The organism is Massilia varians, assembly GCF_027923905.1.
In the GTDB taxonomy this organism is placed as follows: Bacteria; Pseudomonadota; Gammaproteobacteria; order Burkholderiales; family Burkholderiaceae_D; genus Telluria; species Telluria varians_B.
On record NZ_AP026966.1, the window covers coordinates 2,478,433 to 2,705,582 of the forward strand.

Genomic DNA, 227,150 nt, shown 5'->3' on the forward strand with positions numbered 1-227,150 from the left:
ACAACTGGCCGTCGAAGGGGATCAGGCCCAGCGCCGCCTTGAGCGTGGTGGTCTTGCCCGAGCCGTTGGGGCCGATCAGGCCGACGATGCGGCCGGCGGGGATGTCGAAATCGATGCCGTCGACGGCGGTCCGCTTGCCGTAACGTTTGGTCAGGCCGCGTGCTGCGATGACGGCGCTCATGCCGACGCTCCCGGGGCAAGTCCCGGGTCGCCCGGGTTGCTGGCGCGTAGCAGCTGTTCCACGTTCAGGCCCAGGCGGCGGATGCGTTCGACCATGGCCGGCCATTCCTCGCGGATGAAGCGCTCGCGTTCGGTGGCCAGCAGTTTTTCGCTTGCTCCTTCGGTGACGTACATGCCAATTCCCCTTCGTTTTTCCACCAGGTTGTCGTCGACCAGCTCCTGATAGGCCTTGGAGACGGTGATCGGATTGAGTTGATATTCGGCCGCGATCTGGCGGACCGAGGGCAGGGCATCGCCGGCTTTCAATATGCCGTCGAGCATCATGCCCACCACCCGCTCCTTGAGCTGGCGGTAAATGGGTGTGTTGTCATTCCAGCCGACTGTCATGTCCAGTCCTCCGTGGTTGTGGCGCTGCATGGTTCATGGGGTTTCTCCCGAGAGTATGCTGATTGGGTGATGTGTTGAAGTGGTGTTGTAGTGAAGTATAACAGCGACTTGGCAAATGTAAACATGCATATTGAACAAATATGCGGGCGCGGCGCATCGCGCCACTTTGGTAGGATGGTGGACGATCAAGGAAGGAGGGAAGGATGCTGACATGCCCGAACTGCGGCGTCTCGCCGCTGACGCATGCGATCAGGGAAATGCACTACACCTACAAGGGGCAGAGCACGACGATTCCGGACGTCGTCGTCGAGCATTGCGCGGGCTGCAAGGAAGTCATGTTCGCGCAGGGTGAGCACGAGCATTATGGCAAACTGGTCGCGGCCTTCCGCAAGCAGGTGGATGCGCAGGAGCTCAAGACCATCCGGGCGATGCGCAAGCAACTGGGGCTGACCCGGCAGAAGGCGGATGCGCTGTTTGGAAGCGAGGCGGGGGATTTTGCGCGCTTCGAATCGGGCGAGGCGCATGCGCCGGTGGCGCTGGTGAAGTTGCTGCGCTTGCTGGGCAAGCACCCTGAACTACTCGATGAAGTCCGGTAAATCGTGGCGCGTCAGGGTACCGTCGTGTGACAGCGCGATCCAGCCGCCACGCCGCGGCTGGGCGTCCAGCTCCCAGTCGGGCAACACGTAGCGCAGCCTGCCGCCGGTCTCATGCACGGCCGGCCGGTGCGTGTGGCCATGGATGATGACCGAGGCCTGCGCCGCGTCGAACAGCGCCTCCACGCTCGAGGGCGTCACATCCATGATCTCGTAGGATTTGCCGGCCTGCGCCTCGCGGCTGCCTTCGCGCAGCCCGGCGATGATGGTCTTGCGTTGGGCCAGCGGCATGCCGAGGAACTGCTGCTGCCATTCGCGGTCGCGCACCTGGGCGCGGAACGCCATGTATTTGAGGTCGGCGGTGCACTGGGCGTCGCCATGGACCAGGGCGATGCGCTTGCCGCCTTGCGTGATTACGTGCGGCTCTTCCAGCAGGCTCAGGCCCGCCGCTTCGGCGAAGCCCGGCCCGACCAGGAAGTCGCGGTTGCCGGCCAGCCAGTAGACGGCGGTGCCGGCCTCGCTCACGGCGCGGATGGCCTGGACCACCCGCTGGTGGAACGGCTCGGCGAGATCGTCGTCGCCGGCCCAGTATTCGAAGATGTCGCCGAGCAGGTAGAGCCGCTCGGCGTGGATCGCGCGCCCGGCCAGGAAGTCGAAAAAGGCGTCGGCCGTGCGTGGATGCGAGGCCTGCAGGTGCAGGTCGGAGACGAACAGGGCGAACGTGCGCCCGGGCATGGTCATTGGACTGACGGGTGGTGCAGGCCCCGGCGCACGTGCCGCATCAGATGACTTCGACCTTCTCGATGACGACCGGATCGACCGGCACGTCCGCGTGCATGCCGCTGCGGGTGGTCTTCACGCCGTTGATCTGGTCGACGATGTCCTGGCCTTCGGTGACCTTGCCGAACACGGCATAGCCCCAGCCGTCCTGGCCCGGGTAATTCAGGAAGGCGTTGTCCTTGGTGTTGATGAAGAACTGGGCCGATGCCGAGTGCGGCGCGGAGGTGCGGGCCATGGCGATGGTGTACTTGTCGTTCTTCAGGCCGTTCTTGGCTTCGTTCTCGACGGTAGCAATGGTGGCTTTCTGCTTCATGCCCGGTTCGAAGCCGCCGCCCTGGATCATGAAGTCCTTGATCACGCGGTGGAAGATCGTGTTGGTGAAATGACCCTTGTTGACGTAGTCGATAAAGTTGGCAACGGTCTTCGGGGCCTTGTCGGCGTCCAGTTCGACGGTGATGTTGCCCATGTTGGTGGTCATGCGAACGCTGGTCATCTGATGTCCTCTTCCTTGGTTATTGTTGAAAATGCGAGATTGCACATCCGCTATTTTACAAGCTTGTCGCCCTTGAGCACGCTTACCGACTTAATGAAGATCGGCGTCACCGGCACATTCTGCATGCCGCGCACGTCGTCCACCATCACGCCCTTGATCTTGTCCACGACTTCCTGCCCCCGCACGACCTTGCCGAAGACGGTGTAGCCGGAACCCTTGTAGAACGGATAGTCGATGCCGGAATTGTCGGCGACGTTGATGAAGAACTGGGAGGTGGCCGAGTCCGGATGGTCTTCGCGCGCCATCGAAATGGTGTACGGCTGGTTCGACAGGCCGTTGTTCGATTCGTTCTTGACCGGCTTGTTGGTCTTGCGGCCCTCGAACTTCTCGTTCATGCCGCCGCCCTGGATCATGAAGCCGTCGATCACGCGGTGAAAGATGGTGCCCTTGTAGAATCCCTGCTTCACGTACTGCATGAAGTTGGCCACCGTCCTGGGCGCCCGTTCCTCGTCGAGCTGGACGACGATGTCGCCCATCGTGGTCTTGATCGAGACCTGCGGCCCCTTGACGACCGGCGCGGCGGGCGCTTCGGCGGCGTCGTCGGTGGCGGTTTCTTGCGGCGCGCCCAGGGCGGCGCCGGACAGCAGCAGGGCGCCGGCGCCCAGGGCAATGCCCTTGAGCAGCGAACGGCGGAAGGCGGTGGTCATTGTCTGGGCTCTCCTCTGATGGATACCGCGCAATGCGGTGTCAAGTCTTTTCCCGAAAAATAAAGCTGAACCATATGCGGCCAGCCGGGATTTTAACAATGCTATACTTTGCGCAGAACGTCCCATTCTATCAAAGAAGAACAACACCCGAGGGTACAGACGATCCCGGCGCGCCGCAGCATGCATGTGCTACGAATTCGCTCCGATCCTCTCCCTTACCAGAACACACCCATGAGCCAACTTAAGATTTACAACACGCTCGCGCGTGACAAGCAGGTATTTGTCCCGATGGAAGCCGGCAAGGTCGGCATGTATGTGTGCGGCATGACCGTGTACGACTACTGCCACATCGGTCACGCGCGGATGATGATGGCTTTCGACGTGATCTACCGCTGGCTGATGGCCTCCGGCTACGAGGTCAAGTACGTCCGCAACATCACCGACATCGACGACAAGATCATCAAGCGCGCGGTCGAGAACGGCGAGAGCATCAAGCAGCTGGTCGAACGCAACGTGAAGTACATGGACGAGGACATCGGCGCGCTGGGCATGCTGCCGCCGACGGTGGTGCCGCGCGCCACCGAGTACGTGCCGCAGATGCTGTCGATCATCGAGCAGTTGGAAAGCAAGGGCCTGGCCTACCGTAGCGAGGACGGCGACGTCAACTACGCCGTGCGCGGCTTCGAAGGCTACGGCAAGCTGTCCGGCAAGTCGCTCGACGACCTGCGCGCCGGCGAGCGCGTCGACGTCAACAGCGGCAAGCGCGATCCGCTCGACTTCGTGCTCTGGAAGGCCGCCAAGGAAAGCGAACCGGCCGAGGCCAAATGGGACTCCAAGTGGGGCAAGGGCCGCCCGGGCTGGCACATCGAGTGCTCGGCCATGTCCTGCGCCACCCTGGGCCAGCATTTCGACATCCACGGCGGCGGCGCCGACCTGCAGTTCCCGCACCACGAGAACGAGATCGCCCAATCCGAAGGCGCGTTCGGCGGCAACATGGTCAACTACTGGATCCACAACGGCTTCGTGCGCGTGGATAACGAGAAGATGTCCAAGTCGCTGGGCAATTTCTTCACCATCCGCGACGTGCTCAAGAAGTACGACGCCGAAGTCATCCGCTTCTTCATCCTGCGCGCCCACTACCGCAGCCCGCTGAATTATTCGGATGCCCACATCGACGACGCCAAGGGGGCGCTGACCCGCCTGTACACCGCGCTGTCGGCCGTCGACATCGATGGCGAGACCCCGGCCGTGGACTGGGACGAAGCCCATGCGGTGCGTTTCCGCGAAGCGATGAACGACGATTTCAACACCCCGCTGGCCGTGGCCGAGCTGTTCGACCTGGCCAACGAAGTCAACCGCAGCAAGTCGCTGGAGGCCGCGCGCCAGCTCAAGGCATTGGGGGGCGTGCTGGGCATCCTCGAACGCGCGCCGCAAGCCTTCCTGCAAGGCGGCAGCGAGGGCGGGGACGCGTCGGTTGACGACGCCATCGCGCGCCGCGCCGCCGCCAAGAAAGCCCGCAATTTTGCCGAAGCGGACGCCATCCGCGCCGAACTGACTGCCGCCGGGATCATCCTGGAAGACAAGCCGGACGGAACGACGACCTGGCGCCGCGCATAATGGCCGCCGACAAGGACAAGTCCGCGGCCATGGAGCCGCAGGGAGAGCTCGCCGTCCCGATCTACTGGGCGGAAGCGAAGGCCGCGCTGATCGCGCGCGACCGCATCATGGCCAAGCTGATCCCCCAGATCGGCGACCTGCACCTGCGCGGCCAGCCCGACCCCTTCACCACGCTGGCACGTTCGATCGTGGGCCAGCAGGTGACGCCGAAGGCGGCCGACGCGGCCTGGGCCAGGTTGCTGGCGACCTGCCCGAAGCTGTCCCCGAGCCAGGTGCTCAAGGCCGGCGCCGTCGAGCTGGCCGGCTGCGGACTGTCCAAGCGCAAGACCGAATACATCCTCGACCTGGCCGACAGTTTCAAGGCCAAGCGCGTCCATGCCGACCTGTGGTCGCAGATGGACGACGAGGCCGTCATCGCCGAACTGGTCCAGATCCGCGGCATCAGCCGCTGGACAGCGGAGATGTTTTTGATATTTAATCTGCTCCGTCCAAACGTGCTGCCGCTCGACGATCCCGGCCTGATCCAGGGAATCAGCCAGAATTATTTCTCTGGCGAACCTGTTTCTCGCAGCGATGCGCGCGAAGTGGCGGCGAACTGGGAGCCCTGGCGTACGGTGGCAACCTGGTATTTATGGCGTAGTCTCGATCCGGTATCCGGGTCGGGTACGGTAGAATAACGCCCACAACAAGGGCCCACGAGGCCCGGTGCATGCTGCGCGAACGGAAACGCTGCGGCCACGAAATAATCCGGAGGTACAATGACTAAAACAACTTTCCTCAATTTTGAGCAGCCGATCGCCGAGCTGGATTCCAAGATTGAAGAGCTGCGTTTCGTGCAAGACGATTCCGCCGTCGACATCTCCGAGGAGATCGACCGCCTGGCCAAGAAGAGCCAGCAGCTCACCAAGGACATCTACGCCAAGCTGACCCCATGGCAGGTGTCGCAGATCGCCCGTCATCCGCAGCGTCCATACACGATGGACTACGTGAACGCGATCTTCACCGATTTCCACGAACTGCACGGCGACCGTAGCTTTGCAGACGACCAGTCGATCATCGGCGGCCTGGCCCGCTTCAACGGCCAGGCCTGCATGGTCATCGGCCACCAGAAGGGCCGCGACACCAAGGAGCGCGCGATGCGCAACTTCGGTATGCCGCGTCCGGAAGGCTACCGCAAGGCCATGCGCCTGATGAAGCTGGCGGAGAAATTCGGCCTGCCGATCTTCACCTTCGTGGACACCCCGGGCGCCTTCCCGGGCATCGACGCCGAAGAGCGCGGCCAGTCGGAAGCGATCGGCCACAACCTGTACGTCATGGCCGAACTGAAAGTGCCGCTGATCGCCACCATCATCGGCGAAGGCGGCTCGGGCGGCGCGCTGGCAATTGCGGTGGGCGACGCGGTGCTGATGCTGCAATACTCGACCTACTCGGTGATTTCGCCGGAAGGCTGCGCCTCGATCCTGTGGAAGACCTCGGAACGCGCCAGCGATGCCGCCGACGCCCTGGGTCTGACCGCGCACCGCCTCAAGGCCATCGGCCTGATCGACAAGATCGTCAACGAGCCGCTGGGCGGCGCCCACCGCGATCCGAAGCAGATGGCCCAGCTGCTCAAGCGCGCGCTGGCCGACACCCTGCGCCAGTTCCAGGGCATGAAGACCAAGGACCTGCTCGAAGCCCGTCACGCAAAGCTGATGGCTTACGGCAAGTTCAAGGAAACGCTGCCGCGCGAAGAGTGAGTTCCACCAAGGCCGGATCCGTCCCGGCGGTCTTTGCGCAGGCCATGCACGGCCTGCGTGACACGTATTCCCCGACTTCCATGGCCGTGGCCTGCAGCGGCGGCCTCGATTCGATGGCCTTGCTGCGGCTGGCGCACGCCTGGGCGGCGGAGCAGGGCGTCGTCCTGCATGCCTTCCACGTCCATCACGGGCTGAGCCCGAATGCCGACGCCTGGCTGGCGCATTGCGCGCACGCCTGCGCCGCGCTCGGCATCGCTTTCGATGTCCGCCGCGTCGAGGTCGTCAAGGGCAAGGAGGGCACCGAGGCAGCCGCGCGCAAGCTGCGCTACCGCGCGCTCGGCGAGATGTGCGTCGCCCACGGCGTGCCGCTCCTGCTCACCGCCCACCACCTCGACGACCAGGCCGAGACCGTCCTGCTCCAGCTGCTGCGCGGCGCCGGCCCAGCCGGGCTATCGGGCATGGATGCGGCGAATCGCGCGCCCGGCCTGCTCGGCGACCCGCAACTCGTCATGGCGCGCCCGCTGCTGCCGCTGGCGCGCGCCCAGCTCGAAGCGTATGCGCAGGCCAAAGGCCTGGCGTGGGTCGAGGACGAATCGAACAGCGATCCGCGCTATGCCCGCAATGCCCTGCGCCATGGCGTGATGCCGGCGCTGGCGGCCAGCTTCCCCGGTTACCAGGCCAGGCTCGCGCGTGGCGCGGCCCACGTGCAGGCGGCCCAGCGCATCCTCGATGAGGTCGCCGAGCAGGATCTGGCCGCCTGCCTCGATGGCGAGGCGGTCGACCTGGCCCGCGTGCAAAAGCTCAGCCGCGAGCGTGCCGACAACATGCTGCGCCACCTGTTCCATGCGCGTGGTCTGGCGATGCCCTCGACCGCCTGGTTGGCCGAGATGGTGTCGCAGCTGTTCTCGGCGCGCGAGGATGCGCAGCTGAAAGTGACGCATCCGGGCTGCCATATCCGCCGCCACCGCGGCAAGCTCTACATCACCCCGAAATTGCCGGACCTGGCGGGGATGCGCGACCCCGACGATATCGGCGTGCTGGTCAAGGAGGGCGAGCAGTTCCGCTGGAACGGGCAAGCATCGCTGGACTTTCCCGCCTACGGCGGCGCGCTCCACTTTGACCGGGTCGCGCAAGACCGGGTCGCGCAAGACCGGGTCGCGCAAGACCGGGTCGCGCAAGACGTGACGCCCGAGGGCTTCGATCCGACCTGGCTGCGCGGCCAGCTCCTCACCATCGACTTCCGCCAGGGCGGCGAACGTCTCAAGCCCGCCGCCAACCGTCCCACCCGTGGACTGAAGGCGCACTACCAGGCGCTGGGCGTGCCAAGCTGGGAGCGCGAGCGTGCGCCACTCGTGTGGGCCGGGCGCGAACTGCTGTTTGCCGCCGGCATCGGCATGGATTGCCGTCACCTGGCCGCAGGGCAAGGCGAGCGCATCGCGCTGCGCTGGGTGCCGCAAGCTGTCTAGACTTGTTTTTGTTTCTATACGAAAACGGTATTACTTTATTTTGTTTTCGTATAGCTTTTTCGCTAGACCGTCTTGTGATACTGCACTGCAGCATGCTAGAGTAAGGGTCCCCTTTTGATCTTTCAACAAGCTGGAACCCTTCCTGATATGGCTTTAATTGTCCACAAATATGGCGGGACGTCGATGGGCTCGACGGACCGTATCAAGAATGTCGCGGCCCGTGTGGCGAAGTGGCATGATGCCGGCCACCAGATCGTCGTGGTGCCCTCCGCGATGTCGGGTGAAACCAACCGTCTGATTGCGCTGGCCAAGGAAATCATGCCGCAACCGGACCCGCGCGAACTGGACATGATAGCCTCGACCGGCGAGCAGGTATCGGTCGGCCTGCTGGCGATGGCGCTGCTGGCCATCGGCAAGGACGCCGTCTCCTACACCGGCTGGCAGGCGGGCATCCGCACCGACTCCTCGTTCACCAAGGCGCGCATCCAGTCGATCGACGACAGCCGCGTGCGTGGCGACCTCGAGGCCGGCAAGATCGTCATCATCACGGGTTTCCAGGGCATGGACGAAGATGGCAACATCTCGACGCTGGGCCGCGGCGGTTCGGATACCTCGGCAGTGGCGATCGCCGCCGCGCTGAAGGCCGACGAATGCCTGATCTACACCGACGTCGACGGGGTCTACACGACCGACCCGCGCGTGGTGCATGAGGCGCGCCGCCTGAACAAGATCACCTTCGAGGAAATGCTCGAGCTGGCCTCGCTGGGCTCGAAAGTGCTGCAGACGCGTTCGGTCGAGTTCGCAGGTAACTACCAGGTCCCGACGCGCGTGCTGTCGTCGCTGACCGATCCCCTGATGCCGCTGGACGAAGAAGCGACGTCCGGTACCCTGATTTCGTTTGAGGAAGAAAGCAATATGGAACAAGCCGTCATCTCCGGTATCGCCTTCAATCGCGATGAAGCCAAGATCACCGTCCTGGGCGTGCCGGACAAGCCGGGCGTCGCCTTCCACATCCTCGGCCCGATCGCCGAGGCAAATGTCGAAGTGGACATGATCATCCAGAACCAGTCGGTGGACGGCAAGACCGATTTCACCTTCACCGTCTCGCGCGGCGACTACGCGAAGGCGATGGGCGTGCTGGAAGCGCAGCGCGAGGCGCTGGGCGCGGCCAAGATCCTGGGCGACGCGAAAGTATCGAAGGTGTCGGCCGTGGGCGTCGGCATGCGCAGCCACGTCGGCGTGGCCTCGCAGATGTTCCGCACGCTGTCGGAAGAGGGCATCAACATCATGATGATCTCGACTTCGGAGATCAAGATCTCGGTGCTGATCGACGAGAAATACATGGAACTCGCCGTGCGCGCCCTGCACAAAGCTTTTAACCTCGAGCAAGCTTAACAATTTTCAAAATTTTGGGCGTGCGTCCTTGACGCAACGAGCACCAGCCCTTAAGATGCGTGCACTCAGCGCTGACTGACACACAAGTCGGAACTGATTGGAGGCGTGGCCGAGTGGCCGAAGGCACTTCCCTGCTAAGGAAGCATATGGGCTTAAACCTGTATCGTGGGTTCGAATCCCACCGCCTCCGCCAAGTTACAAAAGAGAAAGCCACCGCAAGGTGGCTTTCTCTTTTGTAACTCAGGAGGCGAGGAAAGCGCCTGCGCGCTTTCCGCGTGGGATTCGAAGCGCGTCCGCCTGCAGGCGGCGCGGCGGCCTGCGGAACGCAGGCGAATCGCCACTTTGCGCCCGCAAGGCGGGCGCCCCGCGAGCGCAGCTCGGGTCCTCCACCACTTCAGGTTGGCGACAAGCTCCCAGCTACCGTCGCCAAATGAGGCTAGCACGGACACGGCGACGCCCCCGGCACATACCCAAACGACTCCGGCGTCGCGATCGACGTCGCCTTGTGCAGTAGCACACGCGAATCGATCAGCGGCAGCATCATGCGCGACCTCACCGCCGTAATGCCCTCCTTGCTGCCGTCGAGCTTCCGGGCGGCGGCGATCGCCACTGCCCTGGCCATGCCGGACATGAGAATGAGCACGATCAGGAGCGGGGCGGCCATGATCGCGAACGCGCGGCGCTGGCGCGCGTGGCTGGGCGCAGATCGGCCTGTCTTGATGCTTGCCGGACCGCGGGGGAGGGCGCACTGCAGGGTGGCGGGGCGTTGCCTCGATACCCTACGTTCCTCGTCGATCACTGGGAACTGCTGCAAGAGCACGCAGCTGACGAGTTGATTCTATCGAGCTCATTCCTCCAATCATTGCTCCGGGCAGGTGCAGAAGCGCGCCGACGGCTCAGGCATGCCCGATGCCGGCGCTGCTGTATGTCCGCTCGAACTCCCAGATGGGCACGGGCCGACCCAGCAGGTAGCCCTGCAGCGTGCCGCAGCCGCCATCGACCAGGAAGCTGCGCTGGGCCTCGTGCTCCACCCCCTCGGCCACGATGTCGAGTTTGAGCTTGCGGGCCAGGGCGATGATGGCCTCGACGATCGGCGCGGCATCCGGGTCGAGATGCACGTCGTGCACGAAGGAGCGGTCGATCTTCAGCGCGCTCAAGGGGAAGCGCTTCAGGTAGGCGAGCGAGGAGTAGCCGGTGCCGAAATCGTCCAGCGAAAAATGCACGCCCTGCTTGCACAGCGCGCGCATGCGTTCGATTACGTCGGCGACGTTGTGCGCCAGGACGCTTTCGGTCAGCTCCAGGCACAGCTTGTCCGGCGGTGCGCCGGACTCGAGCAGGGTGTCGGCGACGCGCCCGGCGAAATCGGCACTGTGCAGCTGGTGCGCGCTGATGTTGACTGCCAGCTCGAGCTTGCCGAGGGTGTGGTCGGCACGCCAGCGCGCCAGGGCCCGGCAGCTTTCCGCCAGCACGTACTGGCCCAGCGGCAGGATCAGGCCCGATGATTCCGCTACACCGATGAAATCGTCGGGAACCAGCAGCTCGCCATCGGCGCGGCGCCAGCGCACCAGCACCTCGGCGCCGACCAGGCGGCCGCCGCTGGAGAACTGCGGCTGGCAATACAGCATGAACTGGTGCGCCGACAGGCCTTCGCGCAGGGCGTGCTCGAGCGCCGCCTGGTGCTCGGCCGCGGCCTGCATGCCGGGGTCAAAGAAGCGTGCGGTATTGCGTCCCTCCGACTTGGCGCGGTACATGGCCAGGTCGGCCTGCTTTAGCAGGGTCTCGATGTCGGTCGCGCCGCCGTCGAACAGCGCGACGCCCATGCTCGGCGTGCTCAGGAACAGCCTGCCGTCCAGGTAATAGGGCTGGTCCAGGGCGTGCTGCAGTTTTTCCACGACGTGCCGGGCTTCCGCGACCGCCTCCTGGGCTCCCTCGGCCAGCTCTTCCAGCACCAGCACGAATTCGTCGCCGCCCAGGCGCGCCAGCTGGTCGCAGTGGCGCACCGTGTGGCGCAGGCGTTCGGCCACCTGGCGCAGCAGCATGTCGCCGAAGTCATGGCCCATGGTGTCGTTGAGCAGCTTGAAATTGTCCAGGTCGAGGAAGATCACGGCCCCGAAACAGCCCGAGCGCTGGCTGCGCGCCAGCGCCTTGTCGAGCTCTTCGGTCAAGAGGCGCCGGTTTGGCAGGCCGGTGAGGTGGTCGAAATTGGCCAGCTCGTAGATGCGCTGCTCGGCTTGCTTGCGCTCGGTGAGGTCGGTATTGGTGCCGGACACGCGCAGCGCCCGGCCCTTGGGGTCGCGCGTAACGAAGCCGCGCGACAGCACCGGCAGGTAATGGCCGTCGCGATGGCGCAGGCGCCACTCGACGCTATAGGTTTCGCGATTGCCCTCAAGCAGGTCTTTCCAGAAGCGCTGCAGCTCGGGCCGGTCGTCGGGATGCATCAGCTCCAGCCACAGGTCCGCATGGCAGCCGAGTTCCTCGGGCTGGTAGCCGAGCATGGTCCACCAGCGCTGGGAATAATGGACTTCGTTCTCCACCAGATCGTAATCCCAGTAGGCATCGGTCGAGCCCAGTAGGACAAGGCGCAGCCGCTCCTCGGACTTCTGCAGGCTTTGCTCGGCCTCCTTCAGCGCGGTGCAGTCGGTGAAGCACACGACCACCCGGCACAGGCGGCCCTGGTCGTCCCGTTCGGGATAGGCATTGCAGATCACCCAGCGTACCGGATCGCCTTCGGCGTCGCGGATGCCGATGACCTGCTGGGACAGCTGGCAGCCGGTGCGCAGCACCGCATTGACGGGAAACTGCTCTGCTTGCATGAGGCTGCCGTCGGCACAGAGCAATTGCCAGGCCTCGCCGTCGGACCGCGTGCCGTGCAACTGCGCCAGGCTGCGTCCGGTCAGCTCGCAGGCGAGACGGTTGGCGTGCAGGATGCGGCCGTCGACGCCATGCACGACGACGCCCGCCGGCAGGTGCTCGAGCAGGTCGTCGAGCCGGCGCTGGAGATCGGCGGCGGTACTGGAAACCATGATGACGGCTGGACTGGAGTGAGCGTACTTACGCGCGATGGTAGCACGGCACGCGTGTGCCATGACAGCGCCGCACGGGTGGCCGGCGCCCGCGCCGTCAAGCGGCCAGCAGCGTCTCGATCGCCCCGGCGTCGGCCGGGTCCAGTGCCGGCATGCGGGCCGCCTCGACCGCTTCGATGACCTGGGCCGGCCTGCTGGCGCCGATCAGCGCCGACGTGACCGCCGGCTGGCGCAGCACCCAGCGCAGCGCCAGTTGTGCCAGCGACTGGCCGCGCTGCCGGGCGAAGTCGTTCAGCGCCTGCGCGATCTCCAGCCGCTCGCGGGTCAGGTGTTCCCTGCGCAGGAAACCCGCGCCGCCGGCCGCGCGCGAGTCGGGCGGCAGCCGGCCGTCCAGGTAGCGGTCGGTGAGCAGGCCCTGCGCCAGCGGAGAAAAAGCGACCGCGCCGATGCCTTCCCCGGCCAGCACCGGCAGCAGGTCCGTCTCGACCTGGCGCACGAACATGCTGTAGCGCGACTGGTTGAGGATGCAGGGCGTGCCCAGCCGGCGCAGTTCCGCCGCCGCCTGGCGCGTCTGTTCGCCGGAATAGTTCGAGATGCCGGCATACAGCGCGCGGCCGCTGCGCACGATGTAGTCGAGCGCCGCCATGGTCTCTTCGAGCGGCGTGCCCGGGTCGGGCCGGTGGTGGTAGAACACGTCGACGTAGTCGAGTCCCATGCGCTTCAAACTCTGGTCGAGGCTGGCGACCAGGTACTTGCGGCTGCCCCAGTCGCCATACGGCCCCGGCCACATGGTGTAGCCGGCCTTGGTGCTGACCACGATCTCGTCGCGGTAGGGCCGCAGGTCGAGGTCGAGCAGGCGCCCGAAGTTGCTCTCGGCCGAGCCTGGCGGCGGGCCGTAGTTGTTGGCCAGGTCGAAGTGGGTGATGCCGAGGTCGAAGGCGGTGCGGACGATCTCGCGCTGGCGCTGCAGGTCGTCGCTGGCGCCGAAGTTGTGCCACAGGCCGAGCGAGATGGCGGGCAGGCGCAGGCCGCTGCGTCCGCAGCGGCGATACGGGACCGATCCGTAGCGCCCGCGAGCGGCTTCCCAGTTCATGCCGCGATCGCGCCGGCGCCGGCGGCGGCGCGACAGACGTAGATCGTCGCCTTGCCGCCGTTCGGCGCCGTGTACGATTGGTCCACGGCCGCGCGCGCGGCCTCGACCAGTTCGTGCGGCACCAGCGCCACCACGCAGCCGCCGAAGCCGCCGCCGGTCATGCGCACCCCGCCGGCCGTCCCGATCGCCGACTTGACGATGCCGACCAGCTGGTCGATGGGCGGCACGGTGATCTCGAAGTCGTCGCGCATCGAGGCGTGCGAGGCTGCCATCAGTTCGCCCATGCGGGCCAGGTCGCCCGCGGCCAGGGCCTGCGCCGCCGCGGCCACGCGCGCGTTCTCGGTCACGACGTGGCGCGCGCGGCGCAGCACCACCGGGTCGAGCTCGGCGGCGCGCGCTTCCAGGGTCGCCAGGTCGAGGTCGCGCAGGGCGGGCAGGCCGAAGTGGCGGGCCGCCTCCTCGCACTGTTCGCGGCGCGTGTTGTAGGCGCTGTCGACCAGGCCGCGCGCGACGTGGGAATTGAAGATCATGATGGCGGCGCCCGCCGGAATCGGCACCGGCTGCACCTCGAGCGAACGGCAGTCGATCATCAAGGCGTGGTCCTGCACGCCGCAGGCGGAACTGATCTGGTCCATGTTGCCGCAGCGGGTGCCGACGAAATCGTTCTCGGCGCGCTGGGCGACCAGGGCCATGTCGACCGGGCTTAGCCCCTCGAAGCCGGGCAGGCTGGCGAACAGCCGGCAGACCGCCACCGACAGCGAGGCCGAGGAGGACAGGCCGGCGCCCTGCGGCACGTCGCCGGCGATGGCCAGGTCCATGCCCTGCATCGGCAGACCGCGCTGCACCAGGTCGCGGACCACGCCGCGCACGTAGTTGGCCCACATCGGGGCGTCCAGGCGCTCGATCGGGGCGTCCAGCGCATAGGCGTCGAGCGCGCCGTCGTAGTCGGCCGCCGCCACCCTGACCTGGCGGTCGGCGCGCGGGCGCGCCACGATGACGGTGCGGTAGTCGATCGCGCAGGGCAGCACCAGGCCGTCGTTGTAGTCGGTGTGTTCGCCGATCAGGTTGACCCGGCCCGGAGCCTGCACCCGGAGCGAGGGGGCCTGGCCGAAGGCGGCCTGGAAAACGGTGGCCGCGCGGGCCAGCGGAGTAGCGTTCATCGTGCTGTCAGGTGGTCTGGTTGTGGAGGTAGTGCACCTCGGACTGGGCGCGCAGCTGGGCGGCGGCCTGTTCCGGGGTCAGGTCGCGCTGGGTCTCGGCCAGCATCTCGAAGCCGACCATGAACTTGCGCACCGAGGCCGAGCGCAGCAGGGGCGGGTAGAAGTGCGCGTGCAGTTGCCACGGGGTGGCGTCGTCGTTGTCGTCGTTGGAATACGGCGCGCCGTGCCAGCCCATCGAATACGGGAAGGAGGTCTGGAACAGGTTGTCGTAACGGGTCGTCAGGCGCTTCAACACCTGTGCCAGGTCGGCGCGCTGTTCCCGGCTCAGCTCTTCCAGGCGCTTGACCGGGAAGCGCGGCAGCAGCAGGGTCTCGAACGGCCAACTGGCCCAGTAGGGAACCACCGCCAGCCAGTATTCGGTGCCGACCACCACGCGCTCGCCATCGGCCGCCTCGCGCTCGACGTAGTCGAGCAGCATCGGTATGCCCCGTTCGGCGAAATAGGCGCGCTGCTGGCGGTCCTCGACAGCCGGCAGGTCGGGCAGGAAGCTGGTGGCCCAGATCTGGCCGTGCGGGTGCGGGTTGGAGCAGCCCATCACGGCGCCCTTGTTCTCGAAGATCTGCACCCAGCGGTGCTGCCGGCCGAGTTCGGCGGCCTGCTCGCACCAGGTGTCGACCACGCCTTCGATCGCCGCCGGTTCGAGCAGCGGCAGCGACTTGCTGTGGTCTGGAGAAAAACAGATGACGCGGCTGGTGCCGCGCGCGCTCATGGTCTGGAACAGCGGGTCGCTGCCCGGCGCGGCCTCGGGCGTATCGGCCATCAGGGCGGCGAAATCGTTGGTGAAGACGTAGGTGCCGGTGTAGTCGGGATTCTTCTCGCCGTTGACGCGGGTATTGCCGGCGCACAGGTAGCAGCTGGGGTCGTGCGCGGGCTTGGCGTCGCGGTCGACGGCTTCCTGCTGGCCCTGCCACGGGCGCTTGGCGCGGTGCGGCGAGACCAGGACCCAGTCACCCATGAGCGGGTTGTAGCGGCGGTGAGGATGGTCGGTGGGGTTGAACATCGATGGCCTCGTTCGATTCGAAATAGGAAGGAAATGCCTGGTCGGCAGCTTGCCGACGGGATGGCGAAGTGTAATGCGTTTCCCTTTTCAAGAACGCATGCTTGGCAAATTGCTCATGTTCATGAGTGCTTGCAGGAAAAACTCAAGCGCGTGAGTGTTTCGGGCGCAGGGCCGATAGCGCTTGCGGTGCGCGCTGAGGTCTGCCTAGACTGGCAGCCCGTTCTTGTTGCTTCTCGTACATCGCCATGATTGTTTTCGATTCCGCGGGCGCAGGGCTGCTGCGCAAGCTGGCGGGCGCCGCCCTGATGACGTGGTTCACCATGCTCGGGGCCGCCCAGGCCAGAACCATCGACCTGAACGGAGGCTGGCTGTTCCACCGCGACGACAGCCGCCGGGCCGCCGGCATCGAGCAGGTCCCCGCTGACGGCTGGACCCGGGTCGACCTGCCGCATGCGGCGCGCATCGAGCCGCGGGTGCCGACCGCGCCCTGGCAGGGAACGGTGTTCTACAAGAAGCACATCAAGCTCGACTTGCGTCCCGGCGAACGCGCCATCCTGCGCTTCGAGGGCGTGATGAACGTGGCCGACGTCTGGTTGAACGGCAAGCACCTGGGCCAGCACCTGGGCGGCTACCTGCCGTTCGCCTTCGACGTGACCGACATCCTGGCCGGGGGCGGCGAGGGCGAACTGGTGGTGCGCGCGAATAACGAGGACAATCCGATCACCGGGCCGAAGCCGCTCAAGGACCTCGACTACATCCAGCACGGCGGCATCTACCGCGGCGTCTCGCTCGCGATCAAGCCGCCGGTGCACGTCACCGACGCGATGCTGTCGGATACGCCGGGCGGCGGCGGCATCTTCGTCACCACGCCCCGGGCCGACAAGAGGGCGGCGGTGGTGCGGGTCCAGGCCGAGATCATGAATACGTCGAACAGCGCGCAGGCGGTGAGCGTGCGCCATACCCTGGCCTGGCGCGGCCGGCAGGTGGCCCGGGTGGAGCAGCAGCTGCAGCTGGCGGCGGGCGAGCGCCGCCACGTGAGCATCCCGCTGAAGCTCGCCCAGCCGAAGCTGTGGTCGCCGAAAGCGCCGAACCTGTACCATCTGGAAACGCGGGTGCTTGCTGCCGGCCGCGAAGACCTGGTGAGGACCCGCATCGGCGTGCGCCGCCTGGCCTTCGAGGGCGGCAAGCTGCTGCTCAATGGCGAGCCGCTTCACCTGCGCGGCGTGAACCGGCACCAGGAATATCCCTACGTCGGCTATGCGTTGTCGGCGGCGGCGGACCTGCGAGACGCCCTCCTGATCAAGAAATACGGCTTCGACTACGTGCGCCTGTCGCACTATCCGCAGTCGCCCGCCTTCATGGCGGCGGCCGACGAACTGGGATTGATGGTGCTGCCGGCGATCCCGGGCTGGCAGTTCCACAATCCCGACCCCGCCTTTGCGCGCCAGGTGATCCGCACCTGCGCCGACATGATCCGGCGCGACCGCAACCACCCGAGCGTGCTGGCCTGGGAGTGCTCGCTGAACGAGAGCCGGATGCCGGACGCGCTGGTGCAGGCCCTGCACGACACGGTGCATGCCGAATATCCGGGCGACCAGGCCTTCTCGGCCGGCTGGGTGCCGCAGACCTATGACATCTACCTGCAGGCGCGCCAGCACAGGATTGGCAACAAGCATGCGCTCCCGAACAAGCCGCTGATCGTGTCCGAATACGGCGACTGGGAATACTACGCGATGAACGCCGGCTTCAACCAGGGCGCCTGGGCCGACCTGAAACCCGCCGACCGTTCCAGCCGCCAGGCGCTGGGCGCTGGCGAAGCGCGCCTGGCGCAGCAGGCGCGCAACGTGGCCGAGGCCCACGACGATAATGTCGCTACCCCGGCCTTCGCGGACGGCTACTGGGTGATGTTCGACTATGCGCGCGGCTACGCGCCGGATCTCGAAGAGTCGGGGGCTTTCAGCATCGAGCGCCTGCCCAAGTTCTCGGCCGAGTTCTTCCGCTCGCAGCGCGATGCGGCGGACGCCTCGCCGCGCTGGGGCGGCGGTCCGATGGTCTTCATCGCCAGCTACTGGCAGGCCGATTCCGCGCCGCGGGTGCGCGTGTTCAGCAACGCCGAGGAAGTCGAGCTGCGCCTGAACGGCAAGCTGGTCGGGCGCAAGCAAGGCCGGCCGTCGCCTTCGCACCCGCGCCTGGCGCATCCGCCGCTCGAATTCGACACCGGCGGCTTCGCGCCCGGCGAACTGGTGGCGCGCGCCTATTCGAGCGGGCGCGTGGTGGCCGAGCACCGCGTGCGCACTCCCGGCGCGCCGGTGCGGCTGGCCTTGGCGCTGGACGACATGGGCGTGCCGGCGGCGAAGGGCGACCTGGTCTTCGTACGCGCCCGCCTGCTCGACGCCGCCGGCACCACCGTGCCCGTGAGCGGACGCGAAGTGGCCTTCAGCGCCGGTCCGGGGACCGAGATCGTCGGCAGTGCGCAGGTGGCCACCGAGGCCGGCATCGCCAGCGTGCTGGTGCGCGTCCAGGGGCCACGGGCGTCATTGACGGCCCGGACGGGTGGCTTGAGCGGCGCTCTCGCGCCATGAAGACCGGCGTGCTGCGCGTGAACGGGGTGTCCCAGTTGATAAGGACATCACCATGAAAAAGCTGCACATGCTGTTTGCGCTGTCCCTCGGCCTTTTCACCCATGTGGCCTGGATCGCGCCGGCCGTGGCCGCCGCGCCCTCCGTGGTGCAGGTGGCGCCGGCGGCCCCCACCGGCCTGCCCTTGACGGTCAGCCTGGATCGTCCGGACTGGACCTACCGCGCCGGCGAAGCGGCGCAGTTCCAGGTCCGGATCGACAAGAAGCCGTATCCGCGCGAGGGCATCCGCATCAGGTATCGCCTGGGACCGGACATGCTGGAAGGGCCGGAGCGCAGCGCGGTGGTGCCCGAGGAGGGCCTGCTGCTGGCGGCGCCGGGCACGGACAAGCCGGGCTTTGTCCGCTGCATCGTCAGCGCCAGCATCGACGGCCGTGCGGTCGAAGCGACGGCGACCGCGGCCTTCAGCCCGCTGGAGCTGCGCCCGGTGCAGCTTGAACCCCGGGACTTCGATGCCTTCTGGGCGGCGCAGCAGCGCGCGCTGGCGGCGGTCGACCCGGCGTTCCGGCTGGTGCCGGCCCCGGCACTGTCCACGCCCGAGGTCGAGGTGTCCTACCTCAGCTTCCAGAACGTGGGACCGGGCACGCGCAGCACCCGCATGTATGGGGTGCTGTCGGTGCCGCGCGGTGAGGGGCCGTTCCCGGCGGTGCTGCAGGTGCCGGGCGCCGGCGTGCGCGGCTACAAGGGCACGCCGGAACTGGCCGCGAAAGGCTTCATCACCCTGCAGATCGGCATCCACGGCATCCCGGTGGACCTGCCGGCGGAACTGTACGAGCAGCTCAACTTCGGCGCGCTCGACGGCTACAACCGCTTCAACCTGGACGATCCGCAGGCGTATTATTACCGCCGGGTCTACCTGGGAACGCTGCGCGCGCTCGACTACCTGGTCCAGCACCCGAAGTGGAACGGCAGGCAGCTGGCCGCCCAGGGCGGCAGCCAGGGCGGGCAGTTGGCGATCATGGCCAGCGCCCTGCATCCGCGGGTCACGCTGACGATCGCGTCCTACCCGGCCTACAGCGACGTCACCGGCTACCTGCACGAGCGCGCCGGCGGCTGGCCCGGGCTGTTCCGCAAGGACGGCGAGGGCCGTCGGCGCGACCAGCCGGTGGAGCCGAAAGCCGCCACCTCGGCCTACTACGACACCGTGAACTTCGCCAAACGCCTGCGCACCCCGGTGCTGTACTACGCCGGCTACAACGATACCGTCACGCCGCCGACCTCGACCTTCGCGGTGTACAACGTGATTCCTTCCGCCCGCACCCTGGTCGTCGAGCCGGCCCAGGTGCACCTGACCTCGCAGGCGCACCGCGACACCATCGAGCGCTGGCTGCTCGAGCACGCGGCGGGCAGGCGCTGAGCGCCGCGCTTCAGTGCGCGAACAGCACCGGCAGCGGCGCGCGGTCGAGCAGCAGGCGGGTCACGCCGCCCAGCACGATCTCGCGGTAGCGGCTGTGGCCGAAGGCGCCGCTGACCAGGAGGCCGGCGCCGCTGGCGCGCGCCAGGCCGAGCAGGGCGTCGCCCACGGCGGCGCCGCTGCGTTCCACCTGCACCTCGACGCGCACCCCGTGGCGCGCCAGGTAGAGCGCCATGTCGGCGCCCGGCTCCTCGCCGTGCAGGCCGGACTCGAGCTCGGGGTTCACCAGCGCCAGGCGCACCGTGGCGGCGCGAGCCAGGAGCGGCATGGCGGCGCCGATGGCGCGGATCGCCTGGGCGCTGCCGTCCCAGCCGACCAGGATCTCGTCGGCGATCGGCGCCCCGTCGTAGGAGGGCGGCACCACCAGCACCGGGCGCACGCCGTGCATGGCCAGGTATTGCGGCAGGCCGCGCACGGTGGCTTCGTCGCCGGCGTCCTGGCCGGTCACCACCAGGTCGGCATAGCGCGCCTGCAGCAGCAGGGCGTCGCGATTCTCGTCCTCGACCAGGCGTTCCTCGATCGAAGCCACGCCCAGCCGGGCGGCGCGCTCGGCGAAGCGCTGCAGGCTGGCGCGCGCGCTGCTGCGCAGGGAGTCGAATTCGGCGACCGGCGACACCGCCATCGAGCCGGTGAGCATGGCGTAGGCGGGCCAGGACATGCCGGTGGCGGCGCAGCCCACCAGGTGGGCCGCGTGGCTGTTGGCGAGCCAGGCGGCGGCGCGCAGGCGGGCCTCGAGCAGCGGGCTTTCGTCGACATGGACAATGATGGTCTTGTACACGGCAGCTCTCCTATAGGCTGGGGCCGGGCCCCGGTAGCGAGGACTCTACGCCGAGTACAAGGCTGCGTCAGGCGTGCGGCTGATGCAGATCAAATTTGAAGCGAATTCCCCCGTTCATGCGCCGCGGTAGCGGATGGCGTCGATGACCAGGCCCAGCGCGCGCGCGGAATGGCGCCGGCTCGGGTAGAAGGCGTGTAGGCCGGGAAAGCTCGGGCACCAGTCTTCCATCACGCTGATCAAGCGGCCGGCGCGCACGTGCTCGGTCACCATGTCCTCGGGCAGGAAGGCCAGGCCGTTGCCGCTCAGCGCCGCCGGCAGGTGGTAGGCGACATCGTTGAAGATCGCCTGGCCGCGCACCCGCGCCGCGATGTCCTCGCCGGCGTGGCGCAGCTCCCAGGCGTAGATGCCGCCGCTGCTGGACAGGCGCAGCGTGATGCAGTTGTGCTTCATGAGGTCGGCGATCGAGGCGGGCCGCGGGCGCCGTGCGAAGTAGGCGGGCGCGCCGACGATGCGCATCGGCACGTCGGCGGTCAGGCGCACGGCGATCATGTCCTTGTCGACCTGGTCGCCGTGGCGCACGCCGATGTCGAAGCGTTCGGCGGCGATGTCGACGATGCGGTAGTCGGCGCTGAACTCGACGTGCAGGTCCGGGTACTGCGGCAGCAGCGGCGCGATGCGCGGCCACAGGATCTGTTCGATCACGTGGTCGATCGCGGTGATGCGGATGGTGCCCACCGGCTTGTCGCCGCGGTCGCTGATGTCGGCGATCTCGGCCTCGATCTCTTCCAGCCTGGGGGCGACGTTCTGGATCAGGCGCTCGCCGGCCTCGGTGGGCGAGACGCTGCGCGTGGTGCGCTGGAGCAGGCGCACGCCCAGGCGCTGCTCGAGCGAGCGCACGATGTGGCTGAGCGCCGACTGGCTCATGCCCAGCCTGGCCGCGGCACGGGTGAAGCTGCGTTCGCGCGCGACGGCGAGGAACACGAGGATGTCGTTGATGTTGTCGCGCGCCATGGGTGGGAATATTGTCGGGATTATGCAAATTTTCGCACGAATCAGCCCGGTTATTCATGACGTGCATTCATAAGCCCATGCAAATTCCGATCGGTTTTTTACCACCGCAAGCCGTTATCATGTTCCTTTTGCAAGAATATGGAAGGATCCAGCATGACCGTCACCGCTTATGGCGCCCACGCGGGCGACCAGCCCCTCGGCCCGCTCGCCATCACCCGCCGCGCGCCCGGTGCGCACGACGTCGCGATCGACATCGCCTTCTGCGGCGTCTGCCATTCCGACCTGCACCAGGTGCGCGGCGAATGGGCCGGCACCGTCTATCCCTGCGTGCCGGGCCACGAGATCGTCGGGCGGGTGTCCGCCGTCGGCGCCCACGTCAGGAACTACGCGGTGGGCGATCTGGTCGGCGTCGGCTGCATGGTCGACAGCTGCCGCGCCTGCCCCGACTGCGAGGCCGGCCTGGAAAACTACTGCGACGGCATGGTCGGCACCTACAATTCGCCGACGCCGGACGCGCCCGGGCATACGCTGGGCGGCTATTCCGAGCGCATCGTCGTGAACGAGCGCTACGTGCTGCGGGTGCGCCACGATGCCGCGCAGCTGGCGGCGGTCGCGCCGCTGCTGTGCGCCGGCATCACCACCTGGTCGCCGCTGCGCCATTGGCAGGCCGGCCCCGGCAAGCGGGTGGGCATCGTCGGCATCGGCGGCCTCGGCCACATGGGCATCAAGCTGGCGCGCGCGCTGGGCGCCCACGTGGTGGCCTTCACCACCTCCGCATCGAAGCGCCAGGATGCGGAGGCGCTGGGCGCCCACGAGGTCGTGGTCTCGCGCGACGCCGACGCCATGGCGGCGCAGGCCAGGCGCCTCGACCTGATCGTGAATACCGTCGCGGCGCCGCACGACCTCGACGCCTATCTGTCGCTGCTGAAACGCGACGGCACCATGGTGCTGGTCGGCGCGCCGTCCTCGCCCCATCCGTCGCCGCAGGTCTTCAACCTGATCATGAAGCGCCGCGCGCTGGCCGGCTCGATGATCGGCGGGATTCCGGAAACCCAGGAAATGCTGGACTTCTGCGCCGAGCACGGCATCGTCGCCGACATCGAGATGATCCGCGCCGACCAGATCAACGAGGCCTACGAGCGCATGCTGGCCGGCCAGGTCAAGTACCGCTTCGTGATCGACAGCGCCACCCTCAGGGCCTGAGGCGGCACGTCGGCATGAACGAACACATTCTCCCCGTTCCCCTCGAGAAGGCCTACCGGCTGCTCAACCACGGCCCGACCGTGCTGGTGTCGAGCAGCCACGCCGGCGTGGACAACGTCATGGCCGCGGCCTGGGCCTGCGCACTCGACTTCGCCCCGCCCAGGCTCACCGTGGTGCTCGACAACTCGACCCGGACCCGCGCCCTGGTCGAGGGCAGCGGCAGCTTCGTGATCCAGCTGCCCACCGTGCGCCAGCTGCGCCTGACCCACGAGGTGGGGAGCCGCTCGCTGGACGCCGAGCCGGACAAGCTGGCCCGGGCCGGGGTGGTCTTGATGCGGATGGAGGGTGTGGCGGCGCCGCTGGTGCAAGACTGTTCGGCCTGGCTGGCCTGCCGGCTGCTGCCGGAACCGCACAACCAGCAGGCCTACGACCTGTTCATCGGCGAGGTGACGGCCGCCTGGGCCGATGCGCGCGTGTTCCGCGACGGCCACTGGCATTTCGAAACGGCCGACCCATCCTGGCGCAGCATCCACCATATTGCCGGCGGTAATTTCTATGCGATCGGCGAAGCGCTGCGCGCCGCCGACTGAGGCGGCGGTCGTCTATTGCGTGGCACGGTTGTCGGATTTGGCGGGCTGGGCGGCGGCGGTCTTGATCTCGGTGCCCTGGTGCAGCGAGATGCGCCAGCCTTCGGGCTGGCGGGTCCAGACCCGCACGTAGCGGCCGCGCAGCGGCTGGGCGCTGCCCAGTTCGTAGCGGGCGGCGCGGTAGGTGCCGGTGACGATCGCCACGTCGCCCGAGACCACCTCGACCTCCATGTCTTCCAGCGCATAGTGGCGGATGCGGTATTCGTCGCGCGCCAGCGCCTGCAGGAACTCGGTCTTGGAGCGCAGCCTGCCGTTGGTCTCGACGTGGCGGTAATTGCCGCCCATGAGACGGCGCAGCAGCTCGATGTCGCGTTCGTTCAGCGCCAGGGCACGCTGGCGCTCGGCCTCGCGCACGCCCACGGCGGCAGCGCGCGCGAGCGGGTCGGAGGCGGCCGTCGCAAGGGGCGCCGACAGGCTGGCGAGGCAAAGGAGGACGACAGGAAGAGGGCGCATGGCGGGTCTCGGATCACACTGCTACGACGATGGGTGGGCTTTCCTTGGAATAATGTCACAGTTTGGGTGAAATGCGACACATTGTTGGTACTTGTGACACGTTGATTTTGTGTAAGAAATGCAGTTCTGTTACAGTTCCACCCTGGACGGCAGCCACGCCGTTAATTCATCCCACGGACGTTATGCCTGCTGCCCCACTGCCTCCAGACGAACTCGACCGCCTGTCGATGCTCGACGCCCTGCACCTGCTCGATACCCCCCCTGAACCGGTGTTCGACCGCGTCACCCGCCTCGCCAGCCGCATGCTGGACGTGCCGATGGCGCTGTTCTCGCTGGTCGATGCCGACCGCCAGTGGTTCAAGTCGCGCGTCGGGCTGGAGCCGGAGCAGACCCCGCGCGAACATGCCTTCTGCGCCCATGCGATTGGCATGAGCGCGCCGCTGGTGGTGCATGACGCCCTGGAGGACGGGCGCTTCAGCGACAACCCGCTGGTCAACGGCCCGCCGAACATCCGTTTCTATGCCGGGGTGCCGATCCGCACCACGGCCGGCCTGGCGATCGGCACCCTGTGCGCGCTCGACACCAGGCCGCGCACGCTGAGCGAGGACGAGGCTGCTGTGCTGAACGACCTGGCCGCGATCCTGACCAAGGAAGTGCAGTACCGCGAGCGCATGGCGGTGGCGCGCGAGCAGCTGGCGCGCTCGAACGCGGTGCTGGGCGCCAGCGAGGCGCGCTTTCGCACCATCTTCGACATCGCCAGCGTGGGCATCGCGCTGGTGGCGCCCGACGGCGGCTGGATCAGCGTCAACAGGCCCTGTGCGACATCGTCGGCTACAGCGAGGAAGAGTTGTGGAGCCGCAGCTTCCGCCAGATCACCCACCCGGAGGACGTCGATCTCGGCATGGAGCAGATGCGCGCCATCCAGCGCGGCGAGCTCGACGGGTTCCGGCTCGAGAAGCGCTACCTCCGCAAGGACGGCAGGTCGGTGTGGGTCAAGCTCGACGTCTCGACCAAGCGCAATGCCGCCGGCCAGGTCGAATACACGGTGGCGGTGATCAAGGACATCGACGCCGAGAAGGCGGCCCAGGCCCAGCTCTCCGCCCTGAACGCCGACCTGGAACGCCGGGTCCAGGAGCGCACCGCCGAGCTGCGCGCGCGCGAGGCGGAAATTCGCAGCGTGGTGGAAAACGCCTACGACGCCTACATCAGCCTGGACGAAGCGGGTGTGGTCACGGCCTGGAACCGCCAGGCCGAAGACACCTTCGGCTGGCCGCGCGAGGAAGCGCTGGGACGCAGCCTGGATGAGCTGATCATTCCGGAAGAACAGCGCGAGCGCCATCGCCACGGCATGCAGCGTTTCCTGGCGACCCGCCTGGCCAGCGCCGTCGACCAGCGCCTGGAACTGCCGGCCCTGCGCCGTGACGGCAGCGCGCTGACGGTCGAGGTGCGCATCCGCGCCCTCGAATCGAACGGGCGCACGGTGTTCAGCGCCTTTCTGCACGACATCACCGAACGCAAGCAGGAACAGGCCCAGCGCGAGTACGAGAACCGCCACGACCCGCTCACCGGCCTGCTGAACCGGCGCGCGCTGCTGGAGGCGATCCCCGTGGCCCAGGCCCGGGCCAGCCGCAGCGGCAAGGCGGTCGGCATGCTGTTCATCGACCTGGACGGCTTCAAGGCGGTGAACGATTCGCTCGGCCACGAAGCGGGCGACGCCCTGCTGCGCGAGATCGCCGGGCGCCTGCGCGCCGGCGTGCGCAAGACCGACAGCGTGTACCGCCTGGCCGGCGACGAGTTCACCGTGCTGCTCGAGGACATGACCGACACCTTCGAGGATGCGCATACCGTGGCCGACAAGCTGATCTCGAGCATTGCCGAGCCGGTGATGCTTCCCGGGCGGGCGATGCGGGTGCGCGCCAGCATCGGCATCTCGCTCGACACCGGCAAGCCGGCGCGCACGCCGGAGGAGCTCCTGAAAGAGGCCGACCACTTCATGTACCAGGCCAAGAAGGCCGGGCGCGGGCGCGTGTGCTCGGCGCGCCACCCGACCTAGAACCTATCCCAGTAGGGAATGAGTCGCTTTCGGCGCGCCTGGCAAGCGCGGGCGGCGTTGCTCGTCGTTGCATGGCGCGCCATGCGGCCTCCTCGCGCCTTGCCTGCACTCGCCATGCATCGCCGCCAGCTTCCTCCTCCCTACTGGGATAGGTTCCTAGCCTGCGCGCCGCATCCCGCTCCGCCGCCGGGCATGGAAGGGCTTGACCTTCCCATCGTGGGAAGGACTATCCTTCCGGTAGACACTCCATGAACGAAGGAAGCAGGATGGATACCACAACGCAAACCGGGGGCGCGACCCTCTTGACCATCGACGGCATGACCTGCGCCTCCTGCGTGGCGCGGGTCGAACAGGCCTTGCAGAAGGTGCCCGGCGTGCGCGCGGCAACGGTCAACCTGGCCACCGAGAAGGCCAGCGTGCATGGCGACGCCGCGCTCGAGGCGCTGGTGGACGCGGTGCGCGCGGCCGGCTATGAGGCCGCCGCGGCGCCGGCCCCCGGCAGCGCCCGGCCGGACAGCGGCACGCAGGGCGGCCTGCCGGCCTGGTGGCCGGTGGCCCTGAGCGCGCTGCTGAGCCTGCCTCTGGTGGCGCCGATGCTGGTCCAGCCCTTCGGCCTGGACTGGATGCTGCCCGGCTGGCTGCAGCTGGCGCTGGCGACCCCGGTCCAGTTCTGGCTCGGCGCGCGCTTTTACCGGGCCGGCTGGAAGGCGCTGCGCGCCGGCAGCGGCAACATGGACCTGCTGGTCGCGATCGGCACCAGCGCGGCCTACGGCCTGTCGCTGTATCTGCTGCTGGCGGGCGGCCGGCACGGCGCACCGCACCTCTACTTCGAATCCTCGGCGGTGGTGATCACCCTGGTCCTGCTCGGCAAGTGGCTCGAGAGCCGCGCCAAGCGCCAGGCGGTGGCGGCCATCGGGGCGCTCGAAGCCCTGCGCAGCGAGGACGCCCTGGTGCGGCGCGGCGGCCGCGAGCTGCGCATTCCCCTGGCCGAACTGCGCGTGGGCGACCTGATGGTGGTGCGGCCCGGCGAACGGGTGCCGGCCGACGGCAGCGTGGAAGAAGGGCATAGCCACCTCGACGAATCCCTGCTGACCGGCGAATCGCTGCCGGTCGCCAAGGGGCCGGGCGAGCGCGTGGCGGGCGGCGCCATCAACGCCGACGGCCTGCTGCTGGTGCGCGCCACCGCGGTGGGCGTTGATTCCATGCTGTCGCGGATCATCCGCATGGTGGAAGACGCGCAGGCGGTCAAGGCGCCGATCCAGCGCCTGGTGGACCGGGTCAGCGCAGTCTTCGTGCCGGCCGTGCTGCTGGTGTCGCTGGTCACGCTGCTCGGCTGGGGCCTGGCCACCGGCGACTGGCAGGCGGCGCTGCTCAACGCGGTGGCGGTGCAGGTGATCGCCTGTCCCTGCGCGCTGGGCCTGGCCACCCCGAGCTCGATCATGGTCGGCACCGGCGCCAGCGCCCGCCACGGCATCCTGATCAAGGACGCGGAAGCGCTGGAAACCGCGCATGCGCTGGACGTGGTGGTGTTCGACAAGACCGGCACCCTGACCGAAGGCCGGCCACGCCTGGCCGCGCTCGAAGGCGCGGACCCGGACCGGGTCCTGCGGCTGGCCGCGGCGGTGCAGCAGGCCAGCAGCCATCCGTTGGCCCATGCGGTGCTGCAGGCGGCGCGCGAACGCGGCATCGCGCCGCCGCCGGTCACGGCGGCGCGCGCGCTGCCCGGGCGCGGGGTGCAGGCCGAGCTCGACGGGGCGACCGTCTTGCTGGGCAATGCGCGCCTGATGCGCGAGCAGGGCGCCGCCGGCGCCGTCCTCGAAGCCCGGGCCGCCGTGCACGAGGCGCAGGGACGCACCGTGTCCTGGCTGGCGCTGTCCGATTCCAGCGGCGCCGAGGCGCTCGGCCTGCTGGCCTTCGGCGACAGCCTCAAGCCCGGCGCGGCGGCGGCGGTAGCGCGCCTGGCGGCGATGGGCATCGAGTCGGTCATGCTCACCGGCGACAGCGAGGGCGCGGCGCGCGCGGTCGCCGGGCAGGCCGGCATCGCGCGCTTCCACGCCGGCGTGCTGCCCGGAGACAAGGCCCGCCTGGTGGCGGAGCTGAAAGCGGCGGGCCGCAAGGTGGCGATGGTCGGCGACGGCATCAACGATGCGCCGGCGCTGGCGGCCGCCGACGTCGGCATCGCGATGGCCAGCGGCACGGATGTGGCCATGCAGACCGCCGGCATCACCCTGATGCGCGGCGACCCCGGCCTGGTGGCCGATGCTGTGGCAATCTCGCAACGTACCTATGCCAAGATCCGCCAGAATCTCGGCTGGGCCTTCGTCTACAACGTGGTCGGCATCCCGCTGGCCGCCTTCGGCCTGCTCAACCCGGTGCTGGCCGGGGCGGCGATGGCGCTCAGCTCGGTGAGCGTGGTGGCCAACGCGCTGCTGTTGCGCGGCTGGCGCCCCTCGGGCGCGGCGGCGCCGGCCGACAGCCGCGACGCCGGCCAGGAAGTTTTGATCCACCAGGGGCTTGAAGCGCCCCTCCCAACAGGAGTACGAGAAATGATTCAACTGACCGTAGAAGACATGAGCTGTGGCCACTGCGTCGGCCGCGTGACCAAGGCCGTCCAGGGCGTCGACGCGGCGGCGAAGGTGAGCATCGACCTGCCGAGCAAGCGGGTGAGCATCGACAGCGATGCCGACCTGGAGCGCATCGTTGCCGCGATCGACGCCGCCGGCTACCCCGTGAGTGCACGAAGCTAAGATATCAGACAAACAAGTGCGCAAGCTCGGCAAAATGCGCTATATTTTTATGTACGTTGAATAGGGGCAGCAGGCACGGATGGTCTAGGACTTTCGCTCGGCATTCCTGGGATGACTCATGCGCTATGGTGTTTTAGCAGAACCGGCAGATCTGGCGAAACACCCTCCATCCGGTGCGCAATTGCGCAACGTCCTCGTGGTACTGGCCGTGCTGGCCGTCTTCTTTTCGCTGCTGGCCCCGTTTGCCCGCACGCCGCTGCCGGCGGCGCCGGAATTCATCCCGATGGTCCAGTCGGTGCTCATCGGCAGCAACCTCCTGACCGGCATCCTCCTGCTGGGCCACGTGCATACCAGCCGCTCCTGGTCGCTCGGCATCCTCACGCTGGGCTACCTGTGCACGGCGCTGATCGCGCTGGCCCACATGCTGACCTTTCCCGGTCTGTTCTCGCCGCACGGCGTGCTGGGCGGGAACGCCCAGACCACGCCCTGGCTGTTTCTGATCTGGCATGCGCTGTTCCCGCTGTTCGTGCTCGGCTATGCGCGCACCTATCGGCGTCCGCTTCCCGCCCATTTCATGCGCGCCGGCGCGCTCCTGATGGCGCTGTTCGTCGCCGCACTGGTCCTGATCTGCACCACCGGCGCGCCCTACCTGCCAGAGCTGATGGACGGGCACCGGTTCCGGCCCGCCTATCGCTGGCTCGGCGCCGTCGTGCTCGGCCTGGCCCTGTTCGCGCTGTGGAAGACGGCGCAGAAGCGCCCGCGCGCCGTGCTCGACGTCTGGCTGACGATCGCGATGTCGGCCTGGGCCTTCGAGGTATTGCTGTCCTGCCTGCTCAATGACGGGCGCTTCGACCTGGGCTTCTACGCCGGGCGTCTGTACGGCCTGGCGGCCTCGCTGTTCGTGCTGGGCGCCGTCGCCATCGACAACATCGCCCTGCACGGGCGCCTGCACGACACCTTCGAGGAGATGATCGAGGCCCGTTCGCGGGCCCAGTGGCAAAGCCTGCTCGGTTCGGTGCTGCGCCAGCTGCCCGACGGCGTCCTGATCGTCGACCGCGAGGGCCGCTGCGTGATGGCCAACGACCTGGCCGAGCAGATGGCGGCGCGTTTCGAGCACACCGGCCTGGGCGACATGGCCGGCCCGGCCGCGATGCTGTCCCTGATCGGCGAGCCGGTGCGGCGCGCGATCCGCGGCGAAGCCTTCCGCGACGCCGTGCTCGAGAGCCTGACGCGCGACGGCCGGCGCGTGTACTCGGTCAGCGGGGCGCCCCTGCGCGACGGCGCGGCCGAGCTGGCGGCGGCGGTGATCGTGCTGGACGACATCACCGACCGGACCTTGGCGGGCGCCGCGCTGGCGCGCGCCCTCGACCAGACGCGCTACCTGATCGAGAACACGCCGCTGGCGGTGATCGAGTGGGACCGCGACTTCGTGATCCGCCTGTGGAACCGGCGCGCCGAGGAACTGTTCGGCTGGACGGCAGGGGAAGCGGTCGGACGGCGCATCGACGCGCTGCCGGTGATCCACGAGGAGGATGCCGGCATGGTGGCCGGCGCCATGGGCCGCCTGCTCGATTCTGCCACGCGCTACGTCAAGTCGAGCAACCGCAACCGCACGCGCGACGGCCGCACCCTCTGCTGCGAATGGTACAACTCGGTGCTGCACGACGAGGAGGGGCAGATCGACCGGGTGTTTTCGCTGGTGCTCGACGTGAGCGAGCGCGAGGAGGCGATGGAGGCCTTGCGCGAAGCCGACCGCCGCAAGGACGTCTACATCGCCACCCTGGCGCACGAGCTGCGCAACCCGCTGGCGCCGATCGCCAACGCCGCCTCGCTCCTGCGCGGCAAGGCGCTGGCCCAGGACCGGATCGAATGGATCGCCGCCATGGTCGGGCGCCAGACCGCCCAGATGGCGCGCCTGCTCGACGACCTGCTCGACGTCACCCGCATCAGCCGCGGCAAGATCGAGCTGCACCGCGCGCCGGTGGAGCTGGGCCGGCTGCTGCGCGACACCCTGCAGACCAGCATGCCGCTGGTCGAGGCCGGACGCCACACGGTGGCGCTCGACCTGTCCGAGGAGCCGGTGTGGGTCGATGCCGATGCGCTGCGCCTGACCCAGGTGCTGGCCAACCTGATCAACAATGCCGCCAAGTACACGCCGCCGGGCGGGCGCATCGCGATCCTGCTGGAGGAAAGGGCGGGCGAGGCGCGGGTCGAGGTGAGCGACAACGGCATCGGCATCGAGCCGGACATGCTGGCGCGCGTGTTCGACGCCTTCGTGCAGGTGTCCAGCGCCAGCCACCTGGCGCAGGGCGGCCTGGGGATCGGCCTGTCGCTGGCCAGGGGCCTGGTGGAGCTGCACGGCGGCCGGCTCAGCGCCCATAGCGAGGGGCCGGGACACGGCTCGGCCTTCACGGTGACGCTGCCGGCGATCCGGCCGGCGTCCACGCCGGACGTGGCCGAGCAGCAGGGCGCCGCCGGGCCGCGCCTGGGCAAGCACGTGCTGGTGGCCGACGACAACGTCGACGCCGCCGAATCCCTGGCCTGGCTGCTGCGCTCCGAGGGCGCGACGGTGGACGTGGCGCACGACGGCGCGGCGGCGCTGCGGATGTTCGACGCGCATCCGGCCGACATCGCGGTGCTGGACCAGGGCATGCCCGAGATGGACGGGCTGGAGGTGGCGGCGATCCTGGCGCGGCGCGTGCCGCGGCCCTTCCTGGTGGCGGTGACCGGGCGCGGGAGGCAGGAGGACCGCGCGGCCTCGCTGGCGGCCGGCTTCGACGAGCACCTCACCAAGCCGGTGGCGCCGCAGCAGTTGATCGATCTGCTGGGCAAGCTGTAGCTGTGCGGACGTGCAACGGCGGCCCGGCCGCATGTTGCACATCTTGCAACACACTGTTAGTATTTTGCAAGCTTTGACTTGGAGGGTGCGATGCAGCTGTTTCGCCTGTTCCGCCCGCGCCGCAGAAAAAACCAGGAAGAGATCGCCGGCCGCGCGGCCGAGGTGATCGTCCACGTCCTGTTCGACGTCGGGCTCGACCGCTTCCTGGCCGGCACCATCCTGCTCGACCGGCAGTTCCGCCTGCGCTTCTACGCGCTGGCGCCGCAGCCATGCCCCGCCATCCTGGCCAGCATCGCGGTGCGCGAGCTGGACGAGGCGCAGGTGTTCCGCGCCCAGGTGCTCGAAGCCGGGATCGACGCCCCCCTGCTTGCCACCCACGCGCGCCGCATGGCCGACGGCGTCATGGGGGCGCTGCGCCGCCAGTCGCCGGCCCTGTGCGCGCTGCCGGCGTCGCGCCACGAGCGGCGCGGCATCATGCGCTAGACGGCCCGTGCGCGCCAAGTCGCGCGCCGGCGCTATGCTTCTCGGGCGGGGCGCAGCCGCGCCCCATCACTCCAGGAAAAGGTCACCGGCATGAGCGTTCGCAACCTCGAACACCTGTTCGCACCGAAGTCGGTGGCGCTGATTGGCGCGTCCGAGCGCCCCGGCAGCCTGGGCGCGACGCTGCTGGAGAACCTGCTGGCGGGCGGATTCAAGGGCGAGGTCTGGCCGGTCAACCCCAAGTACGGCGAACTGGCCGGACGCCGCTGTTATGCCGGCGTGGCCGAGCTGCCGCAAGCGCCGGCGCTGGCAGTGATCTGCACGCCGCCGGCGAGCATTCCCGCCATCGTGCGCCAGCTGGGCGAGCGCGGCACCCGCGCCGCCGTGGTCTTGAGCAACGGCATCAATGCCCGTGGGCGCGGCCTGCGCCAGGCCATGCTGGACGCCGCCCATCCCTACCTGCTGCGCCTGCTGGGGCCGAACAGCGCCGGCCTGCTGGCGCCCGGCCTCGGGCTCAACGCCAGCGTCGCCACCAGCGGCGCGCTGCCCGGTCGCATCGCTTTCGTGTCGCAGTCGGGCGCCCTGATGGTCGGGGTGCTGGACTGGGCGCGCACGCGCGGCATCGGCTTTTCCCATTTCATCGCGCTGGGCGACGCCGCCGACGTCGACCTGGGCGACGTGCTCGACTATCTGGCCAGCGACGGCGCCACCTCGGCCATCCTGCTCTACCTGCAGGACCTGCGCTATGCGCGCAAGTTCATGTCGGCGGCGCGCGCGGCGGCGCGCAGCAAGCCGGTGCTGGTGCTGCGCGCCGGGCGCGAGGACGATCCGCTGCCTTCCGCGGCCAGCGAAAGCGGGGCGCTGGCGACCCGCGACGAGGTGTTCGACGCCGCGATCCGGCGTGCCGGCATGCTGCGCGTCTACACCACCGACCAGCTGTTCTCGGCCGCCGAAACCCTGGCCTACGCGCGTCCGCTGCACGGCGAGCGCCTGGCCATCGTCAGCAACGGCGCGGGGCCGGGCGTGCTGGCGCGCGATGCGCTGGCCGATGGCGGCGGGGGCGAGGCGCCCTTGTCGGAGGCGTCGCAGGCGCGCCTGGAGGCGCTGCTGGCGCCGGGCTGGCGGCGCGGGAACGTGGTCAACCTGCAGGGCGGAGCGGCGCCGGAACTGTACCGCGAGACCCTCGAGATCCTGCTTGCCGACCCGCAGGTCGACGCGGTGCTCCTGATCCAGTCGCCCACGGCGACGGTGCCCAGCCGCGAGGTGGCGAACGCCATCGCGCCGCTGGTGCGCGGCGCGTCCAAGACCCTGCTGTCGTGCTGGCTCGGCGGCGGCGCGGTGTCCGAGGCGCGCGCCATCGCCTCCAGCGTGCGCCTGCCGGCCTTCCGCACGCCCGAAGACGCGGTGGCCGGCTTCCTGCAGCTGCTGCACTACCGGCGCAACCAGAACCTCCTGATGGAGGTGCCGCCCTCGATGGCGGGGGCGGCGGCCCCCGACCGCGCGGCGGCGCGGGCGCTGGTGCGCGAGGCCGTCGCCGGCGGGCGCTACCTGCTGTCCGATCCCGAGACCAAGGCCATCCTGCGCACCTACGGGATGGCGGTGGTGGAGACGCGCCAGGCCGCCAGCGTGGAAGAGGCGGTGAGCGCCGCCCGCCGCATCGGTTATCCGGTGGCGGTCAAGATCCTGACGCCGGACGTGATGCACAAGTCGGACTTCGGCGGCGTCACCCTCGACCTCGACGGCGACGAGGGCGTGCGCGCGGCCGCCACCCGGATGCGCCGGCGCCTGTCGGAACTGTTCCCGCAGGCGAAGTTCGAGGGCTACTCGGTGCAGGCCATGGTAAGGCGCAGCAATGCGCACGAACTGATCGTCGGCGCGGCGCTGGACGCCGTGTTCGGGCCGGTGATCGTGTTCGGGCAGGGCGGGGTGACGGTGGAAGTGACCGACGACCATGCGGTCGGCCTGCCGCCCCTGAACCTGGTGCTGGCGCGCGACCTGGTCGACCGCACCCGGGTAGCCAGGCTGCTGGCCGGCTACCGCAACCGGCCGGCGGCCAACATGGACGCGGTGCTGGCCACGCTGGTGCAGGTGTCGCGCATGGTGTCGGACATTCCCGAGATCGTGGAGCTCGACCTGAACCCGCTGCTGGCCGACAGCCGCGGCGCGGTGGTGCTGGACGCGCGCATGCGCCTGGCGCTGGCCGACCGTTCCGGGAGCACCCTGGATCGGCTGGCGATCCGGCCCTATCCGCGCGAACTGGAAGAGACCATAGCTTGGCAGGGCGCGCCCCTGCTGTTGCGCCCGATCCGCCCCGAGGACGGTCCGGCGCACCTGGCCTTTTTCGATGCGCTCACGCCGGACGACGTGCGCTACCGCATGTTCGTGCGCGTGCGCGAACTGCAGCCTTCGCAGCTGGCGCGCTTCACCCAGATCGACTACGACCGCGAGATGGCCTTCGTCGCCACCCGCCCCAACGCGCAAGGCGTCGCCGAGACGCTGGCGGTGGGGCGGGTGGTGGCCGATCCCGACAACATCACGGCCGAATTCGCGGTGACGGTGCGCTCGGACCTGAAGGGCATGGGGCTCGGCAAGATCATGATGCAAAAGCTGATCGACTACTGCCGCTCGCGCGGCACGCGCGAGATCGTGGGCGAGGCGCTGCCGCAGAATTCGCGCATCACTGGCCTCGCCAAGCGGATGGGGTTCACCGTCACGTCAACGGGCCTGGAGGGCATGCGCGAGATGCGCCTGGTTCTGTAGGGGTGATCTGGTCCAGTGGACCAGATCACGCTTCGCCGTGCGCGCGTTCAAGCAGCAAAAGAACAGACGCGCAGGCGGCAGCACCGTTATGTGAACACGCGGATGGCATAGCCGTCCACCCTGCGACAGAATATTTCACTAAGGCGGCTCATGTGAAATAATATTTCACCTCCTGAAACGCACATCCTCCTGCACCACCTTCACGTCGCCCTTCGGTTTCTTGGGCTTCTTCGGCTTCTTGACGATCTGCCCGCCCGCGATGGTCTCGGGCACGCGGTGCTCCGGCTCGAAGCCGCTTTCTTCCACGCGCTTAATTAGCTGGCGCGTCAAGCCCTCGATCGCGGCCAGGAATTCGACCTCGTCGGCCGCCACCAGCGACACCGCCTCGCCCGAGGCCCCGGCACGCCCGGTGCGGCCGGTGCGGTGCACGTAATCCTCGGCCACGATCGGCAGGTCGACGTTCACCACCACCGGCAGGTCGTCGATGTCGAGGCCGCGCGCGGCGACGTCGGTGGCCACCAGTACCTTCACCTCGCCCGCCTTGAAGCGCTCCAGCGCGCGCAGGCGGGCCGGCTGCGGCTTGTCGCCGTGGATCGCGTCGGCCGGGATGCGCTTGGCGTCCAGCAGGCCGACCAATTCGTCCACCCCCTTGCGGGTTTTCGCAAAGGCCAGCACCTGGGTCCAGCCGTGTTTCTTCAGCAGGTGCAGGAACAGCTCGGGTTTGCGCTTCTTGTCCACCGGGACCAGCCACTGGGTGATCTTGCTGACGGTGGTGTTGCGCGGCGTCGCCTCGATGCGCACCGGCTCGCGCAGCAGGCGGTTCGCCATGGCGCGGATCTGGTCGGAGAAGGTGGCCGAGAACAGCAGGGTCTGGCGCTTTTTCGGCAGGGCCGCGAACACCTGGTCGAGCTCTTTTGAAAAGCCGAGATCGAGCATGCGGTCGGCCTCGTCCAGCGCCAGGGTGATGACCTCGCTGAACTTCACCGCGTTCTGGCGGTGCAGGTCGAGCAGGCGGCCGGGCGTGGCCACCAGCACGTCGACACCCTTGCGCAGATTCATCATCTGCGGATTGATGCTGACCCCGCCGTAGGCCACCATGGTGCGCAGGTTCAGGCCGGCGCCGTAGCTGCGGAAGCTCTCGTGCACCTGCTCGGCCAGCTCGCGGGTCGGCACCAGGACCAAGGCGCGCGCGGCGTTGCTGCCGACCGGCTTGTCGCGCTTGAACAGGCGCTGCAGGATCGGCAGGGCGAAGCCGGCGGTCTTGCCGGTGCCGGTCTGGGCCGCGGCCATGACGTCCTTGCCCGACAGGACGGCAGGAATCGCCTGCTGCTGCACGGCGGTCGGGGTGGTGTAGTCGAGCGTGGCGAGGGTCTGGACGATCGGATCGATCAGTCCAAGTGAAGCGAAGGACATGGAAACCTTACGACGAGTAAATGTACAGGCCGTAGTTTAACTTGCCGGGCGCGGCAAGCGAAGGGCAGGCGGGCTCAGGCGACGACGATCAGGGCCGACAGGTCGACGATCGGCTTGGCCGGCTCGCGCTGGTTCTTGCAGCCGGTGAGCAAGAGGCAGGCAATCGCGAGCGCGGCGGGAATCGCACGCAGGGGTGGGCGCGGCGGCATGATGGCTCCTTGTCAAGAAACGCCATGATACGCCAGTCCGCGCCGAAGGTGCACACGCGGGCGCGACATCAGAAGTTGTACGAGATGCCGGCGCGCAGTACCGGGTAGATCTTGTAGTCCGAGACTTCTTTCTGCAGGCGCAGTTCTTCGACATCGACGTCGCTGGCCAGCTGCTTGCAGAAGGTCTGCGAGCTGGTGCAGCCATAGGCGATCAGGTTGACCCGGCCCTTGCCCTGGTGGAAGGCGCCGATGTCGGCATGGAAGTTCCAGCGCTTGTTCGGGTTCAGCGCATTGCCCCAGCCGATGCCGATGTAGGGCGCGGCGCGGCGGAAGCTCACTTCGCCCTTCAGGGCGCCGAGGTCGGTGGCCGCATAGGTGGTGCCGTTGAAGATGAAGCTGCCGCTGGCGCTCGGGGTGCCGAGGGCCTTGAAACGGGTGCCGTTGTACACGATGCCGGCGGTCAGGCGGAAGCTGCTGTGCGGGATGACGTACCAGTCGAACAGCGCGTCGAAGGTCGCCAGCTTGCCGTCGAGCTGGTAGTCGACCAGGCCCGAGCGCTTCTCGAAGTCGTGCTTGAGGTAGTTGGCGCCGAAGCGGCCGTTCAGGGTGCTTTCCATCGGCACGACCAGGTGGACGCCGGCGCCGGTCGTGCCGAGGTCGGCCGTCACGGCGGCGCCGATCTGCGCCTGCGCCGATGCCGACGCGAATGTGGACAGGGCTGCGAGCGCTGCGAGTGCGAAGGAAGAATGCTTGTGTGCCATGCCGTGGGAGCCTTTTGCTGTCAAAGGGCAAGATTGTAAGGCGGCTTGGCTTGTGGCCGCGAGGTATACCAGCCGGGTGACGTTCCTCTGCAACGGATTTTTGTGCCCGCCAGGCCCGCTTTCGTCGCCGCTATCCCAGCTCCGTCGCATAATGTCACCCGGCAACAGAGACCAGGACTAATCTGGCGCTGCCCTGACTACTGAAAGAACATCATGATCTCAAGCACTTTTCATATTGGACGGCTGCTGCTGGCCTGGCTCGGCTGCTACCTCATCCTGTGCATCATCCTCGTCGAGTCGTCCCGGGGATACCTGGATCGCGACCCCAGCGGCGGCTACCTCGTGCTGCTGGCCCTGTTTCTGGGCCTGTGGGTGCTGTCGGGCGTGTTCTCGCACATGCGGCGGGTGCGCCTGATTGCGGGCAGCCTGAACAGCGGCACGCTGTCGAACCGCCAGCGGCGCCAGATCGAGATCCCCTTCGAAGCAGGCGAAGCTTTTGATCTGATCGACGCCGCGATCCGCGAACTGCCCGGCGCGATCCTGGTCGAGAGCGCCCGCGACAGCCTGCAGGTGCGCGCCAAGGTCAAGCGCATCAATCCCTACGCCATGCACCACGACGGCCAACCGCCGGCCGCCAGCTGGGCCTTCATTCCCTTCGGCGAACGGCGCAACCAGATCCTGGCCACGGTCACGCCGAACGGCGACGCCGCCGGCAGCGTCACCCTGATCTGCGAACCGGAAGATCCGGCCTGGACCGACACCTTCCTGGTCGACCACGGCACCAACCTAGAGAACGCCGAGGCCATCGTGCGGGCGATTACCCGGCGCGTGGCCGAGCGCCGCCGCGGCGAGCAGGCGCTGGTGGCCCAGACCGCCACCGAGAAGGAGCTCACCGTGGCCAAGCTGAACCTGCTGCATGCCCAGGTCGAGCCGCACTTCCTGTACAACACCCTGGCCAGCGCCCAGGTGCTCACGCGCACCGACCCGGCGCGCGCCGACGAGATGCTCGGCAACCTGATCCAGTACCTGCGCCACTCGCTGCCGCGCACCGAGGATGCGCCCTCGACCATCGGCGAGGAACTGGAGCGCGCCCGCGCCTACCTCGATATCCTCAAGATCCGCATGGGGCCGCGCCTGCAGCTGCAGGTCGACGTGCCGGACGCGCTGCGCGCGGTGCTGTTCCCGACCATGATGCTGCAGACCCTGGTCGAGAATGCGATCAAGCACGGCCTCGAGCCCAAGCCGGGCGGCGGGACGGTCTGGATCCTGGCGCGCCAAGTGGACAACGCCGTGGCGGTGACGGTGGCCGACGACGGCCGCGGCTTCACGCTCGAGGGCGGCGGCACCGGGGTCGGCCTGCGCAACGTGCGCGAGCGCCTGCGCCTGGCCTACGGCAGCGCGGCCGCGTTCTCGATCGTCGCCAATTTCCCGAGCGGGGTGGCGGCCACCATCACCATTCCCCTGCACCTGCAGGCGGGAGCCCATCATGCTTGAGCCCCGGATCAAGTGTGTCGTCGCCGAAGACGAAGCCCTGCTGCGCGAATCGCTGGTCGAGCTGCTTGGCCAGGCGTGGCCGGAACTGGAGATCGTGGCCAGCTGCGAGGATGGCGGCAGCGCCCTGGAGGCGATCGCCGAGCACCGCCCGCAAGTGGTGTTCCTCGATATCCGCATGCCGGGCCTGAGCGGGCTGGAAGTCGCATCGAACCTGGTGCAGGCCGGCATCAGGACCGAGGTGGTGTTCGTCACCGCCTACGACCAGTACGCGATCGACGCCTTCGAGCGCGGCGCCGTCGACTACCTGCTCAAGCCGGTGGCGCGCGAGCGCCTGGCAGGCACGGTGGCGCGGGTGCAGGCGCGCCTGCAGCGCGCCGGGCAGGACAACGGACAGCTCGGCCAGCTGCAGGCCCTCTTGCTGCAGCTGCAGGCGGTGGCCCCGCCGCCGAAGGCGCCGCCGCTGGTGTGGCTGACCGCCAGCCGCGGCCAGGAAACGCGCCTGATCCTGGTGGACGACGTCTGCTACTTCCAGGCCGACAGCAAATACACGGTGGTGATGACGCCCGATGGCGAAGCGCTGCTGAGGAAGCCCATCCGCGACCTGCTCGAGGTGCTCGATCCCACCCACTTCAAGCAGGTGCACCGCTCGACCATCGTCAATCTGCGCGCGGTGGCGGGCGTCACCCGCGACGACAGCGGGCGCGGCATCCTGCGGCTGAAGAGCCGGCCGGAGACGCTCGCGGTGAGCCAGCCCTTCATGGGCCTGTTCCGTAACATGTAACCAGATGTGAAAGCCTGCACAGAGTGTTTCGGGGCAATTGAATCGGGCTTGCCAATGGTAAAGTTGTGCCATCAACAAGCCTGGAGGCACCCATGAAAGCCCTGATTCTCTCTGCAGCCCTGGCGGCGGCATCCTTCCCGGCCCTGGCCCAGACCAATGTCAGCATCAGTGTCGGCCAGCCCGGCTTCTACGGCCGCATCGACCTCGGCGATGGCTACCGCAGCTACGGCCCGCCGCCCGTGTACGTGGCCGAGCCGGTGATCATCGAGCGCCGCCACCGGGTGCGCGCCGAGCCGGTCTACCTGCGCGTCCCGCCGGGCCACCGCAAGAACTGGAGCAAGCATTGCCGCAAGTACGGCGCCTGCGGCCAGCCGGTGCTGTTCGTGCAGGACCGCTGGTACTCGGACGTGTACGTGCCGCGCTACCGCGAAGTGCATTACCGCGAGCGCTACGATGACCGTGGCCACGGACGCGGCCATCATGGCGAGCGCGGCCACGGCAGGGACCACGATCGCGGTCACGGCCATGGCAAGGGCCACGGCCGCGGCCACGACTGAACCGGCAGCTTTACTGCGGCAGCGGCGCCCCCGCCGGCAGCAAGCCCTGCGCCACCAGCTCCTGCCAGAACGCGGCCGGAATCTTGACGCCCATCAGGTCGGCATTGCGGCGCAGGTGACGCGTGCTGCTGGCGCCCGGGATGGTGGCGACCACCACCGGGTGGGCCGCGCCGAACTGCAGCGCCGCCGCCGGCAGGTCGACCCCATGGCGCGCCGCCACCTGGCGCAGCCGTTCGCGCAGCGCGAAGTGCTGCGGCTTGGCCGGCACGTAATCGTAATGGTCGCCGCCGGCCAGGAAACCCGAGTTGAACGGACCGCCCAGCACGATGCCGGCGCCGCGCTCGCCGCATAGCGGGAACAGCGCCTCCAGCGGCGTGGTTTCCATCAGCGTGTAGCGCCCGGCCAAGAGAAAAATGTCGGGGTCCGAGTCGCGCAGCGCGCGCAGGCAGGGTTCGACCGTGTTCACGCCCAGGCCCCAGGCCTTGATCAGGCCTTCCTCGCGCATCCGCACCAATTCTTCAAAAGCGCCGCCGCGGCCGGCCGCGATCCGGTAATGGTGGTCGAAGGCGTCGCCCAGGTGGTCGGGCGAGAGGTCGTGCACGTAGACGATGTCGATGCTGCCGAGGGCCAGGCGCTGCAGGCTGTCCTCGACCGAGCGACGTGCGCCGGCAGCACTGTAGTCGGTCAGGCGCCGGAACGGCAGTGAAGAGACAAAAGGCGGGGCGATGTCGCCGTTCGGGTCGGGCACCAGCACCCGCCCGACCTTGGTCGACAGCGTGTAGTCGCGGCGCGGGCGGCTGCGCAGGGCCTGGCCGAAGCGGTGCTCGGACAGGCCGGTGCCGTAGTGCGGGGCGGTGTCGAAATAGCGGATGCCCGCCTCCCACGCGGCGTCGACGGTGGTGCCGGCCGCCTCGTCGCCCGTGGTGTGGTACATGTCGCCCAGTCCGGTGCCGCCAAGGCCCAGGCGCGAGATCGGTCGGTAGCGCTGGTTCACGTGCAGTCCTTTCGTGTCGATTGGCTGGCGCCATGCTACACCGGCGCGCGGCGCGCACCGTTGGGCGCCGCCGCCGCGGACTCTGCAAGACGAGGCATGGCGCCGCAGGCTTTGCGCCGACGTAGTAAGATTGCCACATCGCCCATGTGCTGGCATTGCCGGACGGGCGCACCATGAAGGAGCTTACTTTGCGTAGCGAAATCGTGATCGTGGGTGGCGGGGCGGGCGGCCTGGAACTGGCCTGCAAACTGGGCCGCAAGCTGGGGCCCTCGAAGGTGACGCTGGTCGACAGCCGGCTCTACCACATCTGGAAGCCCTCGCTGCACGAGGTCGCGGCCGGCACCCTGGACATCCACCAGGAAGGCCTCTCCTACCAGATGCTGGCGTACGACAACAGCTTCAATTTCGTGTTCGGACCGATGACGGCGCTCGATGCCGCCTCGAAAACCATCACCGTGGGCGCGATCCTGGCGGCGACCGACAACGACGAGGTCCTGCCCGAGCGCCGCCTCGCCTACGGTTCGCTTGTGCTTGCGGTCGGCAGCACCTCGAACTACTTCGGCGTGCCCGGGGCCAAGGAGCACACCATTTCCCTGAATGCCACGGAAGACGCCGAGCGCTTCCGGCTGCGCATGCTGCGCCTGATGCTGGCCGCCGAGCAGGAGCGCGAGGAGGGCGGCGCCGCGGGACTCGACGTGGTGATCATCGGCGGCGGCGCCACCGGGGTGGAACTGGCGGCCGAGCTGCGCGAAGCCTCCAGCGCCTACGTCAACTACGGTTTCGACCAGCTCGACGGCAAGCGCGACGTGCGCATCACCATCCTGGAGGGCGCCCCGCGGGTACTGGCGCCGCTGCCGGAAAAGGTTTCGAGCGCGGCCACCGAGCTGCTGGGCAAGCGCGGCATCCGCGTGGTGACCGATTGCCGGGTCATCCAGATCGATGCCGACCGGGTGATCGACAAGGACGGCAAGGTCTATCCCGCCAATCTGTGCGTGTGGGCCGCCGGGATCAAGGCACCCGACCTGCTGGCATCAACGGGCCTGCCGACCGCCAGGGGCGGGCAGGTCGAGGTCGACCCGCACCTGCGCGTGAAAGGCGCGGACGACATCTATGCGCTGGGCGACTGCGCCGCCTGCGTCGACGGCAAGGGCAATGCGGTGCCACCGCGCGCCCAGGCCGCCCACCAGCAGGCCGACTACCTGGTCACGACCTTCCTGCGCAAGTCCAAGGGCCATGCGCCGCAGGAGCGGCCGTACGAATACCGCGACTACGGTTCGCTGGTGTCGGTGGGCCGCTCCACCAGCGTGGGCAGCCTGATGGGCTCATTGCGTGGGGCCAGCTGGTTCGTGCAGGGTACGATGGCGCGCCTGATGTACACCAGCCTGCACCTGATGCACCACCGCGCGGTGCTCGGCACCATGCGCACCGGGGTGCTGGCGCTGGCGCGCTTCCTGGTGCGGCGCGCCACGCCGCTGGTGAAACTGCACTAAAAGTAGGGTGCACGGCGCCGTGCGCGCGTTCGACTGCTGCGTGAATAATCGCGTCGCATCAATTCATGTTGGGTTTGAACGCGCGGACGGCATAGCCGTCCACCCTACGAGAGCCGGTTTTAGCCCGGCGCCTGCTTCGGCAAGGTCATGCGCAGCAGCGTGCCGCCGCTCTCGCCGGCGCCGAGTTCCAGGGTGCCGCCCAGGAAGCGCGCGCGTTCGCGCAGCAGGCGCAGGCCGTGGCAGCTGGTCGATTCCAGCACCTTGCCGGCGTTCGGCAGGCCGCGGCCGTTGTCGCGAATGGTCAGCATCACCTGCTCGCCGTCGTCGTCCAGGATCACGTCGACCTCGGTCGCGCTTGCATGCGCGGCCACGTTGCGCAGGCCTTCCTCGACGCAGCGCAGCAGCACCACGCCCTGGGTACGGGTATACGACCCGTCCTCGTCGGGCAGGCTGGCACGGGCCTTGAAGCCGTGGGCGGCGGCGAAACCCGGGACCAGTTCGGCCAGCGCGGCCTTCAGGCCGAGGAACTCGAGCTTGTCGTTCCACAGCTCGAGCTGCATCTTGCGGTTGGTCTCGATGATGTTGGCGAGCAGCGCCTTCATCTGCGCGCTGCGGTCGCGCATCGACTGGTTCTCGGCCGGGATGTGCTGGCTGAGCAGGGCGAGATGCATGGTCAGCGCCGTCATCGACGAGCCCAGGCTGTCGTGGAGCTGGCGTGCCAGCAGGCGGCGTTCCTCGTCCCAGCAGGCGGCGAGGTAGCCCAGCATCTCGGTGAGTTCAGCAGTGCGGTCCGCGCCCGGCCCCGTGGTGGCCACGGCGCCGGCGGGCTGCTGATGTGCCGGTTCGGTCATCGTAGGCTCGGTTAAATGTTTCCCCAAATCATACAACAGTTGGCGCGGAGGCGGCGCGCAAGCCAGGTGAATTGTAGCGGCGGGGTCGACCCGAAACAGCGTGCGCTGCCGTACAGTCGCGTCAGTGGTTTCGGGCGAAGCTTGCGTCGTAGGCATACCAATTTATCAATAACCGGGGTAATACAATGACGACCGCAAGCAAATCGCAGGATGCCATCACGCTGCTCACCGCGCAGCACCGCGAAGTCCACGCAATGTTCGAGAAGTTCGAGAACATGACCGACCGTGCCAAGGTCAGCAAGAAAAAACTTGCCGACGAGATCTGCCAGGCCCTGATCATGCACACCACCATCGAGGAAGAGATCCTGTATCCGGCGGTGCGCGAAGCAACGGAGGAAACCGAGGACATGGTCGACGAGGCCGTCGTCGAGCACGCCTCGGCCAAGGACCTGATCGCCCAGATCCAGGAAATGGACCCGGGCGACGACCTGTACGACGCCAAGGTGAAGGTGCTGGGCGAACTGGTCGACCACCACGTCGAGGAAGAAGAAAAGGAAATGTTCCCGAAGATGAAGGAACTGAAGCTGGACCTGCAAGCGCTGGGCCAGGAGATGGCGGCCCGGGCCGCCGAGCTGCAGTAACCGACCCCGGTCCCGGCGCTGCGGGCTTGGCCGGGGCCTTGCCTCAGACGGCGTCGGCCTGCGCCGGCGCCAGCGCTTCCAGCAGCTGGTCCATGCCGACCGGCTTGACCAGGTGCTGGTCGAAGCCCGCTTCCATCACGCGCCGCTTGTCTTCCGCTAAGCCGTAGCCGGTCAGTGCGATCAGGCGGATGTGGGAGGTGGCCGGGTCGCCGCGCAGGCGGCGCGCCACCTCGTAGCCGTCGATGCCGGGCAGGCCGATGTCGACCAGCGCCGCGGCCGGGCGGCCGGTCAGCGCGGCGGCCACGCCCTGCAGCCCATCGGCGGCGGTGTCCACCGGAAAGCCGTGGGCGGCCAGCATGGTCGCCATCATCTCGCGGCCGTCTTCATTGTCTTCGATCAGGAGCACCGCCGGCTTGCCGGAATTATCGCCGCTCGACTGCTGCGCGCCGGTGGCGGGCAGCAGCGGTTCGGTGCGCGGCAGGCGGATCATGAAGGTGCTGCCGCTGCCGCTGCCGTCGCTATGGGCGCTGACGCTGCCGCCATGCAGCTCGACCAGGCGCCGCACCAGCGACAGGCCGATGCCCAGGCCGCCCTGCGAGCGGTCGATCGAGATCGCACCCTGCACGAAGACGTCGAACACGTGCGGCAGCAGTTCCTCGGGGATGCCGACGCCGGTATCGCGCACCGTCAGCACCACGTCCTGGCCGGACTGCGCCACGCCGACGTCGATGCCGCCGCCCGCCGGCGTGTACTTGAGCGCGTTGTCCAGCAGGTTGGTGGTGATCTGCTCGAGGCGGGTCGGGTCGCCGTCGACCCAGTTCGGGGCCAGGTCGACGCTGATGCGGTAGCCGGCCGAGCGGCCGGTGGCGCGCAGGGTCTCGAGGCAACCCGAGACCAGGTTCGACAAATCGATGGGCTTGCGCGACAAGAGGATCTTGCCCGACATCGCGCGCGACAGGTCGAGCAGGTCGTCGACGATGCGCGACAGGTGCTGGCTCTGGCGCTGGATGATCTGCTTGGCGCGGCTCACCGTCTCGGCGTTGGCGCCGGCCATGCCGATCAGCGAGGAAGCGCTGCTGATCGCCGACAGCGGGTTGCGCAGCTCGTGGCCGAGCATGGCGAGGAATTCGTCCTTGGCGTGGCTCTTGCGTTCGGCGTCGCGCCGCTCTTCCATCTCGCGCACGAGGCGGCGGTTGGTCGCGGTCAGCTCGGTGGTGCGCTGCGACAGCTTCTCGGCCTGGCGCTTGAGCTGCTCGTTCTTCATGGCCAGCGCCACGAACACCGAGACCTTGGCGTGCAGGATCTGCGGAATCACCGGGGTGAACAGGAAATCGGCGGCGCCGCGCTGGTAGGCCTTCAGGCGGTCGATCTCGTCGGCCAGGAAGGCGGTGACGAAGATGATCGGGATATCCGCCGAGCGCGCGCGCTGGTGGATCGCCTCGGCGGTCTCGAAACCGTCCATCCCGGGCATGTTCACATCGAGCAGGATCACTGCGAAATCGTGGAGCAGCACCTGGCGCAGCGCTTCCTGGCCCGAGCGGGCCGAATGCACCGTGTAATTGCTTTCGTCCGCCCACTGGTCGAGCAGGCTCGTCAGCGCTAGCAAGCTGGCGGCGTCGTCGTTGACGACCAGGATCTTGGGTTTGTCAGTGTGTGCCACGATGGTTCGTTGTGCTTTCGCTAAAAGACTTTACTTTCAGGAAAGATCATATCAAAACAAGAGTGTTGCGTTTTAAAAACACTGTAATAACGGGGAATGATATCACGGGCAATTTAGGTGCAAATAAGCAAAACTCAATCGTGCGCATGGGTGCATGTACGATGCCGCACATACGTCTCGGGGCGCCTGTGCGATAGTGAAAACGTCCAGTTCAACCGACTCCATGGGAACGGGGCTGCCACCACGAAAGGACAGAAAATGAATATCAACTCTATCGTCAACCAGGATTATCACGGCAAATCCTTCCGTGAGCTCGTCGATTCGCCGCTGACCGCGCTGTGCGGCGTCAATGAACAGCAGGCCGCTGCCTTTGCCGCGGCGGGCGTGCACACGATCGGCGACCTTGCCAATATGCAAATCGTCAACTACGCAGTCGCCATCAAGGCGCTGTCGAGCTGTGAAAATGCCTCGAGCAAGGAGCAGGCCGAAGAAGAACTGCTCGACGACGCCGTCGAGATGACCTTCCCGGCCAGCGACCCGGTATCGGTCCAGTCCAGCATCACCCGCATCGAAGTGGCGCCGGACAAGGTCGACGCCAGCCGCGATCACCAGGCTGCCCAGGCGATCGAGTCGCACAGCGAGGACATGCTGCGTTCGGCGGAAATCAATACCAGGTATCTGCAGAAGGACGAAGGCGGCAATCGCTGATCGATCGGCGCTGTTTGGATTCATGATGGGCCACCGGCAGCGGAAGCTGCCGGTGGCCCGTTTATATTAAGTTGAGACTGATGAAAATCGGCCGCGATGACGCCCGTGGCATCGTCGCGGCCGATTCGTGTGCCGACCGGGAGCGTCAGCGATGCGCCGCCGTTTCCACCGGCGCCGGCATCTTGGCGGCCGACTGGCGGTTGGCCGCCGGCGAGCAGAAGCGGTTCTTGCCGGCGCGCTTGGCTTCGTACAGGGCGTAGTCGGCGATGCTGATCAAGGCGTCGACCGATTCGGCATCGTCCGGATAGATGCTGATGCCGATCGAGGTCGACAGGCGCAAGGTCAGGTCGTTGATGAAATAGGGCTCGGACACGGCTTCGACCAGCTTGGCCGCCGGACCCTGGGCGTCGGCCAGGCTGTGGATCTCGCCCAGCACCACCATGAATTCGTCGCCGCCGAGGCGGGCCACGGTATCTTCCTTGCGGGAATTGGCCAGCAGGCGCTGCGACACCATCTTGAGGATGTCGTCGCCATAGGCATGGCCGTAGGTGTCGTTGATCGCCTTGAAGCCGTCCAGGTCGAGGTACATGATCGCGGCCTTGGTGTGGCTGCGGTTGGCGTGCTGCAGGGCTGTCTCGATGCGGTCTTCGAGCAGGCGGCGGTTGGGCAGGCCGGTGAGGGCGTCGTGCAGCGCCAGCTCCTGCTGCGCGCGCGAATACTGCGCCAGCTCCTTGTAGAGCAGGCGTACTTCCAGCATGTTGTGGATGCGCTTGTGTACTTCGAGCAGGTCGAAGGGCTTGCTGATGAAGTCGCGGGCGCCGGCTTCCAGCGCGGCGATCTTGAAGCTCGGCTGGGCGGTCAGGGCCAGCACCGGCAGGTAGCCGCCCTGTTCGATCTCCTTCAGGCCCGGCATCTGCAGGTCGAGCAGGATCAGGTCGTAGTTGTGCTCGCGATGCAGCGGGCACACCTGTTCCGGCAGCATCGTCGAACTGACGCAGGTGTAGCCTTCCTCGCGCAATATCTCTTCCATCAGCTCGATATTGTCGGGCGAATCGTCCACCACCAGGATCTTCGCGTTCAAAATGTCTTGTCTGCTCGGCATGCTCATTCTCTTCTACGCTGTCGGAAACGTGTTCCATTTCCTTTTGGAATGGACACCTCCCATATCTTCATAGTCTAGCAAAAGCCTAAAAATTTCTTGTAGGACAGCGCCGCGTGTCCGGGTAGGAGCATTATCGACCAAGTCCGCGCCCGGCGCCATTCACCATCTGTGCAGTCGGCACCGCTACCGACGTGATGGCGGCGATGAGTTCTCCCGGCTCCACCGGCTTCGAAATATGGGTCGAAAATCCCGCTTCCAGGGCCTTCAGGCGGTCCTCGGGCCGGGCAAAGGCGGTCAGGGCGATGGCCGGCAACTGGCCGCCGGCCTCGCGCGGCAGTGCCCGTACCCAGCCGATCAGTTCGAACCCGTCGACCTCGGGCATGCCCAGGTCGCTCACCAGGACGTCCGGGCGGTCGCTGCGCAGGGCGTCGAAGGCTTCGCGCGCGCTCGCCGCCACCCGCACCCGGGCATGGCAGTCGGTCAGGATGCGCGCGATCAGCTCGCGGCTGTCGCGCGCGTCGTCCACCACCAGCACCGTCAGCCCGGCCAGGTTGCGCAGTGCGCCGTCGGGCGGCTCGGGCGCCGGGGCGGGCGCGGGCGCGGGCATCGCCCGGGCCGGGCGGCTGCTTGAGGCCGGCGCCTCGGCGCGCGGCAGCTCGATCGTGAAGCTGGCGCCCTGGCCCTCGCCGGCGCTCTCGGCCCGCACCGTGCCGCCGTGCTGCTCGACCAGGTGCTTGACGATCGACAGTCCGAGCCCCAGGCCGCCATGCCGGCGCGTCATCGACGCGTCTTCCTGGCGGAAACGCTCGAACACGTGGGTGACGAATTCGGGGCGGATTCCGACGCCGTTGTCGCGCACCGTGATCGCCACCACCTTGCCGCCCTTGGTATCGCGTTCGCTGATCTCGACCGCCACCAGGCCGTCGCGCGGGGTGAACTTGATCGCATTCGACAGCAGGTTCCAGATGACCTGTTGCAGCCGGCCGGTGTCGCCGGCCACGAGGGCGCCCGGCGCCAGGTAGTGCTTCTCGATGGCGATGTGCTTGGCATCGGCCGCCGGACGCACGGTCTCGATGGCGGCGTCGATGAAGCTGGAAGGCAGGATCGCCTGCATGTCGAGCAGCACCTTGCCCGAGGTGATACGGCTCATGTCGAGCAGGTCCTCGATCAGCTGGGCCTGGGCGCGCGCATTGCGTTCGATGGTTTGCAGGCCGCGCTGCAGGTCGGCGCCGTCGCGGCTGCCGCGGCGCAGGACCTGCGACCAGCCCAGGATCGCCGACAGCGGGGTGCGCAGCTCGTGCGACAGGGTGGCCAGGAACTCGTCCTTCATCTGGCTGCTGCGCTCGGCCTCGGCGCGCGCTTCGCGTTCGTTCTCGAGCAGCACCTTGCGCTCCTCGGCCGCGCGGCGCGTCGCTTCGTACAGGCGGGCGTTGTCGACGGCGATCGCGGCCTGGGCGGCGATGCCGCGCACGATGCGCTCGCTGCGTTCGGTAAATACCGCGGGTTCCGGATGGCCGAAGAACATGGTGCCGAGCAGCTCGCCCGAGCGCGCCGCCACCGGCACCGCCATGTAGCTGCGCAGCGCCGGCTCCCCGGCGGCCGGGTGCCCGCCCGGCAGCCCGAAGCGCGGCGCGCTGCCCGCATAGTGCGGGTCGCGGGCGATGTCCTCGATGCGCACCACGCCTTCGCTGCGCAGGGCCGGCGGGTAGAGCGTGCTGGCCTGCGCTTCGCCGAAGGTCTGGAATTCGCTCGAGGTCGCGCCCGACAGCGTGACCATCGAGAACAGGGCGCCGTCGCCGTCCTGGCCGTAGTGGACGAAGGCGCCGTAACGCGCGCCGCTCACGCCCAGCGCCGCCTCGGTGGCCGCGCGCAGCAGCGAGCGCAGGTCGCGGGTCGAGGCCAGGATGCTGCCGGTGCTGTTGAGCAGCTCGAGCACGTGCGATTCGTCGCGCAACGCCTGCTCGGCGCGCTTGACCTGGTCGACGTCGGTATTGGTGCCGAACCAGCGCACCACGCGCCCGTCGGCATCGCGCACCGCGCTCAGGCGCGTCAGGTACCAGCGGTAGCTGCCGTCGGCGCCGCGCAGCGGGAATTCCATCTCGAAGGGCTCGCCGCTGCGGATGGTCTCGCGCCAGTGCCGCATCACCGCGGGCAGGGCGTCCGGTTCGACGGTTTCCTGCCAGCCCCAGCCCACGCTGCGCTCCGGGCTGCGGCCGGTGTATTCGTACCAGCGGTCGTTGAACCAGACGATGCCGCCGTCGGTGCCGGCCATCCAGGCCAGCTGCGGGATGGTGTTGGCGAGCGCGCGCAGCAGTTCCTCGCTCTGGCGCAAGGTATCTTCGGCGCTCTTGCGCGAGCTGATGTCCTGCACCACGCCGGTCATGCCGACCAGGGTTTCCTGGCCCTTGCGCTCGGCGTAATCGGGACGGCCGACCAGGGCCACCCAGCGCTCCGCCTGGCGCTCGAGGGCGCCGGTCGCGACCCGGCACTCGATGTTCAGGTCGGCCCGCGCGTCGAACGCCTTGAGCACGGCGCGCCGCACCTGGATGCGGTGCTCGGGATGCAGGCGCGCACGCAGCTGCGGCCAGGGCAGCGGGGTGTCGGCAGGCAGGCCCAGGATGCCGGCCGCGCGCGGCCCCAGGATCACGCGGTCGAGCGCGGCGTCCCAGCGCCAGTCGCCCAGGCGCCCGGCCGCCAGCGCCACCTGCAGGCGGTTGTTGTTCTCGACCAGGGCCTGCTGGTCCAGCTTGCGCTGGGTGATGTCCTGGAAGTACAGGGTCAGGCCGTCCGGCGAAGGATGCAGGCGCATTTCCAGCCAGCACTGCAGGCGCACGTAATAAAAGTCGCGCACCACGGTCTCGCGCCGGTCCATGGCGCGCCGGCAGTCCTCGGCCACCGAGGTCCCGTGCAGGTCTTCGAACTCGTCCCACAGGTTCTTGCCGATCAGGCCCGCGCGGTGCTTGTCGAGCGGGGCGATCATGTCGAGCGCACGTCCGTTGATGTAGATGATGCGCCACTCGCGGTCGACCGCGCAGAAGCCGTCGGACAGGCTTTCGAGCATGTTCTCCATGCGCTCGTTGGCACGGCGCAGCGCTTCCTGTGCCCCCAGCAGCTCTTCCTCGGCGCGCTGACGCGCCGCCAGCACGCTCTGGGCGTTGCGCAGCGCGGCGCTGCGCATCATCTCGAGTTCGTGTTCGTCGCTCACGCGGCCCCCTCCAGCAGTGCGCTTGCCAGGCGCGTGCCTTCGACCCGTGCGCGCACCTTGGCAAAGGCGCTCGCGCGGCTGATGCTGTCGTCGTCGAAGAAGGGGGCGAAGCCGGCATCGTCGGTCGTGCCCAGGCGCCGCAGGTCGAGGTAGCGGGCCGCCAGCAGCACCCGGTCGCGCACCTGTGCGGCGCTCTCGATCCGCGTGTCGAAGGGATCGACGACGCCGACGAACACGCGCTGATCGGGGCGCGCATAGTCGCGCGCGATGCGCAGCACGCGCTCCGGGTCGGGCTGTCCGGCCATCGCGATATAGAAGCTGCCGGCGCGGATCTCGAACAGCGCCGGCAGCAGATCGGCGTAGTCGACTTCGGTCTCCTGCGCGCCGGCGCCGGACCCGGGCGGCCGGACCCCGGCCGCCGACACGTGCAGTCCGATCAGGGCGCGTTCGGCCGCGGAAAAGCGCGCCAGCGCCATATTGTTCAGGTGGACGAAGCTGGCCAGCAGGGCCCCGCTCGGGTCGAGCCGCATCGCCAGCGGACCTTCGGCGAAATCGATCTGCACCTTGTGGGCGCCGGCCTCGAGGCAGCGCCGGATCTCGGTCTCGTGTTCGCGCACCAGGTCGTCAAGGAATTGTTCGCGCGTATAGCCTTCAAGGCCGTCGGGCGGGTAGAGCAGCGACAGCGCCGACGGCGAGATGATGGCCTGCTTGATCAAGGTGCGCGGCCGGGTCGCGTGGCGGCGCGCCGCGCGCAGGTACTGGTCGGCGTAGCACTGGTAACGGAAGGGGCCGTGCGTGAGACGCGGCATGCGGTGGCTGGTGGGGCCGGCACCGCTTTGCACGGGGATGCGGAAGCCGTCCGGCGCGGTGTTGGCCGCGCCGCGTACCGGATAGCTCCAGAAATTCTCGAGCTTGCCCTGCTCGCCGTCGCTGATGACCGGCGCGCCGGTCGCCTCGAAATCCAGCACGGTGGCGCGCACCGCCGCCTCGAGCAGGGGCGCGAGCGCGCGATCCGCGGCGCCGCCGCGGATCGCGGCGATCAGCTCGGGCGGACGTGGAATGCTGCCGATCGGTTCAGTTGGAATCATCAGTGCTGGCATGGTGGCAGGCGCCGGACGCACGGCTGCGCGCGGCCTGGTACGGGCCATTGTAGCCCAGCCGGAGCCTGCCGGCACGTGGCACCGGCCTCACCTGGCGGGCGCCGGCTGGCGCGCCACCTTTTCCAGGGCATCCTGGAGCTGGTCCAGCTCGTAGGGCTTCTGGAGCGACAGGTAGGGGAACTCGAGGTGGCGCAGCAGCGAATCGCCGTAGCCCGAGGCGAAGATCACCTTCAGCGCCGGATAGTCCTCGAGGGCGCGGCGCGCCAGGTCGACGCCCGACATGCCGGGCAGGCTGACGTCCGAGAACAGCACCTGATAACGCTGCCTGGCCAGCAGGGCGAGGGCGTCGTCCGGATGGGCCACGCCGTCCGCCTCGTGGCCGAAGGCCTTGAGCATCTCGCAGACCAGGTACTGGGAGTCGAGGTTGTCCTCGACCACCAGGATGCGCAGCGCGGTGTCCTCGGGTTCCGGCGCCTGCGCGGCGGGCGCGGCGGCCGGGGGCGCGAGCAGGACGTGGATGCCGCCGATGCCGCCGTCGCCGTCGGGCAGCGGCGTCAGGCGCAGGTCGCAGCGATGTTCGACCAGGCCGTCCGCGTGGCGAAAGCCCAGCTGCGCGCCCGCCACCAGGCCGGCTTGTCCGGACCAGGCATGCTGCAGGGCGGCGCCGGCGGCCGACAGGGGCGGCGGCAGCACCGAGGGCACCGAGCCGCCCGGCACCCGACCGCAGCCCAGGCCGGCCAGATCGGCATAGGCCTCGTTGAAGACCAGGACGGTTTCGCGCCCCCACACCAGCAATCCCGGCAGGGGGGAATTGAGCAGCAGGTCGGCGGCCACGCGCAGCGGCGTGGGCCAGCGGGCGGGCTCGCCGAGGCTGCTCCCGGACCAGTCGTAGGAGCTAACGGTGCGCGGATCGTGTTCAGGCATGGGCAGACTGTTGTAGGAACGAAAACATGGCGGCCATCCTACACCAAATGCAGGCCAACTGCCGTCTCGATCCGTGCGCTGCCCGCGCGGGCAAAAAAAAGGTTCTTCGCGGGGAATGGGGGAAGACGGGGTTGACGATCTAATCGGGAGGTGGTGGCGGTGGCCTGATGTTGGTAGATTGATAGTCGCCAAACAAATCAGTCTATCAAACCACCGCCATGCTCAATGCTATGTCGTCTGTCCCGTTTTGGGAAGGCCATATTGTCGACACCGTCCAAGAACAAGAAGACGGATCACTGTTAATCGTTCTCGATACCTGCCCGGCAAGGGATGCTGTGTGCGGAGCGTGCCACCAGCCTTGCGCCCTGGTGCATGAGCGCCGAAGGCGTAAGGTGCGCGATCGCGACGTTCTGGACAAGCGCGTCTGGCTCGATGTGCCGGTACGGCGGCTGGACTGCCATCACTGCAATGCACGAGTGGCCGAGCACATTGTTTGGCTCGACCGCCGGGCGCGCATCACGCACCGCGTGCGTCTGTGGGTCGAGGCGCTGGCGCAGTTGCTGCCCATAGCCCATATAGCCCGGTTGACCGGGCTGCACTGGCATACCATCAAAGAGATTGATCATCGGCGACTAAAGCAGCTGCACGGCGACTTCTCGGCGGTGGGCGTACGCCGCTTGGTCATGGACGAATTTGCCCTGCACAAGGGCCATCGCTACGCTACCGTGGCCATGGATGCCGAGCGTATGCGCGTCTTGTGGGTTGGGGAAGGCAACAGCCGGGAAGCGATCCGGCCATTCTTTGAGCTGCTGGGCGAGCAAGGCTGCCAGCGAATCGAGGCGGTGGCCATGGATATGAACACGGCCATGGACCTTGAAGTGCGTCAGCAATGTCCAAACGCGGAGGTGGTCTACGATTTGTTTCATGTCGTGGCCCGCTTCGGCCGCGAAGTCGTCGACCGGGTGCGCGTCGATCAAGCCAATACGTTACGGGCCGAACCAAAAGCGCGCCAGGTCATCAAGCGTAGCCGCTGGCTGTTACTACGCAACCGCGACAACCTCAAGGCCGAACAGGCCGTCAAGCTCGAAGAACTGCTCGCCGCCAATCAGCCGCTGGCAACGGTCTACCTGCTCAAGACCGAATTGAAAGAGATCTGGTATGCGCCATCGGTCCGGGAAGGTGCTCGTCGATGGAAGGCTTGGCTCAAACTCGCCTTGGAAAGCCATATCACACCGCTGATCCAGTTTGCCAAACGGCTGGCCAAGTACCGGCGCGGCATTCTGGCTTCGGCCATCTATCCGATGAACTCATCGATCCTGGAAGGCGTCAACAACCGCATCAAAGTCATCAAGCGCATGGCCTACGGATTTCGGGATGCATCCTACTTCTTCCTGAAAATCAAGGATGCGTTTCCCGGCAAAACGCGATGAACCAAAAAAAAGCCCGCTTCCAGGAAGCGGGCTGAATCTATTTCCTTGGAGGAGAATAGAGGAGACAGGAAGCATGATGCTGCACTGCCGCAAATTCGTCCAATTTATATTTCAAATGACCGCCATCAATATTATTGATGAGCCAGGTTTGTCAACCATGCCGTGGCGTCGCCGCGACGCCAGTCCGGCGGGAGGCGCGCACGCTTGGTGCATGGGTGAAAATGTTCTACGATGGCAACTATGTTCACACCTTCCCGGCTTGCCTGCGCTTGTGCGGCACTGTATTTGCTGCACGCAGGCGGCGGGCTTGCCCCTGTCCGGGCTATTGGGGCGCAGCACGGGCAAGCCGCGCTCGCGCGGGAAGACTGCGCGCTCGATCGGCTGGCCGGGCTCGTGTCGATCAGGGCGCCCGGCGCCCACGGCCGCGCCTTCATGCGCTGCGGCCAGCGCGACGAAGCCTCCCATGCCGGGCTATCATGAGCTCGACCTTCGCCTGGCGTGGCAGGCGCGTCCCGGCGTCGAACCGGCCCTTGCGGGCCGTAACCTGATGCACGCGCGTCATCCCGAGTTCGGGGAGGCGGGCCTGCGCCAACTGGCTGAACGGCATGTGTTCGCCAGCGCAACGCTGCGTTTCTGAAAGCGCCATGACAAGAATGAAGACAAAGCTCCCCGACCGCACGCGTCGCCGCCTGGCCTACCGGGCCCTGGCTCTACCGTTTCCGCTGTTGCTGGCGGGGGTGGGGACGGCGCCGCGCGCGCTGGCAGATGCGGGCGGGGCCGAGGCGCTCGAGCGCCGCGTCAAGGCCGCCTTCCTGTACAAATTCCTCGGCTATGCCGAATTCCCGGCGCATGCCTTTGCAGATCCCGGCGGGCCGCTGACGATCGCCGTGGTCGGCTCCGAGGACATGACCGTCGAACTGGCGCGCATCGCCAGCGGCCGCGCGATCGCGGGCCGTCCAATCGTGGTGCGCCAGGTCGCCATGAACGAGGCGCCGCCGGCCGTGCATCTGCTGTTCGTGGCGGGCGGCGACGCCGAACGGGCCGGCCGCGTGCTGCGCGCCGCCCCGGGCGCCCTCCTGACCGTGACCGAATGCGACGGCGGCCTGCGCTATGGCAGCGTCATCAATTTCCGCATCGTCGACGAGCGCGTGCGTTTCGACGTGTCGCTCGATGCCGCCGAAAAGAAGAACGTGAAGCTCAGTTCGCGCCTGCTGACCGTGGCGAACCGGGTACAGAAGGGAGGATCGTGATGGGCATGCACGATACCGGCTCGGTCCGCAGCAAACTGATCCTGATGGCCGTGGCGACCACCATCGTCGCGCTCCTCACGGCCGCCATCGCCATGATCGTGGTCGACGCGCGCACCTTCCAGCGCGTCTGGATCGACGACCTGAGCACCCAGGCCGACATCGTCGCCGACGTCGCCGCCCCGGCGGTGTCGTTCAACGACAGCGCCGCCGCCGCGCGCAGCCTCGCGGTGCTGCGGGTAAGGCCGCAGATCATGGCTGCCGCCATCTATACCAACAGCGGCCAGCGCTTCGCCACCTATGCCAAGGCCGGAACGGAAGCGGCCTTCCCGGCGCGCCCGGAAAGCGCCGGCTACCGCATGGAGCGCGGCGAACTGGTGGTGTTCCGCCCGATCGTCGAGAACGGCGAGCCGCTCGGCACCGTCTACCTGCGCTCGCGCGTCGGGCTGCTGGACCGGGTGCTCAGCTATGGCGCCATCCTCGGCGGCGTGATGCTGGGCGCGCTCGTGATCGCGGCCCTGGTGGCCTCGCGCCTGCAGGCCTCGATCACCCGGCCGCTGCAGGCGGTGACCAACGTGGCGCGCCAGGTGATGCTGCGGCGCGACTTCTCGCTGCGCGTGCCCGGCAGGGAGAAGGGCGAGATTGGGGTGCTGGTGGAGGCCTTCAACGACATGCTGGCCGAAATCGGGCGCCGCTCGGACGCGCTGCAGGCGGCCAACCGCACGCTCGAACACGAGATGACCGTGCGCGAGCGCGCCGAGCAGGCCCTGATCGTGGCCGACCGCAGGAAAGACGAATTCCTCGCGACCCTGGCGCACGAACTGCGCAATCCGCTGGCGCCGATCCGCACCGGCCTGGACATCCTGCGCATCCGCAGCGGCGACGCCCAGGCGACCCAGCGCGCCACCGACATCATGGAACGCCAGCTGCGCCAGATGGTGCGCCTGGTCGACGACCTGCTGGACGTTTCGCGCATCAATACCGGCATGTTCACCATCAAGATGGGCCGCGTGGAACTCAAGGCCGTGGTCAACGACGCGCTGGAGGTGGTGCGCTCCTATATAGAACTGCACGGCCACGAACTGGTGATCGACCTGCCGGACCGTCCCGTGTTCCTGCATGGCGACGCGACGCGCCTGGCCCAGGTGCTGTCCAACCTCCTGAACAACGCCGCCAAGTACACCAACCGGGGCGGACGCGTCACGCTAAGAGCGGGCGTCGAGGACCGCACCCTGGTGGTGGAAGTGGCTGACACCGGCATCGGCATCGCCCCGGACATGCTCGACACCGTGTTCGACATGTTCGTGCAGGTCGATTCGACGCTCGAGCGCAGCGTGGCCGGCCTGGGCGTCGGCCTGTCGCTGGCGCGCAAGCTGGTGGAGCTGCACGGCGGCACCATCGAGGCCAGATCCGAGGGCCTGGGCCAGGGCACCTGCTTCGTGGTGCGCCTGCCGATCGTGGTCGACCCGGAGCCGATCGCCAAGCCGACGCCGGCCGCCTTCATCAGCACCGAGTCCTATCGCATCCTGCTGGCGGACGACAACGTCGACTTCGTCAACAGCATCGGCGCGCTGCTCACGGCCATGGGCCACAGCGTGGTCATCACCCACAACGGGCCCGACGCGCTGGCGGCGGCGGCCCGCTTCTGCCCGGACTACGCCTTCCTGGACATCGGCCTGCCGCACATGTCGGGCTACGACCTGGCGCGCGGAATCCGCCGCCTGGCCTGCGGCTCGATGACGGTGCTGATCGCCGTCACCGGCTGGGGCCAGGAGAAGGACCGCCAGCTTGCCTTCGAGGCCGGCTTCGACCACCACATGGTCAAGCCGGTGCGTTTCGAGCAGATCGAGGAAATCCTGGGGAACCGCAGCATCATCAAGAAGCTGCGTACCTGATGCGGCACGGGCCTCCGGCGCCGCGCTGTCATGGCGTCGCCGGGGTGTCCGCCGCTGTTGACCGTCCAGCTTTTCTTCGGACGAAAAAAAACGGAAGCGCTTGCGCGCTTCCGTCCGTCTATGTCAGCAGCTGAGGAACTCAGGCCTGCTTGGCTTTGCGGCGGCGTGCCAGGAAGCCCAGGATACCGAGACCGCCCAGCATCATGCCGTAGGTTTCCGGCTCCGGAACCGGGGCCAGCATCACGGCACCGCCGAACGAGGCGCCGGTATCCGACACCAGATTGCCGCTGACCTGCAGGTAGTAGTTACCGGCGGCCAGGTTGTTGCTGGAGATGCTCCAGACGTCCATTGCACCGCTCATCAGCGAGGTACCGGTGGTGATGAGCGTGTCGTCTTCGCCATACAGGGCCAGCCGGGTGATGTCCAGGCCCTCGCTTTCGCTACGGCTGATCGACGAGATGATCGCGTCCAGATTCATCGGCATGTCGCCTTCGACCGTGAAGGTGAAGCGGTCGGCGAAGGTATTGCCTCGGTTGTCAGCGGCAAAGGTGTCACCGAAGAAGGCGGTGTTGTCGATCAGATCGAGCGCCTGGGGGGAGTTGCCGATGACTTCCTGGGCCATGACGGCCGACGAGCCAAACGAAGCGGAAGCAAACACAATTGCAGCAATCAGAGATTTTTTCATTTCTTTCCTCGCATTAGAATCAGCCGCGTCCTGCAGCCTGGGTTTCACGTATCGGGGAACTTCATGCTATCAAAAGGGCAAAAAAAAGCACGTGGAAGTGTGATTGAACGTTCAATGCACGCTACATGTTCCGAATAACAAGAGATTTCTGCTCGGACATGCTTTCGGGCTTGGCTTCATAGGAGAACTCGTCTTTTCTAGCTTGATCAGTAGAAAAAATTTCTCAAGTTGCTGAAAATGTGTCGGTGCAGTCCTACAAAAATGGAAGGGGCTTTCTGGCGTCAAGTCCCCGCCATTTCAGTCCGGTTTAATGAACGAAGCGTAGAAATTAGTGCGTTTTAAGCTGCTTTTTGCTGAGTTACGCCGGCAGTGGAGCCGCGCTATGGCGGGCGCGCAAGAAGGCGCCGGGGAGAATAAGCCTACCGGAGTCGGAAAAGCGAGGAGGGACGGCGGAAAAGAAAAATGGCCCAGAATCGTTTCTGAGCCATTTAAGAAAAGTTGGCGCGGCTGGCAGGAATCGAACCCACGACCCCTTGGTTCGTAGCCAAGTACTCTATCCAGCTGAGCTACAGCCGCCCGAGGCACGCATTATAGCAGCATCGGATGATTTGGCAAATCCCCCGATTCGTGAACCCAAGCCCATCCGGAGTGATCCCCCCGGCCCCGTTGCGAGGTTCGGACGCCCGGTGAAGCGCGGCGGCCGCGGGGAGGGGAATCGAACTGCGATGCTGCGGGATGAATCTTCTCAAAGCCGTCTTAGAAGGCGCTTAAGGGTTAATGCCAGTCACTTAAGAGTCAGTGCCCACCCTACAATGATCGCTAACTGACTGGCATTAGCTTAAGGGTGGCGTAGCCGGGTGCAACGAAAAAAGGGACCAGATCTTTCAATCTGGTCCCTCATATTCTGGCGCGGCTGGCAGGAATCGAACCCACGACCCCTTGGTTCGTAGCCAAGTACTCTATCCAGCTGAGCTACAGCCGCCCGAGGCACGCATTATAGCAGGAGCTTCGCATATTGCAAAAGCCTTATTGGCATTCTCGCAAAGTCGGCGCTGGCGCGCCTGCGGCCGGACACGCAAGCTGCCGGGATGCCGGGTGCGTGAGGCCGGCTTGCAGCGAAACGCCGCCTTGCGCCCGCGCTTCCCGCACCGGACTCATCAAGGGTGGAGGCCGGCAGTACAACGAAAAAAGGGACCAGATCTTTCGATCTGGTCCCTCATATTCTGGCGCGGCTGGCAGGAATCGAACCCACGACCCCTTGGTTCGTAGCCAAGTACTCTATCCAGCTGAGCTACAGCCGCCCGAGGCACGCATTATAGCAGGAGCTTTGCCTATTGTGAAAGTCTTATTGGCATCCGCGCGCATCGCAGGCGCTGGTGGCAGGCAGTGACGTGTTGAATGTGCAGGGCGCCCCGCACGTGCGCGCCTGGCGGGAAAAGTTCCGGTAGGCGACATGGCCGTCGGTGACGAGGAGCACGTCCCGATCGCGTTTGGGAAGCCGGTGCCGGGTAAGCGAGCGCAAGCCATGCAGCAAGCGGGTGAAGCTTGTCGGCCGCATCGATCGTCCCGGCGATTCAGTCCAGCTTAGGCATCCACTCAGCCCGACAGTTCAATTTCCACACCTGGCGCGAACAGCGCCAACGAAAAAAGGGACCAGATCTTTCGATCTGGCCCCTCATATTCTGGCGCGGCTGGCAGGAATCGAACCCACGACCCCTTGGTTCGTAGCCAAGTACTCTATCCAGCTGAGCTACAGCCGCCCGAGGCACGCATTATAGCAGCGCCTCTTCGTTTCCGGAAGCCTCAATTTTTTTCCGTAGGCAAACTCCGCTCTGGTAGATTAGCCGGGTTGGAACCTGATGAGACACCTATGTTTGCCTGGAAGCCGGGGCCGCGCCTCGTGCTGGTCGCTGTATGCATGCTGTGCCTGTGGGCGGGCGGCGCCCTCGGCGCGGCCCGCAGCCTGCGCTTCGAACGCCTGTCGATCGAGCAGGGCCTGTCGCAGCAATCGGTGCTGACCGTCCTGCAGGACCGGCGCGGCTTCATGTGGTTCGGTACCCAGGCCGGCCTGAACCGCTTCGACGGCTACCGCTTCACGGTCTACCGCAACGACCCGAACGACCCCGCCAGCATTCCCGACAATTATGTGCTTGCCTCCTACGAGGACGAGCAGGGCAGGCTGTGGTTCGGCACCAAGGGCGGCCTGGCCCGCTTCGACCAGGCCACGGGCAGATTCATCCGCTTCGCGGCGCCCGAACCGGGCACGGCCTACGTCGGCAACCGGGCGGTGCTGGCGATCCAGCCGGCGCCGGGCGGCGGACTGTGGCTCGCCACCGGCGACGGCCTGCAGTATCTCGACCCCGCCAGCGGGCGCCTGCGCGCCTACCGCCACGACCCGGCCGATCCGCGCACCCTGCGCGACAACCGGGTGAATGCGCTGGCGCTGGACGGCCGCGGCCACCTGTGGATCGGCACCGCGGCAGGCCTGGACCGCCTGGTTCCGGGCGCCGACCGCTTCAAACACCATGATCTCGACCCCGACGACCTGCAGCGCAATGCCGTGCTGGCCCTGTCGATGGGGCCGCGCGATACGCTCTGGGTCGGCACCGCGGCCGGACTGGAGGCCTGGCGCCTGGGCGATGGCGCGGCCTTCGCGCAGCCACAGCGGCGCCGCATCGGCAGCCAGCAAGGCATGGAAGAGACGCGCATCAACGCGCTGTACCACGACCGCGGCAACACCTTGTGGGTCGGCACCGAACTGGAAGGGCTGAAGTGGCTGGATCCGGCGAGCGGGCGCTTCCTCAGCTACCGCAACGACCCGGCCGATCCGCACACGCTGTCCGACAACCAGGTCACCTCGATGCTGGTCGACCGCACCGGCACCCTGTGGGCGGGCACCCAGTTCGGCGGCGTCAGCCGCACCGACCTGGCCAGCGGCGGCTTCGGGCGCTATGGCGGCAACGAGGGACTGGGACGGGCCAAGGTGCGCGCCATCGCCGAGGCGCCGGACGGCGCGGTGTGGATCGGCACGACCGGCGACGGCCTGATGCGCATGACACGGCCGGGCGGGCGGATCGAGCGCATCGGCCAGGGCGAGCTGCCGGGCGAGGTCGTCAGTGCGCTGGCGCATGCGCGCGGACGCACCTGGATCGGCACCCCGACCGGCCTGGCCTGGCGCGATGCGGCCGGACGCTTCGGCCAGATCGGACTGGGCGCCAGTCCGGGCGCCAACTATGTCCAGGCGCTCCATGCCGGCCGCAGCGGCGCGCTGTGGATCGTCACGCGTGGCGGCCTGGCCGCGCTGCTGCCGGGCCAGGAAACGGTCCGCACATGGCGCCACAACCCCGACGACCCCGCCAGCCTGGGCGAGAACTACGGCTTCACGGCGCTGGAAGACCGCCGCGGGATCGTCTGGAGCGGCACCGAGACCGGGCTGGAACGCTACGACCCGGCGACCGGGCGCTTCACCCACTACCGCCCCGATCCGCGCAACCCGAACGGGCTGCGCCACGGACGCATCTATCACCTGATGGAGTCGGCGCGCGGCGAACTGTGGGTCGGCACCGCCGGCGGCCTGCACCGGATGGAAGCGGGCAAGGACGGGCCGCGCTTCCGTTTCTACCCGTTCAACAAGGGTCCGGAGGCGCTGCCGATCGGCGCCATGATCGAGGACGACCACGGTTTCGTCTGGGCCAGCACGACGGCCGGCATCACGCGCGTCGATCCCGCCACCGGCGCCACCAAGAACTACACGGCGAAGGACGGCCTGGTGGATGGCTCCTATTTCGTCGGCGCGGCCATGCGCGGACGCGACGGCCAGTTCTGGTTCGGCGGCACCACCGGCCTGACTTCCTTCCTGCCGGACGCGGTGCGCGACAACCCGTATGCCCCGGAAGTCGTGATCACCGACTTCCTGGTGCTGAACCGCTCGCGCGCCACGCCCAACTTCCACGCACAGTCGGCCCTCGCGCTGTCGCACCGCGACACCGTGTTCACGCTCGAATTCGCGGCGCTGCATTACGCCGACCCGGACGGCAACCGCTACGCCTACCAGCTCGAAGGCTTCGACCAGGACTGGGTCGACACCGACGCGCGGCGCCGCTACGCGACGTATACCAACCTCGACCCGGGAACCTATGTGTTCCGGGTCCGTGCCAGCAACAAGGACGGGCTCTGGAGCGCGCAGCCCGCCACGCTGACGATCACGATCACGCCGCCGTTCTGGAAAACCCCCTGGTTCCGTACGCTCGCCGTGCTGGCCCTGCTGGCGCTGTTCACCGCCGGCTACCGCCTGCGCGTGCGCGGCCTGGTGGCGCAGAAGCTGCTGCTGGAACACGAGGTGGGCGTGCGCACCGTCGAGCTGCGGCGCCAGAAGGAATCGGCCGAACTGCGCAAGCAGGAGGTCGAGCAGCAGAAGGAAGTGGTGGAGCAGGCGCACCGCAACATCGCGCTGCTGTCCGACATCGGGCGCGCGGTGACGGCCAACCTCGAGCTGGAAGCGATCATGCGCACGCTCTACGAGCAGGTGCATGCGCTGATGGACGCGAGCCTGTTCGCGGTGGTGCTGCGCCGTCCCGAGCGCGGCACCCTCGAATATGCCTATGCGGTGGTGGGCGGCGAGCGGCGCGAGGCCTTCGAACTGCCGGAAGACCCGGACCGCATCCTCGCCGCCTGGGCCATCGTGCGCGGGCGCGAGGTGCTGGCCGGCGCGCTTCCCCACGAGCTGCCGGACTACCTGCCGGCCTTGCCGCCCGAACGGGCCGTCGAGATTGCCTTGCCCTGCGCCCGGCGCGCCGGCATGGCGCCGCGCTCGCTGCTCCTGGTGCCGGTGCTGGTGGGCGAGCGCGTGCTGGGCGCGCTCACGGTGCAGAGCCCGGCCGCGCGCGCCTATGGCCAGGTGCACCTCGACATGCTCGAGACGCTGGCCGCCTACGTCGGGGTGGCGATCGACAATGCCAGCGCCTACCGCCAGCTCCAGGACACCCAGGCGCAGCTGGCCGCGCGCGAGAAGCTGGCCTCGCTCGGCTCGCTGGTCGCGGGCGTCGCCCACGAACTGAACACGCCGATCGGCAACAGCCTGCTGATGGCCAGCACGCTGCAGGAGAAAACCGGCGACATCGCGGCGCGCTTCGACGCGGCCAGCCTGCGCCGCTCCGACCTGGCCGACTACATGGCGGCCTCGCGCGAGGCTTCCAGCCTGATGGTGCGCAGCCTGCAGAACGCGGCGGAGCTGGTGAACAGCTTCCGGCAAGTGTCGGTGGACCAGGCCAGCGCCCAGCGGCGCCGCTTCGACCTGGCCCAGGCCTGCCAGGAGATCGTGGCGACCCTGATGAACACCGTGCGCCTGGCCGGGCACCGGCTTGAGCTTAGCGTGGCGCCGGGCATCGTGATGGACAGCTTCCCCGGCCCGCTCGGCCAGGTCGTGATCAACTTCGTCAACAACGCCTTGCTGCACGCCTTCGAGGGGCCGGGCGGGCGCATGGCGCTGGAGGCGGCCCTGCACGAGGGCGGGGTGCGCATCGTGTTCCGGGACGACGGGCGCGGCATCGCGCAGGGCGACCTGGCGCGCATCTTCGACCCCTTCTTCACCACGCGCATGGGACAGGGCGGCACCGGCCTGGGGCTGCACATCAGCTGGAACATCGTCACCACGCTGCTGGGCGGTTCGGTGCGGGTCGACAGCGCGCCGGGACAGGGCGCCGCCTTCATCCTCGACCTGCCGCTGCGCGCGCCGGACCCGCAGGCGGCCCAGGCGGCGCCTGAAGGCGTGACCGGGCCTTAGACCACGTTCGTCGGCCGGCCGGCGGCCCAGGCTTCGATGTTATCGACCAGCATGTCGGCCAGCGTCTGCATCGCCCCGCCGCTGGCCCAGGCCACGTGCGGGGTCAGGATGAAGTTCGGCAGGCGCAGGCGCAGCAAGGGGTTGTCGGGGGAGGGCGGCTCCTGGCTCAGCACGTCGAAGCCGGCGCCGCCGATACGGCCGTCCCGCAGGGCCGCGGCCAGCGCCGCCTCGTCCACCAGGCCGCCGCGCGCGGTGTTGATCAGGAGCGCATGCGGCTGCATGAGGCCAAGCTCGCGCGCGCCGATCAGGTGGCGCGTCGCGTCGGTCAGGGGCAGGTGCAGGCTGACGACGTCGGAACTGGCCAGCAGCTCGTCGAGCGGCAGTTCGGTCACGCCCGGCTCGGCCACCTTCGAGCGCGAGGTGGCCGCGATCTCCATGCCGAAGGCGCGCCCGAGCTGCGCCACCTTTTTCCCCAGTGCGCCGTAGCCGACGATGCCGAGGCGGCTGCCGGCCAGGTCGCCGATCGGGTGGTCCAGCAGGCAGAAGCGGGGCGATCGTTCCCAGCGCCCGGCCTCGACGTCGGCGACGTAGGCGCGCAGATTGCGGCGCAGCGCCAGCAGCAGGGTGAAGCAGTGCTCGGGCACCGACACCAGCGAGTAGTTGCGGATGTTAGACACCACGATGCCGCGCGCGCGGCAAGCCGCGAGGTCGACGTTGTCGGTCCCGGTGGCGGCGATGGCCACCATCCTCAGGTCCGGCAGCTGCTCGATGGCGGCGGCGCGCAGCGGCACCTTGTTGGTGATGGCCACGGTCGCGCCGGCCAGGCGTTGCACGACCTGGTCTTGCGCCGTGCCGGCGTGGTCCTGCCAGTCATGGTCGAAAGCGGGGGCGCGGACCCGGGCCTGCAGGCTGTCGCGGTCGAGGAAGACGATTCTGGGCATGGCGTGCTCGCGGGTGGGCAAAGCCCCATTGTAGACGCCATCGACACCTTCGCTGCGAATACGACAAAGGACAGGCGAACCTGTCCTTTGGATATGGTGGGGCCCGAGCGGCTTGCTTGTTATGTGCTGCTGGGCCTTCAACGGCTGCGCGGGCCAGCCGGTTGACCCGCTTACATTTGCTTACAAACGGGCACGGTTAGCTGGCGTACAGTCGCGCCAGCCAGGCGCGGCCTACACTGGCCGCACGACCCTAGCCGGGAGGTGCCCCATGCCAGACGCGCTCAAACTCTACAAGGCCAAGCGTAATTTCGACATCACGTCCGAGCCCCTTGACGGCGGCGCCCCCAGTACCGAGGCGCTGACCTTCGTCATCCAGAAACACTGGGCCTCGCGCCTGCATTACGATTTCCGGCTGGAACTCGACGGAACCATGAAGAGCTGGGCCGTCCCGAAAGGACCGAGCTACGACACCCACGACAAGCGCATGGCCGTGCATGTCGAGGACCACCCGATTTCCTATTCCGACTTCGAGGGCACGATTCCGCCCAAACAATATGGCGCGGGGAAGGTCATCATCTGGGACAAGGGCACCTGGGAGCCGATCGGCGACCCGCACGAAGGCTACCGCAAGGGCAACCTGAAGTTCGCCATCCACGGCCACAAGATGCACGGGCGCTGGGTGCTGGTGCGCATGAAGGGACGGGGCAACGACAAGCAGGAACCCTGGCTCCTGATCAAGGAGAACGACGAGCACGCCCGGCCGGCCGAGGAATTCTCGGTGGTGGACGAGATGCCCGACAGCGTCAAGGACCTGCCGATGCCGGAGCGCGCGCGCGGCAAGGTGGCCGCCTTGAAGGCCGAGGCCGGACTCGATACGAAAGACGCGCAAGATGCGCCCAAGCCGGCGCGCAAGCGGACGGCTGCCGCCAAGCCCGCGGCAAAGACCGCGGCCAAGGCCGCCGCAACATCGGCGGACAAGTCCACGCGCGCCAAAAAGGCCGCGCCACCCAGCCTGCCGGAAGGCGTGGTCGAGGCGGCCCTGCCTGAAGCTTTCACGCCCGAACTGGCGACCCTGGTCGACGGCCCGCCGCCCGACCCCGAGAACTGGATCTTCGAGGTCAAGTTCGACGGCTACCGCATGCTGGCGCGGATCGAGCAGGGCAAGGTGCGCTTGATCACGCGTAACGCCAACGACTGGACCGACAAGCTGGCGCCGCTGCGCGAGGAAATCGAGCGCGCCCGGCTGCCGGACGGCTGGTACGACGGCGAGATCGTGGTCCACGACGAGAACGGCAAGCCGAACTTCGGCCTGCTGCAGCTGGCCTTCGATGGCGTGCGCACCGCCGACATCGTGTACTTCCTGTTCGATGCGCCTTATTGCAACGGCTACGACCTGCGCAACGTGCCCCTGGTCGAGCGCCGCGCCGCGCTGGAGCAGATCCTCAGGAAGGCCAAGTCCGACAAGCTGCGCTTCTCGAGCGAGTTCGGGAGCAACCCGGACGAGCTGGTGGTGGCCGCCTGCAAGATCGGGCTGGAGGGCGTGATCGGCAAGCGCCGCGATTCGCGCTACGTGTCGCGCCGCTCGCCGGAGTGGATCAAGCTCAAGTGCGGCCTGCGCCAGGAATTCGTGATCGGCGGATATACCGATCCCAAGGGTTCGCGCAAGGGCGTCGGCTCGCTGCTGCTGGGGACCTACGACCGCGAGGGCATGCTGCGCTACGCGGGCAATGTGGGCTCCGGCTTCAACCACGCTACGCTGATGGACATCAAGGAGCGCCTCGAAGCGCTGCGTACCGACCAAAGCCCGTTCCCGCCGCGCGCGGTGCCGGGACGCCAGCATCACTGGGTCAAGCCGGTGCTGGTGGCCGAGGTGAGCTTCTCGGAATGGACCAATACCGGTTCGGTGCGCCATCCGGTGTTCCAGGGCCTGCGCCAGGACAAGCCGGCCAAGGGCATCACGCGCGAGGAGCCGCGCCACATCGAGGACATCGAGGCGGGCAAGGCGCGGACCGAGACGCCCGACGAACCGGTGTCGCCGCCGCCGGCCGGACTGCACCGCAAGCTGCCGGAGACGCTGCGCGTGACCAATCCGGAGCGGGTGGTCGACCCCTCGACCGGCATCACCAAGCTCGACATCATCCGCTACTACGCGCTGGTGGGCGAGCTGATGATGGAGCACCTCAAGCGCCGTCCGCTGACCCTGGTGCGCGCGCCCGCCGGCATCGGCGCGGAACTGGTGTACCAGAAGCATGCCGACGTGAAGAAGCTGCCGGGCGTGAAGCAGATGGACCAGGCCCTGGACCCGGACAACCCGCCGATGCTGGAGATCGCCGGCGTGGAGGGCATCCTGTCGCTGGCGCAGTGGAACGCGATCGAGCTGCACACCCAGAACGCGGTGGCCAGGAGCTACGAGACGCCGGACCGCATGGTGTTCGACCTCGATCCGGGCGAAGGCGTGGAGTGGAAGCAGATGCAGGAAGCGGCGCAGGTCATGCATGCCTTCCTCGACGAACTGGGGCTGCCGGCTTTCCTCAAAACCAGCGGCGGCAAGGGCCTGCACGTGGTGGTGCCGGTGAAACCGGAATACGGCTGGGATACCGTGAAAGCCTTCTCGCAGGCCATCGTGCGCCACCTGGCGGCGACGCTGCCGGAGCGCTTCGCCTTCAAGAGCGGCGCCAAGAACCGGGTCGGCAAGATCTTCATCGACTACCTGCGCAACGGCCGCGGCGCCACCACCATCAGCGCCTGGGCGGCGCGCGCCCGGCCCGGGCTGGGCATCTCGGTGCCGCTGGCCTGGGACGAGCTGGACAAGCTCAAGTCGAGCGCGCAGTGGACGGTGGCGAACGTGCACACGCGGCTGGACAAGGGGAACGAGCCCTGGGCGGGCTATGCGAAAGCCGCGAAAGGGCTCACCAAGGCGATGAAGATCCTCGGCTTCGATGAATAGGACACCGGGAACGGTGCCGCCGCACCGTTCCCGATCGCGATACCGGATTTAGTCGGCCTTGCGTCCCAGCGCCTGGAGCGATGCCCGCACGCCCCGGCCGTAGGCCGGATCCGCCTTGTCGAACTGGCGCAACTGGCGCTGCAGGATGTCCTCGTCCACCTGGACCAGCGCACCCGCGAGGTTGTCGCACAGCGCCTGGCGCTCCTCCTGCGTCATCAGGCGGAACAGATTGCCGGGCTGGGTGTAATCGTCTTCCTGGCCGCGGAAATCGAAACGCCCGGCATCGCCCTCGAGCGGCAGGCCCGTTTCCCCGTGTCCCATGCCCTGCGCCCCGCGGCCGGCGGCGTCGATGGTGGCGTAGTTGCGCGCCGCGCCGCCGTTGGCGATGGCCATGTGGCCGTCGCGCTGCTGGTTGTGGAAGGGGCAGCGCGGAGCATTCACTGGCAGGTGCTGGTGATTGGTCCCGACCCGGTACAACTGGGCGTCATGGTAGGCGAACAGGCGGCCCTGCAGCATCTTGTCGGGCGAGTAGCCCAGGCCCGGCACCACATTGGCGGGGGAGAACGCGGCTTGTTCGACTTCGGCGTGGTAGTTGTCCGGATTGCGGTTCAGCTCCAGTACGCCTACCTGCAGCAAGGGGAAATCGCCGTGCGGCCAGACCTTGGTCAGGTCGAAGGGGTTCCAGCCGGTGCGGCGCGACCAGTCTTCCAGCTGGGCGCTGGTGGCGACCTGGATCTTGACGTCCCACTGCGGGAAATCCCCCTTGGCGATGGCGCCGAATAGGTCGCGCTGGGCGAAATCCGGATCGGCGCCGCCCAGGCGGACCGCGTCAAGCGCCGTCAGGTTCCTGATCCCCTGGCGGGTCTTGAAGTGCCACTTCACGTAGACCCGCTCGCCGGCCTCGTTGATCATGCTGTAGGTATGGCTGCCGAAGCCGTCCATATGGCGGTAGCCGTCCGGGGTGCCGCGGCTCGAGAACAGGATCGTCACCTGGTGCAGGCTCTCCGGTGCATGGCTCCAGAAGTCGAACATCATGTTGGCCGACTTCAGGTTGGTCTGCGGGTCGCGCTTCTGGGTGTGGATGAAATCCGGAAAGTTGATCGGATCCTTGATGAAGAACACCGGCGTGTTGTTGCCGACCAGGTCCCAGTTGCCTTCCTCGGTATAGAAACGCAGCGCAAAGCCGCGCGGGTCGCGCTCGCTGTCGGCGCTGCCTTTCTCGCCGCCGACGGTCGAGAACCGCAGGAACACCGGGGTGGTCTTGCCGACCTCCGAGAACAATCTGGCCTTGGTGAAGGGGCGCAGGTCATGCGTGACGGTGAAGGTGCCATAGGCGCCAGAACCCTTGGCGTGCACCACGCGCTCGGGAATGCGCTCGCGGTTGAAGTGCTGCAGCTTTTCGATCAGGTGGAAGTCTTGCAGCAGCAGCGGGCCGCGCGGACCGGCGCTGAGCGAATTCTGGTTGTCGGCGACCGGGATGCCGGAAGCGGTGGTAAGGCGGGGCTGGCTCATCGGGAATCTCCTCGTTGTGTGTCAATAGGGAGATTCTATGGCTCTACGGGTAATTAATAAATTTGATTAATTGAATCGCGGCGATAGCTTTTCATAATCCCGTCTTCGCCGGCGGCGCGTTGTCGTCCTCGCGCTTGTCCGAGCGGATCTCAGGGAGGCGGTCGACCGCGATCAAGCCTTCGGCCGCGGCGTGGGACGCGGCAAACACGCTGTCCGGCGACAGCATCAACTGGGTGCCGGTGGCGCTGACCTCGTCGATCAGGCGGTCGAGCGCGTCGATGCGCGAGGGGTCGGGATTGACGTTGCGGATGTAGATCATTTTCACGGCGCCCGGGTGGCGGCGCACCACCTCGGCGTAGATCTCCGGATCCTGTTCGCCGCTGTCGCCGATCAGCACGAACTGCATGTCCGGATAGAAATCCAGAATGCGCTCGATTTGCGCAAGCTTGTGGTTGCCGTGCTCGTTGATCTTGAGTACCTGGCGCACGCTCAGCTCGCGCAGCAGCAGGGGACCCAGCGGGACGTCCTGCAGCTTCAGGAAGTCGACCAGCGGCCCGAACAAGTGCCAGGGGCTGCTCGAGACATAGAACAGGGGATTGTCCTCGCTGCCGCCCACGCCGTCGCGCAGGGCCCGGTAGAAAGCGGCCACGCCCTTGAAGGGCTTGCGCGTATGGTGGTTGGTGCGGGCCAGCATCAGCGCCATGTTCAGCTTGTTGGTGACATTGGTCCAGAGGACGGTGTCGTCGATGTCGCTGATGATGCCGAAACGCGCGTCTGCGGCGGGGACCCGGATCTCGGCGCTGGCGCGCAGCGGCTGCCCGTCCGGCTGCACATTGTCGGGAAATTCGAGTTCGACCACATGCCAGCCGCCGCCGAGCGGGACATCGGGTGCGAAGTCGAAGGAAAAATAGCCGCCGCCGTCGGTGCGGGTCTCGACGACGCTGCCGGCGAAGCGGGCCAGCACGCGCGCGCCGGCCACTTCGTCCGATTCGAGGCGGCGGTACAGGGCCACCAGGTTCTGCCAGCCGCTGTCGGTGCCGCTCTGTTCGCGGAACGCCGCTTCATCCAGCAGGCGGCCCTTGAGCCATACGCGCCCGGCATTGCCGAAGCCGAGGTAGGGCACGGCCATCAGGCGCCGGCCGCGCTCCGGCGCGGTAAGGCGGCGCAGGGCGGCAGTGGCAAAGCCGCCGGCCGTGCGCGCCAGCCGCTGGCGCAGCGGCGTCGCCGGCGTGATCTCCCGTCCGGCTTCCTGCAGCCGCTCGCCGGCCCTGGCCGCGCCGGCGGCGCGCGGCGCGCCGCGTTCGACCCAAACGCTGCCGCGCGTGTTGCGCGTCAGGAGCAGGGCCTGCTGCACCTGCTGGGGTTGCATCGGGTCGACCGGCGTGGCCATCACGTGCACCGCCGTGCCCATCTCGCGCAGCCGCGCGATGTCGGTTTCCGAGAGCAGGCCGGGATTCAGGAACAGGCTTGCCTTGCCGAGATCGACCCTGGCGGCGATGTCGTCGAAGCCGGCGCGGGTCAGGACAAGGAAGGGCATGGCGCTGTCTGGCATGGTCGATTCGAAGGTGGTCGAGATATGCCTAGTATCGCCCAAGGGCGCGCAAGGGCACGCACGCTTTCCGCCTGGATGCCCGTGTAAGGTGCCGGCACATTGTCGCGTTCGTGAATTGCTTTGCAGTGGCATTAAAATATGCTATTGAGTAGCAATTGTCGTGCTATCCTGTTTCCGCTGCCGTGCTTCGCCGCTCGAACTGTTGGTCCACAATCCAGGGGAAACCATGAAAAGAATCGTCAGTGCGATCGCCGTGTTACTGGTGCTGGGCGTGTTCTGGCTGGCGTTCAAGCCACGGCCGGATGCGACGGTCGATGCTGCGATGCGTTCCGCGACGATCGACAATCTGCTGGCAAAGCTGAACGATCACTATGTCTTTCCCGACAAGGCCAGGCAAATGCAGGCGGTCCTGCGCGAGCGTGCGCAGGCGGGGAGATACGATGGAATCAGGAACGGTTATCGGCTGGCGCAGCAGCTCACGACCGATCTCCATGGCATCGGCAAGGACCTGCACCTGCAGGTGCGGTTCGCTCCCGGATTGGATCTGACCGACCAAGCGGAAGGGCCGGCGCCGGCGACACAAGCGCAGTGGGAGCAGCGCACCCATTTTTTCGAGCGCCTGATGATGCGCCACACCGCAGCCCGCGAGGTGAAGAAGGTCGGCCGCCTCGGTCACAATGTCGGCTACCTGAACATGTCCAGTTTCCCCGATGCCTTCCCAGTCGCCGACAGGCTTGGGGCAGCAATGAATGAACTCGCCGACACCGAGGGCCTCATCGTGGACTTGCGCCAGAACCGCGGCGGCGATCCGCAAACCGTGGTCCTCTTGATCAGCTATTTCGTCGACCGGCCGACACGCCTCAACGACATCTGGGATCGCGCAAGCGGCACCAGCGTCCAGCATTGGACGCACGACCGGCTCGACGGCAAACGCTATGGCGGCACGAAGCCGGTCATGATCCTGGTCGGTCCGCGCACCGGGTCCGCCGCGGAAGACTTTGCCTACACGATGCAGGCCCTCAAACGCGCCACGGTCGTCGGCGAGCGGACCTGGGGCGGCGCCCACCCCACGCGTTTCTACCGGATTGGCGAGCATTTTTTCGTACAGATGCCCAACCAGCGCAGCATCAGTCCCATTACCGGCACCAACTGGGAAGGAACAGGCGTCACGCCGGATATCGCCGCGACGCCGGACCAGGCGCTGGCGGTGGCGGGGAAGCTGATGCGGCGCCGGCTCCAGGGCGGCGCCCCGCTTGTCGCTGCCGCACCCTGATCGGCCGACCCGGGACGACCGGCCTCAGGATTCGTTCTTGAAGATCCCGCGGATGTTCATGGCCATCAGCGCCGCCTGCAGCACAATCAGAGCCCAGGCCTCGTCGTGGATGCCCCACACGATCCACAAGACGTTACTGAGGATGAACATGGAAAAGCCGAACACGCGCCGCTCGGCGCGCTTGGAGCCGATCAGGTAGGCCGCGAACAGGGTGACCAGCATCGCCGGCCACTGGAGGAAGTCGATGAGTTCATCCATCCTTCACGCCGCCTTCCTGCGGCGCGGGGCGGCCGTCGATGCTGCGCCGCTCGACTTGGCGGCGGTCCTCTTCGCCGCCGGCTTGGCGGCGGCTTTGGCGGCGGTCTTGCGCTTCGGCGCCGCGCCGCTGGCGGCGACACGGTCGGTGCCGTGGGCGGCGGCCTTGCGCGCGCGCGCGGGCGGGGCCTCGTCTTCGTCCGCGTCCTCGGCGGCGGGACGGCGTTTTCTGGTCGGCGGCGGCTCGTCGTCGTCCTCGTCGTCGGCCGCGGCCTTGCCGGGCTTCTTGCCCAGGCTGGCCTGCAGCAGCGAGACCAGGTCGATGACCTTGCCGGTCTCGCGCTTCGGTTCGCCCGGCTCGGGCATGGTGATGGTCTTGGTCTGGTGCGCCTTGACCTTCTTCTCGATCAGGGCCATGACGTCCTCGCGGTAGGTGTCGTGGTACTGCTCGGGGTCCCAGTCCTCGGCCATGCCCTGCACGAGGGCCATCGCCATCTTGAGTTCCTTGTCGGTGATGGCGGCCTTCTTGTCGTCGGCGGTGGGAATCTTGAGGTCGCCCGCATCGCGGATCTCGTCGGCGTAGCGCAAGGTGTTCATGACGATGGTATCGCCCACGCATACCAGCGCCGCCAGGTGCTGCTTGACGCGGATGACCACGCGCGCGATGCCGATCTTGCCCGCCTTGCGCAGGGTTTCGCGCAGCAGGGCGTAGACCTTGTCGCCGCCCTTGCCGGGGGCGAGGTAGTAGGGCTGCTCGAAGTAGAGCAGCGAGACGTCCTCGGCATCGACGAAGGCGAGGATGTCGATGGTCTGGGTCGCCTCCGGGTTGGCGCGCCGCAGGTCCTCGTCGGACAGCACCACGTATTCGCCGCTGGTGTACTCGTAGCCCTTGACGATGTCGTCCCAGGAGACTTCCTTGCCGTTGCCCTTGTTGTAGCGCTTGAAGCCGACCGGCGAGAAATCGCGCCGGTCGAGCATGGTCAGGTCGAGCCCCTTGTTGTCGACCGCCGGATACATATCGACGGGGATGTGCACCAGTCCGAAGCTGATCGCACCCTTCCACATGCTGCGCGGCATATCGTCTTCCTCCTATCGTCGCCTGTTGCGTCGCGTGTTTCGTCGCTTATTCGCCGACCTTGCCGGTGACCGGCAGGATCACCCCCGTGATGTAGCCCGAGCACACCGGCGAAGCCAGGAACACGTAGGCCGGCGACAGTTCCTCGGGCTGGGCGGGGCGCTTGAAGGTGGTGCTGGCGCCGAATTCCTTGATGTCCTCGGGCGACTGGTCGGCCGGGTTCAAGGGGGTCCAGACCGGGCCCGGGGCCACGCAGTTGACGCGGATGCCCTGGTCGATCACGCTGGCCGCGAGCGACATCGTGAAGGCGTGGATCGCGCCCTTGGTGGCGGAATAGTCGAGCAGCTTCTTGGAGCCCTTCAGGCCGGTCACCGAACCGGTGTTGATGATCGACGAACCCTCCTTGAGGTGGGGCAGGGCCGCGCGCGCCATGTGGAAGTAGCCGTAGATGTTGGTGCGGAAGGTCTCGTCCAGGCGCTCCTCGGTGATGTCCAGCAGTGAGCCGGCATGCTCCTGGAAGGCCGCGTTGTTGACCAGGACGTCGAGGCGCCCGAATTGCGCGACCACCTTCTCGACCGCCTCATTGCAGAAGGCGGCGTCCTTGACGTCGCCCGCGATGGTAATGCAGCGCCGGCCTTCCGCCTCGATGCAGCGCCTGGTTTCCTCGGCGTCCTCGTGCTCGTTCAGGTACATCACGGCCACGTCGGCGCCTTCGCGCGCGAACAGCACCGCGACCGCACGCCCGATGCCGGAGTCGGCCCCGGTGACGATGGCGCTCATTCCCTCGAGCTTGCCGCTGCCCTTGTATTGCTCGGCCATGAACTTCGGCTTCATTTCCATCCGGGCCTCGATGCCCGGCTTGGCGAGGTGCTGCTCGGGCATCGGCGGGGCCGGCTGCTGGACGCCGGTCTGCACCGCCTCCTCGTTCTCCGCCTTCTGCATGCTGCCGTCCTTCTGGTCCTGGCGGCTCTGGATCGCCTTCTGCTTCTTTGCCACGTCATCCTGGTGTGCCATCGCGTACTCCCGTGAACGTTCAATCGACCCGTAGAGTATCGGTGCGTCCTTCCTTGCCGGACGGTGCGCTCCCACACACTCGCGGACAATTCTTTACCATGCTTGCCATGGCTTTATGGCAAACTTGCCATCGCATTTCCGACACTGGCTAGCCAGGAAACATAAGGAGCAAGGGATGTCTCAGCAGGAAGGCGCGCAGCAAGGCTGCAGCGCCCTGTTCGTCAATCCGGCCGCGCCGCGCCGCGCCGCGTTCCAGCTCGCCTGCGCCGGCCTGTTCTCCGCCTTGCGCATGGCCGACGGCGCCGAGCAGGCCCGCGCCATGCTGGCGGCGCAGCCTGCCGACGTGCTGGTGCTCGACCTCGAATGCTGCGAGATCGGGATCGACCTGCCGGCGCTCGGCCGCCTGGTGGCGCAGCGCGCGGGCGGGCCGGTGCTGGTCCTGTGCCCCTTCGCCGATGCGCGCTGGCTGCCCGCCCTGATGGCCCATGGCCCGCTGGCCTACGTGATCAAGCCCCTGGCCCCCGCAGACCTGCGCCGCGAGGTCGCCGCGGGATTACGCGCCGCCTTGTCGCCGCCGGCCGCGGCCGGACCGGTGGAAGCGGAACTGGCGGCCCTGCTGGCGCTGCGCAGCAGGGCCCAGCAGGCGCTGGCCGAGGCCGAGGACAGCATCCGATTCGGCGAGCGCCTGTGCCTGGCCCTGCTGGACTGGCCCGGCGTGGTGCACGCCGCGCTGTTCGTGCGCCATGCGAATGGCGACGTGCGGCTGGAAGCGCAGCATGGGCGCTGCGGACTGGATCTGGCCGCGGTGCTGGGGCGCACCGAGCGCCTGCTGGAGTCGCCCCTGCGCCATGCCTTTCCCGGACTGCTGGCCGCCAGCGGCGCGACCGTGCTGCTCGACGCCCTCGACAAGGCCGGCGAGCCGGTGCTCGCGCAGGCCCTGCGCGCCGGGGGCGTGGAGATGGTGCTCGGGGCGCCGGTGCCGGCATCCGGGCCGGGCGCGCCGCGCGGCGCCCTGTGCCTGCTGTTCGGGAAAGCGCGCCCGCTCTCGGGCGCCCAGATGGCGGCGCTGGACGACCTGGCGCAATTGGCCGCCTTCGGCCTGCGTATGGCGGAACTGATGCGCGAGAGCGAGGAGCTGCTCGGCCGGGTCACCCAGCTGGCGACCCTTGACGCCCTGACCGGCGTGGCGAACCGCCGCCATGGCGAGTAGCTGATGGAACAGGAGGTCAAGCGCGCGCGCCGCTACCGCACGCCGCTGGCCCTGATCGCCTTCGACATCGACCGCTTCCGCAACGTCAACGACGCCTACGGCCACCCGGTGGGGGACATCGCGCTGCGCACCGTCGCCGACACCGCGCGCGCCCTGCTGCGCGCGAGCGATGTGCTGGTGCGCTCGGGCGGCGAGGAGTTTCAGGTGATTGCGCCGCACACCAGCGCCATCGACGGCCTGAAGATGGCCGAGAAGCTGCGCGCGGCCATCGAGGCCGCCGAGATCCCGGGCTGCGACCATGTGACGGTCAGCCTGGGCGTGGCGCAGCTCGGCGAGCTGGAAAACGGCGATTCGCTGGCGGTGCGCGTGAACGCCGCGCTGGCGCGCGCCAAGCGGGCAGGGCGCAATTGCGTCGAACTGGCGATGCAGTAGGCCCCATGTTACGCTAGCGGCTTTTCTTTCAGGCAATACCCTATGCTTCAATGGCTGCAGCATTACCGGCGTTCGATGCTGCCGGGCGACATCAGCGCCGGCATCGTCGTGGCGATGATGATGATCCCGCAGGGCATGGCCTATGCCCTGGTGGCGGGCCTGCCGCCGGTGGCCGGGATCTACGCTAGCATCGTGCCGCCGCTGCTGTACGCACTGTTCGGCACCAGCAGCACCCAGTCGGTCGGCCCGATGGCGATCATCTCCCTGATGACGGCCTCCAGCCTGGCGCCGCTGGCGACGCCCGGCAGCGCGCTCTACGGCGTGCTGGCTGCCCAACTGGCGCTGCTCTCGGGCGCGGTGCTGCTGGCCTGCGGCCTGCTGCGCATCGGTTTCCTGGCCAACTTCTTTTCCCGTCCGGTGATGAGCGGCTTCACGATCGGCTCGGCGCTCCTGATCGCCTGGGGCCAGCTGCGCCCGCTCCTGGGCACGATGCCGCCGGCCGTCCATTGGCCGAGCGCGGCGCTGGGGCTGGGCGCGCTGGCGCTGCTGGTCTGGGCGCGGCACTACATGGCCGGCGCCCTGCGCCGCGCCGGGCTGCCGCCGGTGGCGGCCGACATCGGCGCCAAGCTGGCGCCGATGCTGGTGGTGATCGGCGCGACCGCGCTGGTGCCGCTGCTGAATCTGCAGGCGCTCGGCGTGGCCACCACCGGTTCGGTGCCGGCCGGGCTGCCGGGGCTGAACCTGGCGACGTCAGGCGCACACTGGCAGGCCTTGCTGCAGCCGGCCCTCCTGATCGGCTTCATGGTCTTCCTGATCAGCATGTCGGGCGCGCAGACGCTGGCGCTCAAGCGCGGCGAGAAGCTGGGCAGCAACCGCGAACTGGTAGGGCTGGGCGCGGCCAACATCGGCAGCGCGCTCAGCGGCGGCTTTCCGGTGACGGGCAGCATGTCGCGCTCGGCGGTCAACTTCGCCGCCGGCGCCAACACCCAGCTGGCCAGCATCATCACGGCCGCGCTGCTGGCGCTCGCCCTGGTGGCCCCGACCGGCTGGCTGGCGCTGCTGCCGCTGCCGGTGCTGGCCGCGACCATCATCGTGGCGGTGCTCGGCATGCTCGACCTGGACACCCTGAGCACCTCCTGGCGCTACGACCGCGCCGACGCGGCGGCGCTGCTGGCCACCGGCGCCGGGGTGCTGGCGCTGGGCGTGGAAGCGGGCGTGGTGGTGGGCGTGGCCTTGTCGATGGGGGCGCTGATCTGGCGCGCCAGCCGTCCCCACATCGCCGTGCTGGGCCGCATCGCCGGCACCGAACACTTCCGCAACGTGGACCGCTATTCGGCCGAGACCGCGCCGGGCCTCCTGATGCTGCGCGTGGACGCCGGACTGTTCTTCGGGAACGTCGAGGCGGTGAACGAGCGCATCGAGGACGAACTGGCGGAACGTCCCGACACGCGCCACCTGGTGCTGGTGCTGTCGGCGGTGAACGCCATCGACACCTCGGCCCTGTTCGGGCTGGAGGAGCTGAACGCCTCGCTGCGCCAGCGCGGGGTGCTGCTGCACCTGGCCGAAGTGAAGGGGCCCGTGATGGACCGGCTCAAGCACAGCAGCTTGCTGCAGGCCCTGGGTGGGCGCCTGTTCCTGAGCGCCGCCATGGCCTGGGATGAACTGGCGCCGGCAAGCAAACCCTGAGCTGCGTGGAACCAACGCTGTATTGACGCCGGCTTGCCCGGCCATTAGGATTGATTCGGCGCAAAACATAAGAACGTGCGGCGGGCCTGGGCCACGATCCGCACAAGCCGAACAATAAAGGGCAGGGATGACCCGACAAGAGACGCCGGCGGCCCGTGCCGCCGCTCGCAGGGCAGGTGCGGCCATCGCACTGGCCACGCTGGCTGCCGCGCCGCTCCAGGCGGCCGAGTTCACGGCCAGCGGCCGCCTCATGGCCGGCAACGTCTACCGGGTCGAGGACCGCTCCCCGCATCTGCTCGCCGGCGTGAACGCCGCCGCGGTCGGCCTGGTCGGCCATGGCAGCGGCGGCAACGCGGACGACGCCAATACCAATTACGCCAGGGGCGAGGCCGCCTCGCGCGCGGTCCGGGCGCTGTTCGAGCTGGCGGCAAGCGAGGGCGACTGGTCGGGACAGCTGCGCCTCAAGGCCTGGCACGATGCCGGGCTGGCGGGCGACGCGCGGCCCTGGGGCAGCGTGGCCAACGGCTACAGCGCCGGCGCGCCGCTGTCGGACCGGGGAGCGCCGCGGCTGTCGCGCTTTTCCGGCATCGCCCTGCTCGACGCCTGGGTACAGGGCAAGGCCCGGCTTGCGGGGATGCCCGTGCTGGGGCGGGTCGGCCAGCAGTCCACGGCCTGGGGCGCGCGCTCGATGAGCCCGGGCGGGCTGGAGGCGCTCAATCCGCGCGACATGGCCGCGCTGCACCGCGCGGCGCCGGTCCCGGGCGAGGCCGTGGTGCCGCGCCCGCTGCTGTTCGGGCGCATCGAGCCTCCTGCCGGCCACCTGCCCGGGCTGGCGCTGGAAGCCTATTACCAGACCAGCTTCCGTCCGTCCGCGCTCGACGCCTGCGGCAGCCTATGGTCGATGAGCGACTACCTGGTGGACGGCTGCGACCGGGTCATGACGGGTTATCCGGCGGTCAGCGACCGCGCGCGCATCCCGCTCGGGGCTTACCAGAAACGGCTGCCGACCCCGAAGCCGCAGGCGCGCGAATTCGGCGTCGGCGCCACCTGGCGGTTTGACGACGCCACCGAGTTCGGCCTGTACCACGCCCGCTACAATGCGCGCAGCGCGCTGCCCGGCCTGCGCCGCTCGTCGCGCCCGGACGGCCGGGCGCTGGTGCCGGGCGACCCGGACGGACGCAACATGGCCTACTTCACCGAATACCCCGAAGGCCTGCGCATCACGGCGGCGACCTTCCGGCACAAGCGCGCCGGCGCCAGCCTGCACGGCGAACTCTCGTACCGCCCTGCGCAGCCCTTCATGCTGGCGCCGGGCGACGTGCTGCCATCCTTCATGAGCGCCGGCACGCCATCGCTGCTGCGCGCGCGCGCCGATGCGGTGGCGCCGGGAGCGCTCTTCCACGGCTACGACCTGTATCCGATGTGGCAGGCCCAGGCCGGGGTGCGCCGTGAATGGACCATGGCCGGCGCGCAGCTGTCGTTCGACGCGGAAGCGGTGGGCAAGCATGCGCGCGGCCTGCCGGATCCTGCGGTGCTGCGCTACGGACGCGCCGACATTTTCGGGATCGGCCCGGTCGGCGGGCGCTGCGTGGTGAGCACGGACGATGCCGCGCGCCAGTGCAGCCTGCGCGGCTACGCTACGGCGCATGCCTGGGGCTACCGGCTGCGCCTGGATGCGCGGCTGCCGCAGCCCGCGCCGGCGCTGGCGCTCAGCGCCGGCCTGCTGTTCGTGCACGACGTGAAAGGATGGTCGGGCGACCTGCTGCTGAGCGAGGGGCGCAAGTCCGCCAACCTCGCGCTGCGCTTCGAGTACCGGCAGCGCTACCTGGCGGAGCTGGGCTACCAGGGCTCGTGGGGTGGGGAGTACAACGCGGCGGCGGACCGCGATACCGCCTCGGTGGCGATCGGGCTGCGTTTTTAGCAGTTCAGGCGCGCCGGCGCTGGGGTGCGGACGGGTCGCGCGGCGGCGCCAGTTTGATCGGCGCGGCCTGGTCGGGATAGAGCGCCTGGCGGCCCTCGTAGACGGCGGCGATGGCCGCCATGTCCTGGTCGGGGTCGCCGCTCGGCTTCAAGGTATGGACCACGCTGAGCACCTTGGCGCGGTAGTCGATGTAGACCAGCAGCAGCGGCACGTCGGCGGTGGTGGCCAGGTGGTAGAAACTGCTCTTCCAGTGCGGGCGGTAGCTGCGCGTGCCTTCCGGGGTGATGCCGATCCAGCACCAGGGCGAGGCGAGCATGGTCTGGGCCAGCTGGCGGGTGGCGCCCATCGAGGCGCGGCGGTCGACGGCGATGCCGCCCCAGTAGCGCATGATGGCGCCCATCGGGCCGCGGAACAGCGAATCCTTGGCCAGCCAGCGGAATTTCAGGCCGAGCGCCCATTTGCCCAGCAGGCCGACCAGGAAATCCCAGTTCGAGGTATGCGGATAGACCACGGCGATCCCGTGCGGACCGGGGAGGGGCTTGAAGTGCAGCTGCCAGCCGGCCAGGTTCAGCAGGCGAAGCGCGGTGCGCTGGCCCCAGGTAGGAAGTGCTGCGGGGCGCAGCAGGTGCTCGCTCATCGATTCTCCGTCGCGGTTCAAACGCTTTTCTTTGGGCAGGTTTTGTGTTCTGCCGGAAAAATAAGCGTCGAATTCTATAGCGAGGCGGGGCGCGGAACAAGCGAAAAAGCTGGTCGCGGACTGGCGCTGTGGTTATGATGCCGCTACCTTTTCATCAATATTGACGAGCATTTAACAGATGGATATCACGATTTACCATAATCCTCGCTGCGGCACGTCGCGCAACACCCTGGCGGCGATCCGCGAGGCCGGCCATGAACCGCAGGTCGTCGAGTACCTGGCGGCGGCGCCGTCGCGCGAACAGCTCGCGGCGATGATCGCGGCCGCCGGCCTGAGCCCACGCGAGGCCGTGCGCAGCAAGGAAGCCCTGTTCGCCGAACTCGGACTGGACCAGCCCGGTGTCGACGACCATGCCTTGCTCGATGCGATGGCCGCGCACCCGGTCCTGATCAACCGCCCGTTCGTGGTCACGCCCAAGGGCGTGCGCCTGTGCCGCCCGTTCGAGCTGGTGCGGGAGATTCTGTAAGCGCAGGCCGGTAAGCCCTTATTGGCTGCCCGGCGCGGGCCCGCCGGTCGGTTCCGTCTCGGTATAGGGCACGGCGCCGATATCGATCTGGCTGCGCGGCCGCAGGGCGACCGCGTCGCCGGCATCCTCCGGCAGGCCTTTGCCGATCGCCGGAGAGCCCGGCTGGAGCCGGAAGTCGGGCGTGGCGAGCGCGCGGCTGTAGTCGGCGAACAGCGGCGCGGCGGCCACGGTGCCGCTGTGCCGGCGTCCCGCCGACAGCTTCCAGTCGCCGCCCGCGTTCTGGTACACCAGGTTGTTGCGGTAGCTGATGTTGTTGCCGGTGGCGCCCTGTTCCAGGATGCCGTGGCCGTTGTCGTAGACGATGTTGTTCGCCGTGTGCGTGTGGTCGTTGGGGCCCGTGCTGTGATAGAAGTCGCCGCCGCCGACCACGATGCCGGTGCCGCAGCCGACCACCGTGTTGCCGCGGATCGTCACGTGGCTGGCGTCGTGCCACAGGTGGATGCCGGCGCCCGAGGTCCGGTAGATGATGTTGTCGCGCACGCTGGCCGTGGTGCTGACGTAGATGCCGTGCATGTAGCGGCACTCGGGCGGGCCGATGTCGTGCACGTTGTTGCCGACCACCTCGGCGTCCTTGCCCTTGTAGTAGCTGTCGACGCCGATGCCGGCCCCGCCCTTGGCCTCGCAGGGCACGTCGTTGCCGATGTGGTGGATGTGGTTGTGGTGGATGCCGTTGTGCGAGCCGCCGTTGTAGATGCCGCTCAGCCATTTCATGCCGCTCTGGTACTGGCCGCCGTCGATCTCGAAGCCGATGATGTCGAGGTAGTTGGCGCGGTTGTCCCAGGCCGCCGGCTGGCGCGAGTCGAGCGGCGGCACCAGGCGCGCGCCGCCGCGCTCGGTCGATTCGAACACGATGCGCGCCTCCGCGGTGCCGTGGGTATTGGTGCGCACGCCGCCGAAGTAGGTGCCGGGGGCGACGTGCACCGTGGTGCCGGGCGTGACCGCCTGGGCGGCACGGGCCAGCGTGCGGAAGGGCTCGTCGCGCGTGCCCGGGTTGCTGTCCGAGCCGGACGGCGCCACGTACAGGTGCGTGCGCACCAGTTCGGGAATCACCAGGTCTTCCTGGCCGGGTTCGCGCAGGCGACAGCCGGACAGCAGCATGGCGCTCAGCAGGAGCAGGAGCAGGGCGGCCAGCAGCGGACGTTGAGCGGACCAGGCGGCGAACGGGTAAGGGCGCATCTCTCTCTCGTGGCAGCGGACGTGACCGGATCAGTTTGACCCAGCACAAGCGGGAGGGAGGCCGGTTGTCTCAATGTCTACCTTGAGGGTGGTCAACACGTTGCGTCGCTGCTTAGCTCGCGGGCCGCGCCCGGCGCCGCATCACGCCGTGCGCGCGAGGGCCGGCATGTAGGTGTCGATGAACTCGGCCGGCATGCGGCGCGCCCGGCCGCTGCTGATCTCGATGCAGACCAGGTCCCAGCGCCCGCGCAGGACGGTGGCGCCGTCGCTGTCGCGCACCAGCTGGAAGCGCCGTTCCATCGCCAGCCTGCCGTCGCCCGCGACCAGCCAGGTGGCCAGGGTCAGGGACTCGCCCAGCAGGGTCGGCAGCAGGTAGTCGTATTCTCCGCGCCGGATCGCCATCGCGCGGTCGAGGCGGCGGTAATCGTCCAGCGACAGGCCGAGCCGCTGCGAATGGGCCCAGCCTGCCTGCTCGCACCAGCGCACGTAGACGGCATTGTTAGTGTGGTTCAGGCCGTCGATGTCGCCGGCCTCCGGCGTGACGCGCAGGGTGAAGGGGTGTGGGTAGTCCCAATCCAAATGTGGCCTCGTGAAGGAAGTGGCGGTTCGAGCGGCTGGCAGCCGCGACACCGCCATTGTACGGCTCCTGGTCCGGCCGGCTGTCTTGACGCTTCACGCGTCCCAATCGAGCTCGACCAGCAGTGCCTGGTGGTCCGAGCCCTGCTCGCTGGCGTCCACCCGCAGGCGCCGCACGCGCCCGGCCAGGTCGGCGCTGGCGAACACGTAGTCGAAGGTGAAGGGCGCCGAGGCATCCGGACTGGCGTCGTGCAGGCCGACGGTGGGCGCATGGCGCCGTCCCGGCTGGACCAGCTGCCAGCAGTCGCGCCAGGGGTGGACGCCATCGCCCGAGGGCGCTAGCAGGCGCTGGTGTTCGGGCGAGCCGGGCAGCATGTTGAAGTCGCCCGCCAGCAGGGCCGGCATGGCGCGCGGCGGCACCGCGAAGGGCCCGCGGCCCGGGGCCGGCGGATTGGCCGCATGCAGGCTGGCTTCGCGGTGCAGTTCGCGCAGGCGCTCGACCTGGGCCATGCGCTGGCGTTGCGAGAAGTATTCGAGGTGCACGGCCAGCACGCGCAGCAGCCCGCCGGGCGCGGCCACCGTCAGTTCGAGCGCGGTGCGCGGCATGCTCATCACCTCCGGATCGGCCGGCCAGGGCAGCGAATGGCGCAGGGCCTGCAGCACCGGATGACGCGAGAACACCATCATGCCGAAACGGCGCCGTGGCGCCTGGGCGGCGGCGTCGTTGGCGGTGTCGCAGGCGATGGCCTCGAAGCCGGTATAGCCGGGCAGGCGTTCGCGCAGCATGGCGAACTGGTCTTCGCCGCCGGCGGTATAGCCGCTCGAAACTTCTTGCACACAAAGCATGTCAAAACTACAAAAGCGGTCGAGGCATGCGATGATACGGTCGAGGTCGGTCTTGCCCTCGGGGCTGCGGCCGGACTGGATATTCCAGGTGACGAGCTTGAACATGGCGGTCCTTTCAGTGGACCCACAGGCTAACCGCCGGGCCACACCCGACGTTTGAACAAGGTCAGGCGTGCGGGATACTTAAGGAGTGTGGATGTTTACGATGATCCTGCTGCTCTATCTGCAGCAGCACCGCGATGTGAGCCTGGAGAGCACCAGCCTGCGCGGAACTTTCCAGACGAAAAAGGCCTGCGAGGCCGCCGCGGTGCGGGCGCGCGGCCCCTTGCCGACCCCGGATGGCTATGCGGCGGCCTGGCATGACGCGATGTGCATCCCGATCAACCGTGGCGTCACCGTCAACGAAGGCAAGGCGCTCGACCTGGGCAAGCTGCTGCAGGGGCGCCCGCCGGTGGTGTGCGAAGGGACCGGGGCATGGCGCCGGGTCCAGGAACTGTGCCGGCCTGCGGCCGGCGCCAAGGGTGGCACGCCGTAGCCGGCCCGGCTTTTCGCGCGGCTCAGTCGCGCTTCCAGTCGCCATGACTCGGGCAGCGAATCATCCCGGCCGCGCCGCCGCCGCCGGCGCTGTCGAACAGGTTGGCCCCACCGCCGTTCGCGCCGCCGATCTGCGGCCGTACGCTGCCGCCTGTGCGGCACCATACCTTGCCGCCCTGGCGGAAACGATAGATGACCTGGCCGTCGGGCGCGGTATAGGTTTCGCTGCTCACGCCGCGACTGCTGTCCTTGTGGGCAGCTTCGAGCGCCTGCCTGAAGCGTCCCATCGGCGTGTCGGCGACTTCCGGCACGCCTGATTTCCCCTTGCGCATCTCGCGGTCGATGATGACGGCGTCGCGTTTCGCGCGCCCGACCATCGCATCGAGTGCGGAGTCGGGCGCGGGGGACGGCGCCGCGATGGCGAAGGGATCGGCCACCGTGGCCGGTGCTTCCGGTGGCGGACCGATGGGCTCCGGCTCGGGGGACGTGCTTGTGTCCACCGCGCGGCTGCGCGCGCGTCGCTCCTTGCGCACGGCAAGGCGCGCAGGCGGCTCGGAGCGCATCCGTGGCGACTCGGGTAATGGCGTTACGCTGATCAGGTCGATGACCCGCTCCTCGCGCGCATCCGGCGCCGGCGGATGCGCGATCCGCCAGCTCCAGGCCAGCAGCAGATGCAGGCCCAGCGTGGCCACCAGGGGCCAGCCGGGCCTACGGCGGGGGGAGGCCGCCAACACCGCTGCTTACGACTTCGGCGCGGTCAATGCCTTCTTGATCGCCACGCAGCGCTGGTCTTCCTGCAACGTGTCGAGCAGGGCGCGGCGGGTGCCGGCCGACAGCTCCTTCATGCTGTCGGCGGCCCGCTGCAGGCGCTGGACGCTTTGCGACGTGCAACCGGTCGGGATCATCGTGCCCGCGTAGCTGCGCATGAACACCGGACCGGCGGCCTTGTCGATCGCCGGCAGCTTGGCCAGGCGCTCGCTCGCGGTCTGCTCGGCCAGCTGGCGCTGCTCGACCGGGTACATCGCGCCCATCGCGGTGCGGATGCGCGAGAACGGCAGCTTGGTCTTCAGGTCTTGCACCGTGCCCAGCCACTCGCTCTTGAGCTTCGGATCCGGACGCACCACGGTCGCGGCCAGCGCGGCGCCCTGGCCGGTGTCGGACTTGTCGCGCGCCTGCTCTGCTTCGACCAGGCCGGCCGCGCCCGCGACATTGAAGCGGTTGAGGCGGTTGATGATGGCCCAGCGCTGGTCCTGGCTGATGTTCAGGCCCTCGGTGCCCTTACCTTCGAGCATGCCGGCCAGGCGCGCCAGCGCTTCCGGGCTGCTGGCCAGGCTCATGTAGGTGCCGAACCAGCGGCGCTGGAACGCGTCGTCGCCACGGCTGGCCACCACGCCTTGCCAGGCCATGTCTTCCAGCGCCTTGCCGGTCTTGTTCGCATAGGCGCGCTGTGGGCCATCCTGGAGGGCCATGGCGTCGAGGTAGTATTTGGAGGCGCTGACCTTGCCCAGCACGTCGCCCAGCAGGGTGTAATCCTTCTCCTTCGGCGCGTTGGCCAGGGCCACGTCGATGAACTCGTTGAGCGGCAGCTTGGCGTCGCGCACGCCGTCCCACAGGGCCTGCCACAGCATGGCGCGCAGCAGCGGGTCTTCCACACCGGCCAGGGTAGTGCGGGCGGTCTCGAACGAGCGCTTGTCGAGGTTGACCTTCACGAAGCCCCAGTCCTGGTAGTTCGGATACACCAGGTCGGGGCAGGCGCTGCCGACCATGCCGGCGACCTCGGTCTTCGCGCCGGAGTAGGTCACCGGCACGTTCTTGGCCAGCACCAGCCTGCCGTTCTCGCGCTTGAAGGCGCCGACCTGCACGCGCTGCTCGCGCAAGGTGGGCAATGCGGGGCTTGCTGCGGTCTGGGCCAGCGAGAAGCTGTTGATCTTGCCGTTCGAGCAGGTATAGTTGGCCGTGATGGTGTTCACGCCGGCCTGGTACAGCCAGTCCTTGCTCCATGTGGAGAGGTCGCGGCCGGCGGCGTCGCCCAGGCTCTTGATGAAGTCGTCAAGGGTGGCGTTCTGCCAGGAATACTTCACCAGGTAGTTATGCACGCCCTTGCGGAAGGTTTCCTCGCCCAGCATGTGGCGCAGCTGCTTCAGGGTCGAGGCGCCCTTGGAGTAGGTGATGGCGTCGATGTTGTCGAAGGCGTTGGCCGAGGAGGGCACCGGCACCTCGATCGGGTGGGTCGAGACCTTCTGGTCCATCGTGTAGGCGCCCTGCTTGTCTTCCTGGTAGAAGGCCTGCCAGGCATCCTTGAACTCGGTGGCCTCGGCGGTGGCCAGGGTCGCCATGAAGGAAGCGAAGCTTTCGTTCAGCCACAGGCCGTTCCACCACTTCATGGTGACCAGGTCGCCGAACCACTGGTGCGCCATCTCGTGCATGATGACTTCGGCCAGGCGCATCTTCTGCGCCGGGGTCATCTCGGCCTTGTACAGGAAGCCGGCTTCGGCGAAGGTGATCGCGGCGGCGTTCTCCATGGCGCCGTACAGGAAGTCGGGCACCAGGAGCTGGTCGTATTTCTCGAACTGGTAAGGGATGCCGTAGTAGTTGTCGAAGAACGCCAGGCCGGCCTTGGTGTAGCGGAACCAGTCGCTTGGTGTCACCTGCTTGGCCACCGACTGGCGTGCGAACAGGCGCATCGGGTACTTGCCGCTCTTGTCTTCCCAGACCTGGTAGGGGCCGGCGTGCAGCGAGAAGTTGTAGGGGCTGAGCTTCTTGGTCTTGGGGAAGGTCCAGCGCTTGCCGCCGCTTGCATCGGCAACGTTCGACTCGCGCGTGGTGGTGATCACGTGCCAGTCGCTTGGCGCATTCACGGTGACGGTATAGGTGGCCTTCAGGTCGGGCTGGTCGAACACGGCGAACATCTGGTGCGCGGCGGCCGGTTCGAAGTGCGAATACGTATAGACCCGGTTATCGACCGGGTCGACCATGCGGTGCAGGCCTTCGCCGTTGGTGCTGTGCGCTCGCTCGTAGCTGATGGTGACGCTATTGCGGCCCTTGGACAGGTGCTCCGGCGCCAGGGTCACGAACCAGTTGTTGTAGCGGGCCGGGACCTGCTTGCCGTTGATGCTGACCGACTTGACGGTCGCCTTGTCGAGGTCGATGGTCAGGGCCGAGTCGGTATCCTTGAGGTCGAAGCTGACGGTGGTGGTGCCGGCGAAGTTTTCCTTGCCGGTGAGCGTGAAGTCGAGCACGTAGTCCACGTTCGACACGCGGCTTGACCTGGCCATGGCGTCGGCTTCCGACAGGTAGGCGTTCTCGGCGCGCGCAGGGGCTGGAGCAGCGTTGGCGGCGTTGAAAACGAAAGCGGAAGCGATGGCGAATGCCATGGCGCGGGGGGCGAAGTGTTTCACGTGGTCTCCTGGTACGGCGCAGGCTCGGTGCGCGATAAGAATAATCGCGCAAGAATAGCATGCGAGAGCTGTCATTTACACCACATACATATACGAAAACAGAGCGTACGTACAGGTGTTGGACGGAGTGTGCCGCACAAAAAAAAGCGGGCTCCCGCGAAGGGAGCCCGCCTCGGCAGACCGCGCTGGATCAGTTCAGCGTCGGGTAGTCGATGTAGCCTTCCGCGCCAGGCGCGTAGAACAGCTCCGGCCGCGGCTGGTTCAGCGGCGCATCCTGCTTCAGGCGCTTGGGCAGGTCCGGGTTGGCGATGAACCACACCCCGAAGGCCACCGCATCGGCCGCGCCCGACTCGATCAGCTGCGCGGCGCTTTCCTTGGTCAGCTTTTCGTTGGCGATGTAGACGCCGCCGAATTCCTTCTTGAGGTGGGCGCCCAGGCTGTCGTTGGCGACGGCTTCGCGCGAGCAGATGAAGGCGATGCCGCGCTTGCCGAGCTCGCGCGCGACGTAGCCGAAGGTCTCGCGCGGGTTGGAGTCGCCCATGGTGTGCTGGTCGCCGCGCGGCGCCAGGTGCATGCCGACGCGGTCCGCGCCCCACACGTCGATGCAGGCGTCGGTCACTTCGAGCATCAGGCGGGCACGGTTCTCGAGCGAACCGCCGTACTGGTCACTGCGCTGGTTGGTGGAATCCTGCAGGAACTGGTCGAGCAGGTAGCCGTTGGCGCCATGGATCTCGACGCCGTCGAAGCCGGCCTTCTTGGCATTTTCCGCGCCCTTGCGGTAGGCCGCGACGATGGCCGGGATCTCATCGGTGTCCAGTGCGCGCGGGGTAACGTGGTCGCGTTTCGGGCGCAGCAGGCTGACGTGGCCGCCTGCGGCGATGGCCGACGGCGCCACCGGCAGCTGGCCGTCCAGGAAATGCGGGTCCGAGATGCGGCCCACATGCCACAGCTGCAGGACGATGCGCCCGCCGGCCTGATGCACGGCGTCGGTGACGATCTTCCAGCCTTCCACCTGCTCGTCCGACCAGATGCCCGGAGTATCGGCATAGCCCACGCCCATCGGGCTCACGGCGGTGGCTTCCGACAGGATCAGGCCGGCGCTGGCACGCTGCACGTAGTATTCGGCCATCATCGCGTTCGGCACGCGGCCACTGCCGACGGCGCGCGAGCGGGTCAGCGGCGCCATGATGATGCGGTTCGGCAGCTCGAGCGCGCCTACTTTGATCGGGTCAAACATTGTTGTCATCGATGGGTACTCCTAAAGTCCGTCGTTCAGTTGATCGAGGAAGGCCTGGATGACTTCCTCGTTACGCTGGAAGAAGATGAACTGTCCGACGCGCCGGGTGCTGACCAGGCCGGCCTTGTGCAGGGTCGCCAGGTGGGCCGACACCGTCGATTGCGACAGCCCGGTGCGCTGGTCGATCAGCTTGCAGCACACGCCCATGTCGAGCGGGTGTTCCTGCTCGGCGAAATGCCGGTGCGGATCCTTCAGCCACTGCAGGATCTGGCGCCGCACCGGGTTGGCCAGGGCCTTGTGGATCGCGTCGATGTCCATACACTCTTCCTTATATCGGGTTCTCTCGATCCGAATATCGTCATCTTACGATATATCGGAAAACCCTGCTGGCGACGGCATGCAGCAGGGTGTCGTTCATTCCCGGCCGAATCGCGGGTTCGGGCGGGTCAGGTAGTACCACTCGGAGTTGGCGCCCGCCTTCGCATCCGGGAACAGGATGCGGCCGCTGAATTCGGCGATGACCTTGCTGCCGTCGGCGCGCACGCCGATCTCCTCGCCTTCGCTCACGGGGTCGAAGCTGGCCCACTGGCGGCTGAACGCGTCGTCGGCGTGCAGCTTGTCGTGCACCACCACCATCGACAGGGCTTCCATCTCCTCGAAAGGCAGGGGTTCGGGATCGGGCGCCGCGATCAGCTCCAGGTGCGCCAGGGTGTTCATGATGGCGCGGTAGGCGACTTCCGGCGCGGTCGGGTCGAGGTGCTGGCCGCATTCGAGCGTGAGCGCGTAGCCGCCGGTGGTGCGCATGTATTCGGTGGTGCCGACGCCGTAGCGCAGCACGGTTTCGAGTTCGTCGGCATTGCGGCTGCGGCGCTTGACGCCGTCGCCGTAGGCGGCCAGCCAGCCGTCCACGAAACGCTTCACGCCCAGGCGGCGCGCCCATGCACGCTCTTTCTCGGCGTGCTGGAAGGGCTGCAGCGTGCCGTCGTTGTTGAGCGGGCCGACCATCACGAAGGGCTGGCCGCCCACGGCATTGAAGGAGTGCAGGTCGAGCAGCACGTCGTGCCGGGCGAGCAGGGGGCACAGCCAGTTGGCGATCTGGTCCTCGAAGTCCTGCGGCGCGTCCTTCGGGAACAGGTTGCGGTTCAGGTTGCGGTCGCCGTTGCGGGTGTTCTGCTCGTAGGCCTTCGGGTTCACGATCGGCACGAAGGTGACGCTGCCGGCCGCGATGTGCAGGCGGCCGCTGTCGATTTCTTCCATCACGCGGCGGATCGCAATGGTGCCGCAGACTTCGTTGCCATGGGTGGCGCCCATGATGATGACGCGCGGGCCCGGTTCGACGCCGGTGTAGTTGACGGATTTGAATTGGTACTGGCTCGTAGAAGTCATGCGCTGCTGTCCGGGAAAGGAGTAGAAGAATTCGGGTGCCGACATTTTATCGGCAAACAGTGGCGCATGCCGGAGGGGCGTGGCATGATCCGCCATTCCCAACCTGAACGGCCCGCATGTCCACCATTTCCACCCGCATCCACGGCCTCGATACGCTGCGCGCGCTCGCCGTGACGCTGGTCGTCCTGCACCATTACGTGCTGTTCGTCAGCGGCGCGCCGACCTTCGGCTGGGTGGGCGAGATCGGCTGGGTCGGGGTCGACCTGTTCTTCGCGCTGTCCGGCTACCTGATCGGCAACCAGATCTTCGCCGGCTTGAAACGCCCGGGCGGCTTCTCGCTGAAGCACTTCTATGCGCGGCGCCTGCTGCGCACCCTGCCGAACTACTGGGTGGTGCTGGCCCTGTACTTCCTGTGGCCGGCCTTTCGTGGCGAGGCGCCGCTGCTGCCGCTGTGGGAGTACGCGACGTTCATCCAGAACTTCGGGCTGGAGCCGGGCAGCGCCTTCTCGCATTCCTGGTCGCTGGCGATCGAGGAGCAGTTCTATATGCTGTTGCCGGCGGTGGTCCTGATCGGGGCCGTGTTCGGCGGCTCGCTGCGCCTGGCCTGGGCCGGCATCGCGCTGGCCTTCATTGCCGGCATGCTGGTCCGCGCCGGGCTGTGGCAGCAGATGGCGGGGCAAAACTATAAGCTTTGCTTCTATTTCAAGTACATTTATTACTCAAGCTTATGCAGGTATGACGAGCTGCTGGCCGGCGTGGCCCTGGCGCTGCTGCGCAACCACCATGCCGGCATCTGGGCGCACCTGACCCGGCACGGCCGCCTGATGGGCGTGCTGGGCCTGGCCGCCTGCGCCCTGGCGTTCTGGTTCTTCCTCGAGGACCGCTACGGCTTCGGCATCACCGTGTTCGGTTTTCCCCTGATGGCGCTGGGCTTCTCGCTGCTGATCGTATCCAGCGTGGCGGAAGATTCGCCGCTGCGCCGCCTGCGGGTGCCCGGCGCCGGCGCGCTGGCGCTGTGGTCCTACGCGATCTACCTGCTGCACAAACCCGTGTGCGTGATGGCGGCGCGGTGGATGCAGGAGCAGGGCTACGGCGCCGAACATCCGCTGACGATCACGGCGCTGCTGGCGCTGTCGGTGCTCACCGGTTGGCTGCTCTACAGGCTGGTGGAGACGCCCTTCATGCTGCTGCGCGCGCGCTACGTGCCGAGCAATGCGGCGCGTCCGAGCCGGCTTACCCCCGCGCCTCGATGACGCCAAACGCCGCAGGCGCATCCGCCAGGTAGGCCAGGATCGCATTGGCCTGCACCTGCGGCTCGTAGCCTGAGGTGTCGCGGATCGCCTGGCGCAGCCCCGGCACCGTCTCCACCGTGTGCGGGCTGCGGTAGGCCGCCACCAAGAGCGCTGCCAGGTCGATCGGCGCGCCCTGGCCGCGGCGCAGGCGCGCCTCGATCACGCCCAGCAGCGTACGCTGCATGCGCGGCGTCGGGTTCAGGATTTCGCCGAACAGGGTAGGGGTGTTGGCGATGGCCTCGCACATGCGCTGCTCGATGGCGTCCGGCTTCAGGTCCGAGGGGATGTCGAAGTAGGACTTGTTCCAGCGCGTGCGCGCGTAGGCATGGCCGGGCGGGAAGGAGTCCGCCGTTTCGAAGCCGAGCGCGCGGCTGGCGCGCCCGAGCAGCTCGGCCAGGGTGTCGATCAGGGGCATAAAAAAACGGGATGAACGTGCGTCATCCCGTCAGTGTAGCAGGCGGCAATAGCGGGCTGCAAAGCCTCAGGCTGCAAACCGCCCCGCCCGGAAATCTTCGAAGGCCTGGTACAGCTCTTCGGTGGTGTTCATCACGAACGGACCGTGCTGCGCGATCGGCTCGTTCAGCGGACGTCCCGCCAGCAGGATCAGCCGGGTCGGCTCGAGCGCCTTGATGCGCACCCCGTCCGCGCCCGCGGCATTGTCCAGCACCGCCATGCGCGTCTTGCCCACGCCCTTGCCCTCGACCACGGCCTCGCCCCGGTACACGTAGAGAAAAGCGTTGTGGCCCTGCGGGATCGGCTGCTCGAAGCGCACGCCGGCCGGGATCTCGATGTCGAGGTAGAGCGCTTGCGTTACCTCGCGCTGCACCGCGCCCTTCACGCCATGGGTCTCGCCCGCGATCACCTGCACGGTCACGCCGTCCTGGTTGGTGAAGCGCGGCACTTCCTCGGCCGGGATGTCGCGGTACCACGGGTCCATCATCTTGTCCGTGGCCGGCAGGTTGAGCCACAGCTGGAAGCCTTCCATCAGCCCCTCGTCCTGCTCGGGCATCTCGGAGTGGATCACGCCGCGGCCTGCCGTCATCCACTGCACGCCGCCATTGGTCACCAGGCCCTCGTTGCCGGCGCTGTCGCGGTGGCGCATGCGGCCATTGAGCATGTAGGTGACGGTCTCGAAGCCGCGGTGCGGATGTTCCGGGAAGCCGGCAATGTAGTCGCCCGCCTTGTCGCTGCCGAAGGCGTCCAGCATCAGGAAGGGGTCGAGGCGGCGCTGCAGGGAACCGGTCAGCACGCGGTTGATCTTCACGCCCGCGCCGTCCATCACGAACTGGCCCTGGATCAGGCGTTCGACGCCGCGCGATGTCGCGATTGCTGCGGTAGTGGTGTGCTCGGTCATGCTGTTCTCCTCGTGTGTCGATCGGTTGCGCGCCGCCTCCGGGCGGCGTGATGTTACGCCAGCGCCGCTTCCACGGCTTCGTTGGCTGCCTGCTGGCCCTTGGCCGCCGCTTCCGGGCCCATGTTCAGGCCCGACGAGTAGATGAAGGTGTGGTCGGTCAGGCCCAGGAAGTTGAGCAGCATGCGGATGTGCGGCACCTGCGGGTCGGCTTCCACCGGATACACGCCGCCGCGCGCGGTGGCCACGTACACCTTCTTGTTCTTCAGGAGGCCTTCCGGACCGGTCTCGGTGTAGCGGAAGGTCACGCCGGAACGGGCGATCGCGTCGAACCAGTTCTTCAGCTGCACCGGCATGCCGAAGTTGTACATCGGGGCGCCGATCACGATCACGTCGGCGGCTTGGGCCTCGGCGATCAGGGCGTCGTCCAGGGCCACGCGGGCGGCCTGGTCGGACGTGCGCTGGTCAGCCGGGGTGAACAGGGCGCCGACGGCGGCGCCGTCCAGCACCGGGTGCGGCTGGGCGCCGAAGTCGCGGCGCACCACCTGGGCGTCAGGCTGGCTCGCGACCAGTTTGTCGACGATCAGGTTGGCCACACGGGTCGATTCCGAATCCTTGCCGCGGACGCTGGAGGTGATTTGCAGGATGTTCATGTTCTGGGTCCCTTCGTTTCCAAGAAAGTGTGTCGATGGAGACAGCTTAATGGTTCCAAAAACGAAGCGGAAGCCATTAGAATGGATAACATTAACCCACTAGTGGAACAATCATGGAAGTCGAACCGAATGACCTGCTGCTGTTCGCCCGCATCGTCGAGGCGGGCAGCTTCAGCCGCGCGGCCGAACGCGTGCAGCTGCCGAAATCGACCGTGTCGCGCCGCATCGCGCTGCTTGAACAGAAGCTGGGCGAGCGCCTCCTGCAGCGCACCACGCGCAAGCTGGTGGTGACCGAGTTCGGCGCCAGCCTGCTCGAGCACGCGCGCAAGGTGGCCGAAGAAGTCGAGGCGGCCGGCGCGCTGGCCCAGCACCGCCAGGGGCAGCCGAGCGGCAAGCTGCGCATCTCCCTGCCTGGCGACTTCGCCAATATCGGCCTGCAAGAGGTGATCGCGCGCTTCATCGCGCGCTATCCCGAGGTGGCGCTGGAACTGGACCTGTCGCCGCGCCGGGTCGACCTGATCGCCGAGGGTTTCGACATCGCGATCCGCATGGGCGAATTGCCGGACGACGCCTCGCTCAACGCGCGCCCGATCAACCTGGAACACTGGGGGCTGTACGCCTCGCCTGCCTACCTGGGGCGGCACGGCCTGCCCGAGCACCCCGATGACCTGCTGCGGCACGACCTGTTGTGCATGCTGAGCCGCTACGGCGGCGCGGCGCACTGGGTGCTCGCCCGCGGCAAGCTGCGCTGGGAACGGCAGGTGCCGGCGCGCCTCACGGCCAATTCGCCCGAGCTGCTGGCGCGGCTCGCATCGCGCGGCGCCGGCATTGCGGCCAGCTCGCTGACCTTCGCCGGTCCTTACCTGCAGACGGGAGAGCTGGTGCGGGTGCTGCCGGAATGGGAGCCGCCGACCACCCAAGGATGGGCGGTCTTTCCGGGGCGCCGCCTGATGCCGGCCAAGACCCGCGCCTTCCTCGACCTGATGGAAGAGAAATGCACGGAAGTCGGCGACCGTCCGCTGGCCGTGATCAGCGCGGACGGTTCCCCATCGTCTCGCCCAGGCGCACTGGACGCTCAGGCGCCCACTCGCCGTTGAAGGAGATCGCGCCCTTCTTGAACAGCATCACGACGGTGGAGCCGAGCAGGAAGCGGCCCATCTCTTCGCCTTTCTTCAGCACCACCGGGTGCGCATCGTAGTGCCATTCGCAGATGCGCGGCATGCGCGGCGGATTGACCACGCCGTGCCAGCTAGTGGCCATGCTGCCGACGATGGTGGCGCCCACCAGGGTCATCACGAAGGGACCGTGCTCCTCTGATTCGAAAACGCAAACCACACGTTCATTGCGGGCAAACAAGCCTGGGACCCCGCGCGCCGTGGTCGGGTTCACCGAGAACAGCTTGCCCGGCACGTAGATCATGCGCGTCAGGCGGCCGTCGCAGGGCATGTGGATGCGGTGGTAGTCCTTCGGGCTCAGGTACAGGTTGGCGAAGTGGCCGTGCTGGAAATGGGCTGCCAGCTTCTCGTCGCCGCCCACCAGCTCCGCGCTGGTGAATTTATGTCCCTTGGCCTGGAAGATGTGGTGGTCGTCGATGTCGCCGAACTGGCTGATCGCGCCGTCCACCGGGCACACGAAATCGGCATGCGCCAGCGGGCGCGCATCAGGGCGCAGCGGGCGGGTGAAGAATTCGTTGAAGCTGCTGTAGCTTGCGATGTCCGGGTTCGCCGCTTCCTCCATGTTGACGCCGTATTTGCCGACGAACCAGCGGATCAAGCGCGTGGTCATCGCGCCGCCCTTGGCGCCGGCGACGCGGCCGGCGAAGTTGGTCAGCGCCGTCTTCGGCATCACATATTGGGGCAGGACTTTTAGACGGGACACTTGGATGGGCCTCTCGGTGTAAAAACGATCGCGCATTATAGCGACGATCACGTCGGGGAATGGATGTTTATCGCTTGCCAAGTGTACTCCAGTGTCCGCATGGCGCGCGTATGCGAGAAAAATAGTTGCAGCATGCATATCCGATTCTTGGAGACAGGCCGAATTGCTTCTGGGACAATTGCGATTCCTATCACTTTTGAAGTATTCAATGTCCTCCGTATCCCGACCGTTCCGCATGACCGCACTGGCAGCCGCCATCAGCCTGTGCCTCCCGGCCTTGAGCGCATCCGCGCAGGATGCCCAGACCCCGAAGAAGGCCGATGCGGCCGACACGGCCAAGGCGGAGCAGGGCAAGAAGATGACCCAGGTCGAGGTCAAGGGCACGCTTGATACCTACGACCCGCGCCGCGACGACACCGCCACCAAGGTCGTGGTCAGCAGCGAAGAGATCACCAAGTACGGCGACACCAATGTGCTGGACGTGCTCAAGCGCGTGCCTGGCATCACCGTCAATTCCTCCAACGGCCGCGGCGGCGAGATCCGCATGCGCGGCCTGGGAGCGGGCTATACCCAGATCCTGGTCAATGGCGAACGCGCGCCGGCCGGCTTCTCGATGGACTCGCTGGCGCCGGACTCGATCGAGCGCATCGAAGTGCTGCGCGCCGCCAGCGCCGAGTTCTCGACCCAGTCGGTGGCCGGCACCATCAACATCATCCTGAAGCGCTCGGTGAAGAACCGCCTGCGCGAACTGAAGCTGGCGGCCCAGGGCTCGAGCAACGGTTACGGTCCGAACGCCAACCTGCAGATGTCGGACCGCGACGGCGGCTTCTCCTATTCGGTGTCGGCCAACGCGATGAAGGACCGCTTCGAATTCGACTCCACCGGCGAGGAACGCGGCGTGGCGCCGAACGGCGAAGTCACCATGCTGCGCACCATGGTGCTGCCGCAGAAGGGCGAGATGAGCGTCATCAACCTGAGCCCGCGCCTGAACTGGACGCTGGGCCAGGACAATACCCTGACCTCGCAAACCTTCATCAACCAGCACCGATTCAGGAACCGCTTCAGCCAGCCGACCACCACCCTGATCGGCCCGCCCCCGCCGTTCCCCACCCTGGCCAATGCCTTCGAGGCGAAGAACGGGTTCCTGCGCTCCGACCTTTCCTGGGCACGCAAGTTCGAGTCCGGCGCCAAGCTCGACCTGAAGTTCGGCGCCCAGGGCATGGAGAACGAAAGCCGCTCGCAGCGCACCGCCGCCAACAGCGCCGGCGTGCCGCTGCTCGACACCACCAGCCTGCTCGACGCCCGCGACCGCGGCGTGAACACCACCGGCAAGTACAGCCGCACGGTCGAGAAGGGCCACACCTTCGCCTTCGGCTGGGACGGCGGCATCGATACCCGCGACGACGAGCGCAACGACATCAACCGGGTGCGGGTGAGCGGCAACGTCCCGGCCTACGAGGTCTCGGAAGCGCGCGTCAAGCGCCTGGCCGTGTTCGCCCAGGACGAATGGAACATCACACCAAGCTGGTCGATGTACCTGGGCGCGCGCTGGGAAGGCATCCGCACCCGCGTCACGGGCAATACCTTCGAGCGCGGCGAATCCAGCTCCAACGTGTGGAGCCCGATCATGCAGACGCTGTACAAGATACCGGGTAAAAAAGGCGACCAGCTGCGCCTGGCGCTGACCCGCACCTATAAAGCGCCGGGCGTGGGCAGCCTGACCCCGCGCCGCCAGGTCAGCGAGAACAACAGCTCGACCGAACCGGATTACCGCGGCAACCCGAACTTGAAGCCGGAACTGGCCTTCGGCATCGACGCGGCCTGGGAGCACTACTGGCTTGACGGCGCGCTGCTGTCGGTGAGCGTGTCGCAGCGCCGCATCAACGACTTCACCCGCAACCTGACCTATTTCGACGGCGAGCGCTGGATCCAGACCCCGAGCAACCAGGACAGCGCGACGACGCGCTCGCTGGAGATCGAGACCAAGTTCCCGCTCAAGGCGCTCATGAAGGATGCGCCGGCAGTCGACCTGCGCGCCAGCGTCAACCGCAACTGGTCGCGCGTGGCAGCGGTGCCAGGCCCGAACAACCGCCTCGACCAGCAGACCCCGCTGACGGTCAACCTGGGCGCCGACTACAAGGTGGGCGCCCTGAGCATCGGCGGCAGCTTCGCCTACCGCCGCGGCGGTCCGGTGCGGGTGTCCGTCAACCAGCGCGCCTACGTGATGCCGCGCCGCGAGCTGGACATGTATGCATTGTGGAAGTTCGATGCCCAGCGCCAGCTGCGTTTCGCGGTCAGCAACATGACCGGCCAGGACTTCGTCAACGAGAACACCTATGACGACGAACGCTTCGGTTCGCAGACCCGCCGCTTCGTGTTCCCGCAAGGGGTGCGCTACCGCCTGACCTATGAACTGAAGTTCTGATCGACCTTTCCCTGGAGAGCCAAGCATGCCGATCTGGTGTCAACCGTTTCGCCTGACCGTTCTCGCCGCCGCGGTCGGGTTGGCGCTTCCCCGTGCTGGCGCACGAGCCGCAGGCGGCGCCGAAGCAGGCCGAGGGCGCCCCGGCCGGCGAGGGCGGGAAGATCCAGCAAGTCGAAGTGAAAGGCAGCGCCGCCACCTACGACCCGCGCCGGGACGACACCGCCGCCAAGGTGGTGGTCAGCAGCGAAGAGATCACGAAGTATGGCGACACCAGTGTGCTCGACGTGCTCAAGCGCGTGCCGGGGATTACCGTCAACAGTGCCAACGGCCGCGGCGGCGAGATCCGCATGCGCGGCCTGGGGAGCGGCTACACCCAGGTCCTGGTGAATGGCGAACGGGCGCCGGCCGGCTTCTCGATGGAGTCGCTGGCGCCGGACAGCATCGAGCGCATCGAAGTGCTGCGCGCCGCCAGCGCGGAGTTCTCGACCCAGTCGGTGGCGGGCACCATCAACATCATCCTGAAACGCTCGGTGAAGAACCGCCTGCGCGAGCTGAAGCTTGCTGCGCAGGCGTCGAGCACCGGCTGGGGGCCGAACGCCAACCTGCAGCTGTCCGACCGCGACGGCGGCTTTTCGTATTCGGTCACGGCCAATGCCGCGCATGACAGCTTCGACAACGCGCCGCGCGGTATCGAAGTCGGCACGTCGCCGGCCGGGGCCACCAGCATGCTGCGCACCTCGAACCTGCCCCAGGACGGCGGCTTCACCTTCCTGAACCTGAGTCCGCGCCTGAACTGGATCCTCGACAACGGCGATGCGCTGACCTCGCAAACCTGGCTCAATCGCAACCGCTTCCAGAACGAGGTGCAGCAGCGCACCACGACCCTGATCGGCAGCCCGCCGCCGCAGCCGGACCTGTTGACCGCCATCGAGAATACCGGCACCACCCTGCGTTCCGACCTGTCGTGGACGCGCAGCTTCGACAGCGGCGCCAAGCTGGACCTGAAGATCGGCGTCTCGGCCGGCGAGGGCGAGAACGTGTCGCACCGGATCGCGCCGCGCCTGGACACGCGTGTCGCCAGCGGGAACCGGGACCGCGGCCTCAATTCGACCGGCAAATATGCGCGGACGCTGGGCAAGGGCCATGCGCTCGCTGTCGGCTGGGACGGCGGCATCGACGATCGCGACGACCGGCGCAGCGAGCGCAATGCCTTGGCCAGCGCCGGCCAGGCGCCCGACGAAACATCGGAAGCGCGCGTCAAGCGCCTGGCCGTGTTCGCCCAGGACGAATGGAACATCACGCCGCAGTGGTCGATGTACCTCGGGGCGCGCTGGGAAGGCATCCGCACCCGTGTGGAAGGCAACACCTTCCGGGAAGCGCGCGCCGGTTCCAGCGTGTGGAGCCCGATCATGCAGACGCTCTACAAGATACCGGGGAAGAACGGCAAAAAAGGCAGCGACCAGCTGCGCCTGGCCCTGACGCGCACCTACAAGGCGCCCGGCATCGGCAACCTGAGCCCGAGCCGGCGCACCAGCGAGAACAATAGTTCCACCCAGCCCGACTATATCGGCAACCCGAATCTGAAGCCGGAACTGGCATTCGGCGTCGATTCCGCCTACGAGCACTACTGGGCCGAAGGCGCGCTGTTCTCGGTCAGCGCCTCCATGCGCCGCATCAGCGACTTCACGCGCATGCTGACCTGGTTCGACGGTGCGCGCTGGGTCCTGACGCCGAGCAACCAGGACAGCGCCATCACCCGTACGCTGGAACTGGAGACCAAGTTCCCCCTCAAGGCCGTCATGGCGGATGCGCCAGCGGTCGACTTGCGCGCCAGCATCAACCGCAACTGGTCGCGGGTCGAATCGGTGCCGGGGCCGGCCAACTACCTCGACCAGCAGACGCCGCTCAGCGTCAACCTGGGGATCGACTACAAGGCCGGCGCCGTGACCACGGGCGGAAGCTTCGTCTACCGCAGGGGCGGCTTGGTGCGCGCCTCCCTGAACCAGTACACCTATTCCTGGGCGCGGCGCGACCTCGACATCTACGCCTTGTGGAAGGTCGATGCCAAGCAGCAGTGGCGGCTGGCCTTGTCGAACGTGATGGGGGACGACTATTTCTTCGAGAACAGCTACGTCGACGAACGCATCGGTTCGCAGACGCGCAGCGTCGTGTTTCCCAACGCGCGACGTACGAGCTGAAGTTCTGATCCCAGCTTCGCTCCAGACAGCCCGGCCATGCGCCGGGCTTTCTTTTGCGTGGAATAGAATGATGCTATCCCATAGCAATACTCTGTTCTTCTTTATGTTTACAGAATGCTATTGTCTAGAATATAGTGCTTCTAAAGAAGCCCAATAACTATTTCTGGAGAATAGAGCATGGTATTGCTGCGCCCCCGTCATCTTGTCGTCCTTATTGCCGGGCTCAATGCCCCGGCCTTCGCGCAGCAGTCCTCGACGGACGGCGCCATCCAGCAGGTCGAGGTGAAGGGGGCAAACTATGATGCCCGCCGCGACGATACCGCTGCCCGCATCATCGTCAATCGCGACGAAGTAGTCCGCTACGGGGACACCAATGTTGCCGACGTCCTCAAACGTATTCCGGGCGTCACCGTCACGACGGGGGCCGGCCGCAGCACCCAAATCCGGATGCGCGGCCTGGGCGGCGGCTATACCCAGATCCTGGTAAACGGCGAGCGTACCCCGAGCGGCTTCGCGCTCGACACCCTGTCGCCCGACATGATCGAGCGCATCGAGGTGCTGCGCGTGGCGACTGCCGAGTTCTCGGCGGAGTCGGTGGCGGGCACCATCAACATCGTGCTGCGCAAGAAAACCAACCAGCGCCAGCGCGAGGCCAAGCTGGGCTACCTGCTCTCGAACGACTTTCGCGGCCCGAGCTTCAGCACCCAGGTGGGCGACCGCGCAGACAAGTCGTCGTGGTCGTTCTCGGCCAGCGGCAACCATGACAGCCTGGGCCGGGAGTGGGGCGGCTTTCAGGAGAACACGCGGCCGGACGGCAGGGTCGACATGTATCGCACGACCCATGCGCCGGAGAAGGGGCATATGAACCGCCTGAACCTGAGCCCGCGCCTGAGCTGGACGCTCGACAACGGCGACACGCTGGCGTGGGAAGCCATCGCCAACGGCTCAAGCTTTCGCAATGGGGCCCATCCGGTCGTTACCACGCTGATCGGACCGCCGCCGCAGACGCCGGACCTGCGGACCTTCGGCGAGATGGACGACCGCATGCTGAAGTCGGACCTGAGCTGGACCCGTAGCCTGGAATCCGGCCTCAAGCTCGACGCCAAGCTCGGCGCCGAATGGTCGTCGCGCAAGATGTTCGTGCGTCGCAGCGGCCTCGATGCCAGGGGCTTGCCCGAAACCGAAGGGAGCACGCTGTCCGACACCCATGCGCGGGGCATGAACACCACCGGCAAGGCGAGCCGCACCATGGACGGCGGCCATCTGCTGGCGCTGGGCTGGGACCTGCGCGTCGACGAGAGCTCGGACATCCGCGCCGAGCGCGACACCGTCCGTGTCTTCCCGCCAGGCCAGCTGCTGGACGAAAACTTCCGCGCCACGGTCAGCCGCGCTGCCTTCTACGCGCAGGACGAATGGACCATCGACCCGCGCTGGTCGGTCTACCTGGGCGCCCGCTGGGAAGGCGTGCGCACCCGCGTGTCGGGCAATGCCGTGGAATCGACGCGCGTGCGTTCGAGCGTCCTGAGTCCGATCCTGCAAACCCTGTACAAATTCCCGGCCAAGGAAGGCAAACAGGCAGACCAGCTCCGCTTCGCGCTCAGCCGCACCTACAAGGCGCCAGAACTGAACAGCATCGTGCCGCGCCGCTCGGAATGGGAAAACAACAGCCCCACCGAAGCCGATTTCCAGGGCAACCCGAACCTGAAGCCGGAACTGGCCTGGGGCCTGGATGCCGCCTGGGAGCATTACTGGGCCGAGGGTGCGATGCTGTCGATCAGCGGCGCCGTGCGCCGCATCGACGACTACACCAGCAACGACATCTACTTCGACGGCCTGCGCTGGATATTCACGCCCGTCAACGACGACCGCGCCGTCATGCGCAGTCTGGAGATCGAGACCAAGTTCCCGCTCAAGTCGCTGTACGCCGGGGCGCCGGCGATCGACCTGCGCGCCAGCGTCAGTCGCTACTGGTCGCAGGTCGAATCGGTGCCGGGGCCGCACAACCGAATGGAGCAGCAGGTGCCGCTCACGGCCAACCTCGGCGCCGACTACAAGTCCGGCGCGCTGGCGCTGGGGGCCAGCGTGGCCTACCGGCGCGGCGGCTACGTGCAGGTGGCGGCCAACCGCGGCTTCTACCGGGTCGGCCGCACCGACCTCGATACCTATGCGGCCTGGACCTTCAACCCGAAGACCGTGCTGCGGGTCGCGCTCTCGAACCTGCTGGAACAAGGCAACTCCTTCGAGCCGAGTTACTACGATCCGGTGTCCGGACTGGAAAAGCGGCGCTGGAACTACGCGAACGGGATCAAGCTGCGCACCACGCTGGAGATGAAGTTCTGACCCTTCACGCCAGGCGCAGCACCACGGCGCCGCCCGCGATCAGGACGGCGCCGGCGACGCGCGCCGGACCGACCCGTTCGCGCAATACCGAGGCCGCGATGAGCGCGGCGAACACGATCGAGGTCTCGCGCAGCGCCGCCACCACGGCGATCGGCGCCAGCGTCATCGCCCACAGGGCCACGCCATAGGAGCCGGCGGTGGCGAGTCCGCCGCCCAGCGCGAGCAGGGGTTTGGCCGCCAGGTAGGCGCCCAGGGCGCCGAGCCGGCGCTTGACTGCCAGCGCCCCGCTCACGCCGATGCCGGTGAGCAGGAACAACCAGGCCGTGTACGCAGCCGGCGCGCCCGAGCGGCGCACACCCAGGCCGTCGACCAGCGTATAGGCGGCGATCACCAGCGCCGTGAGCAGGGCCAGCACCAGGGTCCTGCGCGCGCAGCGCAAGCCCCCGCCGCCCACGCAGATCACGGCGCCGCCCGCGCCGACCAGGGCGAGCGCCGCCAACTGGGCCTGGTCAAGGCCTTCGTTGCCGCTGTTGAGGAGAGTCACCAGCACCGGCGCCGCGCCGCGCATCAGCGGATAGGCATGGCTGATGTCGGCATCGCGGTAGGTGGCGGCCAGCAGCAGGTAGTACACGACTTGCAGCAAGCTCGAGGCCGCGAGACAGGGCCAACTGGCCACGGCGGGAGCCGGCAGGAATACCAGCGCGATCGCGCCCAGCAGGCCTGCTCCGAGCGTGATGGCGGCTGCGGCCAGCAGCGTGTCCGGCTCCGCCTTGATCGCGGCGTTCCACCCGGCGTGCAGCAGGGCGGCGCCGAGGACGGCCGCCAGCACCGACTCCGGCATCAGGCCCGCATCTCTTCTTTGCCCTGGCTTTCGCCATGGCTGTCGTGCACGCGGTGGGTGCGGAAGTAACGCCAGGCCACCAGGATCGCCACCGTTTGCATGCCCGCGCACAGCAGGAAATGGCTGCCGATGCGCCAGTCGCCCGGCGGCAGGTGGCTGACGCTGGCGAGGATGACGGTGCCGATGATCGGCGTGATGATCACCCCCAGGCTGCTGATCGACTGCAGCGAACCCATGAGCTCACCCTGCTGGCCGGCGGGCGTGGCCTTGGAGACGATGGCCTGCAGCGCCGGCGTGGCGGCGAAGCCCAGCACGTTGCACAGGATGAGGGCGTACATCATCCAGCCCTGGGTCGCCAGGCCGTAGCCGAGCAGGGTCACGGCGCCCGAGGTGATCCCCATCAGCGACAGGCGCACCTCGCCGAAGCGCCGGATCAGGTGGGCCAGCAGCCAGGCCTGGACCACGGCGGACACCAGGCCGACGCAGAACATGGCGATGCCGTTGTCGCGCGGAGTCCAGTCGAAGCGGAAGGTGGTGTACAGCACCCAGGTCGACTGCAGCATCATCTGGCCGAAGGTGACCAGGGTGATGACGACGATCAGGCCGCGGATGTCGGTGCGCTGCACAAGGCGCAGCAGGGCGGCCAGGGGATTCAGGCGCGCCCAGGCGAAGGGCGGGCGCTGGCCGGGCGGGAGCGATTCCGGCACGAACAGGAAGCCGTAGACCAGGTTGGCCGCGCCCAGCAGCGCCGCCACGTAAAAGGGCAGGCGCAGGTCGCTGTTGCCGAGCAGGCCGCCGAGCATGGGGCCGCAGATGAAGCCCAGGCCGAAGGCCGCGCCGATCTTGCCGAAGCTCTTGGCGCGGTTTTCCTTGGTGGAGATGTCCGAGGCGTAGGCCGCGGCCACCGACATGCTGGCCGAGGACATGCCGCCGATCATGCGGCCGACGAACAGCCAGAACAGGCTGGGCGACCAGGCCGTGACCAGGAAGTTGACGCACATGCCGCCCATCGAATACAGCAGCACCGGGCGGCGGCCGACGCGGTCGCTCAGGGCACCCAGGGCGGGCATGAACAGGAACTGCAGGATGCCGAAGGTCGCGGCCAGCACGCCGAACCACAGGGCCTGGTCGTCGCGCGCCGGGACAAACTGCCCGACCAGAAGCGGCATCACCGGCACGATCAGCCCGATGCCGAGCATGTCGATGAAGATGCAGACCAGGACGAAGTTCAGTTTGCCGGGGCTGGCGATCGGCAAGGCGGTGGGGCTGGTCATAGATGCCTCGGAGGGGATGACATTCGACCATCTTAGCATTGGGCAAGCATCCTTCGGACAGGTCGGCGCCCGGCGCGTCGAAAAATTTGACAGCCGCGCCGCACGCGAATAGTGATTTCCGGTTTGCCGCCCGTTGTAACAGGTGTGGCCTGTCTCTTGCTTTTGCCAGCGGTGCCGTTCCTGGCAGCCAATATTGGGGATAAAAATGACTTACCTGAAAAAGATTGCTTCCGCCTGCGCCGTCGCCGTTGCGTTCACCGCTGGCAGCGCGACCGCCGCCCCGATCGTCCTGGACTTCGAAGGGATCGGTGATTTCGTTGCGATTCATAACTTTTACAACGGCGGCACCGACGGCAACGGCGCCACCGGCACCGATTACGGTGTCAGCTTCTCCCAGGATAGCGTGGCCCTGACCGATTCCGATGCCGGCGGCTACGGCACGCTGGCCGGCATGCCCTCTGGGCTCGGCGTGCTGACCTTCTTCAGCGGCGCCGCGGCGGTCATGAACGTGGCGGCCGGCTTCGATACCCGCCTCGGTTTCCACTACGCGGCTGGGGATCCCGGGTTCGTCCGTGTGTTCGACGGCCTGAACGGAAGCGGCAATCTGCTCGGCCAGCTCGCACTCGGCACGAACCTTGACAACTGCCTGGACGTGGACAACCTGTTCTGCAATTTCAGCCCGGTCGAACTCCTGTTCGACGGCACCGCGCGCTCGGTGGCCTTCGGCGGCCCTGCAGGCTGGCTGGTGTTCGACGACGTCAGCTTCGGCGCCGCCGAGGACGAACCGGCCCCGGTTCCCGAGCCGGCGACGCTGGCGCTGTCGATGCTGGGCCTGGCCGGATTGGCTGCCGCGCGGCGCAAGGCGCGCTAAGGCAGCGCTGTCTTCCTCAGGCGCTTCCGGGAGCGCCGTTTTCGCGCGCGAACTCCTCGCGGAAGGCCATCAGCCGCGCCAGCCTTTCCTCGGCCAGGGCGCGCCCGGCCTCGGTCTGCATCATGCCCGGCAGCCTGGCCAGCTTGACCATGATGTGGTCGAGCGCGTAGCTGCGGTCGTCGAATTCGCGCGCGCTGCCGAGCGGATCGCTGGGGTGGGCCAGGCCTGTCCCCATGCGGCCGGCGATGTAGAACATGCGCGCCAGGCCGACCGCGCCGAGGCCGTCCAGGCGATCGGCATCCTGCACGATCTTCGCTTCCAGCGTCTCGGCCGGAATGTTGGCGGAAAAGCTGTGCGCGGCGATGGCATGGGCGACGGCGTCGAGGCGCTCGGGCGGGAAGTTCATCCACGCCAACTGGTGGCGCGCCAGCTGGGCCGAGCGGGTCGAGGCCTGGGCGCGGTCCGGGTCGTTCTTCGGCAGATTGACCAGGTCGTGCAGGTAGCAGGCGGCCATCACGACCAGGGCGTCGGCTTGCGGGTGCTGCGCCAGCAGCGCCTGGGCATTGCGCCAGACGCGCTCGAGGTGGGCGCTGTCGTGGGCGCCGTCGCCGCCGCTGCTGCCCGCGGCCAGCGCGGCCAGGCGTGGGCGCCAGGTGGCCAGATCAGTCTTCGGTTCGTTCTTGGTCGGGTGCATGCGTTTCCATGGTCGGTGGGGGAGGAACGGCGCGCTGCGACAGCGCGTCCGCTTCCAGGTTCTTGTGGCGCGGAATCCAGCGCAGCGTGCTGCCCGGCAGGCGGGCGAGCAGGGCGCGCGCCCGCGCGCGGTAGGCGCGCAGCGCCGGGGCACTGGCGCTGTCGGGCGCATGGACGTCGTCGATCACGACCTGGCTGTCGCCCTCGATGGCAAGCTCCGGCACGCCATGCGCGATGGCCGCTTCGAGCACGGCCAGCAGGGCCAGGTATTCCGCTTCGCTGCTGTTGCCATGGCCGGCATCGCGCGACAGCTCGATGCGCAGTCCGCCGGGCCCTTCGAGCACGGCGCCGATGCCGCAGCGGCCCGGATTGGGCCGGGCCGAACCGTCGAAGCGGGCGCGCCATGCGGGCGTGGGAGGGTTCGCCCCGCCGCGCCGGGCCAGCGCCGCCGCGGCCAGGGCGCGCCGCGCCGTGGCGCCGTGCTCGCTGCGCAGGCGCTCGGCGGCGCGCGCGGCCAGCAACCGGTCGAGCCCGGCCACGCCGGCGCGTAGGGTCAGGGTGGCGCGCAGCGCTTCGGCTTCCGGCACCCCGGTGCGGGCGGCGAGCTTGCGGCTGGCGGCGAGTTCTTCCTTGAAGGCGGCGGCAAGCAGGGCGGCGTGGTCGGGAGGAGGACAGGACATCGCGCAAGGATAGCAAATAGGCAGCCGAAGCTGCCTGTTTTTCCGTTGCTGGAGCGCCCCGATCAGCGGCGGTAGGGATTGTCCGGACGGCTGTCGTAGCGGTTCGGGACCCCGTCGCCGTCGATGTCGCGGTCGCGGCGGTTGCGGATGCCGTCGTTGTCGAGGTCGCGGTCGCGGTAGTTCGGCACGCCGTCGCGGTCGGTGTCGCGGTAGCCGCGGCGCTCGTAGCGGTCGGGGATGCCGTCGCGGTCGCGATCATAGCGGCGCCAGTCGCGGTAGTAGCCGTCGCGGCCATCGCGGTAGTAGTCGCGTCCGTCGCGGTAGCCGCCGGCGTACACCGGTGCATAGCCGCGCCGCTCGTAACGGTCGGGGACGCCGTTGCGGTCGCGGTCCCAGCGGGCCGGCTCCATGTACCAGCCGCCGCCGCGCTGCTGCCAGCGCGGCGCGTAGTACACGTAACCCGGGCGGGCGGCGACGTAGCGGCCCGGCACCCAGGCATGGCGGTGGCCGCGCCACTCCCAGTAGCCGGGCGCCCAGACATGGCCATGGCGCGGTCCGGGGATGCGTTCATAGATGGGCGCGGGCGGGGCCGAGCCGATATAAATTTGGAAATCGGTCTGCGCCATCGACGGCAGCGGTGCGAAGGCGGCGCCAAGGGCGATCAGGGCAGCGAGGGTGAACGTGGGTTTCATGTCGGGTCTCCAGATCCAGGAACGGATGACCCACTATATCGCCGGGAACCGGCGCCAGGCAGCGCTGAAGCAGATACTTACAAGTGATACAGATCGGGAGCCGGGCTCCGCAGTAGCGTGATACAAATCGGGCCGTAATGGGCCGCCCGCTGTCGCGCCGCGGCGACAACGGGCAGGCCTGCGGCACTCATCCGCGGCTCCCCGCAGCCTGCTTTTCTTCGCTCGACAGGCGCTTGGCGCTGACCGTCACGACCGCCATCTTGTCGCCGCTGGCGACCATGGCCGCGTCGGCGCTGTAGTTGCGGGCCTGGGCTTCCGGAATGGTGTCGATCAGGTAGCTGCCCGAGACGGCGAGGCTCATCGCGACGAGGAAGACGGCTTCCATATGCTTCATGATGTTCATGGTATTTCTCCTTGCAGGTGGGTTGTCGATGTGTGCACTGTAGGCCAAGCCAATCCGGGCCGCGAGCGGCGTGCGACGGGACGCGGAAAACGGGGAACAAGCTGTCGAAAAATGCGCGTGAACGTGCGCGCGCTTCCTTGCGGCGGATGGGTTTCACCCGCCCCCGGCTAGGTGTCTGCGAGGCGGCCGCCACCGCGCCGCGCCTATCGCGACCCACCGATGCCAGCCACGTTCAGCACACTCATGGATTCCTTCGCCGCCGGCCGCACGGCGCGGCGGCGCGCGCGCAACCTGCGGCTCGGCGCCGGGCCCGGTAGAAGGGTTCGGCTGCCGGTCACACCGTGGTTGCTGCTGGCCTGCGCCGCGGCGCTGCTCGGCGCCATCGTGCTGGCGAAGGCGGCGCGCACGCTGGCATCTTCCAGCGCGCACGCGGCGGCGGGCGAGTCGCCGGCGCTGTCCGCGTTTCAGCCGCTGCTGGGCGGCGTGACCGTGCGCGTGCCGCGCGAGCCCGGCATCGAGATCGTCCAGCACGGCGCCAGCGCGCTGGTGGTCGCCTCGCAGATGCGCCTGGCGCCTCCGGTGCGGGTCGACCTGTGCGCGCAGCCGGTGCGCATCGGCTATCCCTTCTCCGAGGCGGCCGCAGCGGGGCCGGCGCGCAGCGTGTTGCTGGCCGCGCCGGGCTCCGCCATGCCGCGTGTGGACCTGCGCGTCGACGCCAGGGGCGCCGTGCGGCTGGCCTGGAATGCGGGGAGCGGCCGGGCCGCCTGGGTCGGCGACGCCGGCAATGGCGGCGTCGTGCGCGGCGCGCGTGGCGCAGGCCTGTTGGGCACGTCGGGCTGGCTGGTGTGGCGCGACGGCGCGCTCAGGCTGACGCGGCGGGCCAGCAGCGGCTGTCCCTCGGCCGGCGAACTGCTGGTGCAGCGCGCGGCCGTCGGCCAGGGCGCGGCCGGCGCACTGGTGCAGGCCTTCGGCCCCGGCACGGCGCTGCCGGCGCTGCAGCTTAGCGCCGGCGAACATCGGGTGCCGGCCAAGCCACCGCGCGGCCTGGAAGACGCCTTGCTGTTCGAGCAACTGCAGGCGCGCGGACTGGTCCGCCTGGGAAGCGACGGCCTGGCCGAGGTGGCGCCGCGCGACCTGGCCACCTGGACGATGGCCAGCCCCGACGCACGCGCGCCGCTGCCGGACTGGGAACAAGCGCGCCTCGACGAGGAAGGCCGCAAGCTGCTGGTGCGCCTGTACTACCGCGCCGACGGCGCCTTCGTGCGCGAGCAGCTGCGCGTGTTCAACAGCGAGCGCCGCCTGCTGGCCTGGCGCGTGCGCGCGCACAGCCGGCAGCTGTGGCAAGCCAGCGTCGGCGGCGTGCCGGTGGCGCAGGACGACGGTCTGCCGGTGGCCGCCATGCGCCTGTTCGCGCGCCTGCCGGAAGGCTGGGCGCCGTGGGCGCGGGTGGGGGCCTGGGACGGCGGCGGCCACGCCGCGACTGCGCGCCTGAGCCTGGACACGGCCGCACCGACCGAACTGCTGCTGGCCGGCCGACTGCGCCGCGTAGAGGGAGCGAGCGCCTCCGTGAGCGGCGTGTGCGACGGGCGCGCCTGCCGCGAGCGCGACGCCGTCCAGCGCGTGCTCCTGACGCCCCTGCCGGGCGCGCAGCGCATCGTGCTCGAGGTCGAGCCGCTCGAACTGGCCCGGCTCTCGGGCAAGGCCGACGCCGCCTACCGCCACGTGCGCGCCGAGGGCGGCCGCCTGGCCTGGCAGGCGCTGCACGGGTCGCACGCCGCGGCGCGCCCGGCCCTGGCCGAGGTCCGGCTCAGCGCCCGTAATGGCGAAAGCCTGTGGACGGATGGCAGGCCCAGCGCCGCGGCCCAGGCCGCCGGCCTGGCGCCGCTCCTGGGCGTGCATCGCGACCATGCGTCCAGCGTGGCCGGCATGCTGGCCCGGCTGCCGGGCAGCCGCCACGCGGCGCGCCTGAGCCTGGACCTGCCCCTGCAGGAAGCGGCCCAGGCGGTGCTGGATTGCGTCGGCCTGCGCCAGGGTCGCTGGGACGGCAAGCGCTGCCTCGGCGCGGGCAGCGTCCCGGACGGGCGCCAGGCCGGCCTGGTGCTGCTCGATGCCGGCAATGGCGACGTGCTGGCCGCGGCCGGCGGCGGCACGGGTGCGGCGGACGCGTCGCGCTGGCCGGAAATCCGCGACTTCGATCGTGCCGATCCCGCGCGCAGCCCCTTGCGCCTGCCGGCCTTCCAGCACGACGGCGGCGCTCGGCGTGCGCCCGGCTCGACCTTCAAGGTGGTCACGGCCCTCGGACTGGAGGCGGCCGCGCGTGGCGACGCCCGCCTGCAGCAGCTGCTGGCCGGCATGCCCCTGGGGGCGATCGACGCCATGGCGGGCGAGGCGGGCTACGGTTTTCGCACCGGCGCGCCCAGCTATCCGCAAGCAGGGGGCGCGCGCATCACCAACTTTCGCGAACAGCTGGCCGGCAGCCGCGCGGTCGAGGGCCGCTTCGGGCTGGCCCAGGCGCTGGCGCACAGCGTGAACACCTGGTTCGCCTGGACCGCCGAACTGGGCGACCATAGCCTGGGCGGCGCGCCGCAGGGCGGAGTGCCGGGCGTGCGCGAGATCGAGCCTGGCGCGCTGGATGCGCTGCGCCCGGTCGCCGGCATGGCGCGCCGGCTCGGTTTCGGCACGCCGCTGCGCCTCGACGGCGGCCTGCTGCCGCCGGACTTCGCCTGGTCCGCCTGGGATGCGCTGCAGGCCAGTGCGTCCATGCTGGACCCGATCCAGACCCGCCATGAGGTGCGCCAGATGGCGATCGGCCTGCGCATGCAGGCGACGCCGCTGCAGATGGCGCTGGCCGCCGCCGCGGTCGGGCAGGGCCGGATCGTGACGCCGCGCCTGCTGCTGGAGCTGGACGGACGCAAGGCGGCAGCCGAACCGGGCGCGGAACTGGGCGTGCGCCTCGACCGGGTGCGGGCCGGCATGAAGGGCGTGATCGATGGCGGCACCGCGGCCGGGGCGTTTCGCGGCAAGGAGTTCGACGGCTTGCAGGCCGGCCTGTTCGGCAAGACCGGCACCGCGCCGACCGGCGAGGATGGCATGGCAACCGTCTGGTTCATGGGCTGGCTGGAACCGGGCAGCCTGCCGGGCCAGACCCGCCGGCTCGCCTTTGCCGTCTTCGTCAGCGAGTCCAGGCTGACGGGCGGCGCCCATGCTGCACCGGTCCTTGCCGGCTTGTTGCGTTCCATGCAAGCGCAATCCCTCGAACAGAAGGGGGATTGACCGCCATCTGCGCGCCCGGATTTTGTGTTTGTATGGCATCATCTGTTGACAATCCGCTTGTGCGCGGACGGCCATGAGGATGAGGAAGGTATGCGTTTGCCGGGAACCCGGTACCAGGAGCACGGTTGGGAGCAGGTCCGCAAATTGCTGGGGCAATGCTCGCTGCAGGCGCTTGCCCGCATCGATCCGGTCCGCCTGCTCGAAGACGGCGGTACCGAGGTCCTGCCGGAGTACGTCGATACGGTGGCGCTGGCCCTGCATGCCGGGCGCCGCGGCGGGCAGCCCGGCAACAGCTACGGCGACAGCGTCCTCGAGCTGGCGCTGAGCCTGGTCTACGAGCTGCAGGCCCGGCCAGGCGACTGGGCGGCCTTGTGCGCGGCGGTGGCGGGCGAGCATGCGCGCATGGGCGCTTTCTGGACGGCGCCGGGCGGCGACGCGCTGCTGCGCAAGAAATTCAACGACGTGTACGCGGTCCTGCGCGACAAGGTCGACAGCGACAACTACCAGGCCGCCTGCGGGCGTCCCTGCAGCCCGAACCGGATGTACGCCTACCGGATGCTCGACACCGCCTACGGCGAGCTGGCGCGCCTGTTCGCGTCCTGGCGCGAGCATCGCGAACAGGTCGGGACCATCCTCGGACGCACGATCGAGGCCGAGCCGATCGAGGCGCGCCGGCTGCGCAGCGTGCTTGACTGCCGGCCCGAATGGATCCTGCGCTGGAGCGAAAGCCTGGAGCGTTTCACCGGCGCGGCCGGACCGCTGCACACCCGCTCCAAGCGCTTTGCCAGCCTGAAGGACCAGCCGGACAAGATCGGCGCCATGCTGCGCGAGATCGGCGAATACGAAGCCCTGTCCGCCAACCAGGACCGCGACTGGCTGCAGGACGGCAGCGACGCCACCGCCTGGCTGGACGACTATTGGCGCGTGCTGGGCGACTCGGCGGCGGCCGCCACGCCGGGCCCGGACCTGCTGCTCGAGGCGCGCCAGGACGCACTCGACCTGGAGACCGGTGCGACGGGCGACGAGGATGCGCCCGGCGCCGCGCCGCCGGCGCCGCTCGAGGACGCGCTGGCGCAGCGCGTTTCACTGTCCCCCGGCTACCTTCAGGTAGCCGCGGCGGAACAGGAGCGCGGCAGCTGGGCGGCGCGCATGATGGAGGGCGATTCGCTGCCGGTGCGGCTGGCGGTCTACCTGAAGCTGCTCGGGCCTTTCGACGACAGCTATCCGCTGGCGTGGCTGGACCCGGCCACCGGCGCACTGCCGACCATGCAGCAGCTCGCGCTGCTGGACCGGGTCTCGCTGCCGACCCTGCGCAAGCGGCGCGACGCCGCCATCGCGCGGCTCGGCGCGGCAAGCGGCAACAAGGAGGAAACGTGATGGGGATGACTGAATTGGACCGCAAGCTGCAGGCGCAGCTGCTGGGCGGGCGCCGGGTCGAAGGCGACCGGCTGGTGCTGGACGACGCGGTGCTGCTGGCGGCGCTCGACGGCAGCCGCCCCCTGACCGATGGCGAACGCAGCGCCTTGCAGGCCTCGCCGCTCACGGCGCGCCGCCTGCGCACCCTGGCCGATGCCCGGCGCACGCCGCGTCGAGGGCGCGGCGCCCCCGACATGTCGGGACAGTGGCGCGGCAGCGCCGGCATGCTGCGCGCGGCGGATGGCGGCGCGGCGCTCGACACCCTGGTCACCGACGACGGCGCCTGGCGCCTGCATTTCCTGGGAGACCGCGTGATCCTGCAGCTCGACCCGCAAGCGCCGCTGGCCGCCACCCTGCTGCGCGCCGCCGGGCTGCTGCGCGTGCTCGATGGCGCTGGCGGCACGGTGCTCGAAGGAAGGCTCGACAGCGACGGCGAATGCGAAGGTGCCTGGCCGTTCGCGCAAGCGCCGGCCCGGCATTTCCAGCAGCACGGCGCACGCTTCAGCGTGGAGCCGGCCGGGAACTGAGATGCTGAACCTGTTCATACGGCCGTTCCGCCAGCAGCCCGCTCCCAAGCTCGACGGCCTGGGCGCGGGCTTCATCGCGTTGCCGCTGGCGCAGGGCTGCACGGTGCCGGCCGGCAGCTTCGCCGTGCTGGCGAACAAGGACGGCCACACCCGGCGCCTGAGCGAAGGCGCGCGCGTCGCCATCCTGGACGGCGAAACCGCCTGGTGCGTCCATCCGGGCCCCTACGGCTGCGAGCTGGTGCCGTTCGCCGCCGCGCCCGAGATCGGCCTGCGGGTGCGTTTCGCCATCGATGCGCCGGACCCGCGCGAAGCGCAGCAGCGCTTCGACCTGTTCCTCGCCAGCGAAGCGCAAGAAAGCGTGGCGCTGGACGGCTTCGTGCTGCTGCTCCAGTGCGCCCTGCAGCGCGAACTGGAGCAGGGCGAGCTCGCGCTGCCGCCCTGCACCAGCTTCGAGGAGTGGAATGCCTTCCGCACCGGCTTCAACCAGCTGCTGTACACCCGTTTCGGCGTGATGGTGGACGATTGCGTGCCGGTCGATCTCGGCGCGTCGCGCGACCTGGCGGCGCTGCTCATGGCCAGGCTGGCCTCGCAGCCCGCGCCCGCCGCCGCGCTCCCCGCCCCGCAAGGGCCGTTCGATCCGGCGCCGGAGGATGCCAGGTGCCTGCGCCGCCTGTTCCTGGAACTGCCTGCGGTGATGTGCGGCCTGCGGCTGGCCGTGCTGCCGGCCGATTGCGCGGTGTTCCACCGCCACCAGGACCTGCTGCGCCGCCTCGACTTGCTCAGCCTGGCCGTCGGCACCATGCCGGCCCTGGCGCTGGCGGCGCCGGGCCAGCCCCTGGCGCCGGAGGAACAGCGGCGCCGCGCCCGCCACAGCCTGCGCGCCATGGCGGCGCTGGACGAGGCCTGGGCGCTGCTGGCGCGCCTGAAGCTGGGCGGCCCGGCGCTGGCGGCGGCGCAGCTGGACGAGGCCGACCGCATCGTCGCCAACCTGGAATGCGATTGCGCCGCGCGCCGCGCTGTCACTGGAGAATCATCATGAACGCGCCGGTCAGCGTGCGCAGCATCGCGCCCGACGGCGCTTTCCTGACCGTGACGGCCAGCATGCGCCCGCGTGGCGGCCGCGCCGAGGTCAAGTGCAGCGTGCCCGACGCGCCGGCGCTGGCCCAGCGCATGCAGGACGTGGTGCGCCTGGCGCGCCATACCGAGCCGCGCTTCGACAGCCGCGAGCAGGTGGTGCTCAGCCTGGACCGGGCGCCGCCCGCGGGCTGGCGCGACTGGGAGCTGGCCTGCGTGCTGGCCGACCGCATGGTGCGCGGCCTGTGGCAGTCGCCGCGCCCGGTGGTGGCGAACGGCTGGTCCGATGCCTGGCAGTTGGGCCGCATCGATGGCCACGGCCTGCGCCAGGTGCCGCTCGGCGTGCTGGCCGGGGGCGCGGACGGCTTGCCCCACCTGGGGGCCTTGAACGGGCATCCGGACCCGGGCGCCGGCGTGTCGACGGCGCGCGCCTGGTTCCCCTTGTACAGCGGTGGCGCCGGCGACAGCCTGTGCTGGGTCGAAGTCAGCGTACGTCCCGCGCCGCATGAAGGCGAGGAGGAGGCGAGCATCGCAGTCCCTGGCGTCGATGCCGCGCTGCAGGCGCGGGCACGGGCGGTGCTGGCGGGCGCCCGTCACTTCGATGGCCGCGGCCTGGGACAGTGGCGCAGCACGGTGCGCTTCGGCGAAGAACGCTTCCAGGGCGCCTCCTTCGAGCTGGCCCTGGTCATGGCCGACCGCATGGCGCGCGGGCGCGAGTTCCTGCCGCGCGGCCGGGTGCTGGCCACCGGACAGTCCTCGGCCTGGCATGCCGGACGGGTCGAGACCGTCGACGGCCTCGCGCCGAAGTGCGCGCTCCTGGCGCGCGAAGCGGCGCCGGGCGACCGCATCCTGGTGCCGCGGGCCTGGGAGGCGCAGCTGCCGCCGGACTGGCGCGCGCTGCTGCGCGGGCGCGGGGCCAGCCTGGCCTGCGTCGACCGGATCGGGATCATTTGAATCGCGCCCGGCTGCGCTAGAATTGCCCCATGATGTTGCAAAAGAAGAAACGGAGTCGGAGATGGTCCAGATGTTCGGAGTGAAAGGCGCCGCTTGCCCGCGCTGCGAGCGCAAGCAGGGGGGCGACGCGCGCTATTGCGCCGGCTGCGGCCTGATCCTGGGCGCGCCGCGCAATAGCCCGGTCCTGCGCGAGAACCGCTGGGTTGCCGGCCCCGACGAACTGGCCGTGTTCTTCGGCGTGCGCGAACTCTCGGGTCTGTTCGTCAAGACCCTGCGGGTGCCGGCCACGGCGCGCGCCTACATCCTGCAGGGCATGCATGCCACCGAGGTGCCGCAGGGCGAGTACGAGATCGAGGGTTTCTTCACCCGCCTGAACCACCTGCTGCGCGACCAGCATGCCGAGATCCTGGTGACGCGCACCGGGGCGCTGCCGGTCGAATTTTGCTTCGACGACGTCGCCACCTGCGAGCAGCTGGCGGTCAGCGCGCGCTTCACGATCAGCCTGCGCATCGAGAACGTCGCAGCCTTTGCGCGCCACTTCATGACGCTGCCGGGCACCATCGGCTCCACCCAGCTGCGCGAACTGCTGGCGCCCGCGGTGCGCCAGCTGGCCGAGGAGTTCGTCGGCGCGCGCTCGATCCGCGAGATGGCCGGCAAGCGCGAATTGCGCGACCAGCTCGATGAGCGCCTGCAGGGCGGCCTGAAGCTGCTGCTGCTCGAGTATGGGCTGGCGGCGGTGAAGGTCGATACGATCGAGCTGCGCCACGACAAGTACGACGCCCACCGCGCCAGGGTCGGCAGCCTGTGGCTGGCGGCCGACGAACGCCACGTGCAGATCGAGCATGCCAAGCACCTCGACGAACTCTACGACGCCGAAGAATGGCAGCGCCTGCGCCGCGCCGAGCAGGCTGCGCGGGTGCGCCAGCGCGAGCGCGAATTGCGCCAGGACGACGCCATCGCGCGTGCCGAGCTGTCGCTGCAGGGCGCCGACCGCGCCCATGCCGTGCGTGCGCGCCAGATCGAACTGTATGCGCGCATCCTCGACGCCGGCTCGCGCAAGCAGGCGCTGGAGCGCGGCGCCGGTGAGGTGCTCGCCGAGCTGGAGCACGAGCTGGCGAAGAAGGGGGCGCGCCGCCTCGACGAGGCCCAGGAATGGCAGCACCTGCGGGCGATGGCCCAGGTGCGCATGCGCGGCGAACTCGAGGTGGCCCAGCAGGATGCGCGGCAAACGCTCGCCATCGCGCGCCAGCGCTTTTCGCAGCAGCTGCTGCAGCAGCAGATCCGCTACAAGATCGAGCAGGCCGCGCTGATCGAGGACGCGGCGCGGCGCCAGGCCGAACTGGTACGCCTGCGCGCCAGCCAGGAGGATGCGGCGCGCCGTGGCCGCGCGATCGACGAGGAGGAACACGTGGCCCGGCACCAGGCCCTGGTGCTGGCCAACGCGGCGCGCCGGCGCGAGGCCGAGCGCCTGCAGGAGTGGGAAGACGAACAGGCGCGCCAGCGCATCGAATCCACCCGTGCCGGGCAGCAGCAGGACAAGCTGGCCCGCACCATCGAGCTCGATGCGCGCCAGGCGCGCGCGGCGCAGGACGTGCAGCTGGAGGGCGAAGAACGCCGCCACGCGCTGGAACTGCGCCGCCTCGAGGCCTTCGCCGCGATGGACGACACCGCCAAGCTGGCCCTGGCCGCGGCGCCGAACGCGGCGCTGCTGAACGACTTCATGAAAACCCGCGTCCAGGCGGACATGGATGCCGGCCAGCTGGCCGCCCTGGCCGAGCTGGCCGGCGCAGGCAAGCTCTCGACCCAGGAAGCGCTGCAGCTGGTGCGCGACGAGCAGGCGCGGCGCGAACTCGAGGTCGAGCGCGACCGCCGCCACCAGGTCGCCTTGCTGGCCGCCGCGGCGGCGCCAGGCCGCCAGTGCGCCCACGGCCATCCGGCGCGCGAGGGCGAGCGCTTCTGCGCCGCCTGCGGCGCGGCGCTCCCGCACTGACGGCGTGATCCAGGCAATGCAGACGGCCATCGACAAGATCCGCGAGTTGCGTGCCCTGCACGAGGATGGCCTGCTGAGCCGTACCGAATTCGACCTGCGCAAGAACGCGATCCTGGACGCGGCCTATCTCCCCGCGCAGCCGCAGGCGGAGGAAGACATCGCGGTTCCGGCGCGCCCCGGCACCGAGATCGGCCTGATGGCCGGCCAGGAAGTCGGCCCGCCGAACCGGCGCTACCGGCTCGAGCGCCTGATCGCCCAGGGCGGCATGGGCCAGGTGTGGCAGGCGACCGACCTGGCCACCCACGCTGAGCTGGGCCACAGCGCCCAGGTGGCGCTGAAGATCCTGCCGCCGCAGCTGACGCAGTCCACCGTGCAGTCCAAATTGCTGATCCAGGAAGCCACGCGCGCGCGCCGCCTGGCGCACGAACACATCGTGCGCGTCTACGAATGGGCCCAGGACCCGGCGACCGGCAGCTTTTTCCTGATCATGGAATGCCTCGAGGGCGAAGACCTCGACAGCCTGCTGGCGCGCGAAGACACGCTGCCTTTTGAGCGCGTGCTGGCCCTGCTCGAACCGGTCGCCGCCGCCCTCGACTATGCCTGGGACAAGCATGGCCTGGTGCACCGCGACATCAAGCCCGCCAACGTGTTCCTCACCGGGCGCGGCGAGGTCAAGCTGCTCGACTTCGGCATCGCGGCGCGCGCGCGCGGCAGCGGCGCGGCGGCCCTGGATGCGCCGGCCACTTCCGGCACCCCGGGCTACCGCGCCCCGGAAGCCGGCAGCCAGGGCCAGCCGGCCCCGAGCCTCGACGTCTACGCGGTATCGATGATGATCTACCGGATGCTCGACGGCGCGCTGCCGCCGGACCCCGGCGTTGCGCCGCAGGCCCTGCCGCCGCACCAGTGGGAAGCCCTGCGCGCCGGCTTCGCGCACGACCCGGCCGTGCGCCCGCCGAGCGTGCGTGCGCTGCTGGAAACGCTGCGCAACGCGGCCGGTCCGTCGCCGGAGGAAGTCGCCCTGCGCGAGGCGGCCGCGCGCGCCGAGCAGGAGCGGCGCGAGCGCGAGCTGGCGGCGCGCCGGCAGGCCGAAGAACAGGCGCGGGCCGCGGCCCGGGCCCTGGTCGAGCGCGAGCGCCGCGAGCAGCAGCGGCGCGAGCGCGCGGCCCAGGAAGAGGCGCGGGCGGCGCGCAAGGAAGCGCTGCGCCAGCAGTTGCTGGCCAAACGGGAAGAAGAAGCCGCCAAGGCGCGCCTGGCGCAGGAGGAAGCCGAGCGCAAGGCGCAACAGGCCAAGGCCGCCGCAGCCTATCTGGCCGAGCAAAAACGGGCGCGCGAACTGCAGGCGGCGCGCACGGCGGACGAATTGCGGCGCTTGACGCCCACGCCCGCCAGCCCGGTCGCCGACGCCGACGGCCTGCTGTGCGATCCGCTGCTGGACGGCGCCGGCAGCGGTCCGTCGCTGGTCCTGATCCCGACCGGCCGCTTCCAGATGGGCTCCCACGAGCACGAGCGCAAGATCGCGATGGCGGCCGGCGCGCAGCAGCGCTGGCTGGAGCGCGAAACGCCGCAGCGTTGGGTCGGCATCGAACGGCCCTTCGCGATGGGGCGCTATCCGGTCACGGTGGGCGAGTGGCGGGTGTTCGTGCAGGCCACCGGCTGGGAGCCGCAAGGCGACGTGGACTGGCTGGCGCCGGGCTTCCCGCAGACCGATGCGCACCCGGTGGTGGGCGTCACCTGGCACGACGCCCAGCGCTATCTGGCCTGGCTATCCGAGGCCACCGGCCAGCGCTACCGCCTGCCGAGCGAGGCGGAGTGGGAGTATTGCTGCCGCGCCGGCACCCGCAGCGCCTTCAGCTTCGGCGACACCATCGGTCCCGAGCAGGCCAATTACGACGCCAGCTTCACCTACAACGGCGGCCCGCGCGGCGCCTGCCGCCACGGCACCACCCCATGCGGCATGTTTCCCGCCAATCCCTGGGGACTGGCCGACATGCACGGCAACGTATGGGAATGGGTGCAGGACGTGGTCCACGACAACTACGTCGGGGCGCCGCTGGACGGCAGCGCCTGGGAAACCGGCGGCGACCAGGCGCGCCGCATCCTGCGCGGCGGCTCCTGGCTGTACGCTCCGCGCTACCTGCGTTCGGCGCTGCGCAACGGTTTTTCGAGCGTGCTGTCGAACGACATCGTGGGCTTTCGCGTGCTGCGCGAGCTGATCTAAACCCGGCTTGCGGCCGGGCCGCAGGCAAGGGCGGATGGTGTAGAGTAGGCGTATCGTTCAAACACGGAGGAGTGTCATGGCCATCGCCCATCTGTTCAAATCGCATGACAAGGACCTCGGCGGCGGCTTCAAGGTCCGGCGCATCCTGCCGGCGGCGGCGCGCCAGTCGGTCGGACCCTTCCTGTTCTTCGACCACATGGGGCCGGTGGAAGCCGAGCCCGGCGCGCGCCACGACGTGCGCCCGCACCCGCACATCGGGCTGGCGACCGTGACTTACCTGTTCGAGGGCGCCATCATGCATCGCGACAGCCTGGGCACCGAGCAGCGCATCGAGCCCGGCGCGATCAACTGGATGACGGCTGGCAGCGGCATCGTCCATTCCGAGCGCACGCCGCAGGACTTGCTCGACCGGGTGCGCCGCACCCACGGCCTGCAGCTGTGGGCGGCGCTGCCGCGCGAGCACGAGGAGGCGCCGGCCGCCTTCTCGCACACCCCGGCGGACCAGATTCCCGAAGTCGCGTTCGAAGGGGCGACGGTGCGGGTGCTGGTGGGCTCGGCGTTTGGGCGCAGCTCGCCGGTGCCGACCTTCAGCAATACCCTGTACCTGGACGTGCAACTGGCGCCAGGCGCGTCCATCGACCTGGGCGGCCTGCCGGAAGAAAGCGCCGTGTACGCGCCGATCGGCGCCATCGAGGTGGACGGCGAAGCGATTCCGCCCAACACCATGGCGATGGTCGAGCCCGGCCTGCCGGTGCGGGTCTCGTCGAGCGCCGGCGCGCGCTTCGTGCTGATCGGCGGCGAGCCGCTGGATGGGCGCCGCTATATCTTCTGGAATTTCGTCTCGTCCAGCCGCGAACGCATCGAGCAGGCCGCGCGCGACTGGGAAGCGAACGCCTTCGTGCCGGTGCCAGGGGATGACGAACGCATTCCGCTGCCGGCCTGGCCGGCGGCGTGGCGGCACGACGGGCCGCGCGAGTAGGGGGGAGGTTTACTGTCGGTCCAGTCCGCTGTCGGTCTGGACCCGGCGACAGCCTGGACCCATAGCAGACTTCCCGCAGGTCTTGTCACCAGTTCTCGTCATCCGATTTGAAGTTCTGCTCCAAGAGACCTTTTTCCTTTAAGTGCTTCTCTAGCTTGTCTATACGAGCGTAGGAAATCAGAGCAAAAGCAAATCCGATCACCCCGAAAGTGAAGCCGATTATTGTCACAACATGCCTTTCGCTCCGTGGTTGATAGTACGAGCAGACTGCGCGTCAACTTTGCCGGAATGTCCGCTTCCGCTTCACGCCGGCCCGTTCAGCGCAGCATAGCAGCTTGCCGAGCTCGAAAAGTCGCGGACTGTAATGGCCGCCGCCGCTTGCGCGCTACTGGACAACGGGTTTTCCAACGCGTTCATTCTGTTGTCGAGTTTCGCTAAGTGTTCACGTCGGTTCAACCACCGTGCCCGCTGAGCTTTCAGCAAATTCCGCTTGGGGTCGGGAGCGGACGCGTACGGTCCTTGCCTCAGCCGAGCGGCACGATCCGGTAGGCGCAGCGCCGCGCCCCGGCCAGCTGGTGCTCGACCCGCTCGACCCGCACGTCCGGCCCCAGCACGCGCCTGAACACGTCCAGCTCCGAGCGGCAGAAGTTCTGGCAGGCGCGTGCTGCGGCGCAGATCGGGCAGTGGTTCTCGACCAGCAGCACGCTGCCGTCGTCGTCTACCTGCGTTTCGGCCATGTAGCCTTCCGCCTCGCGCAGCACGGCCAGGGACGCGGCGCGCTGGGCCAGCGGCGCCGCCGGATCGACCGCGGCGCGGTAGGCAGCTTCGCTGGCGGCTTCGCGCGCATCGATCAGGCGGTCGATGGCGGATTCGCCAAACAGGTTCCGTACCTGCCCGATGAGGTCGACCGTCAGCGCGGCGTGGCGGTCCGGGAAGCGCGAGTGCCCCAGTTCGGTGAGCTGCCACAGCCGCACCGGGCGTCCCACCTTGCCCGGCCGGTCGACGTAGCCGACCAGTCCCTTTTCGTCGGCCGCTTCCAGCTGGCGCCGCACGCCCATCGAGGTCAGGTGCAGGATCGCGGCCAGCGCCTGGGCGGTCTGCGGCCCGCGGGTCTTCAGCAGCAGCAAGGTGTGTTCGGACGTGTTCATGCGAATTCCTGGTGGGTTGGGATGGCCTGACGGCTCCAGCGCCGCATCGAGAACGCCGCCATGGCAGCCAGCAGGCCGCCCGCGACCAGCACCAGGCGGGTGTCGATCGCCGCGAGCAGCCCGCCGCCGAGCGCCATGACGATGTGGGCCACGCAGAAGGTCGTCGACAGCAGGCCCATGACGGCGCCTTGTCCGTGCTGCGCGAAACTGTCGGCCGCCCAGGCCTGCAGCGTCGCATTATAGAAGGCGTGGGGCAGGCCGAACAGGACGATGGCCGCCATGCCGACCCACAGGTTGCCCAGTCCGACGCACAGCACCGCCAGCGCCACCGCGCCGGCCAGGCCGCCGACCCGCAGGCGCGCATCGCCCGGGTAGGCGCGGCCCGCGAACAGCGCGGCGCAGGTCATCACGCCGCACATGGCCATGTTCACCAAGGCGATGCCCTTCGCATCGTAACTGCCCGTTTCGACCAGCCAGAGCGGGAAGAACTCGTAGAAGCCGGCCACGCCGCAGCAATAGGCGAGGTGGATCAGGAACAGCGTGTGCAGCGGCGCGTGGCGCAGCAGGGTGAAGGCATGGCGCTCGCGTGCCAGCGACCACCAGTTGCCCCGCGCGGGCGGCGCCGGCTGCGGCGCCAGCACCAGCATCGACAGGGCCGCACCCAGCAGCAGGCCGGCGGCGGCGATGCAGAACGGCAGCGTGATGCTGTAGCCGGCGCTGAGCCCGGACAGCAGTGGGCCGGCGAGCCAGCCCAGGTGAAAGGCGCCGTTCAGCCAGGAGAGGGCGTGGTTGCGCAAGGGTCCATCGAGGCGCTCGGCCAGCAGCGCGCGCAGGATCGCGCCATTGCCCTCCAGCACACCGGTGCCGAAGCGTGCCGCGATCAGCAGGGGGTAGGATTGCGCCAGCAGCGCGTATGCCGTCAGCAGGTGACCCGCGGCGGCGCCGACCGTGGTCAGGAGCAGGATGCGGCGCCGGCCGAGCGCATCCGACAGGGAGCCGAGCACGGCGCTTCCGATCAGCATGCCGAGCGGGTTGACCATCAAGGCAAACCCGAACAGCAGCGTGGGCGGCAGGGCGAGAAAGCCGTTCAGCGCATTCGGCGCCACGCCGGCAAACAGGGGCGGCAGCAGCGGATAGGCCAGCGATGCGCCGATGGTGGACAACAGGGCAAGCAGGCAAGCGCTGCCGATGAGCAAGCGGTGTTTCATACGGCTCCCGGCACAGGATGATTGCCGGGAGTGTAAGAGAGCTCAGCAGTTAAGTAAACTAAAATGTTTATTTATCCACGCTAGGCGGGAGCTAGCTTGTGGCGCGGCTACAGTACGCACCACCGTTTGCGGCAGGCGTAAACTGGTATCCCCATTTGGGTTTTTCTGAAACGCCAACGAAAGGACGCGCCATGAAAATTCCAGAACACCTGAGGATTCCGGTCATCGTCTTCTCCCTGCAGGCGGCGCTGCTGGCCGGTACCTCGCTGATCTTCCTGCTCCTGCGCCCGCACGGCGCTTGAAGCGCGGCTCAGTTGCCTAGCCAGGCAGCGGGCTGAGCGCGCCGGCGCTCGCCGGCGCGGACGGTCTGCGCGCGCGTTTCGGAGCCGAGCTCGGGATAGGGACGGGCCGTGAAGCGCAACTGCCGGCCCAGGCCCGGCAAGCGCTCCAGGGCGGCGCCCGGCGCCAGCGGCGTGTCCACGCCAGTGTGCCGGTCGCGGTGCCAGAACCCGCCGTCGCGGTGGAATAGCAGCGGCATGCTCGCGGCGCGTGGCGCGGCGGGGAACTCGCGTCGCCCCGGATCGGTATCGGGGGCGAGGATGCAGAAGGCTTCCGCCCGGGCGCCGGCATCGACGCGGTACAGGATCACGCCGTGCGGCAGCAGGGCGCTCACTTCCAGTTCGGCCACGCCACGGATGCTGGCGGTAAGCGCAATGCGCATGCCCAGCCGCAGGGGCACCGGCGCGTGCTTGCCCGGCCAGACGCCGTCGAGCAGCAGGCCGTAGCGCGACACGTCTTCGATCTCGAAGCCATGCCGGCCCTGGCGGATGAGCGCATGGCGGCCGGACAGGCGGCGCGTCAGGCCGCCGCGCTGTTCGCCGTCTTCGCCGTAGTGCATGAGCAGCAGGTCGGCCTCCGGATCGATGTCTTCGAAGCGGCCGAGCACGCACTCGTCGAGCGCGAACAGGCGCAGGTGGCGCTGCGCGCTCGCATCCGGCTCCGCATGCACCAGGCAGGCGCTGCTCGCCGGGCACGGGTGGCCAGGTGCCTGCACCGGCACGTCGATTTCGATCAGGTCTTCGTCCCAGGCGATGGTGGACCAGCCCAGGTCGACCTTGCCGCCGCCGTCGCGCGGATCGCGGATGTCCAGCTGGGCAATCGATCCGTCGCGGGCCGTGACGTCGATGTCGAGGCTGCCGCCCCCGGGGGCCTGCACCCGTGCGATGCCGGCGTCCTCGGCGCTCACGCGCACGTTCTTGTGGGTAGCCAGGAAGGTCTGGTGGATCTCGCCGAGGCTGGCATCCATGCGCGGCACCAGGATCACCGGCGAGCAGGTCCAGGTGCGCGCCGCGCCGGGTAGCGAGGGGTGGCGGCTGTGCAGCTCGATGTCGATGCGGTACTGGCCGTGTTCCAGGCCGCGCGAGGAGAATTCCAGGAAGACCGGACGCCAGTCGCCGCGCGAGGTGCGCTGGAAGACATAGCGTTCGCCTTCGCGCAGGCGCAGGCCGGAGCGCACCAGCATGCGCAGCTCGGGCGCGCAATCCATCGGCATGCCGCGCAACTCCAGCTTGATGGCCTGGCGCCCGCCGGCCGCGCGCGGGTCGAAACCGCTGATGTGCAGCTGCGGGCGGCTCAAGCCGCCGCCGGTGGCGGCCTGGGCGCGCAGCGCACTGATTGCCTCGAAGCTCGGGGGCAGGCCGCTACCTGGCGGCGGCGCATCGGAAGCCGGCTGGGCGTGTCCGTGCGCACACAGCTGCTCGCCGGGCATGACCCAGACGGTGCAGTGCGGATGCTCGGGGTTGCGGCAGCGGTTCATGGGGCGATGGCGGATTCGGTCGTGTTCGGCAACATCGGCAAGCTTACGCGCTTTTACTGCCCAGTGGCGCGCCACATTCATTGATTAACAACATTATTTTCTATTAGGAATGTTTCAATGCCGGGGCGCTTCCGGCAAGGCCGTCTCGTCGGCGTGGCAGGCAGCCCGCCCCGGCAGCGGCCGCAGCACCAGCGCGGTCAGGTTGTCGGGATGCAGGCCGTCCGGCGGGGCGTTTTCCATCGCACCGAACAGGCGGCCGACCATGGCCGCGGCGTCGGGCGCGCCGGCCAGCAGCGCCGGCCAGCCGCCGACGAAGCGGTCGGGCGCCGTGCAGGACCAGAAACCGTCGGTCGCCAGCAGGTAGCAGGCATCCTCGCGCAGGCGCAGCACGCGGCGGTCCGGCAGGGCGCACAGCCAGGACGGCAGGTTCAGCGGCGTCAGCGCGAACAGCGGGCTGGAAAGCTGCGACGGCATGCTGAACGCATTACCGAGGATGAAGGCCTGCGTGATCTGGGGCGCGTGCGCGCCGTGCACCTGGCGCCACCAGCCGCTTTCGTCGATGCGGCCGGCCATGGCGGCGGCGGTGGCCGGCACGTGGTCGACCGTGAGCGGCCGTGCGTGTTCGGGGCCGATTTCGTACAGGCGCGAGTCGCCCACGTGGTAGAGCAGGGGCGCGCCGTCCGGCGGCAGCTCGAGCAGCGTCAGGGTGGTGCCGGGACGGGCGCCGGCGTCGCAAGCGAAATGGCGCTGCAGTTCGGTGTGCAGCACGTCCAGGTGGCGCGCCAGTTCGGCCGTGCTATGGCAGGGCGGAATCGTGAGCAGGCCGCTGGCGACCGCCTCCGCGGCTTCGCGGCCATGGCCGTGGCCACCCATGCCGTCCAGCACCGCCACCCGGCCGTGGTCCGCAGGCCAGGCAGCCACCCGCGCGCGCTGCGTTTCCTGGCCGAGCAGGAAACTGGCCTGGCCGGCGAAGTCGATGACGACGAAGTTGTCCTGGTTCTCGGGGCGCTGCAGCGGGCCGCTGCCGCGGCGGCTGGCCACGGCCAGGTCGTAGCGCGGCGCGAAGTCGAAGGCGGACAGGATGTCGGATGTGGGCATGGGGCGCAAGTGGCGGGACGATCCTGCTACTTTACACCTGAACAAGGCGCTTCGATGCCGCGATCAGAGCGGGTTTTTCCTGCTTCCGCCGAGCAGGACCAGCGCATTGGCCAGCACGCAGGCCCCGGCGGCGCCCAGCGCGCTGCGCACGCCCCAGCGTTCGGCCACCTGGCCCCAGAACACGCTGCCCGCCACGTAGCCGCCGGACATGACGAACAGGTAGATCGACAGGGTACGCGCCCGGACCGCAGCCGGAAAGGACAGCTGGGCCGCGGCGTTCAGGGTCGACACCGTGGCCGACCAGGCCATGCCGCCGCATATGATCAGGGGCACCAGCAGCAACAGCGAGCGGCTGGCGGCCATGGCCAGCAGCATGCAGCCGTACACCAGCAGGGCGCCGGCCAGCACGCCGGTCTTGTCGACCCGGGCGCGTACCTGCGGCAGGAAGAAGGCGGCCAGCACCGCGCCGCCGCCCAGGCAGCCCATCAGGGTGCCATAGGTGCTGGACCGCATGGCCAGCACCTCGCGCACGTAGACCGGCAGCAGGCTGGCAAAGGCGATGGTCGAGAAGAACACGGTGCAGACGTTGCGCAGGATGCGGCGGTAGCGCGCGCAGCCCAAGGCGGTCTGGACGCCCGACACGAAGCGCGCACGAAAGCCTTGCGCCGGCATCGGCTGCGGCCCGCCTTCGCGCCACCAGCTCCAGTACACGCCGAGCAGGCCGGCGAAGGACAGGGCGTTGGCCAGGAACAGCGCGCCCGGACCGATCCAGCCGAACAGCACCCCGCCCAGGGCCGGACCGATGATGGCCGACAGGTTGTAGGAGAGATTGTTGAGGGTGGCGGCGGCTTCCACTTCGTCGGGTTCGACCAGGCCGGCCAGATGAAGGCGGTGCCGATGCCGATGCAGAAGGTGAGCGCGAGCACCGGCGTTGCGGCCACCAGCCCGGTGCCCGCCAGCAGCGCCATCACGGCGGCGCACAGGGCCATGTAGAGGTTGCAGTAGAACAGGAACTTGGGCCGGTGCACCGCGTCCGCCACCACGCCCGCCAGCAGGGCGAACACGAAGACCGGCACATAGGTCGCGGTCTGCACCAGCGACGTGATCGAGGCCGAACTGGAGAGCGAAGCGACCAGCCAGGCCGAGACGAAGGTCTGGATCCAGGTGCCCATGTTCGAGACCATGTTGGCCAGCCACAGATGGCGGTAGCGCCGGTGGCGCAGCGGCCGGGTAAGCGGCACCTTGCGGCGACCCGCCGGGGCGGACGAGGCAGCCTGGCCGAGGCCCGGACCGATGCTGGAAGGAAGTGGAGAAGGGGCGCTCGGGCTGGGCTCTGGCATGGTCTGGACAGTGTAGGAGGCTACCCTGCCTACGGTCAATTAAATTGCCGTACGGAAAATGTTTTCTATGATATTGTGGCATTCCCAAAACACCTTTGCCGCGAATTCCATGTTGATTCGACCGCTAGTGGCCGCGGACATCCCAGTCGTGGCGGCCTTGCTGCGCGAACTGGCGCGCGAATACATCGTGCACGAATCGCCGCCCGAGGGCGCCTCGACCTTCCTCGCCGAGAACGACGAGATGGGCGTGCGCGGTTTCCTGGCGCGCGGGCACGTCTACCACGTGGCAGTCATCGACGGCCAGGTGGCCGGCTTCGTCGCGGTGCGCGACCGCAGCCATGTATTCCACCTGTTCGTCGGCAAGCGCTGGCACCGGCGCGGCGTGGCGCGCGCGCTGTGGGAGGCGGCGCGCGAGGCGGCCATCGCGGCGGGCGGCGACGGCAGCTTCACGGTGAACTCCTCGAACCTCGCGGTGCCGGTCTACGAAGCCTTCGGCTTCGTGCGCGTCGGTCCCACCCAGTGCGCCAAGGGCCTGTATTTCAACCCGATGCGCCTCGGCGGCTCAGAAGACCCTTGAATCTTCGTCGGCGCGGCGCAGCCACAGGCTGCTGGCCCAGCCATCCAGGCGGCGGCCGTCCACCACGGCGCTGACCTGCCACCAGTCGCCGCGGCGCTGGCCGGTCGCCGTGACGCGCGAGCCGGCCGGCACCACCGCCAGGCGGCGTGCGTTGATCCCGGTATGCTCGCGCAGGTTGAGGTGGTCGCGCACCCGGTACTGCGCTCCCGCGACCGGGACCTCGGCCGGCGGCGCCGCCGCCAGCATGGCCGCGCGCGGGGCGGCATCGGGCTTGAACAGCGCATGCAGCACTCCCCCCAGCAGCGCGCTGCCGCACACCAGCACCGCCAGGGCACGCGCGTTGGCACGGCGCCACCAGGCGCGCGGGGTCAGCCAGGCCGCCAGGCAGAGCGTGAGCAGCAAGCCGGCGGCGTAGGCGGCGATCATGGTCGGCATGGCCGGCCTCAGGCGTCGAAGCGCAGCACGTAGTGGCCGGCAACCAGGTGGTGGCCGGAGGGCAGCAGGTAGGGCTGTTCCTGCGTGGCTTGCGCGATCGGCGCCACCAGCTTCAGTTCCGCGTCGAGATGGAACAGGGCCTGGGTCTCGGACAGGCGCACGATGCGCAAGCCCTCGCCGGTGGCTTCCCAGCTGAAGGCATTGCGCGAGAGGCCGAGGCGGTCGGCGCTGGCCGCCGCGCTGCCGTCGAGCTGGCGCAGGAAAGCCGGGCCGTCGAGCACCCGCAGCGCGGCCAGCGCCGGCATGCCGCGCCCGAACACCAGGCGGGCGCCGGCCGCCGCCGGCTGTTCCAGTCCTTGCGGCAGCGCGAGCACGGCTGCGTAGCGCTCCGCCATGCCGGCTGTCACCGCGTGCAGCCGCAGGCTGGCGCCGTCGCGCGGCGCGAACTGCGACGGCACCTTGACGCGCTGGCGTCCGGCCGCGGTGATCGCGTGCACCTCGTCGGCCTCGTCCACCAGGAAGCGAATCAGGCTATCCTTGCCCGGCGCGGCCGGGATCAGGCTTCCATCCAGGCCGCTATCCAGGCCGATCTCGAGCGCAGCGGCGCCGGTGTCGCGGTAGCGGCTCAGGCGCGGCAGCGCCAGCGCGGCCAGCGTGATGCGGTGGCGCGCCACCGGCGCATAGGTCGCATCGTTCTCGAGCGCGGGCGTGGAGGCGGCTGGCGCGGCCGCGAGCGGCATGGCAGTCATTTCGCTGTCGGCGATGGGGGCTGCGCGCGGCTTCCACACCGACGGCGCGCGCGGCGGCGCGGCGCTCGGGGCCTCGGCCGGACGGGCCCGCCCTGGCGCGCCGGCCCGCTGGATCCTGAGCAGCAGGCGCTGGCCGGCGCCGTCGGGGCCGCCCTTCTTGCCGCGGATGACGTAGTAGCCGCCGGCCGCGTCGAACTGGCAGTCCAGGCTGTCCTTGGGACGCACCTGCACTTCGATGTCGCTGTCGGCGCCGTCGTTGATGAGGAGGATGCCGGCGTCGAGACCGAAGGGCCAGCCCGGCACCGCGAAGGTGGCGCTGGTCTCGTCCTGGCCGACCACGGTCAGGCGCTGGTTCGGGTAGACCGCGCACACCGGCTGCCAGATCGCGCTGTCGCGCGAGGCCGTGACCGTGTACAGCAGCGCTTCGCCCGGCGCCGGCAGATAGACGGCGTGGCCGAACTTGACCTTGACCTGGCCGCTGGCGACGGCGTCGTTGCCGACCACGTGGTAGCGTACTTCGTCGCCCCCGAGCAGGTCGCCGAAATCCTTCTGGTGCAGAGCCGCCAGCGATTGCGCCAGGTCGCGCACGCGCGCGCCGCGGGTCAGGTGGCGGTCGTCGTCGACCTCGTCCTGGGGCAGCATCAGGGTGACGTGGGAGAAGCAGCGGGTGGCGGCGCGCCCGCGCTGTTCGCGCGGCGAGCGCTCCAGCAGGTCGCGCAGCAGCGGACGGCGCGAGAACAGCGCCAGGCCAGGGGCCTGCCACAGCGCCTCGGCATTGAAGACATCGTCGACCCTGGCTAGGACTTCGTGTTGGACGTAGACCGGCATGATGGATTCTCCTCGAAAGATTGGACGCTCGCCACGCCGAACGCTAGCAGGGGGACGATGAAAAACAGCAGGTGCGAACCACCGCTCGACAGGAAGCTCATCGGCTGGCCCATGATCGGAAACAGCGCCAGGTTGGTGCCCCAGGACAGCAGGAAGTGCCCGCCCAGGAAGGCGCCGCCGCCGGCCAGCAGGAAGCACTGGAAGCGCCCCAGCCAGGCGCGCCGGAAGTCGCCGGCCCCCAGGGCGGCCCGCCAGGCGCAAGCGGCGGCGTGCAGCAGGCATCCGAGCAGGGCGGCCTGCAGCGTCCACAGCAGCAGGCCGCCCAGCAGGCCGTGGCGGTTGAGCAGGAAGGAAGGGGCGAAGTCGTCCTGCACCGCCGGGATGCGCAGCGCGTCGCCCCCGGCTTGGCCGAGCGAGGCCAGGCCGAGCAGGCCATCCGCGCCCAGCCAGCCACCGGCGGCGACGGCGCGGGCGCCGAGCAGCATCTGCTGGCCGGTGTGCGGGTGCGCCGTCGGGTCGGCCCAGACCTGGAAGCGTTCGGCGTAGAAGCCGCCGCTCATGTCCGGCCCCGCCGACTGAAGGGCCAGCGCCCCGCCCAGCAATGCGCAGCACAGCCCACCCGCCAGCGCCGCCGCCAGCCGGCGCCCGGTGGCCAGGCACCAGGCCAGGAAAGTCACGGCCGCCCATACCAGCAGCAGGACCAGCGGCGAGTAATCGTCCACCTGCACCAGCGCCACCGCCACCAGCAGCACGAACAGCAGGATCGGGGCCAGCATGCGCAGCCGGGCGCGCCAGCCGCGCGGCGCGGCGCCCGCTCCGCTTGCCAGCGCCAGGCAATGCGCGCTCAGCGCAGCCAGCGCCAGCTTGGCGAATTCGACCGGCTGCACATCGAACACGCCGGTTTCGTCGCCAAAGGCGACCTGCAGCATCAGGCCGGCCAGCGCGCCCAGCGCCAGCACGAACAGCAGCCACTCGGTGGCCAGGCGCGACAGCGCGCCACGGGCCACGCCGTCCAGCAGCAGCAGGGCGAGCGGCAGGCCGGCGGCGAGCAGCACGCAGCTGGTCTCGACGTGGCGCAGCCAGGCACTGTCGCGCGCGCCGAGCCCCAGTTCCAGCTGCACCAGCAGGCCGGTGCCGAGCAGGAGTACGGCCACGGCCCCGAGCAGCGGCAGGCGGCGCGGCCACAACAGGGCGTGCCACAGCGCGGCCCAGGCCAGCAGCAGTGCCCAGCCGGTGCCGGGCGCGCTTCCCAGACGCTGCATCGCCAGCAGCAGCACCGCGCAAACGGGAATGGCGCAGGACAGGACCAGCCGCGTCCAGCCGGCGGCGCCGCGCACCGTGCGCGCCGTGCGCCAGGCGACCGCGGCCGCCAGCAGCAACACGCCGAAGGCGGCGCACCAGGCCGGCGCCGAGGGCGGCGGCAAGCGCCACAGCGAGCGCTCGCCCCAGGTCCACGCGACGCCGGCCGGCAGGACAGCCTTTGCTTCGGCGAACAGCTCGACTTCGCGCGCCGGCGCCAGCTGCAGGCTGCCTGCCGCTGCCGACACGTTGAAGCGCGTGCGGCCGACCGCGATCGCGTCCACGCCGTCCACCAGGTGTTCGCGGCGGGCGACGTCGAGCCAGCGCCCGCCGTCCTGCAGCAGGACCGGCTGCGAACCGAGCACCTTCAGCATGTGCCGGCTTGAGGCGTCGCGTGCCAGTGTCAGCCTGCCGCCCTCCAGTCCAGGCACGGCCAGGCGGTTGCCGCAGTTCAGATGGCCGCCGAAGGCAAGCGGACGGCGCACGGCGAGGAAAGCGGGCGCGATCCGATTCCACAGCGCCGCCAGGCGCGCCGCCTGGCCCGCGTCGGGGCAGGCCGCCTGCACGTCGCCGTCGCGCCGCAACACTGCGCCGTCGTATTCCCAGGTGTGGCGGCGGTCGCGCAGGACGGTGCGGTCCCGGCTCGCCGCGAGAATCTCGAAGAGCGCCGCGCCGGCCTGCAGCCGCTGGCCGGCGGCGAGCGCCAGGCTGCCGCTATGCAAGCGCTCGTCGCCGCGCACCAGCACGGCGGCTTGCGCCGGATTGTCGTTGCGCAGCCACCAGCGGCCGGCGGCATCGCGCCGAACCGAGAACTGCCGGCTCGCGGCGCGTGGCGCGGCCAGTTCCGCGCGGCCGAGCGCGAGCGACTCGCCGGGCGTGAGCTGGAGCGTGAGCGCCTGCGGCAGGTAGCGCGGCGGCGCCAGCAGCATGGCGAGCAGCTGCAGGGCGCACACGCCGGCGAGGGCGAGCGCGGCGAGCGCCAGGCGCGGCCTCATGCCGCCCTCGCCAGCGGCGGCTGCGCCATGGCGCTGCGCACGTCATGCAGCATGCGGCTGATCTCGAGCGCGTGACAGGGGCGCTCGCCAGGGGCGGGCGCGAGCAGGCTGCGCAGCAGGGCGTCGGCCAGCGCGTGCGCCGGGCCGAAGGCGTGGGCGAAGGCCGCCGCCTCGTCCGCCAGCAGGGTCGGGGGAATGCCGCCGTGCGCGCGGCGCAGCAGGGCGGCGCCGTCGCGCCCGTGGGCGGCATAGGCTTGTCCGCAGGCGGCGCCAAAGCGCAGCATGCGGCCGCACACCAGCCAGTAGAGCAGGGCGCCGAGCGCGAAATAGTCGCTGCGCGGGTCGCTCAGGTAGCCGCTGCCGGCCTGCGGAAAGAACTGTTCCGGCGCCTGCCAGCTGGCGGTGCCGGCGTAGGCCTGGGTTGGGGCCTTCTGCACGGGGCGGCAGGTGCCGAAGTCGGCCAGCTTGAGGTGCCCGCTGCGGCGCTCGAGCAGCAGGTTGCCGGGCTTGAGGTCGAGGTAGCGAAAGCCCGCCGCATGCACCTTGGCCAGCGCCTGGTTGACCTGGGCGAGCCAGTCGAGCGCCTGCGGGGCGCCGGGCGTGCGGCCGGTGGAGCGCAGCAGCTTGACGTGGGTGGCCAGGTCGCCGTCCAGCAATTCGAGCGCCATCGCCGGCAGGCCGTCGACGCTGCCGCTGTCGAGCAGGCGCACGATGTGACGGCCGTCCCAGGGCGCCAGTCGGGACAGGAAAGCCTGTTCGGCGCGGGCCGCGTCGAGCCAGTGGTGGCGCAGTTCGCCTGGTGCGCCGGCCATCTGGGCGCTGTTGACCAGCTTGAGGGCGACGCTGCCGCCCGGCGCATCGGCGCGCCATACCAGGCCGTAGGCCGAGCCGCCAAGCGGCTCGGCTAGGCGGTACTGGCCGAGCGCCAAATGAACGATGCTGCCTTGCTGGATCATGTCTCCGCCTTTCGCGACTGGCGCGATGCGCCCTTGCGGTGCTCAAGCGGGGGGAGTGGGAAAGAGGAAGGAAGGGTTGGGCGAAAAAAAACCGCGCAGCGCGCGGTTTGCTTGATTAGCGGCGATCCCAGCGGTCACCGCGGTCCCAGTCGCGGCGATCATGGCGATCCCAGTCACGGCGGTCGCGGCGGTCATAGTCGCGGCGCTCGACGTAGACCGGGCGGGGCTGGACGTAGACCGGACGCGGCTGGACATACACCGGGCGCGGTTGCACATAGACCGGACGCGGCTGGACGTAGACCGGGCGCGGCTGGGCGTAGCCATAAGCGTAGCCGCGGTTGTCGTAATAACGGTTGTCGCGATAGCGGCGATCGTCGCGGGTCGAGATCGAGTTGCCCACCGCCGCGCCGAGCACGCCGCCCACCAGGGCGCCGCTGCCGCCGCCGGCACTGTGGCCGATGGCCGCGCCGACCACGGCGCCGATTGCAGTATTCACACCACGGTCGTCCGCCATTGCCGCTGGGGAGACGGCAACCGCGGCCAGGACCACCGCACCAACAATTTGAGATTTCAACATGGTTTTTCCTTTTGCCTCTGCGGTGATCAGGATGATCGAACAACGCCGGGCATGGATGAACTATAGCCCTGCGGACTCATGCTGCCACCGGTTAATACAGATTATTACAAACGCCTATCCAGCAGTAACATCCGGAACGGCACTTGCAGAGGGACGGGCCCGCCCCATCTAACATTTGTTACCGTTTACCCTCCTCATACTCTGTGAACCGATCTTTCGCCACCATCCTGTCCCTGCTGGTCTTGCTGCAGGTATACATCGGCATGCGCCTGTTGCCGGACCTGGCCCTGGGGCTGCCGTTCACGGTGGCGGGCGTGCTCCTGCTTGTTCTCTTGACCGCGCTGGTGCCGGTCGGGCTGATGTCGGCCTCGCTGCGCCGGCGCCGCTGGCCGGAACGGCTCGCCTGGCTGGGCTTGATGTCGATGGGCTTCTTTTCCTCGCTCCTGGTGACGACCCTGGCGCGCGACCTGGTGCTGCTGGCGCTGCAGCTGTTCGGCGGGCTGGGTCCGGCAGTCGTCCGCGGCAGCGCCGCCGCGGTACCGCTGGTGGCGCTGGGCGTGACCGCGCTCGGCTTCGTCAATGCGCGCCGCCTGGCCCGGGTTAAAAGGGTGGAGGTGCCGATCGCCAACCTGCCGCCGAGCCTGCATGGCTATGCGATCGCCCAGGTGTCGGACATCCACGTCGGCCCGACCATCAAGCGTGCCTACCTGAATGCGATCGTCAACCGGGTCAACAAGCTGGGCGCCGACGCCATCGCCATCACCGGCGACCTGGTGGACGGTAGCGTCCACCGCCTCGGACTGCATACCCAGCCGCTGGCGCGCCTGGCGGCGCCCGACGGGGTGTTTTTTGTGACCGGCAACCACGAATACTATTCCGGGGCCGAGGAGTGGATCGCCGAGGTGCGCCGGCTGGGCGTGACCGTGCTGCTGAACCAGCACGTGATCCGGCGCCGCGACGACGCCACCCTCATGATCGCCGGCGTATCCGATTACATGGCCCACCATTTCAATCCGGGGCACAAGAGCGACCCGCGTGCCGCCGCGGGCAGCGCGCGCGAGCAGGCCGACGTGCGCATCCTGCTGGCCCATCAGCCGCGCAGCGCGCCGGCGGCGGCCGAGGCGGGCTTTCACCTGCAGTTGTCCGGTCACACCCATGGCGGCCAGTTCTTCCCGTGGAACCTGTTCGTCCCGCTGCAGCAGCCCTTCGTTGCCGGCCTGCACCGGGTACGCGACATGTGGGTGTACATCAGCCGCGGTACCGGCTACTGGGGCCCGCCGAAGCGCTTCGGCGCACCCTCGGAGATCACCTTGGTGCGCCTGGTGCCGGCGGTGTAAATACGCCAACATTTCTCACCAAAAACAATGTGGATGCGCTATCGTTGAATTTTCTTGAACTGAAGAAGGATTCGACGCATGAACCGCAGCATCCGCAGTTTCCTTGCCTTGAGCGCGCATGTCGCTACGCTTGCCGCCGCGCTATTGAGCCCGGTGGCCTTGGCAGCCAGCCCCGGCAATGATCCCGCCGCGCTCGCGCAGATCCGCGATACGGCGATGCAGAGCGACTACGCATGGGAACGCATGGCGGACATGACCGACCTGATCGGCCCGCGCCTGTCCGGCTCGCCCGGCGCGGCGGCGGCCGTGACCCAGGTGGCGGAGGCGATGCGCAAGCTCGGCGCCCGGGTGACGCTGCAGCCGGTGAAAGTACCGCATTGGGTGCGCGGGGTGGAAACCGGCGAGATCGTCGAGTACGCCGGACGCCCCCAGGGCATCACCCAGCGCGTGGTGCTGACCGCGCTGGGCGGCTCCGGCGCGACCCCGGCCGGCGGCTTGACCGCGCCGGTGATGGTGGTGAAGAGCTTTGACGAATTGAAGGCGCGCAGCGCCGAGGTGAAGGGCAAGATCGTGCTGTTCGACGCCAGCTTCGACCAGCACCAGGCCGACCGCGGCCTGGCCGGCCAGGCCTATGGCCAGGCATCGAGCTTCCGCCGCAGCGGCCCGCCGATGGCCGCGGAGATGGGGGCAGTGGCGGCGCTGGTGCGCTCGGTCGGCGGCGCCAATTACCGCCTGCCACACACGGGCTCGACCGCGCTGCAGGACAATGCACGCATTCCGGCCGCGGCCGTGACGGCCGAAGACGCCATGCTGATGGGTCGCCTGGCCAAGCGCGGCCCGCTCAGCATGAAGCTGGTGCTGACGCCGAAGACCCTGCCGGACGCCGACAGCTACAACGTGATCGCCGACCTGCCGGGCACGGAAAAGCCGGACGAGATCGTGATCGTGTCGGGCCACCTGGACTCGTGGGACTTGTCTCCGGGCGCGCATGACGATGCGGCCGGCGTCGCCAGTGCGATGGCCGTGCTCGATACCCTGAAAAAGCTCGACTACCGCCCGCGCCGCACGATCCGCGTGATCGCCTGGATGAACGAGGAGAACGGCAAGCGCGGCGCGCGCGCGTACGCGGCCGCCGAGCAGGCCAACACCGAAAAGCACATCGGCGCCATCGAGAGCGACAACGGCGCAGGCCGTCCGTTTGGCCTGCGCGCCAGCGTGCCGGCGACCTCGAGCAAGCTGTTCGCGCCGCTGCAGGCGGCGTTGCAACCCATCGGCGCAGGCATCTTCCGCCGCGAAGACGCCCTCCTGACCGGCGACCTGTCGTTCCTGGAACGTACCGGCGTGCCGAGCTTCGCGCCGCTGATCGACACGTCCAGCTATTTCGACTATCACCACACCCCGGCCGATACGCTGGACAAGGTCGACCCCGACCACCTGCGCCGCCACGTGGCGGTGATGGCGGCGACGAGCTGGTTCCTGGCCAATATCGAACAGCCGATCGGGCGCGCGAACGTTCCCGAGCGTTGATGGCAGGCGCCGTGCCCGTCAAGGCACGGCGATTCGCCGCACGGCCCGCGCATGGCCCCGGTAGGGACGCCCGTAGATGGTCTGGATACCGCTGGCAAAGTTTTGCCCCCAGACCAGCTGGGTGCGCGTTTCGTGCGGCTCGCTCGACCAGTACCAGTTGCGTTCGAAAGCTTCGCGCTGGTTGGCGAACAGCAAGGCCAGTTCGCGCCGCGTCGGCAGCACGCCGCCTTGTCCACGCGCCCATTCGACGGCGCTCGGCCAGCTGACGTCGACCGCCTCGCCCGGCAACAGTATCAGGTGGTAGTCTGGTTCTTCTTCCTTGCCCAGAATCAGTCCCGCATAGGCCTCGCCCTCTTGCAGCATAGCCCGTACTTGCATGTACTCGCCCATTTAACACGTCCTCAGAGTTTGGTATCCAGTGTTTAAGACCGTCCGGACCGAGCTTTGGTTGCGTGTCGCTGTTCGATCTAGCTCATGCAAATGCTTGAGTTTCAAGGGAAATGGGGCTGGAAGGGGCGCGGCCGCCCGTGTAAGCCGCTATTTTTTACCGTTCGGTAAAAATCAGTCGGCCAGGGGCAGGGCCATCTGCGGGTCTTGCGCGCCCGGGCGGTTGAGCGCGGTGCTCACCTTGTACCATTCGAAGGCGTCCACGGGCAGGGCCAGGCGGCGCGCCAGGTCGAGGGCTTCTTCGGGCGATAGCTCCGGGTTGAGCCACAGCGCCGCGTCGGCCGCATCCAGCACCACCGGGCGGCGGTCGTGGATGTCGAGCATGCCTTCGTCGGCGGCGTCGGTGACCAGCACGAAGCCGGCCTCGGCGCGGTTCTCGGCGCGGTCTTCACTCAGGCTGCCGAAATTGGCCAGCGCCAGCAGGAACAGCGGGGCGCGGTCCTTGCGGTGGATGTGCCAGGGCTGCTTCTTGCCCTTTTCGCCGGTCCACTCGTACCAGCCCTCGGCCGGCACGATCGCGCGGCCCTTCTTGAGCAGGGGTTTCCAGTAGCGGTTGGTGAGCTTGTCCATGCGCGCGTTGACCATGACCGGCAGCTTGCCCTCGGCCCAGCGCGCGCGGTAGCTCCAGAACACGTCGTCGATACGGCGCTCGCCGTCCTCCAGGTGCATCACCGGGCGGTAGCTGCCGGGCGAGACGTTCCAGGCAGGGGTGGACGCGCTGTCGTAGACCGCGTCCGTCCAGCCGAGCACGCCGGCGTAGTAGCGAGCCGTCTGGCTCTGGTCAAATCGTCCACACATGCTTCCATGGTAGCGCAGGCAGGCACCGGGCGCGGCACGCTACAAGATTGGCTAAGATTTTGCCATGTGCAATGGTATGCTCGCGGCTGGATTGATGATGAGGAGAACCGTATGGCTAGTGGCTGGTGGAGCGTCCTGAAGACCGTGCCGTGGAGCGAAGTGATCAACGCGGCGCCGCAGGTGGCGACCGGTGCGCGCAGGCTGTGGGACACGGTGGCGCGCAAGTCCGGCGGCGCGGCCGGCATGGCCGCGGAGCCGATGATGGGCGACGAGCCCCAGGAAGATGTTTTCGGCACGCTCGTCATGCGCGTCGAGAAGAACGAGATGAGCCTGGCCGAGCTGCGCACCCAGATGCTGCAGGCTTCCGAGATCATCGCCAACATGGCCGACCAGAACGCCCAGCTGATCGCCAAGATGGACGCGGCGCGCGGCCGCATGCTGTGGCTGAGCGTGGCGACCGGGGTGTCGTCCATCCTGGCGCTGGTGGCGCTGGCGCTGGTCGTCGCGCGCACCTAGGCCGCGCATGAAAATCGTCCTGATCCTGGTGAGCCTGTTCGTCTTCGTTTCCCTGCTCTTGAATGGGGCGCGGCGCAAAGGCAAGCTGAACAGCAAGGCCGACCGCGCCGTCGCCGAGCTGGCGACCTCGATGCGCATCTTCGTCTATGGCTTGCTGTTCTTCGTGGGCCTGGTGTGCCTGGCGGTGGCCTACGAGTCCATCTATTAATCAATTGCTGCACGTTTGTGCGACCAGACTGACAAACACGCGGGAAAAACCGGCGCTTGTGACGCCGGAGGGCGGACCAATTTGCGTTACGTTCTCTGGTGGATAGTTCCACCACTCTCCGCGTGTGTCTCCAGCTCATTGTTGACTGAGTTCTTTGCCGCTGCCCTATCAAGGACAGCGGCATTTTTTTGGATGCGCCGCGCTGGCGGCGGCTTGGCACACGGGTAGCTCAACTACTAACACTGTCGCTGCGGCACGTAGTACAATCCCCGCCGGCGCGGGCATGGCGAAATTGGTAGACGCATCAGACTTAAAATCTGCCGCCGTGAGGCGTGCCGGTTCGATTCCGGCTGCCCGCACCACCATCTCTTATTCAAGTGCGCACCAGGGCGCGACCGACGCCGCCGCCACCTGGCGCGGTTCTCCCTCCGGCGCCGGCGCCTGGCGACGCGCCGCCATCTCCCGATCCACCCGTTCATGCACACGCACGCTGTGCTGCCACCAAAGCACCCCGGCCACGATCCCGGCGGCGATCGCGGCGGGCGAGGGCGCGGACAGCAAGACCATCAGGTTGTTGACGGCGGCGCCGGTCCACAGGGAACTCGACGTCTTGATGAGCGTGCGCTTCTCGTCTTCCGGCAAGCGGTCGGCATACTTCACCAGCCCGATCTTGGCGCCGGTGAGCACGATCAGCCCCGCCGGCGAGGTCGGCACCAGCGGATTCATTTCCAGCGCGCCGGCCGACAGGGCGAGGCCGGTGCTCAAGCCGTCGGCCACCGCGGCCTGCATGGCCTGCTGGTCGAGCCGTTCGAGCCGCTCTTCCGGGGCCAGGGAAGACGTGCCCGTCGCGCAGCCCACGAGGGCAGGCGCGAGCAACAGGCAGGCGCTGACAAATTTGGCCAGGCGACAATACAGGGGGGCGCACGGATTTCGCATATCCAACTCCTTGCAATGAGGGCTCGATCGGAACTTGCTGCTAACCGGCAATGAGCAATTAGGCAAGCTTATTGATCAGTACATACCTTTTTGATAACACCGCGCTGCGCCAGCGCAGTCCGATGGCTGAGAAATGTCATGCAAGATGGATACGAAGGGAACTTATGTCGGGGCCTGTGGAGTGATTCCGCTTACTCATCCATTGGTCGGCCCGCCGGGATGGTGTAGCATGCCGGACGGCGGTTTATCCGTTGCCGCCGCTGCAAGAGGACAAGAATTGAACATCATCATCAATGACGAACTGCGTGCCTTCGTCGACCCGCTGACCGACATCGAATACGCTGCGCTCGAACGCAGCCTGCTGGCCGAGGGTTGCCGTGACGCGCTGGTGCTGTGGCGCGACACCCTGATCGACGGCCACAACCGCTACGAGATCTGCCAGAAGCACGGCATCCCTTTCCGTACCGTCCACAACAACAACTTCGCGTCGATCGACGACGTGATGCTGTGGATGATCGACAACCACCTGGCGCGCCGCAGCGTGTCCGACTTCCAGCGCGGCGTGCTGGCGCTCAAGAAGAAGGAAATCGTCACCTCCCGCATGGCGGAAGAGATGGCGAAAGAGCCGCCCAAGCCGGAAGCCGACGACATGGATGCGCGTCCGCCTCCGCCCTGGAATACCCGCGAGGAAGTGGCCAAGGCGGCGCGCGTGTCGGCCAATACCATCAGCCAGATCGAACGCATCCAGAAAGCCGCGACGCCCGAACTGCGTGAAGCAGTGCGCACCGGCACCATCTCGATCAACGCCGCCGCCAACGTGGCGCAGCTGCCGGAGGAGGCGCAGAAGGCCGCCGTCGCGGGCGGGCGCAAGGAATTGCAGCAGGCCGCGCGCCAGGTGCGCGAGCAGAAGATGGCGACGCGCCCGAAGAAAGAAACGGTCCCGAGCGACCCGCTTGAGGAACTAGCGGCCGCACGCGCCGAGATCGCGTCGCTGAAGGACCGCGTGGCGACCCTGCTGACCGAGAACGAAGTGCTCAAGCAGCGCCTGATCCACGCCGGCGTATCACAATAGAACCATAACAATAAGCATAAAAGGAGACACCGCATGAGCACCACCCGCATCGTTTTGCCGACCATCCTGGCCTGTGCCCTGGGGGCAGCCGTGCCCGCGCTCGCGGCGCCCGCGGCCGCCCCGGCGGCGCAGCAGGCCCCCAACGCAGCCGAACTGGCGCGCTGGAAAAAGACGGCGGCGCGGGTGACCATCATGCGCGACAAGTGGGGCATTCCGCACGTGTTCGGCAAGCTGGACGCCGATGCGGTGTTCGGCCTGCTGTACGCCCAGGCCGAGGACGACTTCAACCGGGTTGAGCTGAACTACATCAATGCGATGGGCCGCCTGGCCGAGGTCGAGGGCGAGAAGGAGATCTGGCGCGATCTGCGCATGAAGATGTACATCACCCCAAGCGAGATGCAGGCCAAGTACGCCGCCAGCCCGGCCTGGCTGAAGCAGCTCATGATCGGCTTCGCCGATGGCCTCAACTACTACCTGCACACGCATCCGGAGGTGAAGCCCAAGTTGATCACCCGCTTCGAGCCCTGGATGGCGCTGAGCTTCAGCGAAGGCAGCATCGGCGGCGACATCGAATCGATCGACCTGAAGGACCTGGAGCGCTTCTACGGCAAGCGCAACGAGACCCGGACAGTGGCGGCGCTGGACAAGGGTTTCGATAGCGAACCGCGCGGTTCGAACGGCTTTGCGATCGCCCCCAAACTCTCGCGCAGCGGCAATGCGTTGCTCCTGATCAACCCGCACACCTCCTTCTACTTCCGTCCGGAAGTGCACATGGTCAGCGAAGAGGGCCTGAACGCCTATGGCGCCGTGACCTGGGGCCAGTTCTTCATCTACCAGGGCTTCAACGACAAGGCCGGCTGGATGCACACCTCGGGCGGCGGCGACGTCATCGATGAGTACCTGGAAACCGTGGTCGAGCGAGGCGGTAAATACTTCTACAAGTATGGAAGCGAGGAGCGGCCGGTAGAGGCAAGGCAGATCGCGCTGCCCTACAAGACGGCGTCCGGCGCCATGGCCAGCCGCAGCGTCACGGCCTACTTCACCCACCACGGTCCGATCGTGCGCGAGGAGGGCGGCAAGTGGGTGACCGTGAAGATGATGGACGAGCCGCTCAAGGCGCTGACCCAGTCGTATACGCGCACCAAGGCGCGCGACTACAACGCGTTTTACAAGTCGATGGAGCTGCGCACCAATTCCTCGAACAACACGGTGTATGCGGACGCGAACGGGAACATCGCCTACTTCCACGGCAACTTCATCCCGAAACGCGACCCGCGCTTCGACTGGACCAAGCCGGTGGACGGCAGCACCCCCGCCACCGAATGGCAGGGCCTGCACGCCATCAAGGACACCATCACCCTGTTCAACCCGGCCAGCGGCTATATCTCGAACACCAACAACTGGCCCTTCAGCGCGTCCGGCGCCAGCAGCCCGAAGCGCCAGGACTGGCCCGACTACATGTGGTCGCTGCCAGAAAACGCGCGCGGCCGCCATGCCGAGCGCGTGCTCAAGGATGCCAAGGGCTTCACCCTCGACAGCCTGATCGCGGCCGCCTACGACAGCCACCTGACCGCCTTCGAGCCGCTGGTGCCGCAACTGTTGAAGGACTACGATGCCTTGCCGGCGAACGACCCGCGCAAGGCGCGATTAGCGGCCCAGGTGGACAGCCTGCGCGGCTGGGACCTGCGCTCCGGCGTCGACTCCAGGCCCACTTCGCTGGCCATCTACTGGGGCCAGGACATGGTGGCCCAGCACGCGCCGCGCGCCCGCGCCGAAGGCACGCCGGTGGTCGACTTCATCACGCACAAACTGAATGCGGACGAACGCCTGGCCTCGCTGCAACGCGCATCCGACAAGCTCACTGCCGACTTCGGCAGCTGGCAGACGCCCTGGGGCGAGATCAACCGCTTCCAGCGCATCAGCGGCGCCATCGACCAGCAGTACGACGACAGCAAGCCGAGCTGGCCGGTGGGCTTCGCCTCGGCCAACTGGGGTTCGCTGGCCTCGTTCGGCATGGTGGCCAAGCAGAAGACCAAGCGCATCTACGGCGACCGCGGCAACAGCTTCGTCGCGGTGGTGGAATTCGGCCCGCGCGTGCGCGCCAAGAGCATCCTTGCCGGCGGCAACAGCAACAATCCGGCCTCGAAGCACTTCGCCGACCAGGCCGGGATGTACAGCCGCGGCGAGTTCAAGGACGTGCTGTTCTACAAGGAAGACATCGAGAAGCACCTGGAGCGCAAGTACCACCCAGGCGAGTAGGGTGCAGGAGAAGCGCATGAAGATGAGCGAACGCCACAAGATGCTGGACGGCCAGCCCTACCACGCCGGCGATCCCGAACTGGTGGCGGAGCAGGCCGTGACGAGCGCCTGGCTGGCGCGCTACAACGCCGCGCTGGGCCAGCCGGTCCCGGTCTGGCGCAGCCTGCTGGCCGAGCGCCTGGCCGCGGTGGGCGAGGGCAGCATCGTGCGCCCTCCCTTCCATTGCGACTATGGCTGGAACATCCGCATCGGCAGCCGGGTATTCATCAATTTCAACTGCATCATCCTCGACGTCGCCCAGGTCACGATCGGCGACGACACCCGCATCGGCCCGGCCGTGCAGATCTACACCGCCGAGCATCCGCTCGACCCGCATCAGCGCCGCGGCGGACTGGAATCGGGAAGGCCCGTCAGCATCGGCAGCAACGTCTGGATCGGCGGCGGCGCCATCATCCTGCCGGGCGTGACGATCGGCGACGATGCCGTGGTCGGCGCCGGCAGCGTGGTGACCCACGACGTGGCCGTGGGCGCCCGGGTGGCCGGCAATCCGGCCCGCGCGCACGAGGCGTAAACCAGGAAGGGAGGCTGGTGTCGGGACAGGGCCGCTTGTTATAATTCGGCAATTACTCGTATCGACTTCCGGATCAGGGCAGGGCCGTGGCAAAACTTTATTTCAGGTATTCGGCAATGAACGCCGGCAAATCGACCGCCCTGCTGCAGGTCGCGCACAACTACGAAGAGCAGGGCCAGCAGGTCAAGCTCTACACCGCGGCCATCGACAACCGCTACGGCGTCGGCCTGATCACTTCGCGCCTCGGCCCGCAGCGCCAGGTCGACCTGTTCGACGGCGACACCGATTTCCTGGCCAGCGCGCCGCCGGTCGCCTGCATCCTGGTCGACGAAGCCCAGTTCCTCAGCACGGCGCAGGTGCAGCAGTTGCACCAGGTGGCGCAAGTGCGCGGCATCCCGGTGATCTGCTACGGCCTGCGCAGCGATTTCCGCGGCGAGCCTTTCCCGGGTTCGGCCTACCTGCTGGCGCTGGCCGACGACATCGAGGAAATCAAGAACATCTGCACCTGCGGCAAGAAGGCGACCATGAACATCCGCGTCGATGCCGAAGGCCGCCGCATCCGCGAGGGCGAGCAGGTTTCAATCGGCGGCAACGAGAGCTATCGCCAGGCCTGCGGCCGCTGCTTCTACGCCGGATCGCACTGACATGAGCCTGGCGGGTTGGGGCGACCTGCTGCTCTACCTGCTACCCTCGGCCGCGCTGGCGCTGCTGCTGTGGATCGGTTCTGGCGCGCATCCCTTCTTCTTCGTGTTCACCGCGGCCGGCACCCTGTGCCACGAGCTGGCGCATTTCTCGGTCGGCCTGCTCACCAATGCCGAGCCGGTCGGGCTGAGCGTGATTCCGAAACGCATCAAGAAGCCCCGCGGCGGCGGACCGGGCAAGGGCCACAACTGGGAGCTCGGTTCCGTCACCTTCGCCAACCTGCGCTGGTACAACGCGGCGCCGAGCGCGCTGGCCCCGCTCCTGGTGCTGGCGCTGCCCTTCGCCGTGGCCTGGTGGCGCACCCGGCACGGCCTGGTGTTCGAGCCGCTCGACCTCGCGCTGGCCTTCCTGCTGGCGCCGCAATTCCTGTCCTTCTGGCCCTCGCCGGTGGACTGGCGCCTGGCGGCGCGTTCCTGGCCATGGATCCCGATCCTGCTGCTTGCCGGATTTGCCATGGTTTTCCGCGCCGAACTGCTCCAGCTTGTCAAAGGATGAATGCCTGGCTTACGCCAGCCTTAATTAATGGGCGTAAATGCGCAGTTGCCGGCTCTGCCTTCCTCCGGCTTCCTGTAGAATGACCCGCACAGGGCGTATTGACCGGCCCGCCGCCGGTCGCGCCGAGGCATGTAATTTCGTTTCGGAGAGACGACGAATGAAGAAGCACCACCTGTTCATGGCCGCGATGGCCTTTGCGATGTCCGCCCATGTGGTGACTGCCCAGCCGGAAAAGGAAAAGCTCGCGGTCGCGGCTGCCGTTCCGGCCAAGGCCGCAGGCGCCGGTGCCGGGTCGGCCGCTGCCACGCTGCAGATGAAGCCGCTGGCCGAGCAAACCCAGGCGGCGCTGTGGGCCTCGCGGGTGCTCGGCCGCTACCACTACAAGGCGGTGCCGCTCGACGACGCTATGTCGGTGAAGATCTTCGATAACTATTTCGACGGGCTCGACGGCGAGAAACTGTATTTCGTCCAGGCGGACATCGACAAGTTCGCGTCGCTGCGGACCAGGATGGACGACGCCATCAACAACGAAGACCTGACCGGTCCCTTCGCCATCTACAACCTGTTCCAGCAGCGCTATATCGAGCGCATGAACTACGCGCGCGAATTGCTGAAGACCCGCCCCGACTTCACCCTCGACGAGTCGATCGAGCTCGACCGCGAGAAGTCGCCCTGGGCCAAGAGCGAAGACGAAGTCCGCGAATTGTGGCGCAAGCGCGTCAAGAACGACTGGTTGCGCCTGAAGCTCGCCGGCAAGGAAGAAAAAGCCATCCGCGAGACGCTCGACAAGCGCTACGAGAACTACGTCACCCGCATGCGCAAGCTGAACAACGAGGACGTGTTCCAGATGTTCATGAACGCGTATGCCACCGCGATCGAGCCGCACACCAACTACCTGGGCCCGCGCTCGGCCGACAACTTCGACATCGCCATGCGCCTGTCGCTGGAGGGTATCGGCGCCGTGCTGCAGACGCGCGACGAATACACGATCATCCGCGAGATCGTGCCGGGCAGCCCGGCCGCGCTGTCGGGCAAGCTGAAGGTCGGCGACCGCATCGTCGGCGTGGCCCAGGGCGACAAGCCGTTCACGGACGTGCTTGGCTGGCGCATCGACGACGTCGTGCAGCTGGTGCGCGGCGAGAAGGGTACCACGGTCCGCCTCGACGTCCTGCCCGGCGACGCCGGCCCGGACGCCAAGCACGTGACCGTGTCGATGGTGCGCAAGAAAATCAGCATGGAAGAGCAGGCCGCCAAGAAATCGATCATCGAGGTCAAGGAAGGCGCCTTCAAGCGCCGCATCGGCGTGATCTCGCTGCCGACCTTCTACCTCGACTTCGAGGCGCGCCGCCGCGGCGACAAGGATTACCGCAGCGCCACCCGCGACGTGGCCCGCATCCTGGGCGAACTCAAGAAGGACAAGGTCGACAACGTCCTGATCGACCTGCGCAACAACGGCGGCGGCTCGCTCACCGAGGCGATCGAACTGACCGGCCTGTTCATCGACAAGGGCCCGGTGGTCCAGCAGCGCGATGCGCAGGGCCGCGTCGAGGTCGAGTCCGATCTGCAGCCGGGCCTGGCCTGGGACGGCCCGATGGGCGTCCTGATCAACCGCGGCTCGGCCTCGGCATCGGAAATCTTCGCCGCCGCGGTGCAGGACTACGGCCGCGGCCTGGTGATCGGCGAACCGAGCTTCGGCAAGGGCACGGTGCAGACCCTGATCGACCTGGACCGCTTCGCGCCGGGCGAGAAGGTGCGCTATGGCGAGCTCAAGATGACGATCGCGCAGTTCTTCCGCATCAATGGCGGCACCACCCAGCTGCGCGGCGTAACGCCGGACATCAAGCTGCCGGTGCTGTCCGACCTGGACAGCTTCGGCGAGTCGTCCTATCCCAACGCGCTGCCCTGGGTGGCCATCAAGCCGGCCAATTACACGGCGGCGGGCGACCTCAAGGAGCTGATCGGTCCGCTGCAAAAGCGTCATGAAACCCGGATTGCGAAGGACAAGGAGTTCCAGTTCCTGCAGGAAGACATCGCCGAGGTGCGCAAGCTTCGCAAGGAGAACGCGATTTCGCTGAACGAGGCGGTGCGCCGCAAGGAACGTGATGCCCAGGACGCCCGCGCCAAGTTGCGCGAAGCGCGCCTGGCCGGCGCCAGCGGCACCAGCAGCGACGAGCCGGCAGCAGGTCCGGCCGGCAAGGAAGCGCGCGGCAAGGTGCCGGACCCGACCAAGCCGGCCAAGGCGGTCACTGCCGTGCGCGGCACGCCGCGCCAGGACGATGGCCTGCAGTACGATGAACGCGACCTGCAGGCGGAGCTGGCGGCGGAGAAGGCGGCCAAGGAGGCCAAGGACATCCTGCTGCAGGAAGCCGCCAACATCCTGGCCGACGAAGTCGGCATGCTGCGGACCGATACGCGCCTGGCTTCGCGCGCCATGCCCTACATGGCGAGCCCGCGCAACGGCAACTGAGCGGCGCACTGCGCGACCTGAACCGGTGAGGTGGCCGGCCCTGCTTGCAGGGCCGGCCATTTTTTTGGTTCTTCGCGGGGAATGGGGGAAGACGGGGTTGACGATCTAATCGGGAGGTGGTGGCGGTGGCCTGATGTTGGTAGATTGATAGTCGCCAAACAAATCAGTCTATCAAACCACCGCCATGCTCAATGCTATGTCGTCTGTCCCGTTTTGGGAAGGCCATATTGTCGACACCGTCCAAGAACAAGAAGACGGATCACTGTTAATCGTTCTCGATACCTGCCCGGCAAGGGATGCTGTGTGCGGAGCGTGCCACCAGCCTTGCGCCCTGGTGCATGAGCGCCGAAGGCGTAAGGTGCGCGATCGCGACGTTCTGGACAAGCGCGTCTGGCTCGATGTGCCGGTACGGCGGCTGGACTGCCATCACTGCAATGCACGAGTGGCCGAGCACATTGTTTGGCTCGACCGCCGGGCGCGCATCACGCACCGCGTGCGTCTGTGGGTCGAGGCGCTGGCGCAGTTGCTGCCCATAGCCCATATAGCCCGGTTGACCGGGCTGCACTGGCATACCATCAAAGAGATTGATCATCGGCGACTAAAGCAGCTGCACGGCGACTTCTCGGCGGTGGGCGTACGCCGCTTGGTCATGGACGAATTTGCCCTGCACAAGGGCCATCGCTACGCTACCGTGGCCATGGATGCCGAGCGTATGCGCGTCTTGTGGGTTGGGGAAGGCAACAGCCGGGAAGCGATCCGGCCATTCTTTGAGCTGCTGGGCGAGCAAGGCTGCCAGCGAATCGAGGCGGTGGCCATGGATATGAACACGGCCATGGACCTTGAAGTGCGTCAGCAATGTCCAAACGCGGAGGTGGTCTACGATTTGTTTCATGTCGTGGCCCGCTTCGGCCGCGAAGTCGTCGACCGGGTGCGCGTCGATCAAGCCAATACGTTACGGGCCGAACCAAAAGCGCGCCAGGTCATCAAGCGTAGCCGCTGGCTGTTACTACGCAACCGCGACAACCTCAAGGCCGAACAGGCCGTCAAGCTCGAAGAACTGCTCGCCGCCAATCAGCCGCTGGCAACGGTCTACCTGCTCAAGACCGAACTGAAAGAGATCTGGTATGCGCCATCGGTCCGGGAAGGTGCTCGTCGATGGAAGGCTTGGCTCAAACTCGCCTTGGAAAGCCATATCACACCGCTGATCCAGTTTGCCAAACGGCTGGCCAAGTACCGGCGCGGCATTCTGGCTTCGGCCATCTATCCGATGAACTCATCGATCCTGGAAGGCGTCAACAACCGCATCAAAGTCATCAAGCGCATGGCCTACGGATTTCGGGATGCATCCTACTTCTTCCTGAAAATCAAGGATGCGTTTCCCGGCAAAACGCGATGAACCATTTTTTTTGGCACGGGTACGTGCAGGGTTGATTTAAAAATCGCTTTTGCGCGATGCGAAGTTTCTGCAGCATCAAGGAATTCAACGAGGCGATTTGCCCCTGCTATGCACGGCGCATAGGTCGGGTAGGATCATTCTTACTTAATTATGGGTGTTTTTCTCGATTTCATACCTCGCGCACTGTTGAGCTACCGCTAAAGTTGTCTTTTTTTTAGCTGTGGTAGCATAACTCTACGGTTGTAAGAACAACAATTGAACATCAACTTAGGAGTTATCATCATGCTCATTCGCCGCCTTGTCATCGCAAGTCTCATCGCCGGCGCAGCTTCGGCCCAGGCCGGTACCATCACCACCCCGGCTACCCAGCCGTCGAATGTCGTCGGCGCCTGGACTGCGGGCAATGGTACCGATGTGCTCGGCTCCGGTGTCCTGCAAGGGAACGTGGACCTGGTTGCCGGTGTCGCCCACACGGCCAACGCCAGCCTGACCGACATCCTGTACGGTAAAGTGGCAGGCAGCTCCCAGCAGGTCGGGGGCCAGACCCAGCTGTTCTTCCAGCGCGGCATCGAGGCGAACTATCTGCTGGCGTCCGGTCATGGCCTGCTGGCTGCAACCGCGGGCCTCGGCAAGCAGGTCGTCGGCGACGCCTATGGTGCCATCATTTCCGACGCCGTGACCAAGGCGCCGGGCATGACCGGTGGCGGCAACCAGACTGCGCCCGGCAATTCGGGCGGCAATAACAGCGCGATCATGCCGCCGTCCGGCGGACAGGGGAGCGGCTCCAACGGCAATGGCAACGGCAACGGCAATGGTAACGGCAACGGCAATGGCAACGGCAACGGCAACGGTAGCGGTAACGGCATCGACAACGGTAACGGCATCGGCAACGGCGCCCAGAACGGCAACGGCAATGGCATCGGCAACGGCAACGGCAATGGCCTGGGCAACGTCGCCAACCAGGAAGGCCAGGCAGCCGAGGTCCCGGAACCATCGAGCATCGCCTTGCTTCTGCTGGGCATGATGGGCGCGGGTGCGATGTCGCGCCGCCGCAGCCGCTGATCGTTCGCTGATCCTCCGCATACAGGGCGGATGCCCGCTCTGCATGCTTTTCAAATTTCTGACTAGTCAGCAAAACTGTCGGGTACAATCCTTGTGAACGATCGTGCTTTTTAAGGCGGCGACAACAAGGAGACGACATGGACCTGCACTACACGGACGAGGACCTGGCCTTTCGCGACCAGGTCCGCGCCTTCCTCGATTCCCACCTGCCGAAAGACCTGCAAGCCAAGGTGCTCAAGCACCTGCGGCTGAGCAAGGACGATTTCGTACGCTGGCACCGGATCCTCGCCGAACAGGGCTGGGTGGCCCCCGGCTGGCCTGTCGAATTCGGCGGCCCCGGCTGGACCCCCGTGCAGCGCCACATCTTCGAGGAAGAGTGCGCCCGCGCCGGCACGCCGCGCGTGATGCCCTTCGGGATCGACATGGTGGCGCCCGTCATCATGGCTTTCGGCTCCCAGCAGCAAAAGGATTACTTCCTACCGCGCATCCTGTCCTGCGAGGACTGGTGGTGCCAGGGCTATTCCGAGCCGGGCGCCGGTTCCGACCTGGCTTCGCTCAAGACCACGGCCGTGCGCGGCGTGGACGCGCAGGGCGAGCACTACATCGTCAACGGCCAGAAGACCTGGACCACGCTGGCCCAGCACGCCGACATGATCTTCTGCCTGGTCCGTACCGACCCCGCCGTGCGCAAGCAGGAGGGCATTTCCTTCCTGCTGATCGACATGCATGCGCCCGGCGTCACGGTGCGCCCGATCATCATGCTCGACGAAGACCACGAGGTGAACGAAGTCTTCTTCGACAATGTCAGGGTGCCCGTCGCCAACCTGGTCGGCGAGGAAAATCGCGGCTGGACCTACGCCAAGTACCTGCTCGGCCACGAACGCACGGGCATCGCGGCGGTCGGCCGCAGCAAGCGCGAACTGGCCTTCCTCAAGCGCCTGGCGCGGCGCGAGCAGAAGAATGGCCGAGCGCTGCTCGAAGACCCGCTGTTCGCCGCCAAGGTCGCGGACCTGGAGATCGAACTGATGGCGCTGGAGATGACCGTGCTGCGCGTGCTGGCCAAGTCCGGCAAGGCGCCGGGGCCGGAGGCTTCGGTGCTGAAGGTGCGCGGCACCGACATCCAGCAGGCCCTCACGGAACTGATGCTGGAAGCGGCCGGCCCGCAAGCCCTGGCTTTCGACCCCGCCTACCTGGAAGGAGAACACGCGCACAGCGCCGCCGGCGACGACGACGCGGCCCCGCTCGCGTCCTATTACTTCAACTACCGCAAGACCTCCATCTACGGAGGCTCGAACGAAATCCAGCGTAACATCATCTCCCAGATGATCCTGGGCTTGTGAGGAGAAACCCGATGCATGTCGATTTCAAGGAAGAGCAGCTGCAGTTCGCCGACGCGCTCAAGCGCTGGATCGGCCGCGACTATGATTTCGAGCAGCGCCGCGCCATCGTCGCCTCCAGCCAGGGCACCTCGAGCGCGGCCTGGGCCACGCTGACCGAGCTGGGCATGACCGCACTGCCGGTGCCCGAGCAGCAGGGCGGCTTCGACGGCACGGCGGTCGACCTGTTCGTGGTGATGCGCGAACTGGGCCGCGGCCTGGTGGTGGAACCGTATTTCGCCACCGTGCTGGGAACCCGCTTCCTCACGCTGGGCGGGGCCCACGCGGCGCTGCTGGAACAGGTGGCCCAGGGCAGCTTGACACTGGCCTGCGCGCTGGGCGAACGGCAGGCGCGCCACGACTTGCGCGACATCGCCACCCGCGCCCAGGGCACGGACGGCGGCTGGCGCCTGGATGGCGAGAAGACGGCGGTCGTGCACGGCCTCGCGGCCGGCGTGCTGGTGGTGCCGGCGCGCACCGGCGGCGGCCAGTGCGACGAAGCCGGCATCACCCTGTTCGCGGTGCCGGCGGATGCGCCGGGTGTGCAGCTGAGCGGCTACCGCACGCTCGACGGCCAGCGCGCCGCGACCCTGCGCCTGGATGGCGTGCAACTGGGACAGGACGCCCTGATCGGCACGCCGGGGGCCGGCTGGGACATCCTCGAGGCAGCGGCGGACTACGGCGCGGGCCTCTTGTGCGCCGAGGCGCTGGGCGCGATGGAGGCGCTGTTCGAGGCCACGCTCGACTATCTCAAGACGCGCCAGCAGTTCGGCGTCCCGATCGGCAAGTTCCAGGCGCTGCAGCATCGCATGGCGGACATGTATATCCACCTGGAGCAGGCACGCTCGATGGCCTTGCTGGCGGCCGTCACCCTGGATGGCGTCGATACCGGGGAACGGCGCCGGGTGGTGTCGGCGGCCAAGTATCGGGTCGGCCAGGCGGCCCGCTTCATCGGCCAGCAGGCGGTGCAGCTGCATGGCGGCATGGGCGTGACCGACGAGCTGGCGGCCGCGCACTATTTCAAGCGCCTGTCGATGATCGAGCTGAGCCTGGGCGACCGCGACCACCACCTGGCGCGCTTCATGGCGCAGCCGGGCTTCCAGCAAGCCGCGTAAGGAGGGCACATGACACGCCAATGGTATTTCGAAGATTTTTATCCCGGCCAGGAGATCGATCTCGGCGAGCGCCGCGTCAGCGAGGAGGAGATCGTCGCCTTCGCCCGGGAGTATGATCCGCAGCCTTTCCACGTCGACCGCGAGGCCGCTGGCGCCTCCATCTACGGCGGCGTGATCGCGAGCGGCTGGCACACCTGCAGCCTGATGATGCGGATGGTCGTCGACGGCCTGATGTGCGCAGCCTCGAGCATGGGCTCGCCCGGCCTGGACGGGGTGCGCTGGCTGCGCCCCCTGCGCGCGGGCGACACGCTGCGGGTGCGCTACCTCACCACCCGGGTCAAGGCCTCGAACTCGAAGCCGGACCGGGGCGTGGTGTGGTCGAAGTGGACCGCGACCAACCAGCACGGCGAGGAGATCTGCACCATTGAAGGCATGGGCATGTTCGGGCGCCGTCCTGCGGGAGCGGGCGATGACTAGGATGATCGTACTTGCACAGCTGCCGCAGCTGGTGGGGAGCGAGCTGGCCGTATCGCGCTGGTTCGCGGTCGGGCAGGAGCGCATCGACGCCTTTGCCGAGGCCACCGAAGACCGCCAGTGGATCCACGTCGATGCCGAGCGCTGCGCCCGCGAGTCGCCCTTCGGCGCGCCGGTGGCGCACGGTTTCCTGACCTTGTCCTTGCTGCCTGCCATGCTGGAAGACGCGCTCGCGATCGAGGGCATGCGCATGGGGCTGAACTACGGGCTGAACCGGGTGCGCTTTCCGGCGCCGCTGCCGAGCGGGAGCCGGGTGCGGGGCAGGTGGCTCCTGGGGGCTTGCGATCCGATCGAGGGCGGGGTGCAGCTGACCTGGAACGTCACCGTCGAACCCGAAGGGCAGGGCGCCAAGCCGGTCTGCGCCGCCGAGTTCCTGGTGCGGGCCTATGCCTGAGCATACCCGTAGGGTGGGCGGCTGCACCACCCCTTCGCGTGACCTGCGGCGTCAATGCCGCCCACGCGTTCAACGCCCCTTGGAGCAGCGAGTCGGCTGTTCGACAGCCGCTTTAACGCGTGGGCGGCATACGCAAAGCTGTCCCAGCACGCGTTCGGGTGGAGCCGCCCACCCTACGATTCAGGTTGATGCGTACTTCGCCAGCTCCAGCTTGGCGATCGCATTGCGGTGCACCTCGTCCGGCCCGTCCGCCAGCCGCAAGCTCCGGTTGGCGGCCCACTGGTAAGCCAGCGGGAAGGCGTCCGATACGCCGGCGGCACCGTGCGCCTGGATCGCCCAGTCCAGCACGTCCTGCGCCACGTTCGGCGCCAGCACCTTGATCATGGCGATTTCCGCCTGCGCCACCTTGTTGCCGACCGTGTCCATCATGTAGGCCGCCTTCAGGGTCAGGAGGCGCGCGGTGTCGATCCGGATACGGCTTTCCGCGATGCGCTCGCGCCAGACCCCCTGTTCGGACAGCTTGCGCCCGAAGGCCACCCGGGTTTCCAGGCGTTGGCACATCAGCGCCAGTGCGCGCTCGGCCACGCCGATGGCGCGCATGCAGTGGTGGATGCGGCCCGGTCCCAGGCGGCCCTGGGCGATCTCGAAGCCGCGCCCTTCGCCCAGCAGCATGTTCGAAGCGGGCACGCGCACGTTCTCGAACAGGATTTCGCAGTGGCCGTGCGGGGCGTCGTCGTAGCCGAACACCGGCAGCGGGCGCAGGATGGTGATGCCCGGGGTATCGGCCGGGACCACGATCATCGACTGCTGCCGGTGGCGGGGCGCCTCCGGGTCGGTCTTGCCCATCACGATGAAGACCTGGCAGCGCGGGTCGCCCGCGCCCGAGATCCACCATTTGTGGCCATTGATCAGGTAGTCGTCCCCGCTGCGCTCGATCCGGGTGGCGATGTTGGTCGCGTCCGACGAGGCCACGCCAGGTTCGGTCATGGCGAAGGCCGAGCGGATCTCGCCGCGCAGCAGCGGTTCCAGCCAGCGCCGCTTGACGTCTTCCGGCGCATAGCGCTCCAGGGTTTCCATGTTGCCGGTGTCGGGCGCCGAACAGTTGAACACTTCCGGCGCCCAGGGCACGCGGCCCATGATCTCGCACAGCGGCGCGTAATCGAGGTTCGACAGGCCCTCGGGCGCGCGCCCCGAGCGCGGCAGGAACAAATTCCACAGCCCGGCCTCGCGCGCCAGCGGCTTGAGGCGCTCGATCAGCGCGAGCGGCAGCCAGCGCGTGCCGCGTTCGCGCGCGTTGGTCGCGATCTCCTCGTTGAAGGCGGCTTCATTGGGATAGATGTGCTCGTCCATGAAGGCGAGCAGGCGCGCCTGCAGTTCCGTGCAGCGTTCCGAGTAAGCGAAATCCATGTGCGTATCCTTGTGATGGGGTCAGCGGGCGCGGCTGGCGAACTGCCACGCCATCTCGGCCATCGGCCGCGCGGCCTTGCCGTTCTCGAGGGCCTGGGCGCTGGCCGCGGTGCCGTCCACGTAGCGCTTCATGATGCCCTGCATGATGCCGGCCAGGCGGAACATGTTGTAGGCCAGGTAGAAATCGAAGTCCTCGGCGCGCAGGCGCTTGCCGGTGCGTTCGCAGTAGCGCGCCACGTAGTCAGAAAGCGAAGGGATGCCGAGCGCTTCCAGGTCCAGGCCGGCGATGCCGCGGAAGCGCCCCGGCGGGATGTGCCAGCTCATGCAGTGGTAGGAAAAATCGGCCAGCGGATGGCCGAGGGTGGACAGTTCCCAGTCCAGCACCGCCAGGATGCGCGGCTCGGTCGGGTGGAAGATCATGTTGTCCAGGCGGTAGTCGCCGTGCACGATGCTGGTGTCGTCACCTGGTGGGATGTGTTGCGGCAGCCATTCGATCAGGCGCTCCATGGCCTCGATCGGTTCGGTGACGGACGCCTGGTACTGCCTGGTCCAGCGCTCGATCTGGCGTGCGAAATAATTCCCCGGCTTGCCGTAGTCGCCCAGGCCGATGGCTGCGTAGTCGACCGTGTGCAGCTGGGCGATCACGCGGTTCTGCTCGTCGTAGATGGCGGCCCGCTCGCCTGGCGACATGCCGGGCAGCGACTGGTCCCACAACACCCGCCCTTCGACGCACTCCATCACGTAGAAGGCGCGGCCGATGACGGCTTCGTCCAGGCACAGCGCGTACTGGCGCGGCACCGGAAAGCCGGCGCCGTGCAGCGCCGACATCACGCGGAACTCGCGGTCGATCGCATGGGCCGAAGGCAACAGCTTGGCGGCCGGCCCCGGCTTGGTGCGCAGCACGTAGCGCCGGCCGCCCGCCTCGAGCCGGAAGGTGGGGTTGGACTGGCCGCCCTTGAACTGCTCGATATCCAGCGCGCCGCCCGGGTAGCCGTCGACGTTTAGCGCGAGCCAGGCGCCGAGGGCGGCGACGTCGAAGCGCTGGCGTTCGGACACGGGCTTGGTGCCCATCATTTCCTCGTACATCGCGTCTCCCATATTCTGTGTTGTCCTGCATTCTAGCTCTGAAGCGCACGGGCGTGCTATTTCTTTGCGAGCGGATGGATTCAGCGGGCCTTGCGGTATTGCTCGAACAATTGTTCCATGGTGGTGGCGCGGGCTTCCGGCTGCAGCGGGCCGGGCGGCACATAATTGACGAAGCGCACCACCCAATCGTGCGGATCCTCGCCCACGTCGAGCGCATTGATGCAGCCCGCCGCCTGCGCCAGGCCGCCCAGGAACAGGCGCTGGCCGCTCAGGGCCAGCGACAGGATGGCGCAGTTGACGCCCCCGTGCAGGACCAGCAGCACGCTGTCCCAGTCGTCCTGGGCGCGCAGGCGCGCCACCGCCGGATGGACCCGGTCCATCATCTCGCCGACCGATTCGCCGCCCAGGAAGCGCTGGCCTTCATCGACCGCGCCCTCGAAGGCGCCGGTGAAGGCGCGCCGCAGTTCATCTTTCGGAATGGCGGCCAGGCGCCCGCCGCGGATCTCGTGCAGTTCCGGCCAGGCTTCTGGCGCGATCTGCTGCCCGCTGGCCGCCAAAACCCGCTCTGCCGTCTCGACGGTACGCGGCAGGGCCGAGGTGATGACGCGGTCGAAGCGCACGCCGGCCTCGCGGAAGGCACGCCCGGCGGCATCGGCCTGGGCCTGGCCGGCCGGGTTCAGGGCCACGGTCTCGGGAAGGAAGGGTTTGCCGGTCTCGTCGAAATAGGTAACGCTGCCGTGGCGCATCAGGTAGATGCGGCGGCGCTGCGCGCGCAGGGCTTGCATGGGGCTCCTTGTCGTTTTCCCGGCCATCTTACACGCGATGCCATTTTCTTATGGCGAAACGGCGACACTTTCCCGATCGGCAGACGATTCCGTAGGTCAATTCCTACAGGTTCTGGCATAAAATATTCACTGCAAGCAATAACGACAAGGGATGTTCATGGCAAGGCCGGAAAAAATTCGCCTCGGCGAGGTGCTGATCCAGCAGAAACTGCTGTCGGAGGAGCAGCTCGAGCAGGCGCTGGCGGACCAGAAGCGCACCGGCCGCAAGCTCGGCCGCGTGTTCGTGGAAAGCGGCTTCGTCACGGAAGACCAGATCTCGGGCGCGCTGGCGCGCCAGCTGAACATCCCTTACATCAATCTGAAGTTCTATAACATCAACGCCGAGCTGGTGCGCCTGCTGCCGGAAACGGCCGCCCGGCGTTTTCGCGCCCTGGTGCTGGAAGACCGCCGCGAGACCCTCTTGGTGGGGGTGTCCGACCCCACCGACCTGTTCGCCTACGACGAGATCGCGCGTCTCTTGCGCAAGACCGTCGAGCTGGCGGTGGTCAACGAGACCGAGGTGCTGGGCGCGATCGACCGCATCTACCGCCGCACCGGCGAGATCACGGGCTTGGCGCGCGAGGTCGAGCAGGACCTGGGCGACAGCTCGATCGACTTCGGCGCGCTGGCCGCCAACCCGGGCCTGGAGGAAGCCCCGATCGTCAAGCTGCTGCAGTCGGTGTTCGACGACGCGGCCCAGGTGCGCGCTTCCGACATCCACATCGAGCCGCAGGACGGGCGGCTGCAGATCCGCTTCCGCATCGACGGCGTGCTGCACCTGCAGACCGAGGCCGACATCAAGGTGGCCACCCCGCTGGCCCTGCGCCTGAAGCTCATGGCCGACCTCGACATCTCGGAAAAGCGCCTGCCGCAGGATGGCCGCTTCGCGGTCAAGGTGCGCAACCAGCGCATCGACGTGCGTATCTCGACCATGCCGACCCAGTACGGCGAGTCGGTCGTGATGCGTCTGCTGAACCAGGGCGGCACCACGCTGCGCCTGGACGCGATCGGTATGCCGGCGCGGATCGTCGAGCGCTTCCGCGCGCTGGTGCAGCGCCCCAACGGCCTGGTGCTGGTCACCGGTCCGACCGGCAGCGGCAAGACCACCACGCTGTACAGCGCGCTGTCCGAACTGAATTCGGTGGAGAAGAAACTCATCACGGTCGAGGACCCGGTCGAATACCGCCTCAAGGGCGTCAACCAGGTCCAGGTCAACGACAAGATCGAGCTCTCGTTCGCCCGCGTGCTGCGCTCGGCGCTGCGCCAGGACCCGGACATCGTGCTGGTCGGCGAGATGCGCGACCAGGAGACCGCCCAGATCGGCCTGCGCGCCGCCATGACCGGCCACCTGGTGCTCTCGACCCTGCACACCAACGACGCCGCCTCCACGCCGCTGCGCCTGATGGACATGGGCGTGCCGCGCTACATGGTGGGCGGCTCGCTGCAGGCGGTGCTGGCCCAGCGCCTGGTGCGCGTGATCTGCGAAAGCTGCACGACGTCCTACCAGCCGACGCCGGGCGAGGTGAACTGGCTGCGCGCGGAGCTGGGCGAACGTGCCGGGACGACCCCCTTCTTCCACGGCAAGGGCTGCTCGCACTGCAACGGCACGGGTTTCCGCGGCCGCACCGGCGTCTATGAACTGCTGGAGATGACGCGCGCCGTCACCGAGGCGGCCAACCATCCGGACCCCGCGCACTTCCTCAAGGTGGCGCACGCCGAGATGCGCGGCGAGACGCTGCGCCGCCACGGCGTGAGCCTGGCGGTGCAGGGCAGGACCACCATCGCCGAAGCGATGCGCATCAGTAACCAGTACGACGACTGATGCCTTCTTTTTCCTACAAGGCGCGCAACGCCGCCGGCGAACTGCTGCAGGGCGTCCTCGAGGGCGCCGACAGCGGCGCCGTCGCCGACCAGCTGTTCGGCAGCGGCGCCACGCCCATCGAGATCAACCCCAGCCGCAAGGGGCCGGCGTCCAGGGACGGCGAAGGCCTGCTGGCGCGCCTGGGCGAAAAAAAGATCACCTCGATGGACGTGCAGCTGTTCAGCCGCCAGATCCATACGCTGCTCAAGTCCGGCGTGCCGATCATGCGCGGCCTGGCCGGACTGCAGGAATCGGCCATCAACAAATCCTTCGGCCGGGTGGTCAAGGACCTGCGCGAGTCGCTCGATGCGGGCCGCGAACTGTCGAGCGCGATGACGCGCCATCCGAAGGTCTTCAATTCCTTCTACCTGTCGATGGTGCGGGTGGGCGAGATGACCGGCCGCCTGGAAGAAGTCTTCCTGCGCTTGTTCGACCACCTCGAGTTCGACCGCGACATGCGCGAGCGCGTCAAGACCGCGATGCGCTACCCCACTTTTGTGGTGATCGCGATGGCGATCGCGATGGTGATCGTCAACGTGTTCGTGATTCCGCAATTCGCTGCGGTGTTCAAGTCCTTCAATGCCGAGCTGCCCCTGATGACGCGGATCCTGCTGTCGACTTCGAACTTCACGGTCGCCTACTGGCCGGCGCTGGCGGCGATGGCGGCCTGCGCGGTGTTTGGGTTCCGCGCCTGGGTGGCCACGCCCAAGGGGCGGCTGGCCTGGGACAAGCACAAGCTGCGCCTGCCGATCGCGGGCAAGATCATCCACAAGGCGACCATGGCGCGCTTCGCCCGCAGCTTCGCATTGTCGACCCGCAGCGGGGTGCCGATCGTGCAGGCCTTGACGGTGGTGGCGCAGACCGCCGACAACGCCTGGCTCGGCTCGCGCATCGAGGGGATGCGCGATGGCGTCGAGCGCGGCGAGAGCATCCTGCGCACCTCGACGGCGGCGGGCGTGTTCACCCCGATCGTGCTGCAGATGATCGCCGTGGGCGAGGAATCCGGTTCGCTGGACGACCTGATGGACGAGATCGCGCAGATGTACGAACGCGAGGTGGAGTACGAACTGAAGACCCTGTCGAGCCAGATCGAGCCGATCCTGATCACCTTCCTGGGGGTGATGGTGCTGGTGCTGGCGCTGGGCATTTTCCTGCCGATCTGGGACCTGGGCCGGGCGGCCCTACACGGAGGCAAGTGATGATCCGGTCGCGCGCGCGTGGGGCCACCCGCTTCGAGTTCGCCGTCTGCATGGTCGTGACCGGCGTGCTGGCGGGCCTGCTGCTGGGCCGGCTGCTCGAGTGGCGCACGGAATCGGAGCGCAGTGCCGCCTACCACGTGGTAGGCGCCTTGCGCACGGCGCTGGCGGTGCGTGAGGCCCAGTTGGTTGCCGCCGCCGGCAGGGACGCCGCATTGAAGTTATTGCAAGAAAATCCCATGGGCTGGCTGCTGCGGCAGCCTGCCAATTATGTCGGCGAATACTACGCGCCCGAGCCCGGAATGCTGCGCCGCGGCGCCTGGTTTTTCGACCGGACGGACCGCACCGTCAATTATGTGCTTAGTAACGACACTTTTTCTTCTGGGACATCTAAATTGCTTAAGTTCAAGGTAGAATTGGCCAGTTCGTATCACCCGGCCGGAAGCGGGCGGAGCGGCACCTACGGGGCATTGGTCATCGACGAAGTCGGCGCCGCGTCCAAATAACTCAAGACCGCGGGTCCACCCGCACACCTTCAACGGAGAGAATCACATGAACAAATATTCCAGCAAGAGCGCGCAGGGCGGTTTCACCCTGATCGAACTGATCGTCGTGATCGTGATCCTGGGCATCCTGGCTGCCACCGCGCTGCCGAAGTTCGCGAATATGGGCGGCGACGCCCGCGCGGCCAGCCTGCAGGCGGCAAAAGGCGCGCTGGCTTCGACCGCGGCCATGGTTCACGGTAAGTATCTGATCAATCCGGGCGCGGTCGGCGGCAAGAACATTGCGATCGAGGGCACCAACGTTACCGTCGATGCGACCACCGGCTATCCCCTGGCGAACACCGCGTTTGCCACCGCAGCCGGCATGAACGCGACCGACTATGTCATCAATGCCACCGACCCGACCATCACCATCACCCCGATCAGCCTGAAAGGCACCACCGCGCATACGGCGGGCACCTGCACCCTGACCTATACCCGGCCGACCACGGTGAACACCGTGCCGACCTACAAGCTCGTCGTGACCGGCTGCTAACCGGCAGGCGCGCTGTCGCATGTGGCAGGTGTCATGCCTCGTATTCCGATTCCCATGACCGGCCACACTTCCTTGCGGCGGCGCGCCGGCTTCACGATGGTCGAACTGATCATCGTGATGGTCCTCGTCGGCATCCTCGGTGCGGTCGCCGCCGCCCGCTTCTTCGACCGCAGCGGCTTCGACGCCGAGGCCTTCGCCGACCAGACCCGCGCGCTGCTGCGCTACGCCCAGAAGAGCGCGATCGCTCGCAACACCCCGGTGTTCGTCCAGTTCGAGGACAAGCGCATCGCTCTGTGCTACGACGCGCCGCAGGGTAACTGCGCGCCCGCCCAGCGCCTGGTGGCGCCCGCCGCCGGCATCGGCGGCCAGGCGTCTGCCACCCACTGCCAGGACGAGCGCTGGTACTGTATCGGCGTGCCCGAAGGCGTGCAGGTCTCGCTGTCGGTTGCGCTGACCGCGTTCTACTTCGATGCGCTCGGCCGCCCGGTCACTCCCGGCGGGACCCCGGGCGGTCTGGCCATGACCATTACCAGCCCGGGCGAAAGCCGTACCGTGACGGTGCATCGGGAGACCGGCTATGTCCAGTAAGCGGACCTGCAGGCGCGCCCAGGCGGGCCTGACCCTGATCGAGATGATCCTGTTCATCCTGATCGTCGGCGTCGCCCTGGCCGCCATCGTCGGCGTGCTGAGTCTCACCACCAAGAACAGTGCCGATCCGCTGCGCCGCAAGCAGGCCCTGATGATCGCCGAAGGCCTGCTCGAGGAAGTCCAGCTGGCCCGCTTCACCTTCTGCGACCCGGGCGCGGACAAGGCCGGCGACGACGAGGTCATGACCAGCGCCGAGTGCGATGTTCCGGAGAACTGGGGGCCGGAAACCGGCGGCGCCAGGCCTTTCGACAACATCAACGACTACGTCGGCGCCCCGAACGTCGCCACCAGCAGTTTCAACGGCGTCGACGGCAAGCTCGCCGACGCCAACGGCGAACCCATGAACGTGGACGGCTACAGCGCCACGGTGACGGTCACGCCGGAATCGATCGGCGGCATTCCGGTCGCCAATCCGGCCGCGGCCGACGTCGACGTGCTGCGCATCCGCGTGGAGGTGCGCTACGACGGCGAGTCCGTCGTGCTCGACGGCTACCGTACGCGCTACGCGCCGAGCTTCCTATGAGCGCCATGCACGCGCCGCCGCAAGATCGCCGCGCACGCGGCTTCACGCTGATCGAGGCGATCCTGGTGATCGTCATCATCGGCGTGATCGGCGCCATCGTGGCGGTGTTCATCCGCGCCCCGGTGCAGGGCTACGTGGATACCCGCGCGCGCGCCGCCGCGAGCGACGAAGCCGACCTGGCGCTGCGCCGCATCGCGCGCGACCTGCGCCTGGCGCTGCCCAACAGCGTGCGTGTGAACGGCGAGGGCAGCGCGGTCGAATTCCTCCTGACCCGCGCCGGCGGGCGCTACCTGACCCTGGACGACGACGTCGACGGCTTCCCGGTGCTCGATTTCGACGAGCCGGCCAATGTCCGCTTCACCGCCGTGGGCGGCACCAGGCCGGCCATCGCGCCGGGCGACTTCATCGTCGTCTACAACCTCGGCAATCCCGAGGACAGCGGTTCCGACGCCTACCGCTATGTGCCCCTGGGCCAGGGCACCAATATCGCACAGGTGGCATCGATCGACTTCGCCTCGCCGAACAACCCGGTGGTGACGCTGCGGAGCAATCCCTTTGCCACCCAGGCCACGCCCTTGCGCTCGCCCAGCAACCGCTTCCAGGTGGTCACCGGGCCCGTCACCTATGCCTGCGAAGCGGGGCCGGGCGGCGGCAAGGAACTGGTGCGCTACTGGGGGTACGACATCTCGCCCACCCAGCAGGCGACGCCGCCGAATGCGCAGCGCGCAGTCATCGCGACGCGCGTGAGCGACTGCAGCCAGGTGTTTCGCTACGGTAGCGAAGCCTTGCGGCGCAGCGCGCTGGTGGTATTGAACCTGGCGCTGTTCGCCGGTAACGGCCAGGACGCGCCGGTGCGGCTGGCCAGCCAGGTCCACGTGGACAACACGCCATGAAACACGTCATCCATGCCACCCATGCGGTGCGCCTGCGGCGCCAGGCCGGCGTGGGCCTGGTCACCGCGATCTTCCTGCTGGTGGTGCTGGCCGGCCTGGGCGTGGCGGCGGTGACGCTGTACACCTCGCAGCAGGCCAGCAGCAACCTGGACCTCGAGGGTGCCAGGGCCTACCAGGCCGCGCGCGCCGGCCTCGAGTGGGGCCTGTACGAACAGCTGCGCCATGGGCGCTGCGCCGGCAACACCTCTTTCGGCTTCCCGGCCGCCAGCGTGCTGGGAAGCTTGCGCGTCACCGTCAGCTGCCAGGCCATCGACGAGCTGAAAAGTATCGACGGCGATCCGGTCATGCGCTGGCGCATCGCGGCCATCGCCTGCAACCAGCCGGTCGACGGCGCCTGTGGCCGGCAAGCCCCGAACAATCCCGATTTCGTCCAACGCAGGCTCGAAGTGGAAATATGAAGACACCGCTGACCCTCAGTTGTATCGCCCTGTGCGCCGGCCTCGCCGCCTGGTCCCAGCCGGCCGCCGCTACTGCGCTGGTTCTCACCAAGACCTTCGAAGGCAACATCAACTTTGCCGGCACCCAGGCCAGCCTGCAGAGCAAGGCGGGCGGCGCCAAGGCCTGCGACCTGACCGACAGCGCGCAGGCGAGCATCTCCCTGCCCAGTGGCGCCGAGGTCGTGTCCGCCACCCTGTACTGGGCCGGCACCGGCGCGATCGATGGCGAGGTCAGCATGAATGGCGCGGCGGTCAGCGCGCCCGTGAGCCGCCGCTACGCCTCATCGATCGACGGCTTCACCTATTTTTCGGCCGCCGCCGAGGTTACCAGCCTGGTGCAAGGCAAGACCAGCTTCACCTTCGGCGGGCTGACGGTGGACACCTCGGAGACCTACTGCTCGAAAAAGCAGAAGGAAAACAGCATGGTGGCCGGCTTCGCGCTGGTGGTGGTCTACGCACAAAAGAACGAGCGTTACCGCACCGTGAACGTCTACGAGGGCCTGCAGGCGCTCAAGTACAACAGCGTCACGGTGAAGATGCCGGACTATACGCCGCCCGCCGACAACGCAGGCTCCGGCCGCTTTGGCTACATCGTCTGGGAAGGCGACAAAACCGGCAACCAGAAAGGCGATGAGGTGCGCTTCGCCGGCGCGCTGCTGCGCGCGGAACCCTTCATCCAGAAGCAGAATGCCTTCAATTCCAAGAGCGGCGCGAATGCCGACGAGAACTCGATCGGCATCGACTTCGACGTGGTCGACCTGCCCGCGCCGCCAGCCAGGCCGCTTGACGCAAACGCGGTCTTCACCACCGAATCCGATCGGGTCCTGCTCGGCACGGCGATCGTGGCGCTGCCCTCGAAACCCGCGGACCTTGCCATCAGGAAGACCCAGGCTGGCGAGTTCAAGCTCGGCAACGAGATCACTTACACCCTGACCGTGAGCAACGAGGGCGCACGCGCCGACAACAAGGTCCAGGTCACGGACACGCTGCCGGCAGCGCTCGCCTACGTCTCGGCCGGCGGCTTGGACTGGACCTGCGCAGTGGCGGGGCAGACCGTTACCTGCAAGTACGGCAAGGCGCTGGCTCCCGGCGCCAGCGCCAGCCTCCAGGTCAAGGGGAAGATCACCGCCGAAGGCAGGATCGTGAACACCGCCGAAGTGAGCGGCACCGCAGATGGTGTGCCCGGCAATAACAAGTCGACGGTCGAGGGGGACACCGGCGGCGGCGAACCGGTCAACAAGGATCCCTATGTTTTCACGGTCGGCGCCTGCCAGCCGAATGAAAAGATCAAGGCCTCGGGTGATGGCTGCGCGCTGTTTGCCGGACCAGTGGTGGCGGGTATCAAGCCCACCATCTACCTGACCCGGGCGGAAAATGGCACCGCCAAGCCGTTCAGCACGACCGCCTCGACCGTTGCGAACCTGTACTACAGCCTCGAATGCAACAACCCGGCGCGAACGGCCAACACCGCCGGCAGTTACGGCGTGGCGCTGTCGACTTGCGTCCCGCACGGCACCCCGCTGTCGGCAGGCGGTGCCCCGGCCACGCCGACATTCGCCGCCAACACCGCGTCGACGGGGGCCGAGTTTCATTACCCCGACGTGGGCCTGGTGACGCTGCGCGTGCGCGACGCCGCCGGCAACACCGGCAGGGTCAGCTTCGCCTCGGTTCCGGAGCGCCTGGAGGCGACGTTCAGGCGCCCCGACGGGGTTGCCAACCCCGGCACCGCGGCACTGGACCAGCCCGGCTTCGCTGAAGCCGGCGAACCATTTCAGGTCGTGGTGAGCGCGCGCGGGTATGACGGCGTCGGCCCTTTGAAGAACTTCGGCAATGAGTCCGGCGAGTTTGCCTTGGCCGAGCGGCTACAGGTGCTGGCCGATGGCGGCGACCTGGCGCAGAAGCGTCTGGTACCGCAAAACGCCTGGGAAGGCAGCGCTGCCGTGCAGCGCAGCTTTGCCTGGAACGAGGTGGGTGCGGCCATGCTCGGCGTCAGCCTGGACAAGTATCTCGGGGTCAAATCGCTGAGCCTCGATCCGGTCGCCGTCGGCCGCTTCTACCCGCAATACTTCAAGACCGAGACCGAGAAGGGTTTCGGCTGCCTGAAGCGGATGAACTGCCCGGGGGCTGCGCCACACCTGATTGCGCGCGCAGTCTACTCGGGGCAGCCGTTCACGGTGACCGTCACGGCCTATGGCCGCAACGGGCAACCGCTGCAGGGTTTCGTTGGCCCGCTGGTACCCGACATCAGCCTGGCGGCCGTCAGCGTGCCGGGCAAGGACGGCAAGCCGCCCGGCAGCTTCGTGAACGGGGAGGGCAGGCCGGCGACCGTGCGCGAGGACGTGCGCTTCCAGCTCGAGGTCGGCTACGACGCCACGAAGGCGACGCGCGGCTGGACCCCGCCCACCGCCGTGCACCTGCGCGCCACCGCTTCGGAGCTGCGCAAGACCGCCGACGGTGCCGTGCCGGTGACCATCAGTTCCCGGCGCGAAGAAGGCATCGTGTCCCTGGAAGGCGGCATCATGGTGGTCAATGGCCGCCTGATGGTGAACAACGTGATCGGCACGCCCCTGGCCAGGACGCCGGTGCCGCTGCAGGCCCAGTTCTGGAGCGGCGCGGCATGGGAGCACAACACCGGACTCGAGCAAACCGAGGCGCTACAAGGGAAGGTCCACTTTACGGCCTGCCGGCGCAGCCTGCGCACCGATACCGAGACCGGCGCATGCGATCCGTCCATCAAGGTCTTGGGAACCGAGCGTGCCGCCGATCCATTCACGCTGCCGCTGTTCAAGGACGGCAAGGCCAGCCTGGTGCTGGCGCCGCTCGCCGCCGACAAGAGCGGCACCGTCGACCTGTTCATCGACGCCGCCGACTCCCTGCCTTACCTGCCGAGTACCATCGGGCGTATCAGCTTCGGGCAGTTCAAGAGCCCGGTGATCTACGTGCGCGAGATGTATTGACAACGAAACGTGGCAAAGCGCCGCAAAAACCGCCAGTTTTGCGGAAAGGAAGCACATTTTGTGATCGCTACGGGCTAGGCTTGAATATAATCAAGTCTTTGCCGTATTGAATTATTTCCGCGATGCACGCATGCGTTTCCTGAAGAGAGCAAAGAAGAAAGATGGCTGGCTGAGCATCGCCGTCCTGCCGGACGGCGTCGCGGCGACCAGCGTGGAGCCGGTCTCGCAGGGTTTGCCCTGCGTGCGCTTTGCGCATTTCTTGCCGGGCAAGCCGGACGCGGCGCTGCTGGAAAAGGCGGGGCGCGAGGCCCAGGCCCATGCCTACCGCTGCCTGACCCTGCTCGCGCCCGGCGAATACCAGCTCATCAACCTGGAAGCGCCCAACGTGCCGCGCGAAGAGATGAAGACGGCGGTGCGCTGGCGCCTCAAGGACATCCTCGACTTTCCGGTGACCGATGCGACCGTCGACGTGCTCGACATCCCGGTCGACGCCGGCCAGGTGCGGGCCCAGCAGTCGGTGTTCGTGGTGGCGGCGCGCAATACCGTCATCGGGCCGCGCCAGCAATGGTTCCGCGAGGCCAAGCTCGCTCTGGAAGTCATCGATATCCCGGAAATGGCGCAGCGCAATGTGTCGGCGCTGGTCGCCCCCGAGAACCGAGGCGTGGCCATGCTCTCGTTCAGCACCGAGGGCGGCTTGCTGACCGTGACCTGGCGTGGCGAACTCTACCTGTCGCGCCGGATCGACGTCACCCTCGACCAGCTGCTCGACCCGGATCACGAGCGCCGGCACGCCAGCTTCGACCGCATCACCCTCGAGCTGCAGCGCTCGCTCGACAATTTCGAGCGCCAGTATTCCTTCATCAGCATTGCCAAGATGGTGCTCGGCCCGTCGGCCGTGAGCGGCCTGGACGACTACCTGTCGAGCAACCTGTATACCCCGGTCGAGACCCTGGACCTGGCCACGCTGTTCGACCTGGCACGCACGCCCGAGCTGCAGGACCGGGTGCTGCAGGGGCGCTTCTTCATCGCGCTGGGCGCTGCGCTGCGTGCGGAGGCGGTGGCATGAGCCAGCAGATCAATCTGTTCAACCCGGCCTTCCAGCCGCAGAAAAAGGTCCTGACTTCCAGCACGATGGCGCTGTCGCTGCTGGTGCTGGCCGGCGGCATCGCCGCGCTGGCCGGCTACGGACAGGTGCAGCGTGCCAGCCTGGAGGCGCAGGCCCGGGCCGGCGCCGTGCAGCTGGAGCGCAAGCAGGCGCGCCTGGCGAGCGTGAACCTTGACTTCGCGCCGCGCCAGAAGAGCAAGGAGCTCGATGCCCAGATCGCCGAGGCCCAGGCCCAGTTGCTGGCGCTGCGCGACATCGCGCGCGTGATCGAGCGCGGCGAACTGGGCGACACCAGCGGCTATGCCGGCTACTTCAAGGCCCTGGCGCGCCAGAGCGTGAGCGGCCTGTGGCTCACCGGCGTGAGCGTGACCGGCGGAGGCAGGGACATCGGCATCCGCGGCCGCACCACCGACCCGGCCACGGTGCCCGGCTACCTGGCGCGCCTGACCGGCGAACCGCTGATGCAGGGCAAAGCTTTCGCCAGCCTGTCGATCAGTCAGCCGGCCCCCGCCAACGCGGCCGGCGCCGAAGCCGCGCCGGTATCGGCGGCGCCTTACGTCGAGTTCAGCCTGCAGTCCAGGCCGGAGGAGCCGCGCAAATGAAGGCCCGCGTTCTCGAACTCATGGCGCGCATCGACGCGCTCACGCTGCGCGAGCGTGGCCTACTGTTCGCGGCCAGCGCCGCCGTGATCCTGTTCATCGGCCACAGCGTGGTGCTGGGCCCGCTCTACCGCGAACACGACGCGCTGCGCGCGCAGATCAGCCAGCAGCAGAACAACCTGGCCGGCATGGACGGCGAGATCGCCGCCAGGGTCCAGGCCTACCAGGTCGATCCGGATGCGCCGGCGCGCGAGAAACTGCAGGCCATCCGCCAGGAAAGCGCCGCCCTGGGCGACTCGCTGCTGGCGATGGAGCACGGCCTGGTGCCGCCCGAGCGCATGGCGCCGCTGCTCGACACCATCCTGCGCGCCAATGCGCGCCTGAAGCTGGTGTCGATGCGCACGCTGCCGGTCGAGCCGATGTCGTCGCTGGGCGGGCAGGGGGCCGCGCCAGCGCTGCCCGAGGCCGCGCCCGACGCGGCTGCGGATGCCGCGGGGGCGGCGCCGGCGCCGGCCCCTGTCCTGCTGTACCGCCACGGGGTCGAAGTCACCGTGCGCGGCAATTATCTCGACATGGTCGATTACATGAGCGCACTCGAAGCGATGCCCACCCGCCTGTTCTGGGGCCGGGCGCAGCTCGACGTGGAAGCCTACCCGGCCGCGCGACTGACGCTCACGCTGTATACCCTGAGTCTGGACCGCAAATGGATGAAGCTGTGAAAAAACTGAGCCTTGCCCTGAGCCTGGCCGCGATGCTGGCGAGCCTGCCGGCCGCCGCGCAAACGCTGGCCGACCCGACCCGGCCGCCCGCCGCCTTCGACACCAGCCGCCCCGAGGGGGCGGGCGACGGCGCGCCGCGCCTGCAGTCGGTCCTGATCTCGCCGCGCGCCGGCGGACGCCACGTGGCAGTGATCGACGGCGAGACGGTGCGCCTGGGCGGCAGCTTTCGCGGCGCGCGCGTGGCCCGCATGACCGCGGACCGCGTCGAACTGGTGCGCGGCCGCGAGCGCCAGGTGCTGCGACTGGATCCGCTCGAAAGCGTGGCCACCGGCATGACGCCGGCAGTCCAATGACGAATCGCCTAACGCCCCGGAACAAGATGAACAAGCTTTCCCTTTTTTCAGCCGTCGGCGCGCTGCTGCTGGCCGGCTGCCAGAGCGGCGCGCAGCACGAGACCTATGACGCGATCGGCAAGGAAATGGCCAAGGCCCAGGCCCGGCCCGCCGCCGCCGCAGTCGACGACGCCGTCGCCGCCGCACTGCTGCCGCCGGCAAGCGCGCTGGCCAGCCAGCTGCCCAAGGCGCGTCCGGCGCTGGAAGAGCGTTTCAACGTCTCGTTCAACAACGTGCCGGCGCAGCAGTTCTTCCGTTCGATCGTGGCCGGGACCCGCTACAACATGCTGGTCCATCCCGAGGTGTCGGGCAACATCAGCGCCAACCTCAAGGACGTGACCATCGCCGAGACCCTGGAAGCGGTGCGCGAGATGTACGGCTACGACTACCGGATCGACGGCACCCGCATCACGATCCGCCCGCTGACGATGCAGACCCGGATGTTCCAGGTGAACTACCTGACCGCCAAGCGCCGCGGGACCTCGAACCTGCGCGTCAGCTCGACCTCGGTGGCGGATGCGGGCCGCGACGGCACCCGCAACAACAATGGCAGCGGCCAGGGCAGCCAGCCCAACGACAATGGCTCGAATTCGCTCGGCGGCGGCAACGTGCAGGTCGACAGCACCGACATCCGCACCACCTCCGACAACGATTTCTGGAGCGAGCTGAAGGCCGCGCTGGAAGCCATTGTCGGCTCCAAGGAGGGCGGCCGCAGCGTGGTGATCAGCCCGCAGTCGGGCGTGCTGGTGATCCGCGCCATGCCGGAAGAGCTGCGCAGCGTCGATGCCTACCTCAAGGCGACCCAGCTGGCGGTCGACCGCCAGGTGATCCTGGAAGCGAAGATCCTCGAAGTGGAGCTGAACGACAGCTTCCAGAGCGGCATCAACTGGGCCTCGTTCGCCTCGATCAAGAGCTCGCACCCGAACCGGGTCTCGACCGGCATGATCGCGCCGGGCGCCAACCTGGCGCCGCTGCCGTATACCGGCGGCCAGCCGCCGCTCATCAACAACGGCCAGGGCCTCGCCGCCAGCACCGGCTTCTCGCTGTCGAACGCGGCCACCGCGGCCGGTTCGCTGTTCGGTTTCGCCTTCCAGACCAATAACTTCGCGGCCCTGATTTCCTTCCTGGAGTCGCAGGGCCAGGTGCACGTCTTGTCCAGTCCGCGCGTGGCGGCGATGAACAACCAGAAGGCGGTGCTCAAGATCGGCACCGACGAGTTCTTTGTTACCGGCGTGACCAATACCATCAACACCACCGACAGCGGCACCACCAACACCCCGAGCGTGACCCTGCAGCCCTTCTTCTCGGGCGTGGTGCTGGACGTGACCCCGCAGATCGACGACAAGGGCAACATCCTGCTGCACGTGCACCCGTCGGTGAGCCAGGTCTCCACGGTGACCAAGAACGTCGATCTCGGTTCGGCCGGCACCCTGACCTTGCCGCTCGCGGCCTCGGCCACCTCGGAACTGGACAGCTATGTGCGCGGCCAGAGCGGCCAGGTGGTCGCGATCGGCGGCCTGATGCGCCAGGTGTCGAGCGGCGACGTCGACCAGCTGCCGGGCGCGAGCAAGCTGCCGGTGCTGGGCGCGCTGTTCCGCAACAAGACCCGGGTGAACCAGAAGCGCGAGCTGGTGGTCCTGATCAAGCCTACCATCGTCGAAGGCGCCAACGACTGGAGCCAGGACCTGATGGACGCGTCGCGCCGCATCGAGGCGCTCGATCCGCGCGCCCGGGAGCGCCGCTGATGTATGCGGCCCACTTCGGCCTGCGCGAGCTGCCTTTCGGGATCACCCCGGACACCAGCTTCTTCTTCGGCAGCGCGCGCTCGCAGGAAGCGCTGAACACACTCCTGGTGGCGGCGCGCGGCGGCGAAGGCTTCATCAAGATCACGGGCGAGGTCGGCACCGGCAAGACCCTGTTGTGCCGCAAGTTCATGGCCACGCTGGGCGAAGGCTTCGTGACCGCCTATATCCCGAATCCCTACCTGGAGCCGCGCACCCTGATGCTGGCCCTGGCCGACGAGCTGGAACTCGATCTCGCGCGCGACGTCGACCAGCACCAGGTGCTCAAGGCGATCAACCTGCGCCTGCTCGAGCTGGCCGGCCAGGACCTGCGCGTGGTGCTATGCCTGGACGAGGCCCAGGCGATTCCGGTGGAGAGCCTGGAAGCCATGCGCCTGCTGACCAACCTGGAAACCGAGAAGCGCAAGCTGCTGCAGATCGTGCTGTTCGGCCAGCCGGAACTGAACCGCAAGCTGGCGCTGGAATCGATCCGCCAGCTGGCCCAGCGCATCACCTTCCACTACCACCTGGGTGCGCTCAGCCGCGACGACCTCGATTACTACGTGGCGCACCGCCTGCGCGTGGCCGGCTTCACGGGCGCGCGCCTGTTCTCGCGCGCCGCGATCCGCGCTCTGTACCGCGCCAGCGGCGGCGTGCCGCGCCTGGTGAACATCATGGCGCACAAGGCCCTGATGCTCAGCTACGGCGAGGGCAAGCGCGAGGTGGCCGGCAGCCACGTGGCCACCGCCGCGCGCGATACGATCGGCGTGCGGCGCACCATCCGCACCTGGCTGCTCGGCGGCGCCACGGTGTTCTCGGCCGCGGCCGGCCTGGCATGGGTGTTCGCGCGATGAGCTTGATCAACCGGATGCTGCAGGACCTCGACGCGCGCGCCGGCCAGCCCGGCGCGGCGCCGCTTCCATCGGACGTGCGCCCGGTGGCGCCGCCCGCGCGCGCCTGGCCATTGAACCGCGTGGCCATCGCCGCCGGCGCGGCGGCGCTCGTGACGGCCGCCGGCTTTGCCGGCTGGCGCTTCCTCGGGCCGCAACCGGTTCCCGCCCCGACTCCTGCAGCCGCCGCGCGCGCGGCGCCGCCGCCGGCCGCGCCCGCCGTGGCCGCGCCCGTGGTGGCCTTCGAGGTGCCGGTGCCGCCGCGCCAGGAGCCGCCACCGGCGGCGCCTGCGGCAGCACAGGAAGCAACACCCGAGCCGCTGGCACAGGCTGTCGCGCCCGCGCCAGCACCGGCAAAGCCGGTCAAGGCAGCGGCGTCCAGGATTATCGCGGCGGCGCCCGTCAAGCCGGCCGTCGCGAAGCCGGCCGTGGCCGCGCAGGGCGGCAGGATAGAAACCCCGGCGCAGCGCGCCGACAACGCCTACCGGCGCGCCCTGGCAGTGCTTGAGGACGGCCGCGTCACCGAGGCCATCGCCGGCCTGCGCGCGGCGCTGAAGGTCGAGCCGCGCCATGAAGCCGCGCGCCAGACCCTGGTCGGCCTCCTGATCGAGGCCAAGCACCCGGACGAAGCGATCCGCGAGCTCGGGGCCGCTCTGGCGCTCGATCCGCGCCAGCGGGCGATGGCGATGCTGATGGCGCGCCTGCAGATCGAGCGCGGAAGCCCCGGCATCGACACCTTGCTGCGCACCTTGCCGTATGCGGCCGGGAACGCCGAATACCATGCCTTCCTGGCCGGCGCGCTGCAGCGCGCGCAGCGCCACCGCGAGGCGATCGGACATTATGAAACCGCCCTGCGCAGCGCGCCGGGGAACGGGGTATGGTGGATGGGCCTGGGGGTGTCGCTGGAGGCGGAAAAACGCGACCTGGAAGCGGCGGTGGCCTACCGCAGGGCGCTCGACAGCGAGACGCTGTCGGCGCCCTTGCGCGAATTCGTGGAGCGCAAGCTCAGGCAACTCGGCCGCTAGCCGCCGATCCAGCGCCTACAGGCGGCGCAGGATCTCGAGCGCCTGCTCGAGGGTCTCGTCCTTCTTCGCAAAGCAGAAGCGCACGATCCCCGATTCGACCGGCCGGCTGTAGAAGGCCGATACCGGAATCGCCGCCACCTTCGCTTCCAGCGTCAGCCAGCTGGCGAACTGGGCTTCCGGCAGACCCGATATCGCGCCATAGCGCACGCACTGGAAATAGGTGCCGTTCGTGGGCAGCAACTCGAAACGCGAGCCGGCCAGGCCGGCGCGGAACAGGTCGCGCTTCTTCTGGTAAAAGCCAGGCAGCTCCAGGTAAGGCGCCGGATCCTCCATGTAGGCGGCGATCCCGTGCTGCATCGGCGTGTTCACGCTAAACACGTTGTATTGGTGGACCTTGCGAAATTCCTGCATCAGCGCGGCCGGCGCCGCCACGTAGCCCACCTTCCAGCCGGTGACGTGATAGGTCTTGCCGAAGCTCGAGACCACGAAGGCGCGCTCGGCCAGCCTTGGATCGCGCGCTACCGAGGCATGCTGCGCGCCGTCGTAGACCATGTGTTCGTACACTATACGGAACGAAACACTAGACCAGTATCCCAATTCGTTTTGAAGTCAATGGGTTACGGTTCCGTCGAGCGCTGCAGGACTCGATGGCAAAAGAGTATGCTTTCTTCCGTCGAGTGGTGCTTGTGTCGCTGGGGGCGTCGTACAGCAAGCTCCTCGCTTCGTTAACCATGTACACAGTGCGCTCGATGACTTCGGGGGAATACTTCGGTTTCTTCTTCATAGCTCCGCTTTCTCAAAGGATGGGCCTCTACACCCCACGAGGCGATTCAGGTGCATGACCGTCGACAGTTGCGTTTGCTCAAGTTTCACCTGCGCATAACCTTGAATAATTAAAAGGTTTTCATCACAGCAGGTAGCGACTCTCGCAACCGTAGAAGGTCACCATTGTCAACGGCGATTGAAAACTGATACAGATATCGTCGTGCCAGCGATTTAAAACTGATACACCGCCGTCGCCGAACACGGTCCGTGTTCAGCCCATTTCTGCAACATCATTCCCCCTCATCATCCCGGCCTGTCGCTGGTGCTTCAGCCGGTAGCTTTCGCCGGCAATCGGCACGATGTGCGCATGGTGCAGTAGCCTATCGAGCAGGGCCGCGGTCAGCGTCGTATCCTGCGCAAAGGTCGTGTCCCATTGCCCAAACGGCAGGTTGCTGGTCACGATCAGGCTGCTGCGTTCGTACAGGGCCGCGATCACTTGGAAGAACAGGTTCGCCTGCTCCCGGTTCATCGGCAAGTAGCCGATCTCGTCGATGATCAAGAGCCGATATGCTTTGATCGCGCGATGCATCACCGCTTTCAAATTGTTCTGGGTATGCGCCGTCGTCAACGCCAGCATCAGGTCGGCCGCCGTGGTGAAGCGCGTCTTGATGCCGGCCTGGGTGGCCTTGTAACCGAGTGCCATCGCCAGGTGCGTCTTGCCCACGCCGCTGGGGCCGACCAGCACCACGTTCTCATGTCGCTCAACGAAGCCCAGGCCAGCCAGCTCCTCGACCTGACTGCGTTTCACGCCTTTGGCGAAGTCATAGTTAAACTCGTCCAGCGTCTTCACCGCTGGGAATCCTGCCAGTCGGGTCATCGTGCTTTGCTTGCGCACGTTGCGCCCGGCGACTTCCTCCCTCAGCAGGCCCTCCAGGAAGTCGCTGTAGGCCATTTCCTGCTTCGCTGCCTTCTGCGTTGCAGCGCCGTAGCCCTGGGCCACGAACGGCAGGTTCAGGCTCTCGCACAACGCCGCGATACGCTCGTGCTGCAGGTTCATGCCGCCACTCCTTCCGTTACCCGTACCAGCAGCGCGTCATACACCTGCAACGGATGCTGTACTGGAGATGGCTGGGCGATCCGCTCCACCACTGCCGCCGGCCGCGGCACCGTAGGTGCTGCGGCGGTCGGTTGCGGCCTGGCTGCCGCGATGTCCGCACGCCACGGTGCCGGCAGCGCTTGCAGATGCTCCACTTCCCGCTTCAATGCTTCAGCTGGTGGCTCGCCAGTCGTACCGTGGATGCGCGCATTGGCCACCTCGCGCAGCCAGTGGGCCACTTCCACATTGGCCGTTACGACGTCGAGCTTCTGGCCGCTTTGCGCCAGCCGGCTCGCCAGCGGCACATAGAACGAGCGGCGCAGGTAGCCATTGAAGCGTTCGACTTTTCCCTTGGTCTTGGCCCGGTACGGCTGGCACAGCTTGATCACGAAACCGCTATGCCTGGCAAAGTCCAGGAAGCCGGCGTGGAAGCGGTGCTCGCCTTCGCCGTACGCATCGCGCTCCAGCACCACTGTTTTCATGTTGTCGTACAGGACCCGCCGCGTCACGCCCCCAAACGCCGCAAAAGCGCGCTCATGGCAGGCGATCAGGGTTTCCACCTTCATGTTGCTGACGAACTCCACGTAGCTGGCCCGGCTAAAACCGAGCGTCGCGCAGAACGCATGTAACGGCGCGCTGCCTTTGCGGAATTCAACCCAGTCCACCTGCAGCTGCTCGCCCATCGCCGTCTCGAAGCGCACCACCGGGTCGGCCGGAGGCGCCGGGCGCAAGGTGCGCACGAAGGCGCGCAACTGGCTCATGCCGCCCTCGTAGCCGCGCGCGGCGATCTCGCGGTACAGCACGGTGGCCGGTATCACGTCGGGCTGAGCAGCTTGCTGCCGATCCTTCAGGTACTGCTCGAATTGCGCCAGCTTCGTCTTGCGCTTCACTTTGCGTTCGTACTTCGGCACAGCCTCCAGGGCCAGATGCCGGCGCACCGTGTTCACTGCGCAGCCTACCTCGGCGGCGATCTGCCGAAGGCTTAACCCATGCTTCTTCAGGAGTTGGATTTCCACGTACACCTCTTTGGATTTCAAGGCCGCTCCGCAAAGCGGCCATCTTCTCAAAATGGTGTATCAGTTTTCAATCGCTGCCTGTATCAGTTTACAACCGCTGCTGACAACCATGGCAGATACCCGGTCTGGCGTCCCTGAAGTAGAACTTGTGCCTCGCGCCAGCGTTCCCGCAGCCGAGTACGCGGAATACAAGGTGATGCGGCACAACTTCCAAACCAGCGCCCTAGGTGTGATGTTTCAATAGGTTGTTCATTCGGATTGGATTTGCGAAACTGGAAATCGCCAAACCCCCAGTTCTCAAGGAAACCAACCGAATGAACATCCATAAGAATGCCCGATTGACCTTCATCCGTCGAGTCGAAATGGTCGAAGACGTCCTGAAATCTCGTTTGCCTGATAGCCAAGCGGCGCAGTTATACGGCGTCAGCGCAGCAACCGTGCGCAAATGGGTCGGTCGCTTTCTCGCCGAGGGAAAGCCAGGTTTGGTTGACCGCTCTTCACGTCCTAACTGCAGTCCGCGTGCCATTGATGAATCGAAGGCGCTGACCATCGTTGAGCTGCGCAAGAAGCGAATGACGCAAGCACGCATCGCCGAGTATTTGTCGCTATCAAAAGCCACGGTAAGCCGTGTGCTCGGTCGTGCTGGCCTGGCGCGATTGTCGGATCTGGAACCGGCCGATCCAGTGAAGCGTTATGAGCACGAGAATCCGGGCGACCTCATACACATCGATACGAAGAAGCTAGGCCGGATCGAGAAGACCGGTCACCGGGCTACTGGTGACCGTCGTGACCGCAGCCGCGGTGCGGGCTGGGAAGTGTTGTTTGTGGCCGTCGACGATCATGCCCGGATTGCGTACACCGAGCTGCACCCTGATGAGTCACAGGAAAGCGCCTGCCGCTTCCTGGCGAACGCTCATGCGTATTACTGCTCGCTGGGTGCGAAACCCAAGCGGCTGCTGACCGATAATGGCTCGGCCTTCCGTGCAAAGAGTTTTAGCCGCGTTTGCACAGGGCTGGACCTGAAGCACCGTTTTACCAAGCCCTACCGGCCCCAGACCAACGGCAAAGCCGAACGCTTCATCCAGTCGGCGTTACGTGAATGGGCCTACGGCTTCGTCTACAAGAGCTCCGACGAGCGTGCAGCCACGCTGCGTGAGTGGATCCATCATTACAACTGGCATCGCCCGCACCAGGGCATCAGCGGCAAGGCGCCAATGTCCAGGCTCTCAACCAACCGAAACAACCTCTTGCAACTTCACATTACTACTTCCTCAAAGGGTTGTTGGCAGTGAAGCGATCTGCGGCGGCTTCGAGTTCCGGATTCTCTGCGTATCCGAAAGCGCGACACTGCAGCTCAAGAACTTCATCGGCGTGCCTTGCGAGCTGCAGATCGTCACCGACCGCGGGCAACTGCGCCGCATTTGCGGCATCGTTACGGAAGCAGCGTCCGGCCAAAGCGACGGCGGCCTCGCAACCTATCAGTTAATTATTCGCGACGCGCTATCGGTGCTGGAAGACAGGTTCAACACCCGAGTTTTCCGGGACAAGAATGAACTGGACATTATCCAGATACTTGTCAGTGAATGGCAAAAGACCATGCCGGTCCTGGCCAGCACTTTCGATCTGCACATCGATTCCGTGCTCACCAGCCGTCAACACCCTCGGCGTACGTTCATCATGCAGCATAACGAGTCAGACGCCGAGTTCATCCGACGTCTGATGCAGCGGCGTGGCATCGCCTGGTTTTTCCGTTCGGGACTAACGAATACAGGAAACGCCCCCAGTCGTGAGCGAACATCCGGTATCGGCCACACGTTGGTTCTGTTCGACGATTCCAGCAAACTTGATCGAAACGAGGCCGGTGAGGTGCGTTTTCACCGCGACGCCGCCACCGAGCAGCGCGACGCCATCACCGGCTGGAGCGCAGTACGTAAGCTCCAGTCGGGCACCGGCTCACTGCACAGCTGGGATTACCTGCAGCCGCGCAGCACGATGTTCATGACGACCCACGTGGCCTCGCAAGCAGATCAGGGAGAACGCGGCAACCAGTTAGCTGCCGGACTGGAACAATACCTGGTTGGCGCCCCCCATGTTGGTGACAGCCCGCGCGACCTCACGGAGCTGACCTATACGCAGGTGGCGCACCACGAGTACGCAAGCAAATGCTTCAAAGGCGAAGGCGGGGTGCGCGACCTTGCCGTTGGCGAGTGGTTCAGCCTGAAAGGCCATCCGGAAATCGACACACATCCCGCCAGCGAACGCGAGTTCGTCGTCACGTCGCAGCATATCGCCGCCGAGAACAACCTGCCGGTGGAGATCGGCGCGCGGGTAGAACGGCTGTTCGAACGCAGCGGATGGCCCCGTGGCGCATTGACGCCCATCGCTGGCGGCGACGATGAACCGCTGCGCTTCAAGACCCGCTTCGAGTGCGTCCGACGCACGGTTCGGATTGTGCCGCCACGCCCTGTCCAGGTGCCTGCGCAACTGCAGAGTGCAATCGTTGTTGGACCGGAAAACGAAGTAGTCTGGTGCGATCATCTCGGCCGCGTCAAGGTCCGTTTTCTCGCGACACGGCCAGAGGACCATGCACACGCAGCTGGCGCCGGTAGTTCGGATTCGGATCGCGACTCGGCCTGGGTGCGGGTAGCCTCCAACTGGGCTGGCGACGGACCGGGAAGCAGTGGCCAATGCGGCGCGCGCCTGTTGCCGCCCGTCGGCACGGAGGTACTGGTCGCCTTCGCCGGGGGAGATCCGGATAAGCCCGTCATCGTGGCCCAGGTGTACAACGGCGCAGCGCCACCCCCGGCGTTTGTACGGGAGGACGGGCTGCCCGATACCCGTTATCAATCCGGTTTGCGTAGCCGGGAAGTGCGCGGCCAGCGCGGCAACCAGCTCAGGCTGGACGACACCTCAGGCCAGATCAGCGCGCAGTTGGCGAGCGACCACGGCGCGAGTGAACTGAACCTGGGATACCTCACGGAGCCGCGGCGGCAGGATGGCGCCCGTCCCCGCGGCGAAGGCGCGGAGTTGCGTACAGACGAAGCAATCGCGTTGCGGGCTGCGCGCGGAATCCTGATCAGCGCCTGGAAACTGCTCGGCGGCGCCGGTACCAAAGGCCCCCAGTTGGCCCGCGACGACTATCTGAACCTTCTGCGCGAGTGCGGCGAGCTGTGCACTTCCCTCGGCAGCTACGCCGCCGAACACAAAGGCCTGGAGATCGACACCAAGGAGCAGGACGCCCTGCTTGCCCGGTTCAAGGGGTGGGAGGGTGACAGCAACACCGCGCCGGAAAGCCCCGAGCCGAGGGAACCGGTCATCGCGATGACCTCACCCGCCGGGATTGGTTTCGCGAGTTCCAAAGCCATCGTGAGCTACTCGGCCACCAATATCGACACGGCCGCCCAGCAACATCTGCAGCTTACTGCAGGGCAGCGTTTCGCAGTCAATGCCGGCAACGGCATCTCGCTTTTTGCCCGTAGCGGCGGGCTCAATGCCATCGCACACACCGGCACGCTGCTGCTGCAGAGCCAGCACGACGACATCGCTGTCAACTCGGCGAAGGACATCCAGGTAACTGCCAATGAAGGCGCGATTACCGTCGCAGCCAAAAGCATCCTGTTTGTGACGGCAGACGGCTCATTTCTCAAACTGGGCGAAGGATCGCCAGTCCTGGGGAGCAAGCAAGCACTCAAATTCCATGCGCCGGATTTCATATGGGAGGGCCCCGAGACCATGAACGCCGAGCTCCCTGCATTCAAGAAGGACGGAACCGATCTTGCCTTTGAACCGCGCCTCTACCCCCATCTCGACGGCGGCGTGCCCGCAGCCGGACTGGCTTACAAGATCGAGTCGCCTGCCGGAAGCAGCGAGGGTGAAACGGACGCTGCGGGCAAAACCACGATTTTAGAGCACGAACAGATGCACGCTGCGCGTATTCATTTCGAGGAGAAAGGGCAGTCATGAGCAAAGCAAAGAGCTCCGGGCTTTACAAAAAACTGCCTTTCGGCAGAGGCGCCGGTGAAGGCGTGACCCTGCCGAAGAAAGGGAACAAAAGGATTGTCGGGGTAAGACACAACCTGCCCGGCTCGATCATCATCGTACATGGCGTGAATGACATAGGGGTGAGTTACGACGCTGTCGAATCGGGCCTGTGCGAAGGCCTGGCCGAACGCCTGTGCGGTGATTTGACGCCAGCTACTTACCGGATGCCCCAAACCACAGACCGAAACAAGCTGGAGGAAGATCCGGACGCTGTTTTCTACAAGCGTCAGGTAACCGATGAAACCCACAGCCCGGTCATTCCGTTCTACTGGGGTTTCCGGGAAGAAGCCGCGCATGTGCGCCACTGGAAGATGACACCGCATGGCCAAGCAACCGACCGTTACGGCAACCGCCTGGACCGCGATTTTTCGAAGGAAGGCGGCCCGTTTGCCAACGCGACGTCCTCGCTTCCGGAAATGTGGAACCGGGGCAAGGGCAACGCCATGGGGACCATCGACATGGCAGCGCGCGACGCGACCCACCCCCTCCTGAAAAACCCGGGCCGGCTCTACATGATCCTGGCAGCCCGCCGGCTTGCCGCACTCATTTCGATGATTCGCGACTACGACGAAAACGAAACGGTCTCGATCGTCGCGCACAGCCAGGGTTGCCTGCTCAGCTTGCTTGCCCAGGCTTTCCTGCTCGATCCGAACATGCAGAAGGATCAGCCCGGGGCGCGTCCGGCCGACACACTGATCCTGTGTAATCCACCATACAGTCTGATCGACGAACTGCCGACGACCGCAGCCCTCGCCGACGGTTATGCGGGCGGAGATGCGCTGATGACAGCGGGGAATAAGAACCGTTACCAATTCATCAGCGGTGGGCAAACCTTGCACGCCCGTCTGACCACGCTGGCGAACATTGTCAAAGGCGTCCAGGCCAAAAAGCACGATACCCCTGCGCTGGCGGAATTGACCGATACAAAAACGCATTTCGGCGCAGTCGGCCCCAAATGGACGGCCGCAAAAGACCGCGACAATCGCGGCAAGGTCTACCTGTACTTCTCACCGGAAGACATGACGGTGGCATTCGCCGGCGTCGCGGGAATCGGCTGGCAAGGCGTGCCCGACTTCCTGCGCGGCCACAAGCTTGAAACTCGTCAGGTGAGTGCGCGTGCACCGTTCAAGGATTTCGCACCACAGCACGCCAAAACGACAGCAGCGCCGACCCAGACAACACGCAAGCCGCTTTCGGAGCTGGGCAGTGGCTTCTTTCAGCGCGTTTTCACGCTAAAGCGCCGCCCGGACTCTAGAGTCGGCCAGTTTGTCATGGTCGGGCAACCGCCGCACGACTTTGCGCTACGGGTTCCCGGTGAAGACGATCACGCGCACACAGCCGCCAGCGACTCGCTGACAAGTAATCATTTCTTGCGGGAGCGCCTGCCCGCCCAAGACGACGCACCCGGCGACGCGTCTCCCGAAGAGCGGGCGCGATTCGGGCTGCGCCGCATTACCGGCGAGGCATTGCCGAAGCCGATTGTCGCCAGCATGGGCGAAGGCGCCTTTCCTGACGCGCAGAAGCGCTACGGCGCCAGCGAGAACGTCGACCAGATCGACGCAGCCGTTTCCGTTACCAGCGATTACGGCATCAACGAGAGCCACTGGGAGTGCATCGCGGACCCGGGCGGTATCGCGGCGACCCTGCGCGGCTATCAACCGGTGCCGAGCCCACGTCCCGCCCTGCACCAGGGCAAGGTGGCGAAATGCAGCGAGTATCGTGCTGCATTGACGGAAGCGCTCAACCGCGAGAAGAAAAACGAGGATAAGTGCCAGGTCAAGAACGTGTATGCCTGCCTGGAATTCAACCGCCTCCTCAATCCGCCCAAGCTGTTGATCGAACGGACCGAGACGCCGAGCGAGGCACGCCTGCGCTGGCAAAAAACTGCCGTGCCGCGCTCGTTCCACAGTGCGATTTACGGCGGGCGCAAAAACCATAGCCATGTGACCGCCTATGACGTGGCAATCGGAGGCGGGAAGGCGCCGACCGATCCGCTGTTCTACAGATACCTGTGCGCGGTGGCGGACTGGCGGTTGAAGAAACCAAGCAGGGGCGAAAAACCTCGTCCCGACATTCTCACATGGGAAGCATTCCAGACGCTATATGCAGCCTACTGGGCAGACGAGCGTCCATGGCGCAAGGCACTGATCGAAGGCACTAAAGAATACTACTCCACCGGAAAACTACCTGCCGACCTGCCACTTCCGCCAGAGGGACTTCCGCCCGCCCTCGTTGTGGAATCGATGCCCGGACAAGTAGGGAAGGCTGAACGGGTGACTTCATGAGCACTAGCAATAACACGAGGAATCCGAGAACAAAGCGGCCATTTCCCATGCCATGTCGATCGATGCTGGCATTGCTCTTCGTGCTGTCGGGGAACGTTATTGCGGCAAGCAACCAAGCGGAGGAAACAATGAGCAAACTATGGTGGCCACTGGCAGTCCTGCTCGGAGTCGGGCTGCTCCTCGGAGGGCGCTGGGTGCTGGCGGCACGCGAAGCCGATGCACGCCAAGTGCAGGCCGAAGCGGCAGCGTCGAAAGCGCGCGAGCAGCTGGCAGCGGCCAGCACTGAGCAAGGACGGCGCGAGTACGTGCTCGAGGTAATCGGTTTGGGGGTCACCCTAGACAAGTACCGGCAGGGCAAGCTGTGGGAAGCCCTCCAGTCCGGTAATCCGTACACCTCACTGCGCGAGCACGATCCAAAGAAATATCCTTGGACAAGCACAGACAAGCACGGCTTGACTGGCGGCCGGGTTAACGATGCTTTACTCAATGGCGCCGGCTATTCGGTGAGCTATTGGGGTACTCCGGTCTTTAATGCGAATCCACCTGACTTCGGCAAAATTCCAGATAGCCCATTATCGCCAATTATGGGATTGGCTGCCGGGGCAGAGGGAGAGGGTATGTCGGACAGCCTGTTTGTCGCCGGCCCTCGCCGCTTCGCAGAGCGGCCTGATCGCATTCTCGAGGACGTGTTTGACTTCTTCGACGCTAACCCGGACGTGCCATATATCGTGTTGAATTCGGACGATGGGATATACACCCGAGAACTCTCGCAACCACCTGGAGCGCCACCGCTCGTCAAGGATGGTTACTACGTGCCCGAAATGCCCGACTCGGCAGCGCTGTTCATCCTAGCCCGCCGCGAACGGGTAGACCCGATCCGGCCGTTTGCCTTCGACGACATCGACGACTATCAAGTGCCCATGGAGGTGCTCAACCGCGACGGGGTCGCGCGGCGCCTCTTCCTCGGCCATCTTGAATTGTCGCAGTCGTTGCCGCGCGCAGATAAGGACGCTTACTCTCGCCCCCCAACCATCGCCGAATGGCTGGACTTCGCCGCCAAATTCAGTGTGCGCCCAGACATTCGCGGCACTGGCGCGATCAGCTTCCTCGACCGGGAGTTGAACGCCAAGCACCGGCCACCTCAGGACTGGAAGCCAACCCCATGGTTCCCCGTCCCTTGGAGCAAAACACAACTCGAGCAGTTCGACAAAATGGCCACGCTCGGCTACATCCACCGCCCGGTCTTCGTGAAGACCACCGACGAACACGGCAAGCCGCTGGCCCGGCGCGACGCGCGCCAGAAAGCGCTCCTCGAAGGTTTGCAGGAAGCCCTACGCACCTTGCCCGAGGCTGAACGGCCCAAGGCGCCAGCCCGCGTGATCGCCGCGACCAACAACCAGACCGAACAACTGGTCGCTCTTGAGGGCATGCTGCACCATTACGCTGCTCAGGGCAGCCCCGAGATCGACAGCGGCAAGCTCGACCAGTTCATCAATATTGACCGGCGCCTCGGAAACACCGGCGCCGCGACCTTGTTCATGGAGATGGCGATCGGTGTCATGGGGAGTTATCGCGCCGGCGGCCCAAGCCTGGCGGTCAACCTGCGCGACCCGCACGAGGCCACTTTCATCTTCATCAGCCCGCCCTCGGAGGAAAAGCGCAAGGCTCAGGACAAGTCACGCGGCGATGTGTTCCGGCCGATCAAATCGATGGCGGTCGATCCAGCAAACTATGCCGTGCCAGAGACCAAGTAAAACTATGTGTCTTTGGATTTCCGCTCGCATTCTAAAAGCCGGGGCATTCCTTCCATGAAAAACGTCATCCGGCTAGGCGACGCCACGTCGCACGGCGGCAAGGTGATCAGCGCCAGCGCCACCCACTTCACGGTGCAAGGGATTCCCGTGGCCTGCGTGGGGGATACATGCAGTTGTCCCATCCCTGGTCATGCGGGCTGTACGATTACAACCGGCTCTCCGCATCACAAGGTCAGCGGAAAAAGCATCGCTTTCGATGGTGACAGTCTCAGCTGTGGGGCGAAACTTATATCAAGCTTTAAACACTTCAGTACGAAAATGTAGCGCGACGTCATGCGTGACACGAGATTTTTTAAGCGTAAAAATGCGGTGTGGCTTGAACGTGCATCGTGAGAAGCGCAGCCTGTCAGACCCGTGGCAAGGCTGCCCTCATTCAGGCCCGGGGCGGATTGCGCTTGAATAGGCGCAGCTCAGCGCGCAGCAGTTCGTCGACTTGCACGCAGTCTTCCCGGAGCGTCTTGTGCTGGGCATTCATCGTTGCGCGCAGATTGGTTCGCTCCGGGCGAGTCAGGAGATCTGGAACTTCGTTTGCCTGCCTGAGATCCTCTGCCTTGCTGAGATAGGTTAGTGCATCATCAGCGATACGCTGGAGGCGCTTATGCAACGATTCTGGAAAGTAAAATTCGGAGAGATGGGCTGTACCGAGAAAGGGGAAGACGTCAGCTTCTGTGAGAAGAGGCCCGCGCTGCACTAGCGCACCATGGAAAGCCTGAAATGCTCTGTAGATATCCAAACGAGATTGATGCAAGTTTATATCGTTTGCCCGCTCAGCACTGTCGGCAGAGCGATCAGCCGCCACGCGTGAGTCGTGCGCGATAAAGGCTGCGACGAAGGAAACTATGAACGCAAGACCTGCGAATATGGCGGAAAAAACACTAGGCGCATCCACAGATGGTCCTTAACGAAAAAAAAGGAGCGCGTCTAGGCGGCAGACGAGCGGTCAAGGGAATCTCTGTCGGACGAGTATAGAAGCCGAGTGAATACCGGCTGTCAGAGGCTGGGTGGTGGCAACGCCAGTGGCGATTGTAGCAAATGTCGTCACGTTGGGCGGTACATTGTCAGATAAGCGAGAGCCCTAGCCAACGTGGCTAACGCTACCTGGCCGACATAATCTACATGGTGGTGGCTCCCGAGCTCGGCCGCTCCTGCGTTTCAGGCGTTGTTTCGGGTTTAAACCAATAGCTTCACGTTGTGGCGGGCGGACTTGCGCCATCAACAGTGCATGAACCCAAGCGTTCACTTGTGCCGGGACGACAACGAAGCCTGCGAGTCTTCGTGCGGCTTCGTAGAGGGTCAAGTGTGCATATTCGGAGGCGACGAGAATTCCGCCGGGTTTCCTCCTGCGAATCAACAATAGCTCAGCTTCGACCTTCTCCGCGATTTCCCGCATGTGGCGGGGCCAGTCATCGTCAAAGACGGCGTTCCGGCTTGTCGGCAGCATTTCATCGAAGAGTTCTAATTGTTGCGCCATGGTTATGTGGTTGCCCTAGTTGTGTTACCTGTTAGGCATGCTTCCTGCACGCATTCCTCAGGTGGGAGGATGAACCTCCAGAGTGCGGGATAGGTTAGATTGCCTTGTTACTTTTTGCTGTTTTCATCGTGATTCTTGGGCGGTGACTTGAAGCATTTGAGGACTAAGTAGTCACCCAAAATTTATCGTGAACCGGCTTCCAAATCCGCTCATCAAAGACTGAACTTCGTCGAGCAGATCTGCGCCGTTCGTGGCAACGAAGCGGCGCCAGAAGTGCTTGGCATGCTTCCACAGGATTTCGATTCGATTGAGCTCAGGGCTATAGGGCGGTAGATAGTACAGATACAGCCCATGTTTGGCCCATTGCCGCCGCTTCTTGTCGATCGGAGCGCCCTTGTGTATGCCGGCGTTGTCGATCAAGACGATTCGTGGAACCTCGTGCGCTTGAGCCGCGACTTGATCGAAGAATGCGATCACATCCTCACGTGTCGTCGGCCGCTGCTGCGTAGTCCAGGTCAACGAGCCATCGTGGCGCAACGCGCCGAGCACGTTCACGCGTTGCCGGTGCGCGAGCGGTGCGACGGCCTGGGTCTGGCCGATTTTCCCCCATCCGTACTGTACTGGCGGATTCGGGCCGAACCCAGATTCGTCGAAATACAGCAGTTCGCACTGCTGTTCGTGGTCGAGCCGGGACAGCGCGTCGATCACTTTGCTGGCGTGCTCGAACGCTTCTTGATTTCGCTTTTTTTTAAACTGTACCGATAGCGCTTGTACGTGAAATCCATCTCCTTAAGGTAGCGCTTGGCCGTATTTTCGCTGATTGGCACCTGGTCCTGGCTCTGCCCGACCTGGCGCAGCAGTGCACCCACAGTCCCGCCCTCAGAAACCGCCAACTCACCGAAAGCCTGCTGTTGCTGGGCGGTCCACTTTCTCGGTCGACCGGTATGACGTCCTTCGTACAACCCGGCCAGGCCAAGCTTGCTCCATCGTTGCCGCCACTGCTCGACACTATTCAAATGCACGCCGAATTCATCAGCAGTCTTCTGAAGGGTCAGGCCTTGGCTCAGGCGCACAATCCCTTGGGCTCGCATCCTCGTCCTCGGATGCGGATGAAAAACGCCCATCTCACGCAGCGTGCGCTGCTCGTGCTCGGTCAACTCTAAATGCTTCATCGCTCAACTCCTGCTGCATTGCCAGTCCGACTTTGACAGCAAAAATTGTGCGACTACTTAGGTAGCTATCGACAGTCGCTTTCGGCGCATACATAAGAGATTCTTCAATGGCGGGCTTCAGTTGATGGATGAGTCCCGGGCGAGCGGAGAATAACGCGAATTTTCTACCCCCTCCTTGTGGCCTTGCTTCTCTCTGTCCCGTGGCGAAGGGGCGCAGGTTGACTTCACATGGTTCCTTTTCATGTTTTGTCCAGAACACCAGTGGATCATCGGATTCAGGTGCGTCTACGCTGGCCAGCACCGCAGGCGTGATGCCGGCGTGCTCCTTTTGGTGATCCTTGTTGTACTCGCGGATGCTCATCTGACGTCCTCTTCGTCAATGTCCTCTTCACTGAGCTGCTGCATATAGTTCTGATGGAAATTCAGGTTCACACCCAGCCTGTCCGATACCCACTGCACGTAAAGCATGGTCGTCTCGAGGTCGACGTGCCTGAGTTGGGGCTTGATCGTCAGCTGGATGAACCCCAAAATGTCCAGGGTCAGCATTTTCAATACGGAGGGTTCAGCCTGGTTTTTGATGGCATGATCAACCAACGCTTTTTGCTCGGTCAGGTGTTTCCACAGTAGGCTGCACGCCCAGAAGTCGCGTCCCAGATGGGGTGACCAGCCACGTGGACACCCAGCACTATCGCGGGTCCAGAAATCATAGATGTTTTGCCCTGTGTAGCGTTCCCCGGTGGCCGGATTGAGGAATAAGTGGACCGCGTTCTTCCGCAAGGTCTCTGCCCCACGGGCGTTCTTGGCCTTGCGCAGTGCAATTGTCAGTGCCTTCGGCCGAACCTTTTGGCGGTACTCGTGGAGCTTGAGCGCCATCGGCATCGGCAAGAGAATATTATCCTCCGGGCCTATCTTGTCACCGTGGTCTTCGCCGTAGCTGTGCCCCTTGGTGCCGTAGCGCAGCGAGACCACTACGGCCTGATTCTCCACGGGCGCATTCCGATTGACGACGTCCCACTTGCCAGGGCTAAGTGGAAGGGTGTCGACCCGCCACGCCGCAGCCTCTGCCCGGCGCACGGCTGTTTCGAGAATATGTTCTGCAATAAGGCCCTCGACTGGGCATATATCGCGCACTCGCGCCAGCCACGCGCCGATTTCCTTATCATCCGGAAAACCAAGCCGACGCTTGCTTTCCTTGGCTTTCCCCCGCCTGGCTTCCACAGTTTTGGTGGTGCGAGCACCACTGCTGTGCGGACTTTCAACGACCAACGTCCGCCTCACTTTGGGAATGCGAAATGGTCCGCGCAGCCCCTTATCCACCGCCCAAAGTAAAAACATGCACGCAAGATCAACACGCGAGTTGATCGTTTTGCCCTTGAGTCCGACGTTGTCCCGCGACCAGCTCCCAGAGGTCATTTCCCCTTGGTAGCTTTGGATCAAATCGATGTGGTAATTAGCCTTGAGAGGATCTTTGCCCCGGACGTGGCAATACTCAAGATAGTTCTTCAGCCAGTGCGCGTAGTTGCGCATGGTGGTTTCGGTCGGCTGCAGAGGCAATGCATCCTCAGTACCGCGCGTCCCTACATTCCATTCGCCCAAGCCGATGTCAATAAGAAATTGGTTGGCCATCCGGTGATAGCCTGGTCGGTGGTCCATGATGAATGGGAAAGCGGCCACCCGCCCAAAACCCTTCTCGTCGAGGAATCCATCAGTTGCATAGGCCACCCGATATGGGAAGCCAGTCCTGCGCTTCGGAGTCATATAAGCTCACATTTCGGCCGGAAAAATCACGCGATATCGATGTACTATCGTGTGATTCGCCGTTTCCATATAAGTTCATACGAAACCAAATCTTCTTTTAAATGCAGCGTTAATTAGCCTTCCCTATAGCGTACACCTCGTCGGAGAGCACCAGGATGTCGGTCCCGGCCACGATGGCGGCCAGCGCGTCCAGGTCGGCAGGACGCAGGATCGAACCGGTCGGGTTGTGCGGCGAGTTCACGACGATCATGCGGGTGCGCGGCGTGACCGCGGCGGCAAGCAGTTCCCAGGGCACGCTGTAGCCCTCGCCGTCGAGGCGCATCGGCACCGGCACCGGCACGCCGCCGGCGAGCGCGATCGCAGGCAGGTAGCAGTCGTAGGCCGGCTCGATGACGATCACTTCGTCGCCCGGATGCACGCTGCACAGGATCGCCGATTGGATCGCCTGCGAGGCGCCGTTGGTGACCGTGATCTCGCTGGCCTCGTCGTAGCAGCGCCCGTACAGGCGCTCGAGCTTGGCCGCGATCGCCGCGCGCAGGAGAGGGATGCCGCTCATCGGCGCATACTGGTTGTGGCCGGCGCGCATGGCCTCGTTCACCAGGTCGAGCAGCTGCGGGTCGCAGTCGAAATCCGGGAAGCCCTGGCCCAGGTTGACCGCGCCGGCCTCCTGTGCGAGCTGCGACATCTGGGTAAAGACGGTGGTGACCACGCTGGGCAGGCGGCTCGGCAAGGCGGGAGTGCTCATGATGGCGGGGAAAATGGCGACGCTGTCATTCTACGATGCTTGCCGGCCGCGCCTTGAGCCAGGCCTCGGGCTGCATGATGCTAAACAGGCCTTCGCGCGCGGTGCGGCGGCCCAGCTTGAGCAGGGCCTTGTCCTTGGTGACCAGCACCTCGGCCTCGGCGTCGCGTGCGATCTCCAGGAATTTCTGGTCGTCGCGGTCGGTGCACACCGGCAGGCGCACGTGCTTGGCATCGGGCGCCACCACCCGCAGCAGGGCGTCGAAGCGCTGCGCCGCCTCGGCACGGCTGCCCTCGTCGAGCGGCAGGTGCGGGTACTTCAGCACGGCGAGATATTCGTCGCGGCAATCCGCGCGCGTCACGGCGACCAGTTCGCCCGACTCCAGCGCCGCCAGCAGGGGCAGGAAGCGCGGGTCGCGGAACACGAACAGGTCGAGGCAGACGTTGGTGTCGATGACGATGGGTTTCGGTGGAACGGGTATCATGTGGGAAATTTTTTTAGTAATGCAATGTAAACCGATGCTGATTGTCCTGTCGCCCGCCAAATCCCTCGACCTCGAATCCCCAAGCACCACCGAGCAAGCCACCACCCCGGATTTCATCCCGCACGCCGCCGAACTGGTCCAGGTGTTGCGTGCCTATTCGCCCGGCCAGATCGCCGAACTGATGGACCTGTCGGACAGCCTGGCCATGCTCAACGTGTCGCGCTACGCACACTGGAGCGAAGACCATGCCGAGGCGCGCCAGGCCCTCATGTCCTTTAACGGCGACGTCTATGCGGGGCTCGATGCGCGCTCGCTGCAGGCCGGAGAGATCGACTACGCCCAGCGCCACCTGCGCATCCTGTCGGGCCTGTATGGCCTGCTGCGCCCGCTGGACCGCATGCATCCGTATCGCCTGGAAATGGGCACGCGCCTGAAGAACCCGCGCGGCAGCAATCTCTACGCCTTCTGGGGCGAGCGCGTGACGCAGGCGCTCAACGCGCAGGTTGCGGCAACGAAGGCGGAGGCGCTGGTCAACCTGGCGTCGGAAGAGTACTTCAAGTCGGTCAAGCCCAAGCTGCTGGACGTGCCGGTGATCACCCCGGTGTTCGAGGACTGGAAGAACGGCAAGTACAAGATCATCTCGTTCTTCGCCAAGCGCGCGCGCGGCCTGATGGCGCGTTATGCGGCGCAGCACGGCATTCTCGATGCGCAGCAGCTCAAGGATTTCGACGTCGACGGCTACGCCTTCGATGCCGCAAGCTCGAGCGAGCACACCTGGGTGTTCCGCCGCAAGCAGGCGGCCTGAACGGGCAGGGCGCGGCGGCGGCCGCGGGGGCGGCCGGCCGCGCCTGCCTGCTTACTGCAGCGCGTCTTTCGGCGCGACCTTCGGGCCCGATTTCGACCAGAAGCGCCACCACGGCGCATCGCCGGCGGCGTTCGGATTCAGGAAGCGGCTGTTCGGGTAGTTCAGCACCAGCACGCGCTGGGTGTCGTCGCGCAGCACCGGCATGCCGAGCTTGTCGTAGGAGCGCATCATGAGGAACAGGGCTTCCTCGCGGGCCGGCGCGTCGCTGTATTCCTGCACGGCGAGTTGGGCGCGGTTGAGCGCCGCCAGGAAGGCGCCGCGGCGGAAGTAGTAGTTCGCCACGTGCACTTCGTACTGGGCCATGGCGCCCACCAGGTAGTTCATGCGCGCGATCGAGTCTTCGCGGTACTTACTGTTCGGGAACTTGTCGACCAGGGCCTTGAAGGCCGCGAAGGCTTCGCGGGTGGCTTTCGGATCGCGCTCGGTCGGGTCCTGCGCGTAGATGAAGCTCAGGAAGCCGATCTGGTCGTTGAAGTTGATCAGGCCACGCAGGTAATACATATAGTCGACCTGGGCGTGGTTCGGGTGCAGCTTGATGAAGCGCTCGACCGCGGCCAGCGCCTCGGCCTGGTCACCCGCCTTGTAATGGGCGTACGCAATTTCCATCTGCGCTTGCGCAGCATAGGTGCCGAACGGGTAGTTCGATTCGAGCTGCTGGAACAGCTTGATGGCCGATTCATAGTGGCCGCCGTTCATCTCATCGCGTGCCTCAGCGTATAATTTCTCCGCTGTCAGATTTTTGGCCTTGTCGTCCGCCTTCGGCAAGATGTTGCAGGCGGACAGACTGAGGGCGCAAGCGACGACCAACACAGACAATTTTTTTTGCATAGCTCTTTGCAAGAAAGTTTTACCTAGATTCAACGAACGGCTGATTATAGCCGATGGGACTCACGTGATATTAACTCCTGCGCCGAATTCGGCGGAAATGCCATTAGACTCTGACCTCGACGATGAGGTGGGGTTCGAACTCCCCGCCGGTCCGGACCTGTCTCCGATCACCCTGCACTTGAACCCCGAGGTCTGCGGCCAGCGCCTCGACAAGGTGATCGCCGGCCTGGTGCCGCAGTTCTCGCGCAGCCGCCTGCAGCTCTGGTTCGAAGGCGGCTTCGTCAAGGTCGACGGCAAGCCGGCGCGCGGCAAGGACACCGCCTACGGCGACGAAACCGTGCTCATCGAACCGCAGGCCGCGCCGGAAGACACGGCATTCGCGCCCGAACCGATCGCGCTGGACATCGTCCATGAGGACGAGGACATCATCGTCATCAACAAGCCGGCCGGCCTGGTGGTGCACCCGGGCGCCGGCAACTGGTCGGGCACGCTGCTCAACGGTTTGCTGCACCATTGCCCGCAACTGGTGGGCGTGCCGCGTGCCGGCATCGTGCACCGCCTTGACAAGGATACCAGCGGCCTGATGGTGGTCGGCAAGACCTTGGCGGCCCAGACCGACCTGGTGCGCCAGCTGCAGGCGCGCAGCGTCAAGCGCGAATATTTTGCGCTGGTGTGGGGCACGCCGCAATTGTCCGGCACCGTCAACGCGGCGATGGGCCGCCACCCGCGCGACCGCGTCAAGATGGCGGTGTCGACCGGGATGTTCGGCAAGCCGGCGATCACCCATTACCAGCGCGTTGCCGTGGGCAGCCTGGACCGCCGCCCGGTCAGCCTGGTGCGCTGCAGCCTGGAGACCGGACGCACCCACCAGATCCGCGTCCACATGCAGCACCTGGGCTTCGCGCTGGTGGGCGACGCGGTCTACGGCAAGCAGCACCTGGTGCCGGTGTTCCACCGCCAGGCGCTACAGGCGCGCCGCCTCGGCCTGGTGCATCCCGGCAGCGGCGAAGCCTGCGAATGGACGGTGCCGCTGGCCGCCGACTTCGCCGAGCTGATCGCGAAGGCCGGCATCGAGGAGCCGGGCGACGACGACAGCGGCGCCGAAGCGTGATGGAGCGCTCCGCGCTGGTATGGCCGGACTGGCCCGATCTGCCGCCGAACGTGGGCGCGCTGGCGACCAGCCGCGACGGCGGCGTGAGCCAGGGCCCCTACGGCGACGGCAAGGGCGGCGGCGGTCTCAACCTGGGCATGCACTGCGGCGACGATCCGGACGCCGTGCGCGCCAACCGCGAGCGCCTGGAGGCCTGGCTGCCGGGCCGTCCGGCCTGGATCGCGCAGGTGCATGGCGCCGAGGTGGTCGATGCCTGCACGGTGGGCGTGAACCAGCCGGTGCGCACCGGCGACGCCAGCGTCACGGCCGAGCCGGGCGTGGTGTGCGCCATCCTCACCGCCGACTGCCTGCCGGTGCTGTTTGCCGACCTCGAGGGCAAGGTGGTGGGCGCGGCCCACGCGGGCTGGCGCGGGCTGGCCGCCGGCGTGCTGGGCGAGACGGTGCGCGCGATGCGCGCTTCCGGCGCAGGCGAGATCACCGCCTGGATGGGGCCGGCGATCGGCCCGCAGGCTTTCGAAGTGGGCGAGGACGTGCGCGAGGCCTTCCTTGCCGCCATGCCGGGCGACGCCACGCAGGCGGCGTTCAGGCCAAAATTTGACCAACCGGTAAAATATTTGGCCGACATGTTCGCGCTGGCGCGCCTGATGCTGGCGCTTGACGGCGTGACCCGCGTCCATGGCGGGGGCATGTGCACCTCCGGCGCGCCCCAGCGCTTTTATTCGTATCGCCGTGACCGCGTCACCGGCCGCCAGGCCAGCTTGATCTGGCTCAAGTAAGCAGGATGGCGCAAGCCCACAATGCTCAATCGCCGCCGCCCGGCGCCTCGCCCGGGGGCGCTGCCGCGTTGCTCCTGGCCTGCGCTTCGCGCCGCGCGCGCCGCCGTTTTGACCCTGTGAGATAAAAAACAATGGATAATGGCAGGGCGCAATAGAACAGGAACGTCATCACGCCGTGCACCACGGTCGGTTCGGTCGCCGCCATCAGGGCGACGACATAAATCCAGGCAACGGCGACGATCCACATGAGCTTTCCCAAGGTTTTTATTCTGTACCCCGATTCTAAACAACGGACGCCGACATGAACATGCCTGACCCCCAAGCTTTCGCCGCCTCCTGGATGAGCCAGTTCACCGACCCGAGCGTGTGGCAGGGCTGGATGACGATGCCGGCCATGACCCCGCCCGCCGCCGGCGCCAACCCGCTGGCGGGCGTGCTGAAGGATTTCGGCGTCGGCATCGCCCCGGCAAAGCTGGACGGCCTGCGTGACGACTACCTGAAAAAGGCTGGCCAGTTGTGGCAGGATTTTGTCAGCGGCAAGACCCCCGAGATCCACGACAAGCGCTTTTCCAGCTCCGAATGGCGCGACAACCCGATGTCGGCCTTTTCGGCCGCCTCCTACCTGTTGAACTCGGCATTCATGCTGGCCCTGGCCGACGCCGTCGAGGCCGGCCCGCGCGAGCGCCAGAAGATCCGCTTCGCGGTCCAGCAGATGGTTGATGCCATGTCGCCGGCCAACTTCTTCGCCACCAACCCGGAGGCGCAGAAGAAGCTGATCGAGACCAAGGGCGAGAGCCTCACCAAGGGCCTGGCGAATATGCTGGCCGACATGCAGAAGGGCCGCATCTCGCAGTCCGACGAATCGGCCTTCGAGGTCGGCCGCAACGTCGGCACCGCGCCGGGCCAGGTGGTGTTCGAGAACGAGCTCTTCCAGCTGATCCAGTACACGCCGGCCACGCCGAGCGTGAAGGCGGTGCCGCTCCTGATGATCCCGCCGTGCATCAACAAGTTCTACATCCTCGACCTGCAGCCGGAGAATTCGCTGGTGCGCTATGTCGTGGAGCAGGGCAATACGGTGTTCATGGTGTCCTGGCGTAACCCGGACCGCGATCTGGCCAAGCTGCGCTGGGACGACTACGTCGAGACGGGCGCGATCAAGGCGATCGAGGTGGTGCGCGAGATCAGCGGGCAGGACAAGACCCATGTGTTCGGATTCTGCGTGGGCGGCACCATCGCCGCCACCGCATTGGCGGTGCTGGCCGCGCGCGGCCAGCAGCCGGCCGCCAGCCTGTCGCTGCTGACCACGCTGCTCGACTTCCAGGACACCGGCGTGCTGGAAGTCTTCGTGGACGAGGCCCAGGTCAGCTTGCGCGAACAGACCCTGGGCGGCGGCGGCCTGATGCCGGGCCGCGACCTGGCCACCACCTTCTCGGCCCTGCGGCCGAACGACCTGGTGTGGAATTACGTCCAGCAGAACTACCTCAAGGGCAAGGAGCCGCCGGCCTTCGACCTGCTGTACTGGAACGCCGACAGCACCAATCTGCCGGGCCCGATGTTCTGCTGGTACCTGCGCAACACCTACCTCGAGAACAAGCTGAAAACGCCGGGCGCCCTGAGCGTGTGCGGCGTGCCCGTGGATCTGGGCAAGATCGACTGCCCGGTATTCCTGTACGGCTCGAAGGAAGACCACATCGTGCCCTGGGAAGCCGCGTTCGCCTCGATGAACCTGCTCAATCCCAGGAATCCGAAGGCGAACCGCTACGTGCTGGGCGCTTCGGGCCACATTGCGGGCGTGATCAATCCGGCATCCAAGAACAAGCGCAGCTACTGGATCAACGACAAGACCGGCAAGGCGCGCCCGAAGACGGCTGAGGCTTGGTTTGCCGGGGCGCTTGAACACAAGGGCAGCTGGTGGCCGGAATGGGCCAGCTTCCTGGCGCAGCACGGCGGGGCCGACGTACCGGCCCCGGATGCGTTCGGGAACGAGCGCCACCGGCCGATCGAGGCGGCGCCGGGGCGCTACGTCAAGGCCCGCGCGGACTGATGGCCTGGCGCGGCGGGCGAATTTTCGCCCGCCGTGCATATCAAAATAATCACGGACGTTTGTAGTCTAATAATTGCTGCACCTGCGCGCGGGTCGTGGTATGGTGTGGCCTTGTCCGTCCCGCAAGGCAATAAAGCTGCTTTGCGGAACTGGCCGCAGGCCGGGTTTTCTGGTTACCAATCAAGAAAAAATAGCGTGCGGCCGATGCTGCCGCAACGCACAATGAGAGACATGAGATGAGCAGTGTGAAAAAAAGTACTGAACGCCTGATCAAGAAATACCCGAACCGCCGTCTGTACGATACCCAGACCAGTTCCTATATCACCCTGACCGACGTGAAGCAACTGGTGCTCGACGCCGACGAGTTCACCGTCGTCGATGCCAAGACCAACGAAGACCTGACCCGCAGCATCCTGCTCCAGATCATCCTGGAAGAAGAGGCCAACGGCATCCCGATGTTCTCGAGCTCGGTCCTGGCCCAGATCATCCGCTACTACGGCCACGCGATGCAGGGCATGATGGGCTCCTACCTGGAAAAGAACGTGCAGGCCTTCACCGACATCCAGAACAAGTTCACCAGCAATGCCGCCGGCGCCCTCGAAGGCAAGCCCTTCAGCCCGGAGATGTGGACCCAGTTCATGAACGTCCAGGGCCCGATGATGCAGGGCATGATGAACAACTACATCGATCAGTCGAAGAACCTGTTCCTGCAGATGCAGGAGCAGATGCAGAGCCAGAGCAAGGCGATGTTCGGCGCCTTCCCGTTTCCGGGCATGACGCCGCCGAACGACAAGAAGTAATCAACAAGTCGCCGATTCGACACATCCGCCGGCCCTTTCCCGGGCCGGCAAACCCTCCCCAAGGTAGCACCGGCACACCCGGTTCGGGTACAATCGCGGATTGCCCAGATTCTTTGTCGTCCGCCCATGACCGAACTCCGCCGTATTCCTGCTTCCGCCACCACCGCCGCTGAGCCAGCCGCGCCGCCGCTCGTCATCCCGAGCCCGGCCGCCGGCGTGGCGGCGCCCAAGGTCGGCTTCGTGTCGCTCGGCTGCCCGAAGGCGCTGGTCGATTCCGAGCAGATCCTGACCCAGCTGCGCGCCGAAGGCTACGAGACCGCCAAGTCCTATGACGGCGCCGACCTGGTGATCGTCAATACCTGCGGCTTCATCGACGCCGCGGTGCAGGAGTCGCTCGATGCGATCGGCGAGGCGCTGGCCGAAAACGGCAAGGTCATCGTCACCGGCTGCCTCGGCGCCAAGAAGGACGCGGACGGCGCGGACATCATCACCAAGGTGCACCCGAAGGTGCTGGCCGTGACCGGCCCGCACGCCGTCGCCGAGGTGATGGAATCGGTCCACCTGCACCTGCCCAAGCCGCACGATCCCTTCGTCGACCTGGTGCCGGACCACGGCGTCAAGCTCACCCCGAAGCACTACGCCTACCTGAAGATCTCGGAAGGCTGCAACCACCGCTGCAGCTTCTGCATCATCCCGTCGATGCGCGGCGACCTGGTCTCGCGTCCGATCCACGAGGTGCTGCAGGAAGCGGAAAACCTGTTCAAGGCCGGCGTCAAGGAACTCCTGATCATCTCGCAGGACACCAGCGCCTACGGCGTCGACGTCAAGTTCCGCCTCGGCTTCTGGAACGGCCGCCCGGTCCGGACCCACATGACCCAGCTCACCGAGGAACTGGGCAAGATGGCGCGCCAGTACGACGCCTGGGTGCGCATGCACTACGTCTATCCCTACCCGCACGTCGACCAGGTCATCCCCCTGATGGGCGACGGCCACGTGCTGCCTTACCTCGACATCCCGATGCAGCACGCGCACCCGGACGTCCTCAAGCGCATGAAGCGCCCGGCCAGCGGCGAGAAGAACCTGGACCGCATCCTGGCATGGCGCAAGATGAACCCGGACCTGACCATCCGCTCCACCTTCATCGCCGGCTTCCCGGGCGAGACCGAGGAGGAGTTCGAATACCTGCTGGATTTCTTGCGCGAAGCGCAGATCGACCGCCTGGGCTGCTTCGCCTATTCGCCGGTGGAGGGCGCGACCGCCAACGAGCTGGCCGATCCGGTGCCGGAGAGCGTACGCGAAGAGCGCCGCGCCCGCGTCATGCTGCTGCAGGAAGAGATTTCCCTCAAGCGCATGCAGGCCAAGGTCGGCAAGACCATGCGGGTGCTGGTCGACGAAGTCGGCGCCCGTGAGGCCGTGGGACGCACCGCCGCCGACGCGCCGGAAATCGACGGCGTGGTCCACATCAAGCGCGCCCTCCAGCCGGGCAAGGCAAAACCGCAGGTGGGCCAGTTCATCGACGTGGTGATTACCAAGGCCGATGCGCACGACCTGTGGGCCACCGTGGCATGAACACGAAAACCGTGCAGACCTCGCTGATCCACAGCGACTACGAGGCGCCTGGCGGTTTCGAGGCCTTCCCGCCCGGCGTGCACCGCGCCTCCACGGTCCTGTTCGAGAACGTGGCCGCGATGCGCTCCGGGCAGTGGAAGGACAAGAGCGCCTACACCTACGGGCTGCATGGCACGCCGACCACGTTTACCCTGGAAGCGCGCCTGGCGCAGGTCGAAGGCGGCGCGCACTGCCTGCTGGCGCCGTCCGGCCTGGCGGCGATCGCGATGATCAACTTCGCGCTCCTGAAGAGCGGCGACGACGTGCTGCTGCCGGAAAACGTCTATAACCCGAACCGCGAACTGGGACGCTGGCTGTCGCAAGACTTCGGCGTGAGCGCCCGTTTCTACGACCCGATGGTGGGGAGCGGCATCGCCGATCTGATTCAGCCGAACACGAAGCTGGTCTGGACCGAGGCCCCCGGTTCGGTCTCGATGGAAGTGCCGGACCTGCCGGCCATCTGCCGGGCCGCCAAGGACAAGGGCGTGCCGGTCGCGCTCGACAACACCTGGTCCGCCGGCCTGGCCCTGCGCGGTTTCGACGTCGGCGCCGACATCGTCATGCATGCGCTGACCAAGTACCAGTCGGGCGGGGCCGGCCTCCTGATGGGCGCGGTGATCACCCGGGACGGTGGCTTGAACGAGCGCCTGGCGCAGGCGCACATGCGCCTCGGCCTGGGCGTCGGCGCCGACGATGCCTACCTGGTGATGCGTGGCCTGCCGACCATGAAGCTGCGCTTCGAGGCGCACGACGGGGCGGCGCGCAAGGTGGCGGCCTGGCTCAAGGCGCGCCCGGAGATCGCCAAGGTGCTGCACCCGGCCTTCGAGGACTGTCCGGGCCACGCGAACTGGCGCCGCGACTTCAGCGGCGCTGGCGGCCTGTTCTCGGTGCTGTTCGATCCGCGCTATACCGAGGAGCAGACCGACCGCTTCGTCGATTCCCTGCAACTGTTCGGCCTTGGCTACAGCTGGGGCGGCCCGAACAGCCTGGTGATGCCTTACCGGATCCGGGCGATCCGCAGCCAGTGGCAGGAGCAGGGCGTGCTGGTGCGTTTTAATATCGGCCTGGAAGACACGCGCGACCTGATCGCCGATATCGAGCAGGCCCTGGCCCGGCTGTAAACCCGCCCCGCCGGCGGTCGACCGCGACCGGCCGGCGCCATACCGCAAATCGCGGCGCTAGGCCGCGGCGCGAGCGTGGCCGAGCATTTCGACTACACCGGCAGCGACGGCTTCGCCTCGCTCCTGTCCTCGCTCGACATCACGATCGCCGGCACCAACGACGCGCCGATCCTGGCCAAGGCACTGGCCGACATGCACGTCAACTTCAACAAGGCGTTCTGGTTCCAGCTGCCGGCCGGCAGCTTCGTCGACGTCGACCAGGGCGGTACCCTGGTCTACTCGGCGACCCTGGCCGACGGCTCGGCCCTGCCGTCGTGGCTGAAGTTCGACGGCGCCACCGGCACCTTCTCCGGCACCGCGCCGAAGCAGGTCACGTCCTTCGACGTGCGCCTGAGCGCGACCGACAAGGCCAGCGGCGCCGGCGCCAACCTGTCGGTCTCGGACGTGTTCAAGCTGCACGTCAACCACGGCAACAACGGCGGCGGCAACGGTGTCGACGTGGCGCCGAACGGCCAGCAGACCGACAAGGACAGCCCGCCGGTGGACAACCCGTGGGTTCCTGCAGGCCAGCCAGAAGGTCAACGGCAAGATGCTGATGGCGCCGGCGCTCGAGAGCGGCTACCAGTATGGCGTCGACGATGGCGGCCATGCCCAGCTGGTCGGCGTGCATGGCGGCCATGGCGCGGAGCTGTTCATCGTCTGATCGAGGACAGGCGCAGGGGCACAAAAAAAGGGACGTTCGCGCTGGCGCGAACGTCCCTTTCTTCTTGCCGGATGCGGGGCGGACGGGCCGCCCGCCTGCTTCAGACCGGCATCGGGCGATTGCTGTTCAGGTCGAGGAAGCCGCGGATGATGCGGTAGGCCGCCCACAGCCAGGCCGCTCCCCACACGATCAGCGCGATCGGGATGCCGATGATGGTGATCGCCAGCACCCAGGCGACGACCGACCACACCAGGTACCACCAGAACGCCCGGATCATCCAGGTGTGATGCGAGTACACGATGGTGCCCTGGGTCTCCGGACGCTTGACGTAGTTGACGATCAGCACCAGGAGCGACAGCAGGCCGGCCGAGAACAGGAAGGTCAGGGCGTGGGCGACGTACAGGATACGCGCGAACTGCTTGGCGTCCTCGGTTCCGCGATCCATTACCAGGTCTTGCGACATCAGTTTTCTCCTTAGAGGAACACGGGAACGCCCCGTAGGCGACGATTGTAGCAGCCAGTGCTGCCGTTTTGCCAACATGAGGGCCGAAGGCGGCTTCTTCAAGACCGGCGCCGCGGTCTCACCTCAGCTGCGATTCGACCCAGGCGGCCAGGCGGCCGGCATCCATGGCCCCGGATTGGCGCGCCACTTCGCGGCCGCCACGGAACAGCGCCAGGGTCGGGATGCTGCGGATGGCGAACTGTGCCGCCAGGTCCTGGCTGCGTTCGGTATCGACCTTGAGCAGGCGCAGCGCCGGCTCGAGCCGCTGCGCCGCCTGGGCGAAGTGCGGCGCCATCATCTTGCAGGGGCCGCACCACTCGGCCCAGAAATCGACCAGCACCGGAATGTCGTTGCGGCCCACATGTTTCTGGAAACGCGCGCTGTCGACGTCGAGCGGGCGGCCGGTAAACAGGGCCTGGGCGCACTTGCCGCACACGGGCGCATCGCGCAGTCGCTCGGGCGCCAGCCGGTTCACCGCATCGCAGTGCGGGCAGACGATATGGATCGGTTCGCTCATCGGGTCCTCCTTCGTTGACAGACCTGGGTATTGTAAGCGGAACATCATGCGCCGCCCTCGCAGCGCGTTTCGTAGAATGGCGTCATTGCCATCATTGCCAGATTTATGACAGATCACGCCAATGTGCCGGGCCGCCTGCTGGTCGGCTGTGCCGGCTGGAGCCTGCCCAAGGCCGATGCCTCTTCGTTTCCCGTCGAGGGCAGCCACCTGGAACGCTACGCCGCCGTGTTTCCCATGGTCGAAATCAACTCGTCCTTCTACCGTCCGCACCGTCCGGCGACCTATGCCAAGTGGGCCGCCTGCGTGCCCGACGACTTCCGCTTCGCGGTCAAGGTGCCGCGGGCGATCACGCACGACGCCCGCATGGAAGACGTGGAGCAGCTGCTGGTGCAGTTCGCCGCCGAGGCCGGGGAGCTGGGCGACAAGCTGGGCTGCCTGCTGGTGCAGCTGCCGCCCAAGTTCGGCTTCGTCGACGAGACCGCCCGCAGCTTCTTCCGCCAGCTGCATGCGCTCTTCGGCACGACCATCGCGTTCGAGGCGCGCCATCCGGGCTGGTTCTCGGAGGCGGCGACCGCGCTGCTGGCCGAAAGCCGCGTCACCCGCGTGATCGCCGACCCCGCCGCCGGCCAGCCCGGCCCGCACGTGCCGACCAGCAGCGACGCGGTCTACGTGCGCCTGCACGGCACGCCGCGCATCTACTACTCCAGATACTCGCCGGAGTATGTCGAGTCGGTGCGGCGCGAACTGGCGCGCCAGACGGCGGCCGGGCGCACCTGCTGGTGCGTGTTCGATAACACGGCGGCCTTCGAGGCCGTGCCGAACGCCCTGCAACTGCTGCACGGCCCGGACGGGCAGATGCTGGACGAGTCCGCCATACCGCCAGCGCCATGGTGACCGCCAGCTTCCGCTTCTACGACGTGCTCGGCGACTTCCTGCCGCGCGAACGGCGCGGGCGCGAATTCAGCACCCCGTGCGCGCGCGCGGCCACGGCCAAGCACATGATCGAGGCGCTGGGCGTGCCGCACACGGAAGTCGAGCTACTGCTGGTCAACGGCGCGTCGAGCGGCTTCGATCACCTCCTGCGCGAAGGCGACCGGGTGGCCGCCTATCCGGCCTTCGGGACGCTCGACGTGCGCCCGCTGCAGCGCCTGCGCCACTGGCCCGAAGGGCGCCTGCGCTTCGTGGCCGACGCCCACCTGGGCGCGCTGGCGCGGCTGCTGCGCATGGCCGGCTACGACACGCTCTACGACAACCATTACCAGGACGGGCAGCTCGAGCGCATCGCGTTCGAGGAAGGGCGGGTGCTGCTCACGCGCGATCGCGACCTGCTCAAGCGCCGCGGCGTCGAACTGGGCTGCTACCTGCACGCGCTCGCGCCCGAGGCGCAGCTGCGCGAGCTGTTTGCGCGCCTGCGTCTGGGCCCCGGGATGCGGCCGTTCTCGCTGTGCCTGCACTGCAACCTGCCCTTGCACCCGGTCGCCAAGGCGGTGGTCGCCGGGCGCCTGCCGCCGCGGGTCGCCGAGCTGCACCGGGAGTTCACCACGTGCCGCCACTGCGGCCGGGTGTACTGGAAGGGCTCGCACCACGCGCGCATGGCAGCGCTCCTGCGGGGCGTGGCGGCGCCCCCGGCTGATGTAGAATTGCCGCCGACCCCTGACTCCCATTCCTGACAGCGTGAGCGAGCACCTTCCGCCGTTTCCTTTCCCCGTCCGCACGGAGTGCCCGCCGGGCGCCTGCGTGTGCGAACGCGACCGTGTGATGGCCGATCCCGGGGCCGACCACCGGCCGCTGGCGCTGACCCGCCAGCAGGAACAGAAGCTGGTCGAGCGCATCGAGCGCGTCGAGAGCTACGCCGACCTCAAGCACGTGCAGGAGCTGATCCGCAAGAACCTGGGCGCCGAGCTGCGCATCGAGCCGGGCCCGAACGAGGTGCGCACGGTGCGCGGGATCATCGTCGTGCTGGAAGAAAAACCCGGCTTGTGCAAGAAAGCGCGCCAGTCGGTGCCGGCGGCGGTGCGCCGCTGCCTGAACGAGCGCCCCGAGATTGCCTACGCCTTGCTGGATGCCCACGACCTGTTTGCTTCCCGCTAGCGCCGCCGCACGCGTTTCGCTTGGCTCTTATACAATGTGCACGAGGCGGCAACAGCCGCATGCATTCATCAGGAGAACAGCAATGTCGGGCTACAGCATCAACATCGAAGAGAAAACCCTGGCCGGAAACAACTTCCGCGAAGTGCTCTACACCACCGCGCGCAGCCAACTGGTCATCATGACCCTGCAGCCGGGCGAAGAGATCGGCCTCGAGCAGCATGAAGGCCACGACCAGTTCATCCGCGTCGAGGCGGGCGAGGGCGTCGCCATCCTGGATGGCGAAGAGCACAAGCTGGAAGACGGCGTCGCGGTGGTGGTCCCGGCCGGCACCGAGCATAACGTCATCAATACCTCGAAGACCGAGCCGATGCGCCTGTACACCCTGTACACTCCGCCGGAGCATCCGGACGGCATCGTCCACGCCACCAAGGCCGAGGCGGACGAGTACGAACGCCAGCACCACGGCCATTGACGGCTTGCCGCGGGCATGAAAAAGGCCGGCATGCGTGCCGGCCTTTCTATGCGCATGCGCTCAGCGCCGCCAATGGTAGGGGAAACGGGTGCCGATGTGGCCGCCCCAGCCGCGATGGTGCCCCCAGCCGCGGCCGAAGTTGAAGCCGAGACCGATCGAGACCGGCGGATAGTAGTAGCGCGGCTGGTAGATCGGCTCCGGCACGTACACCGGCTGCGGCACGTAGACCGGCGCCGGCTGCACATAGACCGGCGCCTGCTGCACCACCACCGGTGCGCTGCTATAGGTGGTGGTTCCGGCGTCCCCGGCGGCGGCCGCACGGGCGCCGGTGCCCAAGGGCACCGGCGTGACGGACACGACCTGCCACTGGCTCGGATCGCCAGAACGCGGATAGGCCTGGCTGCCGTAGTAGTTCGGGCCGGGCGCAGCGCAGCCGGCCAGCACGGCCAGCGACGCGGTAACAATGATGAGTTTCTTCATGACGGTCCTCCTGATGCCATCATGATAGGAAAATCGGTGCACTGTGCCGCGCGAAATTACACCCTGTTACAGACGCCCGGGCCCGCGACATCCGCTCAGCCGACCTCCGGCGCGCTCAGCGCGGTCAATCGCCGCAGCGGCACGGCAGCGGCCAGGGCCTGGTAGCCGGCATCGTTCGGGTGCAGCCCGTCGCCGCTGTTGTACGCACTGCGCAGGTAGTCCGGCGCCGCCGGATCGGCCAGCACCCGGTCCCAGTCGACCAGGGCGTCGAACGCGTTGGCCGTACGCAGCCAGCTGTTGACCTGCTGGCGCACGGTTTCGCGCGCCGCCGAGTTTCGCCCGGAACCCTGGATCGGCGGCAGCGTCGCCCCGACGATCGTGACGCCGCGTGCCCGCGCGCGCATGATCAGCTGGCGATATCCGTTGATCAGGTCGTCGCGCATCCGGGTCAGGGCGGTACTGGACGCCAGGATGATGTCGTTGATGCCGATCGCCACGATCGCGGACTCGACCCCGGGCGTGGCCAGCACGTCCCAATCGAAGCGTTCGAGCACGTCGTGGCCGGCCAGCAGCGCGTTCGGGTCGTCCACCAGTAGCCGGTTGCCGGCGATCCCCCGGTTCACCACCCCGATCCGTCCCGCCGTGCCCAGCTCCGCCTGCAGCCGGCGCGCCAGGTAGTCCGGCCAGCGCCGGTTCTGGTTCACGGTGCTGCCCTGGCCGTCGGTGAGCGAGTCGCCGATCGCCACGACGCAGGGCGCGCCGACGTCGACGTCCACTTCGGTGAGGAAGGGCCAGGACGCGAAGCTGCGCGTATAGCTGAACGTGGTGTTGGCCGCCGCATTGCCCGTGGCGACATAGGTCGAGGACCAGGAGTCACGGTGCAGCGTGCTGGCCCTGGCCGGCGCGCTGGCGGGAAAATACAGGCTGATGGCCAGGTCGGCGAAAGGGGCGAGCTGGAAGAACAGGGGATCGGACAGGACGGCGGCGCCGGGCTGGATGCTGACGTAGCTCCTGCCGCCGAAGGTCAGCGGATGGTTCGAGCCCGCGACGACCGCTTGCGCGCTGCCGCGCAGGCCGATCCAGGCGGCGTCGATGGCGAGCGGCGCGCTGCCCATCTGGTTCGACAGGCGCACGCGCACGCGGTTGCCGCCGATGCTGGCGCGTACGGCCATGCGGATTGTCTGGCCGCTGAAGTTGTAATCGTAGTAGCTGCCGGCGGGGGCCGGTCCGGCCGGCGCGCATCCCCAGCTTGCGCACCAGCCGGGCAGCGACTGTGCCGCGGCACCGAAGGGCGCCAAGGCTAGACTGCCTGCCAGGGCCGGCACGCCGAGGACGAAGCGCCGCCGGTTGTGGTCGGGAGTGCTGCACGTGTGGGCAGAATCGTGTGGATGGGAATCGGAAACGGACGGAAGCGACGTGCGGAAGGCCGGAATGGACATGGCATGCTCCTGACGAGTGAGGCGCAGCCGCGGCGCGGCCGCACCAATACCATAGACCAGCAGCGCTGCTCATCCAATCATGCGCGTCAGTTTCCTTGAGCTGCCTCTTGGTTTCTTACGGAACAAACGAACTATCGGAAACTTATGTCAATGAACAAGGTTCCGTAAACTCATCACATTCACTGGAGAACCGTGAGCAGACCATCCAGGCCCGAGAAGTTCAGGGCTAGCGCGGCCTGCGCGCGCACCACCGGCTTGGCGCGGAAGGCCACCGACAGGCCGGCGATGCCCATCATTTTCAGGTCGTTGGCGCCGTCGCCCATCACGATGGCCTGGCGCGGCTCCAGGCCGTACTGCGCGCAGACGCGCTGGACGGTACGCATCTTTTCTTCCGCATCGACGATGCCGCCGAGCACGCGGCCGGTCAGCTTGCCGTCCGCCACCTCCAGCACGTTCGCATGCGCGACGTCGAGCGACAGGCGCTGCTGCAGGCGCTCGGTGAAGAAGGTGAAGCCGCCCGACACCAGGAGGGTCTTCAGTCCCGCCGCCTGCACTGCCTTCAGCATCGCTTCGCCGCCCATCGAGATGCGCAGGCGCTCGTCGTAGACGCGCTCCAGGCTTGACGCAGCGAGCCCTTCGAGCAGGGCCACGCGGCGCGTCAGGCTGGCCGCGAAATCCAGTTCGCCGCGCATGGCCGCCTCGGTGATCTCGGCCACCTGGGGCTTGAGGCCCTGCATGTCGGCGATCTCGTCGATGCACTCGATGGTGATCAGGGTCGAGTCCATGTCCATGGCCACCAGGCCGAAATCACGCAGCGTGCGCCCGGCTTCGATGAAGCAGGCATCGACCCCGGCCTCGAAGGCAGCGGCGTCGACGCGGTCCTTCAGCTGCGCCGAGAAAGGGACATCCTCGCAGCGCAGGGCATGGTCGCCGAGGCGGGTCTCGCGGCTTGGCTTGGCCAGCGCGGCCAGGCCCTCGAGCGTGTCGAAAGAGGCCTGCGGCCCCTGCAGCACCAGGTTCATCGTCATTGTGTTTCTCAAGCGAGCAGTTGTTTGATGGTCTGTTTTACCTGCGTCACGCGGGCCGCCAGGTCGGGCATGCTGGCGCTGATGCGCAGCTTGTCCTGGCCGGCCAGCTTGATGTGGCGGTTCTTCTGGATCAGCGTGATGATCTTGACCGGATCGATCGGCGGCTTTTCCATGAACTGCAGGTTGGCGGCTTCGCCGTGGGCGTCGATCTTGACGATGCCGACCGACTTCGCCGCGATGCGCAGGCGGTGAGTCTCGATCAGGGCCTTGACCTGGTCCGGCATCTTGCCGAAGCGGTCGATCAGCTCTTCCTGCATGGCGTCGATCCGCTCCTGGCTTTCGCAGTTGGCAAGGCGCTTGTAGATCGACAGGCGCTCGTGCACGTCGCCGCAGTAGTCGGACGGCAGCAGGGCCGGCACGTGCAGGTTGATCTCGGTGGTCGAGGACAGCGGCGCGGCCAGGTCGGGCTCCTTGCCCGCCTTCAGCGACTTCACGGCGGCATTGAGCATGTCGGAGTACAGCTGGAAGCCGACTTCCAGCATCTCGCCCGATTGATTTTCGCCCAGCACCTCGCCGGCGCCGCGGATTTCCAGGTCGTGCATGGCCAGGTAGAAGCCGCTGCCCAGTTCCTCCATCGCCTGGATCGCATCCAGGCGGCGTTGCGCCTGCTTGGTCAGGCCGCTCACGTCGCTCACCAGGAGATAGGCATAGGCCTGGTGGTGCGAGCGTCCCACGCGGCCGCGCAGCTGGTGCAGCTGGGCCAGGCCGAAGCGGTCGGCGCGGTGCATGATGATGGTGTTCGCGGTCGGCACGTCGATGCCGGTCTCGATGATGGTCGTGCACAGCAGGATGTTGAAGCGCTGCTGGACGAAGTCGCGCATCACCTTCTCCAGGTCGCGCTCGTGCATCTGGCCGTGGGCCACGCCGATGCGCGCTTCCGGCAGGAGTTCCTGCAGCATGGCGCGGCGGTTCTCGATGGTCTCGACCTCGTTGTGCAGGAAGTAGATCTGGCCGCCGCGCTTCAGTTCGCGCAGGCAGGCTTCGCGGATGATGGAGCCGTCCTCGCTGCGCACGAAGGTCTTGATCGCCAGGCGCTTCTGCGGCGCGGTGGCGATGATGGAAAAGTCGCGCAGGCCTTCGAGCGCCATGCCGAGGGTGCGCGGGATCGGCGTCGCGGTCAGGGTCAGGACGTCGACCTCGGCGCGCAGGGCCTTCAAGGCCTCTTTCTGGCGCACGCCGAAGCGGTGTTCCTCGTCGATGATCACCAGCCCCAGGCGCGTGAACTTCACGTCCGAAGAGAGCAGCTTGTGGGTGCCGATCACGATGTCGAGCGTGCCGTCGGCCATGCCCTTGATCGCATTGTTGATTTCTTTGCCCGTCCGGAAGCGCGACAGCTCGGCGATCTTCACCGGCCAGTCGGCGAAGCGGTCGGCGAAGGTCTGCGCGTGCTGCTCGGCCAGCAGGGTGGTCGGGGCCAGGATCGCGACCTGCTTGCCGCCCATGACGGCGATGAAGGCCGCCCGCAAGGCCACCTCGGTCTTGCCGAAGCCGACGTCGCCGCACACCAGCCGGTCCATCGGACGGCCCGAGGTCATGTCCTTGATGACGTTGTGGATGGCCTCGAGCTGGTCCGGGGTTTCGTCGAAGCCGAAGCTGGCGGCGAAGTTCTCGTAGTCGGTGCTCGAGTACTCGAAAGCGTGACCCTGGCGCGCAGCGCGGCGCGCATACAGGTTGAGCAGTTCGGCGGCGGTGTCGCGCACCTGCTCGGCGGCTTTGCGCTTGGCCTTGTCCCACTGGCCGGAGCCGAGGGCGTGCAGCGGCGCATCTTCCGGCGAGGTGCCCGAGTAGCGCGAGATCACGTGCAGCTGCGAGACCGGCACGTACAGCTTGGTCTCCTTGGCGTACTCCAGGTGCAGGAACTCGGTCTCGCCTTCGCCGAGATCCATGCTCATCAAGCCCATGTAGCGGCCGATGCCGTGGTTGATGTGCACCACCGGGTCGCCGATCTTCAGCTCCGACAGGTCGCGCACCATCGATTCGACCTGGCTGGTCGCTTCCTGCTTCTTCTTGCCGGCGCGCCGGCCCGAGCCCGCATACAGCTCGGTCTCGGTGATGAACACCATGCGATCGGCATGGTCGTCGCACAGTTCAAATCCGGCCTGCAGCGGCGCCACGCCGAGCGCCAGTTTCGCGCTTGAAGCGCGCAAGCCCGCGAAGCCTTCGACGGGCGCCAGTTCCAGTCCGTATTCGTGGAAGTATTGCTGCAGGGTTTCGCGCCGGCCGGCCGAGTCGGCGACGATCATCACCCGCGCATCCTGGCGCAGGAGGTAGGCCCGCAGGTTCGTCAGCGGATCGTCCAGGCGGCGGTTGACCGCGATGTCCGGGATCGGCGCCGACAGCTCCGAGGCCGGCGCGGCCGCATCCCTGGCGATGGTCCAGCGGCCGTGCGGCTTGGCGCAGGTGAAGAATTGCTCCGCGCCCAGGAACAGTTCGCGCGGCTCGAGGATCGGCCGTTCGCGGTCGCTTTTCAGGAATTTGTAGCGCGACTCGGTATCGAGCCAGAAGCGCTGGATCGCCGCTTCGATGTCGCCCACCAGGGCCAGCATGGCGTCCTCGGGCAGGTAATCGAACAGGGTCGCGGTTTCTTCGAAAAACAGCGGCAGGTAGTACTCGATGCCGGCCGAGGCAATGCCGTTGCCGATGTCGCGGTAGATCGGCGAGCGCGAAGGATCGCCCTCGAAGCGCTCGCGCCAGCGGCCGCGGAAAGCGGTGCGCGCGGCTTCGTCCATCGGGAATTCGCGGCCCGGCAGCAGGCGCACTTCCTTGACCGGATACAGCGAGCGCTGGGTATCGGCATCGAAGGTACGGATCGACTCGATCTCGTCCCCGAACAAATCGAGGCGGTAGGGCAGCACCGAGCCCATCGGGAACAGGTCGATCAGGCCGCCGCGCACCGAGTATTCGCCCGGCGACATCACCTGCGACACGTGCGTATAGCCGGCCAGGGTGAGCTGGGCCTTCAGCCTGGCCTCGTCCAGCCGTTCGCCTTGCCGGAAGAAGAAGGTGTAGGCTGCCAGGAAGGACGGCGGGGCCAGCCGCACCAGCGCGGTGGTGGCCGGCACCAGCAGCACGTCGCAGTGGCCGTTGCGGATCTCGTGCAGCGTGGCCAGGCGTTCGGACACCAGGTCCTGGTGCGGCGAGAACGCGTCGTAGGGCAGGGTTTCCCAGTCCGGCAACAGGTGGCAGGACAACTTGCCGTCCGCGAACCAGGGTATCTCGTCGAGCAGGCGCTGGCCGTCGCTGGCATTGGCCACGACCACGGTCAGCATCTGATTCGTGCCCTTCAACGCCAGCGCGGCAGTGGCGAGCGCATACGCGTCGCTCGAGCCGTGCAGGGCGGGCAGGGCAAAACGGGTTCCTGGCTTGGGGAGATTTTTCTTGAGATCGAAGGGCATTGAGCGCGCAGTGACGTTCGCAACAGTGGTGGGCAATTATAGACGAATGGTCGGCGCCGCGCCGGGCAGGACGCCCGGGCGAATCGTCATCCTGGCCGCGCTGCCGGTTTTTTGCGAGGTGAAGAATGAGAAGTGCAATGAAGCATTTTTCCGATCCGGGCGCGGTCGCGCATTACCACCAGGGGCCGCCGTGCCTGGTGCCGGGATTGTCCGACCTGCAGCGCATGGCGCGGGTCCTGCTGGCCGAACGCGCGCCCACGGACGCCCGGATCCTGGTGCTGGGCGCCGGCGGCGGGCTGGAACTGAAGGCCTTTGCCGAGGCCCAGCCCGGATGGTCGTTCGATGGCGTCGATCCCTCGCGCGCGATGCTCGAACTGGCGCACGACACCGTGGGGGAACATGGCGGGCGGGTGCGGCTGCATGAAGGCTACGTGGACGCCGCGCCGGCCGGTCCCTTCGATGCCGCGGCCTGCCTGCTGACCATGCACTTCATGCCGCCGTGCGAGCGGCGCCATGCGATGCGCGTCATCCGCCGGCGCCTGCGGCGCGGCGCGCCCTTCGTGGTGGCCCACATGAGCGTGGCCGGGGACGAGGACGAACGCGCGCTCTGGCTGGCACGCGACGAGGCCTATGCGGTGGCCGCCGGCGCGCCGCCCGAGCAGGCGCGCCAGCGCCGCGAACTGATCGAGCGGGTCTTGCCGGTGCTGGCGCCGGAGCAGGACGAGGCGCTGCTGCGCGACGAGGGCTTCAAGGAGGTCAGCATGTTCTACGCGGCCGGCGTGTTCCGGGGCTGGGTCGGCTACGCTTGATGTCATGCCGACTGCGCACTTACTTTGCGCTCGGCCCCATCCTGTCGAAGATCCGGCGCTCGGCCTCGGACAGGCTGGCCGCCAGTTGCAACGCTTCGGGGATGTCGTCGTCGCACAGCACGCGCAGCGTGGCGAGGCGCTCGCCTTGGTGCAGCGCCGCGGCGAGCGGCGTGGCGTCAAGACGGCCGGCCTGCAGGATCGCCTGGCCGACCGCCGGCGGAAACTCCCACAGTTGCGCGATTCCTGCCGACAGCCTGCGCGCGCTGTCCAGCAAGGCGCGGGCGAAGACATCGGATGGCGGCAGCGGCGCCGCGCCGGCCAGCCCGTCCATCAGGCGCAGCGCGACGACCAGCCCGACGTTGTGCATCAGTCCCGCCAGCGTGGCCTCGAAAGGATCGGCCCCGCGGGCGGGCGCCGCCATGCTCGCCGCCAGCGCGCACTGCTCGGATTGGCGCCAGAGCTGCGGCGCGACGCGCCGCGCCAGGTGTCCGCTCTGGGTGCCGATCAGCGGCCGGAAGGCGACCCGCGCCAGCAGCATGCGCAAGCCGTTTTGCCCCAGCAGCATCAAGGCGCCCTCGATGTTCGCGATCGGCGCGGTGGCACGGTAGTACGGACTGTTGACCTCGCGGATGACGTGCGCCACCAGCGTGACATCCTGCGCCACCTGGCGCGCCAGTTCGCCCGCCGAGCTGGTCTCGTCGCGCAGGCTGCGCAGCAGTTGCGGGATCACGGCCGGCACCCGCGGCACCAGGTCGGCGGCCGCTTCCGGCTGGCGCGCCAGGCGCCTCAGCTCATCGAGAATCAATTGCTCGGGCATGTAGCCGGCATGGGCCGGCCCGCCCGCAAGCCAGCGGTAAAAGGCCAGGTCGAGGTCGTACGATGGTGGCGGATTTACAACGCCGGGGGGTGGGGAAGCAGCCGCTGCGGATGATTGCGCCCGCTGCGCTGCGCTGCCGAACAGGCGTGCGAGCCAGTGTTTCATTGTGGGCGCAAGGGGAAAGTGCAACGGGCGGCAGCCCGGCTGTGCAAGCGCGCGGCGGCCGCAGGGAATGCGCGCCGCCGGCGCCTGCCGTTCAGCGGCCGGTTCCGGAGGTCGAGGAGTTGGTCGCCGGCGGGGTGGTGGTGGTGCTCGGGTTGGTGGTGCCGGTGTTGCTGCCGCTCTGGCCCGAGCCGCCCGTGGTGTCGGAGCTGGTGCCGGTGCCCACGTTGCCGGAGGCGCTCGAGCTGCCGGTGCCGGTCGTGCCCATGCTCGCGTCCGAGCTGCTGGCGTCGGTACCGGTGCCGGTGGTGTTGCAGGCTGCCAGCGACAGGGCCATGACGCCGCCCAGCAGGACGGTATGGATCTTGTTCATTCGTATTCTCCTCGATGTGGTTGGGTCGGACCATCATGCGAGGTGTACGGTGCAGGTGAAATAGGAACAAAACTTCAGTCGGTGTAGGAGCGCGCGTACATACTCGCCGGGCGGCAGGCGCAGCCCCCAGGCTGCAGGGCGGGCAATGTCGGGTTGGCACGCCGCTTACGCAGCGATTTTCTCGTGACCGGCCAGCCATGCCAGCAAGGCGTCCGACGGCAGCGGCCGGCTGTAGAAGTAGCCCTGGCCCTTGGCGCAGCACTGGGCGCGCACGATGTCGGCCTGGGACTGGGTCTCGATGCCTTCGGCGACCGTCTTCATGCCCAGGCTCTGGGCCACCTTGACGGTCGCTTCGATCAGCACCCGGTGGTGGTGGCTGGTGTCGGCCTGGCTCACGAAGGAGCGGTCGATCTTGACCGTGTCCACCGGCAGCAGGTGCAGGCTGGACAGCGACGAGTAGCCGGTGCCGAAGTCGTCCAGGGCCAGCTGGATGCCGAGCGCCTTCAGTTCGTGCAGGCGCTGCTGGATGCCCTGGTCCTGCGCCGCCAGGCTTTCGGTGACCTCGAGCTGGAGCTGCTCCGGCGCGATGCCGGTGACCTGCAGCACGCGGCGCACGCTGTCGATCCAGCCCGGCTGCCCGAGCTGGGCGCGCGACAGGTTCACCGCGATCCGGCGCGGCGCCCCTTCGCCCAGGCGCGCTTGCCAGTCCATGAAGTCGCGGCAGGAGCGTTCGAGCACGAAGTCGCCGACCGCGCCGATCAGGCCGCACTCTTCGGCGACAGCAATGAATTCGACCGGCGGCACGATGCCGCGCTGCGGATGGCGCCAGCGCACCAGCGCCTCGACGCCGGCCGCGTAATCGGTGCCGCCGTCGGGCAGCAGGCCGACCACCGGCTGGTAGACGACGAACAGCTGTTCCTCGGCCAGGGCCTGGCGCAGCTCGGCCTCGATGCCGGCGCGGCGCTCGGCGCGCTCGCGCATCGCCGCTTCGAACACCAGGTGGCGCGCGCCGCCGGCGCGCTTGGCCTCGACCATCGCGATGCCGGCGTCGCGCAGGACCTCGTCGGCGTCGCGCGCGCCGCAGCCGACCGATTCGGCGCCCCAGGCCAGGCCCAGGCTGGTGCCGCACACGACCTCATGCCCCTGCACCCGGTAGGGCAGGGCCAGCGCATCGAGGATGCGCCCGGCCACCCGCCCGGCATCCTCGCGCGAACGCATCCCGTCGAGCACCACCACGAATTCGTCGCCGCCCACGCGCGCGGCCAGCTGGCCGGTACCGCTGGCGGTGTCGATGCGGTCGCTCGGCGGGCGCAGCGCGCCGCGGATGCGGTCGGCGATCTGCACCAGCAGTTCGTCGCCGGCCGCCTGGCCGAGGGTGTCGTTGATCTGGCGGAAGCGGTCGCAGTTCATGAACAGCACCGCGAAGTTCAGCTCGGCATGCGCCCCGGCCGCCAGCGGCCGCGTCACCAGGTGCTGCAGCTGCTCGCGCACCGCTTCGCGGTTCGGCATGCGGGTGAGCGCATCGGTGCGGGCGGCATTGCGCAGGCGGCGCAGCAGGGTCTCCTGCTCGCGCTGCACTTCCAGGGTGGCGTCGGTGACGACCGCCATCAGGCGCTCGCTGTCGAGCTTCATCAGGCTGATCGCCAGCACCTGCGGGCTGCCCGGCGCGGTGAGCTCGGGCGGCAGGGTGGCGCGCAGGCCTTCGCAGATGACGCCCGAAGCCTCGCTGAAACTCGCGGCCAGCTGCGGCAGTTGCGGCGCGATCGGCGCCAGCACCGCATACAGGTTGTCCAGGCCGCTGTTCGGGGCGACCGGCATCAGGAGGTTCGACGCCATCGGGTTGAGCATCTCGACGGTGCCGTCGGGCGTTATCTGGGCCAGCCCGATCGGCGCGCGGTACAGGAACTGCACCAGGGCCTCGTAGGCATCGCTCGGGTCATGCATGCTTGCGATCTCCTTCGGGTTGATGGGCGGGGCTGGACCCCAGTTCGGGGCGCCAGCGTTCGACGCGGTTGCGCCCGGCGCGCTTGGCCGCGTACAGGGCCTGGTCGGCGCGCTGGAGCAGCAGGTCGATGCCCCCGGCGCCATCGTCCAGGCTGGCGACCCCGAGGCTGACAGTGTAGTGGATCCGCGCGCCCTCGAAGAGCACGGCCTGCGAGGCCACGCTGGAACGCAGGCGTTCGGCCACCACCGCCGCGCGCGCCAGGTCGGTGGACGGCAGCAGCACCGCGAACTCCTCGCCGCCGATGCGCGCCGCGACGTCGACTTCGCGGAAGGTCTCGCCCAGGATCGCGGCCAGGTGCTGGAGCACGGCGTCGCCGCCCGGATGGCCGTGGCGGTCGTTGATGGCCTTGAAATGGTCGGCGTCGATCGCGATCACGGCGGTCGGGCGCGGCACCGTCATGCTGCGGCTCAGTTCCTGCTCGGCGGCCTCGAAGAAGGCGCGCCGGTTGGCCAGCCCGGTGAGGTAGTCGCCGAAGGCCTCGCGGCGGCGCCGTTCGCTGGCTTCGCGCTTGTCGGTGATGTCGCGCACGATCAGGCAATAGGCCGGACCCTCCGCGTCGAAACCGCAGGGCGGATCGCGTTCGGGCAGGGGCGCGATCAGGGCGCTGCCCCAGAAGCTGCTGCCGTCGGCCCGCACGCGCTTGCCTTCGTCCAGGCTCCAGCCGTCGCGCTCGGCGTCGCGCAGGCGGTCGAGCAGGCGTTCCGGGGTCATCGCATCGAGCGGATAGAAGATCGAATACGGTCGGCCCACCGCATCCTGGCCGAAGCCGGTGACGCGGCCGATGCTGGGGTTCCAGTCGGTGATGCGGCCTTGCGCGTCGAGGCCGACCAGGGCGTAGTCGGTGATGCCGGTGAGGATGGCGTTGAGCCAGGCGTCGTTCTGGCGCAGCTGGCGCTCGCGCCTGACTTGCAGGGTGACGTCGTCGATCACGGCCATGATGCGCTGCGCGTCGAGCTTGAGCAGGGTGATGGCGAGGATCTGCGGAATCTTCTTGCCGGCGCCGCCGGCGTTCAGGTGCACGTGCAGGCCGTCGCAGATCTTGCCCGACGGCCGGGCGTAGTCGGCGCACAGGTGGCGCAGCTCGGGCGCCACGGCTTCCAGCGCGGTAAACAGATTGTCCAGGCCGCCGTCGCGCGACAGCGGCATCAGGAGCTGGGCCGAGATCGGGTTCATCATGACGATGGCGCCATCGATGTCGGCCTGTACCAGGCCCACCGGGGCCAGGTACAGGAACTGGATCAGGGCTTCGTGTTCAGCCCGCAGTGCGTCGATCTCGTCCATGCCCATGTCTTGCCGCCGCCGCTCAGCGCTGGCGCTGGACCAGCACGTAGCGGTTGCCGCTCGCCGGGCTGGCCAGCAGGCGCAGGGCGACCTTGACCGGGCGCATGCGCAGGGTCAGGACGTAGTCGATGGTATCGTCCAGCGCGCTGCCGTCGTCCAGCGCGTCTTCGAAGCGCTGGGCCACCATGAAGTTGTTCAGGCAGGGCGCGACGTTGGTGAACAGCGGCTGGCCGATCACGCGCTGCGGCGACAGGCCGGCCGCCTGCGACTCGAAGGCGTTGTAGCGCTGGACCTTGCTGTCGGCATCGAAGCCGATCACGCCGAAGTCGAGCTGGTCGAGCTGCTCCGGCGAACAGTTGTCAAGCCGGGAAGCCAGGTCGGCGGTCGAAAACGACAGGGTAGGGGCGTTCATGGCGGTAAGATGCGTTCGTTGATTTGAGGAAATTGATGTTGACATGCCGCTAGCCCTCTGTCAATTGTGCGCGGCCCGTTGTTGACACTTTGCGTTGTCGAATTACACGCTTGCGCCGATTGACGGCGCGGTTGACAGGTTTTGCGGCGGGCGGCACCATCGTCGGCCCGCACTGTTTCCTTGCCATCATGACTGTCCATACCGTTCCCGATCCCCACTGGTGGAGCCACCGGCCGACCCTGCTGCGGGTCCTGTCCGACCTGCTGGCCGGGGAGCTGGCGCTGATGCGTCCCGGCATTGCACGGCGCCCGCCGCCCTGGCCGCCCGAGCTCGACCTGGTGGCCGACCTCGGGGCCGATTCGCTCGAATTGCTGGGCCTGGCCACCGCCATGGAGCAGGTGCTGGGGATCGGCTGCATCGGCGAAGAGCGGGTGCTGGCCAATCCGCGGCTCGGCGCCTGGCTCGAGGCGGCGGCTTCCGGGCTGGAGCAGGGCGGCGGAACGATCCGTTTCCGCACGTCGGGCAGCTCGGGCGCCCCCAAGGACTGCTCCCATCTGCTCGCCGACCTGTGGCAGGAGACCGGCGCGCTGGCCGCCCTGTTTGCGGACACGCGCCGCATCGTCAGCCTGGTTCCCTCGCACCATATCTACGGCTTCCTGTTCACGGTCCTGCTGCCGCGCGCACGCGGCCTCGATCCGGCCGCGCTGCTCGACTTGCGCGGCGCCTCGCCCGGCGCGGTGGCGCGGCAGTTGGCGCCCGGCGACCTGGTGGTCGGCTTTCCCGATTTCTGGCGCGCGTTCGCGCCGGTGGCCGGAACCCTGCCGCCGCGGGTGTTTGGCGTGAGCTCGAGCGCCCCCTGCCCGGACGAGGTGGCGCGCGTGGTCACGGACGCGGGCCTTGCCAGGCTGGTGCAGGTCTACGGCAGTTCGGAGACGGCCGGCGTCGGCTGGCGCGACAGCCCGGACGAGGATTACCGCCTGTTCCCCTACTGGAAGGCGGGCAGCGATGCGGGGCTGATCGCGCGGCGCTGCGCGGACGGGGGCGTGCGCAACTTCGCCTTGCAGGACCGGCTGGCCTGGAGCGCGCCGGGACGCTTTCGCCCGCTGGGGCGGATCGACCATGCGGTGCAGGTCGGCGGCGTCAACGTCTTTCCCGGCTACGTGGCCGAGGTGCTGCGCATGCACCCGCTTGTCGAAGACGCGGTGGTGCGCGCCATGCGCCCGGATGAGGGGCAGCGCCTGAAGGCTTACGTGGTGCCGCGCGCGGGCGTGCCGCCGGAGGGCAACCCGGAAGCGGCGGCGCTGCGCGCCGAACTGGTCGCATGGATGGCCGAGCGCCTGTCGACGCCGGAGCGGCCCGCCGCCTACTCGTTCGGCGCCGCGCTGCCGCGCCAGGCCAGCGGCAAGCTGTCGGACTGGATTATCGACGCCTGAGGCAAGGCCTCAGAACAGCGGGGATGGCGCGGGCGGCGGCGCTGGGGGCGTCGCCGGCGCCGGGGGAGCGGGCGGCGGCGCGGGCGGCTCGCCCGTGAGCGGATCCACTTCCACTTCCACCGGCGGATTGTCGAGCCCCGGATCGATGTCGATCGCGCGCAGGTCGGGGCGCTCGACGAATTCCTCGAACACCCAGTCGTCGTTCTCGCGCACCAGGCCGTCCGGCTCCAGCTGTTCTTCCTGCGGCGCTACCTTGGCCAGGGCCACCCGCATGTAGTCGATCCAGATCGGCAGCGCCAGGGTGGCGCCGAATTCGCGCCCGCCCAGCGAGCGCGGTTCGTCGTAGCCCATCCAGGCCACCGCCACCACCTTGCCGCCGTAGCCGGCGAACCAGCCGTCGATGGCGTCGTTGGTGGTGCCGGTCTTGCCGGCGATATCGAGGCGTCCCAACTGCTTCACCGAGGCCGCACCGGTGCCGTAGCGGGCCACGTCGCGCAGCATGGAATTCAGTACGAAGGCACTGCGCGGGTCGATGACGCGCTCGCCCTCCTGGCGCGCGGCCGGCTTGTTCTCCAGCAGGATGTTGCCGTTGCCGTCGCGGATCTGGGCGATCAGGTAAGGCTTGACCCGGTAGCCGCCGTTGGCGAACACCGCATAGGCGCCCGCCATCTGCAGCGGCGTCACCGCGCCGGTGCCCAGCGCCAGCGTCAGGTTCTTCGGGTGCCTGGGCAGGTCGAAGCCGAAGCGGCCCAGGTAGTCATGGGTGTAGTCGGTGCCGAGCGCGCGCTGCAGGCGCACGGTGGGCACGTTCTTCGAATGCGCGAGCGAGTAGCGCATCGTGATCGGGCCGTCGAACACGCCGTCGTCGTTTTGCGGCGACCAGGTCTGGCCGGCGTTCTCGCCCGGCATGTCGAGCGGCTCGTCGAGGATGCGGGTGCCCGGCGAATAACCTTTGTCCAGCGCCGCTGCGTACACGAAGGGCTTGATCGCCGAACCCGGCTGGCGCCAGGCCTGGGTCACGTGATTGAACTTCTGCAGGTTGTAGTCGAAGCCGCCCACCAGCGCGTGGTAGGCGCCGGTGTCGGCGTCGATGGCGACAAAGGCGGCCGCCACCTGCGGCACCTGGGTGATGGCCCAGCCATCCTTGCCTTTTTCCTTGCGCTCGCTGATGCGCACCACGGCGCCCGGGGCGATGCGCAGCGCCTCTTTCGCGTTCGCCGCCAGGCCGCGCGCCGCGAACTTCAGGCCCGCGCCCTCTATCGTCACTTCCTCGCCGCTGAGCAGCTCGACCCGCACTGCCTGGGGCGAGGCCGCCAGCACCACCGCCGGCAGCAGGCCGTCGCTGGGGGTGCGCTTCTGCAGGGCCTCGATGACCGCTTCCTCACGCTCGAGCGGGTCCTGCGGCAGGACGATGCGCGCCTCCGGGCCGCGGTAGCCGTGGCGCTGGTCGTAGTCGAGCACGTTGCGCCGCACCGACTCGTAGGCCGCGTCCTGCTCGGCCTTCAGGATGGTGGTGGTCACGACGATGCCGCGCTCGTAGGCTTGTTCCCCGAGCTGGGCGAACACGGCCTGGCGCGCCAGCTCGGCGACATAGTCGGCCTTGGTATCGAAGACCTGGCCGCCGCGGCGGATGCGCAGCGGTTCGGCCAGGGCTTGCCGGTACTCCGCTTCCGTTATCTGGCCGAGCTTGAGCAGGCGCTCGAGCACCGCGTGCTGGCGCTGCTGCGCGCGCTTCGGGTTGGCGATCGGGTTGTGGCGTGAGGGGTTCTGCGGCAGGCCGGCCAGCATCGCGGTTTCGGCCAGGGTCAGCTCGTCGAGCGTCTTGCCGAAGTAGCTGCGCGCCGCGCTGGAAAAACCATAGGAACGGTTGCCCAGGAAGATCTGGTTCATGTACAGCTCGAGGATCTGGTCCTTGGTGAGCGCGTCCTCGATGCGGTAGGCCAGCGCGACCTCGGTGATCTTGCGCGACAAGACCTTCTCCTTGGAGAGGAAGAAGTTGCGCGCCACCTGCATCGTGATGGTCGAGGCGCCGCCGGAGCCGAAGCCGCCGCGCAGGTTGGTGTACACGGCGCGCATGGCGCCGCGCCAGTCGATGCCCTGGTGCTGGTAGAAGTGCGCGTCCTCGATGGCGAGCAGCGCCTGCTTCATGCGCGTCGGGATCTTGTCGATGGTAACGAAGTCGCGCCGCTCGACGCCGAATTCGCCGATCAGGTGATTGTCGAGCGTGTAGACGCGCAGCGGGATCTTGGGCTGGTAATCGAGGACCGCATCGATCTTCGGCACGTTCGGCAGGACCACCGTCATGGCATAGATGGCAATGCCCGCCGCCAGCGCGAGCAGCGCGGCCAGCGAGAAGAACAGGAACATCCGGAGACGGCGGGGGCGTTTGGCGGTCGGCTGGGAAGGCTGGGTCACTACGAAACTCTCGAGGGATGGCCGTAAGTACGAAAAGGGTACGGCGCATTGTATCCGCCGCATTGCAAACCTCCAAACTGCTTTCATTCCATTTCGGCATATGAGATAGTCACGCCTTCTGTTTTACCCAAGCGTGCATACCCGAGGAACACCCATGCCCTACGATTCACCCTCCAATACCAGCGCGGCCGGCTTCAAGCCCTATATTCCGGCCAGCGCGAACCTGCCCGAGTTCACACTGCGCGCCCTGATCATGGGCACGGTGCTGGGCATGATCTTCGGCGCCTCCTCCCTGTACCTGGTGCTCAAGGTCGGCCTGACCGTGAGCGCCTCGATTCCGGTGGCGGTCATCGCCATCACCCTGTTCCACACGGCGAAGAAGTTCGGCGCCCGCGAATCGACCATCCTCGAGAACAGCATCACGCAGACCGCCGGTTCGGCGGGCGAGTCGCTGGCCTTCGGCCTGGGCGTGACCATGCCGGCGATCATGATCCTCGGTTTCGACCTCGAGATCTCGCGCGTGATGCTGGTCGGCGTGCTGGGCGGCCTGCTGGGCATCCTGATGATGATCCCGATGCGCCGCACCATGATCGTCGACGCCCACCGCGAGCTGAAGTACCCCGAAGGCACGGCCTGCGCCGAGGTGCTCAAGGCCGCGGCCACCGAGACCTCGCGCGCGGCTGCGGGCGAGGCGCGCGAGGACGGGTCGGACGCCGCCGTTGAGGCCAAGCGCCGCGCCATGCTGATCTTCGGCGGCTTCGGCATCGGCCTGGCCTACAAGACCCTGAGCGTGTCCTTCAAGGGCTGGCGCGACTACGTCAACTTCGAATTCGGCAATCCGCTCAAGGGCGGCTCGGCCGGCGCCGAAGTCTCCCCTGAGCTGCTCGGCGTGGGCTACATCATCGGCCCGCGCATCGCCCTGACCATGGCGGCCGGCGGCGTGCTCTCCTACCTGCTCCTGATCCCGATGATCAAGTTCTTCGGCGAGCTCTTGACCGTGCCGCTGGCGCCTGCCACCACCCTGATCCGCGACATGGGCCCGGACGACATCCGCAACGCCTACGTGCTGTACATCGGCGCGGGCGCGGTGGCGGCCGGCGGCCTGATCGCCCTGGCGCGCTCGATGCCGGCCATCTGGAACGGCTTGAAGAGCGGCCTGTCGAGCATGAACAAGAGCCGGGCGGCGGGTGCGGCGGCCGACAAGACGCTGCGCACCGAACAGGACATCCCGCTGAAATGGGTCCTGATCGGCTGCCTGGCCATCATCGCCATCATTACCGTGGCCACGCCGCTGCACATGAACCTGCTGGGCGCGCTGCTGATCCTGGTGTTCGGCTTCCTGTTCGCCACCGTGTCCTCGCGCCTGACCGGCGAAGTCGGCTCGTCCTCGAACCCGATCTCGGGCATGGCGGTGGCTACCTTGCTGTTTACCTGCCTGATCTTCCTGGTGATGGGCTGGACCGGCGGCCAGTACTACGTCACCGCGCTGTCGGTCGGCGCCATCGTCTGCATCGCGGCGAGCAATGCCGGCACCACCTCGCAAGACCTGAAGACCGGCTTCCTGGTCGGCTCCACGCCGCGCCTGCAGCAGTACGCGATCCTGTGCGGGGCCCTGGCCTCGGCGCTGATCCTGGGGCCGATCCTGCTCAAGCTGAACGAAGCGGGCACCGTGTACGTGCCGGCGGCGCAGGTGGCGCCGGGCCTGAAGGTGGACGCGTCGAAGCTGACCGAAACGGCGCAACTGCACGGCCCGCAGGCCGCGGGCGACGCCAACACCTACAAGGTCTGGCAGAAGACCGACACCGCGGGCGGCCCGGCCGGCAAGTACCTGGTGGCTGCCGACGGCAGCCTGGCCTACCTGGTCGACCCGGGCATCAACGGCACCCACAAGGTCCGCCCCGACGGGACCGAAGTCAAGAAGTACGATGCGCCCAAGGCGGTGCTGATGTCCTACATCATCAAGGGCATCCTCGACCAGGAACTGCCGTGGACGCTAGTGCTGTTCGGCGTGATGATCTCGGTGGTGCTCGAGATGGCGGGCGTGCACGCGCTGGCCTTCTCGGTGGGCGTCTACCTGCCGCTGATCTCGACGCTGCCGATCGCGGTGGGCGGCATCGTGCGCTGGCTGACCGACCGCCGCAACAGCAAACTGCCGCAGTACGAGAAGCTCAATGCGGAAGAGCGCCAGGCCGCGGGCGACCGCAGCTCGGGCACCCTGCTGGCGTCGGGCTATATCGCGGGCGGTGCGCTGGCCGGCATCATCATCGCCATCACGGCCGGCGTGCTGACCGACTTCGACAGCACCATGGCCAAGTGGGCGGAAGCCTCCAACCCCTTCTTCGCCGGGCCGAACGCCAATCTGCTGACCCTGATCCCGTATGGCCTGATCATCGCGCTGCTGTACTGGGTGGCGCGGGAGAAGGCGAAGAAGTAAAGGTAAGGACGTAAACGACAATGGCCCGGATCGCTCCGGGCCATTTTTTTGGTTCTTCACGGATTTCCGGGAAACGCGGCTTTGATCTTCAGAAAGAAGAAGTCGCTGTCCCGGTAGCCGTAAGCCATTCGCTTCATCACTTTGATACGGTTGTTGATGCCTTCGAGCTGGCCGGTATGCATCGGCCAGCGCAGCCGTGCTGCGATGCCTCGCCAGTAAGGCTTGAGTTTCGCAGCGAACTTTCTTAACGGCTCGATGCCGCTATCGCGCGCCATCTTGAGCCAGCTGCGCCAGGCGAGGAGCCACTGCCACCCACCAGATGTCTGCCATAGTTCCTTGAGTGCCGTCTTCATCACGTACACCGTCATCAAGGCCTGGTTGGCAGCGAGCAGCTCGTCCAGATTGGCCTGCTGGGCCGGCGGGACGTTTTCCCGGTTGCGCAGCAACAGCCAACGAGAACGCTTGACGACTTTGCGCTGGGGCCGGTCGTCTCGCAAGCGGTTCGCCTCGTCGACGCGTACCCGGTCGATCACCTCTCGGCCGTACTTGGCGATAACGTGGAACAGGTCGTAGACCACACGCGCCTTCGGACATTGCTGACGAACTTCCAGGTCGAACGCAGTGTTCATGTCCATCGCGACGGCCTCGATGTTGGCGCAGCGTTCAGGGCCGAGCCATTCAAAGAATGGGCGGATGGCTTCGCGGCTGCGGCCTTCGCCAACCCACAAGACCTGCCTGCTGTCTGCATCGAGCACGACAGTGGCGTAACGATGCCCCTTGAACAGTGCAAACTCGTCCATGACGAGCCGAGTTGGTTGTGCTGCAGGCAAAGCGGCCAGTTCACGTTCCAGCTTGGCACGCTCGATATTGCGCACCGTTTCCCAGTGCAGCTGCACCAGTTTGCATACGTGGGCAACGGGCAGCTTCTCGCACCACAAGCCTACAAACTCGGCCAGGGAACGAGTCACCCGGGCATGGCGATCCAACCAGGCCACGCGCTCCGTACGAGTACCGCATTGACCGCAGCGCAGGCGCCTCAAAGGTACACGCAGCCACACAGGTAAGCCGAACATCGGCATGTCGCGGACGATGCGCACGCCTGCTTCATGTACCTGATGGCAGTGATGGTGACAGCCGCCACATACCATCGGCGCTGCCGGGTCCCGGCGTAGATCGATCCATACCGCGCCAGCCCGGCGCTCCAGTTTCGATGCAATGAACCCTTCCCAGAACGGGAGGGCGAGATTATGATTCGTCATGAAAGCGGTGGGAAAAGCAGGTTTTGTTGATCGCACAACAAGTCTAGCTCTTCTTCACCGCTTTCTTGTTTTTAGGATTGCTTCCCGCTAATCCGTGATGAACCATTTTTTTTGGGGGGCTGGCTGAGCTTACACGAAGGCCAGGTCGTGATGGCGGATCGCGTCGTCCAGCCAGTCCCGGGTATGGCCGAAACGGTAGCCAAGCGCCCTGGCGCGCGAGGTGTCGAGCGCCAAAGGCGTGGCGAAATCGAAGGGCGACAGCACGCCCGGCTGGGCCGGCGCCACCTTCACGGTGCGCGGGGTCTCGTCGAGCACCGCGGCCACGCGCGCGTGCAGGTCGAAGCTCGAGAGCGCGCCGTCGCAGGCGGCGTTGACCGCGCCGCGGAAGTCCTGCATGCCGGTCCACAGCAGGAAGTCAGCCGCTTCCTGGGCTTCCATGAACGAGACCTTGGCCGCCGCGTTGGCGTACGGCAGGGTGGCGCGCATCCGTACCAGGTCGACATAGTGGGCCAGCCTGCCGGTGAAGTCTTCGGGGCCGCCCAGCACGTGGGCCAGGCGCACGGTGGCGAGCGGCAGGCTGCCGTCGCGTTCCAGGTAGGCTTCGGCCTGGATCTTGCCCGAGACGTAGCATTCGATGGCGCGCGCCGGGTCGTGCCAGGGATAGGCGGTATCGATGCGCTGCGCCAGCACCGGCAGGTCGCTTTCCAGGAAGGCCGATTCGCGCGGCGCCAGTTCGCGGTAGGCGTCGATGGTGGAAGTCATGACGTAGCGTCCCACCTTGCCGGCGAACACCCGCACCGAGATGGCAGCGTCCAGCGGCGAATAGCACATCTGGTCGAACACGACGTCGAAGGCCGCGTCGCGGAAGGCGTTGCGCATCGCCGCTTCGCTGCGCCGGTCGACCCGGATGCGCGTGATCCGTTCGCCGAAGGGGTCCGGCGCATAGCCACGGGTGGCAATGCTGACACGATGCCCTGCACGCAGCAGGCGCTGCACCAGGAGTTTGCCGAAATAACGGGTACCGCCGATCACCAATACATTCTTTGGCATGACTTTTCCTTGTAGGATCGCGTATATTTTCTGCAAAGCAGCAAAAACCTTCAACCGAGAAAAAGTACAGACATTGAATAAGAAAAACTTATGCATGGAGGGGGCTTGAAACCCTTACGCAGCTTGTCCGGCCTGATCGACTTCGAGTGCGCCGCCCGCTGGGGCAGCTTCAAGCTGGCGGCGCGCGAACTGCACAAGACGCCGGCGGCGGTCAGCCTGCAGGTCAAGCAGCTGGAGGAGAACATCGGATTCCCCCTGTTCGTGCGGCATCCGCGCCACATCGCGCTGACCGAGAAGGGCCAGGAGCTGGCGAGCGCCACCGGGCGCATGCTGGCCGACCTGCGCGCCAAGGTAGCGGCGCTGCAGCGCGGCGACGAGGAAGCGGTGCTGCGGATCTCGACCACGCACTCGTTCGCGATCAAGTGGCTGGTGCCGCGCATGCACCGCTTCACCAAGCTGTATCCCGAGCTCGACATCCGCATCGACTCCAACGACGCGCCGGTGGACCTGCAGGCCGACAGCACCGACGTGGCGGTACGCTATGGGCCGGTAGCCGAGGGCGACCCGACCGTGCTGTTCCGCGAGCGCCTGGTGCCGGTCTACAGCCCCGAGCTGCTGGCGCCCGGCCAGGACGCCTTGAGCTTGGCCGACCTGGCGCAGCATCACCTCTTGGTGGTGCAGTCACCCGAGGCCTGGCTGCAGCTGCTGAACGAAAACCGTGCGCTCAAGGGCAAGTACGACTTCTCGCGCGTGTACACGCACTGGGGCGTGCTGGTGCAGGCGGCGGTGGCCGGGCAGGGGGTGGCGTTGGTGCCCTACGGGATCGCGTTCGGCGACATCCAGTCCGGCGCGCTGCGCCAGATTCCTTGCAAGAGCGCGCGCTTCCAGAGCGGCTACCGCTTCCTGGTCAATCCGCACAAGGAGCACATGCTCAAGGTGCAGCGCTTCAGGGAATGGATGGTGGCGGAGATGCGCGCGATGGAAGCGACGCTGGACCGGCGCTGAAGGGCGCGGCCGCCAACAAAGAACGGCAGCCCGCGGGCTGCCGTTTTTACATGGTGCGCCCAGCATGGGCGCACTCCTGCGGGTGCAAGTCCCGTCGCGAGCTGACCACAGTGAGCGAAGTGAAGCGCAACTGCATGAGGGTAACCGAGTGTGGGAAGGAAGCGTGGAGCGTAAATCATGAGCCGAGGAACACGAATCGCATAGAAGGCGTTGCCGATCAGGGCGAGCGGGCCATGAATCGCGAAGCTCTTGTGGTCAAGGAGAGGTGGCGTAGATGCGGCGGTTGTGTGATGAAGGAGTGCGGCCCTTACCTGGGGACGCCCCGCCTTGTGCCTGAAAGGGCGACGAAAAAAAAATCGGAGCGGGGTCTCAGCAGAGGTCATAGTAGTTGGAGGTAGCGCCGGGAAGGCTCGACTCCGCCGACGAAGGACCGAACGAGTAGGAGTGAATCCGATATGTCGATGCAGAAGGCACAGCGTCAGATGCCCGCTAACGCGGGGCGGGAAGCCGTAGGGCAAGGTGAAGCCATGCTCGATGCTTTCAGCGACGAAGCGTTCTGCCCGCGGCATGCAACCGGAGGCACAGGGTCGGCGCTGCTGCAAACGGCGCTGACGACAGAGAACTTGCGGCGGGCGTTCAAGCGTGTACGGGCCAATAAGGGAGCTGCCGGCGTGGATGGACTGGACATTGACCAGACCTCGCGTCTACTGGCGACCGAGTGGCTGCACATACGTGAACAACTGCTTGCAGGGACGTATCGGCCCAGCCCGGTACGTCGGGTGACGATTCCGAAGCCCGATGGTGGCGAGCGCGAGCTCGGCATTCCGACGGTGACGGATCGCCTGATCCAGCAAGCACTGCTACAGGTGCTGCAACCGATCCTTGACCCCACTTTCAGTGAGCACAGCTATGGTTTTCGGCCGGGCAGGCGTGCGCAGGATGCGGTGTTAGCCGCTCAGGCATACGTCCAGTCCGGGTTGAGAATCGTGGTGGACGTGGACTTGTCGAAATTCTTCGACCGGGTCAACCATGACATCCTGATCGATCGCCTGAAGAAACGCATCGACGACGCCCGAGTGATCCGGCTGGTCCGTGCCTATCTGAACAGCGGCATCATGGACCATGGCGTGGTGCAGGAGCGAAGCGAAGGAACGCCGCAAGGCGGGCCATTGAGTCCGCTGCTTGCCAACGTGATGCTCGATGAAGTGGACAAGGAACTGGAACGGCGCGGCCATCGCTTTGCACGCTACGCCGACGATGCGAATGTGTATGTGCGCAGCAGGCGGGCGGGTGAGCGGGTGATGGGGCTGCTGCGGCGCTGCTATGCCAAGTTGCACCTCGTGGTCAACGAGGGCAAGAGCGCGGTAGCTAGCGTCTTCGGCCGCAAGTTCCTCGGTTACAGCCTGTGGGTGGCGCGTGGAGGCGAAATCAAACGCAAGGTGGCTGACAAGCCGCTGCAAGCGTTCAAGCAACGTATTCGGGAGCTGACCTGCCGTTCCGGCGGACGCAGCATGCCGGATGTGGTGCAGGGACTTCGTTCCTATATGCTGGGTTGGAAAGGGTACTTCCAGTTGGCGCAAACCCCAAAGGTCTGGCGCGGACTCGATGAATGGTTGCGGCACAGGCTGCGAGCTATCCAGCTCAAGCACTGGAAACGCGGAAGCACCATGTATCGGGAACTGCTCAAGCTTGGGGCTTGGCCGTCGGCAGCAAGGCACGTGGCGGCGAACAGCCGCCGCTGGTGGCACAACAGCGATAGGCTACTCAAAACAGTGATGACTATCGGCTATTTCGACCGACTGGGCGTACCCCGCCTGTCTTGACCTCAACTACTCGAACCGCCCGGTGCGGACCCGCATGCCGGGTGGTGTGGCAGGGGAGCGGCCCTCAGGGCCGTCCCCTATGCCGATCTGACGATGACGCTTACTTCACGCCGTGCATCAGTTTCTGGATGAGCGGTGCCAGCAGGAACAGCAGCACGCCGCCGCCCAGCAGGATCCAGAAGCCGAAGGTGTAGCCTTCCAGCGCCGAAGTGACCGACATGCCGGTTTCGCCCGACACGTGCGAGGCGAAGATGCCCGACAGGTTGTTGCCGATACCGGTCGACAGGAACCAGCCGCCCATGCCCAGGCCGACCAGGCGGGTCGGGGCCAGCTTGGTGACCATCGACAGACCGATCGGCGACAGGCACAGCTCACCGATCGACTGGATCGCGTAGACCATGAACAGGGTCCAGAACGGGATCTTGCCGTGGTCGTCGATCAGCTGGGTCAGCGCGTACATCAAGAGGCCGAAGGCCAGCGCATTGAAGATGATGCCCAGGCCGAACTTGCGCGGGATCGACGGGTTCACGTTGCGCTTGCCCATGGCGACCCAGATGGCGGCGATGATCGGCGCGCACACGATGATGGCCACCGAGTTCACCGACTGGAACCAGGCCACCGGGAAGATCCAGCCGCCGAAGTCGCGGTTCACGATCTGGTCGGCCAGGAAGGTGAACGAGCTGCCGGCCTGCTCGAAGAAGCACCAGAACAGGATGTTGAAGAAGAAGATAATCATCATGGCGATGGTCTTGTCTCGCGAGACCTTGCCTTCGCGGACGCCTTCGACGATCAGCATCAGGGCCAGGGCGATGAACAGGATGCTCAGGACGATTTGCAGGTTCTCGGCGCCGGCCTGCAGCAGCAGGTAGACGCCCGGGATCACCACGACCGAGCCCAGCACCACGGCCACCAGGCGCTTCGGGCTGGCCAGCTCGCCGGTCGGCGCGCCGATGCCCTTGAGCTGCTTGCGGCCCATGTAGAACCAGAACAGCGAGATCAGCATGCCGATGCCGGAGGCGATGAAGACGATCTTGTAGGCCGGGGTGTCGCCGGTGTTGAAGACGTTCTGGGCCAGTTGCTGGGTCAGGATCGGCGAGAGGAAGGCGCCGGCGTTGATGCCCATGTAGAAGATGGTGAAGCCCGAATCGCGGCGGGTGTCGTTCAGCGTGTACAGCTGGCCGACCATGGCCGAGATGTTCGGCTTGAACATGCCGTTGCCAACGATGATGGTGGCCAGGCCGAGCTTGAAGACGTCCGGGTTCGGGACGGCAATCATGAACAGGCCGGCCGCCATGAAGATGGCGCCGACCAGGATCGAGCGCTGATAACCGATGACGCGGTCGGCGATGTAGCCGCCGAACACGGCGCCGGCGTACACCAGCGCGAGGTAGGAACCGTAGGTGAGGTTGGCGTCGGCCTGGCCGACGGCGTTGCCGTCATAGAACTGGGCGACGATATAGAGCACCAGGGCCCAACGAATGCCGTAGAACGCGAAACGCTCCCAGAATTCGGTCATGAACAGCATCCATAACGGCGCTGGATGGCCCATGATCTGCTTGAATTCTGGGATCGGTCCCTTGGCTGAAGTAGCTGCACCGCTCATGCGGTTCCTCCCGAAATAGTTATATGTAACGACGATTTTTTTGGTGGAATATCTGTATGCCGGAAATTCCAATAGGCACGCATTTTAGTGTAAATCGACCATCGCAAGCGAACTTTTTCGGCTTGTGGTATTGACGCTTTCCCATGGTTCGCGCCAGCTCATGGAATGCCCCCAATCGGGGCGCAAAACCATGCGCTTTGGCGTATATTGGCAAACAGGCCAATCCGTATTACCGATCGAAAGGGAAAAC

Annotated in this window: 192 protein-coding genes, 6 tRNA genes and 4 pseudogenes (1 of these 202 running past the window's edge); 106 read left to right on the forward strand and 96 right to left on the reverse strand. The window is 67.2% G+C overall.

Features of this window, described 5'->3' with window-relative positions; genetic code table 11:
• Together MasN3_RS11275 and MasN3_RS11280 are read right to left on the reverse strand one after the other, a co-directional pair.
• A protein-coding gene (locus tag MasN3_RS11275; protein WP_281914150.1) for an ABC transporter ATP-binding protein crosses the window boundary here: on the reverse strand, positions 1-181 show its beginning. Its footprint begins 692 nt before the window's first position; the window shows 181 of its 873 coding nt (coding positions 1-181); its start codon is at positions 179-181; its stop codon lies off the left edge, out of view.
• Positions 178-567 (reverse strand): GntR family transcriptional regulator, encoded by a 390-nt coding sequence (locus tag MasN3_RS11280; protein ID WP_281914151.1) that lies wholly within the window; start codon positions 565-567, stop codon positions 178-180. Before MasN3_RS11280 ends, MasN3_RS11275 begins: the two co-directional genes overlap by 4 nt.
• A gap of 203 nt (positions 568-770) precedes the next feature.
• Here MasN3_RS11280 and MasN3_RS11285 point away from each other — a divergent pair, with 203 nt between their 5' ends.
• Positions 771-1,163 carry a type II TA system antitoxin MqsA family protein gene (locus tag MasN3_RS11285; RefSeq protein WP_281914153.1) on the forward strand — a complete coding sequence of 131 codons (393 nt, stop codon included), beginning with the start codon at positions 771-773 and terminating at the stop codon, positions 1,161-1,163.
• Here the strand turns inward: MasN3_RS11285 and MasN3_RS11290 are convergent.
• The 3 genes from MasN3_RS11290 to MasN3_RS11300 are packed head-to-tail and all read right to left on the reverse strand — an operon-like array spanning position 1,143 to position 3,140.
• Positions 1,143-1,901, reverse strand: a complete 759-nt coding sequence (locus tag MasN3_RS11290; protein WP_281914155.1) for a UDP-2,3-diacylglucosamine diphosphatase — start codon at positions 1,899-1,901, stop codon at positions 1,143-1,145. The genes MasN3_RS11285 and MasN3_RS11290 overlap by 21 nt on opposite strands.
• A gap of 40 nt (positions 1,902-1,941) precedes the next feature.
• On the reverse strand, positions 1,942-2,433 hold the full coding sequence (locus MasN3_RS11295; RefSeq protein WP_281914157.1) for a peptidylprolyl isomerase: 492 nt from the start codon (positions 2,431-2,433) through the stop codon (positions 1,942-1,944).
• A 50-nt stretch (positions 2,434-2,483) separates the two neighbouring features.
• The gene (locus MasN3_RS11300; protein ID WP_281914158.1) at positions 2,484-3,140 is read right to left on the reverse strand and encodes a peptidylprolyl isomerase; all 657 of its coding nucleotides are present in this window, start codon (positions 3,138-3,140) and stop codon (positions 2,484-2,486) included.
• Between the two features lie 231 nt (positions 3,141-3,371).
• Here MasN3_RS11300 and cysS point away from each other — a divergent pair, with 231 nt between their 5' ends.
• From cysS to MasN3_RS11330, 6 genes are all read left to right on the forward strand, one after another.
• On the forward strand, positions 3,372-4,757 hold the full coding sequence (cysS, locus tag MasN3_RS11305) for a cysteine--tRNA ligase (protein ID WP_281914160.1): 1,386 nt from the start codon (positions 3,372-3,374) through the stop codon (positions 4,755-4,757).
• Entirely contained in the window at positions 4,757-5,434 is a 678-nt protein-coding gene (locus tag MasN3_RS11310) for a DNA-3-methyladenine glycosylase family protein (protein ID WP_281914161.1), read from the forward strand. The genes cysS and MasN3_RS11310 overlap by 1 nt, the downstream gene beginning before the upstream one ends.
• A gap of 81 nt (positions 5,435-5,515) precedes the next feature.
• Positions 5,516-6,493 carry an acetyl-CoA carboxylase carboxyltransferase subunit alpha gene (locus MasN3_RS11315; protein WP_227800983.1) on the forward strand — a complete coding sequence of 326 codons (978 nt, stop codon included), beginning with the start codon at positions 5,516-5,518 and terminating at the stop codon, positions 6,491-6,493.
• Positions 6,494-6,537: 44 nt separating this feature from the next.
• The gene (tilS, locus tag MasN3_RS11320; protein WP_281914486.1) at positions 6,538-7,959 is read left to right on the forward strand and encodes a tRNA lysidine(34) synthetase TilS; all 1,422 of its coding nucleotides are present in this window, start codon (positions 6,538-6,540) and stop codon (positions 7,957-7,959) included.
• A gap of 147 nt (positions 7,960-8,106) precedes the next feature.
• On the forward strand, positions 8,107-9,354 hold the full coding sequence (locus MasN3_RS11325; protein ID WP_281914162.1) for an aspartate kinase: 1,248 nt from the start codon (positions 8,107-8,109) through the stop codon (positions 9,352-9,354).
• Positions 9,355-9,453: 99 nt separating this feature from the next.
• Positions 9,454-9,547 (forward strand) — tRNA-Ser (locus MasN3_RS11330).
• A 243-nt stretch (positions 9,548-9,790) separates the two neighbouring features.
• On the opposite strand, the gene MasN3_RS11335 is transcribed toward MasN3_RS11330, so the two are convergent.
• From MasN3_RS11335 to MasN3_RS11355, 5 genes are all read right to left on the reverse strand, one after another.
• Positions 9,791-10,153, reverse strand: coding sequence for a hypothetical protein (locus MasN3_RS11335; protein ID WP_281914164.1), 363 nt, complete (start codon positions 10,151-10,153; stop codon positions 9,791-9,793).
• A 97-nt stretch (positions 10,154-10,250) separates the two neighbouring features.
• Positions 10,251-12,377, reverse strand: coding sequence for a putative bifunctional diguanylate cyclase/phosphodiesterase (locus MasN3_RS11340; protein WP_281914165.1), 2,127 nt, complete (start codon positions 12,375-12,377; stop codon positions 10,251-10,253).
• A gap of 97 nt (positions 12,378-12,474) precedes the next feature.
• Entirely contained in the window at positions 12,475-13,470 is a 996-nt protein-coding gene (locus tag MasN3_RS11345; RefSeq protein ID WP_281914166.1) for an aldo/keto reductase, read from the reverse strand.
• Positions 13,467-14,630 (reverse strand): galactokinase, encoded by a 1,164-nt coding sequence (gene galK, locus MasN3_RS11350; RefSeq protein ID WP_281914167.1) that lies wholly within the window; start codon positions 14,628-14,630, stop codon positions 13,467-13,469. Before galK ends, MasN3_RS11345 begins: the two co-directional genes overlap by 4 nt.
• A gap of 7 nt (positions 14,631-14,637) precedes the next feature.
• A complete protein-coding gene (locus MasN3_RS11355) occupies positions 14,638-15,690 on the reverse strand; it encodes a UDP-glucose--hexose-1-phosphate uridylyltransferase (RefSeq protein ID WP_281914169.1) in 1,053 nt (350 codons plus the stop codon).
• Positions 15,691-15,935: 245 nt separating this feature from the next.
• Between MasN3_RS11355 and MasN3_RS11360 the strand changes: the two genes are divergently transcribed.
• Positions 15,936-18,272 carry a glycoside hydrolase family 2 TIM barrel-domain containing protein gene (locus tag MasN3_RS11360; protein WP_281914170.1) on the forward strand — a complete coding sequence of 779 codons (2,337 nt, stop codon included), beginning with the start codon at positions 15,936-15,938 and terminating at the stop codon, positions 18,270-18,272.
• A 52-nt stretch (positions 18,273-18,324) separates the two neighbouring features.
• Positions 18,325-19,683: an acetylxylan esterase gene (locus tag MasN3_RS11365; RefSeq protein WP_281914171.1), complete on the forward strand. Its 1,359-nt coding sequence runs from the start codon at positions 18,325-18,327 to the stop codon at positions 19,681-19,683.
• A gap of 10 nt (positions 19,684-19,693) precedes the next feature.
• Here the strand turns inward: MasN3_RS11365 and MasN3_RS11370 are convergent, their stop codons facing one another.
• Positions 19,694-20,518, reverse strand: a complete 825-nt coding sequence (locus MasN3_RS11370; RefSeq protein WP_281914172.1) for a universal stress protein — start codon at positions 20,516-20,518, stop codon at positions 19,694-19,696.
• Positions 20,519-20,632: 114 nt separating this feature from the next.
• Positions 20,633-21,529: a LysR family transcriptional regulator gene (locus MasN3_RS11375; RefSeq protein ID WP_281914173.1), complete on the reverse strand. Its 897-nt coding sequence runs from the start codon at positions 21,527-21,529 to the stop codon at positions 20,633-20,635.
• Positions 21,530-21,682: 153 nt separating this feature from the next.
• Here MasN3_RS11375 and MasN3_RS11380 point away from each other — a divergent pair, with 153 nt between their 5' ends.
• Positions 21,683-22,732 (forward strand): NAD(P)-dependent alcohol dehydrogenase, encoded by a 1,050-nt coding sequence (locus MasN3_RS11380; protein ID WP_281914174.1) that lies wholly within the window; start codon positions 21,683-21,685, stop codon positions 22,730-22,732.
• Between the two features lie 14 nt (positions 22,733-22,746).
• Positions 22,747-23,322 carry a flavin reductase family protein gene (locus MasN3_RS11385; RefSeq protein WP_281914176.1) on the forward strand — a complete coding sequence of 192 codons (576 nt, stop codon included), beginning with the start codon at positions 22,747-22,749 and terminating at the stop codon, positions 23,320-23,322.
• 12 nt (positions 23,323-23,334) lie between these two features.
• Here MasN3_RS11385 and MasN3_RS11390 read toward each other — a convergent pair whose 3' ends face one another.
• The gene (locus MasN3_RS11390; RefSeq protein ID WP_281914177.1) at positions 23,335-23,832 is read right to left on the reverse strand and encodes a nuclear transport factor 2 family protein; all 498 of its coding nucleotides are present in this window, start codon (positions 23,830-23,832) and stop codon (positions 23,335-23,337) included.
• A 317-nt stretch (positions 23,833-24,149) separates the two neighbouring features.
• Between MasN3_RS11390 and MasN3_RS11395 the strand changes: the two are divergent.
• The 6 genes and pseudogenes from MasN3_RS11395 to MasN3_RS11420 form a co-directional block, all read left to right on the forward strand.
• A pseudogene (locus tag MasN3_RS11395) lies at positions 24,150-24,416 on the forward strand (GAF domain-containing protein); the annotation flags it as partial.
• Positions 24,401-25,885, forward strand: coding sequence for a PAS domain S-box protein (locus MasN3_RS11400; protein ID WP_281914178.1), 1,485 nt, complete (start codon positions 24,401-24,403; stop codon positions 25,883-25,885). The pseudogene MasN3_RS11395 and the gene MasN3_RS11400, both read left to right, overlap by 16 nt.
• A gap of 266 nt (positions 25,886-26,151) precedes the next feature.
• Positions 26,152-28,632, forward strand: a complete 2,481-nt coding sequence (locus MasN3_RS11405; protein ID WP_281914179.1) for a heavy metal translocating P-type ATPase — start codon at positions 26,152-26,154, stop codon at positions 28,630-28,632.
• Between the two features lie 181 nt (positions 28,633-28,813).
• Positions 28,814-31,471 (forward strand): ATP-binding protein, encoded by a 2,658-nt coding sequence (locus MasN3_RS11410; RefSeq protein ID WP_281914180.1) that lies wholly within the window; start codon positions 28,814-28,816, stop codon positions 31,469-31,471.
• A gap of 90 nt (positions 31,472-31,561) precedes the next feature.
• Positions 31,562-31,954 (forward strand): hypothetical protein, encoded by a 393-nt coding sequence (locus MasN3_RS11415; RefSeq protein WP_281914182.1) that lies wholly within the window; start codon positions 31,562-31,564, stop codon positions 31,952-31,954.
• A 90-nt stretch (positions 31,955-32,044) separates the two neighbouring features.
• Positions 32,045-34,711, forward strand: a complete 2,667-nt coding sequence (locus MasN3_RS11420; RefSeq protein WP_281914183.1) for a bifunctional acetate--CoA ligase family protein/GNAT family N-acetyltransferase — start codon at positions 32,045-32,047, stop codon at positions 34,709-34,711.
• 165 nt (positions 34,712-34,876) lie between these two features.
• Here the strand turns inward: MasN3_RS11420 and MasN3_RS11425 are convergent, their stop codons facing one another.
• From MasN3_RS11425 to MasN3_RS11435, 3 genes are all read right to left on the reverse strand, one after another.
• On the reverse strand, positions 34,877-36,124 hold the full coding sequence (locus MasN3_RS11425) for a DEAD/DEAH box helicase (protein ID WP_281914184.1): 1,248 nt from the start codon (positions 36,122-36,124) through the stop codon (positions 34,877-34,879).
• Between the two features lie 74 nt (positions 36,125-36,198).
• Entirely contained in the window at positions 36,199-36,333 is a 135-nt protein-coding gene (locus MasN3_RS11430; protein WP_281914185.1) for a hypothetical protein, read from the reverse strand.
• Between the two features lie 68 nt (positions 36,334-36,401).
• Positions 36,402-37,094: a hypothetical protein gene (locus MasN3_RS11435; RefSeq protein WP_281914186.1), complete on the reverse strand. Its 693-nt coding sequence runs from the start codon at positions 37,092-37,094 to the stop codon at positions 36,402-36,404.
• 213 nt (positions 37,095-37,307) lie between these two features.
• Between MasN3_RS11435 and MasN3_RS11440 the strand changes: the two genes are divergently transcribed.
• The 3 genes from MasN3_RS11440 to MasN3_RS11450 all read left to right on the forward strand — a co-directional run bounded on the left by MasN3_RS11440 (position 37,308) and on the right by MasN3_RS11450 (position 39,926).
• Complete coding sequence (locus MasN3_RS11440; RefSeq protein WP_281914187.1) at positions 37,308-38,588, forward strand: sensor histidine kinase; 1,281 nt, start codon at positions 37,308-37,310, stop codon at positions 38,586-38,588.
• The gene (locus tag MasN3_RS11445) at positions 38,581-39,369 is read left to right on the forward strand and encodes a LytR/AlgR family response regulator transcription factor (RefSeq protein WP_281914188.1); all 789 of its coding nucleotides are present in this window, start codon (positions 38,581-38,583) and stop codon (positions 39,367-39,369) included. Before MasN3_RS11440 ends, MasN3_RS11445 begins: the two co-directional genes overlap by 8 nt.
• Before the next feature lie 92 nt (positions 39,370-39,461).
• On the forward strand, positions 39,462-39,926 hold the full coding sequence (locus tag MasN3_RS11450) for a hypothetical protein (protein WP_281914190.1): 465 nt from the start codon (positions 39,462-39,464) through the stop codon (positions 39,924-39,926).
• 10 nt (positions 39,927-39,936) lie between these two features.
• Here the strand turns inward: MasN3_RS11450 and MasN3_RS11455 are convergent, their stop codons facing one another.
• Positions 39,937-40,920: an aldo/keto reductase gene (locus tag MasN3_RS11455; RefSeq protein ID WP_281914191.1), complete on the reverse strand. Its 984-nt coding sequence runs from the start codon at positions 40,918-40,920 to the stop codon at positions 39,937-39,939.
• Positions 40,921-41,108: 188 nt separating this feature from the next.
• Here MasN3_RS11455 and MasN3_RS11460 point away from each other — a divergent pair, with 188 nt between their 5' ends.
• Positions 41,109-42,410 carry an NAD(P)/FAD-dependent oxidoreductase gene (locus tag MasN3_RS11460; RefSeq protein ID WP_281914192.1) on the forward strand — a complete coding sequence of 434 codons (1,302 nt, stop codon included), beginning with the start codon at positions 41,109-41,111 and terminating at the stop codon, positions 42,408-42,410.
• A gap of 119 nt (positions 42,411-42,529) precedes the next feature.
• Here MasN3_RS11460 and MasN3_RS11465 read toward each other — a convergent pair whose 3' ends face one another.
• Positions 42,530-43,261, reverse strand: a complete 732-nt coding sequence (locus tag MasN3_RS11465; RefSeq protein ID WP_281914193.1) for a sensor histidine kinase — start codon at positions 43,259-43,261, stop codon at positions 42,530-42,532.
• A gap of 185 nt (positions 43,262-43,446) precedes the next feature.
• Here MasN3_RS11465 and MasN3_RS11470 point away from each other — a divergent pair, with 185 nt between their 5' ends.
• Positions 43,447-43,902, forward strand: a complete 456-nt coding sequence (locus MasN3_RS11470) for a hemerythrin domain-containing protein (RefSeq protein WP_281914194.1) — start codon at positions 43,447-43,449, stop codon at positions 43,900-43,902.
• Positions 43,903-43,945: 43 nt separating this feature from the next.
• On the opposite strand, the gene MasN3_RS11475 is transcribed toward MasN3_RS11470, so the two are convergent.
• Entirely contained in the window at positions 43,946-45,562 is a 1,617-nt protein-coding gene (locus tag MasN3_RS11475) for a response regulator (protein WP_281914195.1), read from the reverse strand.
• Between the two features lie 258 nt (positions 45,563-45,820).
• Here MasN3_RS11475 and MasN3_RS11480 point away from each other — a divergent pair, with 258 nt between their 5' ends.
• Positions 45,821-46,270: a hypothetical protein gene (locus MasN3_RS11480; protein WP_281914197.1), complete on the forward strand. Its 450-nt coding sequence runs from the start codon at positions 45,821-45,823 to the stop codon at positions 46,268-46,270.
• 145 nt (positions 46,271-46,415) lie between these two features.
• Here the strand turns inward: MasN3_RS11480 and MasN3_RS11485 are convergent, their stop codons facing one another.
• The 4 genes from MasN3_RS11485 to MasN3_RS11500 all read right to left on the reverse strand — a co-directional run bounded on the left by MasN3_RS11485 (position 46,416) and on the right by MasN3_RS11500 (position 52,601).
• Complete coding sequence (locus MasN3_RS11485) at positions 46,416-47,372, reverse strand: GGDEF domain-containing response regulator (protein ID WP_281914198.1); 957 nt, start codon at positions 47,370-47,372, stop codon at positions 46,416-46,418.
• A 130-nt stretch (positions 47,373-47,502) separates the two neighbouring features.
• Positions 47,503-50,577: a hybrid sensor histidine kinase/response regulator gene (locus MasN3_RS11490; RefSeq protein WP_281914199.1), complete on the reverse strand. Its 3,075-nt coding sequence runs from the start codon at positions 50,575-50,577 to the stop codon at positions 47,503-47,505.
• The gene (locus MasN3_RS11495) at positions 50,574-51,665 is read right to left on the reverse strand and encodes a 5-methyltetrahydropteroyltriglutamate--homocysteine methyltransferase (protein WP_281914200.1); all 1,092 of its coding nucleotides are present in this window, start codon (positions 51,663-51,665) and stop codon (positions 50,574-50,576) included. Before MasN3_RS11495 ends, MasN3_RS11490 begins: the two co-directional genes overlap by 4 nt.
• Before the next feature lie 99 nt (positions 51,666-51,764).
• Positions 51,765-52,601, reverse strand: coding sequence for a response regulator (locus MasN3_RS11500; RefSeq protein ID WP_281914202.1), 837 nt, complete (start codon positions 52,599-52,601; stop codon positions 51,765-51,767).
• Between the two features lie 230 nt (positions 52,602-52,831).
• Here MasN3_RS11500 and MasN3_RS11505 point away from each other — a divergent pair, with 230 nt between their 5' ends.
• From MasN3_RS11505 to MasN3_RS11520, 4 genes are all read left to right on the forward strand, one after another.
• Complete coding sequence (locus MasN3_RS11505; protein WP_370662345.1) at positions 52,832-54,031, forward strand: ISL3 family transposase; 1,200 nt, start codon at positions 52,832-52,834, stop codon at positions 54,029-54,031.
• A gap of 463 nt (positions 54,032-54,494) precedes the next feature.
• Positions 54,495-54,668, forward strand: coding sequence for a hypothetical protein (locus MasN3_RS11510; RefSeq protein ID WP_281914204.1), 174 nt, complete (start codon positions 54,495-54,497; stop codon positions 54,666-54,668).
• Positions 54,669-54,684: 16 nt separating this feature from the next.
• On the forward strand, positions 54,685-55,281 hold the full coding sequence (locus tag MasN3_RS11515) for a YfiR family protein (protein WP_281914205.1): 597 nt from the start codon (positions 54,685-54,687) through the stop codon (positions 55,279-55,281).
• Positions 55,281-57,173: a hybrid sensor histidine kinase/response regulator gene (locus MasN3_RS11520; protein WP_281914207.1), complete on the forward strand. Its 1,893-nt coding sequence runs from the start codon at positions 55,281-55,283 to the stop codon at positions 57,171-57,173. The genes MasN3_RS11515 and MasN3_RS11520 overlap by 1 nt, the downstream gene beginning before the upstream one ends.
• A gap of 139 nt (positions 57,174-57,312) precedes the next feature.
• Here MasN3_RS11520 and MasN3_RS11525 read toward each other — a convergent pair whose 3' ends face one another.
• The 5 genes from MasN3_RS11525 to MasN3_RS11545 all read right to left on the reverse strand — a co-directional run bounded on the left by MasN3_RS11525 (position 57,313) and on the right by MasN3_RS11545 (position 59,618).
• The gene (locus tag MasN3_RS11525) at positions 57,313-57,858 is read right to left on the reverse strand and encodes an FxDxF family PEP-CTERM protein (protein ID WP_281914209.1); all 546 of its coding nucleotides are present in this window, start codon (positions 57,856-57,858) and stop codon (positions 57,313-57,315) included.
• A 499-nt stretch (positions 57,859-58,357) separates the two neighbouring features.
• Positions 58,358-58,434: transfer RNA gene (locus tag MasN3_RS11530), tRNA-Arg, on the reverse strand.
• A 329-nt stretch (positions 58,435-58,763) separates the two neighbouring features.
• Positions 58,764-58,840: transfer RNA gene (locus MasN3_RS11535), tRNA-Arg, on the reverse strand.
• A 242-nt stretch (positions 58,841-59,082) separates the two neighbouring features.
• Positions 59,083-59,159: transfer RNA gene (locus MasN3_RS11540), tRNA-Arg, on the reverse strand.
• A gap of 382 nt (positions 59,160-59,541) precedes the next feature.
• A tRNA-Arg gene (locus MasN3_RS11545) sits at positions 59,542-59,618 on the reverse strand.
• A gap of 110 nt (positions 59,619-59,728) precedes the next feature.
• On the opposite strand from MasN3_RS11545, the gene MasN3_RS11550 reads away from it, so the two are divergent.
• Positions 59,729-63,640, forward strand: a complete 3,912-nt coding sequence (locus MasN3_RS11550; RefSeq protein ID WP_281914210.1) for a two-component regulator propeller domain-containing protein — start codon at positions 59,729-59,731, stop codon at positions 63,638-63,640.
• On the opposite strand, the gene MasN3_RS11555 is transcribed toward MasN3_RS11550, so the two are convergent.
• Positions 63,637-64,581 (reverse strand): D-2-hydroxyacid dehydrogenase, encoded by a 945-nt coding sequence (locus MasN3_RS11555; RefSeq protein ID WP_281914211.1) that lies wholly within the window; start codon positions 64,579-64,581, stop codon positions 63,637-63,639. The genes MasN3_RS11550 and MasN3_RS11555 overlap by 4 nt on opposite strands.
• 268 nt (positions 64,582-64,849) lie before the next feature.
• Here MasN3_RS11555 and ligD point away from each other — a divergent pair, with 268 nt between their 5' ends.
• Positions 64,850-67,528: a DNA ligase D gene (ligD, locus tag MasN3_RS11560; RefSeq protein ID WP_281914212.1), complete on the forward strand. Its 2,679-nt coding sequence runs from the start codon at positions 64,850-64,852 to the stop codon at positions 67,526-67,528.
• 48 nt (positions 67,529-67,576) lie between these two features.
• Here the strand turns inward: ligD and MasN3_RS11565 are convergent, their stop codons facing one another.
• The gene (locus tag MasN3_RS11565; RefSeq protein ID WP_281914213.1) at positions 67,577-69,040 is read right to left on the reverse strand and encodes a catalase; all 1,464 of its coding nucleotides are present in this window, start codon (positions 69,038-69,040) and stop codon (positions 67,577-67,579) included.
• Between the two features lie 91 nt (positions 69,041-69,131).
• Positions 69,132-70,592, reverse strand: a complete 1,461-nt coding sequence (locus MasN3_RS11570; protein ID WP_281914214.1) for an App1 family protein — start codon at positions 70,590-70,592, stop codon at positions 69,132-69,134.
• A 226-nt stretch (positions 70,593-70,818) separates the two neighbouring features.
• Here MasN3_RS11570 and MasN3_RS11575 point away from each other — a divergent pair, with 226 nt between their 5' ends.
• Positions 70,819-71,865, forward strand: a complete 1,047-nt coding sequence (locus MasN3_RS11575; protein ID WP_281914215.1) for a S41 family peptidase — start codon at positions 70,819-70,821, stop codon at positions 71,863-71,865.
• Positions 71,866-71,889: 24 nt separating this feature from the next.
• Here MasN3_RS11575 and MasN3_RS11580 read toward each other — a convergent pair whose 3' ends face one another.
• The 3 genes from MasN3_RS11580 to MasN3_RS11590 are packed head-to-tail and all read right to left on the reverse strand — an operon-like array spanning position 71,890 to position 74,209.
• Positions 71,890-72,123 (reverse strand): hypothetical protein, encoded by a 234-nt coding sequence (locus tag MasN3_RS11580; RefSeq protein WP_281914216.1) that lies wholly within the window; start codon positions 72,121-72,123, stop codon positions 71,890-71,892.
• Between the two features lie 3 nt (positions 72,124-72,126).
• Positions 72,127-73,197, reverse strand: coding sequence for a non-homologous end joining protein Ku (gene ku / locus MasN3_RS11585; RefSeq protein ID WP_281914218.1), 1,071 nt, complete (start codon positions 73,195-73,197; stop codon positions 72,127-72,129).
• 46 nt (positions 73,198-73,243) lie between these two features.
• Positions 73,244-74,209, reverse strand: coding sequence for an SDR family oxidoreductase (locus tag MasN3_RS11590; RefSeq protein ID WP_281914219.1), 966 nt, complete (start codon positions 74,207-74,209; stop codon positions 73,244-73,246).
• Between the two features lie 175 nt (positions 74,210-74,384).
• On the opposite strand from MasN3_RS11590, the gene MasN3_RS11595 reads away from it, so the two are divergent.
• From MasN3_RS11595 to MasN3_RS11610, 4 genes are all read left to right on the forward strand, one after another.
• Complete coding sequence (locus tag MasN3_RS11595; protein ID WP_281914220.1) at positions 74,385-75,419, forward strand: GGDEF domain-containing protein; 1,035 nt, start codon at positions 74,385-74,387, stop codon at positions 75,417-75,419.
• Positions 75,420-75,422: 3 nt separating this feature from the next.
• Positions 75,423-75,851 (forward strand): GGDEF domain-containing protein, encoded by a 429-nt coding sequence (locus tag MasN3_RS11600; RefSeq protein WP_281914221.1) that lies wholly within the window; start codon positions 75,423-75,425, stop codon positions 75,849-75,851.
• Positions 75,852-75,893: 42 nt separating this feature from the next.
• The gene (locus MasN3_RS11605) at positions 75,894-77,537 is read left to right on the forward strand and encodes a SulP family inorganic anion transporter (protein ID WP_281914222.1); all 1,644 of its coding nucleotides are present in this window, start codon (positions 75,894-75,896) and stop codon (positions 77,535-77,537) included.
• A gap of 127 nt (positions 77,538-77,664) precedes the next feature.
• Positions 77,665-79,458: a DUF1302 domain-containing protein gene (locus MasN3_RS11610; protein ID WP_281914224.1), complete on the forward strand. Its 1,794-nt coding sequence runs from the start codon at positions 77,665-77,667 to the stop codon at positions 79,456-79,458.
• A 4-nt stretch (positions 79,459-79,462) separates the two neighbouring features.
• Here the strand turns inward: MasN3_RS11610 and MasN3_RS11615 are convergent, their stop codons facing one another.
• A complete protein-coding gene (locus MasN3_RS11615) occupies positions 79,463-80,095 on the reverse strand; it encodes a 1-acyl-sn-glycerol-3-phosphate acyltransferase (protein ID WP_281914225.1) in 633 nt (210 codons plus the stop codon).
• A gap of 178 nt (positions 80,096-80,273) precedes the next feature.
• Here MasN3_RS11615 and arsC point away from each other — a divergent pair, with 178 nt between their 5' ends.
• Positions 80,274-80,621 carry an arsenate reductase (glutaredoxin) gene (gene arsC, locus MasN3_RS11620; protein ID WP_307730416.1) on the forward strand — a complete coding sequence of 116 codons (348 nt, stop codon included), beginning with the start codon at positions 80,274-80,276 and terminating at the stop codon, positions 80,619-80,621.
• An 18-nt stretch (positions 80,622-80,639) separates the two neighbouring features.
• Here the strand turns inward: arsC and MasN3_RS11625 are convergent, their stop codons facing one another.
• From MasN3_RS11625 to MasN3_RS11635, 3 genes are all read right to left on the reverse strand, one after another.
• Complete coding sequence (locus MasN3_RS11625; RefSeq protein WP_281914227.1) at positions 80,640-81,857, reverse strand: right-handed parallel beta-helix repeat-containing protein; 1,218 nt, start codon at positions 81,855-81,857, stop codon at positions 80,640-80,642.
• Between the two features lie 141 nt (positions 81,858-81,998).
• A complete protein-coding gene (locus MasN3_RS11630; RefSeq protein ID WP_281914228.1) occupies positions 81,999-82,436 on the reverse strand; it encodes an acyl-CoA thioesterase in 438 nt (145 codons plus the stop codon).
• Between the two features lie 93 nt (positions 82,437-82,529).
• Complete coding sequence (locus MasN3_RS11635; protein WP_281914229.1) at positions 82,530-83,384, reverse strand: endonuclease/exonuclease/phosphatase family protein; 855 nt, start codon at positions 83,382-83,384, stop codon at positions 82,530-82,532.
• A 91-nt stretch (positions 83,385-83,475) separates the two neighbouring features.
• Here MasN3_RS11635 and MasN3_RS11640 point away from each other — a divergent pair, with 91 nt between their 5' ends.
• Entirely contained in the window at positions 83,476-83,814 is a 339-nt protein-coding gene (locus MasN3_RS11640; protein WP_281914230.1) for a hypothetical protein, read from the forward strand.
• 22 nt (positions 83,815-83,836) lie between these two features.
• Here MasN3_RS11640 and MasN3_RS11645 read toward each other — a convergent pair whose 3' ends face one another.
• The 5 genes from MasN3_RS11645 to MasN3_RS11665 form a co-directional block, all read right to left on the reverse strand.
• Complete coding sequence (locus MasN3_RS11645) at positions 83,837-84,544, reverse strand: hypothetical protein (protein WP_281914231.1); 708 nt, start codon at positions 84,542-84,544, stop codon at positions 83,837-83,839.
• A gap of 9 nt (positions 84,545-84,553) precedes the next feature.
• Positions 84,554-87,211 (reverse strand): aminopeptidase N, encoded by a 2,658-nt coding sequence (gene pepN, locus MasN3_RS11650; protein ID WP_281914232.1) that lies wholly within the window; start codon positions 87,209-87,211, stop codon positions 84,554-84,556.
• 190 nt (positions 87,212-87,401) lie between these two features.
• The gene (locus tag MasN3_RS11655) at positions 87,402-88,457 is read right to left on the reverse strand and encodes an alkene reductase (RefSeq protein WP_281914233.1); all 1,056 of its coding nucleotides are present in this window, start codon (positions 88,455-88,457) and stop codon (positions 87,402-87,404) included.
• 12 nt (positions 88,458-88,469) lie between these two features.
• Entirely contained in the window at positions 88,470-88,766 is a 297-nt protein-coding gene (locus MasN3_RS11660; RefSeq protein WP_281914234.1) for an ArsR/SmtB family transcription factor, read from the reverse strand.
• A 96-nt stretch (positions 88,767-88,862) separates the two neighbouring features.
• Complete coding sequence (locus MasN3_RS11665) at positions 88,863-89,834, reverse strand: succinylglutamate desuccinylase/aspartoacylase family protein (protein ID WP_281914235.1); 972 nt, start codon at positions 89,832-89,834, stop codon at positions 88,863-88,865.
• Positions 89,835-89,950: 116 nt separating this feature from the next.
• Here MasN3_RS11665 and MasN3_RS11670 point away from each other — a divergent pair, with 116 nt between their 5' ends.
• Positions 89,951-91,087 (forward strand): acyltransferase family protein, encoded by a 1,137-nt coding sequence (locus MasN3_RS11670; RefSeq protein WP_281914236.1) that lies wholly within the window; start codon positions 89,951-89,953, stop codon positions 91,085-91,087.
• Here the strand turns inward: MasN3_RS11670 and MasN3_RS11675 are convergent.
• The 3 genes from MasN3_RS11675 to MasN3_RS11685 form a co-directional block, all read right to left on the reverse strand.
• The gene (locus MasN3_RS11675; protein WP_281914237.1) at positions 91,068-91,541 is read right to left on the reverse strand and encodes a hypothetical protein; all 474 of its coding nucleotides are present in this window, start codon (positions 91,539-91,541) and stop codon (positions 91,068-91,070) included. The two genes, MasN3_RS11670 and MasN3_RS11675, sit on opposite strands and share 20 nt — an antisense overlap.
• A gap of 66 nt (positions 91,542-91,607) precedes the next feature.
• Positions 91,608-92,480 carry a pirin family protein gene (locus MasN3_RS11680; protein WP_281914238.1) on the reverse strand — a complete coding sequence of 291 codons (873 nt, stop codon included), beginning with the start codon at positions 92,478-92,480 and terminating at the stop codon, positions 91,608-91,610.
• A gap of 53 nt (positions 92,481-92,533) precedes the next feature.
• Positions 92,534-93,130 carry an FMN-dependent NADH-azoreductase gene (locus tag MasN3_RS11685; protein ID WP_281914240.1) on the reverse strand — a complete coding sequence of 199 codons (597 nt, stop codon included), beginning with the start codon at positions 93,128-93,130 and terminating at the stop codon, positions 92,534-92,536.
• 113 nt (positions 93,131-93,243) lie between these two features.
• On the opposite strand from MasN3_RS11685, the gene MasN3_RS11690 reads away from it, so the two are divergent.
• Entirely contained in the window at positions 93,244-94,227 is a 984-nt protein-coding gene (locus tag MasN3_RS11690) for a LysR family transcriptional regulator (RefSeq protein WP_281914241.1), read from the forward strand.
• On the opposite strand, the gene asd is transcribed toward MasN3_RS11690, so the two are convergent.
• Positions 94,160-94,975 carry an archaetidylserine decarboxylase gene (asd, locus tag MasN3_RS11695; RefSeq protein ID WP_281914242.1) on the reverse strand — a complete coding sequence of 272 codons (816 nt, stop codon included), beginning with the start codon at positions 94,973-94,975 and terminating at the stop codon, positions 94,160-94,162. The genes MasN3_RS11690 and asd overlap by 68 nt on opposite strands.
• 268 nt (positions 94,976-95,243) lie before the next feature.
• Between asd and MasN3_RS11700 the strand changes: the two genes are divergently transcribed.
• The 3 genes from MasN3_RS11700 (at position 95,244) to MasN3_RS11710 (ending at position 101,971) form a co-directional block, all read left to right on the forward strand.
• Positions 95,244-97,433 carry a TonB-dependent receptor plug domain-containing protein gene (locus tag MasN3_RS11700; RefSeq protein WP_281914243.1) on the forward strand — a complete coding sequence of 730 codons (2,190 nt, stop codon included), beginning with the start codon at positions 95,244-95,246 and terminating at the stop codon, positions 97,431-97,433.
• 92 nt (positions 97,434-97,525) lie between these two features.
• Positions 97,526-99,631 carry a TonB-dependent receptor plug domain-containing protein gene (locus tag MasN3_RS11705; protein WP_281914244.1) on the forward strand — a complete coding sequence of 702 codons (2,106 nt, stop codon included), beginning with the start codon at positions 97,526-97,528 and terminating at the stop codon, positions 99,629-99,631.
• Positions 99,632-99,808: 177 nt separating this feature from the next.
• On the forward strand, positions 99,809-101,971 hold the full coding sequence (locus tag MasN3_RS11710) for a TonB-dependent receptor plug domain-containing protein (protein ID WP_281914245.1): 2,163 nt from the start codon (positions 99,809-99,811) through the stop codon (positions 101,969-101,971).
• Between the two features lie 4 nt (positions 101,972-101,975).
• Here MasN3_RS11710 and MasN3_RS11715 read toward each other — a convergent pair whose 3' ends face one another.
• Positions 101,976-102,812, reverse strand: coding sequence for an EamA family transporter (locus MasN3_RS11715; protein WP_281914247.1), 837 nt, complete (start codon positions 102,810-102,812; stop codon positions 101,976-101,978).
• Positions 102,812-104,086 (reverse strand): MFS transporter, encoded by a 1,275-nt coding sequence (locus MasN3_RS11720; RefSeq protein ID WP_281914248.1) that lies wholly within the window; start codon positions 104,084-104,086, stop codon positions 102,812-102,814. The genes MasN3_RS11715 and MasN3_RS11720 overlap by 1 nt, the downstream gene beginning before the upstream one ends.
• Positions 104,087-104,291: 205 nt before the next feature.
• Between MasN3_RS11720 and MasN3_RS11725 the strand changes: the two genes are divergently transcribed.
• On the forward strand, positions 104,292-104,957 hold the full coding sequence (locus MasN3_RS11725) for a PEP-CTERM sorting domain-containing protein (protein WP_281914250.1): 666 nt from the start codon (positions 104,292-104,294) through the stop codon (positions 104,955-104,957).
• A gap of 16 nt (positions 104,958-104,973) precedes the next feature.
• Here the strand turns inward: MasN3_RS11725 and MasN3_RS11730 are convergent, their stop codons facing one another.
• The 4 genes from MasN3_RS11730 to MasN3_RS11745 form a co-directional block, all read right to left on the reverse strand.
• A complete protein-coding gene (locus MasN3_RS11730; RefSeq protein ID WP_281914251.1) occupies positions 104,974-105,651 on the reverse strand; it encodes an HD domain-containing protein in 678 nt (225 codons plus the stop codon).
• Positions 105,620-106,330 carry a reverse transcriptase-like protein gene (locus tag MasN3_RS11735; protein ID WP_281914252.1) on the reverse strand — a complete coding sequence of 237 codons (711 nt, stop codon included), beginning with the start codon at positions 106,328-106,330 and terminating at the stop codon, positions 105,620-105,622. The genes MasN3_RS11730 and MasN3_RS11735 overlap by 32 nt, the downstream gene beginning before the upstream one ends.
• Positions 106,331-106,392: 62 nt before the next feature.
• On the reverse strand, positions 106,393-107,022 hold the full coding sequence (locus tag MasN3_RS11740) for a hypothetical protein (RefSeq protein WP_281914253.1): 630 nt from the start codon (positions 107,020-107,022) through the stop codon (positions 106,393-106,395).
• 187 nt (positions 107,023-107,209) lie between these two features.
• Positions 107,210-107,425 carry a hypothetical protein gene (locus MasN3_RS11745; protein WP_281914254.1) on the reverse strand — a complete coding sequence of 72 codons (216 nt, stop codon included), beginning with the start codon at positions 107,423-107,425 and terminating at the stop codon, positions 107,210-107,212.
• A 243-nt stretch (positions 107,426-107,668) separates the two neighbouring features.
• On the opposite strand from MasN3_RS11745, the gene MasN3_RS11750 reads away from it, so the two are divergent.
• The 8 genes from MasN3_RS11750 (at position 107,669) to MasN3_RS11785 (ending at position 119,856) form a co-directional block, all read left to right on the forward strand.
• The gene (locus MasN3_RS11750; RefSeq protein WP_281914255.1) at positions 107,669-110,698 is read left to right on the forward strand and encodes a penicillin-binding transpeptidase domain-containing protein; all 3,030 of its coding nucleotides are present in this window, start codon (positions 107,669-107,671) and stop codon (positions 110,696-110,698) included.
• A 90-nt stretch (positions 110,699-110,788) separates the two neighbouring features.
• A complete protein-coding gene (locus tag MasN3_RS11755) occupies positions 110,789-112,075 on the forward strand; it encodes a hypothetical protein (protein ID WP_281914256.1) in 1,287 nt (428 codons plus the stop codon).
• Between the two features lie 5 nt (positions 112,076-112,080).
• Complete coding sequence (locus MasN3_RS11760) at positions 112,081-112,641, forward strand: hypothetical protein (RefSeq protein WP_307730417.1); 561 nt, start codon at positions 112,081-112,083, stop codon at positions 112,639-112,641.
• Position 112,642: 1 nt separating this feature from the next.
• Positions 112,643-113,680, forward strand: coding sequence for a hypothetical protein (locus MasN3_RS11765; RefSeq protein ID WP_281914257.1), 1,038 nt, complete (start codon positions 112,643-112,645; stop codon positions 113,678-113,680).
• Positions 113,677-114,669 carry a hypothetical protein gene (locus MasN3_RS11770; RefSeq protein ID WP_281914258.1) on the forward strand — a complete coding sequence of 331 codons (993 nt, stop codon included), beginning with the start codon at positions 113,677-113,679 and terminating at the stop codon, positions 114,667-114,669. Before MasN3_RS11765 ends, MasN3_RS11770 begins: the two co-directional genes overlap by 4 nt.
• A 61-nt stretch (positions 114,670-114,730) precedes the next feature.
• Positions 114,731-116,659, forward strand: coding sequence for a hypothetical protein (locus tag MasN3_RS11775; RefSeq protein WP_281914259.1), 1,929 nt, complete (start codon positions 114,731-114,733; stop codon positions 116,657-116,659).
• A 16-nt stretch (positions 116,660-116,675) separates the two neighbouring features.
• Complete coding sequence (locus MasN3_RS11780; RefSeq protein WP_281914260.1) at positions 116,676-118,877, forward strand: bifunctional serine/threonine-protein kinase/formylglycine-generating enzyme family protein; 2,202 nt, start codon at positions 116,676-116,678, stop codon at positions 118,875-118,877.
• Positions 118,878-118,953: 76 nt separating this feature from the next.
• Positions 118,954-119,856, forward strand: a complete 903-nt coding sequence (locus MasN3_RS11785) for a pirin family protein (protein WP_281914261.1) — start codon at positions 118,954-118,956, stop codon at positions 119,854-119,856.
• 524 nt (positions 119,857-120,380) lie between these two features.
• Here the strand turns inward: MasN3_RS11785 and MasN3_RS11790 are convergent.
• The 5 genes and pseudogenes from MasN3_RS11790 to MasN3_RS11810 all read right to left on the reverse strand — a co-directional run bounded on the left by MasN3_RS11790 (position 120,381) and on the right by MasN3_RS11810 (position 126,466).
• Positions 120,381-121,004 carry a helix-turn-helix transcriptional regulator gene (locus MasN3_RS11790; RefSeq protein ID WP_281914262.1) on the reverse strand — a complete coding sequence of 208 codons (624 nt, stop codon included), beginning with the start codon at positions 121,002-121,004 and terminating at the stop codon, positions 120,381-120,383.
• On the reverse strand, positions 121,001-122,212 hold the full coding sequence (locus tag MasN3_RS11795; protein ID WP_281914263.1) for an MFS transporter: 1,212 nt from the start codon (positions 122,210-122,212) through the stop codon (positions 121,001-121,003). The genes MasN3_RS11790 and MasN3_RS11795 overlap by 4 nt, the downstream gene beginning before the upstream one ends.
• A 310-nt stretch (positions 122,213-122,522) precedes the next feature.
• On the reverse strand, positions 122,523-124,028 hold the full coding sequence (locus MasN3_RS11800) for an FHA domain-containing protein (RefSeq protein WP_281914264.1): 1,506 nt from the start codon (positions 124,026-124,028) through the stop codon (positions 122,523-122,525).
• 114 nt (positions 124,029-124,142) lie between these two features.
• Positions 124,143-125,126: a PP2C family protein-serine/threonine phosphatase gene (locus MasN3_RS11805; protein WP_281914265.1), complete on the reverse strand. Its 984-nt coding sequence runs from the start codon at positions 125,124-125,126 to the stop codon at positions 124,143-124,145.
• A gap of 63 nt (positions 125,127-125,189) precedes the next feature.
• Positions 125,190-126,466 (reverse strand): annotated as a pseudogene (locus tag MasN3_RS11810) (MFS transporter).
• Positions 126,467-126,575: 109 nt separating this feature from the next.
• Here MasN3_RS11810 and MasN3_RS11815 point away from each other — a divergent pair.
• Positions 126,576-127,043 (forward strand): GNAT family N-acetyltransferase, encoded by a 468-nt coding sequence (locus MasN3_RS11815; RefSeq protein ID WP_281914266.1) that lies wholly within the window; start codon positions 126,576-126,578, stop codon positions 127,041-127,043.
• Here the strand turns inward: MasN3_RS11815 and MasN3_RS11820 are convergent.
• From MasN3_RS11820 to MasN3_RS11840, 5 genes are all read right to left on the reverse strand, one after another.
• Entirely contained in the window at positions 127,029-127,478 is a 450-nt protein-coding gene (locus tag MasN3_RS11820) for an SH3 domain-containing protein (protein ID WP_281914267.1), read from the reverse strand. The genes MasN3_RS11815 and MasN3_RS11820 overlap by 15 nt on opposite strands.
• An 8-nt stretch (positions 127,479-127,486) precedes the next feature.
• Positions 127,487-129,055 (reverse strand): hypothetical protein, encoded by a 1,569-nt coding sequence (locus MasN3_RS11825; RefSeq protein ID WP_281914268.1) that lies wholly within the window; start codon positions 129,053-129,055, stop codon positions 127,487-127,489.
• A complete protein-coding gene (locus MasN3_RS11830) occupies positions 129,025-131,349 on the reverse strand; it encodes an FtsW/RodA/SpoVE family cell cycle protein (protein ID WP_281914269.1) in 2,325 nt (774 codons plus the stop codon). Before MasN3_RS11830 ends, MasN3_RS11825 begins: the two co-directional genes overlap by 31 nt.
• Entirely contained in the window at positions 131,346-132,305 is a 960-nt protein-coding gene (locus MasN3_RS11835; protein WP_281914271.1) for a serine/threonine-protein kinase, read from the reverse strand. The genes MasN3_RS11830 and MasN3_RS11835 overlap by 4 nt, the downstream gene beginning before the upstream one ends.
• Positions 132,306-132,420: 115 nt before the next feature.
• Positions 132,421-132,882, reverse strand: a complete 462-nt coding sequence (locus MasN3_RS11840) for a glycine zipper domain-containing protein (RefSeq protein WP_281914273.1) — start codon at positions 132,880-132,882, stop codon at positions 132,421-132,423.
• A 263-nt stretch (positions 132,883-133,145) separates the two neighbouring features.
• Here MasN3_RS11840 and MasN3_RS11845 point away from each other — a divergent pair, with 263 nt between their 5' ends.
• Together MasN3_RS11845 and MasN3_RS11850 are read left to right on the forward strand one after the other, a co-directional pair.
• Positions 133,146-134,219, forward strand: a complete 1,074-nt coding sequence (locus tag MasN3_RS11845; RefSeq protein WP_281914488.1) for a metallophosphoesterase — start codon at positions 133,146-133,148, stop codon at positions 134,217-134,219.
• A 78-nt stretch (positions 134,220-134,297) separates the two neighbouring features.
• Entirely contained in the window at positions 134,298-135,746 is a 1,449-nt protein-coding gene (locus tag MasN3_RS11850; RefSeq protein WP_281914274.1) for a M20/M25/M40 family metallo-hydrolase, read from the forward strand.
• 18 nt (positions 135,747-135,764) lie between these two features.
• On the opposite strand, the gene MasN3_RS11855 is transcribed toward MasN3_RS11850, so the two are convergent.
• A complete protein-coding gene (locus tag MasN3_RS11855) occupies positions 135,765-136,124 on the reverse strand; it encodes a DUF1566 domain-containing protein (protein ID WP_281914275.1) in 360 nt (119 codons plus the stop codon).
• Positions 136,125-136,307: 183 nt separating this feature from the next.
• A complete protein-coding gene (locus MasN3_RS11860) occupies positions 136,308-136,991 on the reverse strand; it encodes an SOS response-associated peptidase (RefSeq protein ID WP_281914277.1) in 684 nt (227 codons plus the stop codon).
• Between the two features lie 111 nt (positions 136,992-137,102).
• Between MasN3_RS11860 and MasN3_RS11865 the strand changes: the two genes are divergently transcribed.
• From MasN3_RS11865 to MasN3_RS11875, 3 genes are all read left to right on the forward strand, one after another.
• Positions 137,103-137,507: a hypothetical protein gene (locus MasN3_RS11865; protein ID WP_281914278.1), complete on the forward strand. Its 405-nt coding sequence runs from the start codon at positions 137,103-137,105 to the stop codon at positions 137,505-137,507.
• A 7-nt stretch (positions 137,508-137,514) separates the two neighbouring features.
• Positions 137,515-137,715 (forward strand): hypothetical protein, encoded by a 201-nt coding sequence (locus MasN3_RS11870; protein WP_281914279.1) that lies wholly within the window; start codon positions 137,515-137,517, stop codon positions 137,713-137,715.
• A gap of 277 nt (positions 137,716-137,992) precedes the next feature.
• Positions 137,993-138,077: transfer RNA gene (locus MasN3_RS11875), tRNA-Leu, on the forward strand.
• Between the two features lie 7 nt (positions 138,078-138,084).
• On the opposite strand, the gene MasN3_RS11880 is transcribed toward MasN3_RS11875, so the two are convergent.
• Positions 138,085-138,651: a hypothetical protein gene (locus tag MasN3_RS11880; protein ID WP_281914280.1), complete on the reverse strand. Its 567-nt coding sequence runs from the start codon at positions 138,649-138,651 to the stop codon at positions 138,085-138,087.
• Positions 138,652-138,928: 277 nt separating this feature from the next.
• Between MasN3_RS11880 and MasN3_RS11885 the strand changes: the two genes are divergently transcribed.
• The 12 genes from MasN3_RS11885 (at position 138,929) to MasN3_RS11940 (ending at position 152,094) form a co-directional block, all read left to right on the forward strand.
• Entirely contained in the window at positions 138,929-139,723 is a 795-nt protein-coding gene (locus MasN3_RS11885) for a hypothetical protein (RefSeq protein ID WP_281914281.1), read from the forward strand.
• A gap of 33 nt (positions 139,724-139,756) precedes the next feature.
• On the forward strand, positions 139,757-141,982 hold the full coding sequence (locus MasN3_RS11890; protein ID WP_281914282.1) for a penicillin acylase family protein: 2,226 nt from the start codon (positions 139,757-139,759) through the stop codon (positions 141,980-141,982).
• Positions 141,983-141,998: 16 nt separating this feature from the next.
• The gene (locus MasN3_RS11895; RefSeq protein WP_281914284.1) at positions 141,999-142,553 is read left to right on the forward strand and encodes a sugar O-acetyltransferase; all 555 of its coding nucleotides are present in this window, start codon (positions 141,999-142,001) and stop codon (positions 142,551-142,553) included.
• An 86-nt stretch (positions 142,554-142,639) separates the two neighbouring features.
• Positions 142,640-143,197, forward strand: a complete 558-nt coding sequence (locus MasN3_RS11900) for a thymidine kinase (RefSeq protein ID WP_281914285.1) — start codon at positions 142,640-142,642, stop codon at positions 143,195-143,197.
• A 1-nt stretch (position 143,198) separates the two neighbouring features.
• Complete coding sequence (locus MasN3_RS11905; RefSeq protein WP_281914286.1) at positions 143,199-143,750, forward strand: hypothetical protein; 552 nt, start codon at positions 143,199-143,201, stop codon at positions 143,748-143,750.
• A 199-nt stretch (positions 143,751-143,949) separates the two neighbouring features.
• Positions 143,950-146,217, forward strand: coding sequence for a carboxy terminal-processing peptidase (locus MasN3_RS11910; protein WP_370662360.1), 2,268 nt, complete (start codon positions 143,950-143,952; stop codon positions 146,215-146,217).
• A 196-nt stretch (positions 146,218-146,413) separates the two neighbouring features.
• Entirely contained in the window at positions 146,414-147,613 is a 1,200-nt protein-coding gene (locus MasN3_RS11915) for an ISL3 family transposase (protein WP_370662345.1), read from the forward strand.
• A gap of 282 nt (positions 147,614-147,895) precedes the next feature.
• Positions 147,896-148,675: a PEP-CTERM sorting domain-containing protein gene (locus MasN3_RS11920; RefSeq protein WP_281914289.1), complete on the forward strand. Its 780-nt coding sequence runs from the start codon at positions 147,896-147,898 to the stop codon at positions 148,673-148,675.
• Between the two features lie 137 nt (positions 148,676-148,812).
• Positions 148,813-150,015: an acyl-CoA dehydrogenase family protein gene (locus tag MasN3_RS11925; protein WP_281914290.1), complete on the forward strand. Its 1,203-nt coding sequence runs from the start codon at positions 148,813-148,815 to the stop codon at positions 150,013-150,015.
• Between the two features lie 11 nt (positions 150,016-150,026).
• Positions 150,027-151,166: an acyl-CoA dehydrogenase family protein gene (locus MasN3_RS11930; protein ID WP_281914291.1), complete on the forward strand. Its 1,140-nt coding sequence runs from the start codon at positions 150,027-150,029 to the stop codon at positions 151,164-151,166.
• 9 nt (positions 151,167-151,175) lie between these two features.
• The gene (locus MasN3_RS11935) at positions 151,176-151,643 is read left to right on the forward strand and encodes a MaoC family dehydratase (protein ID WP_281914292.1); all 468 of its coding nucleotides are present in this window, start codon (positions 151,176-151,178) and stop codon (positions 151,641-151,643) included.
• Positions 151,636-152,094, forward strand: a complete 459-nt coding sequence (locus tag MasN3_RS11940; RefSeq protein WP_281914294.1) for a MaoC family dehydratase — start codon at positions 151,636-151,638, stop codon at positions 152,092-152,094. The genes MasN3_RS11935 and MasN3_RS11940 overlap by 8 nt, the downstream gene beginning before the upstream one ends.
• A 180-nt stretch (positions 152,095-152,274) precedes the next feature.
• Here the strand turns inward: MasN3_RS11940 and MasN3_RS11945 are convergent, their stop codons facing one another.
• From MasN3_RS11945 to MasN3_RS11955, 3 genes are all read right to left on the reverse strand, one after another.
• A complete protein-coding gene (locus MasN3_RS11945) occupies positions 152,275-153,501 on the reverse strand; it encodes an acyl-CoA dehydrogenase family protein (RefSeq protein WP_281914295.1) in 1,227 nt (408 codons plus the stop codon).
• A 21-nt stretch (positions 153,502-153,522) separates the two neighbouring features.
• Positions 153,523-154,587, reverse strand: coding sequence for a phosphotransferase (locus MasN3_RS11950; RefSeq protein ID WP_281914490.1), 1,065 nt, complete (start codon positions 154,585-154,587; stop codon positions 153,523-153,525).
• Positions 154,588-154,667: 80 nt separating this feature from the next.
• Positions 154,668-155,372 carry a histidine phosphatase family protein gene (locus MasN3_RS11955; protein WP_281914296.1) on the reverse strand — a complete coding sequence of 235 codons (705 nt, stop codon included), beginning with the start codon at positions 155,370-155,372 and terminating at the stop codon, positions 154,668-154,670.
• A gap of 157 nt (positions 155,373-155,529) precedes the next feature.
• Here MasN3_RS11955 and MasN3_RS11960 point away from each other — a divergent pair, with 157 nt between their 5' ends.
• From MasN3_RS11960 to MasN3_RS12035, 16 genes are all read left to right on the forward strand, one after another.
• Positions 155,530-157,233 (forward strand): GspE/PulE family protein, encoded by a 1,704-nt coding sequence (locus MasN3_RS11960; protein ID WP_281914297.1) that lies wholly within the window; start codon positions 155,530-155,532, stop codon positions 157,231-157,233.
• Positions 157,233-158,471, forward strand: a complete 1,239-nt coding sequence (locus MasN3_RS11965; protein ID WP_281914298.1) for a type II secretion system F family protein — start codon at positions 157,233-157,235, stop codon at positions 158,469-158,471. The genes MasN3_RS11960 and MasN3_RS11965 overlap by 1 nt, the downstream gene beginning before the upstream one ends.
• Positions 158,471-158,974: a hypothetical protein gene (locus MasN3_RS11970; RefSeq protein WP_281914299.1), complete on the forward strand. Its 504-nt coding sequence runs from the start codon at positions 158,471-158,473 to the stop codon at positions 158,972-158,974. Before MasN3_RS11965 ends, MasN3_RS11970 begins: the two co-directional genes overlap by 1 nt.
• A 46-nt stretch (positions 158,975-159,020) precedes the next feature.
• Positions 159,021-159,506: a prepilin-type N-terminal cleavage/methylation domain-containing protein gene (locus MasN3_RS11975; RefSeq protein WP_281914300.1), complete on the forward strand. Its 486-nt coding sequence runs from the start codon at positions 159,021-159,023 to the stop codon at positions 159,504-159,506.
• 54 nt (positions 159,507-159,560) lie between these two features.
• Positions 159,561-160,094 (forward strand): GspH/FimT family pseudopilin, encoded by a 534-nt coding sequence (locus MasN3_RS11980; RefSeq protein WP_281914301.1) that lies wholly within the window; start codon positions 159,561-159,563, stop codon positions 160,092-160,094.
• Positions 160,084-160,677, forward strand: a complete 594-nt coding sequence (locus MasN3_RS11985; RefSeq protein WP_281914302.1) for a type II secretion system protein — start codon at positions 160,084-160,086, stop codon at positions 160,675-160,677. Before MasN3_RS11980 ends, MasN3_RS11985 begins: the two co-directional genes overlap by 11 nt.
• Positions 160,674-161,570, forward strand: a complete 897-nt coding sequence (locus MasN3_RS11990) for a prepilin-type N-terminal cleavage/methylation domain-containing protein (RefSeq protein WP_281914303.1) — start codon at positions 160,674-160,676, stop codon at positions 161,568-161,570. Before MasN3_RS11985 ends, MasN3_RS11990 begins: the two co-directional genes overlap by 4 nt.
• Entirely contained in the window at positions 161,567-162,028 is a 462-nt protein-coding gene (locus MasN3_RS11995; protein WP_281914305.1) for a pilus assembly PilX family protein, read from the forward strand. Before MasN3_RS11990 ends, MasN3_RS11995 begins: the two co-directional genes overlap by 4 nt.
• On the forward strand, positions 162,025-165,024 hold the full coding sequence (locus MasN3_RS12000; RefSeq protein WP_281914307.1) for a DUF6701 domain-containing protein: 3,000 nt from the start codon (positions 162,025-162,027) through the stop codon (positions 165,022-165,024). Before MasN3_RS11995 ends, MasN3_RS12000 begins: the two co-directional genes overlap by 4 nt.
• Positions 165,025-165,154: 130 nt before the next feature.
• The gene (gene pilM, locus MasN3_RS12005) at positions 165,155-166,090 is read left to right on the forward strand and encodes a type IV pilus biogenesis protein PilM (protein WP_281914308.1); all 936 of its coding nucleotides are present in this window, start codon (positions 165,155-165,157) and stop codon (positions 166,088-166,090) included.
• A complete protein-coding gene (locus tag MasN3_RS12010; protein ID WP_281914310.1) occupies positions 166,087-166,731 on the forward strand; it encodes a PilN domain-containing protein in 645 nt (214 codons plus the stop codon). Before pilM ends, MasN3_RS12010 begins: the two co-directional genes overlap by 4 nt.
• Complete coding sequence (gene gspM, locus MasN3_RS12015) at positions 166,728-167,447, forward strand: type II secretion system protein GspM (RefSeq protein ID WP_281914312.1); 720 nt, start codon at positions 166,728-166,730, stop codon at positions 167,445-167,447. Before MasN3_RS12010 ends, gspM begins: the two co-directional genes overlap by 4 nt.
• The gene (locus MasN3_RS12020; RefSeq protein ID WP_281914313.1) at positions 167,444-167,800 is read left to right on the forward strand and encodes a hypothetical protein; all 357 of its coding nucleotides are present in this window, start codon (positions 167,444-167,446) and stop codon (positions 167,798-167,800) included. The genes gspM and MasN3_RS12020 overlap by 4 nt, the downstream gene beginning before the upstream one ends.
• Positions 167,801-167,826: 26 nt before the next feature.
• On the forward strand, positions 167,827-169,584 hold the full coding sequence (gene mshL, locus MasN3_RS12025) for a pilus (MSHA type) biogenesis protein MshL (RefSeq protein WP_281914314.1): 1,758 nt from the start codon (positions 167,827-167,829) through the stop codon (positions 169,582-169,584).
• Positions 169,584-170,474, forward strand: a complete 891-nt coding sequence (locus tag MasN3_RS12030; RefSeq protein WP_281914315.1) for an ExeA family protein — start codon at positions 169,584-169,586, stop codon at positions 170,472-170,474. Before mshL ends, MasN3_RS12030 begins: the two co-directional genes overlap by 1 nt.
• Complete coding sequence (locus tag MasN3_RS12035; protein ID WP_281914316.1) at positions 170,471-171,535, forward strand: tetratricopeptide repeat protein; 1,065 nt, start codon at positions 170,471-170,473, stop codon at positions 171,533-171,535. The genes MasN3_RS12030 and MasN3_RS12035 overlap by 4 nt, the downstream gene beginning before the upstream one ends.
• A 15-nt stretch (positions 171,536-171,550) precedes the next feature.
• Here the strand turns inward: MasN3_RS12035 and MasN3_RS12040 are convergent.
• From MasN3_RS12040 to istA, 3 genes and pseudogenes are all read right to left on the reverse strand, one after another.
• Positions 171,551-172,099 (reverse strand): annotated as a pseudogene (locus tag MasN3_RS12040) (aminotransferase class I/II-fold pyridoxal phosphate-dependent enzyme); the annotation flags it as partial.
• Between the two features lie 472 nt (positions 172,100-172,571).
• Positions 172,572-173,357, reverse strand: coding sequence for an IS21-like element helper ATPase IstB (istB, locus tag MasN3_RS12045; RefSeq protein WP_281907820.1), 786 nt, complete (start codon positions 173,355-173,357; stop codon positions 172,572-172,574).
• Positions 173,354-174,433, reverse strand: coding sequence for an IS21 family transposase (gene istA / locus MasN3_RS12050; protein ID WP_281907819.1), 1,080 nt, complete (start codon positions 174,431-174,433; stop codon positions 173,354-173,356). Before istA ends, istB begins: the two co-directional genes overlap by 4 nt.
• A gap of 293 nt (positions 174,434-174,726) precedes the next feature.
• On the opposite strand from istA, the gene MasN3_RS12055 reads away from it, so the two are divergent.
• The 5 genes from MasN3_RS12055 (at position 174,727) to MasN3_RS12075 (ending at position 182,816) form a co-directional block, all read left to right on the forward strand.
• Complete coding sequence (locus tag MasN3_RS12055) at positions 174,727-175,704, forward strand: IS481 family transposase (RefSeq protein WP_281914318.1); 978 nt, start codon at positions 174,727-174,729, stop codon at positions 175,702-175,704.
• Entirely contained in the window at positions 175,592-178,375 is a 2,784-nt protein-coding gene (locus MasN3_RS12060) for a type VI secretion system Vgr family protein (RefSeq protein ID WP_370662361.1), read from the forward strand. The genes MasN3_RS12055 and MasN3_RS12060 overlap by 113 nt, the downstream gene beginning before the upstream one ends.
• Positions 178,372-180,738, forward strand: coding sequence for a T6SS effector phospholipase Tle3 domain-containing protein (locus MasN3_RS12065; protein WP_281914319.1), 2,367 nt, complete (start codon positions 178,372-178,374; stop codon positions 180,736-180,738). The genes MasN3_RS12060 and MasN3_RS12065 overlap by 4 nt, the downstream gene beginning before the upstream one ends.
• Positions 180,739-180,800: 62 nt before the next feature.
• Positions 180,801-182,492 (forward strand): type VI lipase adapter Tla3 domain-containing protein, encoded by a 1,692-nt coding sequence (locus tag MasN3_RS12070; RefSeq protein WP_281914321.1) that lies wholly within the window; start codon positions 180,801-180,803, stop codon positions 182,490-182,492.
• A 54-nt stretch (positions 182,493-182,546) separates the two neighbouring features.
• Positions 182,547-182,816: a PAAR domain-containing protein gene (locus MasN3_RS12075; protein ID WP_281914322.1), complete on the forward strand. Its 270-nt coding sequence runs from the start codon at positions 182,547-182,549 to the stop codon at positions 182,814-182,816.
• A 109-nt stretch (positions 182,817-182,925) separates the two neighbouring features.
• Here the strand turns inward: MasN3_RS12075 and MasN3_RS12080 are convergent, their stop codons facing one another.
• The 7 genes and pseudogenes from MasN3_RS12080 to MasN3_RS12110 all read right to left on the reverse strand — a co-directional run bounded on the left by MasN3_RS12080 (position 182,926) and on the right by MasN3_RS12110 (position 188,179).
• Entirely contained in the window at positions 182,926-183,441 is a 516-nt protein-coding gene (locus MasN3_RS12080) for a hypothetical protein (protein WP_281914324.1), read from the reverse strand.
• 753 nt (positions 183,442-184,194) lie between these two features.
• On the reverse strand, positions 184,195-184,731 hold the full coding sequence (locus MasN3_RS12085) for an IS630 family transposase (protein WP_281914325.1): 537 nt from the start codon (positions 184,729-184,731) through the stop codon (positions 184,195-184,197).
• Positions 184,728-185,195, reverse strand: coding sequence for a helix-turn-helix domain-containing protein (locus MasN3_RS12090; RefSeq protein WP_281914326.1), 468 nt, complete (start codon positions 185,193-185,195; stop codon positions 184,728-184,730). The genes MasN3_RS12085 and MasN3_RS12090 overlap by 4 nt, the downstream gene beginning before the upstream one ends.
• Complete coding sequence (locus MasN3_RS12095; RefSeq protein WP_281914327.1) at positions 185,149-185,556, reverse strand: hypothetical protein; 408 nt, start codon at positions 185,554-185,556, stop codon at positions 185,149-185,151. The genes MasN3_RS12090 and MasN3_RS12095 overlap by 47 nt, the downstream gene beginning before the upstream one ends.
• Positions 185,553-186,953 (reverse strand): hypothetical protein, encoded by a 1,401-nt coding sequence (locus MasN3_RS12100; protein ID WP_281914328.1) that lies wholly within the window; start codon positions 186,951-186,953, stop codon positions 185,553-185,555. Before MasN3_RS12100 ends, MasN3_RS12095 begins: the two co-directional genes overlap by 4 nt.
• Positions 186,954-187,083: 130 nt before the next feature.
• Positions 187,084-187,698, reverse strand: a pseudogene (locus tag MasN3_RS12105) (aminotransferase class I/II-fold pyridoxal phosphate-dependent enzyme); the annotation flags it as partial.
• A gap of 25 nt (positions 187,699-187,723) precedes the next feature.
• On the reverse strand, positions 187,724-188,179 hold the full coding sequence (locus MasN3_RS12110) for a putative toxin-antitoxin system toxin component, PIN family (protein ID WP_281914329.1): 456 nt from the start codon (positions 188,177-188,179) through the stop codon (positions 187,724-187,726).
• 34 nt (positions 188,180-188,213) lie between these two features.
• Between MasN3_RS12110 and yaaA the strand changes: the two genes are divergently transcribed.
• On the forward strand, positions 188,214-188,984 hold the full coding sequence (yaaA, locus tag MasN3_RS12115; RefSeq protein WP_281914331.1) for a peroxide stress protein YaaA: 771 nt from the start codon (positions 188,214-188,216) through the stop codon (positions 188,982-188,984).
• 51 nt (positions 188,985-189,035) lie between these two features.
• On the opposite strand, the gene MasN3_RS12120 is transcribed toward yaaA, so the two are convergent.
• Positions 189,036-189,872 carry an outer membrane protein assembly factor BamD gene (locus MasN3_RS12120; RefSeq protein WP_281914332.1) on the reverse strand — a complete coding sequence of 279 codons (837 nt, stop codon included), beginning with the start codon at positions 189,870-189,872 and terminating at the stop codon, positions 189,036-189,038.
• A 97-nt stretch (positions 189,873-189,969) separates the two neighbouring features.
• Between MasN3_RS12120 and MasN3_RS12125 the strand changes: the two genes are divergently transcribed.
• Positions 189,970-190,983, forward strand: coding sequence for an RluA family pseudouridine synthase (locus tag MasN3_RS12125; RefSeq protein WP_281914342.1), 1,014 nt, complete (start codon positions 189,970-189,972; stop codon positions 190,981-190,983).
• Positions 190,983-191,759 carry a peptidoglycan editing factor PgeF gene (gene pgeF / locus MasN3_RS12130; RefSeq protein ID WP_281914343.1) on the forward strand — a complete coding sequence of 259 codons (777 nt, stop codon included), beginning with the start codon at positions 190,983-190,985 and terminating at the stop codon, positions 191,757-191,759. Before MasN3_RS12125 ends, pgeF begins: the two co-directional genes overlap by 1 nt.
• Before the next feature lie 25 nt (positions 191,760-191,784).
• On the opposite strand, the gene MasN3_RS12135 is transcribed toward pgeF, so the two are convergent.
• Positions 191,785-192,006, reverse strand: coding sequence for a hypothetical protein (locus tag MasN3_RS12135; protein WP_281914344.1), 222 nt, complete (start codon positions 192,004-192,006; stop codon positions 191,785-191,787).
• 54 nt (positions 192,007-192,060) lie between these two features.
• Between MasN3_RS12135 and phaC the strand changes: the two genes are divergently transcribed.
• The 5 genes from phaC to MasN3_RS12160 all read left to right on the forward strand — a co-directional run bounded on the left by phaC (position 192,061) and on the right by MasN3_RS12160 (position 198,193).
• Entirely contained in the window at positions 192,061-193,803 is a 1,743-nt protein-coding gene (gene phaC, locus MasN3_RS12140; protein ID WP_281914345.1) for a class I poly(R)-hydroxyalkanoic acid synthase, read from the forward strand.
• Between the two features lie 236 nt (positions 193,804-194,039).
• Positions 194,040-194,603, forward strand: a complete 564-nt coding sequence (gene phaR / locus MasN3_RS12145) for a polyhydroxyalkanoate synthesis repressor PhaR (RefSeq protein ID WP_281914347.1) — start codon at positions 194,040-194,042, stop codon at positions 194,601-194,603.
• Positions 194,604-194,729: 126 nt separating this feature from the next.
• Positions 194,730-196,172: a 30S ribosomal protein S12 methylthiotransferase RimO gene (gene rimO, locus MasN3_RS12150; protein ID WP_281914348.1), complete on the forward strand. Its 1,443-nt coding sequence runs from the start codon at positions 194,730-194,732 to the stop codon at positions 196,170-196,172.
• Positions 196,169-197,332, forward strand: coding sequence for a cystathionine beta-lyase (locus tag MasN3_RS12155; protein WP_281914349.1), 1,164 nt, complete (start codon positions 196,169-196,171; stop codon positions 197,330-197,332). The genes rimO and MasN3_RS12155 overlap by 4 nt, the downstream gene beginning before the upstream one ends.
• 75 nt (positions 197,333-197,407) lie before the next feature.
• Positions 197,408-198,193 carry a putative Ig domain-containing protein gene (locus MasN3_RS12160; protein ID WP_281914350.1) on the forward strand — a complete coding sequence of 262 codons (786 nt, stop codon included), beginning with the start codon at positions 197,408-197,410 and terminating at the stop codon, positions 198,191-198,193.
• On the opposite strand, the gene MasN3_RS12165 is transcribed toward MasN3_RS12160, so the two are convergent.
• Entirely contained in the window at positions 198,136-198,498 is a 363-nt protein-coding gene (locus tag MasN3_RS12165) for a DUF4870 family protein (RefSeq protein WP_281914352.1), read from the reverse strand. The two genes, MasN3_RS12160 and MasN3_RS12165, sit on opposite strands and share 58 nt — an antisense overlap.
• Before the next feature lie 118 nt (positions 198,499-198,616).
• The gene (gene trxC / locus MasN3_RS12170) at positions 198,617-199,054 is read right to left on the reverse strand and encodes a thioredoxin TrxC (protein ID WP_281914354.1); all 438 of its coding nucleotides are present in this window, start codon (positions 199,052-199,054) and stop codon (positions 198,617-198,619) included.
• A gap of 105 nt (positions 199,055-199,159) precedes the next feature.
• Between trxC and MasN3_RS12175 the strand changes: the two genes are divergently transcribed.
• From MasN3_RS12175 to MasN3_RS12190, 4 genes are all read left to right on the forward strand, one after another.
• The gene (locus MasN3_RS12175) at positions 199,160-199,948 is read left to right on the forward strand and encodes a DUF72 domain-containing protein (RefSeq protein ID WP_281914355.1); all 789 of its coding nucleotides are present in this window, start codon (positions 199,160-199,162) and stop codon (positions 199,946-199,948) included.
• The gene (locus MasN3_RS12180) at positions 199,942-200,724 is read left to right on the forward strand and encodes a Mut7-C RNAse domain-containing protein (RefSeq protein WP_281914357.1); all 783 of its coding nucleotides are present in this window, start codon (positions 199,942-199,944) and stop codon (positions 200,722-200,724) included. The genes MasN3_RS12175 and MasN3_RS12180 overlap by 7 nt, the downstream gene beginning before the upstream one ends.
• 88 nt (positions 200,725-200,812) lie before the next feature.
• Complete coding sequence (locus MasN3_RS12185; protein WP_281914492.1) at positions 200,813-201,145, forward strand: hypothetical protein; 333 nt, start codon at positions 200,813-200,815, stop codon at positions 201,143-201,145.
• Between the two features lie 82 nt (positions 201,146-201,227).
• Positions 201,228-201,617 carry a cupin domain-containing protein gene (locus MasN3_RS12190; protein ID WP_281914358.1) on the forward strand — a complete coding sequence of 130 codons (390 nt, stop codon included), beginning with the start codon at positions 201,228-201,230 and terminating at the stop codon, positions 201,615-201,617.
• 60 nt (positions 201,618-201,677) lie between these two features.
• Here MasN3_RS12190 and MasN3_RS12195 read toward each other — a convergent pair whose 3' ends face one another.
• From MasN3_RS12195 to mfd, 4 genes are all read right to left on the reverse strand, one after another.
• Entirely contained in the window at positions 201,678-202,097 is a 420-nt protein-coding gene (locus tag MasN3_RS12195; RefSeq protein WP_281914359.1) for a hypothetical protein, read from the reverse strand.
• A gap of 95 nt (positions 202,098-202,192) precedes the next feature.
• Positions 202,193-203,536: an SGNH/GDSL hydrolase family protein gene (locus MasN3_RS12200; protein ID WP_281914360.1), complete on the reverse strand. Its 1,344-nt coding sequence runs from the start codon at positions 203,534-203,536 to the stop codon at positions 202,193-202,195.
• A gap of 179 nt (positions 203,537-203,715) precedes the next feature.
• Complete coding sequence (gene serB, locus MasN3_RS12205; RefSeq protein ID WP_281914493.1) at positions 203,716-204,558, reverse strand: phosphoserine phosphatase SerB; 843 nt, start codon at positions 204,556-204,558, stop codon at positions 203,716-203,718.
• Between the two features lie 14 nt (positions 204,559-204,572).
• Positions 204,573-208,019 (reverse strand): transcription-repair coupling factor, encoded by a 3,447-nt coding sequence (mfd, locus tag MasN3_RS12210; RefSeq protein ID WP_281914361.1) that lies wholly within the window; start codon positions 208,017-208,019, stop codon positions 204,573-204,575.
• 137 nt (positions 208,020-208,156) lie between these two features.
• Between mfd and MasN3_RS12215 the strand changes: the two genes are divergently transcribed.
• Positions 208,157-208,828, forward strand: coding sequence for a class I SAM-dependent methyltransferase (locus MasN3_RS12215; protein WP_281914363.1), 672 nt, complete (start codon positions 208,157-208,159; stop codon positions 208,826-208,828).
• Between the two features lie 19 nt (positions 208,829-208,847).
• On the opposite strand, the gene MasN3_RS12220 is transcribed toward MasN3_RS12215, so the two are convergent.
• The 5 genes from MasN3_RS12220 to MasN3_RS12240 form a co-directional block, all read right to left on the reverse strand.
• Entirely contained in the window at positions 208,848-209,810 is a 963-nt protein-coding gene (locus MasN3_RS12220) for an HDOD domain-containing protein (protein ID WP_281914364.1), read from the reverse strand.
• 91 nt (positions 209,811-209,901) lie between these two features.
• Complete coding sequence (locus tag MasN3_RS12225) at positions 209,902-210,180, reverse strand: hypothetical protein (protein WP_281914365.1); 279 nt, start codon at positions 210,178-210,180, stop codon at positions 209,902-209,904.
• 165 nt (positions 210,181-210,345) lie between these two features.
• Positions 210,346-212,124 carry a putative bifunctional diguanylate cyclase/phosphodiesterase gene (locus MasN3_RS12230; RefSeq protein ID WP_281914366.1) on the reverse strand — a complete coding sequence of 593 codons (1,779 nt, stop codon included), beginning with the start codon at positions 212,122-212,124 and terminating at the stop codon, positions 210,346-210,348.
• Positions 212,117-213,466 carry a GGDEF domain-containing protein gene (locus MasN3_RS12235; RefSeq protein WP_281914367.1) on the reverse strand — a complete coding sequence of 450 codons (1,350 nt, stop codon included), beginning with the start codon at positions 213,464-213,466 and terminating at the stop codon, positions 212,117-212,119. The genes MasN3_RS12230 and MasN3_RS12235 overlap by 8 nt, the downstream gene beginning before the upstream one ends.
• A gap of 22 nt (positions 213,467-213,488) precedes the next feature.
• The gene (locus MasN3_RS12240; RefSeq protein WP_281914368.1) at positions 213,489-213,878 is read right to left on the reverse strand and encodes a PAS domain-containing protein; all 390 of its coding nucleotides are present in this window, start codon (positions 213,876-213,878) and stop codon (positions 213,489-213,491) included.
• A 188-nt stretch (positions 213,879-214,066) separates the two neighbouring features.
• Here MasN3_RS12240 and MasN3_RS12245 point away from each other — a divergent pair, with 188 nt between their 5' ends.
• Positions 214,067-215,311, forward strand: a complete 1,245-nt coding sequence (locus MasN3_RS12245) for an AMP-binding enzyme (RefSeq protein WP_281914369.1) — start codon at positions 214,067-214,069, stop codon at positions 215,309-215,311.
• Positions 215,312-215,320: 9 nt separating this feature from the next.
• Here the strand turns inward: MasN3_RS12245 and MasN3_RS12250 are convergent, their stop codons facing one another.
• Positions 215,321-217,678: a penicillin-binding protein 1A gene (locus MasN3_RS12250; RefSeq protein WP_281914495.1), complete on the reverse strand. Its 2,358-nt coding sequence runs from the start codon at positions 217,676-217,678 to the stop codon at positions 215,321-215,323.
• 202 nt (positions 217,679-217,880) lie between these two features.
• On the opposite strand from MasN3_RS12250, the gene MasN3_RS12255 reads away from it, so the two are divergent.
• On the forward strand, positions 217,881-220,160 hold the full coding sequence (locus MasN3_RS12255) for an OPT family oligopeptide transporter (RefSeq protein ID WP_281914370.1): 2,280 nt from the start codon (positions 217,881-217,883) through the stop codon (positions 220,158-220,160).
• 56 nt (positions 220,161-220,216) lie between these two features.
• Here MasN3_RS12255 and MasN3_RS12260 read toward each other — a convergent pair whose 3' ends face one another.
• Together MasN3_RS12260 and MasN3_RS12265 are read right to left on the reverse strand one after the other, a co-directional pair.
• The gene (locus MasN3_RS12260; RefSeq protein WP_281908004.1) at positions 220,217-221,419 is read right to left on the reverse strand and encodes an ISL3 family transposase; all 1,203 of its coding nucleotides are present in this window, start codon (positions 221,417-221,419) and stop codon (positions 220,217-220,219) included.
• A gap of 129 nt (positions 221,420-221,548) precedes the next feature.
• The gene (locus MasN3_RS12265) at positions 221,549-222,469 is read right to left on the reverse strand and encodes an NAD-dependent epimerase/dehydratase family protein (RefSeq protein WP_281914371.1); all 921 of its coding nucleotides are present in this window, start codon (positions 222,467-222,469) and stop codon (positions 221,549-221,551) included.
• Positions 222,470-222,574: 105 nt separating this feature from the next.
• On the opposite strand from MasN3_RS12265, the gene MasN3_RS12270 reads away from it, so the two are divergent.
• Complete coding sequence (locus tag MasN3_RS12270) at positions 222,575-223,474, forward strand: LysR substrate-binding domain-containing protein (RefSeq protein WP_281914372.1); 900 nt, start codon at positions 222,575-222,577, stop codon at positions 223,472-223,474.
• A gap of 455 nt (positions 223,475-223,929) precedes the next feature.
• Positions 223,930-225,297 (forward strand): group II intron reverse transcriptase/maturase, encoded by a 1,368-nt coding sequence (gene ltrA / locus MasN3_RS12275; protein WP_281908382.1) that lies wholly within the window; start codon positions 223,930-223,932, stop codon positions 225,295-225,297.
• A 100-nt stretch (positions 225,298-225,397) separates the two neighbouring features.
• On the opposite strand, the gene MasN3_RS12280 is transcribed toward ltrA, so the two are convergent.
• Complete coding sequence (locus MasN3_RS12280; RefSeq protein WP_281914373.1) at positions 225,398-226,900, reverse strand: peptide MFS transporter; 1,503 nt, start codon at positions 226,898-226,900, stop codon at positions 225,398-225,400.
• Positions 226,901-227,150 lie beyond the last annotated feature (250 nt).

Excerpts from the sequence above, each read along its gene's own strand:
- MasN3_RS11280 (WP_281914151.1), bottom strand. The coding sequence starts at position 567 with ATGACAGTCGGCTGGAATGACAACACACCCATTTACCGCCAGCTCAAG.
- MasN3_RS11285 (WP_281914153.1), top strand. The coding sequence starts at position 771 with ATGCTGACATGCCCGAACTGCGGCGTCTCGCCGCTGACGCATGCGATC.
- MasN3_RS11290 (WP_281914155.1), bottom strand. The coding sequence starts at position 1,901 with ATGACCATGCCCGGGCGCACGTTCGCCCTGTTCGTCTCCGACCTGCAC.
- MasN3_RS11295 (WP_281914157.1), bottom strand. The coding sequence starts at position 2,433 with ATGACCAGCGTTCGCATGACCACCAACATGGGCAACATCACCGTCGAA.
- MasN3_RS11300 (WP_281914158.1), bottom strand. The coding sequence starts at position 3,140 with ATGACCACCGCCTTCCGCCGTTCGCTGCTCAAGGGCATTGCCCTGGGC.
- cysS (WP_281914160.1), top strand. The coding sequence starts at position 3,372 with ATGAGCCAACTTAAGATTTACAACACGCTCGCGCGTGACAAGCAGGTA.
- MasN3_RS11310 (WP_281914161.1), top strand. The coding sequence starts at position 4,757 with ATGGCCGCCGACAAGGACAAGTCCGCGGCCATGGAGCCGCAGGGAGAG.
- MasN3_RS11315 (WP_227800983.1), top strand. The coding sequence starts at position 5,516 with ATGACTAAAACAACTTTCCTCAATTTTGAGCAGCCGATCGCCGAGCTG.
- tilS (WP_281914486.1), top strand. The coding sequence starts at position 6,538 with ATGCACGGCCTGCGTGACACGTATTCCCCGACTTCCATGGCCGTGGCC.
- MasN3_RS11325 (WP_281914162.1), top strand. The coding sequence starts at position 8,107 with ATGGCTTTAATTGTCCACAAATATGGCGGGACGTCGATGGGCTCGACG.
- MasN3_RS11340 (WP_281914165.1), bottom strand. The coding sequence starts at position 12,377 with ATGGTTTCCAGTACCGCCGCCGATCTCCAGCGCCGGCTCGACGACCTG.
- MasN3_RS11345 (WP_281914166.1), bottom strand. The coding sequence starts at position 13,470 with ATGAACTGGGAAGCCGCTCGCGGGCGCTACGGATCGGTCCCGTATCGC.
- galK (WP_281914167.1), bottom strand. The coding sequence starts at position 14,630 with ATGAACGCTACTCCGCTGGCCCGCGCGGCCACCGTTTTCCAGGCCGCC.
- MasN3_RS11355 (WP_281914169.1), bottom strand. The coding sequence starts at position 15,690 with ATGTTCAACCCCACCGACCATCCTCACCGCCGCTACAACCCGCTCATG.
- MasN3_RS11360 (WP_281914170.1), top strand. The coding sequence starts at position 15,936 with ATGATTGTTTTCGATTCCGCGGGCGCAGGGCTGCTGCGCAAGCTGGCG.
- MasN3_RS11365 (WP_281914171.1), top strand. The coding sequence starts at position 18,325 with ATGAAAAAGCTGCACATGCTGTTTGCGCTGTCCCTCGGCCTTTTCACC.
- MasN3_RS11375 (WP_281914173.1), bottom strand. The coding sequence starts at position 21,529 with ATGGCGCGCGACAACATCAACGACATCCTCGTGTTCCTCGCCGTCGCG.
- MasN3_RS11380 (WP_281914174.1), top strand. The coding sequence starts at position 21,683 with ATGACCGTCACCGCTTATGGCGCCCACGCGGGCGACCAGCCCCTCGGC.
- MasN3_RS11385 (WP_281914176.1), top strand. The coding sequence starts at position 22,747 with ATGAACGAACACATTCTCCCCGTTCCCCTCGAGAAGGCCTACCGGCTG.
- MasN3_RS11390 (WP_281914177.1), bottom strand. The coding sequence starts at position 23,832 with ATGCGCCCTCTTCCTGTCGTCCTCCTTTGCCTCGCCAGCCTGTCGGCG.
- MasN3_RS11405 (WP_281914179.1), top strand. The coding sequence starts at position 26,152 with ATGGATACCACAACGCAAACCGGGGGCGCGACCCTCTTGACCATCGAC.
- MasN3_RS11415 (WP_281914182.1), top strand. The coding sequence starts at position 31,562 with ATGCAGCTGTTTCGCCTGTTCCGCCCGCGCCGCAGAAAAAACCAGGAA.
- MasN3_RS11420 (WP_281914183.1), top strand. The coding sequence starts at position 32,045 with ATGAGCGTTCGCAACCTCGAACACCTGTTCGCACCGAAGTCGGTGGCG.
- MasN3_RS11425 (WP_281914184.1), bottom strand. The coding sequence starts at position 36,124 with ATGTCCTTCGCTTCACTTGGACTGATCGATCCGATCGTCCAGACCCTC.
- MasN3_RS11430 (WP_281914185.1), bottom strand. The coding sequence starts at position 36,333 with ATGCCGCCGCGCCCACCCCTGCGTGCGATTCCCGCCGCGCTCGCGATT.
- MasN3_RS11435 (WP_281914186.1), bottom strand. The coding sequence starts at position 37,094 with ATGGCACACAAGCATTCTTCCTTCGCACTCGCAGCGCTCGCAGCCCTG.
- MasN3_RS11440 (WP_281914187.1), top strand. The coding sequence starts at position 37,308 with ATGATCTCAAGCACTTTTCATATTGGACGGCTGCTGCTGGCCTGGCTC.
- MasN3_RS11445 (WP_281914188.1), top strand. The coding sequence starts at position 38,581 with ATGCTTGAGCCCCGGATCAAGTGTGTCGTCGCCGAAGACGAAGCCCTG.
- MasN3_RS11450 (WP_281914190.1), top strand. The coding sequence starts at position 39,462 with ATGAAAGCCCTGATTCTCTCTGCAGCCCTGGCGGCGGCATCCTTCCCG.
- MasN3_RS11465 (WP_281914193.1), bottom strand. The coding sequence starts at position 43,261 with ATGACCGAACCGGCACATCAGCAGCCCGCCGGCGCCGTGGCCACCACG.
- MasN3_RS11470 (WP_281914194.1), top strand. The coding sequence starts at position 43,447 with ATGACGACCGCAAGCAAATCGCAGGATGCCATCACGCTGCTCACCGCG.
- MasN3_RS11480 (WP_281914197.1), top strand. The coding sequence starts at position 45,821 with ATGAATATCAACTCTATCGTCAACCAGGATTATCACGGCAAATCCTTC.
- MasN3_RS11485 (WP_281914198.1), bottom strand. The coding sequence starts at position 47,372 with ATGCCGAGCAGACAAGACATTTTGAACGCGAAGATCCTGGTGGTGGAC.
- MasN3_RS11495 (WP_281914200.1), bottom strand. The coding sequence starts at position 51,665 with ATGATTCCAACTGAACCGATCGGCAGCATTCCACGTCCGCCCGAGCTG.
- MasN3_RS11500 (WP_281914202.1), bottom strand. The coding sequence starts at position 52,601 with ATGCCTGAACACGATCCGCGCACCGTTAGCTCCTACGACTGGTCCGGG.
- MasN3_RS11505 (WP_370662345.1), top strand. The coding sequence starts at position 52,832 with ATGTCGTCTGTCCCGTTTTGGGAAGGCCATATTGTCGACACCGTCCAA.
- MasN3_RS11510 (WP_281914204.1), top strand. The coding sequence starts at position 54,495 with ATGCCGGGCTATCATGAGCTCGACCTTCGCCTGGCGTGGCAGGCGCGT.
- MasN3_RS11515 (WP_281914205.1), top strand. The coding sequence starts at position 54,685 with ATGAAGACAAAGCTCCCCGACCGCACGCGTCGCCGCCTGGCCTACCGG.
- MasN3_RS11520 (WP_281914207.1), top strand. The coding sequence starts at position 55,281 with ATGGGCATGCACGATACCGGCTCGGTCCGCAGCAAACTGATCCTGATG.
- MasN3_RS11525 (WP_281914209.1), bottom strand. The coding sequence starts at position 57,858 with ATGAAAAAATCTCTGATTGCTGCAATTGTGTTTGCTTCCGCTTCGTTT.
- MasN3_RS11550 (WP_281914210.1), top strand. The coding sequence starts at position 59,729 with ATGTTTGCCTGGAAGCCGGGGCCGCGCCTCGTGCTGGTCGCTGTATGC.
- MasN3_RS11555 (WP_281914211.1), bottom strand. The coding sequence starts at position 64,581 with ATGCCCAGAATCGTCTTCCTCGACCGCGACAGCCTGCAGGCCCGGGTC.
- ligD (WP_281914212.1), top strand. The coding sequence starts at position 64,850 with ATGCCAGACGCGCTCAAACTCTACAAGGCCAAGCGTAATTTCGACATC.
- MasN3_RS11565 (WP_281914213.1), bottom strand. The coding sequence starts at position 69,040 with ATGAGCCAGCCCCGCCTTACCACCGCTTCCGGCATCCCGGTCGCCGAC.
- MasN3_RS11570 (WP_281914214.1), bottom strand. The coding sequence starts at position 70,592 with ATGCCAGACAGCGCCATGCCCTTCCTTGTCCTGACCCGCGCCGGCTTC.
- MasN3_RS11575 (WP_281914215.1), top strand. The coding sequence starts at position 70,819 with ATGAAAAGAATCGTCAGTGCGATCGCCGTGTTACTGGTGCTGGGCGTG.
- MasN3_RS11580 (WP_281914216.1), bottom strand. The coding sequence starts at position 72,123 with ATGGATGAACTCATCGACTTCCTCCAGTGGCCGGCGATGCTGGTCACC.
- ku (WP_281914218.1), bottom strand. The coding sequence starts at position 73,197 with ATGCCGCGCAGCATGTGGAAGGGTGCGATCAGCTTCGGACTGGTGCAC.
- MasN3_RS11590 (WP_281914219.1), bottom strand. The coding sequence starts at position 74,209 with ATGGCACACCAGGATGACGTGGCAAAGAAGCAGAAGGCGATCCAGAGC.
- MasN3_RS11595 (WP_281914220.1), top strand. The coding sequence starts at position 74,385 with ATGTCTCAGCAGGAAGGCGCGCAGCAAGGCTGCAGCGCCCTGTTCGTC.
- MasN3_RS11600 (WP_281914221.1), top strand. The coding sequence starts at position 75,423 with ATGGAACAGGAGGTCAAGCGCGCGCGCCGCTACCGCACGCCGCTGGCC.
- MasN3_RS11605 (WP_281914222.1), top strand. The coding sequence starts at position 75,894 with ATGCTTCAATGGCTGCAGCATTACCGGCGTTCGATGCTGCCGGGCGAC.
- MasN3_RS11610 (WP_281914224.1), top strand. The coding sequence starts at position 77,665 with ATGACCCGACAAGAGACGCCGGCGGCCCGTGCCGCCGCTCGCAGGGCA.
- MasN3_RS11615 (WP_281914225.1), bottom strand. The coding sequence starts at position 80,095 with ATGAGCGAGCACCTGCTGCGCCCCGCAGCACTTCCTACCTGGGGCCAG.
- arsC (WP_307730416.1), top strand. The coding sequence starts at position 80,274 with ATGGATATCACGATTTACCATAATCCTCGCTGCGGCACGTCGCGCAAC.
- MasN3_RS11625 (WP_281914227.1), bottom strand. The coding sequence starts at position 81,857 with ATGCGCCCTTACCCGTTCGCCGCCTGGTCCGCTCAACGTCCGCTGCTG.
- MasN3_RS11635 (WP_281914229.1), bottom strand. The coding sequence starts at position 83,384 with ATGTTCAAGCTCGTCACCTGGAATATCCAGTCCGGCCGCAGCCCCGAG.
- MasN3_RS11640 (WP_281914230.1), top strand. The coding sequence starts at position 83,476 with ATGTTTACGATGATCCTGCTGCTCTATCTGCAGCAGCACCGCGATGTG.
- MasN3_RS11655 (WP_281914233.1), bottom strand. The coding sequence starts at position 88,457 with ATGACAACAATGTTTGACCCGATCAAAGTAGGCGCGCTCGAGCTGCCG.
- MasN3_RS11660 (WP_281914234.1), bottom strand. The coding sequence starts at position 88,766 with ATGGACATCGACGCGATCCACAAGGCCCTGGCCAACCCGGTGCGGCGC.
- MasN3_RS11665 (WP_281914235.1), bottom strand. The coding sequence starts at position 89,834 with ATGACTTCTACGAGCCAGTACCAATTCAAATCCGTCAACTACACCGGC.
- MasN3_RS11670 (WP_281914236.1), top strand. The coding sequence starts at position 89,951 with ATGTCCACCATTTCCACCCGCATCCACGGCCTCGATACGCTGCGCGCG.
- MasN3_RS11675 (WP_281914237.1), bottom strand. The coding sequence starts at position 91,541 with ATGCCCCTGATCGACACCCTGGCCGAGCTGCTCGGGCGCGCCAGCCGC.
- MasN3_RS11680 (WP_281914238.1), bottom strand. The coding sequence starts at position 92,480 with ATGACCGAGCACACCACTACCGCAGCAATCGCGACATCGCGCGGCGTC.
- MasN3_RS11685 (WP_281914240.1), bottom strand. The coding sequence starts at position 93,130 with ATGAACATCCTGCAAATCACCTCCAGCGTCCGCGGCAAGGATTCGGAA.
- MasN3_RS11690 (WP_281914241.1), top strand. The coding sequence starts at position 93,244 with ATGGAAGTCGAACCGAATGACCTGCTGCTGTTCGCCCGCATCGTCGAG.
- asd (WP_281914242.1), bottom strand. The coding sequence starts at position 94,975 with ATGCCGAAGACGGCGCTGACCAACTTCGCCGGCCGCGTCGCCGGCGCC.
- MasN3_RS11700 (WP_281914243.1), top strand. The coding sequence starts at position 95,244 with ATGACCGCACTGGCAGCCGCCATCAGCCTGTGCCTCCCGGCCTTGAGC.
- MasN3_RS11710 (WP_281914245.1), top strand. The coding sequence starts at position 99,809 with ATGGTATTGCTGCGCCCCCGTCATCTTGTCGTCCTTATTGCCGGGCTC.
- MasN3_RS11715 (WP_281914247.1), bottom strand. The coding sequence starts at position 102,812 with ATGCCGGAGTCGGTGCTGGCGGCCGTCCTCGGCGCCGCCCTGCTGCAC.
- MasN3_RS11720 (WP_281914248.1), bottom strand. The coding sequence starts at position 104,086 with ATGACCAGCCCCACCGCCTTGCCGATCGCCAGCCCCGGCAAACTGAAC.
- MasN3_RS11725 (WP_281914250.1), top strand. The coding sequence starts at position 104,292 with ATGACTTACCTGAAAAAGATTGCTTCCGCCTGCGCCGTCGCCGTTGCG.
- MasN3_RS11730 (WP_281914251.1), bottom strand. The coding sequence starts at position 105,651 with ATGCACCCGACCAAGAACGAACCGAAGACTGATCTGGCCACCTGGCGC.
- MasN3_RS11735 (WP_281914252.1), bottom strand. The coding sequence starts at position 106,330 with ATGTCCTGTCCTCCTCCCGACCACGCCGCCCTGCTTGCCGCCGCCTTC.
- MasN3_RS11740 (WP_281914253.1), bottom strand. The coding sequence starts at position 107,022 with ATGAAACCCACGTTCACCCTCGCTGCCCTGATCGCCCTTGGCGCCGCC.
- MasN3_RS11745 (WP_281914254.1), bottom strand. The coding sequence starts at position 107,425 with ATGAACATCATGAAGCATATGGAAGCCGTCTTCCTCGTCGCGATGAGC.
- MasN3_RS11750 (WP_281914255.1), top strand. The coding sequence starts at position 107,669 with ATGGATTCCTTCGCCGCCGGCCGCACGGCGCGGCGGCGCGCGCGCAAC.
- MasN3_RS11755 (WP_281914256.1), top strand. The coding sequence starts at position 110,789 with ATGCGTTTGCCGGGAACCCGGTACCAGGAGCACGGTTGGGAGCAGGTC.
- MasN3_RS11760 (WP_307730417.1), top strand. The coding sequence starts at position 112,081 with ATGACTGAATTGGACCGCAAGCTGCAGGCGCAGCTGCTGGGCGGGCGC.
- MasN3_RS11765 (WP_281914257.1), top strand. The coding sequence starts at position 112,643 with ATGCTGAACCTGTTCATACGGCCGTTCCGCCAGCAGCCCGCTCCCAAG.
- MasN3_RS11770 (WP_281914258.1), top strand. The coding sequence starts at position 113,677 with ATGAACGCGCCGGTCAGCGTGCGCAGCATCGCGCCCGACGGCGCTTTC.
- MasN3_RS11775 (WP_281914259.1), top strand. The coding sequence starts at position 114,731 with ATGGTCCAGATGTTCGGAGTGAAAGGCGCCGCTTGCCCGCGCTGCGAG.
- MasN3_RS11780 (WP_281914260.1), top strand. The coding sequence starts at position 116,676 with ATGCAGACGGCCATCGACAAGATCCGCGAGTTGCGTGCCCTGCACGAG.
- MasN3_RS11785 (WP_281914261.1), top strand. The coding sequence starts at position 118,954 with ATGGCCATCGCCCATCTGTTCAAATCGCATGACAAGGACCTCGGCGGC.
- MasN3_RS11790 (WP_281914262.1), bottom strand. The coding sequence starts at position 121,004 with ATGAACACGTCCGAACACACCTTGCTGCTGCTGAAGACCCGCGGGCCG.
- MasN3_RS11795 (WP_281914263.1), bottom strand. The coding sequence starts at position 122,212 with ATGAAACACCGCTTGCTCATCGGCAGCGCTTGCCTGCTTGCCCTGTTG.
- MasN3_RS11800 (WP_281914264.1), bottom strand. The coding sequence starts at position 124,028 with ATGAACCGCTGCCGCAACCCCGAGCATCCGCACTGCACCGTCTGGGTC.
- MasN3_RS11805 (WP_281914265.1), bottom strand. The coding sequence starts at position 125,126 with ATGCCCACATCCGACATCCTGTCCGCCTTCGACTTCGCGCCGCGCTAC.
- MasN3_RS11815 (WP_281914266.1), top strand. The coding sequence starts at position 126,576 with ATGTTGATTCGACCGCTAGTGGCCGCGGACATCCCAGTCGTGGCGGCC.
- MasN3_RS11820 (WP_281914267.1), bottom strand. The coding sequence starts at position 127,478 with ATGCCGACCATGATCGCCGCCTACGCCGCCGGCTTGCTGCTCACGCTC.
- MasN3_RS11825 (WP_281914268.1), bottom strand. The coding sequence starts at position 129,055 with ATGCCGGTCTACGTCCAACACGAAGTCCTAGCCAGGGTCGACGATGTC.
- MasN3_RS11830 (WP_281914269.1), bottom strand. The coding sequence starts at position 131,349 with ATGAGGCCGCGCCTGGCGCTCGCCGCGCTCGCCCTCGCCGGCGTGTGC.
- MasN3_RS11835 (WP_281914271.1), bottom strand. The coding sequence starts at position 132,305 with ATGATCCAGCAAGGCAGCATCGTTCATTTGGCGCTCGGCCAGTACCGC.
- MasN3_RS11840 (WP_281914273.1), bottom strand. The coding sequence starts at position 132,882 with ATGTTGAAATCTCAAATTGTTGGTGCGGTGGTCCTGGCCGCGGTTGCC.
- MasN3_RS11845 (WP_281914488.1), top strand. The coding sequence starts at position 133,146 with ATGCGCCTGTTGCCGGACCTGGCCCTGGGGCTGCCGTTCACGGTGGCG.
- MasN3_RS11850 (WP_281914274.1), top strand. The coding sequence starts at position 134,298 with ATGAACCGCAGCATCCGCAGTTTCCTTGCCTTGAGCGCGCATGTCGCT.
- MasN3_RS11855 (WP_281914275.1), bottom strand. The coding sequence starts at position 136,124 with ATGCAAGTACGGGCTATGCTGCAAGAGGGCGAGGCCTATGCGGGACTG.
- MasN3_RS11860 (WP_281914277.1), bottom strand. The coding sequence starts at position 136,991 with ATGTGTGGACGATTTGACCAGAGCCAGACGGCTCGCTACTACGCCGGC.
- MasN3_RS11865 (WP_281914278.1), top strand. The coding sequence starts at position 137,103 with ATGGCTAGTGGCTGGTGGAGCGTCCTGAAGACCGTGCCGTGGAGCGAA.
- MasN3_RS11870 (WP_281914279.1), top strand. The coding sequence starts at position 137,515 with ATGAAAATCGTCCTGATCCTGGTGAGCCTGTTCGTCTTCGTTTCCCTG.
- MasN3_RS11880 (WP_281914280.1), bottom strand. The coding sequence starts at position 138,651 with ATGCGAAATCCGTGCGCCCCCCTGTATTGTCGCCTGGCCAAATTTGTC.
- MasN3_RS11890 (WP_281914282.1), top strand. The coding sequence starts at position 139,757 with ATGAGCACCACCCGCATCGTTTTGCCGACCATCCTGGCCTGTGCCCTG.
- MasN3_RS11895 (WP_281914284.1), top strand. The coding sequence starts at position 141,999 with ATGAAGATGAGCGAACGCCACAAGATGCTGGACGGCCAGCCCTACCAC.
- MasN3_RS11905 (WP_281914286.1), top strand. The coding sequence starts at position 143,199 with ATGAGCCTGGCGGGTTGGGGCGACCTGCTGCTCTACCTGCTACCCTCG.
- MasN3_RS11910 (WP_370662360.1), top strand. The coding sequence starts at position 143,950 with ATGTCCGCCCATGTGGTGACTGCCCAGCCGGAAAAGGAAAAGCTCGCG.
- MasN3_RS11915 (WP_370662345.1), top strand. The coding sequence starts at position 146,414 with ATGTCGTCTGTCCCGTTTTGGGAAGGCCATATTGTCGACACCGTCCAA.
- MasN3_RS11920 (WP_281914289.1), top strand. The coding sequence starts at position 147,896 with ATGCTCATTCGCCGCCTTGTCATCGCAAGTCTCATCGCCGGCGCAGCT.
- MasN3_RS11925 (WP_281914290.1), top strand. The coding sequence starts at position 148,813 with ATGGACCTGCACTACACGGACGAGGACCTGGCCTTTCGCGACCAGGTC.
- MasN3_RS11930 (WP_281914291.1), top strand. The coding sequence starts at position 150,027 with ATGCATGTCGATTTCAAGGAAGAGCAGCTGCAGTTCGCCGACGCGCTC.
- MasN3_RS11935 (WP_281914292.1), top strand. The coding sequence starts at position 151,176 with ATGACACGCCAATGGTATTTCGAAGATTTTTATCCCGGCCAGGAGATC.
- MasN3_RS11940 (WP_281914294.1), top strand. The coding sequence starts at position 151,636 with ATGACTAGGATGATCGTACTTGCACAGCTGCCGCAGCTGGTGGGGAGC.
- MasN3_RS11945 (WP_281914295.1), bottom strand. The coding sequence starts at position 153,501 with ATGGATTTCGCTTACTCGGAACGCTGCACGGAACTGCAGGCGCGCCTG.
- MasN3_RS11950 (WP_281914490.1), bottom strand. The coding sequence starts at position 154,587 with ATGTACGAGGAAATGATGGGCACCAAGCCCGTGTCCGAACGCCAGCGC.
- MasN3_RS11955 (WP_281914296.1), bottom strand. The coding sequence starts at position 155,372 with ATGCAAGCCCTGCGCGCGCAGCGCCGCCGCATCTACCTGATGCGCCAC.
- MasN3_RS11960 (WP_281914297.1), top strand. The coding sequence starts at position 155,530 with ATGGCAAGGCCGGAAAAAATTCGCCTCGGCGAGGTGCTGATCCAGCAG.
- MasN3_RS11965 (WP_281914298.1), top strand. The coding sequence starts at position 157,233 with ATGCCTTCTTTTTCCTACAAGGCGCGCAACGCCGCCGGCGAACTGCTG.
- MasN3_RS11970 (WP_281914299.1), top strand. The coding sequence starts at position 158,471 with ATGATCCGGTCGCGCGCGCGTGGGGCCACCCGCTTCGAGTTCGCCGTC.
- MasN3_RS11975 (WP_281914300.1), top strand. The coding sequence starts at position 159,021 with ATGAACAAATATTCCAGCAAGAGCGCGCAGGGCGGTTTCACCCTGATC.
- MasN3_RS11980 (WP_281914301.1), top strand. The coding sequence starts at position 159,561 with ATGACCGGCCACACTTCCTTGCGGCGGCGCGCCGGCTTCACGATGGTC.
- MasN3_RS11985 (WP_281914302.1), top strand. The coding sequence starts at position 160,084 with ATGTCCAGTAAGCGGACCTGCAGGCGCGCCCAGGCGGGCCTGACCCTG.
- MasN3_RS11990 (WP_281914303.1), top strand. The coding sequence starts at position 160,674 with ATGAGCGCCATGCACGCGCCGCCGCAAGATCGCCGCGCACGCGGCTTC.
- MasN3_RS11995 (WP_281914305.1), top strand. The coding sequence starts at position 161,567 with ATGAAACACGTCATCCATGCCACCCATGCGGTGCGCCTGCGGCGCCAG.
- MasN3_RS12000 (WP_281914307.1), top strand. The coding sequence starts at position 162,025 with ATGAAGACACCGCTGACCCTCAGTTGTATCGCCCTGTGCGCCGGCCTC.
- pilM (WP_281914308.1), top strand. The coding sequence starts at position 165,155 with ATGCGTTTCCTGAAGAGAGCAAAGAAGAAAGATGGCTGGCTGAGCATC.
- MasN3_RS12010 (WP_281914310.1), top strand. The coding sequence starts at position 166,087 with ATGAGCCAGCAGATCAATCTGTTCAACCCGGCCTTCCAGCCGCAGAAA.
- gspM (WP_281914312.1), top strand. The coding sequence starts at position 166,728 with ATGAAGGCCCGCGTTCTCGAACTCATGGCGCGCATCGACGCGCTCACG.
- mshL (WP_281914314.1), top strand. The coding sequence starts at position 167,827 with ATGAACAAGCTTTCCCTTTTTTCAGCCGTCGGCGCGCTGCTGCTGGCC.
- MasN3_RS12030 (WP_281914315.1), top strand. The coding sequence starts at position 169,584 with ATGTATGCGGCCCACTTCGGCCTGCGCGAGCTGCCTTTCGGGATCACC.
- MasN3_RS12035 (WP_281914316.1), top strand. The coding sequence starts at position 170,471 with ATGAGCTTGATCAACCGGATGCTGCAGGACCTCGACGCGCGCGCCGGC.
- istB (WP_281907820.1), bottom strand. The coding sequence starts at position 173,357 with ATGAACCTGCAGCACGAGCGTATCGCGGCGTTGTGCGAGAGCCTGAAC.
- MasN3_RS12055 (WP_281914318.1), top strand. The coding sequence starts at position 174,727 with ATGAACATCCATAAGAATGCCCGATTGACCTTCATCCGTCGAGTCGAA.
- MasN3_RS12065 (WP_281914319.1), top strand. The coding sequence starts at position 178,372 with ATGAGCAAAGCAAAGAGCTCCGGGCTTTACAAAAAACTGCCTTTCGGC.
- MasN3_RS12070 (WP_281914321.1), top strand. The coding sequence starts at position 180,801 with ATGCTGGCATTGCTCTTCGTGCTGTCGGGGAACGTTATTGCGGCAAGC.
- MasN3_RS12075 (WP_281914322.1), top strand. The coding sequence starts at position 182,547 with ATGAAAAACGTCATCCGGCTAGGCGACGCCACGTCGCACGGCGGCAAG.
- MasN3_RS12090 (WP_281914326.1), bottom strand. The coding sequence starts at position 185,195 with ATGAAGCATTTAGAGTTGACCGAGCACGAGCAGCGCACGCTGCGTGAG.
- MasN3_RS12095 (WP_281914327.1), bottom strand. The coding sequence starts at position 185,556 with ATGAGCATCCGCGAGTACAACAAGGATCACCAAAAGGAGCACGCCGGC.
- MasN3_RS12100 (WP_281914328.1), bottom strand. The coding sequence starts at position 186,953 with ATGACTCCGAAGCGCAGGACTGGCTTCCCATATCGGGTGGCCTATGCA.
- MasN3_RS12110 (WP_281914329.1), bottom strand. The coding sequence starts at position 188,179 with ATGATACCCGTTCCACCGAAACCCATCGTCATCGACACCAACGTCTGC.
- yaaA (WP_281914331.1), top strand. The coding sequence starts at position 188,214 with ATGCTGATTGTCCTGTCGCCCGCCAAATCCCTCGACCTCGAATCCCCA.
- MasN3_RS12120 (WP_281914332.1), bottom strand. The coding sequence starts at position 189,872 with ATGCAAAAAAAATTGTCTGTGTTGGTCGTCGCTTGCGCCCTCAGTCTG.
- MasN3_RS12125 (WP_281914342.1), top strand. The coding sequence starts at position 189,970 with ATGCCATTAGACTCTGACCTCGACGATGAGGTGGGGTTCGAACTCCCC.
- pgeF (WP_281914343.1), top strand. The coding sequence starts at position 190,983 with ATGGAGCGCTCCGCGCTGGTATGGCCGGACTGGCCCGATCTGCCGCCG.
- MasN3_RS12135 (WP_281914344.1), bottom strand. The coding sequence starts at position 192,006 with ATGTGGATCGTCGCCGTTGCCTGGATTTATGTCGTCGCCCTGATGGCG.
- phaC (WP_281914345.1), top strand. The coding sequence starts at position 192,061 with ATGAACATGCCTGACCCCCAAGCTTTCGCCGCCTCCTGGATGAGCCAG.
- phaR (WP_281914347.1), top strand. The coding sequence starts at position 194,040 with ATGAGCAGTGTGAAAAAAAGTACTGAACGCCTGATCAAGAAATACCCG.
- rimO (WP_281914348.1), top strand. The coding sequence starts at position 194,730 with ATGACCGAACTCCGCCGTATTCCTGCTTCCGCCACCACCGCCGCTGAG.
- MasN3_RS12155 (WP_281914349.1), top strand. The coding sequence starts at position 196,169 with ATGAACACGAAAACCGTGCAGACCTCGCTGATCCACAGCGACTACGAG.
- MasN3_RS12165 (WP_281914352.1), bottom strand. The coding sequence starts at position 198,498 with ATGTCGCAAGACCTGGTAATGGATCGCGGAACCGAGGACGCCAAGCAG.
- trxC (WP_281914354.1), bottom strand. The coding sequence starts at position 199,054 with ATGAGCGAACCGATCCATATCGTCTGCCCGCACTGCGATGCGGTGAAC.
- MasN3_RS12175 (WP_281914355.1), top strand. The coding sequence starts at position 199,160 with ATGACAGATCACGCCAATGTGCCGGGCCGCCTGCTGGTCGGCTGTGCC.
- MasN3_RS12180 (WP_281914357.1), top strand. The coding sequence starts at position 199,942 with ATGGTGACCGCCAGCTTCCGCTTCTACGACGTGCTCGGCGACTTCCTG.
- MasN3_RS12185 (WP_281914492.1), top strand. The coding sequence starts at position 200,813 with ATGGCCGATCCCGGGGCCGACCACCGGCCGCTGGCGCTGACCCGCCAG.
- MasN3_RS12190 (WP_281914358.1), top strand. The coding sequence starts at position 201,228 with ATGTCGGGCTACAGCATCAACATCGAAGAGAAAACCCTGGCCGGAAAC.
- MasN3_RS12195 (WP_281914359.1), bottom strand. The coding sequence starts at position 202,097 with ATGAAGAAACTCATCATTGTTACCGCGTCGCTGGCCGTGCTGGCCGGC.
- MasN3_RS12200 (WP_281914360.1), bottom strand. The coding sequence starts at position 203,536 with ATGTCCATTCCGGCCTTCCGCACGTCGCTTCCGTCCGTTTCCGATTCC.
- serB (WP_281914493.1), bottom strand. The coding sequence starts at position 204,558 with ATGAACCTGGTGCTGCAGGGGCCGCAGGCCTCTTTCGACACGCTCGAG.
- mfd (WP_281914361.1), bottom strand. The coding sequence starts at position 208,019 with ATGCCCTTCGATCTCAAGAAAAATCTCCCCAAGCCAGGAACCCGTTTT.
- MasN3_RS12215 (WP_281914363.1), top strand. The coding sequence starts at position 208,157 with ATGAAGCATTTTTCCGATCCGGGCGCGGTCGCGCATTACCACCAGGGG.
- MasN3_RS12220 (WP_281914364.1), bottom strand. The coding sequence starts at position 209,810 with ATGAAACACTGGCTCGCACGCCTGTTCGGCAGCGCAGCGCAGCGGGCG.
- MasN3_RS12225 (WP_281914365.1), bottom strand. The coding sequence starts at position 210,180 with ATGAACAAGATCCATACCGTCCTGCTGGGCGGCGTCATGGCCCTGTCG.
- MasN3_RS12230 (WP_281914366.1), bottom strand. The coding sequence starts at position 212,124 with ATGCATGACCCGAGCGATGCCTACGAGGCCCTGGTGCAGTTCCTGTAC.
- MasN3_RS12235 (WP_281914367.1), bottom strand. The coding sequence starts at position 213,466 with ATGGACGAGATCGACGCACTGCGGGCTGAACACGAAGCCCTGATCCAG.
- MasN3_RS12240 (WP_281914368.1), bottom strand. The coding sequence starts at position 213,878 with ATGAACGCCCCTACCCTGTCGTTTTCGACCGCCGACCTGGCTTCCCGG.
- MasN3_RS12245 (WP_281914369.1), top strand. The coding sequence starts at position 214,067 with ATGACTGTCCATACCGTTCCCGATCCCCACTGGTGGAGCCACCGGCCG.
- MasN3_RS12250 (WP_281914495.1), bottom strand. The coding sequence starts at position 217,678 with ATGTTCCTGTTCTTCTCGCTGGCCGCGCTGCTCGCGCTGGCGGCGGGC.
- MasN3_RS12255 (WP_281914370.1), top strand. The coding sequence starts at position 217,881 with ATGCCCTACGATTCACCCTCCAATACCAGCGCGGCCGGCTTCAAGCCC.
- MasN3_RS12260 (WP_281908004.1), bottom strand. The coding sequence starts at position 221,419 with ATGACGAATCATAATCTCGCCCTCCCGTTCTGGGAAGGGTTCATTGCA.
- MasN3_RS12265 (WP_281914371.1), bottom strand. The coding sequence starts at position 222,469 with ATGCCAAAGAATGTATTGGTGATCGGCGGTACCCGTTATTTCGGCAAA.
- ltrA (WP_281908382.1), top strand. The coding sequence starts at position 223,930 with ATGTCGATGCAGAAGGCACAGCGTCAGATGCCCGCTAACGCGGGGCGG.
- MasN3_RS12280 (WP_281914373.1), bottom strand. The coding sequence starts at position 226,900 with ATGAGCGGTGCAGCTACTTCAGCCAAGGGACCGATCCCAGAATTCAAG.